The following is a 183,009-nucleotide window of genomic DNA, read 5'->3' on the forward strand; positions in this document are numbered from 1 at the left end:
TGGAAGCCGAGGCGTTACGGAAGCCGCAGGCCGAGGACGCCACGGGAACTGGAAGCCGAGGGCGTCACGGGAGCCGCAGGCCGGGGGCTGCCGCTCTAGGAGTGGCCCAGTTCCGCCGTCTCCTCGTCGCCCGCCTCCGGGACCGAGCCCGAGTCGCGGGACGGCCGCAGGGGGAACACGTCGACCTTCATCTCGTCGATCACCGGAGGAGCCGGCTGGGGGGGCTTCGGCATGACCGCCGCCTCCGAGTGGCCGCCACAGCCGTACGACAGGGAGACCACGCGGCCGTCGGCCGGGGAGAACTCGTTCGCACAGACGCCGAAGGCCTGGCCCAGCGAGCCGCCGATGGGGGTGAGGAAGCCGCAGCTCATGCAGGTCGCCGGGGCCGCCTGGGCCATCGGTGTCTGGGAGCCGAACGCCTCCTCCCAGCGGTCGGCGGCGGTGTGCAGGCCGTAGCGGGAGAGCACTCGGGCGCGGCGCATGCCCAGTTCCTCGGCCAGCGCGGCGATCGAGCCGCGGGTGGGGATCGTCGGCTGGACGGCCGGGGTCCCCGGGGTCACGTCCGCGTCCTCGGCCTCCGCCAGCTCCGCCATGTCCTCGGACACGACCGAGTTCGGCGGGGGCTCCACCTCGCCCGCGTAGCCGGGCTCCAGGCGCAGGTCCTCCTGGTCGGTGGGGAGCAGGTCGCCGGGGCCGAGGTCGCCGGGGCGCAGCCGCTCGCTCCACGGCACCCACTCGGGGGCGAGGAGGGCGTCCTGGCCGGGGAGCAGGACCACCTCGTCCAGGGTCACGATCTTCGCGCGGGAGGCGCGGGCCACGGTCGCCGCCCAGCGCCAGCCGCGGTAGCCCAGCTCCTTGCACTCGAAGAAGTGCGTGACAACACGGTCGCCCTCGGACACCAGGCCGACGTGCTCACCGACCACGCCGGGGGCGGCTGCCTCCTCGGCGGCGGCGCGGGCGAGGTCGACGGCCTCGGCGCACAGGCGGTCGGGGGTGCGGCTTCGCGTTGTCGCTGCGCTCACAGGTATCGCTTCTCTCCTACGCCGTCTCAATGAGTGCGGCTGCCTCCGGCGGTTGGGCGGACGGAGCGGACCTGGGGGCCGCATCGACGTCTGCATCCGATCGCGCTCGGGCGCACCTCTGCCATCTATTCTGCTTGATGGCTGAGATACGCACGCTACCCCGTCGTCGGTGGTCGGGGACAGTCCGCCGCTTCGCGGCGATGTTTCCCGTCCGCCCACCGGACTCGCCGGGCCGGGAAGCACGCCTCACCTCACGCCCCTCTCCGCCGAGAAAACACCCCCATGTCCCGACTCGGCCGGCCGGGGAGCGCCCCCGCTCACGGCCGCAGCCCCGGGAAAACACTCCTGCCTCCCGGCCCGGTCGGCCGAGAAGGCCCCTCGCTCGCGGGGCTCCCCTCTGAGGAAGAATTCCCGCCGCCCGGCCCGGTCGGCCGGGGAAGAGGCCACTGCTCGTGGTCGTTTTCGGGGAGAAAGCGGCTCTGTGTCGCGGTTCGGCCGGCCGATCGTGCCGGCCGGTGTGCCGGTGTGCTCCGCCCGGAGGCCGGCCCGGGCTTCGGCTCCCTCCCCGACTCGCTTGGGCTCAAACCGCACTATCGGGCGGTGTCTCGGGGCACTATGAACGACGTGGCTGGCGCGGACAGGGGGAGCGTTCGGGGCAGTGGTTCGGCCCGGGTCGGAGGGGCCGTCCGCTCGGTCGGCCGCGCCCTGCACTTCCCCGTGACGGGCACCGCACGCGGAATCCGCAAGGCCACGCACGCCCACGGCGCCGGCGAGTCGGGGCTGGGGAAGCTGATCGAACTGCATGCGGTCAACGGGGCCGGCGATGTCATGATCACCGTCGCCCTGGCCTCGACCGTCTTCTTCTCCGTGCCCACCGACGAGGCCCGGGGGCGCGTCGCCCTGTATCTCGCCATCACCATGGCGCCCTTCACCGTCCTCGCCCCCGTGATCGGCCCCCTCCTGGACCGGCTGCCGCACGGGCGGCGGGCCGCGATGGCCGGGGCGATGCTGGCCAGGGCCCTGCTCGCGCTGATCATCTCGGGGGCCGTGGCCAGCGGCAGCCTGGAGCTGTATCCCGCCGCGCTCGGGGTGCTCGTGGCCTCGAAGGCGTACGGGGTGGTGCGCAGCGCCGTCGTACCGCGGCTGCTGCCTCCCCGGTTCTCCCTGGTGAAGGCCAATTCCCGGGTCACCCTCGCCGGGCTCCTGGCCACCGGCGTGGCGGCGCCGATCGGGGCGGCCCTGCATGCCGTCGGGGATCCCTGGCCGCTGTACGGCGCCTTCGTGATCTTCGTTGCGGGGACCTTCCTGTCCTTCTCGCTGCCGCCCAAGGTGGACTCCGCGAAGGGCGAGGCGGTGGCGCTGCTCGCGGCCGACGAGCAGCATCTGCACGGGCCGCACCGCAAGCAGGAGGCCAAGCGGCCCGGGCTGCGCACGGTCGGGCCGGCCGTCACCCATGCCCTGGGCGCCAACGCCGCCCTGCGGTGTCTGTCCGGCTTCCTGATCTTCTTCCTCGCCTTCCTGCTCCGCGAGCACCCGCTGACCGGGGAGAGCGCGGCGGTCTCGCTGGGGATCGTCGGCGTGGCGGCGGGCGCCGGCAACGCCCTGGGCACGGCCGTCGGCGCCTGGCTGAAGGCGAGGGCGCCGGAGATCATCATCGTGACCGTCGTCGCGGTGGTGCTCGGTACCGCGATCGTGGCCGCCGTGTTCTTCGGGGCCTTCCTCGTGGCCTGTCTGGCCGCCGTCGCCGGGTTCGGGCAGGCGCTGGCCAAGCTGTCCCTGGACGCGCTGATCCAGCGGGACGTGCCCGAGCAGGTGCGGACGTCGGCCTTCGCCCGGTCGGAGACGCTGCTGCAGATGGCGTGGGTGTTCGGCGGGGCGGTCGGGATCGTGATGCCGCTCAACGGCACGCTGGGACTGGTGATCGCCGCCGTGATCGTGGCCGCCGGCTGGCTGGCCACCCTGCGCGGGCTGCTCGCCTCGGCGCGGCACGGCACCCGGCCGCGGGCGCGAGTGGCGTAACGAACCGGGCACGCCGCACCCCACATGGGCGGACGGCTCCGGGTGCCCGATAGCCTTCGGCCATGACCACGCTGCAATCCGTTGTGCGACGCCGCCGCGCCGTCGCCGCCGCCGGCGCCGTTTCCGCCGGACTGCTCGTCCTCTCGGCCTGCGAGAAGCCGACGCCCGTCGCAACGATCACCGTCGGCCGAAGCTCGGTCAACTCCGAGGCGCTCTGCTACAACGACGGCAAGGCGCTGGACGCCAAGTCGCTCGCGAAGTGCGCCAAGAAGGCCGGCGACATCAAGTCGATCAAGGTGGACCCGGACCAGACGGTCCGCTTCGGCGTCGACCCGAAGATCGCGGACAGCGGTTGGACCCTCCTGGTGAACGGCCACCAGTTCACCGAAGTGAGCAAGAAGACCTACACCACCATCCCGGGCAGCGCGTTCTTCAACGCCCAGTACGGCACCCAGGGCGACACGAACACGGTCTCCGTCCAGATGGGCCAGTCCCCGGCCAAGGGCCTGTGGTCCTTCAAGCTGAAGAAGGCCTGATCACGCCTTCCGTGCGGATTCTCGTGGCCACCGCGGTCCCGGCCGAACGGGACGCGGTGGCACGGGCGTTCCCGCACGCGGGTGAGGCGATACGGCTGCTGCCGGATGTCGCGCAGGGCTCGGGGACCCCGGAAGGCCCGGGACACCCGGAAGGCCTGCGGAACCCGGAAGGCCCGGGGAACCCGGAAGGCCTGCGGAACCCGGAAGGCCCGGGGAACCCGGAAGGCCTGCGGAGCCCGGAAGGCCCGGGGAACCCGGAGGGTCCGGGTAGCCCGGAGGGTCCGGGTAGCCCGGATGTCCCGGGGATCCGCGTGGTCCGGACGGCCGCCGGGTACGACCTGCTGGCCGCCGGTGTCGGGCCCGCCCTCGCCGCCGCCTCCACCGCCACCGCGCTCACCGCCGCCGCCCTCGGCGGCACCCCGTACGGCCTCGTCGTGTCCGCCGGGATCGGCGGTGGCTTCCAGCCCGACGCGCCGCTCGGCTCGCTCGTCGTCGCCGACGCGATCACCGTGGCCGACCTGGGCGCCGAGACCGCCGACGGATTCCTCCCGGTCACCGGCCTCGGCTTCGGTACCGTCACCCATCTGCCGCCGATTTCACTCGTACGGCGCGTGTCCGAGGCCATCGGTGCCCGGCCCGGCACCGTACTGACCGTCTCCACCGTGACCGGCACCGCCGCCCGCGCCGCCGAGCTGCGCGCCCGCCACCCGGGGGCCCTCGCCGAGGGCATGGAGGGGTTCGGCGTGGCCGAGGCGGCCGCCGCGCACGGGGTACCCGTGCTGGAGATCCGCGCGGTGTCCAACCCGGTCGGCCCGCGCGACCGCGCCGCCTGGCGCATCGGCGACGCGCTCGCCGCCCTCACCGAGGGATTCGGGAAGCTCGCGCCCGCATTGGAGAGTTGGAACCCGTATGACGACCAGTGAGCAGCAGGCCCTGCAGATCGCGTACTCCCCCTGCCCCAACGACACGTTCGTCTTCGACGCCCTCGCCCACGGCCGCGTCCCCGGCGCGCCCGCGCTGGACGTGACCTTCGCCGACATCGACATCACCAACGGCATGGCCGAGCGCGGCGAGTTCGACGTGCTGAAGGTGTCGTACGCCGTGCTGCCGTACGTCCTCGGCACGTACACGCTGCTGCCGTGCGGCGGCGCGCTGGGGCGGGGGTGCGGGCCGCTGGTGCTCACCCGGGAGGCCGGCGTCGACCTGACGGGCCGTACGGTCGCGGTGCCGAGCGAGAAGTCGACGGCCTATCTGCTGTTCCGGCTGTGGGCGGCGGACACGCTGCCCGGTGGGTTCGGCGAGATCGTGGTCATGCCGTTCCACGAGATCATGCCGGCCGTGCGCGACGGCAAGGTGGACGCCGGACTCGTCATCCACGAAGCCCGCTTCACGTACCAGAACTACGGGCTGCACAAGCTCGCCGACATGGGCGAGCACTGGGAGCGCACCACCGGGCTGCCGATCCCGCTGGGTGCGATCATCGCCAAGCGGTCGCTGGGGGCCGGGACCCTGGGCCGGCTCGCCGACTCCATCCGCACCTCTGTACGGGCCGCCTGGGACGACCCGGAGGCCTCCCGGCCGTACGTCATGGAGCACGCCCAGGAGATGGACCCGGCCGTCGCCGACCAGCACATCGGGCTGTACGTCAACGAGTTCACCGCCGGCCTCGGCGAGGACGGCTACGCGGCGGTCCGCGGGCTGCTCACACGTGCGGCGGCCGAGGGGCTGCTGCCGCCCCTCGGCCCGGATGCTCTCGCTTTCCCCTGATCCCCTGCTCCCCTGTTCGTTCCGGGTTCCCTGCTCCCTTGGGGCTGGGGCGAGGACCGGAGATCCGCTGTTCCCCTGGGGTGAGGGTCAGACGTCCAGCTGGTCGGCGACCGCGCGCAGCAGGCCCGCGATCTTCTTGCCGGAGGCCTTCTCCGGGTAGCGGCCCTTCTCCAGCATCGGCGTGATGTTCTCGAGAAGGGTCGTCAGGTCCTGCACGATGGAAGCCAGCTCGTCCGGCTTCTTGCGCTGCGCGGCCGCGACCGACGGGGTCGGGTCGAGCACGGTCACGGAGAGCGCCTGATCGCCGCGCTGACCGGCGACGACGCCGAATTCCACGCGCTGTCCCGGCTTGAGCGCATCGACGCCGTCGGGGAGAACCGAGGAATGGACGAAGACGTCACCGCCGTCGTCGCGGGAGAGGAAGCCGAAGCCCTTCTCGCTGTTGAACCATTTGACTTTGCCGGTAGGCACGTCTGTCCTCGTCCTCGTGCTCGTTGGGAAAACTACTTCGGAAACGGCTCTTGACAGCACTGGAGCGGGTCGCCCATGACCCGCTGCTACCAAGCGCTACCAAGGCTAATGGTCTTCGGGCGGGTGACAAGACGTCCCCCGGTTGTTCTCTCGCGCAGGGAACTACCCTGGTCCGGTGCGTGACAAAACCCAAACGAATTCCGCCGGGCCCGGTGACCGACTGATCCGCGCCGGTGCAGTGGTGTTCTTCATCGGAGCCGTGGCCACCCTCGTCACCGTGGCCCCGCTGTTTCTCGGTGCGAAGCCCTTTCCGACGTACATGTTCGGACTGAGCATGCTCATGGCCGTCGGCTTCCTGGTGGCCGGGGCAGGCGTACTGCGCTCGGCCGCCGCGGGACGGCGTCAGGCGCGCGGGGCGGCGCCGGGAACCTCTCGGTAGGCGGTCAGCCAGGCCGGGAAGGCGGTGAGGTCGTCCAGCACGACGTCCGCGCCGGCGGCGCGCAGCTCGTCGGCGTCGCACGGGCCGGTGGCCACCGCCACGGACAGCGCGCCCGCCGCACGGGCCCCGCGGACGTCTCCGACGTGGTCGCCGACGTAGACGCTCGCGCCGTACTCGCGCAGGGCCTCCGCCTTCTGCTCGGCCCACAGGTCGCCGACGACCACATCGGGTTCCAGGCCCAGGTGGGCGAGGTGCAGCTTGGCGTTCGGCTCGTACTTCGCGGTGACCACCATCGTCCGGCCGCCGGCCGCGCGCACCGCCTCGATCGCCCCCTTGGCTCCTGCCATGGCGGGGGTCGCGGTGACGGCGATCGACGGGTACATCTCCCGGTACAGATCGGCCATCGCCGGGACCTGCTCGGGCGGGAACCAGTTGACCAGCTCCTGTGCGAGCGGCGGCCCGAGACGGGTCACCGCCAGGTCGGCGTCGATGTACGTCCCGGTCCGCTCCGCCAGGGCGAGGTAGCAGGCGTGGATGCCCGGGCGTGAGTCGATGAGGGTCATGTCCAGGTCGAAGCCGATGGTGAGGGCGGCGGGGCTCGGGGTCATGGGGGCCATTGTGCCGGTGCGCCCCCGCCCAAGGGGGCGCAGGGAACTGCGCGACCAACCCCCACCGGCCCACACCCGATCACGGCCCCCGCGGAGCGGCTACCGCTTGCGCTGGGAGAACCCCGCCCAAGGGGCGCGGGGAACTGCGCGACCAGCCCCCACCGGCCCGCACCCGATCACCGGGCCGCAGCGAAACGCCCACCACTCACGCCGAAAGCGCCCCGCCCAAGGGGGCGCGGGGAACTGCGCGACCAGCCCCCACCGGCCCACACCCGATCACGGCCCCCGCGGAGCGGCTACCGCTTGCGCTGGGAGCGCCAGACCAGGAAGAGGGCCGAGGCCACGGCCGCGCCTCGGATCACCCAGGGCCAGGTCTCGGCCACCGCGTCGTTCAGATGACCGTGGGGGATGGGAGCGCCCCAGCGCCCGCTGCCGCGGCCGTACAGCCAGAGCACGCCGGCCGCGAGCGCGAGACCGGGGACGCCGAGCACCGCCCACTTGGTCTCCGCCGGGGTCAGACGCCGTGAGCCGTAGGCGATCAGCCAGCCCAGGACCAGCGCGAACCAGTTGCCGAGCACCGCACCGGCGACCAACGCGGCGGCGGCCAGCAGCAGAAGCGGGTTGGTCCAGCCGGCGGCGGGACGCGGGAGCAGGCGGCGGGCGGCCGGTGCCGCGGGCGCGGCGGGCGCGGCGGGCGCGGTGCGGCGGGCGAACAGGCGGCGCCGGGCGCCGGGCTGCGGGGCGGCGGGCTGCTGTTCCGTGAGGTCCGCTACCCGCGCCGGCTCCTCCGGGGTCCTCTCCTTCCCCTCCCCCGTCCCCTCCGCCGTCTCCTTCCGCGGCTGTCTGAGCAGGTCGGGGATCTCCACTCCGCCGACAAAACCCGGTACGGCGTCGTCGCCGGCCACCTGATCCAGCGGACCGCCCTGTACCCGCCACCAGTCGGGCTGCATCCCGCTGTCACCGAGTTCGTGTGCGGCGGCGAGGTGGGGCGGGGAGGGCGCACTGCGCGGGGCGGGCGGCTCCGGCTCGGCGCGGCGGGGCCGGGGGACGATCCTGCGCAGCCCCCTGGGCCGTTCCTCCGCACCCCGCGCATCGGTCTCCCGCTGTACGGGCACGGCCGCGGACGGCGGCCGCGGCCTGTCCGCGCCGCCGCCGGCCGCGTCGACCACCTCGTCCGGGGTGCCCAGCCGGTCCAGGATGCGGCGCACGGCGGCGGGACTGTCCACCGGCACCTCGGCCCGGCGCCGGTCGATCTCGTTCCGCAGCTCCGACACCAGCCGCATCCGCGTGGACGACGGCAACTGCCGCTGGTGAGCGACATCGCCGACGCGGCTCAGATACTCGTAGACGACCTGGTCGCTTTCGATCCCCACGGAACCCCTCCGGGGTGGTGCCGATGAACCCCGCTGAGGAAGGTACCGCTTCTTCCTCGCCGCTCGGAGCCGCTGCGCCCGCCCGGTCAGCTACCGTTGGCCGGATGAGCCCCGAGGCCCACTCAGCCCCCCGGTCCCTCGCCGAGTCGCTCCGTATGAGGGACGACGCCTCGCTGGCCGCGCTGCTGCGCAGCCGACCCGATCTCATCACCCCCGTCCCCACCGACCTCACCCAGCTGGCCACCCGGGCCGGCACCCGTGCCTCCGTCCTGCGCGCGCTGGAGCGGCTGGACCGGTTCGCGCTGCAGACCGCGGAGGCCCTGGCCGTGGCCCAGGACCCGGCGCCGTACAGCACACTCCTCGGTCTGATGGCGGGGGACGCCAAGGACGAGAGCGTGGCCGACGCGCTGCCCCGCGCCGTCGGCACCCTGCGTGAACAGGCCCTCGTGTGGGGCGACGACGAGCGGCTGCGCCTGGTGCGGACGGCACGGGAGCTGCTCGCGCCGTCCGCGCAGCACCCCTCGCCGACCGGTCTCGGCCCGACCGTGCAGGAGGCCACCTCGGGCATGTCCCCGGGGCGGATCCAGGAGATCGTCGCCACCGCCGGGCTCACCTCGACGCACGACTCGGTCTCGGCGGCGGCCGCGCTCACCGCGCTGTTCACCCGCCGGAAGAAGATGACCGCGCTGCTCGCACAGGCTCCCGAGGCCTCCCGCGAGGTGCTGTCCCGGCTGGTGTGGGGGCCGCCCTACGGGCAGGTCACCCCCGACCCGGCCGCCCATCTGCGCTGGCTGCTGGACCGCGGCCTGCTGCTGCCGACCGCCCCGGGCACGGTCGTGCTGCCCCGGGAGGTGGCCCTGCATCTGCGCGGGGGCCGCGCTCACCGTGCGCCGGAGCCGCTGCCGCCCGCGGTCGAGCCGGCCGCCACGCATGCTCCCCAGGTGGTGGACGCCACCGCGGCCGGGCAGGCGTACACCGCGCTGGCCACCGTCGAGGAGCTGCTGAAGGACTGGGACGAGGGCGGTCCGGCCGTGCTGCGGGCCGGCGGGCTGAGCGTGCGGGACCTGAAGCGGACCGCCGTCGCCCTGGACGTGTCGGAGCCGGTCGCCGCCTTCTGGGTCGAGCTGGCGTACGCGGCCGGTCTGCTGGCCTCCGACGGCGAGGCCGACGAGCGGTACGCGGCCACCCCCGGCTACGACGAGTGGCTGGAGCGGCCCCCCGCCGAGCGCTGGGCCCGGCTCGCCGAGGTCTGGCTGACGGCCACCCGGACAGCGGGCCTGGTCGGCGGGCGGGACGCGAAGGACCGTGCGTTGTCCGCACTGGGTCCGGGACTCGACCGGTCCGCCGCGCCCGAGGTACGGCACCGGGTGCTGACCCTGCTGGCCGGCCTGCCGCAGGGCACGGTCCCGACCGCCGAGTCGGTGCTGGCCCGGCTGCGCTGGGAACGGCCGCTGCGCGGTCAGCAGCGGGACGGCGCGGACGACGATCTGCGCTCCCGGCTGGCCCGCTGGACCCTCTCGGAGGCGGAACTGCTCGGCGTCACCGGCCGCGGAGCGCTCTGCGCACACGGCCGGGCGCTGCTCGGCGCACCGTCGGCCGCATCGGGTACGAGGGCCACCGCCCGTACGGGGATTGCGGCGGGCACGGCGGACGCCCCGAGTGCGCCTCCCGATACGGCCGCCTCGGTGGCCTCCGCCGTCTCCGGCCCCCCGAGGCCTTCCGGTCCCGGCGACAAGCTTCCCGTCCACCATCGTCCGGCCCCGCCCGCCGAGGTGCGCACCCCCGCCGAGCAGGCCGTCGCCACCGCCGCCGCCGCGCGGCTTCTCGCGCCGCTGCTGCCCGAACCCCTGGACCATGTGCTGCTGCAGGCCGACCTGACGGCGGTGGCCCCCGGCCCGCTGCGGCGTCCGCTGGCCGATGTGCTCGGCGTCCTCGCGGACGTCGAGTCCAAGGGCGGCGCGACCGTCTACCGCTTCACCCCGGCCTCGGTCCGGCGTGCCCTGGACGCCGGCCGGACCGCCGCCGATCTGCATGCCTTCCTCACCACGCACTCCCGTACGCCGGTCCCGCAGCCGCTCGCGTACCTGGTCGACGACGTGGCCCGCAAGCACGGCCACCTGCGGGTGGGCGCGGCCTCGGCGTATGTCCGCTGCGACGACGACGCCCTGCTGAACGAGATCCTCGCCGACAAGCGGGCGGCCGCCCTGCGGCTGCGCCGCCTCGCCCCGACCGTCCTGGCCGCCCAGACGGACCCGGCCGCGCTGCTGGAGGGCCTGCGCGCGATGGGCTACGCGCCCGCCGCGGAGTCCGCCGAGGGCGATGTGCTGATCACCCGTGCCGACGCCCACCGCACCCCGCCGCGCACCGCGCCCGAGCCGGTGCCGGACGGCCCGCCGTCGCCCGACGCCACGCTCCTGTCGGCCGCGATCCGCGCGATCCGGGCGGGCGACCTGGCCGCCACCGCCCCGCGCAAGAGCACCGGGGCCGGCGGGGCCGCGTCGGCCGGCGGCGAGCTGCCGCGCACGTCCTCCGCCGAGACCCTGGCCACCATGCAGGCCGCCGTGCTGACCGGCGAATCCCTGTGGATCGGCTACGTGAACGCCGAGGGCTCCGCCAGCCAGCGCGTCATCGCCCCGATCCGTGTGGAGGGCGGCTTCGTGACGGCGTACGACCACACGGCCGACGAGGTACGGACGTATCCGCTGCACCGGATCACGGGGGTCGCGGAGCTGGCGGAGGACTGACCCTGATCATCCGTCCATAGGGCACACTGGACGTTTGGCCGTTGTTGAAGGCCATAGAGGAAGAGGAAGGGTGTGCCGCGCGTGAATGGGCCGCTGATCGTCCAGTCCGACAAGACCCTGCTCCTGGAAGTCGACCACGAGCGGGCCGACGACTGCCGTCGGGCCATCGCGCCCTTCGCCGAGCTGGAGCGGGCGCCCGAGCACATCCACACCTACCGGGTCACGCCGCTCGGCCTGTGGAACGCGCGGGCGGCCGGGCACGACGCCGAGCAGGTCGTGGACGCGCTGGTGCAGTACAGCAGGTACCCGGTGCCGCACGCGCTGCTCGTGGACGTCGCCGAGACGATGGACCGGTACGGCAGGCTCACCCTCAGCAAGCACCCCGCGCACGGGCTGGTCCTCACCACCACCGACCGGCCGGTGCTGGAGGAGGTGCTGAAGTCCAAGCGGATCGCGCCGCTGGTCGGCGCCCGCCTCGATCCGGACACCGTCGTCGTGCACCCCTCCGAGCGCGGGCAGATCAAGCAGGTGCTGCTGAAGCTGGGCTGGCCCGCCGAGGACCTCGCCGGGTATGTGGACGGCGAGGCGCATTCGATCGAGCTGCTGGAGGACGGCTGGGCGCTGCGGCCGTACCAGAGGCAGGCCGTGGAGAACTTCTGGCACGGCGGGAGCGGTGTGGTCGTGCTCCCCTGTGGTGCGGGAAAGACGCTGGTCGGCGCCGGGTCCATGGCTCAGGCGAAGTCCACCACCCTGATCCTCGTCACCAACACCGTCTCGGCCCGGCAGTGGAAGCACGAGCTGGTGAAGCGGACCACGCTGACCGAGGACGAGATCGGCGAGTACAGCGGGACGCGGAAGGAGATCCGCCCGGTCACCATCGCCACCTACCAGGTGCTGACGACCAAGCGGAAGGGCGTCTACCCGCACCTCGAACTGTTCGACTCCCGTGACTGGGGCCTGATCGTCTACGACGAGGTCCACCTTCTTCCCGCGCCGGTCTTCAAGTTCACGGCGGACCTCCAGGCCCGGCGCCGCCTCGGTCTCACCGCCACCCTCGTGCGCGAGGACGGCCGTGAGTCGGACGTGTTCTCCCTCATCGGGCCCAAGCGCTTCGACGCGCCCTGGAAGGAGATCGAGGCGCAGGGCTACATCGCGCCCGCCGACTGCGTCGAGGTCCGGGTGAACCTGACCGACTCCGAGCGGCTGGCGTACGCCACCGCCGAGACCGAGGAGAAGTACCGCTTCTGCGCCACGACCGCGACCAAGCGGAAGGTCACGGAGGCGATCGTCCGCCGCTTCGCCGGGCAGCAGATCCTCGTCATCGGCCAGTACATCGACCAGCTGGACGAGCTGGGCGAGCACCTCGACGCCCCGGTGATCAAGGGCGAGACGTCCAACGCGCAGCGCGAGAAGCTCTTCGACGCGTTCCGCGAGGGCGAGATCAGCGTGCTCGTCGTCTCCAAGGTCGCCAACTTCTCCATCGACCTGCCGGAGGCCACGGTCGCCGTCCAGGTGTCGGGCACCTTCGGCTCGCGCCAGGAGGAGGCCCAGCGCCTCGGCCGCGTCCTGCGCCCCAAGGCCGACGGCCATCAGGCGCACTTCTACTCGGTGGTCGCCCGCGACACCATCGACCAGGACTTCGCCGCCCACCGCCAGCGCTTCCTGGCCGAACAGGGCTACTCCTACCGGATCGTGGACGCGGACGAGATCCTCGCCGGGGACACCGGCTGAGCCACCGGGAGCGCCGCGGCCCCCGCCAGGAACGCCAGCCCCAGCAAGGGGTACGGCGAGGCGAGCGGCTGCTGCCACCAGGGCAGGTGCAGATCGCGGTCGCCCTCGTGGGGGACCAGCCACAGGGTGCGGGCGGTGAAGAGTGCCGCCGTCAGGACCGCGAGGCGGAGGCGGGACTCGGTCAGGAGCAGCACCAGGAGCGGTACGCACCAGACCCAGTGGTGGGACCAGCTGATCGGGGAGACCAGCAGGGCGGTGAGGGCGGTCAGCAGGATCCCGTGGCCGTCCTGGCGGGTGCGGGCCGCCAGCCACAGACCCGCCGCTGCCACGGCCGCCGCCGGCAGGGCCCAGGCGGGCCCCGGTGCCGGGTCGTGCAGGGCGCGGGCGATCAGGCCCTGCAGGGACTGGTCGTCCACGATCCATGACTTGCCCACCCTTCCCGTGTCGTAGAGGCGCCGGGTCCAGAACTCGGCGCTCGCCGAGGGCAGGAGCAGGGCGCCGAGGAGGACCGTGGCGGTGAAGGCCGCCGTCGCCGTGGCCGCCTCCCGCCGGCGTCCGCGCAGGAACAGGTACGCGATGAAGATCGCCGGCGTGAGCTTGATCCCCGTCGCGAGGCCGAGGGCCAGGCCCCTGGCGCGGGTGCCGGGAGCACGGGTGAGGTCCCACAGGACCAGGCAGGCGACCGCCAGGTTGATCTGGCCGAACAGGACCGTCTGGAAGACCGGCTCCAGCCAGAGGGCGAGAGCGGTGGCCGTGCAGAGGAGGGGCGGGGACACGGGACGCGCGGCCAGGCGGGCGGAGAGGGCGACTAGTCCGGCGAGCAGGAGCGCGTTGCCCGCCAGGAACACCGCTTTCAGGACCGGGACGGGGATCCATGCCGTGGGGACGAACAGGATCGCTGCGAAGGGCGGGTAGGTCGCCGGGAGCTGCCACTCGGTGACCGTGAAGCCGTACAGGTCGCCGCCGTGGGCGACGGCCGCGCCCTCGGCCCGGTAGACCAGCAGGTCGGCCATCGGGGCCCGCTGCAGGACGCACAGGGCGGTGAAGGAGGCGAGGGAGACCGCGAGAAGGAGCAGGGGCAGCAGGGCAGGGAGGGGCGTCACCGTCCGTTTCCGCACGGAGGTGACCCTATGCCGTCACCTGCGGTGTATGCCCGCTTCCTCGCCGTACTCGCCGAGGATCACGACGCCGAACGCGGCCTCCACGAACACCTTGACGGCACGCAGGGCGTTGCCCAGCGGGTGGTGGTGGGGGCCGTCCACGGCCGTGGCACCGGTCGGGGGCCGGACAGGGGCTGGAGAGATGGTCGCTGCGCTCATGTCTCCATGGTGGAACCTCGGGTATCGATCCGGTATCGGTCTCCGGGGCCATTTCCGCGGGCCCGCGCGTAGACCTCCGGATGGAGGCCCCCCTACACCGGGAGGGCGGCGTCCCCTAGGGGGCGGGACCCGGCCTCCCGGAGCCGCCGGGGCCGCCGGAGCCCCCGCAGGACACCTCACGGAAATTCGTTGGCCCCCTCCCTGCCACTTCCTCTAAAATCTCCGCTCTTGCCCGCCTCCCCGAGGGAGTGCCGCCGCCCGGCCGGAAACCGGACGGCATTCGTCGTAGCCACGCATCGCACGCAGCAGGCCCACCGGAGGCACTCCCTTGTCCACGCCCGCCCACGAATCGCTGGACGCTCCCCTCGACACCCCGCTCGACGGCTCTCCCGCCCACGAGCGCCCGCACCTCGACGACCCCCTGGCCCGCGAGCGCTCCCACCTCGGCGCGTCCCGGGCCGCCCTGCGCGCCATGCGCGAGGACGTCGAGGCGCTGGACATCAGGGACGTCACCGCGAACTGGGTCAACGCCGAGGTGCTCGCCCGCCAGATCGACGAGCGCATCAAGGCCCTCGCCGACCTCAGCGACACCCCCCTCTTCTTCGGGCGGCTCGACTACCTGCACGCCCCGGGCGCGGACCGGGCCGAAGGGGCCGAGGGCGAGCAGTTCTACATCGGGCGCCGGCACGTCCACGACGCCGACGGCGACCCGATGGTGATCGACTGGCGCGCCCCGGTCTCGCAGCCGTTCTACCGCGCGTCCAAGAAGGACCCGATGGACGTCGGGCTGCGCCGCCGCTTCGGCTACACCGGCGGCGACCTGACCGCGTACGAGGACGAGCACCTGTCGGACCCGGCGGAGGCGGCGGCCACCAGCAAGCTGCTCCAGCAGGAGATCGAGCGGCCCCGCGTCGGCCCCATGCGGGACATCGTGGCCACCATCCAGCCCGAGCAGGACGAGATCGTCCGCAGCGGTCTGGGCGGGACCGTGTGCGTACAGGGCGGCCCGGGCACCGGAAAGACCGCCGTCGGCCTGCACCGGGTCGCCTACCTGCTCTACGCCCACCGGGAGCGGCTCGCCCGCACCGGCACGCTCGTCATCGGCCCGAACAGGTCCTTCCTCCACTACATCGAGCAAGTCCTGCCGGCCCTCGGCGAGCTGACCGTGCAGCAGGCGACCGTGGACGACCTGGTCGCCCATGTGGAGGTGCGCGGAAAGGACGACGCGGCCGCCGCGATCGTCAAGGGCGACGCCCGGATGGCCGGCGTGCTGCGCCGGGCCCTGTACTCCCACGTGACCATGCCCGGCGAGCCGGTCATGGTGGTGCGCGGCTCGCGGCGCTGGCGGGTTCCGGCGTACGAACTGGAGAACCTCGTCCGCGAGTTGCTGGACCGGGGCATCCGCTACGGCGCCGCCCGCGAGGCACTTCCGCAGCGCATCGCGCACGCGGTGCTGGTGCAGATGGAGCGGGCCGGGGAGGCGCCCGACGACCGGGTGCAGGACGCGGTCGCTCGCAACAGCGCCGTGAAGGCGGCCGTCAAGGCGGTCTGGCCGGCCGTCGATCCGGCGAAGCTGGTGCTGCGCCTGCTGACGGACGCCGACTTCCTCGCCGAGCATGCCGGGGGGATCCTCGACGAGGACGAGCAGAAGACGATCCTGTGGGCGAAGCCGGTGCGCAGCGTGAAGGCGGCGAAGTGGTCGGCGGCGGACGCGGTGCTGATCGACGAGGCGGCCGATCTGACCGAGCGTACGCACTCGCTCGGTCATGTGGTCCTGGACGAGGCGCAGGACCTCTCCCCCATGCAGTACCGGGCCGTCGGCCGCCGCTGCACCACCGGCAGCGCGACCGTCCTGGGCGACCTGGCGCAGGGCACGACCCCCTGGGCGACACAGAGCTGGGGCGACGCGCTGGCCCACCTCGGCAAGAGCGAGGGGGTCATCGAGGAGCTGACGGCGGGCTTCCGCGTCCCCACGGACGTCATCACATACGCCTCCCGGCTCCTCCCGCACATCGCGCCCGGCCTCACCCCGGTCGCCTCGGTCCGTGAGAACCCGGGCTTCTTCGAGGTCCGTACGGCGACGGGGACCGCCGAAGTGACGGCCGCCTGCGCGGAGTTGCTGCGCAACGAGGGCTCCACCGGCCTGATCGCGGCCGACGCCCGCGTCCCGGCACTCGCCGAGGCCCTGGCGGCGGCCGGGATCACCTGTCTGGCACCCGGCGAGGAGACCACCCGCGAGACCCGGCTCACCCTGGTCCCGGCCTCCCTCGCCAAGGGTCTGGAGTACGACTACGTGGTCCTGGACGAGCCGCAGGCGGTGGTGGACGGCGAGCCGGACGAACGCACGGGCCTGCGGCGCCTGTACGTGGCCCTGACCCGGGCGGTGTCGGGACTGATCGTGACGCACGCGGCACCCCTGCCCTCGCAACTCGCCGAGTAGGGTGCTGTGCCGTCATGTCATGTCCCCATGAAAAAGGCCTGGCCACCGGACCCTGACTGGCCTGGCCACCGGACCCCGACAGCCGGATCGTGCGCCCGCAACGACGGTGACCGGCACGACCAGGACCTCAGGACCGTGGACTGCGACTCGCCCGAGGCGCAGTTCCGCGTCACCGCCCCGCCGGGCGGCGAGTACGCGGACGGGGACTACATGGCCCACCCCGAGTACAGCAGGAGCGGCGACATCTCGCTGTGCCTGCACCCGCCCGAGTGAGGCAACACGGGCCCCCTCAAGCGGGGGAACGCCAGGCGGTCCGAGGCGGGGGAACATCAGACGGTCCGAGGCGAGGAAACGTCAGGCCGTCCGACGCGGGGGAGCCTCAGGCGGCCTGAAGCGGGGGAACATCGGACGGTCCGACGCGAGGGAGGCTCAGGCCATCCGATGCGAAGAAGCCTCAGGCGGCCTGAAGCGGGGGAACATCGGACGGTCCGACGCGAAGAAGCCTCAGGCCGTCCGACGCGAGGGAGGCTCAGGCGGCCTCGCCGTCCAGGACTGCCCGCCACTGGGCGACCGCCTCCGCCGAGACCGGCCCGTCCCAGCCCTGCGGCCGGGCCGCGCCCCCGATGTGGAAGGCGTCGATACCGGCGTGACGGAGGGCGGGGACGTGTTCGAGGCGGAGGCCGCCGCCGACGAGGATGGTCTGGTCGTAGCCGGGCTCGCCCCGCCGGCCCACCTCGGCGACCAGGGTCGGCAGGCCCTCGTCGACGCCGGTGGGCGAGCCGGCCGTGAGGTAGGTGTCCAGGCCGGGCAGGTCGGCGAGCTGCTTGCGCAGGGCGTCCCGGTCGGCGGCCCGGTCGATCGCACGGTGGAAGGTCCAGCGGCAGCCCTGGAGCGCGGCGACGACCCGTTCCACCGCGGCCAGGTCCACCCCGCCGCCCGCGTCGAGGAACCCGAGCACGAACTGATCGGCTCCGGCCTCCCGCAGCTCGCCGGCCCTCCGGACCAGTCGTTCCACGTCGCCGGCGGCGAAGCCGTCCGCCAGCCGCAGCATCACGCGCAGGTCGATGCGGACGGCGGCCCGGATCCCGGCGACGGTGGCGACGGACGGGGTGAGTCCGTCGGCCGCCATGTCGGTGACCAGCTCCAACCGGTCCGCGCCTCCGGCCTGGGCGGCGACCGCGTCCTCGACGTCGAGGGCGATCACCTCCAGGACTGCACGCTTGCTCATGGCACCCCATTCATCGGCCGGCTACAGGTCTAGTCCAATTCAAGACTACGCCTGCCCCGCACGGGCCCGGGCCACCCCTTCTTCACCCGAAGATGTTCAGTTCCCCCTCCGCAGCACCCGCCAGCTCGTACGCCGCTCCGTCCAGGGGCCGCCCCGAGTAGAGGCGTACGAGCGTGGCGGCGTCGCCGATGTACCGGGCGGGCGGGCCTTCCGCGGTCACGGCCCCCAGCCGCAGCGGCTCGTCCCTGTCGTCGAGATCGGCGTGCAGCGGCAGGTGCTCCTTGTAACGGGTGATGCTGACCAGCAGCGCCAGCGCGTCCGGCAGACCGGCCCCCGCGTACGCCCCCGGCGCCCCGAAGACCTCCCGCACGTCACCGGCGTGCACCCACTCCCCCAGCGCAACCCGGTCCAGCACCCCGCCGGCCTTGGCGATCACCGGGCCGGCCTCGGTCATACCGCGCTCCAGCTCGTCCACGACCTGCGCGTTCGTCCACGAGGCGCGCTCGGCGATGTCCCGGTCGTTCGACTCGGGCGAGAACACGCCCTTCTCGAACCGGCTCTCCACCACCCGCATCAACGCGGCGGAACAGTGCGCCAGCACGTCCCGCACGGTCCAGCCCGGACACGCGGCGGTCGGCAGTGCGAAGTCCGCGTCGGCGCGCGAACGCAGCAGTGGTATCAGGGCGTCCCTCTCGACAGCCAGCAGCCGTCCCGGGAGTTCGGGGTCACGTGCTTGTTCTGCGTGAGTCATGGGGCCCACGCTAGGGGCGACGTCCGGCACACGTCACGAAGAAATCGCCACGGGCACGAAGAGATCACCACCAGCCCGAGGGAATCACCACCGGCCCGAAGGCACCGCCACCTTCCCGAAGGGATCACCACCGGCCCGAAGGCACCGCCACCGGCCCGAAGGGATCGCCACCGGCCCGAAGGGATCGCCACCGGCCGTGGCGGGGCGGAAGAATGGGCACATGGCCGACCTCGACGCCCTGCGCCTGCGTTTCTCCGGCGCCCTGGAAGGAGCCCGCGCCCCCGGCGCCGGCCCCGACCCCGCGCCCTATGCCGACAACCTGCTGACCCGCTGGCAGGAGCCGCAGCGCCACTACCACACGCTGACCCACCTCACGGCGGTCCTCGACCACATCGACGTGCTGGAGAAGTACGCGGCCGATCCGGACGTGGTACGCCTGGCCGCCTGGTTCCACGACGCGGTCTACCACCCCGAGCGCTCCGAGAACGAGGAGCGGTCCGCGCACCTCGCGGAGCGCGCCCTGCCGGAGGCCGGCGTGCCGGCGGCGAAGACGGCCGAGGTCGCCCGCCTGGTCCGCCTCACCGTCACCCACGACCCGGCCGAGGACGACCGCGACGGCCAGGTCCTGTGCGACGCGGACCTCGCGATCCTGGCCGCGGCCCCGTCGGCGTACGCGGCCTACACCGCCGAGGTCCGCGAGGAGTACCACTTCGTCCCGAACGACGCCTTCCACGAAGGCCGCGCGGCGATCCTGCGCCAACTCCTCGGCCTCCCCCGCCTGTTCCGCACCCCCTACGGGCAGGATCACTGGGAGGCGACGGCCCGCTACAACCTCACGGCGGAACTGGAGATGCTGTCTGCCTGAGGCAGGCGATCACTGCTCCAATTCCACCGCTCGCGCTCTCAGCTCCTCGGCGAAATCGTCCCAGTCGGGACCGAAGGAGAGGAGGTCGGCTGCCGCTTCACGCATCAGTTCCGGGTCGTCCGGACGCTGCAGGCAGGCAAGCCTGTACGCAAGATTGCGGGCCCATACCGGCATCGCCATCCAGTCCTCGGCCAGCACGTCATGCAATGCGGAAAGAATGTCCTCAGGTGTGGCGAACGAGATCTTTTCGATGAAGTCTCGCACTGGATCCGGGATCCTTGGAGCGTCTTCTTCGTAAGTGGATTTGACCAGATCTCGCGTCAACCGAGTCAGTTCAGACATGATCCTTATTCATTCAGGGATTGAGCCAATATGTAGCCACACGATACACGTCGTCGGGCGTCTGAGAAACACGATACCCAATACTGTGCCCGCCTATGTTCACCTCACCGTTCCACGGGCCGGCGAACCCCGGACCCACACGAGGTATTGTTCCGCCATTTCCCACGTGGTCATACACGGAGTTGACGATTGCATGCTCAATCTCGTCGGCCGTGAGTCCCGTTGTACGCACATCATTCTGCACACCATCGGGCCCGGTGTGAGGACGGTCAAAGGCATGACCAGTATTGAACTGCCAATTATCGTCGCCGACCGTGGCTGAGCGCTTGAGGTCCTTGCCTTCACCCTTCGACTCGCCGTAGACAACCTTCTTGCATTCCGAAGGCATTAGCCCCAGAGGATCACAGACGGTGTGCGGGTTAATAACGTACGACGAAGAGTTTGGAGCAGCGCTCAGACCCAGCGGGTCTGGCGAGACATACCTGGCCACATCCGGGTCGTAATGGCGGTGCAGATTGTAATAAAGGCCGGTCTCGGAGTCATAATACTGCCCAGGAAAACGGAGTGGTGTGTGGGCAGTGCTTTTCCGTGTCCATGTGGTGGAGCCCCAGAGTGTGACGCGGGTGTGCCAGACAAGTGCTCCTTGCTCGTCGATGAGTTGAGTCGGAGCACCGACCAGGTCCGTGACAATTCCGAAAAAGCGCGAGTCGATCTCGTCTTGCGGGGCATCACCAGCAGTTATTCGTTCGGTTTGGGCAAGTGGCTTGAGGCCATCGTGGTTCCAGGTGAGCGTGACGGGGCTGGGTATGTCCTCGGCGTACGTGGTCTGCTCGCAGAGGATGGCGCCGTCCCAGGTGAAGTCGACCTGTTCGACGACCGTTTCGCCGTCGGCGGCGAGACGCTGCTTGTCGATGCGGCGGGCCAGTGCGTCGTAGTGGTAGCGCCAGAGAGTGCCGTCGGGGGTGACCACTGAGGTGAGGCGGTCCTCGGCGTCCCAGGTGTAGCGCCAGGTGTCGGGTTTGCGGGACAGGCGGGTCTTCTGGCGCAGCGTGATGCGGCCGGCGGCGTCGTGTTCGTAGCGGATGGCGCCCGCGCGGGTGATGCGGGTGCCCTCGTAGGCGCGGGGGCCTCGGGCTTCGGCGCCGGGGTGGGCGTCGGGCCAGTCGGCGTCGGTCTGGTTGCCCGCGGCGTCGTAGGCGTAGGACTCCGACCAGTTGGCCGCGCGGACGGTGGTGACACGGCCGGTGGGGTCGAGGTCGTAGTGGCGGGTGCCGCCGAGGTGGTCGTCGATGCGGGTGACGTAGCCGTCGGCACGGTACGTGTACGCGCGGTGCTGGACGAGGCGGTCGGCCGGCCCGCTGACGGTCTGGGCGGTGAGGCGGCCCACGGTGTCGTAGGCGTTGGTGAAGGTCACCTCGCCCAGGTGGCGGGAGGTTTCGCGGCCGAGCGCGTCGTGGGTGAACATGAGGGTGTGGCCGTGGGTGGTGAGGGCCGTTGCGTTGCCCGTCACGTCGTACGTCCACGTGCTCTCCGTGCCGGCGGGTGTCGTCCGGCTCGTGCGACGGCCCGCTGCGTCGTGCCCGTGCTCGAGCGTGCGGCCGTTGACGGCCTCCGAGACGAGCCGGCCGTGCCGGTCCCGCAGCAGCACCAGGGTCGCGTCGTCGTTGGTGGCCCGGGCCAGCTGGTCGGTGAAGTCGTACTCGTACGTTGTCACCTTGCCGTCGGCGTTCTTGCGGACGACCTGGCCGAGTGCGTTGCGCTCGAAGGCGATGGTCTGGCCGAGCGGGTTGGTGCGGGATGTCAGGCGGTCCGCGGAGTCGTGGGTGTAGAGCTGGACGCGGTCGTCGAAGTCGGTCTCGCGGACCAGGCGGCCCGCCGGGTCGTACTCGTACGTCCAGGTCAGGCCCTGCGGGTTGGTGACCTGGGTCAGGCGCAGGGTGGGGTCGTGCTCAAATTCGTAGCGGACGCCGTCGGGGCCGGTGCGGGCGGTCAGCAGGTCGAAGTGGGTGTATTCGAAGCGGGTGACGCCGCCGATCTCGTCGGTGTGGGTGGTGCAGTTGCCTTCGCCGTCGTAGGCCCAGCGTTCCTCGGTGCCGTCGGGGTGGATGCGCCGGGTGAGGCTGCCCTCGGTGGACCATTCCAGGCGGGTGATCGCGCCGAGCGGATCGATGACCGCGGTGGTACGTCCGAAGGCGTCGTACGTGTAGCGGATGACCGCGCCGAGAGCGTCGGTGACCTCCACCGGTTGCCCGGCCGGGTTGCAGCGCACACGGGTGGTGTTGTCCAGGGGGTCGGTCACTGCGGTCAGGATGCCGGCGGCGTCGTACATGAAGCCGGTCGTGCGACCTGCCGGGTCGGTGACGGATGTGCGGTTGCCCCGGGCGTCGTACTCGTGACGGGTCACGCTCCCGTCGGTGCCCACGATCTTCGTGGGCAGGCCGAGTTCGTTGTAGGTGGCTGACGTGCGTCGGCCGTCGGGGCGGACGATCTCGGTCAGGTTGCCGGCTTCGTCATAGGTGAAGGCGGTCGTGTGGCCGAGGGAGTCGGTGCGGGACAGCAGGCGGTTGTAACGGTCACGGACGTAGTGCGTGCCGGCGCCGAGGGGGTCGGTCTCGGATATGACCTGGGAGCGGTCGTTGACCAGGAAGTGCGTCGGGTGGCCGTGGGAGTCGGTCAGGGTGGTGGTGCGGGTGCCCGTGGCCGGGTCCGGGTCACTGTAGGTGAACCGGCTGTGCACATGGCCGGCCTCGCCCCACTGCTCGATGCAACGGTCCTGGTCGTCGTAGACGTAGGTGAACCGGCTGCTGTTGGTGTCGATCCAGGCCGTGATGCGGCCGGTGTCATCGGTCTCGAAGCGCAGTGGCACTCCGGAGGAGTTGGTCACCTCGGTGAGGTGACCGTCCGTGTAGCCGTAGCGGAGTACGGTCTCTTCCTGGGCCTGGTCAGCCTGGCCCGCGTGGGCCAGGTGCAGGCCGGTGATGCGGCCGTCCTGCGTCGTCAGATTCACGCGGTAGCCGCAGCTGTGCTCGACTGAGCGGGGGGTGCCGTCCGCGCCGTGGTCGAACGTGATCCAGTTGCCGTTGCGGTCGTCGGTCTGCCGCAGCAGGGCCAGGGACTCCGTCTGATCCTCGAAGTGCCAGACGCGGCCCGTCTCGGGCGCAGTCACCGTGTAGCCGTCGGCGACACGGGCCAGCGGCCAGCGGGGGCCGCGCTCCGGCATGACGGGCAGGCCGGGTGCCGGGTGGGGATACGTCAGCAGCATCCCTTCCTCGGCCACGAACACCACGCCCTGTGCGTCGATCTCCAGCCGCTGGTCCAGCGTGCTCGACCACTTCGGGCCGAACCAGCGCCCTGACCGATAGGACGAATTGAAGTACCGCCGGAGGACCAGGGGCAGGTTCCCGGGCAGGCTCAGGTCCGTCTGCGGAAGCACCATGTACCCGGAGGCGACATCCACCGGGTCCTCACGGCACTCCCTCCTCTCGTGCTCCTGCGCGTTGGAGTCGGGATTGTCCTCCGCGTTCTCCCGGGCTGCGTTCCCTTCGGAATTCGCCGCCTCGCCCTCCGCCGCGCCGCGTTCCCCGGCCGTCGCCTCCTCGGCCGCCTTCGCACCGTCTTCCGCGAGCCGGGTGCCGTCGACAGCGACCCCCTCCGCCCCCGCCTCCGGGATCAGGAACTGGGGCAGGAGTTCGCCGCCGACACCGCCGGGATCCTGGAGGAAGGAGTTCCAGAGCTGGTCGCCCGTCTGGCTGGGATGGGTGACCATGTGGACCGCGCCGCCCAGGAGTTCCACCTTGGCCTGCAGGGCCTCATACGGGTGGGTGATCGCGTAGGGGTCGAGCGGGTTCGCGTTGCGGGCCAGGTTGTTCAGGTCACCGAGCCCGCGCACGAAACCGCCGAAGAAACGCATGTCCTCCGTCTTGGCCGCATCCCACACGTCGGCGCCGTCGAGCTTGAGCTGGTTGAGGGCCGACGGCTCGTGCGGGGCGTGCTGCAAGGCGGCCTTGACGCGGCCGGCGGCCTCCGAGGCGAGGTGGGTGCGCTGACGCCGGGCCGCGGCCAGGATCTGCTCGGCCGCATGCCTGGCCTCATCTCCCGGGTCCTGCTCCGAGGGCCTGGTCCCGGGGTCCTTGTCGCCCGCCTCGACCGCGGCGTTGTACGTCTTCACCTTCTGCTCATGGGCCTTCGAGGCGGACTTGCCCTCGCGGTACTTCGCCACCGCCTCCCGCGCCTGGGCCTGCGCCCACTCCACCGTGTGCGCGAAGTTCTCCAGCGCCGAAGCAGCCTCACCGCACGCTTCGGCCGCCTGATGCCACTTGACCTGGTGAGAGGCGAACTTCTTGCGGAACGCGTCGGCCGCCTCGCCCTTGAAGTCCGAGGAGTCCAGATCCTTCATACCGGACGCGACCGCACCGAAGGCCTGCGCGAAATGCTGCAGATGCCCCGCCGTCTCACGCAGCTTCGCCGGGTTGCCGTGGACGAGCTCCTTCGGATCCTCGGTCTCGTCCAGCTGCTGCTCGTCCACATGCGCGCCCAGCCTGGACGCCGTACTGTCACCCCAGTCGTCGACCTTGTCGGCCACACCGTGCGCACCGGCCCAGTCGAACACGTCGCCCACCCCATGGGCACCCTCGTCGATGACATGACCCGTCGTCCGCTTGACGTGGTCATAACCCGACTTGAGCGACCCCAGGGCACTGTTGAACTTCCCCGTCAGCGACATCAGCTACCGCCACCCGCCCCGGTCACGTCCCGCACGGTGGACGGCGTGATCGGGATCGGACTGCCCGGCATCTCGCTCGTCTCCACGTCCGTGAGCATGCCCTTGCCGGTCTGCTTCAGGGAGTTCACCAGGTTGTCGCGGTCCTGCTTGCCGTAACCCGTCGTCATTCCGGCATGGTTGATCTGGTCCACGCTCTCCTTCTCCACCTGGTCGTTGGAGGCGAAGGGGTCCCCGACGGCCGAGTTGTAGGCGATCTTGAACGAGCCCTTCACGTACTCGTCCGTCTGGTGGAACGTGCCGGCCGCCAGCCCCATCCCCTCCGCGAGCGCGTTGCCCTCCTGCATCAGATCCCGCACCCCCCACTGCCAGCGCTCGCAGAAGGTGTGCAGCATCGCGCCCAGAGCGTCGTCACCGACGTCCATACCGTCCATCTCCAGACCGGTGAAACCCCGGCCCGCGCCCGCCCAGCCCTTCATCCCGCCCAGCGAATCCATCTCGCTCAAAGCCTTGTTGATGCCCTCCGCCATCGACTTCAGCCCCTGCACCCGCAGATCCGGCTGACCGCCCCCGCCCGCAGTCGTCACTGCCACCCCTCCCCCGCCGACCGTCCCGTCTCAACACCCAAGTCCCTGTCCAGCACGCCAACAGCACGCGTCCCGGTTCCGGTTCCGGTACCGCCACGTCCGCCCACCCTCCGCCCGCGCCCCCGCATACCGCACCAGCGCCGCCTCGTCCGTGAACGCGAGCAGCCACCGAGCCCCCTGCATCTCCACAACCGTCTGCTCCGCCATGTCCGCCAGCGCCGACCTGGGCGGATGCACCTCGACCTCGCCCGTCGCCCCCGCCGACCCCGTCGACTCGGCGCTGCCCACAGCCTCTTCCCTCACCGGAAATATCTTGTCGCACCTGGTCGATTTCGTTCGGCGAACGACCTTCGATACTCATATGCGCGGTCTGACGCGAACAACGTTCGCCTGATCAAGAGCAGGCAAAGCGGCGGTCAACTGTCCGCGTCGTCAACGGAGTCGGCCCTGTCAGGCGCCGATCCCCCACCCAGCCGGAAATGCTGTCGACCCCGGCGGACGCGCCCCGTACTGTGCGCGCATGCGACCGTTGAGCGGGGATCAGGTGGACGAGGCCGTGGCGGGGTGCGTGGCGGCGCTGCGGGGGGCGGTGGACCGGGACTGGAGGGGCGTCAACGCGGGTCGGCTGGAGTGGAGTTGCCTCGAAACGGCCGAGCACCTGGCGAGCGCCCTGTTCCGCTACGCGAGCCGGCTGGCCATCGGCGCCCAGGAGCGCCTTCCCGCTGAACTCGCCTTCGACGAGGGCGCCGGAAGCGCTGGTGTGCTGGACGTGATCCGGTCGACCGGCGCCCTGCTCGCCGCCACCGTCCGCGCCACCCCGAGCGGGGTGCGCGCCATCCACCCGTACCCCTTCGGCAGCGCCGACCGCGAGGGCTTCGCCGCGATGGGCATCACCGAGCTGATGCTGCACACCCACGACATCGCCCAGGGGCTCGGGGTCGCTTACGAGCCGTCCGAGGACCTCGCCGAGTCCGCCCTGACCTGGCTCTTCCCGCACGTCCAGCCCGGCCCGGCGCCCTGGCCGACGCTGCTGTGGGCGACCGGCCGCGGGGAACTGCCCGGCCGGGCCCCGGTCACCGACTGGCACTGGTACAACAACCTGGTCATCCCCGCCGGGCGCCTCACCCTGACCGGTGTCCGTCCGGCCGCCGCCCGTGATCTGCGCCTGGGCGGCGACGGCGGCTTCGAGTGGCTCGACGACGGGCCGTACCAGGGCACGCGGGAGGCCTCGACCTACCTGGTGAAGGCGTACGAAGCGGGCGTGCACCGGCCCGAGTTCGGCGTCTTCGCCCTGGTCCGGCACGAGGACGGCCGCGCGGTCGGCGGCATGGGCTTCCACGGCGTTCCGGACGAGGAGGGGCGCGTGGAGATCGGCTACGACCTGGTCGAGGGCGCCCGCGGCCGGGGCTACGCCACCGAGGCCCTGCGCGCCCTGACGGAGTGGGCGCTGGCCCGGGACGACGTCGGCACGGTGTTCGCGACCATCGAGCACGCCAACATCCCCTCGCAACGCGTGGTGTCCCGGGCCGGGTTCGCCCGGGCGACCGTGGACGAGGAACGGATCGCGCAGAAGGACCACGACATGGACGCCGGGCTCCAGCTCTACGTCCGCCGGGCCTGAGGCACCTTCCCGCGAGCGCTTCCGTGCACCGCTCGACCTGAGGGCCTCTCCCGGCGGCCACTCCCCGCACCCACCGGCCCGAAGCCTCCCCGCACGCCGCGCCCCCGCATCCCCTACCTCCCCTGCGTCCGCTACATCCGCCCGGCCCGGCGTCCCTTCCGTCTGCGCAGTCCGGATGCCTGCAGCAGGCGCACCACCTCGCGGCTGCGGACCTCCACCGCCCCGGCGGCCACCGCGTCCGCGTACCGGTGGGACGGAAGGTCGTAGTGGTCACGCTCGAAGGCCCGCCGCGGGACGCCCAGCTCCGCGGCGAACAGGTGCAGTTCGTCGTACGACACATCGCTGACCAGGTGCGACCACATGCGCCCGTGTCCGGGCCAGGCCGGCGGGTCGATGTACACGGTCACGGGAGCCTCACGAGGACGCCGTCCCGCCCGCCGCCCGGCCCAGCGCGCCCACCGCGGCGACCGTCACGCCCGCCTTGTGGCACACCCAGTGCGGATCGGGGCCCAGTGCCGGCTCCACGTCCAGCGCGTGCGGGTCGCCCGCGCCGCACACCGGGCACAGCGGCCAGCGGCCGTACCGCTCCAGCAGGGAGTCCTGCACGTCCTGCGCGACCAGCCCGGCCACGTAGTGGACACCGTCCGGCCACTGCTCGACCCACCAGCGCCGCTGGGAGACGGAGTCCTCGACGAGGGAGACCACGTCCGCCTCAGCGACGTCGCCCGCGACCAGGTCGGCGAGGACCAGCGCACGGGCGGCGTGCAGCGCCTGTTCGAGCGGGCTCAGGGACTTCATGGTCCCATTGTGCGCACTCTTGACCTCGGGACCGAACCGAAAATATCTTTCAAGAGTGACCCAGGACGTGAAGGAAAGTTTCGGAAGTCCGGGTGGTTCGCTCGCCGCCAAGGTGCGCACCCTCGCCCCTTCCATGACCCGGTCCATGCATCGCGTCGCCGAGGCCGTCGCCCAGGACCCGGCCGGCTGCGCCGCCCTCACCGTCACCGGCCTCGCCGAGCTCACCGGCACCAGCGAGGCGACGGTCGTACGCACCGCGCGGCTGCTCGGCTACCCGGGCTACCGCGATCTGCGCCTCGCCCTCGCCGGCCTTGCCGCGCAGCAGGAGTCGGGCCGCGCCCCCGCGATCACCACGGACATCGCGGTGGACGACCCCATCGCCGACGTCGTCGCCAAGCTGGCCTACGAGGAGCAGCAGACCCTCGCCGACACGGCCGCCCAGCTGGACACCGGCCAGCTGGGCGCGGCCGTCACCGCGCTGGCGGGCGCCCGCCGCACCGATGTCTACGGCATAGGAGCCTCCGGGCTGGTCGCCCAGGACCTCACGCAGAAGCTGCTGCGGATAGGGCTCATAGCCCATGCGCACAGCGACCCGCATCTGGCGGTGACCAACGCGGTGCAGTTGCGGTCGGGCGATGTGGCGATCGCGATCACGCACTCCGGTACGACGGGGGACGTCATCGAACCGCTGCGGGTCGCGTTCGAGCACGGGGCGACCACCGTCGCGATCACCGGGAGGCCCGACTCGCCGGTGACGCAGTACGGCGATCACGTGCTGACCACCTCGACCTCGCGGGAGAGTGAGCTGCGGCCCGCCGCGATGTCCTCCCGGACGAGTCAGCTGCTGGTGGTGGACTGTCTGTTCATGGGTGTCGCCCAGCGGACCTATGACAGCGCGGCGCCCGCGCTGGCCGCCTCCTACGAGGCGTTGGCACACAGGCACCGGAGTGTGACCCGGTAGACCGTAGGACTGACTGTCGTGTGGATCTGCGGGTCCGATGTGGCTGATCGCGCAGTTCCCCGCGCCCCTTCAGGGAAGCTGCAGGACCCCCCACCGGAAAGAGCCGTTCTTCATGAACTCCGATCCCCGCCGGCTCCAAGCGGAACTTGCGAGCCTGACCACCGAAGCCTTCCGGCCCGACCTGGCCGAGATCGACCGGCTGCCCACCCTCGACATCACGCGGCTCATGAACGGTGAGGACGCGTGCGTGCCCGCGGCCGTCTCCGCGCGGCTGCCGCAGATCGCCGCCGCGATCGACGCCGTCGCCGAGCGCATGGCCCGCGGCGGGCGTCTGATCTACGCCGGTGCGGGCACCGCGGGCCGCCTCGGCGTGCTGGACGCCTCCGAGTGCCCGCCCACCTTCAACACCGACCCGGCCCAGGTCGTCGGCCTGATCGCGGGCGGACCCGAGGCGATGGTCACCTCGGTCGAGGGCGCCGAGGACTCCCGGGAGCTGGCCGGGCGGGACCTGGACGCGCTCAAGCTCACTCCCGAGGACACCGTCGTCGGCGTCTCGGCCTCCGGCCGCACCCCCTACGCCATCGGGGCCGTGGAGCACGCCCGCGCCCTGGGCGCGCTGACCATCGGCCTGGCCTGCAACGAGCACAGTGCGCTCGCGGCCGCCGCCGAGCACGGCATCGAGGTCGTCGCCGGACCCGAGCTGATCAGCGGATCCACGCGGCTGAAGGCGGGCACGGCGCAGAAGCTGGTGCTCAACATGCTGTCGACGATCACGATGATCCGGCTCGGCAAGACGTACGGGAACCTGATGGTGGACGTGCGGGCCTCCAACGACAAACTCCGGGCCCGCTCCCGCCGCATCGTGTCGCTTGCCACGGGGGCTCCCGACGAGGAGATCGAGAAGGCGCTCACCGAGACCGGCGGCGAGGTGAAGAGCGCCATCCTGGTCCTCCTGGCCGACGTCGACGGCCCGACGGCCGCCCGCCTTCTGGAGGAGTCCGGCGGTCATCTGCGCGCCGCGCTGGCGGTCGCGGGCAGCTGACCCGCACGCTCGGGGCGTGCGCAACGACCCCGCCTCCACCGCAGCCGCCGTCCTCGCCCGGGTCGGCGGCCCCGGGAACGTCCTGTCCGTCGCCCACTGCATGACCCGGCTCCGGCTGCGCGTCGCCGATCCGGCGGCCGTGGACGAAGGGGGGCTGCGGGGGCTGGACGAGGTGCTCGGGGTGGTGCTGGACGGGGAGTCGTCCCTCCAGGTCGTCCTGGGCCCGGGGGTGGTCGCCGAGGTCACGGCCGCGGTGCAGGACCGGGTGGCGGGGGCGGTCACCGAGGTCACGGCGGGGGCGGTCAGCGAGGTCACGGCCGGGGTGCGGGACCGGGCGGCGGGGGCGGCCACGGGGGCCACGGCCGGGGCGCGGGACCGGGCGGCCGGGCAACCCGTCGACGCGGGCGCCCGGTTGAAGGAGCAGCTGCGGCAGCGCAACGCCACCCCCGTCAAGACGGTCCTGCGCCGTGTCGCCGCCGTCTTCGTGCCGCTCATCCCCGCCCTGATCGGCTGCGGCATCCTGGCCGGCCTCAACGGGCTGCTGCTGAACGCGGGATGGCTGCCCGGCCTGACCCCCGCGCTGACCGCCGTCGCCTCCGCGTTCATGGCGCTGATCGCGGTGTTCGTCGGGTACAACACGGCGAAGGAGTTCGGCGGCACACCCGTGCTGGGCGGGGCGGTGGCGGCCGTGATCGTGTATCCCGGCGTGGCCAAGGTGACGGCGTTCGGAGTCCAGCTGGCTCCGGGGCAGGGCGGGGTGCTCGGCGCGCTCGCGGCGGCCCTGCTGGCCACACGGGTGGAGAAGTGGTGCCGGGGCCGGGTGCCGGGCGCGCTGGACGTCCTGCTGACCCCGACCGTGACCGTCCTCGTCTCCGGCCTGGTCACCCTCTACGGCCTGATGTACGCGGCCGGCGCGGTCGCCTCGGCCATCGGCACGGCGGCCAACTGGCTGCTGGCGACGACCGGCGCCTTCGCCGGGCTGGTCCTGGGCGGCCTGTTCCTGCCCCTGGTGATGCTGGGCCTGCACCAGGCCCTGATCCCGATCCACACCACCCTCATCGAACAGCAGGGCTACACGGTCCTGCTCCCGCTGCTGGCCATGGCGGGCGCCGGCCAGGTCGGCGCGGCCCTCGCGGTGTACGTCAGGCTGCGCCACGACACATCACTGCGTACGACGATCAGGTCGGCGCTCCCGGCGGGCCTGCTGGGCGTGGGCGAGCCCCTCATCTACGGGGTGTCCCTGCCGCTGGGCCGGCCGTTCGTGACGGCCTGCGCGGGCGGAGCGGCCGGCGGGGCCTTCGTCGGCTTCTTCGCGATGCTCGGGGACAAGGTCGGGGCGACGGCCATCGGTCCCTCGGGCTGGGCCCTGTTCCCCCTGCTGGCGGGCAACCGCAGTCCCGGGTTGACGGCGGCCATCTACGGCGGCGGGCTGCTCACCGGTTACGCGGTGGGCTTCGCGGCGACGTACGTCTTCGGCTTCGCCCGCCGGCCCGGGGCGGCCGTCTGAGGCACCGGATCAGCCGGACGGAGCGCCGGACGGGGCACGCCACACGAGGGTGTAGCGCCAGAACAGCCGCCGGCGCAGCCGGGCACCGGGAAGCAGCCGACGGGCCTCCCGGCACGCCTCGGCGAAGGTCATCTCGGGGGCGCTGGTGGGGGCGGTCATGCAGACGGGTGCGGGCCGGGTCCGTCCGCGGTTCTTGATCCATCCCGTGGCCGCGTTGAGGGGCACGGCGAGCAGGCCGAGCGCATGGTCCCCGGGGCTCTCGGCCCGGGCGCAGCCGACGACGACCAGGGTGCCGCCGGGGGCCAGCTCGGAGCGGAGCCGGGTCAGGGTGTCGGCGAAGGGGAGGTGGTGGAGTACGGCGACACAGGTGATGACGTCGTAGGGGCCGGCGGGCAGGGCGTGCGGGGCCTCGGCCAGGGTGTAGGTGACGGGGGCCGAGGGGGAGGTCGACTCGCGGGCCCGGTCCAGGATCTCCCGGTCGGCGTCGACGGCTTCGACCCGGTCGGCCCGTCCGGCCAGCAGCCGTGCCAGCTCGCCGCTGCCGCAGCCCACGTCCAGCGCGGCCGCGAAACGGCGGGGCAGCCGTCGTAGCAGCCACGGGTGGTAGTGCGCGTTGTGCGACCACGGGTACGCGGCGTTGAAACGGCTCAGGGCATCGAGGAGGCGGGCCTTGGAGGTCGTTTTCACGGCGCCAGTCCAGCACAGCCACCGCGGGCCGTGTGCCCCGGCCGGGTTTCGGTCGACTCAGTACCATCGATGGCACACGGGACTCGGAGGACTCAGGGACCGCAAGGAACTCAAGGACTGCGCAGGCTGACATGAACCACGCCCAGCTCACCGCCCTCGGACGCGCCCTGCGGCTGCTCGGGGAGCACGGGGAAGCCCTCACGGCCGACACCCCGGACGCCCGGCTGCACGAGGTCAAGGCCGATCTGCGGCGGGCGCTCGACCTGCTGGAGGAGAGCGTCGGCGCCGGTGCGCCCGCGACCCGCTGCCCCGAGCATCCGTACGGGCCCGTCGACGAGAGCGCCCCCGACGGGTGTCTGCTCTGCGAGACGCGGCGCCGGACCGCCCGCCGCTCGGAGTTCCAGGGCAGCAGGCCGCACGCCGCCGAACCGGTCGCCACCGCCCCGTCCCGGTACGGCGTGCGCGCCGACCGTCCGCAGCCCCAGCAGCGGTGGCTGCCGGAGGCCTGGAACGGACGCGAATGGCAGCTGTGCGGCACGCCCCGGCGGGACCGGCGGGAGGCCGAGGCGTACCTGGCCGCCCAGCGGCGCGGGTCCCGTCCCGCCATGGCGTACCGGCTGGTGCACGAGTTCACCGACTACGAGGTACTGAGGATCTGGGGAACCCCCGTCCAGGTCGACATCGAACCCATGGGCAACCTCTAAGCCGTGCCTCCCAACTCCATGGGGGCATGAGCGGGACGCATGCGCCTGTCCGGCTCATCGGGCACCGCGGTCCGCCGGGGGGGGGTGCCGTGACCAGCACTCTCCCAACAGCCCCTAGGACAGCAGCGGCAGGGGAAGGAACTCGTGTCCCTCCCAGATGCGTCTGCTGGATTCCCTCGGGTATGCCGTGACCGTCGGCTCCGCGTCCAGGACCTGCGCAAGGCGTTCCCCGGTGTCGTAGAGGGGCCAGCCCGGGTCGCCGGTCCGGGCGAACGCCGTCCACGAGCGGCGGATGCGGGACGACAGCTCCTGCGCCACGGCCGGTATGTCCACCCCCGAGAAGAGCAGGATCCCCAGGTCGGCGCGGAACGTGCCGAAGAGCAGAGGGATGTCCAGGCCGTGGCAGGCCCCCAGCTCACGGCTGCCGCCCGGGGCCTGCCAGGCCAGTTCGTACAGGTGCGCCCTGCCACCGCCCGCCCGCTGGGCCTCGGCGAGACGCAGCGACGGCATCGCGAACAGCCAGTCGGTCTGCACGCGTTCGTACAGCTCGGTGGGGGTGGCGTCGGGGAAGGCCGCGCGGTAGGCCCGCTCGCCCGCCTCGCCGCCCGGGGCCAGCAGCCGCAGGGCTCCCGTCAGCTGCTCCTGCGTGATCCGGCCGAGCATGCCGCCCATCGCCAGGAACAGCCGGAACTCGTCACGGTTGTGACCGGTCAGGAGGTCCACGTCCTCGGCCGCGCCCGCCGCGAGGGCCTGCCAGGGGGTGGTGGGCAGGACATCGCCGTCCACGACCGGCGAGAACGGCGTGACCGTGGGCGCCGCCTGGCCCCAACGGCCCGTGTACTGGAGCATCTTGGCGCTCAGCGACTGGCCCGCCTCGGTGAGCCGGCGGGGGTCCACCGCGGCCAGGTCCGCCGCGGCCGGCCGGTGCCCCGCCTCGGCCGCGAGGGCCGCCGCCATGTCGCGTGCCAGCGCCTCGGAGAAGAACGTGCCCGGCATGCTCTGTGCCACCGCCCGCCGGAACAGGCCGCGGGCCCTCGGCATCGCCAGCAGCGAGGCCACCGAGCCCGCACCGGCCGACTCGCCGAAGACGGTGATCTGTCCGGGGTCACCGCCGAACGCCGCGATGTTCTCCCGCACCCACTCCAGGGCCGCCACCTGGTCCAGCAGCCCCCGGTTGGCCGGGGCTCCGTCGAGGAGGGCGAAACCCTCCGTCCCCACGCGGTAGTTGAAGGTGACGACCACGACATCGCCGTCCCGGGCGATGTGCTGTGCGTCGTAGGCCGGCTGGCCGGCATGGCCCAGTTTGTAGGCGCCGCCGTAGATCCACACCATCACCGGGCGGGCGCAGGACGGGTCGGGGTCGGGCGTCCACACGTTCACCGTCAGCCAGTCGTCGCCCGTCGGGCCCGGAGCGCGGGCGACCTTGCGGCCCTGGATGCCGGGCTCCTGCGGAGGCGGCGGGCCGAACGCGTACGCCTCCCGGGTGCCGTCCCAGGGCCGGGCGGGGCGCGGGGCCTGGAAGCGGGCCTCGCCGACCGGCGGTTCGGCGTAGGGAATACCCCGGAAGACCGCCAGGCCGTCCTCGCCGAGGCCGCGCACCGCCCCCGAGACGGTGCGCACCACTGGTCCGGCGGCCGGTTCCGCCGAGGTCCGGGACTCGGTCGTCGTCATGCTCGCTCCTCGCTCCCCACGGGTCACCAGAAGAACGCACGACGACGATCACGAGTGCCCGAACCGACCGACCGCTTCGGCCCAGCCGCCCCCACGCAGCTGCCCCCACACAGCCGCGTCAGCCCAGCCACCCCCACGCAACCGCGTCAGCCCAGCCACCCCGACACAGCCGCGTCAGCCCAGCCACCCCCACACAGCCGCGTCAGCCCAGCCGCCCCGACACAGCCGCGTCAGCCCGGCCACCCCCACGCTGCCGCCCCTGCACAGCCGCGTCAGCTCAGCGTCTTGACCGCGGCAGCGTCGTACGGCTTCAGGTCCTCGAAGCGGTCGGCGAGCACCTTGGCCGCCCACTCGGGGTCCTGGAGCAGCGCACGGCCGACGGCGACCATGTCGAACTCGTCCGCCTCCAGGCGGTCCAGCAGGTTGTCGATGCCCTTGACCTGGGAACCCTCGCCCTGGAACGCGTTGATGAAGTCGCCGTCGAGGCCGACCGAGCCGACGCTGATGACCTGCTTGCCGGTGATCTTCTTGGTCCAGCCCGCGAGGTTCAGGTCGGAGCCGTCGAACTCGGGCTCCCAGTAGCGGCGGGTGGAGGCGTGGAAGACGTCCACACCGGCGGCGGCCAGCGGGGTCAGGATCGCCTCCAGCTCCTCGGGGGTCTCGGCGAGGCGGGCGCCGTAGTCCTGCTGCTTCCACTGCGAGTAGCGGAAGATGACCGGGAACTCGGGGGAGACGGCCGCGCGGACGGCCGCGACGATCTCCGCCGCGAACTTGGTGCGCGCCACCGGGTCGCCGCCGTAGGCGTCCGTACGGCGGTTGGTGCCCGCCCACAGGAACTGGTCCAGGAGGTAGCCGTGGGCGCCGTGCAGCTCGACACCGTCGAAGCCGATGCGCTCGGCGTCGGCCGCGGCCTCGGCGAACGCGGCGACGACGTCGTCCAGGTCCTGCTGGGTCATGGCCTTGCCGGTGAGCTCGGCACCCTCGCCGACCAGGCCGGACGGGCCCATCGCGGGGGCGTCCGGGAAGGGCGCGTCGCCGTCCTTGCGGACCATGCCGATGTGCCACAGCTGCGGGACGATCGTGCCGCCCGCCTTGTGCACCTCCTCGGCGACCCTCGCCCAGCCCGCCAGCTGCTCCTCGCCGTGGAACCGGGGCACGCGGTCGCTCTGGCCGGCCGAGTCGTGGCCGACGTAGGTGCCCTCGGTGACGATCAGGCCCACGCCCGCGGCGGCGCGGCGGGCGTAGTACGAGATCACGTCCTCGTCGGGGATGCCCCCCGGGGAGAACATGCGGGTCATCGGGGCCATCACGATCCGGTTGGGCACGGTGAGCCCGTTGAGCGCGATCGGCCGGGAGAGGATCTGGGCCGCGCGGGAGGCGGCGGGCGTGGTGACGGTCACGTGGGGGGCTCCTCGTGAGATGGCGACGTTAACCAGTGGGTATGTGCATGCGCATTGGTGCAGCTCCTTAAGTAAACCGTCCCGGCGGCGAAACGCATTCCCCACCCAGGAACGTCTTCATGTGACGCCGGGCACACCCCCGGGCGGCGACTCGGTCATGCCACGGAGGAGGGTCTCCCGGTTCAGCCGCCGCACCCGCTCCCGCAGCACCTCGTCCGGCGGCGCGGTTCCGGCCGACTCCGGCGGGCAGTCCCACTCGCGCCCGCCACCCACGGGCCGCAGCTGCACATATCCGCCCACGTGCCCCATCACCTCGCCGAGGCGACCGTTCCGCGCGTCGACGGCATACGAGCCGACCGCGGGCCCGCCGCCGCTCACACCTCACCACCGCGTGCCGCACCGCGCAGGACGGCCGCCAGTCGCGAGGCGACGCCCAGGTTGCAGCGCCCGAGGTCGACCAGGGCGTACGGCTCACCGTGCGCCCCCGTCCAGGGATCGACGCGCAGTGACGGCAGGATGATGCCGACGTCATGCAGGGCCGCGCGCAACTGCTCCACGGCCTCCTCGGTCGTCCGGGCCGGCCGGTGGCTCTCCGTCGTCCCCATCGGGCCTGTACCTCCACAGTGAGTGTTCGCGTTCGCTACACAGCGTGGCCGCGACACGGCTAGCCTGGCCATACACGGCGCCCCAACAACCCCATGTGCGTGACAGGGAGTTGCCCATGGCAGGACCGAAGGACCTCGACCCGTCGTCATCGCCGCGGGCCCTGCTCGGCGCGGAGTTACGGCACGCCCGCGAGAAGGCCGGGCTGAGCCAGGAGGAACTGGGCCGACGGCTGTTCGTCAGCGGGTCGTTCGTCGGGCAGCTGGAGGCGGGGACGCGGCGGATGCAGTTGGAGTACGCGCGGTTGTTGGACGAAGTACTTGGGATGGAGGACTTTTTCCAGCGGAACTGCGCGGCGGCAGCCAAGTCGAAGTATCCGGAGCACTTCGCGGAGGCGGCGGAGGCGGAGGCTGCCGCTACGGCCATCAGGCAATACACACCGCTTCTCATCCCTGGCCTGCTCCAGACGCCCAGGTACGCACATGCTGTGTCCCGCGCCTATCAGCCGACGGCTCCGGATGAGGCGAACGCCGAGTTGGTGGCACACCGGATGGAGCGGGCGAGAATCCTCGACGATCCAACAGAGCCGTTGTTTTGGGCGGTGATTGACGAAGCCGCACTGCGCAGGGCGACGGGAGGGCGTGCGGTGATGATCGATGCCCTGCACCACATCATCGGCGTGGTCCTTCGGAACCGAGCCATCGTGCAGGTGCTCCCTTTCGAAGCCGGGGCCCATCCGGCGCTGGAGGGCGCCATCAAGCTCATGGACTTCAAGGACGCCCCTCCGCTGGTCTACTTCGAAGGGGTCGGTACGGGTCGGCTGGAGGATGACCCAGCTACGGTCGCCCGGCTGAGGTTCACGTTCGATCTCCTGGTTGCCTCCGCGCTCTCGCCGGAGAAGTCCCTGGCCCTGCTGGAGACAGTGGCGCAGGATTACGAGCATGACGAGCATTCCTGACTACGACGCAGCCACTTGGTGCAAGTCCAGCTACAGCGGGGGAAGTGGCGGCGATTGCCTGGAAGTCACCGTCGACTTCCCTGCCGTCATCCCCGTCCGCGACTCCAAGACCCCCCTCGGCCCGAAGCTCGTGTTCCGGGCGGAGGCCTGGTCGGCGTTCGTCGAAAACCTCAGGAACCTCGGCGCCTGAGCCTCGGGCTTCGAGCCCCGAGCCCTCTTTTCAAGGAGTGGGTGGAGGGCCTCAACCCACCCTCCCACCCGGCGAGTTGACTTGACGCGTTCGGCTTGCCACGCACGGTGACGGTCGTCTAGCGTCCCGCATAACGAACAGCCCCCGCCAGGTGCGCCAACACCTGCGGGGGCTTGACCAACGAGATCGAAGGCAAGTCGATCCATGGCTGACGCCAAGTTTAGTGCTGCCCCCCTGTCCGCGCACGTGTCCCCGCACCCGATGGCCAATCCGGGTTACGGCAAGCGCTCGGCACCTGATCAACTCCCCCGCACCAACCATGACTTCGCATACTTACCGCCCCGCGAAGCCGCCATCGCCGCGTACGTCGACCGCCTCCCCGACGGCGCCGACATCTCCGTGAAGACGCTGGCCAAGACGCTCCCGTACGGCCAGTGCGCCTTACGTACGGCCCTCAACGCCCTCCAGCGGGCAGGGCACTTACGGCGAGGACGGGAACGGCTGGAGACCGGCTCGGGCGGCTCGCGCTGGATCACCCGATCGTGGTGGTCCCGTACTGCGCGTGACGACGGCTGGTGGGCGGCGTTCACACGCGGCGACGTACCGGAGGACCCACCCGAACGGCCCGGCCCCACCCGCTCCCGCGCCCACGTCCTCCTCGCCGCGCTGGGTCGTACGGCCCCGGTGCTGTCCCTGTCCGCCGCCGACTGCGCCGCGCTCGCCCCGCTGGCGGAGGAGTGGTTCGCACGCGGGGCCACCGAGGAGATCCTCCTGGCCGCGCTGACCGCAGGTCTGCCCACGCCCGTCCACAGCCCGGCGGCCCTGCTCCGCCGCAGGCTGACCGACAAACTCCCGCCGGAACCACCGGCACCACGCCCGCCCCGCCGGTTCCTGGAATGCGCGGAGTGCGGAGTACCGGGGCGTCCGGAAGCACTGCCGGGAGGCGTGTGCGCCGGCTGCCGGGGTGAGCGCGCTCCCGCGCACCCCCGTACGCCCCTGCCGGCTTCAGCAGTCCAGATCCACGCAGCCGAGATCCGCGCTGCGATGTCTCTCAAACGACCGGAAAGGGCACCCGTATGACGGCATCCACGGTCCGACATGACCACTCAGGGGCACGATGGAAGGGAGGAGGCAATGCCATGACCCCTGACACCGAAGAACGCCCGCAGATGTCCGTCGAGGACTTCGAAGAGCTTGTACGCAGGGCTCCCCGGGAGCTGAGGAACCGGCTGGAGTTCCTTGGCGGGCGCCTGTGCGTACGACACGGGCCGCTCGACGTCGAGGAGTTCGAGGAGCTGGCCGCGGTGGCCCCTGAAACTGTGCGGCTTGAGTACATGAACGGAAAAGTAGAGGTCAAAGCAGTGCCGGACGGCAAGCACACGTCGATCTTCATGTGGCTGCTACGTCAGTGCATGCAACAGCGCCCGGAGCTGGACCTCGCACCGGAGCGGGGAGTGAAGGCCGAGGCCTACCGCAAGGGGCGCGCCCGCACGGACGGTTTCCTGGCACCCGTGGATCACTTCGCCGAGGACGGCGAGTGGTCGATTCCCGACGGTGCCTTGATGGCCGTGGAAATCACCTCCCACGACCGCGACACCGACCAGCGCGACCGCGTCGACAAGCCCATCGGCTACGCCGAAGCCGAGATCCCCGTCTACCTCCTCATCGACCGCGACAACAACACCGTCGTCGTCTACAGCGAGCCCAAGGACGGCCGCTACCAGCAGTCCCCGTCCTACCCCTGGGGTGCCACCGTCGAACTCCCGCCCCCGGTGGCCATCACCCTCGACACCGAACCGCTCAAGCGCTACGCCGACTGAAAACGCCCAAGGGCGGCACCCCCAGCCAGAAGCATGGGAGCACCGCCCTCGGAACGGAAGGACAGGCGATCAACCGTCAGGTCGATCAGAAGTCCATGTCACCGCCCGGCATGCCGCCCGGAGCGGCCGCGGCGGCCTTCTCCGGCTTGTCGGCGATGACGGCCTCGGTGGTGAGGAACAGCGCGGCGATGGAGGCGGCGTTCTGCAGGGCAGAGCGGGTCACCTTCGCCGGGTCGATGATGCCCTCGGCGATCATGTCGACGTACTCGCCGGTGGCGGCGTTCAGACCGTGGCCGACGGCCAGGTTGCGCACCTTCTCCACGACGACGCCACCCTCGAGACCACCGTTGACGGCGATCTGCTTCAGCGGGGCCTCCAGGGCGAGCTTCACGGCGTTGGCGCCGGTCGCCTCGTCACCCTCCAGGTCCAGCTTCTCGAAGACCGAGGAAGCCTGGAGCAGGGCCACGCCACCACCGGCGACGATGCCCTCCTCGACGGCGGCCTTGGCGTTGCGGACGGCGTCCTCGATGCGGTGCTTGCGCTCCTTGAGCTCCACCTCGGTGGCGGCACCGGCCTTGATGACCGCGACACCGCCGGCGAGCTTCGCCAGGCGCTCCTGCAGCTTCTCGCGGTCGTAGTCCGAGTCGCTGTTCTCGATCTCGGCGCGGATCTGGTTGACCCGGCCGCCGACCTGGTCCGAGGAGCCGGCACCGTCGACGATGGTGGTCTCGTCCTTGGTGATGACGACCTTGCGGGCGCGGCCCAGGAGGTCCAGGGTCGCGTTCTCCAGCTTGAGGCCGACCTCCTCGGAGATGACCTCGCCGCCCGTGAGGATGGCGATGTCGCCGAGCATGGCCTTGCGGCGGTCACCGAAGCCCGGGGCCTTGACGGCGACGGACTTGAAGGTGCCGCGGATCTTGTTGACGACCAGGGTCGACAGGGCCTCGCCCTCGACGTCCTCGGCGATGATCAGCAGCGGCTTGCCCGACTGCATGACCTTCTCCAGGAGCGGGAGCAGGTCCTTGACCGAGGAGATCTTGGAGTTCGCGATGAGGATGTACGGGTCCTCGAGCGACGCCTCCATGCGCTCCATGTCGGTCGCGAAGTAGGCGGAGATGTAGCCCTTGTCGAAGCGCATGCCCTCGGTGAGCTCGAGCTCAAGACCGAAGGTGTTGCTCTCCTCGACGGTGATGACGCCTTCCTTGCCGACCTTGTCCATGGCCTCGGCGATCAGCTCGCCGATCTGGGTGTCGGCGGCGGAGATGGACGCGGTGGAGGCGATCTGCTCCTTGGTCTCCACGTCCTTCGCCTGCTCCAGCAGGGCGGCGGAGACGGCCTCGACGGCCTTCTCGATACCGCGCTTCAGGGCCATCGGGTTGGCACCGGCGGCGACGTTGCGCAGGCCTTCCTTGACCAGGGCCTGGGCCAGGACAGTCGCGGTCGTCGTGCCGTCACCGGCTACGTCGTCCGTCTTCTTGGCGACTTCCTTGACCAGCTCGGCGCCGATCTTCTCGTACGGGTCCTCGAGCTCGATCTCCTTGGCGATGGAGACACCATCGTTGGTGATCGTGGGGGCGCCCCACTTCTTCTCGAGGACGACGTTGCGGCCCTTGGGGCCGAGCGTCACCTTCACGGCGTCCGCGAGCTGGTTCATGCCGCGCTCGAGGCCGCGCCGCGCCTCCTCGTCGAACGCGATGATCTTGGCCATGTGAAGTGGTCCCTCCAGGACTGGGGGTGATTCCTTCGGACCGCGCCCGCGCCCGCGACGGACGGCTCGCATGCCATGTGGTTCCTTGCCCCACCCGGCCTGCGGGCCTCACCGACCCGGTCCTTCGTTGTCACTCTCACCTTCAGAGTGCTAACGCAATGATTAGCACTCGGCATGGTCGAGTGCAAGCGCCTCACGGGGTACAGCGGGGGTACTCAGCCCCCGGCGAACACGGGCGAACACCGGGTGCACACCGGTCGGACGCCGGACGGACGCCCGTCGGACGCAGGACAGACGCCGGTCGGACGCCGGACGGACGCCCGTCGGACGCAGGACGGACGCCGGGCGGACGCAGGACAGACGCCGTGCAGGCACCGCAGGGACACCGGGCGGGCACGACGAAGGGCCCGCACCCTGTGCCGGTGCGGGCCCTTCGTCACAAGAAACGTTCAGGCGCTGAGGCGAACCATGTCGGCCTGCGGGCCCTTCTGGCCCTGCGAGATCTCGAACTCCACCCGCTGGCCCTCTTCCAGGGTGCGGTAGCCGTCCATCTGAATGGCGCTGTAATGGACGAAGACGTCCGCACCACCGTCGACCGCGATGAAGCCGTACCCCTTCTCCGCGTTGAACCACTTGACGGTGCCCTGAGCCATGCCTAACTCCCCTATTACTGGCCCTTGCACAGATCCACACTTCGCGGACCCGGGTCAGACCTCACCCCCCATTGGTCGGGGGCGTGCGCCGGAACGCGTCGACCGCGGCTGAATGTATCTGTCCAACTGCCGTCTGCAACAGGTCAATCGGACGAGAATTCTGGACGAGCCCGGTCCGGAATCTGCCTAAAATTCGGCTGAATTCAGGGCAAGTCGGGCTACGCAAAGGGGAGCAAAAGCCGCATACAGCCCGCCTACTTTGGCTACTTCTTGTCGGGCGCGCGGCGTGAAATCCGGGGCCTGCGACCCGCAGGTCCGGAACGCGTTCCCCAACTGTACCGCGCTCAATCACACTGAATGGCCCCCTCCGTTTCTCTCACGGAGGGGGCCATTCAGTGAACAATCGGTAGCCGAGGTTACCGAAGGTAATGATCGGTCATTCGGTCATCCGCCGGCAACGGCCGGAATGATGGAGACGCCGGCCCCGTCGGGGGTCACCGTCTCCAGGCCCTGCTCAAAGCGCACGTCGTCGTCATTGACATACACATTGACGAAACGACGCAGCTTGCCCTGGTCGTCCAGGACCCGGGCGGCGATCCCCGTGTGGTTCTTCTCCAGGTCCGAGATGACCTCGGCGAGGGTCGCCCCGTCGGCTGCGACCTCGGCCCGGCCGCCGGTGTAGGTGCGCAGGATGGTGGGGATGCGAACGGTCACGCTCATGCGAGGCCAGCCTCTCGGAAGGAGTCCAGGGTCGGGCGGATGGTGGCGGTGAGACCCGTGCCGGCCACCGCGTCGAGGGTCTTGAGGCCGTCGCCGGTGTTGAGGACGACCGTGGTGAGCGACGGGTCCAGCACGCCGTCCTCGATCAGCTTCTTCGTCACGCCGACCGTCACACCGCCCGCCGTCTCGGCGAAGATGCCCTCGGTACGGGCCAGCAGCTTGATCGCGTCGACGACCTGCGCGTCGGTCACGTCCTCCACCGCACCGCCCGTGCGGCGGGCGATGTCCAGCACGTACGGCCCGTCGGCCGGGTTGCCGATGGCGAGGGACTTGGCGATGGTGTTCGGCTTCTGCGGCCGGACCACGTCGTGGCCCGCCTTGAACGCGGTCGACACCGGCGAGCAGCCCTCGGCCTGCGCACCGAAGATCTTGTACGGCCGGTCCTCGACCAGCCCGAGCTTGATCAGCTCCTGCAGGCCCTTGTCGATCTTCGTGAGCTGGGAGCCGGAGGCGATCGGGACCACGATCTGGTCCGGGAGCCGCCAGCCGAGCTGCTCGCAGATCTCGTACGCCAGGGTCTTCGAGCCCTCCGCGTAGTACGGCCGCAGGTTGACGTTGACGAAGCCCCAGCCCTCGCCGGCCGGGTCGCCGATCAGCTCGGAGCAGAAACGGTTCACGTCGTCGTAGTTGCCCTCGATGCCGACCAGCTCGCCGCCGTAGACCGCGGCCATGACGACCTTGCCCTGCTCCAGGTCGTGCGGGATGAACACGCAGGAGCGCAGGCCGGCCCGGGCGGCCGCGGCGCCGACGGCACCGGCCAGGTTGCCCGTGGAGGAGCAGGAGAGCGTCGTGAAGCCGAAGGCACGCGCGGCCTCCAGCGCCTGGGCGACCACCCGGTCCTTGAAGGAGTGCGTCGGGTTCCCGGAGTCGTCCTTCACGTACAGCCCGCCGGTGACGCCCAGCTCACGCGCGAGGTTGTCGGCCTTGACGAGCTTGGTCCAGCCCGGGTTGATGTTGGGCTTGCCGGCCACGTCGGCGGGGACGGGCAGCAGCGGCGCGTACCGCCAGATGTTCGCGGGGCCGGCTTCGATCCGCTTGCGCAGCTCTTCGGTGTCGTAGGCGGAGAAGTCGTAGGCGATCTCCAGCGGACCGAAACACTCCTCGCAGGCGAACAGGGGCCCGAGCGGTACCCGGTGACCGCACTCGCGGCAGCTCAGGGCAGCGGCCGGCCCGAGGTCTACGGTGGAAGTGCTGGTGGTGGCAACTGTCTGCACAGCCATGGAGGCGAGGCCCTTTCTCCTCATCTTCCTCACGACGCATCTCGCCGCGAGACGGATTTGGCACCTTCCCTAGCCGGGAGCCTCGCGTGGAAGACGAGAAACCGGCTGGAGGGTTGCCGGGGCTTCATCGGGCCGTATCCCTCTGCCCCTCTGGATGAGCTGTATTCGGTTGTCGGCGCCCGCGGCCCACGACATGCGATGGTCACCGGCGTTGTTCAAGACTGTAACCGAAGGCCAGGACAGTTGAGATAGTCGTCCGAACCGCGAGACAACGTGAGGAGCCGCTGACTGTGCTGGAAGAAGTCGAGCGCTGGCTGGCCACCCGCTCCTGGTCCGTGACCGATCGCCCGCTCCACAAGATCCTGGCGGCCAAGCAGCGCACGGGCCAGTCGGTCTCCGTGGTGCTGCCCGCGCTCAACGAGGAGGAGACGGTCGGCGACATCGTCGCCGTCATCCGACACGATCTCATGCAGCAGGTCCCGCTGGTCGACGAGATCGTCGTCGTCGACTCCGGGTCCACCGACCGCACCGCCGAGCTCGCCGCCGCCGCGGGCGCCCGGGTCGTCCACCGCGACGACATCCTCCCGCGCATTCCGGCCGTCCCCGGCAAGGGCGAGGTCCTGTGGCGCTCCCTGCTGGTGACCAGCGGGGACATCGTCTGCTTCATCGACGCCGACCTGAAGGAGTTCTCCTCCGACTTCGTCAGCGGGATCGCCGGCCCGCTGCTCACCGACCCGGGCGTGGACCTGGTCAAGGCCATGTACGACCGCCCGCTCGGCGCGGCGGCCGGACAGGGCGGCCGGGTGACCGAGCTGATGGCCCGCCCGCTGCTGAACATGCACTGGCCGCAGCTGGCCGGATTCGTCCAGCCGCTCGGCGGCGAGTACGCGGCCCGCCGCTCCCTGCTGGAACAGCTGCCGTTCCCGGTGGGCTACGGCGTGGAGCTGGGCATGCTCGTGGACGCGCTGCACCTGGTGGGCCTGGACGCCCTCGCCCAGGTGGACGTCGGCGTGCGCAAGCACCGCCACCAGGACGGGCAGGCCCTGGGCCGGATGGCCGCGGCGATCTACCGCACGGCCCAGCTGCGGCTGGCCCGCGGCCACCTCGTGCGGCCCGCCCTCACCCAGTTCGAACGGGGCGAGGACGGCTTTGAGCCACGCACCTATTCGGTGGACACCGAGGAGCGTCCGCCGATGGCGGAGATCGCGGAGTACACGGCCCGCCGGGTCGCCTGAAGGGGCGCACGAGATCGGCTGTATACAGCCCCCTTCTGGTACAGACCGTACGTTTGAGCGTTTCGGGGCCGGGCTAGGTTGAGGCGTATGGCTTCCACCCACGGTGCTGAGGTGCTGGTCGCGTCCAACCGCGGCCCGGTTTCGTACGAGGTCCTCGACAGCGGCTCGCTGCGCGCCAGACGCGGCGGCGGCGGGCTGGTCTCGGGTCTGTCGGCCATCGGGCCGGACGCCCGGGCGGTCTGGGTGTGCGCCGCGCTCGGCGACGGCGACCGGGAGGCGGTACGGCGCGCGGACGGCGGGCTGCTGCCGGCCGGGGACACCGGCGGACAGCGCGTGCGCATGCTCGACATCGACGCGGCGGTGTTCGCCGACGCGTACAACGGCATCGCCAACTCGGTGCTGTGGTTCGTCCACCACATGCTGTACCAGACCCCGCTGGAGCCGGTCTTCGACGCGGAGTTCCGGCGGCAGTGGGCGGCGTACGAGGCCTACAACCGGGCCTTCGCCGAGGCGCTGGCCGAGGAGGCGGCGGACGGCGCGGCGGTGCTGATCCAGGACTACCACCTGGCGCTCGCCCCCCGGATGCTCCGCCGGCTCCGTCCCGACCTGCGCATCGGCCACTTCTCGCACACCCCGTGGGCCCCGCCGGACTACTTCCGCATGCTGCCCGACGACATCGCGGCCGAGCTGCTGACCGGCATCCTGGGCGCGGACCGGGCGGCGTTCCTGACCCAGCGGTGGGCCGACGCGTTCACCGACTGCTGTCACGCCGTGCTCGGGCCGGGCATCCCCTCCGGGACCCGGATCGGGGTGCACGGCCTCGGTGCGGACGCGGACTTCCTGCGGGAGCGGGCGCACCGGACGGACGTGACCGAACGGATGGCCGCGCTGCGGGACGAGATCGGCGAGGGGCGCCGGACCGTCGTCCGGGTGGACCGCACCGAACTGTCCAAGAACATCGTGCGGGGCCTGCTGGCCTACCGGCAGCTGCTGGAGGACCACCCCGAGTGGCGCGAACAGGTGGTCCACCTCGCCTTCGCCTACCCCTCCCGGCAGGACCTCGCCGTCTACCGCGACTACACGGCCGAGGTGCAGCGGGTGGCCGAGGAGATCAACGCGCACTTCGGCACGCCGGGCTGGACACCGGTCGTGCTGCACGTCAAGGACGACTTCGCGCGGTCCCTGGCCGCGTACCGGCTCGCGGACGTGGCGCTGGTCAACCCGATCCGGGACGGCATGAACCTGGTCGCCAAGGAGGTGCCGGTCGTCTCGGACGAGGGCTGCGCGCTGGTGCTGTCGCGGGAGGCCGGGGCGTACGAGGAGCTGGGCGAGGACGCGATCGTGGTGAATCCGTACGACATCGCGGGGACGGCGGATGCGCTGCACGCTGCGCTGAGCATGGCGGGGGGCGAGCGGGCGGAGCGCTCGAAGAGGCTGGCGGCTGCCGCTACCGCGTTGCCGCCCACGCAGTGGTTCCTGGATCAGCTGGGGGCGCTTGACGGGTGATCGCCGGGGGGGTGGTGGCGTGGGCCGGGGGCCGGGCGCGGGCACGGCGCCGGGCGACCGGTCGCGGTCGCCGGGGAACCGGTGCGTGGACCCGGGGGCCGGGCGCGGGCACGGCGCCGAGTGACCGGTCGCGGTCGCCGGGGAACCGGTGCGTGGACCCGGGGGCGGGCGCGGGCACGGCGCCGGGCGACCGGTCGCGGTCGCCGGGGAACCGGTGCGTGGACCCGGGGGCGGGCGCGGGCACGGCGCCGGGCGACCGGTCGCGGTCGCCGGGGAACCGGTGCGTGGACCCGGGGGCCGGGCGCGGGCACGGCGCCGGGTGACCGGTCGCGGTCGCCGGGGAGCCGGTGATGTGAGCCGGGGCGGGTGCCTCAGGGCATGTGTGCTGCCAGGGTCCGGAGCAGGGCCACGACTCCCTGTGGGCCCTCCGTCACCACGTCCGCCCGCTCCGCCAGTTCCGTGACCTCCGAGCTGCCGCTGCAGACCAGGAGGCCGGGGGTGCCGTCGGAGCGGAGTTCGCCGACGGCCGCGTAGGCGGGGAGGTCGCCGAGGTCGTCGCCGGCGTAGAGGACGGACTCGGCGCCGGTGGCGCGGACGTGGTCGAGGAAGGCGACGCCCTTGTCCATGCCGGGCGGGCGCAGTTCGAGGACCAGCCGGCCGGGCTCGACGATCAGACCGTGCCGGGTGGCCAGGTCGGCCAGGGGTTCGCGCAGGGCCTCGAAGGCGGCCTGCGGATCGTCCGCGCGGCGGGTGTGGACGGCGATGGCCCGGCCCTTCTCCTCGATCCACGCGCCGTGCCGGGCGCCCATGCGGTCCAGGAGTCCCGGCAGCTCGGCGCGTACCGCGGCCACGCCGGGGTGGGGCGGGGGTGCGGTGACGGTGCCGGTGGCCGCGTCCCAGCGCTCGGCGCCGTAGTGGCCGAGGACGACGAGGTGTTCCAGGCCCGGTACGCCCGCGAAGCCGCCGTGCCCGACCGCGACCGCGGCGGGTCTGCCGGTGATCACGGCGACGGAGGCCACCTTGGGGGCGAGGGCGGCGAGGGCGGGGACGGCGTCGGGGTGGGCGCGGGCCTGCTCGGGGTCGGCGACGATCGGGGCCAGCGTGCCGTCGAAATCGAGGCCGATCACTGCGGTGCGGGGGTTGGCGAGCAGGGCTTGCAGTCCGTCCCGCCCGGGCTGGGTCACCGGGGTCGGCAGAAGGTCCATACACCGACAGTATCCAGCGGGGCGCCCAGCCACTCCCGGATCTACGGCCCCGCCAAGGGCTCCGCCCCAGACCCCGCCAAGAGCTGCGCCCCAAACCTTGCCAGTGGCTCGGCGCCGCAGTGGCCGCCAGGGGCTCCGCCCCAGACCCCGCCAGGGGCTCCGCCCCTGGACCCCGCCTCGCCCACCCACCACCCGACTCGGTGGGCTCCCATGAACCGAAAACCGACTCGGTGGGCTCCACGGCAACCGCCCGGTCGATCTCGCGCCATGTCTCTCGGGCGGGCCCGGCCGGCTCGGGCAGGGGGCCTCAGCGCTCGGAGCGGCGTGTTTCCCGTACTCGGCGGAGGCGGTTCACCGTCACCGGGTCCAGGGCCAGTGCCCGCTCGTCGTCCAGCAGGGCGTTGAGGAGCTGGTAGTAGCGCACCGGGGCCAGGCCCAGCTCCTCGCGTATCGCCCGCTCCTTCGCGCCGGGCCCGGCGAAGCCGCGGCGCTCCAGCGCGAGGATGGCCTGTTCACGGCTGCCCAGTTCCATGTGCGCAACCGTAGCGCCGGGCACCGACAACCCGCTGTCCCGGTCCGGGCCGGGCCGGATCAGCCCGGTTCAGCCCGGCCCGGATCAGCCCAGCCCGGTCCGGCGCCGGTCAGCCGGTCAGCCGGTCAGCCGGTCAGCCGGTGGAGGACGCGCCGCTGTCGGCCGTCGTGGCCGCCGCCTGCAGGCGGGTCAGGACGCCGGAGGGGTTGCCGTCGGGGGCGACCGCCTCGCCGATGTCCTTCTTCACGGCCGCGCTGACCGCCGCCCAGGAGGTCTTGCCGACCGGGTACAGCTCGGAGGTCGGCAGCTGGTCCAGGAAGGGGTGCAGATCCTTGTCCGGGGCCGAGTCCGAGTCGATCATGACGTTGGACGCGGAACCGGTGACCGGCAGCAGCCCGTACTCGCGGGAGAAGGCCAGCACGTTCTTCTGCTCGTAGACGAAGTCGAGGAAGTCGCCCACCTGCTTGGCGTGCCCGTTCTGCTTGAAGCCCATCATCCAGTCGGCGACGCCCATGGAGGCCTTGGCCTTGCCGCTGCGGCCCGGCATCGGGACCGCACCGAACTTCACGCCCTTCTTCCCGGCCTGCTGGATCAGCGTGGGATGCCCGTTGAGCATGCCGACCTGACCGTCGGCGAAGGCGGCGAAGGCGGCCGCGCGGTTGAGCTTGCCGGGGGCGACGGGACCGGTCAGCCCCTTGCCGACCAGCTCGTCCTTGAGCCAGGTGAAGGTCTGGACGTTCTGCGCGGAGTCGATGGTGTAGGTGCCGATGTCGTCGGTGTAGCCGTTGCCGCCGCTCAGCAGCCACTGCATGGTCTCGGCCTGGGCCTCCTCGGGGCCGAGCGGCAGCGCGTAGGGGAACTTCACGCCCTTGTCCTTGAGCGCCTTCGCATCGGCCGCCAGCTCGCTCCAGGTGGTGGGCGGGGTGATGCCGGCCTTGGCGAACAGGGTCTTGTTGTAGAAGAGCACCCGGGTGGAGGCGGCGAACGGAATGCCGTACTGGACGTGCTTCCACTGGCCCGCGTCGGCGAGCGGGGAGAGCAGGTCGGCCTGGGTGCGGATGGAGAGCAGGTCGGAGGCCTGGTAGAGCTTGCCCGCGGCGGCGTAGTCGGCGTAGGCGCCGATCTGGGCCAGGTCGGGGGCGTGTCCGGCGTCCACCATCTCCTTGACCTTGCGGTCGACGTCGTTCCAGGAGTAGACGCTGACCTCGACCTTCACCCCGGAGTGCTTGGCCTCGTACGCCTTGGCCAGCTTGTCCCAGTACTTCTGCGAGCTGTTGGCGGCGGAGTCGCCGTAGTCGGCGGCGACCAGCTTCAGGGTCACATCGGAGGACCCCGTGCTCCCGCAGCCGCTGAGGACCGCCGTCAAGCCCAGTGCGGACACCACCGCGATCGTTCCTGCCGTACGCCGACGCACCGTCAAAGCCCCAACCCTGCTGTCTGACCGTTCAATATATGGACAGATAAGGTCTACACCACGTGAGTGGACTAGACCTCTTGCGGGTCCGCGGGCCACACTGTCCCCCGTGAGACATGTCATCGCCCTGGACGTGGGCGGTACCGGGATGAAGGCGGCCCTCGTCGGCGCCGACACCGTGCCTTCCGGGGGAACGCCCCCGGCACCCCCCGTACTGCTGCACCGCGCCCGCCGCGCGACCGGCCGCGAGCGCGGGCCCGACGCGGTCGTCGAGAGCATCCTCGGCTTCGCGGCCGAGCTGCGCGCGTACGGCCTGGAGCGCTACGGCGAGCCGGCCGCCGCGGCAGGTCTCGCGGTCCCCGGCATCGTCGACGAGGAGCACGGCATCGCCGTCTACGCGGCCAACCTCGGCTGGCGGGACGTACCCCTGCGCGCCCTGCTCGCCGAGCGGCTCGGCATGCCCGTGGCGCTCGGCCACGACGTGCGCACCGGCGGGCTCGCCGAGGGGCGGATCGGCGCGGGCAAGGGCGCCGACCGGTTCCTGTTCGTGCCGCTGGGCACCGGGATCGCCGGCGCCATCGGCCTGGACGGGCGGGTGGAGGCGGGCGCACACGGGTTCGCGGGCGAGATCGGCCATGTCGTCGTACGCCCCGGAGGCACCCCCTGCCCCTGCGGACAGCACGGCTGTCTGGAGCGGTACGCCTCCGCGTCCGCGGTCAGCGAGGCCTGGGCCGAGGCCTGCGGGGACCCCTCGGCGGACGCCGCCGACTGCGCGAAGGCCGTCGCGTCCGGTGACCCGAACGCCGTCCGGGTCTGGCAGGAGGCGGTGGACGCGCTCGCCGACGGGCTGGTCACCGCGCTCACCCTGCTGGACCCGCGCACCCTGATCATCGGTGGCGGCCTGGCCGAGGCGGGGGAAGTGTTGTTCCAACCGCTGCGGGACGCCGTCCGGCAGCGGGTCACCTTCCAGAAACTGCCGTCCATCGTCCCCGCCGCCCTCGGCGACACCGCCGGCTGCCTGGGCGCGGGGCTCCTCGCCCGGGATCTCCTCAACCACACCGACCGTACGGAGGTAACCCCCTGATGGCAGCCGACCCAGGGGCGCGGGGCGCCTCGACATGCGGCTCCGCCGCGTGGGCGCGACCAGCCACGACGCACCCGCAGCCCGCGACGGCCGCAACCCCCCTCGTGCTGTCCGGCGCCTGCGTGGTCCTCCCCACCGGAACGGTCGAAGAGGGCCAGGTGATCGTCGACGGCACCCGCATCACCGGCACAGCCCCGGCAAACGCCCAGGTCATCGACGTACGAAACCACTGGCTTGTCCCCGGCTTCGTCGACATCCACAACCACGGCGGCGGCGGAGCCTCCTTCTCCGGCACGGCGGACGACGTGCTGAAGGCCGTCCGGACCCACCGCCTGCACGGCACCACCACGCTCGTCGCCTCCACCGTCACCGACGAGATGGACCTGCTGGTGCGGCAGGCGGGGCTGCTGAGCGAGCTGGCCGAGCAGGGCGACATCGCCGGGATCCACTTCGAGGGGCCGTTCATCTCCCCGTGCCGCAAGGGCGCGCACTCCGAGGGGCTGCTGCGCGACCCGGAGCCGGCCGAGGTGCGCAAGCTGATCGACGCGGCCCGCGGCAAGGCGAAGATGGTCACCCTCGCCACCGAGCTGCCCGGCGGCATCGACTCCGTACGACTGCTCGCCGAGCACGGCGTGATCGCCGCCATCGGCCACACGGACGCCACCTACGAGCAGACGGTCGAGGCCATCGACGCGGGCGCCACGGTCGCCACCCACCTCTTCAACGCGATGCCCACCCTCGGCCACCGCTCCCCCGGCCCGATCGCCGCCCTCCTGGAGGACGAGCGGGTGACGGTGGAGCTGATCAACGACGGCACCCATCTCCACCCCGCCGCCCTGCAACTGGCCTTCCACCACGCGGGCGCCTCCCGGGTCGCCTTCATCACCGACGCGATGGACGCGGCCGGCATCGGCGACGGCCGCTACATGCTCGGCCCGCTGGAGGTCGAGGTCAGCGAGGGCGTGGCCCGGCTGGTGGAGGGCGGCTCGATCGCGGGCTCCACGCTCACCCTGGACCGCGCGTTCAAGCGGGCGGTGACCGTGGACGGGCTGCCGGTGGAGGACGCCGTGAGGGCGTTGTCGGCCAACCCGGCCCGGCTGCTCGGCCTCTCGGACCACATCGGCTCCCTGGAGCCCGGCAAGGACGCCGACCTGGTCCTGCTGGACGCGAACTTCGACCTCAAGGGCGTGATGCGCCGGGGTGAATGGGTGGTCGTGCCCCAACTGCCCTGATCCGTACCCCCCTTCGCCGGACGGCGGCCGATCCTCGCACTGGGCCGGCCGCCGTCTGTTTGGCATGATCGGGGCCCCGGAACCGATGGCACACCAACTTCGAGGGAGGTCGGCCCGGGTGATCCTCACGGTCACACTGAACACCGCTCTCGACATCACCTATCGCGTACGGTCCCTGCGGCCGCACACCTCGCACCGCGTCACGGACGTCATCGAGCGTCCGGGCGGCAAGGGCGTGAACGTGGCCCGCGTGCTGGCCGCCCTCGGCCACGAGGTGACGGCCACCGGGTTCGCGGGCGGCGCGACCGGCCGCGCGATACGGGACCGGCTCGCGGACACGCCGGGGGTGACGGACGCGCTGGTCCCGATCGCCGGGGCGACCCGCCGCACGATCGCGGTCGTCGACGAACTGGGCGGCGACACCACCCAGTTGAACGAGCCGGGCCCGCAGATCTCCCCCACCGAGTGGGGCACCTTCCTGGACCGGTACGAGGAACTGCTGCCCGCCGCCTCGGCGGTGGCCCTGTCCGGCAGCCTGCCGCCGGGCGTACCGGTCGGCGCGTACGCGGGCCTCGTCCGAGCCGCACGCACCCTCGGCGTCCCCGTCCTCCTGGACACCAGCGGGGAGCCCCTGCGCCGCGGTGTCGCCGCCCGCCCCGACATCATCAAGCCCAACGCCGACGAACTGGCCGAACTCACCGGCTCCCACGAGCCGCTGCGCGCCACCCAGGACGCCCGCCGCCGCGGCGCCACCGCGGTGGTCGCCTCCCTCGGCCCGGAGGGCCTGCTCGCCGCCACCCCGAAGGGCCGCTGGCACGCCACCCCGCCCACCCGCGTCCGCGGCAACCCGACGGGCGCGGGCGACTCGGCGGTGGCGGGCCTGCTCTCGGGCCTGGTGGAACAACTCCCCTGGCCGGAGCGGCTGGCCCGCGCGGTGGCGTTGTCGACGGCTACGGTACGGGCGCCGGTGGCGGGGGAGTTCGATGCGGCGGTGTACGAGGAGCTGCGGGGGCGGATTTCGGTGACCGGCGGGGTCAGCGCGGCGTAACACCTCTGACGGCGGAGGCGACCAAGCGTTCGACAGGATCACCGCCGATCACGGATCCACCTGACCAGGGATCCGTTGCACGCGGGAATTTCACATGTGCGTGCTCAGGAACATGACGGTCCGCCGGTCTACCGGCGGACCGTTCCGCTGTCCTAGCCCGGCTGCACCCACAGTTGGTCGATGAGGGCGTTGCACTGGTTCCCCTGGCCACAGACGATCGCCAACGTGTTGGTGCCCTTGGTCAACGTCACTGGAGCCCAGGTGGACTGCCAGCCCTTCTCGAAGTCACCCTTCGCTTGATGGGTGAAGTTCTTCATGCCCAGCGGCTGTTGGTTGGGTTTGCCGTTGACCGTCAGCGTCGCGTTGGCGTCCACACCGGGAATGCTGTAATGCACGTACAGGCGGTACGAGCCGGCTTTCTGGACGTCATTGACAGTCCACGTGACCGAGGCGCCGACACTGTTGAACCCTGTCACATAGACCCCGCCGGCTGCTTTCGCACCCTTGACGTCCGAGGCCTTCGTCGCCCCGCCTGCCAGCTGTACGGAGCTGTCCGCGGCGTCCGTCTTCGGCAGCTCACCGCTCGCCGCCGAATTGCTGCCCGACGGGCTGGGCTCGCTGCTCTGGGACTGGGACGGCGTGCCGCCTGCCTGGTTGCCGGTCTTGTCGTCGTCCGAGCCGCCGTTCAGTACCGCGACGCCGATGCCTATGACGACCGCGGCGACCACCGCGATCGCGCCGATCAGCAGGCCCTTGGTGTTCGGGCCGCGGCGGCCGCCGGCGGGCGGCACGGGCTGGTGGCCGGCCGGGGCGCCGCCGGGGAGGGTCTCCGGGGCCTGGTAGTGGGCGTTCGCCTGGCCGTAGGCGCCCTGCTGCTGCGGGACGGTGGGCTGCGACTGGCCGTACCCGGCCTGCTGCTGGCCGTAAGGGGCCTGCTGCTGGCCGTACTGGCGCTCGCCGACCGCGCGCACCCTGCTGCTCCTGCTGACCGAGTTCGGGTAGCCGTAACCGCCGGACGGCGGCTGGGCTCCTCTGGCCTGACCGTCGGCGTACAGGTAGCCGAACGGATCGTCGTCCTCGGGCGTGCTCGCGCCGTTGTCGCCGGGCGTCATCCCTAGGTACTCCTCAACAGGTGCGGGCGGATGCGATACGGGTATGGAATGGCGAGCCTACCCGCTCTGGCTGGCCCAAACGGGTGACTCGGACCGCATCAACTCGCTGACCTGCGGATCATCCGGCGCGTCGGTGTTGTTTGGGACGAGATCGTTTCTCTACGTACATCCGCTCGTCGGCCGACTTCAACACTTCGTCCGCGGTCATGCCGCAGTGTGCCCACCCGATGCCGAAGCTGGCGCCCACCCGGACCGCCCGGCCCTCGGCGCGGATCGGCTGGATGATCTCGTTGCGCAGGCGTACGGCCAGGTCCTGGGCGTCGGCCTTGCCGAGCCCGTCGGCGAGGATCACGAACTCGTCGCCGCCGAGCCGGGCCACGGTGTCACCGTCGCGCACGCCCCGGGACAGCCGCCGGGCGACCTCGATCAGGACCGCGTCGCCCGCGTTGTGACCGAACCGGTCGTTGATCGACTTGAAGCCGTCCAGGTCGCAGAAGAGGACCGCCAGGCCCTTGGCACCGTCGTCGTGGGCGTCCTCGGGGGCGACGGTGTGCACATGGTGGTCGAAGGCGTCGAACGCCTCCGCGCCCGGGGCGAAGTCGAAGCCGTGGCCGGCGGGGGTGTCGTAGGCGGGGTGGCCGTAGGCCGCGTCCAGGGACTCCAGCTCGCCGGCATGGGCCTGGCGCCGGCACAGGCGGGCCGCCAGGCGCGAGCGCAGCTCGGCGGAGTTCGGCAGGCCGGTGAGGGAGTCGTGCGAGGCCCGGTGGGCGAGCTGCAGCTCGCGGCGCTTGCGCTCCTCGATGTCCTCGACGTGGGTGAGCAGGAAGCGGGGCCCGTCGGCGGCGTCCGCGACGACGGAGTTGCGCAGGCTGACCCAGACGTAGCTGCCGTCGCGGCGGCCGAGGCGGAGCTCCGCGCGGCCTCCCTCCGCGGAGGTCCGCAGCAGCGTGCCGATGTCCTCGGGGTGCACCAGGTCGGAGAAGGAGTAGCGGCGCATCGCGGAGGCGGGGCGGCCCAGCAGGCGGCACAGGGCGTCGTTGGTGCGCAGGATCCGGCCGTGCTGGTCCCCGCCCATCTCGGCGATCGCCATGCCGGAGGGGGCGTACTCGAAGGCCTGCCTGAAGCTTTCCTCGCTGGCCCTCAGGGCCTGCTGCTCACGCTCCAGCCGGACCAGCGCGCGCTGCATGTTCGCACGTAGACGCGCGTTGCTGATGGCGATGGCGGCCTGGAACGCGTACATCTGGAGCGCCTCGCGGCCCCAGGCTCCGGGGTGGCGGCCGTTGCGGGGCCGGTCGACGGATATGACGCCGAGCAGCTCGCCGGAGGAGCCGCCCTGCACGCCCGGCGTGTACATCGGCGCGAAGAGCCGGTCGGAGGGGTGCCACTCGTCCTCGAAGCGCGGCGCGGGCCCGTCGGTGTACCACTGCGGGACGTCGTCGTCGTCCAGCACCCAGCCCTCGGTGTGCGGTATGAACACCAGGTCGCCCCACTGTTCACCCATGTTCAGCCGGCGCAGCCAGGAGTCGCGGGAGCCGACCCGGCCGGTGATGAGGGCCTCGGCGGCGGAGTTCCCGGAGAAGGCGGCGACGACGAGATCGCCGTCGGGGCGTACGAGGTTGACGCAGGCCATCTCGTACCCGAGGGCGTTCACGACGCCGTCGGCCACGGTCTGCAGTGTGTCCGCCAGGCTGCGTGCCGTGTTCATGTCGGCCATGACCTGGTGCAGCTGCCGCAGGGACGCAAGGCGGACATACGGCTCCGACTCGGTCTCCATGCTCGCCCTCCCCCCGAGACCTCGCAGCGAATCAAGGGTTGTCTTCGGCGTTCTTTACGCGGTGCTCTACGTCGTGCCCTAGGTGGCTGTAGGTGGTGCTCTTACAGTGCTCTCTCAGCTTCCCGCCACTGAATCACAGCGCGCTGCCCACTCGGTACACAGGGTCAACAATTCCTGCCCCTTGTGACTCAAGTCACAGGGGAACGTGAACAATTGAGTGGAGTTTCTGCGTTTTCCCTGTGCCTTTACTGAACACACTCTTTGCGGGTGTGTGCACATGATGCACAAACCGTCCACCGTCCCACGGCCGTCCCGGGTCCGCGTCCGGCCCCGGCGCCGGGCCGCCGCCTGGTCCCCCGGTCCTAGGACCCGCCTCGGGCGCAGGCCCGATGCGGTGCGCGCCGTGCGGAGATTAGCGTTTCCGGCGTGCTGAACACTCCCTCACCCACCGCCCCCGCCGCTTCCGGGCATGCTGAGGGGGTGAGCAACGACGAGTTCCGGGCCGCGATGTCCCGGCTGGCCGCGGGCGTGGTCCTGGTCACCGCGCAGGAGCCGCCGCTGGACCCGGACGACCCCGGCGCACCGGGTGTCGAGGACGTCGGCATGACCGCCACCGCCTTCATGTCCGTCTCGCTGGACCCGCCGCTGGTGCTGGTCGGCCTGCGCGAGGGATCCCGCATGGACGACCTGCTCGACGAACAGCCGCTGTGGGCCGTCTCGGTCCTCACCGAGAGCCAGCGGCACATCGCCGGCCGGTTCGCCATGAAGGGCCGCATCAGCGACCGCCTGCTCTTCGAGGACCTCCCCTGCGTCCGCGGCGAGGTCACCGGCGCACCGCTGATGGGCGGCGCGCTCGCCACCCTGGAGTGCCGCACCGAGCAGCGGGTGACGGCGGGTGACCACACCCTCGTCATCGGCCGGGTGCTGACCGCGCAGGTGCCGAGCGCGGAGGGCGGGCCACTGCTCTATTTCCGGGGCCGCTACCGGCAGTTGGGCTGACCGGCCGCCCCGTCCCGCAATCCCGTAATACTGACCGGCCGACCAGCCCGCAATTCCGTGACCGAGCCGTGAAAGGCGTGCTCCATGTGCCTTACGGGACCTGCGACCGGCTCTCCATCTGTCTTTCCGCCCGGCTTTCCGCCCGGCTTTCAGCCCGACTTCCGCACTGCTTTCCGCCTGCCTTCCGTCTGCCTTCCGCCTGCCTTCCGCCTGCCTTCCGCCGACCGTCCTCGGTCCGCCTTCGGTCCGTCCGTCGTCTTCGGTCCGTCTTCGGTCCGTCCGTCGTCTTCGGTCCGTCTTCGGTCCGTGCTCGGTCGGTCCGTCTTCGGTCCGTGCTCGGTCCGTCCGTCTTCGGTCCGTGCTCGGTCCGTCCGTCTTCGGTCCGTGCTCGGTCCGTCCGTCTTCGGTCCGTGCTCGGTCCGTCCGTCGTCGGGTTTTGTGTGCCTTGGTCCGCAACGAGGACGGTCCGGGCGGAGCCTGACCGTCGGGTGCGCTACGCCGGCTCGACGGTGAGCCCGGACACCCGTGCGGGGTCGGTCACGATCTCGATGACGGCGATGCGGTCGCGGACGAAGGTGAAGGTCAGCACTCGCTCCGGGTGGCCGTCGGCGGCCAGGACCACCAGACCGGTGGCGCCGCCCACCAGGGCGGGTCGAGCAACCCGGGCCAGCTGGGCGTAACTCGTCGCGCCGGCGGCGACCGCCGGGGCGCCGCTGGTCACACCGGCCTCGCTGCGGGCCACCACGTCCGGGTCGAGCACCGCGAGCAGCCCGTCGAAGTCGCCGCCCCGCGCGGCGGCCAGGAAGGCGTCGACGACCCGGCGTTGCCGGGCCAGGTCGGCGTCCGGGGCCTCGGCGCCCTGCACCCGGCGGCGGGCCCGGCTGGCGAGCTGCCGTACCGCGGCCGGGCTGCGGCCGAGGATGCCGGCGACCTCCTCGAACGGCACGGCGAACAGGTCGTGCAGCACGAACGCGAGCCGCTCGGCGGGGGTGAGGGTGTCGAGGACGACCAGCAGGGCGCCCCCGACCGAGTCGGCGAGCAGGGCGTCCTGGGCGGGGTCCGGCTCACAGGACGGTGCCGGGTCCCAGGCGTCCAGCGGTTGCTCGGCACGGGAGCGGCGGGAGCGGAGCAGGTCCAGGCAGACCCGGCCGACGACCGTCGTCAGCCAGCCGCCGAGGTTCTCCACCTGCCGGGCATCGGTGCGGCTGAGCCGGAACCAGGCCTCCTGCACGGCGTCGTCGGCCTCGGCGGCCGACCCGAGCATGCGGTGGGCGACGGCATGGAGATGCCCCCGGTGCGCCTCGAAACGCTCGGCGAGCAAGTCCGTGCGGCCGCGATGGTCACCGCCCAGGCCGTCACCGCACGGCCGGTCACCGCCCGTGGCCCCGTCCTGCTGGCCGGCGCCATGGGGGCCACTGCGGTGGTCGCTGTCGCGCCGGCCACCGCCCGTGGCCCGGTCCCGGTGGCCGGCGCCATGCCGGTCGGCGCCGTGCCGGTCGGCGCCGTGCCGGTCGGCGCCGTGCCGGTCGGCGCCGTGCCGGTCGGCGCCACGGTGGTCGCTGCCGTGGTCGCACTCGCGGTCGCACTCGCGGTCGTTGTCGTTCATCGGCGGGCCAGCCTCTCCGTCCCGTACTGCACTCGTCGCTCGTCGCTCGTCAGTGGCATGACGGATCGGAAGGCGCGGGTGTGACAGCCGGCCGTGGCGGCTAGCCCCAGTCCCGTCCGGTGCGGCCGCGCTTCGTCTCCGAGCGCTGCTTCTTCTCCCGCAGGCGGCGCTCGTTGATGCCGCGCGGGATCCGGGTCGGCCTGCGGGGCTTGGGCGGGGGTGCGGTGGCCTCCGCGAGGAGGGCGGCGAGGCGTACGGCGGCGGCCTCACGGTTGCGCCACTGCGAACGGTGCTCGGAGGACCGTACGACGACGACCCCGTCGACCAGCCGCCCGGCCAGCCGCTGCAGCGCCCGTTCCTTCCACACCGGAGGAAGCGCCTCGGTGGCGGCCAGGTCGAAGCGCAGCTCCACCTGGGAGTCGCTGGTGTTCACATGCTGGCCGCCCGGCCCGGACGACCTGGAGAAACGCCACATCAGCTCGGCCTCGGGAAGCGAGACGGAGCCACGGATGCTGTGTTTGCCGGGGGCTCTTCCGGGGGTCGGCCCCCCAGACCCCGGAGAATGACCGGACATGTGTCCCATGTTCCCGCCCCTGCCCGGCTCGCGTCACCCGGTTTTCCGGGTTGGTAAAAGAGGTAAAGGGATCCGGAACCATGGGGACCCCCCTCGACGTTCTTCCCGGTGACGGTAGCTTCGTCGGCACAGAAACCTAAAGGAAGGGACTCCCAATCATGGCTGTAAGCCTGTCCAAGGGTGGCAACGTCTCGCTCACCAAGGAGGCTCCGGGCCTGACCGCCGTCACCGTGGGCCTCGGCTGGGACGTCCGCACCACCACCGGCACGGACTTCGACCTGGACGCCTCCGCCATCGCGGTCAACACGCAGGGCAAGGTCTACTCCGACGCCCACTTCGTCTTCTTCAACAACAAGCAGACCCCGGACAACTCGATCGTCCACACGGGCGACAACCGCACGGGCGAGGGCGCCGGCGACGACGAGGCCATCAACGTCAACCTCGCCGCTCTCCCGGCCGACATCGACAAGATCGTCTTCCCGGTCTCCATCTACGACGCCGAGAACCGCGGCCAGAACTTCGGCCAGGTCCGCAACGCCTACATCCGCATCATCAACCAGGCCGGCGGCGCCGAGATCGCGCGCTACGACCTCTCCGAGGACGCCGCCACCGAGACGGCCATGGTCTTCGGCGAGCTGTACCGCAACGGCGCGGAGTGGAAGTTCCGCGCCGTGGGCCAGGGCTACGCCTCGGGCCTCGTGGGCATCGCCCAGGACTTCGGCGTCAACGTCTGAGCGAGCCCGTCAGGGCGCTGAAGCCTGCTCGGAGCCCCCGGCCTTCCGGCCGGGGGCTCCGGCGCGTGCGCGGTCTTGATCGTCCGGCGGCCGAATCGAGAACCGATGTCTGACAGAATCGGCGGTCAAGGGTCTGCTCGGGGGGCGACCCGGCACTTTCGCCGGGCGTGCGGACCCAACTGGATATCGCGTCCTCGCGGACGGACACCGGTGGCCGGCTTCGGCCACCACGGCGGCCGTGCCGTGAGCCCGGCGCCCATCAACCCCCGGACTTGTCCGATGACTTCGGATCGATATCGGGATGATGAGAGCGATACGTGAATCCAGGCCACTGTGGGTGGCCGGTGCAGTGCTGATGGCCGTCGTCGCGGTCGGGGGATGCAGCGACTCCTCGGCCCCGGCGAACAGCGATTCGGCGAAGAAGCCCGCCCCGCCGGGCTTTTCGGGGACGGAGCCGTGGATTCCGCCGCTCGTCACGGCGTCGGACGGCGATCCGTCCAAGCCGGTCGGTCTCAAGGGCGGCGGTGCGGTCGTCCGGCCCGACGGTTCGATGACCCTGCCGCTGGACGCGTACGTCTCGGTGCGGGACGAGACGACGATCGTCCGGGCCGAGAACGTGCTCGCGCAGCGCTGCATGCGGGACAAGGGGCTGAAGCTCCCCAAGACACTCATGCCCGACGGCGGACCCGAGCCGCTGGCCCCCTATGTGCTCTACGGCGTGATCGACATGAAAGCCGTCAAGGTCTACGGGTACCGGGAGCCGTCCCCCGAAAAGGAGCCGGCGAGGGGCCGGCCGGCCCATGACGCGATCACTCCGGCGGTGCAGCGGGCCTATTTCGACGACCCGAAGAGCGGCAGGCTCGGATGCGAGGGGAAGGCGCGCAGGAAACTCGGCGGCAGGAACCCGGAGACGTTGTTCACGATCGTCCAGCAGCTGAGGTCGCAGACGCTGAGCGCGACTTTCCGGGACAGCCGGGTGGTGGCCACGGTCTCCAAGTGGAGCGCCTGCATGAAGCAGTCCGGCTACGACTACGACAACCCGCTGGCCCCCGCGCACGACCGGAACCTCCTCGGCAAGGGCCTGCCGGTCCCCAAGGGGGCGACCCTGCCACCGCCCTCCCCCGCCGAGATCGCGGCCGCCGTCACGGACGTCGAGTGCAAGCGGAAGGCGCAGTACCTGCAGACCGCTGCTCTGGTTTCCGCCGCATACGAGCGGGAGATCATCAAGCAGCGGGCCGATCAATTGCGGGACGCACGGCGTACACAGAAGCTGAAGGTGGAATCGGCCGAGAAAATCATCAAGGCCGGCGCCTGAGAATCCCTTGCCGATTCACACAGACCAGGACAGGGCCTGCCGAACGGATCGGCAGGCCCTGTGGCACGGCACTTACTTCCAGCGCTGGTTGGAGTTGTTGTAGTCGGTGGAGTTGGCGTAGATACCGCCGTGACCCTCGTCGTCCAGGATCCAGCCGGTCTGGACGTTCTGGAGCTTCCAGCCCGTCCCGGTCGAGATCTCCCTCCACCGCTGCCACGAGTTCGTCTGGTCGCGGTACGGGTTGCACGGCTCGGTGTACACCTGCCGCCAGTACCCCGTCATGCACCTGCCCGGACCAGGGGTCTCATTGGTACCGGCGGTCTCGTTCCAGCTGCCGTCGCTGTTCTGGATGTCCCACCACTGGATCTCCCATCCCGTCCCGCCCAGGCTCCCCTTGACCTGACCCTGGTAGTCCCCCCAGCCGTGGGCGAGATAGAGGTTGGACTTGGCGTTCCGCCACGTCACCCAGCCGTCCGCGGACGCCGCGCCGGACGTGGCCACGAGCAGGGCGGGAACCGCCGCGGCGACCATGAGCGCCTTGGTCGTTCTCCTCTTCACCAAGATCCCCCTCTGTAATACCGAGGGGCGGGCAGCCGAGTTTCCGGGCATGCCGAAGCCCCTCGTGAATCCATGATTGACACGCAAGATGATCTTGCCGGCCGACCCTAACACCCACCGGTGTCATGCCCACACCCGGAAATCCGCGGTGTGGTGCCGTTATCCGGAAGGGAGTAATCCGAATTCTTCCCCGGTCCGCCTGCGCATCACGGGTGGGCCGGCCTGCCGTCCCCGTACAGCCAGTCCTTCCAGATCTCCGTGAAGTCCTTGTCCGGGGCCTTCTTCTCCACGTAGGCCGTGAAGTCGGCGGTGCTCGCGCTGCCGTGCCGGCGGGTGGCGGCCCAGCCCTGGATGATGTCGTAGAAGGTGTCGTCGCCGACCTTCTGGCGGATCTTCTGCAGGACCATCGCGCCGCGCTTGTAGACGGGGCTGTCGGAGATGTGGGCGGCGCTGGAAGGTTTCGCCGGGGGGAAGGCCCACACGGCCTCGTCGTCCTCCTCGTACAGCTCGTCGAAGGTCTGCTGGGCGCTCTTGTGGCCGTAGTCCTCCTCGTAGAGCCACTCCGCGTACGTCGCGAAACCCTCGTTGAGCCACATGTCCCGCCAGGACTTCGGGGTGACCGAGTCGCCGTACCACTGGTGGGCCAGCTCGTGCACGAGTGTGCTGGTGTCGAGCTGGTCGGCGGGGAAGACGGGCCGGTTCTGGGTCTCCAGGGCGTAGTCGGCGTCGCCGGGGCGGTCGACGATCGCGCCGGTGGAGGAGAAGGGGTAGGGCCCGAAGTTGTTCTCCTCCCAGTCGATGATGCCGGGGATCTTCGCGAGCACCTTCGCGCTCGCCTTGGCCTGGGTGGGGTCGACGGCGGTGACGACCGGCAGGCCGTGCGGGCCCTTGGTGCTGGTGATGTCGTAGTGGCCGATGGCGACCGTGGCGACGTAGCTCGCCATGGGCTGGGCGGTGTGCCAGGCGTAGGTGGTACGGCCGCCCTTGGTGCTCCGGCTCGTCAACTCGCCGTTGGAGACGGCCTGGAGGCCCTTGGGGACGGTGACCGTGATGTCGTAGGTCGCCTTGTCGGAAGGGTGGTGGTTGCCGGGGAACCAGGCCATGGAGCCGACCGGCTCGCCGAGGCCGAGCGCGCCGTCGGCGGTGCGCAGCCAGCCTTCCTCGGAGCCGTCGGGGTCGGTGAGGGTCTTCGGGGTGCCCGAGTAACGCACGGTGGTGGTGAAGGTCTCGCCGTCGCTGAGGTCGTCATGGGGGCGGACGGTGAGTTCCTGGCCGGTGCGGTTCCACAGGGCGCGCCTGCCCTCGACGCTGACCGAGCCGACGTCCAGCCCGGCGAGGTCGAGGTCGAAGGCGGTGAGGTCCTTGGTGGCGCGGGCGGTGATGACCGCCTTGCCGGTGAGGCGGTGGGTGCCGGGGGTGTAGTCCAGGGTGAGGGCGTAGTGGGTGACGTCGTAGCCGCCGTTGCCCGCCTTCGGGAAGTACGGGTCGTGCACGCCCGAGCCGCCCGGGGTGCCGTGGACTCCGCCGTCGCACGCCGTGCCGGTGAGGGCGAGGGCGAACAGGGCGGCGGCGGACGGGACAAGGCGCGCGGATCTGGACATGTCAGTGATCTTAGGCGGGCGGGTCGCATCACGGCAGGGCCGCATCACGGCAGGGCCGGCCCGCGCCAGGGCCGGACCGTGCCAGGGTCAGGCCGACACGGAGCCAGGCCGCCACGGAGCCCGACCGCGGCAGGGCCAAGCCGCCGTAGGGCCAGGCCGCCGCAGAACCGGACCGCGCCGTTGACCGCGCCGCCGCAGACCAGAACTGCGCCTCACCAGGGCCGGACCGCCGCGGAACCAGGCCGTCGCAGAGCCAGGCCGCCACGGAGCCGGACCGCGGCAGGGCCGGGCCGCCGCAGAACCGGACCGCGGCAGGGCCGGGCCGGTCGGCGTGACACCATCTCTCCCGTGCTCGACATCGGCTACGCCCTCTCCAACCGCTTCCCCGACCCGCCGCAGACCGACTACCGCCGTGCGGACGTCCGTGCGCTGCGGCACGACCTGTTCTGCGGGGACGTCTATCTCGCGGACACCGAGACGGACCGGGAGCTGTCCACAGCCTGGGGATGGGTGCCGGTGCTGGACTTCGCGTGGGCGCTGTGCGACATCGCGGAGCAGCTGGACCGGGATCCCCTGGGTTCCCGGGCCTCCCGGCCGCAGCAGGCCGAGCTGGACTTCACCGAGTCCACCGACCGGATGCTCTTCGAGCGCCGCTTCGGCTGGGTGGACATCGAGGCCGACTGGATGCCGGCCGAGGAAGCGCCGCTCACCTTCTCCCACACCGAACTGCGCCGCGAAGCCCGTGACTTCCTGCACGACCTGCTCGCCGACCTGACCGATCTGCACGAGGACCTGGCGGAGAACCCGGCGGTCTGGACGCTTCAGGCCCGCTTCCCCCGTCTGCCCTGATCTCTCACCCCTCCACCCGGATCCCCAGCTCCAGCGCCAGCACCGGTGCCAGATCCAGCAGTTGCCCGGTGCTGATCACCGCGCCCGAGAGCCGGTCCAGGCCGCGCACGATCTCCAGCGGGGCGGCCCCGCGCAGGTCCACGTCCGTCAGGGTCGCGCCGCCGAAGTCGGCCTCCTTCAGGGCGCAGTCGACGAACTCCACCCGCTCCAGGCGGGCACCGGCGAAGTCCGGTTCGACCAGGACGCAGGACTCGAAGACGACGTCCTTGAGGCGGGCCTCGCGGAGATTGAGGTAGTCGATCTTGCCGCCCCGGATCACCACCCGCTCCAGGACGGCGCCGTGCAGCTGGGTGCCGCCCAGGCGGGCGTCGATCAACTCGACGTCACGGAACGTGGACTCGGCGAGATTCGTCCCGACCCCCCGCAGGCCGGTGAGGACCGAGTCCAGCACCCGGGCCCGGCCCAGCGCCGTCTCGTCCACCGCGCAGCCCGTCAGCGCACAGTCCATGAAGCGGGCGCCCGCGCCGTCCTGCCCGGCCAGGTCGGCCTCCCGGAACTCCAGCCCGTCGTAAACACCGTCCGGCTCCAACTCCCCGTCCGTCCAGGGCTCCAGAGGTGGCAGCCGCACCTCCGGCCGCCGCGCGCCCTTCGCCGCCGCCCCGCCCGCTCCCGTGCCGCTGCCACCGCCGCTGCCCGTCGCTCTCCTCGCCATGCCCCCATGCTGCACCCCGCCACTGACAATCCGCCCTGACCAGCGAGAACCGGATCCACGGGACGCGACCGGCCGGAGGGAGCGGGGCACCTGGCGGCGGGCGGCCGCGGCGGACCGTCGTAGGGGCGCCCTCGACCTGCCCGGCAGCAGCCGGCGGGCGCAGAGGTCCGGCCCGCCGTGGACCGCGGCGACGGCGTCCGTCTCGTGGGCGTCCGTATCGCGGCCGACCGAGTGCCGGCGACCGGGTGGCGGCGACCGGGTGGCGGCGACCGGGTGCCGGCGCCTGGTGTGCTGTCGGAGGTGTCTTCGGCGGTGCCCTCACCGCGGTGGCGCCGGTCCTCGGCCGGCCCGCCCGCCCTTGACCTCAATCACGCTTGAGGTTGAACAGTGGGTCTCCGGAGACGGAGACACGACCACTGGGGGTCCCATGCACGCCGTTCGCCTGTACGCCTACGGGCCGGCCGAGAACCTGACCTACGAGGAGACCGAGGACCCCGCCCCGGGGCCGGGCGAGGTGCGGATCGCGGTCGCCGCGGCCGGCGTGCACCTCCTGGACACCGCCCTGCGCGAGGGCCAGCAGGGCCCGCTGCCCGAGCGGCCCGCCCTGCCGACCGTCCCCGGCCGCGAGGTCGCCGGGACCGTGGACGCCCTCGGCGACGGCGTGGACGGGGCATGGCTCGGCACCCGGGTCGTCGCCCATCTGGGCTTCGCGCCCGGAGGGTACGCGGAACTCGCCGTCACCGGCGTCGAACGGCTGCACGAGATACCGGAGAACCTGGACCACGCCGACGCCGTCGCCATGATCGGCACGGGGCGTACGGCGCTGGGCATCGTGCAGTTCGCCGAGCCGGGGCCGGACGACGTGGTCGTCGTACCGGCGGCGGCGGGCGGCATCGGCACACTGCTCGTGCAGTACGCGAAGAACGCCGGAGCCGTGGTCGTCGGCCTGGCGGGCGGCCCGGAGAAGACCGCCCGCGTGCAGGCGGCCGGCGCCGACCTGGCCGTCGACTACACCGACACCGGCTGGCCCGCCAAGGTCCGCGCCCACCTCGGCGGACGGCACGCCACGGTCGTCTACGACGGCGTCGGCGGCGAAGTCGCCCGGCAGGCCGTGGACCTGCTCGGGTCCGGCGGCCGGCATCTGGTCTTCGGCTGGTCGGCGGAGGGGATCGGGGACGGCCGGCAGGGGTACTTCGCCGAGGGCGTCTCGGAGTCGGTCCTCGGCCCGGCCATGCTCCGGAAGGCGGGCGGCCTGCGCGCCCTCGAACTGCGCGCCCTGACCGAGGCGGCCGAGGGCCGCCTGCGCCCCGCCGTCACCCGCTTCCCGCTGTCCGAGGCGGCGGCCGCGCACCGCGCGCTGCAGACGCGCGGCACGGTCGGAAAGGTGGTGCTGGTGCCATGAGACACAAGGGGGACGGGGGGACGGCGGACCCGCGGACCCGGATGCGACGCGCCCCGATCCATGGTCTTCTGGCCAGATGAGCATCGGCCAGAGGGGTGAACCCCCACCGGCGCCGGCCGGAGCCGGGGACGCCGATCCCCACCGCTGGTGGGGTCTGGTCGTGATCGCCCTCGCCCAGCTGATGGTGGTCCTGGACGCGACGATCGTGAACATCGCGCTCCCCTCCGCCCAGCACGACCTCCACATGACCGACGGCAACCGCCAGTGGGTGATCACCGCCTACACCCTCGCCTTCGGCGGACTCCTGCTGCTCGGCGGCCGGATCGCCGATCTCGTCGGCCGCAAACGCACCTTCGTCGTCGGGCTGGCCGGCTTCGCCACCGCCTCCGCGTTCGGCGGCGCGGCGACCGGCCCGGGCATGCTCTTCGGCGCCCGCGCCCTCCAGGGCGCCTTCGCCGCCGTCCTCGCGCCCTCCGCGCTCTCCCTGCTGACCACGACGTTCACCGATCCCCGGGAGCGCGGCAAGGCCTTCGGCATCTACGGCGCCCTCGCCGGCAGCGGCTCGGCGATCGGGTTCATCGTCGGCGGTGTGCTCACCGAGTACCTGAACTGGCGCTGGTGTCTGTACGTCAACGTGCCCATCGCCGTGCTCGCGATGTCCGGTGCCTTCGCCCTGCTGCACGACCGTCCCGGACTCGGCGGGGCCCGCCTCGACGTGCCCGGCGCACTGCTCGGCTGCGGCGGACTCGTGGCGATCGTCTACGGCTTCAGCGAGGCCGAGCCGCGCGGCTGGTCCGACCCGCTGGTGCTCGCCCTGTTCACGGCCGGGGTGGTGCTGCTGGCCGCCTTCGTGTGGTGGCAGACCCGGGCCCCGAGCCCGCTGCTGCCGCTGCACATCGTCCGGGACCGCAACCGCGCGGGCTGCTTCCTGACCATGATGCTCGCGGTGATCGGCATGTTCGGGCTGTTCCTGTTCATGACCTACTACCTGCAGGTCATCCTGGGCTACTCGCCGGTCAGGGCGGGCCTCGCCTTCCTGCCCCTGACCGCCGCGATCATCATCGGCTCCACCCAGATATCGGCCCGTCTGCTGCACCGGGTGGCCCCGCGCGTGCTCATGGTGCCCGGCATGCTCCTCGCCGCGGCCGGTCTGCTGCTGCTCACCCGGATGACGGTCCACTCCTCCTACTCCGGGGAGATCCTGCCCGCCCTGATCCTCTTGGGTCTCGGCATGGGCCTGACCTTCATGCCGGTCTTCGCCACCGCCACCGCGGGCGTCGCCCCACGGGACTCCGGCGTCACCTCGGCCACCGTCAACACCTCCCAGCAGGTGGGCGGTTCCATCGGTACGGCCCTGCTCAACACCGTCGCCACCACCAGCACCGCCGCCTATCTCACGGCCCATCCGCAGCGCCCCGCGCAGAAGGCCACCGTGATCCCGGCGGCTGTCGTGCACGGCTACACGGTCGCCATCTGGTGGGCGGCCGGCGTCATGCTCCTGGCCGGCCTGGTCGCCGGCCTGATGGTCACGTCCAGAGCCCCCGGACACGACGCACACACCGAGACCCCCATACCGGAGCCGGCCACCTGACCCACCACGGACGGGGCGACCGTGCTGTCCGCGGCTAGTGTCCGTTTCCGAGGGTGGTCAGGGGGGCGTCCGTCAGGCGGTAGACCGTCCACTCGGCCTGGGGGCGGGCGCCGAGGGCCTCGTAGAAGCCGATGGCGGGGCGGTTCCAGTTCAGGACCGACCACTCCAGGCGTTCGTAGCCGCGCGCCACGCAGATCCGGGCCAGTTCGGTCAACAGGGCCCGGCCGTGGCCGCCGCCGCGTGCCGCGGGGCGGACGTACAGGTCCTCCAGGTAGATGCCGTGGACGCCGCGCCAGGTGGAGAAGTTGAGGAACCACAGCGCGAAGCCGACGGGCTCGCCGGTCGCGTCGTCCACGGCCATGTGCGCGAACGCCGCCGGCCGCTCCCCGAACAGCGCCTCGCGCAGCTGCTCCTCGCTCGCCCGCGCCTCCTGCGGGGCCTTCTCGTACTCGGCCAGCTCGCGGACCAGGGCGTGGATGACGGGGATGTCGGCGGGGGCCGCGGTGCGAATCATGAGAGGGAGGGTAGCCAGCGGCCGCCCTCCCCCGTCACCCGGTTCCGGTCCCTGGACGGCCCGTCTCCGACCGCCTCCGGCCCCGCGCTCCTGCACCACGCGGCCGACCGCCTTCGTCCCCACGGGCCGACCGCCTTCATCCCCACGGGCCGACCGCCTTCATCCCCACGGGCCGACCGCCTTCATCCCCACGGGCCGACCGCCTTCGTCCCCACGGCCGACCGCCTTCGTCCCCACGGCCGACCGCCTTCGTCCCCGCGCTCCTGCGCCGCAGGGGTCGGCGGGGCCGCCTCAGTGGCGGCCCGCGACCAGGTCCGCCGCACGGGCCGGTCGGGAGGACTCGGTGGCGGGGTGGAGCCGCTCGCGCTGGTCCGCGGCGCGGTACGTGGCGTACATGCCCTGTACGCCCAGCCAGCGGAAGGGTTCCGGCTCCCACTTGCGGACCTTGTGGTTCACCCAGGGCAGCTCGGTCAGTGCGGTGCGGCCGGCCTGGCCCGAGTCCTGCTGGACCAGGTCGCGCAGGGTGCGGGCGGCCAGGTTGGCGGTGGCGACGCCCGAGCCGACGTAACCGCCCGCCCAGCCGAGTCCGGTGGCCCGGTCGAGGGTGACCGTGGCGCACCAGTCGCGCGGCACGCCGAGGACGCCGGACCAGGCGTGCTCGACACGCAGGCCGGCCAGGGCGGGAAAGAAGCGGGTCAGGATCTCGCGCAGGGCCTCGACCGTCTCCGGCTGGGTGCGGCCGTCGTTGTCGGTGCGCGAACCGAAGCGGTACGGCACCCCGCGCCCGCCGAGCGCGATCCGCCCGTCGGCCGTGCGCTGCGCGTACATGTAGGCATGCGCCATGTCGCCCAGCGTCTCGTGGCCGTCCCAGCCGATCGCCGCCCACTGCTCGTCGGTGAGCGGCTCGGTGGCGATCATCGAGGAGTTCATCGGCAGCCAGGTCCGCTTCTGGCCCTTCAGGGACGCGGTGAAGCCCTCCGTGCAGCGCAGGATGTACGGGGCGCGGACCGTGCCGTAGGGCGTCACCGCCTGCTTGGGGCGGATCTCGGTCACCGGTGTCGACTCGTGGAGGGTGACGCCGAGCGCCTCCACGGTGGCCGCCAGCCCCTTGAGCAGCTTCACGGGGTGCAGCCGGGCGCCGTGCGGGGTCCAGGTCGAGCCCACCGCGCCGGCCACCCTGATCCGCTCGGTGGTCTGCCGGGCGCCGTAGAGCTCGCGGTCCTGCTCGCCGTACGACAGCTCGTGCTCGTGGAACGCCCTCAGCCGGGCGAGCTGCGCGGGGGTGGTCGCCACCTCCAGCACCCCGCCCCGGTGCAGATCGGCGTCGATGCCCTCCGCCGCGGTGACCGCGACGACCTCGGACACGGTGTCGTTCATCGCCTTCTGCAGGCGCACCGCGGCCTCGTGTCCGTGCAGCTTCGCGTACCGGTCGCGGCCCGCGATGCCGTTGTACAGCCAGCCGCCGTTGCGGCCGGAGGCGCCGTAGCCGCAGAACTTCTGCTCCAGGACCGTGATGCGGAGGAAGGGAGCGGCCTTCTTCAGGTAGTACGCGGTCCACAGCCCGGTGTACCCGCCGCCGACGATGACCACGTCGGCCGACGCGTCCCCGGGCAGCGGCTCCCGTTCCGCCGGGAGGCCGTCGTCCGCGTACCAGAAGGAGATGCCGCCGTTGACGACACCGCTTGCCGAGCTGTTCATGCGCGGACGTTAACCCACAGCGCGGCCAGTGTCTCCTTCGGATTCCATGCTTTTCCGTGGCCCCTGACCAGCGGATAGCACGCCAGCCCGATCAGTACGGACAGGAAGTGCCCGAAGTCGGTGAAGGTGCGGCTGCCGGCCAGCGGCACCGTGTAGAACGCGAGCAGGGCCGCCAGATACAGGTACCGCCAGGGCGCCGCGATCCGGTAGGTGAGCACCGCCATCACGCCGGCCAGCGCGTAACTCACGCCGATGTCGAGGGTGTTGACCGCCGAGTGCGGGGCGTGACCGTTGCGGATCGCCATGAGCAGGGCCAGCTCGCTGATCAGCGTGGCGAGCACGTGCGCGGCCCCGCACACCACGAGCCAGCGCCGGGTGCCGAGCCAGCGTTCGGCCGGCGCGTGGAAGACGGCGAACAGGACCGCGTACGGCAGCCAGTGTCCGCCGTCGATCCACATCGCGCTGGTGATCAGCACCCGGACGGGGTTCTGCGACAGCTCGTGGATGTTGGTGGAGCGCCGCCGCAGGAAGTGCTGCTCGAACTCCGGCGACATGTGGTGCAGGGCGACGGTGGTGAGGAACAGGATCAGCAGCCAGACGCAGGTGCCCGGGGCGCCGCGGACGCAGGCTGCCGCGCCCCGGAGCCCACGCCGACATCGAATGACCCGGTTCACACCCGTCAGTATGGCCAGCAAGGTGATCGAGGTGCCTTTCGAGCCGTCCGCTTCTCACGAGAAATTCAACGGTGGGGCGCCGGCGAGGACGGCGGACCGACAGCCGGTCGCCCCTGCCGGGTGCCGTGCGGCCGGGGATCGGGCCGGTGCCGTGCGGCCGGGGATCGGGCGGGTGCCGCGCGGGTGCTGACACGCCGCCGGACGGCCTATCCGGCCGACCAAGGGATTAATCGGTCATAGCGTATGCGATATGAACAGATGTCACATCGCATACCTGGCGTGCACCGCCGCGCTCGTCGGCGCGGGACTGGGCGCGGCCACCCCCGCGGCGGCCGCCCACAGGATCCTGGTGGTCCACCCGGGAGAATCGATCCAGAAGGCGGTGGACTCCGCGCAGACCGGGGACACCGTTCTGGTGCTCGCCGGCACCTACCACGAGAGCGTCAAGATCGGCACTCCCGGGGTGACACTGCGGGGCGTGGGCGCCGAGACGGTGATCGAGCCCGGCGCCAAGTCCTCGGCCAAGTCCTCGGCCAAGGCCGCCGACAGCTGCTCCGAGGGCGGCAACGGCATCTGTGTGGTGGGCACCAAGACCAAGAACGTCGAGGGCGTCACGGTCGCCGACCTGACGGTGACCGGCTTCAGCCGCACCGGCGTGTTCGGCATGGCGACCGACACCATGACCGTGCGCAGGGTGTACGCCCACGACAACGGGGTGTGGGGCATCGCCCAGGAGCGGTCCGTGCACGGGATCCTCCAGAGCAACTACGCGAAGGACAACGGCGACGCGGGCCTGTTCCTCGCCAACACCATCAAGGAGGAGGCGGGCGCCTACGACGCCGGCCAGACGCTGGTCCAGCACAACAGCCTGGAGGGCAACCGCATCGGCATCACCGTGCGCAGGCTGCGCAACCTCACCGTCACGGCGAACCGCGTCACCGGCAACTGCGCCGGGGTGTTCGTCGTCGGCGACGAGAACCAGCCCAAGGCCGGCGACCTGACCGTGTCCGCGAACCGGGTCACCGACAACAACAAGTCCTGCCCGAAGACCGACCGGCTGCCCCAGCTCCAGGGCTCCGGCATCGTCCTCACGGGCACCGACAAGACCCGGGTGACCGGGAACGTGGTCGCCCGCAACGCCGGCGCGTCCCCGCTGTCCGGCGGCATCGTGCTCTTCAAGAGCTTCGTGGGCGTGACCAGCGACGAGAACCGCATCGACCAGAACACGCTGCAGAACAACTCCCCGGCCGACCTCGTGAACACGGACACCGGCAAGGGCAACGCCTTCGACCGCAACCTGTGCCGGGCCTCCAGGCCCGCGGGTCTGTGCTGACCGACCGACCGCTTGTCCCTGCCGGACCGACGCAGGCCGAACGAAAAGAGAGGGCGGCAGATGAAGTCCGCTGAAACAGCCCCACCGCCACCCATGCGGCTGCGCGAACTCGTGTTCGGCGCAGCCTGTGCCGCCGCCGTCCGGGCCGCCGCCCGGCTGGGCGTCGCCGACGCCCTCAACGGCGCGGCCCCGATGACCGTCGAGGACCTCGCGGCCGCGGTGAAGGCCGAACCGAAGCCGTTGCGCCGGCTGCTGCGGGCCCTGTCCTGCTACGGCGTCTTCGCCGAGCGGGAGGACGGGACGTTCGCGCACACCGACATGTCCCGGCTGCTGCGCGAGGACGACCCGAACAGCCTGCGCGCCATCGCCCTGTGGTGCACCGAACCATGGACCTGGGACGCCTGGCCCCGGCTCGACGAGGCGGTGCGCACCGGCAGGAACGTCGTGGAGGACCTCTACGGCAAGGAGTTCTTCACCTACCTCAACGAGGACGCCCCGCAGTCCGCGGACGTCTTCAACCGCGCGATGACACGCTCCAGCGAGCAGTCGGCGCGGGAGGTCGCGGCCCTGCTGGACCTGTCCGGCAGCAAGTCGGTCGCCGACATCGGCGGCGGCCAGGGGCACGTGGTGGCCTGTCTGCTGGACAAGTACCCGATGATGCAGGGCAGTCTGCTCGACCTGCCCCGGGTGGTCGACAAGGCGCTGCCCCGGCTGCGCGAGGGCGGCGACCTCGCGGACCGCGCGCGGATCGTGCCCGGCGACGTCCGGGAGGCGATCCCGGTCCAGGCCGACGTCTACGTCATCAAGAACATCCTGGAGTGGGACGACGAGAGCACGGCCCGCACGCTGCGCAACGTCGTCGAGGCGGGCGGGCCCGGCACCCGGGTCGTCGTCATCGAGAACCTGGTCGACGACACCCCCTCGATGCGCTTCAGCACCGCCATGGACCTGCTGCTGCTCCTCAACGTGGGCGGGGCCAAGCACACCACCGACTCCATGGTGAACAGGCTGACCTCGGCCGGCCTGCTGGTGGACGACATCCGGCCGGTCAACCCGTACCTGCACGCGTTCGACTGCCACGTGCCCGGGTGACGGGGAACCCGGACACAGCGCACCGGCCGCCGGGCCCGCAGCATCGCGGGCCCGGCGGCCGGTGGCCGTACGGGGGTGCCGTACGGCTCAGTCGCGCTCCCAGACGTAGAAGCGGTGCGCCATCGCGTCCTTGGGAGACCTCCAGGTCTCCGGGTCGTACGCGCTGACGTACGCCGAAAGGCGCTCGCTGACGTCCCGGAACTGGGGGTGGCTCGTCACCTTGGCGATGGCGGGGCCGGGCTCGCGCTCGGACTCGATGAGGTGCATGTACACATCGCCGAACTGGAAGAGGCTGCGCCGGGTGACCCCGACGAGGTGGGGCAGCTCTCCGCGGTCGGACTCCGCGAACACCTTGGCGATGTCGGGGGCGGAGCCCGGGGCCATCCGGGCGACGATCAGGGCCTGGTGCATGGGACTTGCTCCTCCGTCCGGTTCAGTCGGCCATGACCGGCGAGGGCCGGTGGCCGGCGGCGGCCTTCTCGATCTTGTCCCGGATGAGAGCCATCTGGACCTTGGAGTTCCGGTTGATGTTGTCGGTCATCCAGTCGTCGTCGACCGGGGCGTCCGGCTTCATCGCGAAGTCCTGCGTCCAGACCATCCGGGTGCCGGCGGGCACCTCCTCGTAGGCCCAGTGGATGTCCATGTGGGCGAAGGGCCCGGTCTCCACGCGGCGGGCCTGCACGGTGAGCGTGTCGCGGTCGGGCTCGCGCTCGGAGACCCAGCTCCAGACGGTGCCGTTGTCGTCCGGGTGCATGGTCAGCCGGAACGTCGTCTTCTTCCCCTCCCGGGAGAGGACCTCGACGGACGCGTACTCGCTGAACAGCTGAGGCCAGCGCTCCAGGTCGTTGGTCATGTCCCAGACCAGGTCCAGCGGTGCGGCGATGGTGATCTCGTTCTGGGTGTGTCCTGCCATCTCAGGCTCCTGCCATCAGGGTGCTGTTGACGAGGTCGAGGAACTGCCGGGGCGTCTTGCAGCGCTCCGCGTCCGGCGGCATCGGAGTGCCGTGGGCGTTCTCCAGCTCGCCCACGATGCCGAGCAGGCCGAGCGAGTCGACACCGAGCGCGTCGAAGCCGGACTCGCCCTGCTCCAGCAGCGCGTCCGGGGCGACAGTGACCCCGGCCGCCTTCTTCATCAGCGCGGCCAGTTCCTCCACGGTGATCTTTGCGGTCATGCGATTACCTCCTGTACTGCTAGGCGTTGACAGCGCCGTGCCGCAGCACGAGCGCCGAGTTCGACCCCATGAGCCCGCGGCTCAGCACCAGCGCCGTACGCAACTCGGCGACGCGGGCGCGCCCGGTCACGAGATCGAGGTCGTGGCAGACGTCGAAGACGTTCGGCGTGGGCGGGATCAGTCCGTGCTCCATCGCGAGCACGGCCGCCGCACTGTCCAGCACGGGCGCCGCGCAGTAGCCCCGCCCGATGCCGGTCTTCGGCGCCGTGACCGGCACCCGGATGCCGTGCCCGCCCAGGGCGTCGGCGATCGCCAGCGCCTCGGCACGGTCCGCCTCCGGCACCCCGAGGGCGTCGGCGAAGACGACGTCGACCTCCTCGGGCGCACAGCCGGCCTCCTCCAGCGCCAGCCTGATGGCGTGCGCCAGGCCCTCCCGGGACTCCGCCCAACGGGAGGCACCGGTGAAGGTGGCCGCATGTCCGGCGACGTAGGCACGGATGTCCGCGCCGCGCTCCCGCGCGGACCGCTCCGCCTCCACCACGAGCATCGCGCCGCCCTCGGCGGGCACGAAACCGCAGGCGGCCTCCGTGAACGGGCGGTAGGCGCGGGACGGATCGGCCGCACGGCTCAGCTCCTGGTAGCCGAGCTGGCAGACCACCGAGTACGGCGCCAGCGGCGCCTCGGTGGAGCCGGCCACGATCACGTCGGTGCCGCGCCGCACCGCCCGGGCCGCGTGCGCGAGGGCGTCCAGACCCCCGGCCTCGTCGGAGGCGACGACCGAGCAGGGGCCCTTGAACTTGCGGCGGATGGAGACCTGACCGGTGCTCGCGGCGTAGAACCAGGCGATGGACTGGTACGGGCCCACGAACCGGCTGCCCTTGCCCCACAGCTGCTGCAGCTCGCGCTGGCCGAACGCGCCGCCGCCGGACCCGGCGGCGGTGACCACCCCGATGGAGTACGGCTCCTCGGAGGTGTCGGCCTGCCCGAGCCGGGCGTCGTCCAGCGCGAAGTCGGCCGCTGCCATGGCGAAGTGGGTGAACCGGTCGGTCTGGACGAGGAAGCGCTCCTCGATCGTCACCGCCGGATCGAAGGCCCGGACCTCGCCGGCCACCCTCAGCGGGAGGTGCTCGCAGCCCTCGCGGGTGACCCGGTCGAGGACGCTGAGACCTTCCTGGGTGGCCTTCCAGAAGGTGTCGGTGCTGGTGCCGTTGGGCGCGACCACCCCGATACCGGTGACGGCCGCGCGCCGGTCATGCGGTTCGCTCATCGTGTCCTCTCCCTCGTCCGGTCCCTCGGCCGGGTCAGGACCACCGCGGACTGGAATCCCCCGAAGCCGCTGCCCACGGACAGGACGCTGGTCAGCTTCCGGTCGCGGGCGACGCGCGGGACGTAGTCCAGGTCGCACTCGGGGTCGGGGGTCTCGTAGTTCGCGGTCGGGGGTACGGCCTGCTTGGCGAGGGCCAGCACACAGGCGACCACCTCGATCGCCCCGATCGCCCCGAGGGAGTGCCCCACCATCGACTTGATGGAGCTCATGGGGGTGTCGTAGGCGTGGTGGCCGAGCGCCCGCTTCACGGCCGCCGTCTCGTGGCGGTCGTTCTGCCGGGTGCCGGAGCCGTGTGCGTTGACGTAGTCGATGGCCGTCGGATCGATCCGGGCGTGGTCGAGCGCCATGTCTATCGCCCGGGCCATCTCCAGACCCTCGCTGGTCAGGCCGGTCATGTGGTAGGCGTTGCCGAAGGTGGCATAGCCGCCCAGTTCGCAGTACACGTGCGCGCCACGGGCCCGCGCGTGCTCCAGCTCCTCCAGGACGAGCACCGCACCGCCCTCGCCCATGACGAACCCGTCACGGTTGTTGTCGAAGGGCCGGGAGGCGTGTGCGGGGTCGTCGTTGTTCGGGGAGGTGGCCTTGATCGCGTCGAAGCACGCCATGGTGATCGGGGAGATCGGCGAGTCCGACGCGCCGGCTATGCAGATGTCGGCCCGGCCCTCCTCGACCGTGTGGAAGGCGTATCCGACCGCGTCCAGGCCCGAGGTGCAGCCCGTGGAGACGGTCTGTACCGGACCCTGGGCGCCGAATCGTTCCGCCACCGCGGAGGCGACCGTGCTGGGCGAGAACGCCCGGTGCAGATGCGGCTCCGCCTCCTGATGGTCGACGTCCCAGCGCTGCCCGTGGTGGCTCACCAGGACGTAGTCGTGCTCCAGGCGCGTGGTGCCGCCGACCGCGGTGCCCAGCGACACCCCGACCCGCCAGGGATCCTCCCGGGCCAGGTCGAGACCCGAGTCCCGGACCGCCTCGTCGCCGGCGACCAGGGCGAACTGGATGTACCGGTCCGCCCGGGCGACCTGGTCCGCGTCCAGGCCGTGCGCCACCGGGTCGAAGTCGCACTCGGCGGCGATCCGCGACCGCAGCTGCGAAGGGTCGAAGAAGGTTATGCCCCGCGTCGCGGTCCGGCCGTCGGCAAGCAGATCCCAGAATGCCGGTACGCCGATGCCGCCCGGAGCAACGATGCCTATGCCAGTGACCGCCACGCGCCGGGTCATGACAGAACCTGACCTCGGTCGGCCGCGTGGGCGGCACCTGCCGGCGCCGGTTCGGTGACCACCGCGGCCGCGCCGATCACCTCGGTCTCCTCGGTGTCCACATGGCCGAGCTGCGGCCTCGGCGCCAGCGGACCCAGATGGAAGACCATCCGCGCCTCCACCTTGCCGACGTTGCGGAACCGGTGCCGCATGTAGGCCGGGATCATCAGACCCTGCTCGGGCCGCAGCGTGTGCGGCTCACCGTCCAGGTCCACCTCCAGCTGCCCGCAGACGACGTAGACGAACTCCTCGGAGTAGGGGTGGTAGTGCTCACCGATGCGGTCCCCGGGCTGCACGATGGCCACGCCCATGAAGCCGCTGGTGGAGCCGACCGTGGCCGGGGTGAGCATGGCGCGCAGGTCGCCACCTCGCCGGACATTGGGCTCGACCTCACTGAGATCCACGATTTTCGGACGGGGTTTGATGGACAACGTTTCCTCCGTTGAGTGTGCTGCGCTGGCGCTGGGCGGTTGGGGTGACCCGGCCGCCGGGATCAGGCGCCCGGCGAACGGCGGTCGGTGATCAGGGCCATACGGGCGGCCTCGGCGTCGAGCAGCTCCCGCACCTGCGCGGCCGCCCGGGAGTCCTTCGGCAGCGCGTCCACGTCCCGGTCGCCGCGCACGTCGACCAGCCGCATCACGAGGTCGTCGCGCTGGAAGACCGTGCTGCGCAGGATCGGGCTCGCCGGATCGTCCGCGGCCGTCGAGTCGGCCTGGGAGAGCAGCTCGGCCAGCCGCATCCCACAACCGGGCCGGGCCGGATAGCACAGGGCCTGCCGCAGCCCCTCCGGCTGGTCGTCCGCGCTCACGTGGTGCACGGCCGGCAGCGCCGCCCGGGTGAAGAAGACCCGCGCCGACTCCTGGTCGTTGAGGTCCCGCTCCTGCTCCAGGTACGGGTTGATGGCCTCCTCGACGGCCCGCACCTCCGGCTGCTGGGCCACGTGCCGCAGCGCCGCGAGCAGATCGCCGCGCACCTCGATGGCCCGCACCACCCGGTTGCCGTGCATGAACAGCGAGGTCCGGCACAGCCGTGTCGTGTCGTCCACCTGGGCCTCGGGCGAGGCGTAGTCCGCGAGGATCTTCGCGACCTTCTCCTCGCTTCCCGGCCGGACCGTGAAGGTCAGCGCGTGCCGGATCACCCCGTCGCCGATGCGCGGGTGGGCCTGCAGCCGGCGGTCCTGCGGCGAGGTGTGGGCGGCGGCGCCGCCGGTCTCCCGGACGATGTGGAAACGCAGCGACCGGGTGTCACGGACGCAGGAGTGCAGCGGCTGCACCATCTGGACGTGCTCCTCGCTGTTCACCCAGGTGAGGAACGGCGGGGCACTCTCCCACTCACTCGTGATGAGCCATTGGGACGGATTCTCGATGGACTGGCAGAGCTGGTCGCTGACGTGGCCGGGCACGGAAGCGACCTGGTTGCACAGCTGCTCGTACGCCTCCAGGAACTGCTGCTGCGCGCCGTCGTACACGTCGACGAGCAGGACGACCCGGAGCCGGGAGCCGTCGAACACGGACTGGGAGACACGCTTCGACAGCTCGCGTGTCGTTTCTGAAAGACGTTCAGACGTCGTGGTCATCCTGCACACATCTCCTTCGCGGGGGCAGAGGCGACGCCGGCCGCGTCTGGCGCGACGGCAGCGTTCCTTGATCCTGTGCCGGTCCCCACAAGCCCGCGACTCGTATGAACCACGTGGGTGATTGGGCACGCGGAGCGGGCGCCACCGGGCATGAGAACTCACAGGCGCCCCACACGCGCACCCCTGCCTCTGGAGGCTTCGATGCATCAAAAAGCCGACCACCGGGTCCCCGTCCTCATCGTGGGCGGCTCCCTGGTGGGCCTGTCCATGTCCGTGTTCCTGGGCCGTCTCGGTGTGCGGCACATGCTCGTCGAGCGGCACTCCGGGACCTCGATCCACCCCCGCGGACGCGGCAACAACGTGCGGACGATGGAGCTGTTCCGGGGAGCCGGCATCGAGCCGGACATCAAGGCGGCGGCCTCACTCCTCGCGGACAACCACGGCATCCTGCAGACGCCCACCCTCGTGGGCGATGCGGGCGAATGGCTGTTCAAACACATCGACCCGGGCGGCGGACTCGCCAGATTCAGCCCCACCAGCTGGTGCCTGTGCAGCCAGAACGACCTCGAACCCGTCCTGCTCGACAGCGCCCGGGAACTCTGCGGCGACCTGCGCTACTTCCACCATATGGAGTCCTTCACGCAGGATTCCGACGGTGTGACGGCGACCGTCCTGAACCGCACCACCGACGAGCGCTTCACCGTCCGCGCGGACTACCTCGTCGCGGCCGACGGCCCCCGCAGCCCGGTCCGGCACGCCCTCGGCATCGGCCAGACGGGCCCGGGCGACCTCTTCGCCAATGTCAGCGTCACCTTCCGCTCCGCCGCCCTCGCCGAAGTCGTCGGCGACCGCCGCTTCATCTGCTGCTACCTCACCCACCCGGACGCCGACGGCGCCCTGCTCCCCGTCGACAACAAGGAACGCTGGGTCTTCCACGCCCCCTGGCACCCCGAGCACGGCGAGACCCTGGAGGAGTTCACCGAGGAACGCCTGAGCAGCCACATCAGCCGGGCCGTGGGTGTGCCCGGGCTCGACGTGGAAATCACCGGAAAGGCGTCCTGGCGTGCCGCCGAACGGGTCGCCGACCGGTACGCGTCCGGCAGGGTCTTCCTCACCGGCGACTCCGCCCACGAAATGTCCCCCACCGGCGCCTTCGGCTCCAACACCGGCATCCAGGACGCCCACAACCTGGCCTGGAAACTCGCCGCCGTCGTCGACGGCTGGGCCGGCCCCGACCTGCTGGCGAGCTACGAGGCCGAACGCCGCCCGGTCGCCCTCGCCACCAGCGCCCGCGCCTCCGCCCGCTCCGTCGAACACAGCCACCCCGGCTTCGCCCCCGCCCCCGGCGTCGGCGGCGGCAAGCGCGACGGCATCCTCAACGTCGTCCTCGGCTACCGCTACCCCCACGGCGCCGTCCTCGGCGCCGACCCCGACCAGCCGGTCGTCCCCGACGGCCTGGCGCTGTCCGGCGAGCCGGGCACCCGCGCCCCGCACCTGTGGCTGCGCCGCGCCGGACGCCGCATCTCCACCCTCGACCTGTACGAACGCTCCCTGGTCCTGCTCGCCGACGCCCCCGACGACGCGGGCTGGCACGAGGCGGCCCGCCGCATCGCCGACACGGACGGCGTACGCCTGGACGCCTACCGCATCGGCCCGGGCGCCGACGCGGACCTGAGGTACGACACCGAGGACAGCGACTGGGCCCGGCTCCACGGCACCACCGCCGACGGCGCTGTCCTGGTCCGCCCGGACGGGTTCGTGGCATGGCGGGCGACGGGGGCCGTCCCGGATCCGGAAGGGACGCTGCGGCAAGCGCTCAAGACCCTGCTCCGAACGGCCTGACCTGCACGGACAAAGGTCCACCACGGACGGCGAAGGCCGCCCGCACACCGAGGTGCGGGCGGCCTTCGCCCTGCCGAGCCCCCTGTCGGATTCGAACCGACGACCTTCGCTTTACAAGAGCGGCGCTCTGACCAGCTGAGCTAAGGAGGCGCGCACACACCCGGGGTGCGTGCCTGTGCAGTGTACCCACGTCCCGGGCGGGCCCTGTCGAAAATTTCCGCGAAGTTCACAGGGGTCCAGGTGCTGACATCCGAGGTGAACGCCAGGTACCGTCCTGACCCAGTTCACTCGCGTGGACTACACCAACCACCTTCCTACAACGGATCGTCCGGCACGTTCCTGCCGGTAGAAGGGGGCCCATTCACCATGGCCACTGTCACGTTCGACAAGGCGACCCGGATCTACCCGGGTTCCACCAAGCCCGCCGTCGACCAGCTCGACATCGCGATCGAGGACGGCGAGTTCCTCGTCCTGGTCGGACCGTCCGGCTGCGGCAAGTCCACCTCCCTGCGGATGCTCGCGGGCCTGGAGGACGTCAACGGCGGCGCCATCCGCATCGGTGACCGCGACGTCACGCACCTGCCGCCCAAGGACCGGGACATCGCCATGGTGTTCCAGAACTACGCGCTCTACCCGCACATGACGGTCGCCGACAACATGGGCTTCGCGCTCAAGATCGCCGGTGTCAACAAGGCGGAGATCCGGCAGAAGGTCGAGGAGGCCGCGAAGATCCTCGACCTCACCGAGTACCTGGACCGCAAGCCGAAGGCCCTCTCCGGCGGTCAGCGCCAGCGTGTCGCCATGGGCCGCGCCATCGTCCGCGAGCCGCAGGTCTTCCTCATGGACGAGCCACTGTCCAACCTGGACGCCAAGCTCCGCGTGTCGACGCGTACGCAGATCGCGTCCCTGCAGCGCCGCCTCGGCATCACCACCGTCTACGTCACCCACGACCAGGTCGAGGCCATGACGATGGGCGACCGCGTGGCCGTGCTCAAGGACGGTCTGCTCCAGCAGGTCGACTCGCCGCGGAACATGTACGACAAGCCCGCGAACCTCTTCGTCGCCGGCTTCATCGGCTCCCCGGCCATGAACCTGGTCGAGGTCCCGATCACCGACGGCGGAGTGAAGTTCGGCAACAGCGTCGTCCCCGTCAACCGGGACGCCCTGACGGCCGCCTCCGACAAGGGTGACCGCACGGTGACCGTGGGTGTCCGGCCCGAGCACTTCGACATCGTCGAGCACAACGGCGCTGCCGCCACCTCCCTCACCAAGGACAGCGAGGATGCCCCGGCCGGTCTCGCCGTCTCCGTGAACGTGGTCGAGGAGCTGGGCGCCGACGGCTATGTCTATGGCACCGCCGAGGTCGGCGGTGAGGTCAAGGACCTGGTCGTGCGCGTGAACGGGCGCCAGGTGCCGGAGAAGGGCTCCACCCTGCACGTCGTGCCGCGGCCGGGCGAGACCCATGTGTTCTCGACCTCCACGGGCGAGCGCCTCTCCGACTGACCGGCCCGACCAGACCGATCAGCCTGCCCAGACCGACCGGCTGACCAGCGCGCATGCGCAGAGGTTGACGAAAGGGGCCCCGCGGACCACCGCGGGGCCCCTTTCGCGCCCGTCACATACCCCGGCACAGCGATCAATTCGGGCGACGCGCGTCAACCCCTTACCCAGAAAGAGACGTAACTTCATCCCCCATAAGGGTGACTAAATGTCGCCAAATCATCACCGGGCGCTACCCTCACACGCGTGAAGCACTCCACCAACCCTCAGCCACGACGCGGCCATCGGGGCGGCCCTGCCCGCCGGATCGGCCGCACTCTCGCCCTCGTCCTGCCCGTCGTCCTGGTGCTCTCCGGAACCCTCGCGGTCACCCGGGTCAACTGGACGGGGAGCCCCTCCAGCTCGGTGCTCACCGCGTCGGACGTCTCCTCCGCGGAGGTCTCCTCCGACGCGGCCTCCCACGCCCCACAGGACGTGCTCCGCGACCAGCTGATGAGCGAGCTGCAGGACGAGAACCCCGGGACGGTCCTCACCCACCTCCAGCAGGCGGTCAACGGGCACCCCTCGCTCGCCAAGCACTGCACCTCCATCGCCCGTGCCCTGGGCCGGGCCGCGGTGCGCATCTACGGCGCCTCGCGGGCCCAGTCGTACGCCCGTCCCGTCTGCGACACGGCCTTCGCCTCCGGGGTGCTGGCCGCGCACAGCTAGACACGGTGGGAAGCAGGTAACGGCTCCTTAAGGAGCTCGTTGCGGTCGGAATCCCGGCCGGGGCGCCACGTACAGTTCGGGGCATGACCCATCCGAACGCCTCGTTGCGCCCCACTCAAGCCGTCGTCCTGGCCGGTGGCCAGGGCTCACGGCTGCGTCCCTACACCGACGACCGGCCCAAGCCGATGGTCGAGATCCCGGGAACGGGCACTCCGATCATCGGCCACCAGTTGGCCTGGCTCGCCGAAGAGGGCGTGACGGATGTGGTCGTCTCCTGCGGCCATCTCGCCGAGGTCCTGCAGAAGTGGCTGGACTCGGCCGACCTGCCCCTGTCCGTCACCACCGTCGTGGAGACGGAACCCCTCGGCCGCGGCGGCGGCCTCAAGTACGCCGCCGCACACCTCCCCCACCCCGACCAGCCCTGGTACGCCACCAACGGCGACATCTGGACCCGCTTCTCCCTGCGGGACATGGCCGACTTCCACACCGAGCGGGATGCCGTCGCCACGCTGGCGCTGGCCCGGCCGCGGATCCCCTGGGGTGCGGTGAAGACCGACGGGTTCGGGCACATCACCGACTTCATCGAGGCGCCGCCGTCCACGTTCGAGATCAACGCCGGTGTGTATGTGTTCTCGCCCGGGTTCGGCTCGATGCTGCCCGAGCGGGGCGACCATGAGCGGACCACGTTCCCCCGGCTGGCCCGGGAGCGGAAGCTGGCCGGGTTCCCCCTTCCGCAAGGTGCCTACTGGCGGGCCATCGACACGGCCAAGGACCTGACCGAGGCGGCCAAGGAACTGGCGGCCCTGGGGCGTTAGTCCGGCCGCGCATGAGGGGCGGCCGGTCGGTCACGCCCTCGCGGCGGACCCGCACAGCGCCACGCCCCCACGCCCCCGCGCCCTCGCGCCCCCACGCCCTCGCGCCCCTGTGCGGGGACCACCCGGGGAGGGCGGTCCCGACCACCGCGCTCGGCGGCGTGTTGCACCTTCCCTGCACCGAAAAGAGCCCCGCACCGTGTGGTGCAGGGCCCTTTCCCGTCGTCCGGCGTCGGCTTCCCGTCGTCCGGGATCGGCTAACCGAGCAGGCCGCCCACCAAGCCCGGCTGGCCGGTCGAGGTGCTGCCGCCGGTCGAGGCGCTGCCGCTGGTGCTGGTCGGGCCCGCCGTGCTGCTGGGGGCGCCGCCCGTCGGGGCGGACTGGCGGGGCGGAACCTGGCCCACGGTGCCCTGGGTCTGGCTCGGCGTCGTGGTGGTGGTGCCGCCGGCGGTACGGCTCGCGCCCGGAGTCGTCGCCGCCCGGGAGGGGCTCGCACCGGCCGTGGCGCCGCCCGTGGGCGAGCTGGAGGCCGACGGGGTGGTGCTGTGCCGCGTGCCGGGCTCGTGGGGCAGCGACGTGCCCGGCAGGTTGTTGCGGGGGGCCTCGCCGGGGCCGGGGACGACCACCCGGCTGGAGTCGCGCACGGCGCCGCCCAGCAGGGAGCCGACCAGCAGGGTGAGACCGACGGTGACGGCCGTGATGAGGGCACCGCGGCGCAGCACGTAGCTGCGCAGTTCCCAGATGTCGGAGCGGGGGCCGAGGGTGCGCCAGGCACCGCCCGCGAGACGTCCGTCGATCGAGTAGACCGGGGCCCCGGCGATGATCAGCGGGGACCAGGCGGCCAGGTAGATGATGTCGGGGGCGTCGTAGGCCGGGACCGTCTGCCAGCTGACGGTGACGATGAGGGCGGCGGAGAGCAGGGCGCCGACGACCGCGGCGACGCGCTGCCAGCAGCCGAGGACCGTCAGGACGCCGACGACGACCTGGAGGAAGGCGATCACCAGGCCGGAGCCGACCGGGTGGTGCAGGGCCAACTGGCGCAGCGGCTCGGCGACTTCCCAGGGGTGCAGGGTGTTGAGCCACTTGACCATGGAGCCGCGCTTGCCGCCGTCGAAGTAGACGGGGTCGCACAGCTTGCCCATGCCGGCGTAGATGGAGATGAAGCCGAGGAAGACCCGGAGGGGGAGGAGGACCACGCCGAGGTTCAGCCGGCGGCCCGGGTAGTAGGCGTGCCGGGCCGGGTCGTCGCCGTGCCGGGTCGCGATGCGCCCGCGGGACTCCTCGGCGGGATCGTCGGCGGCGTCCTCGTAGTCGTCGTAGTCGTCGTACGCCTCGAACCCGTCGTCCGGGTACGCCGGTTCGTCGTAGGTGTCGCTGACCGTGCGCATGTGCGGCAGGAGGCGGGTGCCGTCGTCGGAGGGGGTGCGCTGGTGGCCGACGACCGGGGTCTCGACGGTCTGGTCGAGGCCGTCATAACCGTCGCCGTACCCGGTCCCGACGCGCGGGATGACCTGGGTGGCGCCGGCCTCGGCGGGCTCGTCGGCGTGGCGGACGCTGCTGCCCCGTACGGCCTGGAGGAGACGGTGCGCGCCGGTGTCGTCGGGGGCGGACTTGCCGCTCCACACGACGGGACGGCGGCGGCCGGGCGCGGCGGCACCGGCTCGGGCCGCCGTGCCCACGACCGGGATGCGGGCGGTGTCCTGGGTGGCGCTCAGGTGTCGGGCGATCCGCGGGGACTGGCTGCGCTTGGCCGTCGCGCCCAGCTGCACGCGGAAGCTGGCGTGATTGACGATGACCTGCGCCGGATCGCTCGGCACCTTCACCATGCTCAGCGCGGGAGCGTCGTCGTATCCCGACGAGCGGTCCCCCGTGGGTGTGCGGGGTGTTCTGGTGTCCACACGTACCTAACCGAGCGACGTGGGGTTTGGACACTGCTTTGACCAGGCGGATGTGTCCGGACCGCGTCAAAGCAGCCCAGAGCGCCAGAATTACCCCGCACGGGTGAGGTTACGGACGCCTGTTCAAGCCCGTCGGCGCGCCGCCTCGTACAGCACGATTCCGGCCGCCACACCCGCGTTCAGCGACTCCGCACCACCCGGCATCGGGATGCGCACACGCGCGTCGCAGGTCTCGCCGACCAGGCGGGACAGGCCCTTGCCCTCGCTGCCGACCACGATGACGACGGGGCCCTGCAGGGCGTCCAGGTCGCCGAGTTCGGCCTCGCCGTCGGCGGCCAGGCCGACGACCGTGATACCGGCCTTCTTGTACGCCTCCAGGGCCCGGGTCAGGTTGGTGGCGCGGGCGACCGGGGTGCGGGCGGCGGTACCGGCCGAGGTCTTCCAGGCACCGGCGGTCATGCCGGCCGAGCGGCGCTCGGGGACGAGGACGCCGTGGCCGCCGAAGGCGGAGACGGAGCGGACGACCGCGCCGAGGTTGCGCGGGTCGGTGACCCCGTCGAGCGCCACGATCAGCGGGTCCTCACCCCCGTCGTAGGCGGCCGCGGTGAGGTCCTCCGGGTGCGCGTACTCGTACGGCGGGACCTGCAGGACCAGGCCCTGGTGGTTCAGGCCGTTGGTCATGCGGTCCAGCTCGGGACGCGGGGCCTCCATCAGGTTGATGCCACCGCGCTCGGCGACGAGCTGGAGGGCCTCGCGGACGCGCTCGTCGTTGTCGATGAACTGCTGGACGTAGAGCGTGGAGGCGGGCACGCCCTCGCGCAGCGCCTCGACCACCGGGTTGCGGCCGACCACCAGCTCGGAGGACGACTTGCCGCCCCGGCCCCTGGCCACCGGCCGGCGCACGGCCTGCTTGGCCTTGGCGTTGGCGACGCGGTTCTTCTTGTGCCCCTTGCGCATCTCTGCGGGCGGGGTCGGGCCCTTGCCCTCCAGGCCCTTGCGTCGCTGGCCGCCACTGCCGACCTGCGCGCCCTTCTTGCCGGACATGCGGCGGTTGTTCGCGGCCATGACCTACCTGTCTTCGTGAGCTGTCGTACGTACGTCTTATGCAGTGTGCCGCCCGGAGGCCCGGGCGGCACAATCGATCAAGCGGAGGACTAGCGCGGACCGAGGGTCCAGCGCGGTCCCTGGGGGCTGTCCTCGATGACGAGTCCGGACTGTCCCAGCTGGTCACGGATGGCGTCCGCGGTGGCCCAGTCCTTGCGGGCGCGGGCGGACTCGCGCTGGTCGAGGACGAGGCGTACGAGGCTGTCGACCACGCCGTGCAGGTCCTCGCCGCGGCCCGCGTCCTCGCCGGCCCAGTGCTCGTCCAGCGGGTCCAGGCCCAGGACACCGAGCATGGCCCGCACCTCGGCGAGCCGGGCGACCGCGGCCTCCTTGTCGTCGGCGGCCAGCGCGCTGTTGCCCTGCCGGACCGTGGTGTGCACCACGGCGAGCGCCTGCGGCACGCCCAGGTCGTCGTCCATCGCCTCGGCGAACGCCGGCGGCACCTCGGCCGCCGGCTCGACGGTCTTCCCGGCCAGCTCGATGACCCGCTGCACGAAGCCCTCGATCCGGGCGAACGCCGAATCGGCCTCGCGCAGCGCCTCCTCGCTGTACTCGATCATCGAGCGGTAGTGCGGGGTGCCGAGGTAGTAGCGCAGCACGATCGGACGCCACGCCTTGACCATCTCGGACACCAGCACGCTGTTGCCGAGCGACTTCGACATCTTCTCGCCGCTCATGGTGACCCAGGCGTTGTGCACCCAGTACGCGGCGAAGTCGTCACCGAACGCCTTGGCCTGGGCGATCTCGTTCTCGTGGTGCGGGAAGATCAGGTCGAGGCCGCCGCCGTGGATGTCGAAGGCCGGACCGAGGTACTTGTGCGCCATCGCGGAGCACTCCAGGTGCCAGCCCGGCCGGCCGCGTCCCCACGGCGTCTCCCAGCTGGGCTCGCCGGGCTTGACGGCCTTCCACAGCGCGAAGTCACGCGGGTCCCGCTTGCCGGTCTCGCCCTCGCCCCCGGGCTGGCGGAGGTTGTCCAGCTCCTGGTTGGACAGCTGGAGGTACTCCGGGAAGGACCGCACGTCGAAGTAGACGTTGCCGTCGGCCGCGTAGGCGTGCCCGCGCTCGATGAGCCCGCGCATCATCTCGATCATCTCGGGGACGTGCCCGGTGGCCCGTGGCTCGTACGTCGCCGGCAGGCAGCCCAGCGCCGTGTAGCCGAAGTCGAACGCACGCTCGTTCTCGTACCCGATCGCCCACCAGGGACGGCCCTGCTCGGCGGACTTGTTGATGATCTTGTCGTCGATGTCGGTGACGTTGCGGACGAACGTCACCGCGTAGCCGCGGTGTTCGAACCAGCGGCGCATGATGTCGAAGTTGAGACCGGAACGGATGTGCCCGATGTGCGGTGCGGCCTGCACGGTCGCGCCACACAGGTAGATCGAGACACAGCCCGGCTTGATCGGGGCGAAGTCACGGATCTGCCGGGCGCTGGTGTCGTACAGGCGAATGGTCACCACTCCAGGGTAGTGGGCCGGGCGTAGTGGGTTGCACCGGTTCGGGTCACATCCCGGCCCCGTCCTCAGGCCGTACGGGCCACCAGTGCGGTGGCGACGGCCATCAGTCCTTCACCCCTGCCGGGGAATCCGAGTCCGTCGGTGGTGGCGCCGGAGACCGACACCGGGGCGCCGGCCGCCTCGGTGAGGATCTTCTGGGCCTCGTCCCGGCGCTTGCCGATCTTCGGACGGGGGCCGACGACCTGGACCGCGATGTTGCCGATGGCGAACCCGGCCTCGCGGACGATCCGGGCGGCCTCGGTGAGCAGGGTGACCCCGGAGGCGCCGGACCACTCGGGGCGCCCGGTGCCGAAGTGCTGTCCGAGGTCGCCGAGCCCGGCGGCGGAGAAGAGCGCGTTGCAGGCCGCGTGGGCGACGACGTCGGCGTCGGAGTGTCCGGCCAGGCCGGACCCCTCGCCCTCCCACTTCAGGCCGGCGCACCACAGCTCGCGGCCTTCCTCGAAGGCGTGGATGTCGGTGCCGATGCCGACCTGGGGCAGCAGGGGGAGGCCGCCCGGCGGCTGCCGGGGATCAGATGCTTCAGAAGCCATCGTTGAGCCTCCTGCGGGCCAGGACCGCCTCGGCCAGCACCAGGTCGAGGGGGCGGGTGACCTTGAAGGCCTCCTCGTGGCCGGGGACGGTGACGACGCCCAGGCCGAGCCGCTCGACCATGCTCGCGTCGTCGGTGACGTCCCCGGTGACGGTCTCATGGGCGCGGACCAGGGTCTCCCGGTCGAAGCCCTGGGGCGTCTGCACGGCGCGAAGCCGGGCCCGCTCGGGGGTGGCCACCACCGGTTCGGGGTCGCCGGGGACGGCCGCGGGCTCGACCTCCTTCACGGTGTCGGCGAGCGGCAGCGCGGGGACGACGGCGGGGGCGCCCTCACGGACGGCCTCGATGACGGCGTCGACCGTGTCGACGGGGACGAGCGGGCGCGCCGCGTCATGGACGAGGACGATGCCGTACTCGGGCGGCAGGGCGTCCAGGCCCAGCCGGACCGACTCCTGCCGGCTGTCCCCGCCGGGGACGACCAGGAAGTCGGTTCGCTCGGGCAGCGCGTGCACGTCCAGCAGGGACTTGACGTCGGCGGCGCCGTCCGGCGGGGCGACGACGATGACCAGGGAGACATGGCGGGAGGCGGCGAGAGCGCGGACCGCGTGGATCAGCATGGGCGTGCCGTTCAGCGCGCGGAGCGCCTTGGGGGCGCCCGGGCCGAGGCGTACGCCCCGGCCGGCGGCGGGAATCACGGCGGCGACGGGGATCTGCGCGGGTGAAGGGCGCGAATCGTCAGACATCGGTTCCTGTCAGGTTTGTGTGCTCGACCTACGTGGGTATGGCCTGGAGGAGTGCCGGGCGCGACGCCTTGACCGGACCCTTCCGTGACCCTGGTCGAGCCATCTGCCCGGGCCCGGCACACCAAGTATCGGGGGATTTCCCCCGAGGTGAACGGCAAGCGGTACGGCGGCCCGCCGAGGCGGCCGCGGGGGTAACCGGAATCCGGCCACCGGAATCCGGGGACGAACATGCCGCAGCGCCCGGCGACAGGGTCAGTGTCATCGGGCACCGCGGCATTTTCACTGTGCTGAGCGTGCTGTGGGCGGCGGATGCCGCCTGCTGCGCGTCAGGAGGCGAGCACCTCGTCGAGCAGGGCCTCGGCCTTGTCCTCGTTCGTGTTCTCCGCGAGAGCGAGCTCGCTCACCAGGATCTGGCGGGCCTTGGCGAGCATGCGCTTCTCACCGGCGGACAGTCCGCGCTCGCGCTCACGACGCCACAGGTCACGCACCACTTCCGCGACCTTGATGACATCGCCGGAGGCAAGCTTCTCCAGATTTGCCTTGTAGCGCCGGGACCAGTTCGTGGGCTCCTCGGCATACGGTGCGCGCAGCACCTCGAAGACCCGGTCCAGCCCGTCCTGACCGACCACATCACGCACGCCCACGAACTCAGCATTGTCCGCTGGCACACGCACCGTGAGGTCACCCTGGGCGACCTTCAGCACCAAGTAGGTCTTGTCCACGCCTTTGATCTGGCGAGTTTCGATGGCCTCGATCAGCGCGGCCCCGTGATGGGGATAGACCACGGTGTCGCCAACCTTGAACGTCATGTGACAGGTACCCCTTCCGTGGCTATCCAGGGTAACACGGATACGGCGTCTTCTGAATGGCGTTTTCGCAGGTCAGGGCATATCTCAGGGCTTGACAACAGCGACAGGAACGTGCTGCGGGGGCCCTGCGGAACCAGGAATTCGCAGGTGGGAGGGGCTCTCCAGGCGAGGTGAAACGCGTACGCTACACGCTCGCCGAGCCGTCTCCAAGTGGATGAACGTCCCGATTTGTCCGCTTCCAAGCGTACGACTTCCGCTACTCCGTTCGGTGACCCGAGCCGGCTACGAGACGAATCCGGAATTGATCACAGGCGGCCGGATGGGCGGTCGGTGATCAATATCCCGGGTGGCCCGTGCATTCCTTCACGGAAAATTTGCGGGGCGCGTTGCGGGGATGCGGACTCGGGTGTTGCGGCCGCGTTATACGAATGGAGGACGAGTACCTCGTCAATGTGACTCATGGGTCACTTGCGGCGGGTGGGGCGCGTGCGATGAACCGCCGATGTACGGCCAGCCGGAGGGAAGCCGGGCGCTTGGGGGAGGGTCGGGTGCAGACGCGCGGGAACGGCTCGGTAGCCTAAGGCCGCTGACAGACACTTAGGGTGGCTTTATGAGGAGCCGCCCCTGGTTCAAGGAGTTGCCGCCGCCGTGAGCAGCAGCCTTCGACGCGGCGCCCTCGCCGCCTCCGCCATCGCCTTCTCGATCGCCTCGCTCGCCGCCTGCGGCGCCGGCAACAACTCCCAGACACTGGAGATCCAGCCGGACAACGCCGCGACCAGCGTCGGCAACATCAAGATCCAGAACGCCACGGTCATCACCCAGCCCGACCTGAAGGCGTCCGGTCCGGCCGTGATCTCCGCGACCATCTTCAACCAGGGCAAGACGGCCCAGACCCTGCAGTCGATCACCGTCGCCGGCTCCAGCGAGAGTGTCAAGCTGTCCCCCGCCAAGGGCCAGAGCCTGACCGTTCCGGCCCACGGCTCGCTGATCCTCGGCGGCAAGGGCAACGGCTCCGCCGTGCTGGCCAGCGGCCGTGAGGCGGTCCAGGACGGCAACGCGCAGAAGGTCACCTTCACCTTCAGCCAGACCGGTCCGGTGAACCTGCGCGCCTTCGTGGTCCCGGCCACCAGCTACTTCACCGGCTGGGGCCCGAGCGAGATTCCCTCCGCCTCGGCCACCACCTCCGCCGCCCCGGGCGCGTCCGCGTCCGGCAACGCCAAGCCGGGCAAGGGCGGCAAGTCCACCCCCTCCTCGACCGCGAGCGCCACGGACACGGCGACCACCGGCGCCACCCCCAGCGACTCGGCGTCGCAGTCGGCCGCCGGCCACTGAGCAGCCGTACGCACGAAGGGCGGCACCCCGGCCGGGGTGCCGCCCTTTCGTCGTGATCCATGCGGTTAGCCGTGAATCGCGCGGTTCGCCGTGAATTGTCCGGTCCGGTTTACGGCTCGAACTTGTAGCCGAGGCCACGGACCGTCACCAGGTAGCGCGGCGCTCCCGGGTCCGGCTCGATCTTGGCGCGCAGGCGCTTGACGTGGACGTCGAGGGTCTTGGTGTCGCCCACGTAGTCGGCGCCCCAGACCCGGTCGATCAGCTGCATACGGGTCAGCACGCGGCCCGCGTTGCGCAGCAGCATCTCCAGGAGGTCGAACTCCTTGAGCGGAAGGTCGACCTTGGAGCCGGAGACCGTCACGACGTGGCGGTCGACGTCCATGCGGACCGGGCCCGCCTCCAGCGCGGCCGGCGTCACCTCCTCCGGCTCGCCGCGGCGGCGCAGGACGGCCCGGATACGGGCGACCAGCTCGCGGGACGAGAAGGGCTTGGTGACGTAGTCGTCGGCTCCTATTTCCAGGCCCACGACCTTGTCGATCTCGCTGTCCTTCGCGGTCACCATGATCACGGGGACGTTGGAGCGGCCGCGCAGCTGGCGGCACACCTCCGTGCCGGGCAGCCCCGGCAGCATCAGGTCGAGGAGGACGAGATCGGCGCCGTTGCGCTCGAACTCGTCGAGTCCGTCGGGGCCGGTCGCCGCCACGGCGACCTCGAAGCCCTCCTTGCGGAGCATGTAGGACAGGGCGTCGGAGAAGGACTCCTCGTCCTCGACGACGAGCACTCGGGTCACGGAAGGACCTCCGGGGCGGTAAGCGGTTCGTACGGGGATGTCTCGGTGGGGCCGCCGGCCTCGTCGTCGAGGTCGGGATGCTGCTGTGCGCGGTCGCGGGCCACACCCGCCTCCGGCAGCCTGAGGGTGAAGGTGGAGCCCTGGCCTTCGGCGCTCCAGACCGTGACCTCCCCGCCGTGCGAGGCGACCACGTGCTTGACGATCGCGAGACCCAGACCGGTGCCTCCGGTGGCCCGGGAGCGGGCCGGGTCGACGCGGTAGAAGCGCTCGAAGATGCGCTCCTTGTCCTTGTCGGTGATGCCGATGCCCTGGTCCGTGACGGCGAGTTCGATCATGTCGCCGCCGGATGCGCTGACCCGGCGGGCGGCTATGCCGACGCGGGTGCGGGCCGGGGAGTAGTTCACGGCGTTCTCGACGAGGTTGCCGAGGGCCGCGGCCAGCTGACCGCGATTGCCCCAGACGTGCAGGTCGGCGGTACCGCCGGCGGCCATGGTGATCTGTTTGGTGCCGGCCTGGTGACGGCAGCGGTCGATGGCCTCGGCGACCAGCTCGTCCACCCGGACGGGTTCGGCGTCCTCGAGCGGGTCGTCGTTCTGCACCCGCGAGAGGTCGATCAGTTCCTGGACCAGGTTGGTCAGCCGGGTCGCCTCGATCTGCATGCGGCCCGCGAAGCGCTGAACGGCCTCGGGGTCGTCCGAGGCGTCCATGACGGCCTCGGAGAGCAGGGAGAGCGCGCCGACGGGTGTCTTCAGCTCGTGGCTCACGTTGGCCACGAAGTCACGCCGTACGGCCTCGATCCGGCGCGCCTCGGTGAGGTCCTCGACCAGCAGCAGGACCAGGCGGGAGCCGAGCGGGGCCACGCGTGCGGAGACGGCGAGGGCCTCGCCCCGGCCGGAGCCGCGACGGGGCAGGTCCAGCTCGACCTGGCGTATCTCCCCGTCCCGTCTGGTGTCCCGGGCCATCTGGAGCATGGGTTCGATGGCGAGCTTGCCGCCGCGGACCAGCCCGAGGGCGTAGGCGGCGGAGCTTGCCTTGACTACGGCGTCGCCCTCGTCGAGGACGACGGCCGAGGAGCGGAGCACCGACAGAACGGTGTCCACTCCGGGCGGGAGTACGGGATCGGTGTGCAAAGAAGTCCTGGTCGGTCGCTTCTGGTCGCGTTCGCTCCAGCGGAACGCCAGCATGGCGATGACGCCGGTGAGCACCCCGGCGATCGCTGCCGCTGCGGCGACCGCCGCGTTCACGTCCATGCATCCAGGTTAGGCATGCGGTACGACATGCCCACAGCCGTCGAGGTGCGACCTCGGCCACTCGTCGCCCAGAGTTCACCTGGGAGCCAGTGTTGGTTCATTTGGGGTGGCAGAAACGGTCGCGTCCGGGGCAGAACGTGGGAGCGTGGGGTTCGCACCGCTGGTTTCGCCACGGGGCGCGTGGTGTCACGGCCCCCGGAACCCCTAAGCACACGTACGAGAGGGAACCCTGATGCGGGACGCGTACCACGAGGAACTGGACTCGATCGGCGACGGTCTGGTGGAGATGGCCCGGCTGGTCGGGTCGGCGATCGGGCGCGCCACGACCGCCATCCTCGACGCCGACCTGAAGCTGGCCGAGAGCGTGATCGAGGCGGACCAGAAGGTCGACGAGCTCCAGCACGACCTGGAGGCGCGGGCGATAGCCCTGCTCGCCCGCCAGCAGCCGGTGGCGACCGACCTCCGTATCGTCGTCACGTCGCTGCGCATGTCCGCCGACCTGGAGCGCTCCGGCGACCTCGCCCAGCACGTGGCGAAGCTCGCCCGGCTGCGCTTCCCCAACCGTGCGGTCCCGCAGGACCTGCACGCCACCATCCTGGAGATGGGCCAGCTCGCGCAGCGCCTGATGGCGAAGGCGGCCGAGGTGATCGTGACGAAGGACGTCGACCTCGCCCTCCAGCTGGAGCAGGACGACGACGCGATGGACCTCCTGCACCGCACCCTCTTCCAGCACCTGATCGACGAGCGCTGGAAGCACGGCATCGAGACGGCCGTCGACGTGACCCTGCTGGGCCGCTACTACGAGCGGTACGCCGACCACGCGGTGGCCGTCGCCAAGCGCGTCGTCTTCCTGGTCACGGGTGAGCACGCGGACGAGCTGCAGTCGGACATCCACCCGGTGACCGGGTCCGAGGGGGCGTAGCACCGCAGGCCGACCGGGCGCCCGGGACCTCCTGGGCACCGGGATTCTCCCGGGCGTCCGGATCCCTCCGGACGCCCGGCTCCTTCTGGGCGTCCGGGTCCTGCCGGGCGTCCAGATCTTTGCGGGCGTCCAGATCTTTGCGGGCGTCCGGATCCCTCCCGGGCGTCCGGATCCCTCCCGGGCGTCCGGATCTTTCGGGGTGTCCGGATGCTTCCCTCGCGGCCGGCTCTTTCGGGGCGTCCAGCTCCCTCCCGCGAGGCCAGGTCCTGTCGTATCTTCATTTCCGGGCCCCATCTCCGGGCCCTACGAGCCCTCTCGGGGGCTCGTGGAGTGCCGGGCGGGGCGCGCGAGCGCATCCATGCGCCGTTGATGCGCCCAGCAAAACGGGCATGCAATGGGCGAGGGCACCAGCCCCCGTGTCGAGGAGGGACCCATGGCCGAATCCCCCAGCACCACGCCCAACCCCACCCAGGAGCGCGAGACCGACCAGCCCGCCCAGATCAGGAGCCTGCCGCTGGTAGGCGCGTGCGGCTGCGGTTCGGGCTGCGGGTGCGGATGCCAGTCGGGCGCGCCCTGCCAGTGCGGCTGACCGTACGGCTGCCCGGGCCGGTGTGAGCTCGACGCGGTTCACACCGGCTCTCGCCGCAGGCGCTTCTGCACCGCGGTCATGAGCGGCTGGAGCTTGCCGGTCAGCGACCGGTAGTCCTTGGTACGGCCGTCCGACCACTGGCCCAGGCCGACCAGCAGCAGTCTGTCGGTCCCGGCGAACGACTGCACCAGCCCGCTGTCCGCCGGCAGCGACCGCAGACCGGATCCGGCGGGCGGCAGCAGCACGCCGACCTCGTGGTCCGTGGGGTTCGATGCCAGGGCAGTGACCAGATGAGCGACGTCCTGCGGATCCTTCATCCCGAACGCGACCATCGTGTACTCGTTGTTCGCCGCGTCCTTGTAGAGCGCCCCTACGACGCCCCGGCAGCCCTTGCTCCGTTGGATCAACGCGGTCAGGTTCGGACCGACCATGCCCGAGCCCGTGCAGTTCGGACCGCCGGACTGCCTGACCTTCGTAAAGCCGCCGATGTGTGCGGGGAACGCCTGATCAGCGGTGACCATCGGCTCCGTGGCCGGCTTCGCCGCCCCGGCACCCGCGGTCACCGTCGGCCGGGCCGCGGGCGCGGCCGGGGCGTGCCGGGCCGAGGGCGCCGTGGGAGCGTGCCGGGCTGGGGGCGCGGCCTTCGCGTGCGCTGTCGCGTGGTGCCCCGAACTCAGCCACAGCCCCGCCCCGGCCAGTGCGGCCACGGCACCGAGCCCGGCTGTCACCGCAAGGGCCCTGCGGCGTCGCGGCCGTTGCGCAGCAGCCGCGCGCTCGGCTGCGCCCGGCTCCTGAAGGCCCGCGCGCTCAGCCGCGCTCGGCTCGTGAATCGCCGCGCGCCCAGTCGCGCTCGACCCGTGAATCCCCGCGCTCTTCTCGAACTCCCTGACGAACTCGTCCCACTGTTCGTCACCCGTCCCCTGGTGCGCTTCAGTCACGCGCGCACCCTAGCGGGTCCGGTTCACGCGCCGGGGGCGCGGAAGGCGACCTGCCGGCGGGCGGCCTCGTCGATCTCATCGAGGGTGAGGAGAGGGGTGGCCCGGGTCTGGAGGGCGCCGCTGGCCTTGACGGTCAGGCTGACGGCGGCCATCGAGACCGGATCGGGAAAGTCCACGATCATGACGAGGTCGTCCTGCCCGAAGGCGAAGTACATGGTCTCGACCGTCCCGCCGAGGCCGGTGACGACCTGCTCGACGGCGGCACGGCGGCCACTCCCGCCTTCCGTGAGCAGCCCCTTCGTACCCTCGGTCGTGTAGGTGGCCTGAATGAGGAACTTCGGCATGGGGACGCTCCCTGCCCATCGCTTGTCCGGTCTGCGAAACAGGCCTTCCCGCTGTTCCATCGGCCGCCACTCGGGCGGCGGCCGGATTCACTCGTTGGAAGCGCGGACCTGCGGACCGCTTTCCCGGTCGTCCGGCCCGCGCCCGTCGGCTACGCGGCCCGGGCCGGCCCTTCCGGAACGAGCCGGGTGATGGCGTTCACCTACTACACCCGCCTGGAACGCGGCCGCCCCATCAACGCCTCGGACACCGTGCTGGACGCCGTGGCCCGGGCCCTGCGACTGGACGGCGCCGAACGCACCCATCTCTTCGACCTCGCCGGACACACCACCACCCGGACCTTCCGGACCTCCCGCAACCCCGCGCCCGCGCAGCGCGTCCGCCCCGGTCTGCACAGACTGCTGGACAGCCTGCGCGACACCCCCGCCCTGATCATCGGCTGTCGCATGGACGTCCTGGCCGCCAATCGACTGGCCCGCGCCCTGTACACCGACTTCGAGGCCATGCCCCGCCGGGAGCGCAATGTGGCGCGCTACGTCTTCCTCGACCCGGCCGCCCGCGAGCTGTTCGCCGACTGGGCGGCCGCCGGACGCGACGCCGTGGCATCCCTCCACCTCTACGCGGGCCGCCACCCTCAGGACCCCCTGCTGACCGGACTGATCGCCGAGCTGTCGGACCGGGACGACGACTTCAGCCGCTGGCGGGACGCGCACGACGTGGTCGAGCACGCCCACGGCACCAAGCGCTACCGCCATCCCCTCGCCGGCGAGATCACGCTGGACTTCGAGTCCCTCCCCGTGCCCGGCGACCCGGACCAGACCCTCGTCCTGCAGACGGCGGAGCCGGGATCACCGTCGGCCCGGGCCCTGCGGACGCTTGCCGACCACGCCGCCGCCGAGGTGTCCGACGCGGCCGGTGACTCCGGCTCCTGGAACCGCGCTTGAACCGGACGCGGGCCGACGCACACGGGCGGGCGCGGGCCGACGTACTCGGGTGGGCGCGGGCCGACGTACTCGGGTGGGCGCGGGCCGACGTACTCGGGTGGGCGCGGGCCGACGTACTCGGGTGGAACTGAGTACTTGCGCCCTGGCCGGTGAACAGGGTGGGCCGGGACGCTGGGGGCATGCGTCAAGGACTGAAAGCCGTTCTCCAGTTGCTGTCGATCCCCGTGCTGGCCGGTCTGTCGCTGACGGCGTGGGCCGCCTGGCTGGGCTGGGACCAGCATCGCGACGTGCACCCTGACGGTACGACGACCGGCCCGTACGAGCCGTGGCAGGTGATCGGGCTGGTGCTGACCCTGCTGGTACCGGTGTGCTGGGCGGCATACCGGCGCTACGTCGCAGGCGCGGTGCTCGGCACCACGGCCGGCATGACCGTCGCCGCCTATTGCGACTGGTCGGACGATTCCAGCGGCCTCTTCATGATCGGCGTGGTGATGGTCATGATCGGGACCTTCGTCGCGACCGCCGTCGTCAGCGCCGTCACCGCCTCCGCGCAACGAGACATCCACCGCATCACAGCCTGACCGCCGCGGCCGTCTGCGGAGGGCGTCCGGCCGAGGTCCGCACGTCCGGTGAACACAGCTGCCGCACCAGCGTGCAACCGCCGCGTCAGGAAGGCCCGGGCGGTTCCGCGGACGGCCAGCTGGCCGGTCGGGCGCGGGCCTCCTGCGCGATGGCCGGCCACGGGTCATCGACCAAACGCGCAACTGCCGAGCGTGGCGAACGTGGATGGCCTGCAACGAGCCTCCGCACAGAGTCATGCGCGTCGTCGGCCAGCCCCGTGCCGTGCTGTGCCGGGTGCCGCGGCGTGCCGGGTGCCGCGGCGGGCGATGGCAGGCACGGTCCCGCGGGCGAGTTCATCCGGCACGGCTCACGGCGACGTCCCCGCCCCGCACCGCACGCCCAACTACCGGACTGGACATGGCCGCCAGGGCCGATCCGCCTCACGGCGTGAGCCGTTGTAGGGTGCCGGTGATCATGAAAATAATGAATCGGGGAACTGTGCATCTCTCTCTGAAGGCCGCGACCGTCACCGCTTCGCTCATCGGCGCCACGGCGTTCGCGATCGCCCCGGCCGGCGCCGCGCCCGCGCAGACCACCACGAAGACCGCTTCCGCCGCCGCGTTCAGCTGCCACGTCTACAACACCTCCGGCTCCGAGCTGAACGTGCGCAGCGGGGCCGGGACGACGTACGCGGTCATCGGCACCATCGCCGCCAAGGGAAAGCTGCCGTGCGGCAGCCTCGGCGAGAGCTCCGTGAACCGCCAGCGGTACACGGCGTGCCACATCACCAGCACCGAGTGGATGACCGTACGGATCAACGGCCACGACGGCTGGGTGGCCGTGGCGTGCGTGGCGCTGGGCGTCTGAGCATCACCCGCATCTGAGTGCCGCGGCCCGGACACGGCCCCGGCACGGCACCGAGCCCCCTGCCTGCTGCGACCCCGCAGGCAGGGGGCTCGATCGATAGGGCCTGCTTCTTCCTGCCCTGGGTCCGGCGGGCCTGCCTCTCGATCCAGCCGACCGTCGGACTCGAGAATTCAGCAGTAGTTGAAATTGATGTTGTTCTTCCCGGCATTGCACCTGTTGCTGGTGTTCGTGCGGTTGCTCCCGCGCCAGCCCCTGTTGTGATTGTTGCTGTTATTTCCCTGGCCGGCACTGGTGTTGTTGTTCCTACTGTTCCCGCCTCCGCTGTTATTGCTGTTGCCGGTGGGATTGCAGGCGTTGCTGCTGTTGTTGTACACACACCCGCCGCTGCCGTTCCCGCTGCCGCCGCTGCTGCTGGTGTTGCTCCCGCTGCTGCTTGTGGGGTTGCAGGCGTTACTGGCGTTGTTGTACACACACCCGCCGCTGCCGTTCCCGCTGCCGCCGCTGTTGCTCCCGCTGCTGCTGGTGTTGCTCCCGCTGCTGCTTGTGTTGCTCCCACCGCTGCCGGTGGGGTTGCAGGCGTTACTGGCGTTGTTGTACACACACCCGCCGTTGTCAGCACGCGCCGTCACGTGAGTTCCCGTAGTCGCCGGGGCGGCGAATGCGGCAGAGGACCCCAGAGCACCTCCCACCGCCAGGGCAGCCGATGCGATCAGCAGCGCCGCACACTTTGCGAGTTTGTGAGCCATGACGATTCCTTTCCCATGACTACAGTCCTGCCGATGGGCAGCCCCATTCGATCGCGGAAGGAATTGACCACAGAATGCGCCACCAGGTCATGAACTGATGAGCCGCCAGAGTCATTTCGCCGGCGTGATGGGCGACATTCCGGGAAACCCGGCATCCAGAACCCTTTCGGCAGTATGCCCTGCTGCAGCGGGGGATACATCGGGCGATCCCCCCAGATTTCACCGCGCCACACCCCACATGCCACCCCGGCATGGACCGCCCGCTCAGGAGACGAACCGGCCGTCAGCGACCGTGCTCGCTGAAGTCCAGCGGCGCCTGCCCAGCCGTTCGCCGGTCCGGATCTTGGGACGCTGGGCCGTCCGATCCACCCGGTCGGCCGGACGGGTCGGCTACCGCGCTTCGCACCATCGCAGTTACTCAGCGCGGTCGCTCCAGGTGTCCAGGACGAGCCCGCCCTCCGGGTGCCCAGGACGGGCGGGGTAGAGGGTGCGACGCTGGAGTGAGGGGCCCGCGAGTGGAGGTCCGACTGCGTCTCATCCGGCCCGGGGCCGTCTCCTTCGGCCTGGCGACCATGTCCCGGTGCGGCTCAGTGGATGCGACGCGGAATCGTGCGGTCAATCTGTGAGCCCGCCGGCCGGGGGCACCACTCACCGAGCGTCGCCAGGCGGCCTTACCGCGTGGATCCGGCCCGCCGGGACCAGGACCGCGCGACCGACCCGGAAGGCAGGTGCGTCCCATGCGCACGTCGACCCGTATCGCCGGTGCCCTCACCGGTCTGACCCTCACCCTCGGCGGTGCGGTCCTCGCCGCTCCCGCGGTCCGGGCGGACATCCCCGCCTGCACACGGATGGCCGAACTGGCCGGTGCCACCGCTTCCGACTCCGTCACAGCGGCCTGCGGCCGTGGCGTGGTCGGAGACCTGCAGAGTTGTGTGACCGGGCTGACCGGGGCCGGAGTGGCGGGCGGCGCCGCGACCGGTGCCTGCCGGGCGGCGGCCCACGAACCGCGTTAGAGGACCGCGCGCGGCAGCCGCCCGCCGACACCGGTCGGAGGCAGGGACGTACGGCCCGTCTCCTCCTCAACCCCCGGCCTGCCCGGACACAACGCGTGGCCTGTCCGGACACAACGCGTGGCCTGCCCGGACACAACGCGGCCCCGGTGGGCAGTCCCGACGCCAAGGACATCGACGTCGCCCCGCTCCTGCCGACGCGAACACGGCGTACCGATGCGGCCGGTCGAGGTCGGTGACGTCATGCCTCTCCGGGGGCGGGCAGTCACCTTCCGGGCGCGGCGCCCAGCCTCGCCTCGCCTCGCGGGCCTCGTGCGGAGCGCCCATGCTGACCAAGAGGGCGCCGTCGTCATGAGACTTGTCCTTCCCGAAGGCCGAACGAAGGCGCCTGAGAGGAGGAGGAAGTCATGCGCGTACGAAGAATCCTGGGCCTCGCCCTGGCCGCGGCAACCCTTGCCGGCGTGAGCGCCGTCGGCGCTGTCAGCGCCGGGGCCGCCTCGTCTCCGAACATCTCCAGGGACGACTGCACGGCCGCCGGCGGACAGGTCGTTTCACGCCCCTACGCCGGCCTCGCCTGCTCGCTGCCCGACGGGACCACGCCGGCGATCACTTGACCGGTCGGCGCACGGCTGGGCAACCAGTCCGGCCGGTGCACCCGGCGCGGTGCGTACGGGGTGACGGCACCCGGTCCACCGTCGGGTGGACCGCCCGCGCCCGTCTCGACACCGCGGCACCAGCGATGGTGGACGCCGACCGTCTCGAAGCCAACGCCGTCACCGCTTCGAGCCGGTCCGCGCCGCCCTGAACACCGCGCTCCCCGCCGTCCTGAACGGCCTCGGCCGTGTCGTCATACGGTGACCGCCGAGGTCGTTCGCATGTCCAGGCCCGTTCCGACCGAGGCACCCACGGTGAACGTCGTCACAACGCTGTGCGGCTTGACCTCGCCGCACGTCCGACAGAGCTTGTGTGCGCTGTTCACACGTCCAGACGACCAGGGCGAGCCACAGGGCGCACCGGCAACGCCCGAATGTGACAACGTGACCGAACTGGTCACCCACGACAAGGCCGGCGAGCGTCGCGCTCACCTACTACGACCTGCGCTTCCTCAAGCCCGGCAACACCACCACCCTGCCCACCGCCTATCAACTGGCCACGCTGCAGCACGGAAACCCGAAGCTCCGGACCGAACGACGGATCTCGCGGGTCTTCGACTGGCTGCAGGCGCCGTTCTCCGGGGGCTACTTCCTCGGCGACTACCAAGGCCTGGTGGCAGACGGCAAGGGAGTGCGGGCGGTGCTCACCGAGACCCACTCCGGCGCACCACAGAACCGTACGGACGTGTACACCAGCAGTCTCCGCACCCGCTGACAGCGCCGGTTGCGGACGCCGCCCCCTCCGGAACAACGGAGAGACCACGCATCCGGCCGGGGTGGTCTCTTCGTTCCAGGGCCTGTCCGACGGGTCGTATCACCGACCCCGCACCCGACAAGACTTTCACCCGAATGGCGCAATACGACGTGCCACCCACATGGGTGAAGATCAAGCTGGCTAGTGCCCCAACCGAGGCAATGCGTGAAAGGGGAACCACATGCGCATGGGACGAATCCTCGCCGCCGTCATCGCCACGGCAGCGCTCGCCGGACTCGGCCTCACAGGCGCCGCCACCGCCACCGCCGCCGCACGGGGCGGTCCATCCTACGTCACCCCTTCCGAGTGCAAGCAGGGCGGCGGAACGGCTGACCTCACCAGCAACACCTGCAATGGCGGTACGCACAACGGGGAGAAGATCGACTAACCGCCACAAGGCGCCCCGCAGCCACGCGCCGCGGGGCGCTCCCGGGCGAGCGTGGCCGGGAGCGCCGGCGAGTGTGGCCGGGAGCGCCGCAGGGACTGTGCCGACGCGCCAAGGAGCACATGAAACGGTTCCCGCTCCCGCGAAGGCGGGCGTCATCCCGCAGGCCGAGAGCCGGGAGCGGGCCCGAAGACTCTCGGGCAGGCTCTCCACCCGCAAGATCACACGGGCTGAGGTTCCGGGGAGGTCCCAGACCAAGAAAACACCCCTGATCCGCACCGAAAGTGCAGATCAGAGGCATGATCATAAAAGCTACTTCTTCTTGCCCTGGTTCTTGACCGCCTCGATCGCCGCCGCGGCGGCCTCCGGGTCGAGGTACGTGCCGCCGGGGGTGAGCGGCTTGAAGTCGGCGTCCAGCTCGTAGTACAGCGGGATGCCCGTCGGGATGTTCAGGCCCGCGATGTCCGCGTCCGAGATGCCGTCCAGGTGCTTGACCAGGGCGCGGAGGCTGTTGCCGTGGGCGGCGACCAGGACCGTGCGGCCGGCCAGGAGGTCGGGGACGATGCCGTCGTACCAGTACGGGAGCATGCGGACGACGACGTCCTTCAGGCACTCCGTCTTCGGGCGCAGCTCCGGCGGGATGGAGGCGTAGCGGGCGTCGTTCGCCTGGGAGAACTCGGAGTCGTCCGCGAGCGGGGGCGGCGGGGTGTCGTACGAGCGGCGCCAGAGCATGAACTGCTCCTCGCCGAACTCGGCCAGCGTCGCCGCCTTGTCCTTGCCCTGCAGGGCGCCGTAGTGGCGCTCGTTCAGGCGCCACGAGCGGTGGACGGGGATCCAGTGGCGGTCGGCGGACTCCAGCGCCAGCTGGGCCGTGCGGATCGCGCGCTTCTGGAGGGACGTGTGGAGCACGTCGGGCAGCAGGCCGGCGTCCTTGAGCAGCTCACCGCCGCGGACCGCCTCCTTCTCGCCCTTCTCGTTCAGGTTGACGTCCACCCAGCCGGTGAACAGGTTCTTCGCGTTCCACTCGCTCTCGCCGTGACGGAGGAGGATCAGCTTGTACGGTGCGTCGGCCATGCCCCAGAGCGTAATCCACGCATTCGGCCCCCAGAGCGTGTGCCCGGCAGCCGGACAGTTGACGGCTTCTGTTAATTGAGTGGCCGCGGTCAAGTCCACGCATGTAAGTTGCGCTTGCTGGTCGAGCCACTTACGTCGTCGCTGTACATCCATGGGGGTCCGTCATGTCCGTCGCCCGTCTCAGACGAGCCACCCGGGAGAGCGTCTCCGGGCTCCCCCGGGAGTTCTGGTGGCTGTGGACCAGCACTCTCGTCAACCGGCTGGGCGCCTTCGTCGCCACCTTCATGGCGCTCTACCTCACGCTCGACCGCGGCTACTCCGCCTCCTACGCCGGTCTCGTCGCCTCCCTGCACGGGCTCGGCGGAGTCGTCTCCGCGCTCGGCGGCGGGGTGATGGCGGACCGGCTCGGCAGGCGGCCCACCCTGCTGATCGCGCAGACGGCCACCGCGGGCTCCGTCGCGCTGCTCGGCTTCATGCACGACCCCGTCGCCATCGCCGCCGTCGCGTTCCTCGTCGGCATGGCCTCCAACGCCTCCCGGCCTGCCGTGCAGGCGATGATGGCCGACATCGTCCGGCCCGAGGACCGGGTGCGGGCGTTCTCGCTCAACTACTGGGCCATCAACCTCGGCTTCGCCGTCTCCTCCATGGCCGCCGGGTTCATCGCCGAGTTCAGCTATCTCGCCGGGTTCCTGATCGAGGCCGGGATGACCCTGGCGTGCGCGGTCGTCGTCTTCGTCAAGCTGCCCGAATCGCGGCCCACGGCCGCCGCCAGGCAGGCGGAGGGCGAGATCAGCCTCGGAACCGTGCTGCGTGACGGGCGGTACATGGCCGTCGTCGGGCTGTCCTTCCTCGTCGCCCTCGTCTTCCAGCAGGGCTCGGTCGGACTGCCGGTGGCCATGGGGCGGGCCGGGTTCTCGCCCGCCGACTACGGCCTGGCCATCGCCGTCAACGGCATCCTGATCGTCGTGCTGCAGATCCCGGTCACGCGCTTCATCGAGCACCGCGACCCGCGCTCGCTGCTCGTCGTGTCCTCGCTGCTCGCGGGCTACGGCTTCGGGCTCACCGCCTTCGCCGGGTCGGTCGGCGTCTTCGCGCTCACCGTGTGCGTGTGGACGCTCGCCGAGATCGTGAGCGCGCCGACGCAGACCGGGCTCGTCGTCCGGCTGTCGCCCGTGCACGGGCGCGGGCGCTACCAGGGCATGTACACGCTGTCGTGGTCCGCCGCCTCGCTGATCGCGCCGCTCATGTCGGGCACGGTCATCGACCGGTGGGGCGCGGGGTGGCTGTGGGGGATGTGTGCCGTGGTGGGAACGGTCGCGGGGCTGGGGTACGGAGTGCTCATGCGGGGGCTGCCCAAGGAGCTCCCGATGGCGTCCGCCCCGACGGCGGAGGCCGAGCCCGTGGTCCGCGCCGCCTGAGGAGCCGGGGCCTCCATGACGACCGGGCTCCGGCCGGGGGTTCTCCGCCGGCCGGGGCCCGGTGCGGCGATCAGACGTCAGAAGGAGGCGTTGACGCCGATCCGGCGGTACTGGCCGAGGGCGCCCAGCGCCTCGCCCTTGACGGCGTCGAGCTGGGACAGCAGGCCGGCGCTGTCGAGGGTCGTGGAGCCGGCGGTGATGCCGGCCTCGGGGCTCAGGCCGCCGGAGACGCCGTCGAGTTCGGCGTCGGAGATCTCGAGGGTCTGAACCTGGTGAGCGGAGTTCATGGGGAAACTGCCCTTCGCATGGATGGTCCACAAGGGGAACGGCCCCGCCGGGGACAGGCGGTAGGCCGCAGCCGGAGGCATGCGCCATCCTTTTCAGGACACCTTGGCGCGATCCCGGCGGCACCAGCGATGAAATCACGGAGCCCGCGGGGCATCCAGTCAACCGCCCCTCGCACCGCGCCCGTTGGCGGTGACCGGTGACCCATCCGTGCGGACACGGTCACGCGTCGGGGGCAACTTCTCCACACACCGTGCCACAGAGGCAGGTCACAGCTCTTGCCACCGCCGCGCCGACCGGGGCAACTCCGCACCAACGGCATCCACCCGGTCCGCAGTTGCGCACACGCTGTGCAGATTCCGTTCACGGACGCGTCCGCACCCCTTCGGCACGCCGCCGGACGCCCGGCGAACGCAAGATCCCCTGCCCCGCACCGAGAGCATCACGGTGCGGGGCAGGGGACGAAGGTGCGACGCAGCCGTCAGCGGCCCATGGCTCCATCGAAAACAGACCCGGGCTGACCGAAATCAGACGCACCCTGCCCGAAACCAGACGCGCCCTGGCCAAATTCAGACGAACCCTGGCCGACACTGGGCGCAGCCGGAGAGCTGCTCCCGAAATCGGCTCCGGCGCTGCTCATGTCGTCGTCGCCGTCGGCGAGGGCCTGGGTCGCGCCTCCGAGCAGAACGGTCCCGGCGAGCGCGACGGCGGCCAGCACGGTGGGTACACGCATGAACGTCTCCTTCGATCGGTGTGTGCTCGCCAGAGGTATGCCGCCGGCCCCCGGGCGAGAAGCGTTGACGTGCACACAAACACCCGAACAGATGGCGCACATGCCACCCCCCGCAGCGGGATCTCGCCGGCGGAATGCCCCCACGGGGACGTGCACGACGGCCGGAACGGCGATAAAGCACGAGGTCACAGCGGTGTGAGCGCGTTCGGCACGCCGTACGCACCGCGCCGTCGGAACCGAGCATTTAAATTCGGTATGCATGGAATATTCCCCCGAATGCCCGACACCCCCGCCTCCGGTCACCTTCGTTAGGTGAACCGTGACGCGATTGGACTGGCATACAACAGAGGATCATCCGACCACCGCACTTCACTGGGACGGCGATGCGGGGCTCAAGTCGTCCGCCGATCTGCTCCATGATTTCCTGAATAAAATCAACAGAATGGAAACTGAATACCGGCGGGCCATGGCGGATCTGTATGGAGCCTCCTGACGGAGCGCACGGAGGATCCAGAGGGATTATCGATGGACAGGATTTACGACGACACCGGTCTCTACGAGAATATCTGGAGCGTCCCCGAACCGGACATCGCGCCGAACGACTGGGACCCGGTCGAAGAGCTGGCCCAGATACTGTCCACGACGGCCCCCGTGACCACCGTGCCCACCCCGCCGACCGTGCCGTCCCGGCACAGGAGCGGCCGTCGGCGGCTCCGCCAGGAGTCCCATCTGCTCGACGGCGGCCGGCGCACGACGCACATCACGGTCCTGATCGCGATGGTCTCGCTGTGCGCGGTGTGCATGCTGGGATGGTCCGTTTCCTATTCCTACGGCCAACTGCGCGGTATCGCCTCGACCGTGCTGCCCATGAGACTGGCGCAATGCTGGCCGCTGACGGTGTACGGGCCGTGGTTCGTGGCGGCCCTCTCCGTCCTGCGGGCCACCGTTCAGCGCCGGAGTGCGCGCCGTTCCTGGTGCGTTGTGGTGGCCGCCTCCGCGATGGCCGTGGCGTTGTGCGTCAGTAACTGGTCACACGCTCAGCTCTCGCCGGTGATCTTCGGAATTCCACCGGTCACCGCTCTGGTGTGCTTCGGGGAACTCGTCGGCCAGATCTCGGCCAAGGGCCGGCCCCGGCACGCCACCCAGACCGACCGCCCGATGTCCAAGCCGTAGGCGGATCACGGGTGCATCCGCGCCGATGTCACGGGTGCATCCGCGTCGAAGTCACGGGTGCATCCGCGCCCCCTTCAGTACCTTGTCCACCCCGTTCCGCGGCCCGTAGACCGCCAGCCCGACCAGATCCAGGTCCGCCGTCGCCACCGCTCGCACCGCCGCGCGGTTGTCGCGGTCGTTGCCCGTCGTGAAGAGGTCGGCCGTGAAGACGGCACGCGGCAGGGCCCGCGCGAGCGCCCGGGCGTGCGCTGCCTTCAGGGTTTCCTTCGTCCCCTCGAAGATCAGCACCGGCTGGCGGAACATCGGGAGGCAGACGACGCCGTCCGCGTCCTCGTAGAGGTCCCCGATCACCTCGGGGACCTGGCTGCCCAGGCCGCTGACCAGGAACGCCGTCACGTTCAGGCGCTGCCAGGACTCCAGGTCCGCACGGAGCAGTACAGCGATCTTGGTGTCGAAGCGGATCGGTTCGCCGGACATGCCGGCAGCACGGCCGGCGGCCGCATCGGGACGCTGTTCGGTGTTCATGGGGTGAGACTGCCGGTCGTCGTACGGCAGGGTCTTGTACGTTTTTTGCGTGGCCGCCGCAGCTCAGCCCGAAGTCTCCGCCTGGCGCCCCTGCGTCCCGGGTGTCGTGGAGGTCTTCCACGCCCACTTCACCGAGTACGCCTACCCGATGCACGTCCACGACGCCTGGACGCTGCTGATCGTCGACGACGGGGCCGTACGGTACGACCTGGACCGGCACGAACACGGAACCCCGCACGACACCGTGTCGCTGCTGCCGCCGCACGTTCCGCACAACGGCTCCCCCGCCACCCCGCACGGCTTCCGCAAGCGGGTGCTGTACCTCGACAGCAGCCACCTCGGGGACGAGCTGATCGGTGCGGCCGTCGACGGGCCCGATCTCCGGGATCCGGTGCTGCGGCTGCGGGTCGCACAGGTGCACGCGGCGCTCGGGCGGCCCGGTGACGAGCTGGAGGCGGAGAGCCGGCTGGTCCTCGTCGGGGAGCGGCTCCGGGACCATCTGCGGCGCCGGACGGCCGGCGACGCCGGACGCCCCGGCCCCGCCCTCGCCCGCTCCCTGCGCGAGCTGCTCGACGAGCACGTCACCGAGGGGCTCACCCTCGCCGGCGCCGCCCGGCTGCTGCACGCCCATCCCGCCCATCTGGTAAGGGCGTTCAGCGCCGCCTACGGCATCGCACCGCACCAGTACCTGACCTCCCGCCGGGTCGGCCGGGCCCGTCGGCTGCTGCTGGACGGGCTGCCGCCGGGCGAGGTGGCCGCGGCGACCGGGTTCTGCGACCAGGCCCATCTCACCCGGCACTTCAAGAAGCTGGTGGGGGTGACTCCGGGGCGCTACCGGAGCAGCGCGCGCTGGGCCTCGTAGAGGTTGCGCGGGCGTACGACGCCGGTGGTGCCGTACAGCTCCAGGCGGGCGTGCAGATCGCCGGTGAAGTCGGGGACATCGGTCTGGTCGAACTCCCGGACCTCGTTCAGGCCCACCGTCGCCGACCAGGGAGCCAGGCCGTCGAGCTTCATCAGACCCGCGCGGCCGTTGGTGACCCTGATGTTCCAGTGGGTGAAGCGGGCGCCGAACAGGGGGCCCGCGCTGGCGTCTCCGCCGTGACGGCCGTTGTTGTTCACCGTGATGTCGGTGCGCACGTCGGCGAAGGGCAGGCCGCGGTGCGAGTCGAAGGTGCCCATCTGCATCTCGCCGCGCGACCAGACGTTGTGGGAGGACAGGCCCTCGACGTTGATGCCGTGCAGTTGGGTGTCGGGCGGCGCGGGCACCGTGCGCTGTTCGATCGTGAAGTCCTCGACCAGGTTGTCGTGGGAGCCCTCGCGGCAGAAGTAGGGGTGGTGCGAGCCGCGGCCGGCGACCCGGGTCCGGCGCAGGGTGCAGGCGGAGGCGGCGACCAGGCCGAAGCCGTTGTCGACATGGCGGACCGTGACGTCGTCCACCCAGCAGTCGTAGGCGCACTGGAGGACGACCCCGTTGTAGCCCTTGTCCAGGAGGTGCGGGGACTGCGGGGTCTCCACCGCCTCCAGGGTGAGGGCCTCCACACCCGAGCCCGTCAGCTCGGGGACGTGCGTGGTCAGCCGGGGGTCCCACTCCGGGCGCAGGTCGAGCGGGAGGGGGCGTTCGAGGGTGACGCGGCGGCCGTGCACCCGGGTGATGCGCACGGGCCACTCGTAGGGGACGTAGGAGGTCAGCTTGGTCTTGTCGTCCCAGTAGTAGGCGGCGGGGCCGGGGCCGCCGCCCGCCATGTGCTGCAGCAGGGTGTGCGCCGGGTCGTCGGCCAGGCGCAGGAGGACCAGGCGGCCCGGCGCGAGCCCGCGCGCGTCGCTCACGGTCACCGTCCATGAGCCCCGGAGGGCCGGCTCGACGGTCGTGAGGGTCGTCCACTCGTCCCGCCCGTTGCCGGTCCAGCCCTCGAAGGGCCAGGACCTGGCGCGGATCGCGGCCACCAGGGAGTCCCAACGGGCCCTCGGCGCCAGCCAGATCAGGCCTCCGGCCCAGGACCAGGACGACTTGTCGCCGCCGTAGCGGGAGCCGTAGACACCGATCAGTTCGGTGAGGTTCTTCGTGGCGTACAGGGTCGTACGGCCGCTGCCGGCGCCGCGCAGGACGACGTTCGAGTCGCCGATCCGGATCAGGCCGTCGATGCGGAAGGTGCCGGGCGGGATAGTGACCGTGCCACCGCCGGCCCTTCCGGCGGCGGCGATGGCACGGTTGATCGCGGGGGCGCAGTCCGTGGTGCCGTCGGGCACGGCGCCGAAGTCGGTGACGTCGGCGACGGTGCGGGGGCGGGGGAAGCCCGGGGATCCGGCGCGCCGGCCCGCCCGGCCGACGTAGGGGATCTGCGGGTGGGTGAACGGAGTGCGGGTGAACTCCCGCCAGAGGGAGGGGACTTCACAGGGGACTTCACCCGTCTCCGCTGCCGCCGTGCCGGTTGCCGCACCCAGGGCCACGGCGGTGGCGCCGGCCAGAAGTGTCCGTCTGCTGACGTGCCCGTGGTTCATGTCCAGCCACCTCTTCACATTCATGCATGTGAACTGCGTTCAGGAATGCGTTGGCGGTGAGCATGCCACTGCCCCTGGGGCGGGGGGAAGGGGTCGTACGGTCAGTACGTCGCTGTCGTACGGTCAGTACGTCGCTGCGTCTGTCGGCACCCGGTACGTCAGCGCGTCGGCCGGTCGTCGGGCCGGTCGGCCGGGCGCTCGATCAGATGCTTGAACGCGTCCAGGTTCCGCGTCGGCTCGCCGCGGGACACCCGCCATGCGTACTCCTTGCGGATGGCCGAGGCGAAACCCAGCTCCAGCAGGGTGTTGAAGGCACCGTCGGCCGCCTCCAGGACCTGGCCGAGGAGGCGGTCGATCTCCTCGGCGGTGACGGCGGCGAGGGACAGGCGCGCGGTGACATAGATGTCGCCGAGGCGGTCCACGGCGTAACTCACCCCGTACAGCTTGAGGTTGCGCTCCAGCAGCCAGCGGTGGACGCCCGCCTCGTTCTCGTCGGGGTGGCGGATGACGAAGGCGTTGAGGGAGAGGGTGTGGCGGCCCACGAGGAGGCTGACGGTCGTGGAGAGCTTGCGGGTGCCGGGGAGTCTGACGACGTAGCTCCCGGGCTCCGGGCTCTCCCACTCCAGCTCGGCGTCCTTGAGGGCGCCCTCGACGACCTGAGCGCCCTTCTCCACATCACCCATGCTGGGAGCGTACGTGACGGCGGTGGGACTGGGTCGCGGCCGTGTACACATCGGCGGTGGCGGCCGCCGCGGTGTCCCAGCCGAAGGACCGGGCATGCCGGGCCGCGGCCGCGCCCATGCTCGCCGGCAGGGACGGCTCGTCGGCGAAACGGCGCAGCTCGCGCGCGTAGTCGGCCGGGTTGTGGCCCTCCACGAGGAAGCCGGTGACGCCGTCGCGCACGGCCACCGGGAGGCCGCCGACCGCCGCGGCGACCACCGGCGTCCCGGCCGCCTGCGCCTCCACGGCGACCAGACCGAAGGACTCGCTGTAGGAGGGCATGACGAGGACCGACGCGGCCCGGAACCAGTCGGCGAGCTGCTCCTGGCCGACCGGCGGCCGGAACCGCACGACGTCGGCGACGCCGAGCCGGGCGGCGAGCTTCTGCAGCCCCTCGGGCCTGGCGAGGCCGCTGCCGCTGGGGCCGCCGACCACGGGCACGACGATCCGCGAGCGCAGCTCCGGGCGCTCGTCGAGCAGGACGGCCACCGCCCGGAGCAGCACGTCCGGGGCCTTGAGCGGCTGTATACGGCCGGCGAAGAGCGGGATCAGTGCGTCCTGCGGGAGGCCGAGGCGGGCGCGGGCGGCGGCGCGGCCGTCGGCGGGACGGAAGCGGTCGAGGTTCACACCGGGGTGGACGACGGCGACCTTGGCGCGGTCGGCCGTGTAGTGCCGTACGAGCTCGTCGGCCTCTTCGACGGTGTTGGCGATGAGCCGGTCGGCGGCGGCGACGATCTGGGTCTCGCCGATGACGCGGGCGGCGGGCTCGGGGGTGTCGCCGTCGGCCAGGCTGGCGTTCTTGACCTTGGCCATGGTGTGCATGGCGTGCACCAGGGGAACGCCCCAGCGCTGGGCGGCGAGCCAGCCGACATGGCCGGAGAGCCAGTAGTGGGAGTGCACGAGGTCGTAGTAGCCGGGGCGGTGACCGGCCCAGGCCTGCATCACGCCGTGCGTGAAGGCGCACAGCTGGGCCGGGAGGTCCTCCTTGGCGAGGCCTTCGTAGGGGCCCGCGTCGACGTGCCGGACGAGGACACCGGGGGCGAGCTGGACCGTGGGCGGCAGGCCGCCCTCCGTAGCCCGGGTGAAGATCTCGACCTCGATGTTGATCGCGGCCAGACGCTGGGCCAGCTCCACGATGTAGACGTTCATGCCGCCGGCGTCACCGGTGCCGGGCTGGTGGAGCGGTGAGGTGTGTACGGAGAGCATGGCGACGCGGCGGGGCCTGCGGTGCAGCCTGAGCCGCGGCGGCGCCACCGGAGAGCGTCGCCCGAGCCTGCTGACGTACTGGCTCACGTGGCGTTCCTCCTTGCTGCGGGCATGCCTGCCGGAGGACCGTCCGCGCCCTCCGAAGGGGTGCAACAGCCGGCGGGTGCTCACCATTTCCCGATCAAGCGGCTTTACCCAATCATGACCTTTGATCGCTCAACCGTTCGATGGGTTGCTGCGTGGCCCGTCGGACGGCCGACCCGGCCCGCCGGTCCGGTCTTCCGACCCGCCCTTCAGGCCCGCCGCTGAGGCCCGCCCTTCAGGCCCACTCGTCAGGCCCGCCGCTCAGGCCCGCCCTTCAGGCCCACTCGTCAGGTTCGGCCTGCCGGCCCGGTCCGGCGGGCGGCTGGTCCGGCGGCCCGTGGGAAGCCGGGCTGCATGTTCATGACCATTCCTTGACCGGCGGTACATCGATCGCCAACCACTCCTTCATCGGCTCTTGACCTGCCGCGACACAACCTTTGACAGCGCCGTCACGGGCTTGTAGACGTGACGGGCCCCGGGCCCATCGACTGTAAGGACAAGCGTGTCCCTCTCCCCCCGCGCCGCCAGGGCGGCCCGCGTCATAGGCACCTCCGCCGCCGCGGCCGCGCTCTCCGTCGCCGCCGCACACACCGCGCTCGCCTGCAGCATCGGTGACTTCTCCGCGGAACCCGTCTGCGACGGCAAGGACCACGGCGTCATCCGCGTCACCGACAAGGACCCGACCGGCACCCCGGCCACCGTCAGCCTGTACCTGGAGCTGACCGGGGACCGCGGCGAGCGTCTGGTCGACACCGAGACCGTCGACCACCCGACCGCCGAGGGCGCCGGCGTCGACCTCAAAGCCCTGGAGTGGTACGCCGGCGAGACGTTCCGCGTCCACGTCAAGGCGGGCGACCGGGTCGACGACGACATCGAGCCGAAGGTGGTCGTGCCGGACGTGACCTGCGAGGACTCCGCCTCGGCTTCCGCGTCGGCGTCCGCTTCCGTCCCGGCGTCCGGCGCGCCCTCGACGCCGTCGAAGCCCTCCTCCGGCTCCTCCTCCACCCCGACCCCCGCCGAGAGCAGCAGCGCCGCCCCCGCACCGGCGGCGAGCAGCGCCCCGTCGCCCGCGGGCGGCGGCACCCACCTCGCCGAAACCGGCGCGGGCGACGGCACCACGGTGCTCGCGGGCGGCGCGGCCGCGCTGGTCGTGGCGGGAGGCGGCATCGTCCTCGCGCTGCGCCGCAGGGCGGCACACGGCACGCGCTGACACGCCTGCGGCGAGCCGCCCACACCCGGCACCCGCACCTGACCGCCCACGCCCTGTCACCCGGGCCGAGTCACCCAGGCCGACGCATACCCTCATAGGTATGACAGCCCGCGCGACGCCCCTCCCTCACCCACGGCTTCGCCCGACCGGGGCGACCCCCGTCGTGGGAACGGTGACGCGCGGGACGACCAACCCCAACCGGCTGCGGCGCATGGACCGCTGGATCGCGGCCGTGCACGGCGCCGAGCTGCGGCGTGCCGAGAATCCGGTGGCGGTCGACCTCGGGTACGGGGCCGCGCCCTGGACCGCCGTCGAACTGCTCGGCCGGCTGCGCACCGTCGCCCCGCGCACACGGGTGGTCGGGGTCGAGATCGAACCGGAGCGGGTCGCGGCGGCGCGGCCCTACGGGCGGGAGGGCCTGGACTTCCGGCACGGCGGCTTCGAGATCCCCGTCGCCGGGCGCCCCCTGCTGGTCCGGGCCGCCAATGTGCTGCGGCAGTACGACGAGGACGAGGTCGCCGCCGTGTGGCAGCGGCTGTGCGCGCGGCTCGCCCCGGCGGCGGGCGGCTCGCGCGGGGGGTTGCTGGTCGAGGGGACGTGCGACGAGATCGGGCGGCGGCACGTATGGGTGGCGCTCGGTCCAAAGGGGCCGCGGACGGTGACCTTCGCGACCCGGCTGGGCTCCCTGGAACGCCCCTCGGACCTCGCCGAACGGCTGCCGAAGGCGCTGATCCACCGCAACGTTCCCGGCGAGCCGGTGCACGCCTTCCTGCGCGACTTCGACCGCGCCTGGGCCGCCGCCGCGCCCTACGCCTCCTACGGCGCCCGCCAGCGCTGGATCCGCGCGGTCCGGGACCTGAGCGCCGACTGGCCGGTGACGGACACGCCGGCGCGCTGGCGGCAGGGCGAAGTGACCGTGACATGGGGGGCGTTGGCGCCCGGCGCCGGCTGAGCGACCGGGGACGACCGGGAATGCGACGAGGGACGCGCCGGGGACGCGGTCTGCGCGCGTCGCTCCCGGCAGGGAACGGTCTGCGGGCGTCGTACGTCACATCGGCGAGGTGATCGTCGTAGGCGGCGGGAGCAGGGGGAAGTACGGGGAAGCGGGGCGGGTGGCGGGGGGCCCGGCTCAGGGGGGCGGGGCGAAAATCCGACTTCCGACGACCTCTGTCGCTTTGCGCCCGTCCGTGGCACGATCCCTCAGGCGACCGTAAGTTACTGACGGTAAATCAGGTGGGGGGCTCATATGGGTACGGGCAAGCGCGGCCTGCTCACGGCTGCCGTGACCGTGGTCTGCGCGGTGACCGTGCTGGCCGCGCCCGGCACGGCGTTCGCCGCCCCGAAGCCCACGCCGAGTACGAGCGCGACGCCCGGCGCCTCCCCGACTCCCCCGCCCAGCAAGGACCTTCAGAAGGTCCGGGACAAGCTGGACAAGCTGTACCACGACGCGGAAGCGGCCACCGACGCCTACAACGCGGCCGAGGAGCAGGCGAAGCAGCAGTCCGCCCGGATCGTCGAGCTGGCGAAGAAGATCGTCGAGGGCCAGAAGAAGCTGGACAGGCTCAAGGGCCTGGCGGGCGCGTCGGCCCGGGCGCAGTACCGCAGCGGCGGGTTGCCGCCCACGGCCCAGTTCCTGCTCAGCGACGACCCGGAGCAGTTCATCGACGGGGCCGGGACGGTGCTCAACGGCCAGCGGGCGACCAACAAGCTGATCGCCGAAATGACCCGCACCCAGAAGGACTTGCAGAGCTACGCCGATGACGCCTCGGCGGAGTGGCGGAAGCTGGAGGCGGGCCGCAAGGCGAAGGCGGCGGCCAAGAAGAAGATCGAGCAGCAGATCTCCGAGGCCGAGCAGCTCCAATCCCGGCTGGAGAAGAAGGAGAAGGAGCGGCTCGCCAAGCTGGAGCAGGAGGCCGCCTACAAGGCGCAGACCGCCTGGCTGGGCACCGGCGTCCTCAAGGACATCAGCGGCAAGGCCTCCGAGCAGGGCAGGAAGGCGGTCGAGTTCGCCACGGCCCAGCTGGGCAAGCCGTATGTGTGGGGTGCCGAGGGGCCCGGCTCCTTCGACTGCTCGGGTCTGACCTCCCAGGCCTGGGCGGCGGCCGGCCACCCCATCCCGCGGACCTCGCAGGAGCAGTGGAAGCAGCTCAAGCACGTCGACATCAAGGACATGCGCCCCGGCGACCTCATCATCTACTTCGACGACGCCACCCACGTCGCGATGTACGTGGGCGACGGCGCGATCATCCACGCCCCGCGACCCGGGCGGACGGTGACGGTCGCGGGCGCGGGCTCGATGCCGATCCTGGGGGTCGTACGGCCGGACGCGTGAGCCAGGCCATGTGACGGCCCCCACGGTTCGGGCGACGGCGCGGCCCCAATGTGCCGTCGTACCGCTCGCCGTCGCACCGCGCCGTCACGGCCCTGCCGTCACGACCTTGCCGTCATGACCCCGCCTTCATGACCTTGCCGTCGTGCCGTCGAATCCCTGCCGTGTGACCCACCGCACGCCCAATCCCCCGCCCGAACGGGGCGGTACGTGAGCTTCGTCATCCCTGCGCCGGTGGCGGCCTGTCCAACTGCGGTAGGGATCGCGGCATATGACGGGGGCCTGCGCCCGAGCGACGCGGCTCACACCATTCCATCGGAGCGGCCTCTACCGCTATGGTCACCCGTCGGTGGGTCGAGGTCCCTCGCCCCCACCATGCCCTCGGGGGGAGGGAAGGAACCCAACACGATGCCCGTACCCGTACCGCGGCAGAGAGCGATCCCGGCCGTGGAGACCGGTCAGGCGCAGGCCGCCGTCCACGGCGGCCCCCTCAAGGACGAGGTTCACCGGGGCGCCACGGCCACCGGCGCGAACAGCGCCGCTCTCACCCTGCTGCTGATCGAGGACGATCCGGCCGGCTCGCCGATCGTGCCCGAACTGCTGGACTCCTCCGGCAAGCCGATCCGCGTGCGCACCGCCCGCAACCTCACCGAGGCCGAGCGGCTGCTCACCGACGACGTCCACTGCATCCTGCTGGACCTCGCGCTCGCGGCCCCCGGCGGCACCGGGGACGACGACGAGCTTGCCGTGCTCAAGCACGTACTGGAGCTCGCGCCCCGGCACGCCGTGCTCGCGCTGACCGCCTCCGGCGACGCCGAGCGCGGCGCCGAGGCCGTGCGCGTGGGCGCCCAGGACTACCTGTTCCGGGACGAACTGGACGGCCGCCTGCTCAGCCGGGCCATCCGCTACGCGGTGGAGCGCAAGCGCTCCGACTCGGCCGAGCGACGCCTGGCCGAGGGCCGGCTGCGCGCCCAGGAGAACCGCCGGCTGGAGCGCGGGCTGCTGCCCACGCCGCTGCTGGAGGGCTCCTCGCTGCGCTTCGCCGCCCGCTACCGCCCCGGCCGCTCCCGGGCGCTGCTCGGCGGCGACTTCTACGACGCCGTGCGCACCCCCGACGGCACCGTGCACGCCATGATCGGCGACGTCTGCGGCCACGGCCCGGACGAGGCCGCGCTCGGCGTGGAGCTGCGCATCGCCTGGCGGGCGCTGACGCTGGCCGGGCTGTGCGGGGACGAGCTGCTGAGCACGCTCCAGGAAGTGCTGGAGCACGAGCGCGCGGACGAGGAGATCTTCGCGACGCTGTGCACGGTGGACATCGCCCCGGACAGCCGCCGGGCGGGCCTGTGCCTGGCCGGCCATCCGTCCCCGCTGCTCGCCCGCCCCGGGCGGGCGCCGCAGCTGCTGCCGTACGACAACAACGGCCCCGCCCTCGGCCTGCTCCCCGGTGCCCGCTGGCCGCGGATGCAGGTGGAGCTGGGTGCCGAGTGGAGCCTGATGCTCTACACCGACGGCCTGATCGAGGGCCGGGTCGGCACGAGCGGGGAGCGCCTCGGCCAGGACGGGATGGTGGACCTGGTCCGGCGCCAGCTGGCCGAGGGCCTGCGCGGCGAGAATCTGCTGCGGGCCGCGGTGAGCGAGGTCCGTGACCTCAACGGCGGCGAGCTGACGGACGACGTGGCCGTGGTCCTGCTGGACCGCACGGCGTAGGCGGCCCCACGGCGTGGGCGGCCCCACAACGTCGGTGGCCCCACGGCATCGGCGGCCCCGGGCCGGACCGCACGGCCTACGTGGGCGGCCCCGGGCCGGACCGCACGGCCTACGTGGGCGGCCCCGGGCCGGACCGCACGGCATAGGTGGCCCCGGACCGCACGACGGGGGCGGTCCCGGGCGCCGGGTGCGGGTCAGCGGCCGCCGTTGTACGGCCCGTACGGACCGTCGCTGCTGCTCCCGCCGCCGCGGCGGCCCCAGCCGCTGCCGCCGCCGGAGACCTGCTTGACCGCGGGGCGTACGTCCACGATGTAGACGATGCTCGCGACCACGCCGGCGATCGGCAGGATGGACAGGAGCGAGAACAGATAGCTGACCACCAGCGCGATGCCGAGGATGATCAGCCAGAAGACCTTGTTCTGCTTGTCGGCCGCGCGGAAGGCGTCCTCGCGCCGGAACGCGGCGTCGAAGAGCCCGAACGCGGCGAGGGCCATCATGACGATCTTCAAGATCCCCATGAACCCCGCGAAGCCCAACATCAGCATGCTGCCCACCGCCCGCTCTCTCCCGGTCCGTACGCCGCCACCGTACCCATAGAACGGGCCGGGCACCCCAAAGGTGCCCGGCCCGATCCCGCCCGGTCGGTCATGCTCACTTGGCCGGCGGGGTCGTCTTCTTGGCGCCGGTGGCCTTGCGGGGGGCCGGGGTCTTCTTCGCCGCGGGCTTCTTCTCCGCGGCCTCGGCCTTGGCCCCGGCCGGCTTCGGCTCCTCGGCCTCGGCCTCCTCGACCTCGCCCTCCTCGGGCTTGCCCTCGACGGCGATCGCCAGGTCCTCGATCTCCTCGGCGGCCTCGCCGCGCCAGGTCTTCACGGCCTGCTCGCCGTGCTCGGCGACCTTCTCGTAGGTCTCACGGGCCTTGACGGCGTACTCGGCGGCAACGCCGACCCCGCGCAGGGCCAGGTCCTGGGCGTTCTCGCCGAACTTCTTCAGGTCGACGTCCAGGGTGCCGATGAACTCGTTGACCTTGGTCTGCAGGGTGGTCTGCGCCTCCTTGGCCCGGGCGGCGGCCTTCTCCTGCACGGCCTTCGGGTCGGTGTTGCGCACGGCCTCGATGCGGGCCGGGGCCTCGGCGCGCAGCTGCTCGACCAGGGCGGGCACCTTCTTGGCCTGCTGAAGAGCCAGGTCGGCGGTACCGGCGGCGAAGTAGAACGGAGTCGGGTCGCTGAAGGTCTTGCGCAGGTCGTCGGTGATGGCCATGGTGATGGTCCTCCCGGATTCGCGTTCGGCTGAGGTTGGTGTGGTCCGCGGTGTCGGCGGCCGGAGGCTGACTTGTCGAGGGCCTGCCTATCCGGCCGTCCGCCGCGGACCGGCATCACTGCCGCCGGCCGTGCGGGTGCCGCGTACGGCGGTGTCGCTCGGGACATCGGTGTCGCCGGGCCGTTCCTCCGCAGCCTGCTCGCCGAGGTCCTCGGCCGTGTCGCCGACCCCGAATCCGTTCTCCTTGCGGAAGGACTCGTAGATCTGGAGCAGCACCTGCTTCTGCCGCTCGTTGAGCGTGGGATCGGCGAGGATGACCGCTCTGGTCTCCACCTCGTCCCGGTCCCGCTCGGCGTCGAGGATGCCGGCGCGGACGTACAGCGTCTCGGCGGAGATGCGCAGCGCCTTGGCGACCTGCTGGAGCACCTCCGCGCTGGGCTTGCGCAGCCCGCGCTCGATCTGGCTCAGGTACGGATTGGACACCCCGGCGGCGTCGGCGAGCTGCCGCAACGAGAGCTGGGCGTTGCGCCGCTGCTCGCGCAGGTACTCACCGAGATTGCCGACGTTGAGCGATGCCATGCCCCCCACCTTGCCCCACCCGTGCTAACAATTGCAAGCACCTGCTTGCAAAAGCGAGCCACCCCACACCCATGATTCACCCACTCGCCACAAGGCCCGCTGTCCCGTCTCGGGCCGGCGGCTCCGATGTCGCTGGAGCGGGGGCTGGCGCTGGAGCGGGGGCTGGGGCTGAGGCTGAGGCTGGCGCTGGAGCGGGGGCTGGAGCGGGGGCTGGAGCGGGGGCTGGAGCCGGAGCCGGAGCCGGAGCCGGAGCCGGAGCCGGAGCCGGAGGAGTCTGACCTGAGATCTCGCGGTCTTCGAGGGGGAACCGCCGGCGACACGGTCCCCGTGAGAGGTCGGCTCTCCTGCGTCTGCTCAGCCCTGTGGACGTGGTTCCGGGGCGAGTACGGCGCGGCAGGCAGACCAGGCCGGTTCACTCAGCAGCGGGCGGAAGCGGGTGAACAGGGCGAGGAGTTCGGCTCCCCATTTCTCCCGGAAGGACCGGTCGACGCGGGCGAGATCGAGTTCGTTGGCGGCGGTCAGTTCGACGAAGTCCTGGCGCAGTTGCGGCTCGGGAACGCGGTCGCATCCGGTGAACCGATCGCGGAAGGCCGCATCGGCATCCGCGAGCTTCGGATAGGTCGCCTTCCGGTCGCAGGACGCGTAGAGGTACACGATCGCCTCGGCCTCCGCGCCGATCACCGCGGCGAGTTCGGTGCGGCGGTCCAGGGGCAGCAGGACCGTGGGGAAGCCGTCCGTGCCGTAGAACGCGTGGCTCAGGCCCGCAAGCCGGAGGGCAGGGCGGGCGCCCCATGCGGCGAGTTGTTCTTGGACACGCTGAAGGTGCACGAGAAGAGTGCCGCCCGGATGAGTGATGTCCACGGCACCGAGTTCGCGCAGGAGTGCGACGGCCCGATCGGCAGCGGGAGGGGAAGCGGACACGAGGCGGAATCCTTTCCGTTGCCCGGATCGGCGCCCGTCCGTGCCTCCGTCCGGCGTCCGGATCCCGCGAAAGTGCCGGACGGGTTGCGGCCCAGGGCCCTGTGCCGATCATCGCGAGCAGCAGCAACCCCGGTCAATCCCGAGGATTTCTCGAGAACCCCAAGCTGCCGCTTGGGGCCATGACTTCGGGCGACCTACGGCGTCTTCGCGGCCGTGCACCGGGCCGGCGGCCTCAACACCGGCTCCGTGCGCGTGACCACGGGCGGAACGGCCGTACGGCAGTTCATGTCCAGGTCATCGTCGCCTTCCTGCGGCGCTGCCCGAAGGCCGACCCGGAGTTCCGGAGAGCGAGCCCCGTGGTGGTGATCGGGCAGGCCCCGGAGCTTCCCTAGGCCAGGCCCGGCCGGCCGAGCGCCCCGAGCCACTCGCGTATCGAGCCGAAGTCGGCCTCCATCAGACCGTAGCGGTGGTCGACCCGGTGGAGGAGGGCCGGTCCTGGGTGGTGGACGGCGACCCAGGCGCGGTCGGCCTCGGTCAGTTCGTCGTCGATCCAGACGAAGGGGCGGCCGGCCGCCCAGGCGACCAGCGGCCGGGTCTTCCAGTGCAGCAGGTCCGGCGGCTCGTCCTCGTCCGGCCACTCGACGACCGGCAGCGGAGGCAGGCCGAGCCAGGGCGCCAGGACCGAGTTGGCGTCGTCCATCCAGGTCGTGGCCCACACCAGCTCGCAGCCCAGCTCCGCGAGCCGCGGCCCGAGCGCCGGGTCGACACGCTCCAGCAGCGGATGCGCGTCGGAGCCCGGCGGCAGGCCGCAGCCGTGGTCGTAGACCGGGTAGGCGCGGTCCGCCGCCCCGAACGGGATGATCGGGCCGTCGACGTCGAGGAAGAGCAGCATCACCCTCCATGATCAGCCCTTGAAGCCCCGCTCGGCGAGGCTCGCGGATCGCAGACCACAGACCACAGACTGCGGACCGAGGCTCCCAGCCCCCAGCCCCCAGCCCAAGGCTCACAGAGCGAGGCTCGCAGGCCGCGTCGGTCATGGCACGGTGCGCCTTCTCCCCCTCCTCGCCGCGCTCAGAACGGCAGTGCTCCTCGCCGCGCTCAGAACGGCAGTGCTCCTCGCCGCGCTCAGAACGGCAGTGCTCCTCGCCGCGCTCAGAACGGCAGTGGCCGTTCGTGCACGACGTCCAGGCGGGACACCGCGCGGGTCAGTACCACGTACAGCCGGTGCCCGCCCCGCTCCTCCGCCTCGGTGACGGCGGCCGGTTCGACGGCGACGACGTGGTCGTACTCCAGGCCCTTGACCAGGCTCGCGGGCACCACGGCGACCCGGGCACCCAGGTCCTCGGGTCCGGCCGTCCGGATGCCGGCCGCGGTGAGCGCGTCCCGTACCCGGGCCAGGTCCGCATCGGCGGCGACCACCCCGACCGATCCCTCGCGGGCGAGCGCCTCCCGTACGGCCGCCACGGTCGTGCCGGGCACGTCGTTTGTCGGCCGGATGCTCAGCTCGCCGTCCGAGCGCAGCGACCGGGCGGCGGGCACGGCCACGTCCAGCCGTGCCAGCAGGCGGTTGGCCAGCCCGACCACCGCGGCGGGCACCCGGAACCCGATGGTCAGCGGCACCACGGCCGCGCCCGGCTTGCCCAGGTGGCGCAGCTGGACGTCCCAGTCCCGGGCCGCCCACGGCGTGGTGCCCTGGGCGAGGTCGCCGAGCACGGTCAGCGAGCCGAAGACGGCCCGGCGGGCGATCGCCCGGCACTCCATGGGCGAGAGGTCCTGGGCCTCGTCCACGACGATGTGGCCGTACCCCTCGGGGTGCTCGACCAGCCCCGACAGCTCGTCCAGGAGGACGAGATCGGCGGCCGACCAGCGGGCGGACTTGTACGACCGCGGCGGGCGCGGCCACAGCAGCGCCGCCTGCTCGCCCGGGTCCAGCAGCCCGTCGGCGGCCCGCGCCAGCGCCTCGCTGTCGCCGAGCAGTTCGGTGAGGACCTCCTCGGGCCGGGCCTTCGGCCACACGGCGTCCAGCCATGCGGTCAGTGCCCGTGCCCGTTCGATCCGGCGCACCCAGGCGTTCGGCGGCGGCCCGGACCGCCGTTCGACCCGCTCCAGCAGCCGTCGCACGATCCGGGAGCGCACCCGCTCGCGCCCGACGGCGTACGGCGGCTGCTCGGCGCGAACCTCCTCGACGATGCCGGCCAGCGCCCCGGCGGACAGCCGCCACCGGTAGGAGCCGTCGGGTACGGCCAGCTCGGCCGCGTCCGCGGCGGACACGCGCGCGTACAGTGCCCGGCGCAGCACCTCGGCCATGCGGGCGTCGTGCTTGACGGTGGCCGTGGGGACGGGGTCGGTGCCGGTGACCGGGTGGCGGGCGATCTCGTCCAGGAGGGTGGCCTGGCGGACCCCGGTCTCGCCGAGGGAGGGCAGCACCTCGGCGATGTAGGCGAGGAAGGTGCGGTTGGGGCCGAGGATCAGCAGGCCGGAGCGCTGGATCCGCTTGGGGTGGGTGTAGAGCAGGTAGGCGGCGCGGTGCAGGCCGACGGCGGTCTTGCCGGTGCCCGGGGCGCCCTGGACGCACACGGAGGCGGTGAGGCCGGCGCGTACGAGGTCGTCCTGCTCGGGCTGGATGGTGGCGGCGATGTCCCGCATCGGCCCGACCCGGGGCCGCTCGATCTCCCGCGTGACGATGTCGCTGACCTGGGACTCGCCCCGGCCCAGGCGCTCGTCCTCCAGCCCGGTGAGGTCGGCGGAGCCGCCCCGGCCGCCCGGCGCCCAGCCGAACCGGCGCCGGACCTCGACGCCCTGCGGCTCACGCGCACTGGCCTGGTAGAAGGCGCGGGAGACGGGCGCCCGCCAGTCCACGACCAGGGGCGGGGCGGCCGGGTCCTCGGTGATCCGCAGCCGGCCGACGTGGTAGCTCTGTCCGCCGTGCTCGGGGGCGGTGCCGGCGAAGTCCAGCCGCCCGAAGAACAGCGGGCCCTCGGGCAGTTCCCGCAGCGCCTTGGCCCGGCTGCGCAGCTGGTAGCCGAGGACCTCGGCGTCGGCACCGGAGGCGGAGACGTCCTCGCCGGCGACGACCTGATCGGCGGCGCCGTCGACCATGGCGGCGAAGGCGGTGGCGCAGGTGTCGTGGTAGGCGCGTTCGCCGTGGAGGGCGGCTTCCATGTCCTCGGGAGCGGGGTGGGGTGACGTCATGGCCCCACCGTACCCAGAAAATGTAACTGGGTTAAATATGTTACTTGGTCTCACCTATCGGATCGCTGAGGTACGACAGCCCCGCAGCCAGCCGCCGGAAGGCCCGCTCCGCCGCCGGCACCGCGTCCGCCCGCACCCGGGCCACCGCCTCGCCGGCCGCGATCCGCCGCCAGTTCTCCTGCGCGAGGATCCGCTGGACGGCGATGATCTGGCCCGCGGCCAGCCGCGCGTCCAGGCCGCCGCCGAGGGCCTCGGCGAGCGCCTCCTCCGACCGCTCCACATACCCGTACAGCCGCGCCACCAGGGCGGGCGTGCCGTACAGCAGGGTGTGGAAGGCGAGCACCTGCGGATGGTCGTTCAGCCCGGTGACCGGATCGCACCGCTCCAGCCCCTCCAGGAAGTGCCGGCGCAGCGCGTCCAGCGGCTCGGCGGCCCCGGCGGCCACCCGCGCGGCCTCCGTCTCGTGGTCCGCGAACCGGTACAGGACCAGGTCCTCCTTGGCCGGGAAGTACCGGAAGAGGGTCGGCTTGGAGATCCCGGCCGCGGCGGCGACCTCCGCGACCGACACGGCGTCGAAGCCGCGCTCCAGGAACAGCCGTACGGCGGTGTCCGACACGTCCTGGTACATCCGCTGCTTCTTGCGCTCGCGCAGGCCCATCTCTTCCATGGGGGGAGCCTACGCAGTGCCGGGGCCCGGCCCCGGGGTCAGTCCTGGCGCCGGGGGGCGGGGACGGGACCGGCCGACCAGGCCTCCTCCAGGCGGACGGCGCGGTTCCAGTCGTGCTCGTAGAGGCCCCGGTAGTGGCGGATCTTCTCCCGTGCCTGCGGTCCCGCGTCCCGGTGCCAGCGGCTCAGCGGCGCCTCGTGCCCGATGATGTCGAGCAGCAGGTCCGTGCTCCCGTCCGTGCTGTACACGTCCGGCCGCAGCTCGAACTTGTCGTACTCCCCCTCGATCACCTGGTCCTCGTTGAGGAGGTACACCTTCCGCGTCGGCGCCATGTGCAGCACCTTGTACTCGACCGTCAGGGTGCCCTGGTTCCGGTTGTTCATCCGCTCGATCATCCCCTCCAGGTCCGCCTTGTACTCGGAGATGCGTCCCACCAGGAAGGCACGGAAAGCGGGGGCGTCGTAGACCGTCCCGTCCGGCCGCACCCGTCCGGGATAGGCGATCGGCCGGCTGAGGTCGGGGACCAGGACCCGGAGGGAGACCTTGCGGTCCGCACGCGGGGGAAGCGCCCCCAGCAACCGCTTCAGCGGCAGGGCGAAGTTCTCCCCCGTGAACGCCATGGTGGCCAGCTTGATGTCGTTCCCGCTCCACAGCGCGCGCCGGAGCTCCTCGGTGATGTGCTCCGAGTCGATCTGGGCACCGGCCGCCGACTGCTGGGCCACCAGGTCGGCCAGGGCGTCGCGCAGGCCCTCCGTGGACACCCGCTGGCTCTCCGTCGCCGAGTTCAGCCGCTGCACCTCGCTGTAGAGCACATAGCCCACCAGGCTCAGCAGGGCCGCGCTGATGTACACCTTGCCCTGCAGGGCGTCGCCCACCGGTTTGACGAACTGCGCGATCAGGCCGACGACGAAGACGGCCAGCAGCACGATCCTCGTCAGTACGCCCTCGGCCCGCTCCCAGCGGGCCGACAGTCTGCTTCTCAGCGTGGTGTCCGCCACCAAATCCCCCTTTTGGCTTCCGCCGCCAAATCCCCCTCTTGGCAAGCGCCTTGGCGCGGTCACCTCATGGTGCCCGGTGACGGTCCGGTCAGGAAGGGGAGGCGCCGCCCCCGCCCGGTCCGGTGTGCCGGGCGAGCTCCAGCAGCGGAGGATACGAGGACAGAACGACCTTCGCCCCGGCGTCGCGCAGCCGCAGCCGCTTCTCGGTGTTGCGGCCGTAGCCGATGAAGCGGACCCCGGCCCGTTCGGCGGCGTCGAAGTCGGCGGGGGTGTCCCCGATCATCACCGCCTCGTCCGGAGGCAGCCCGAGACCCCGCAGGGCACGGTGGAGGACATCGGGATGCGGTTTCATCAGGCCGGGATCGGGGCTGCGCCCGTGGATCGCCTCGAAGTAGGGCCGCAGACCGTGGTCCCGGAGGTAGCGGTCCGCCGCGCGGGCGTCGTTGTTCGTGACCACGGCCAGCCGGGACCCGCGTCCGTGCAGCCATCCGATCAGCCGGTCCGCGCCGGGGGTGGGCAGCGCGGACGGGACGGCGGCCAGCTCGAACTCCGTCAGCTTCGCGTCCATGTCCTCGACCAGATCACCGAGGTCCCGCCCCTGCCGCGCGCGGTGGACCTCCCGAAGCACCAGATACGGGTCCTTGTCGGTCCACTCCACGGCCGCGCCGCGCGGGTACAGCCGGCAGACGGGCCCGTCGAAGTCGAACAGGACGCAGCCCGCGTCCGTCAGCAGCTCCCAGGCGTTCTCGACGTCCCGGTGCTCACCACCCATGCCGTCCCATCCGCTCCTCAGCTCGCCCCCGCACTCCGTACGCCCGGGCCACGGGTACCCCGCCCAGCCTCAACGGCCGCCGGTCCGTGGGCAAGGCCCGACACACGTGTCCAGCCGCACGGGTGAGGGCGATACGGCCGGGCGGGAGCGACTCCCGTCCCCCGGCACATGTGAACCGCCGTCCGGGACAGCCTAGTTGGGGCGGACAGGCGTTCTGAGCACGGAAAGGACCGCTTCCAGCGACCGTACGACCACGGGGGCACCCGCCGCCCGCAGCCGCTGCTCCCCGGCCTCGCCCTGCGCATGGCCCAGGAACGGCACACCGGCCGCGCGCGCCGCGGCGAGGCCGAGCGGGGAGTCGCCGAGGGCCAGGACGGCGTCCGGCGCGGCTCCCGTCGCGCCCAGGACGCGCATCAGGCCGTGCCGGTCCGGCTCCGCACCGCGCCCGAGCCCGTCCCGGCCGTAGACGCGGGGAGCGAAGCACTCGGTGAGGCCCCGGCCGGCCAGATAGGCGGTGACCGCCTGCGGCGCGTTGCCTGCGACGACGGCCATACGGGCACCGAGGGCCGTCCAGGTGCGGATCAGCGGGTCGGCGAAGGCGGTCGGCATCGCCGAGGACACGGCCCGCAGCTCCTCCCGGGTGAGCCGCTCCTCCAGTTCCGCGACGAGATCCCCGTCGGGACCGCCGCGGTCCACGGCGCGCAGCACCGCCTGCGGGTCGGGCGTGTCCCGGTCGATGCCGGTGAGCAGATCACGCAGGCCCCGCCGCTCCAGCCGGTCCACCAGGTCGGCGGCCACCCGTTCCGCCTCGCGCCTGGCGAACAGGCGGCAGATCGGCCCGTCGAAGTCCCAGACGACGACACGGGCCGGTGCGATCAGTTCGGTCAGCTCAGAGGTCACTAGGAGAGTGTCAGGTCCGAGGAGATGGTTTCCCAGAGGGCGTCGAACCACATCTGGGACTGTTCCACGAACGCAGCATCCCGCTGGCCGGCCCGGCCGTCGAAGCAGAACAGGAGGGATGCGGTGCCCAGGACGTCGTACATCTCCAGCGGCCCGCTGTCCGTCTGCTCCTCGCGGCGCGTGAGCATGTAGTAGGCGAGCAGCGCCTCCGTGCCGTTGAGCAGGTACAGCTTCACCGGCGGGGTGAACGGCAGCGCACGGAAAGCCACCCGCACGTCGATGCCGTGGCTGGAGCGCAGGGTCATGAGGTTGTGCCGCAGGACCTGCCCCTGGGCGTTGCGCTGGCCGAGCCAGCGCTCGTGGACCGGATCGTCCCCGCCCCGGCCTTCCACCGCGACCGGGAAGGCGAGGCCGATGTCCCTCGACGGCAACAGGATGCGCACGTCCACCGACTGAGGGCGGATGCGGCCCAGATGGATGAGGCGCAACGGCTCGGTCAGCGCCAGCATCAGGGTCTCCGCGGTCAGGCAGGCCGCGTCCACGCGCACCGTGGGGGCCGAGAACGCCTGCGCCAGCCGGGGCGCCAGGGCCACCATCGTCGGCTGGGGTTCGTCGCCGGCGGGCGCCGGCTCGGCGATGCGCGGCGGACTGCCCTTGGTGATGTTGCTGAGCAGACCGGCGTCCGCGAGTTCCCTGAGGGCCTGGCGTACGGCACCGCGCTCCACCCCGAACTCCTCGGCCAGCTCGGCCTGGGTGGGGAGGCGGTCTCCGGCTCTGAGCTCTCCGGCCCGGATCCGTTCCCGAAGCGCTTCGGCGATCTCCCGGGGCGTGAGCCTCCCGCTGCCGTTGATGTGCATGAGCTCCTCCGTCAGCGGGATCCCGGTGCGCCGGGACCAGGTCCGGGAGAGCGCCCGCGTCCCGTCGAACAGGCGGAGCTCGACCGGCGGGGTGAAGGGCGGCTGCGCGCACCGGACCCGGTCCGGGCCCGCAGCTCGTCCGCCGCCCGGAGGGGCGGCCGAAGCGGCCGCTGCCGCATGGTGCCACCGGCGCCTTGCGACTCCACACCGGCACAGTACAACTTTGCGCCAACTCACGGCAGTTGTTCCACAGATGGTGACCAACTCGAACCAACCGCGGCGCCCGTCATGGCAGTTGACGGAAACGGAGGATTTCCCGGGCGCCAAAGGCACCTCGGGCTGCGCAACAGGGACGCCCCGGCCTGCGCAGCACGTACTCCCGGGTCTGCGCAGCACGTATCCCTGGGCCTGCGCAGCACGTACTCCTGGGCCGGCGCGACACGTGCTCGTGGGCCGGCGCAGCAGAGACGCCGAGGCCCGCACGTCGGCGTCCCGGCCGGTCAGGTCGGGTCAGGTCAGGTCAGGTCAGCAGGTCGTCCACCTGTGCCTCGCCCACCCGGTAGCGGCGCGCGATCTCCCCGCTGCACTCGTCGGTGGTGCCCTGCAGCCGCTGGCGGCGCCCGGAGACCTCCTGCTCGTAGCGGACCAGGCGACCCATCGCGGTGGTCAGTTCGAGGTCGGTCCTGGCCTGGAGATCCGACAGCTCGACCTCCGCGAGCATCTCCGCGGCCAGCCGCCGGTACTCCTCGTTGTGCGGGGTACCCAGCGTGACATGGCGGGCCGAGGAGCGCTGGCGGGCCGGGGCGTCGGTGAGGATCTCCGGCAGCCGCTGCACCACGGAGGCGTCCGCGGGCGCCGGCACGGACGCCCGGCCGCGCCGGGCCAGTTCCGCGCGCAGGATGTCGATCCGGCCCTGCAGCAGCCGCCGCACATAGCTGAGGTCCGCCTCGTCGCGCTGGGCGTCGCGGCGCAGTGCCCGCAGTTCGGGCAGGCTCAGCCGGGCCAGGTCGTGCTCGGGCGGCTCCGCCGGCAGCGACGGCCCGGGCGGGCTGTCGCCGCGCTGTGCGGGCGGCCGATGTGTCTCCAGCCGCCCGCTGGTACTCGGTGTGCTCATCTTGCTGACCGTCCCCTCGACCGGCGTGTGAAAGCATCGTGCCACCCCAAGTGGCCGCTATGTGACCGAGTGCCCCCGAACAGCCCCAGATGGGGGGTTAAGGATCAATAATGGGCCCCTGGTGACGGTGCACGGGCCACCCGGCATGATGGTCCGCATGCGAGCGGTGGTGCAGAGGGTGGACGGCGCGAGCGTCGTCGTGGGCGGCGAGACGGTGGGCGCGATCGAGGGCGAGGGACTGTGCGTCCTCGTCGGGGTCACCCATGAGGACACCAAGGAGAAGGCGGCCCAACTGGCCCGCAAGCTCTGGTCGATCCGGATGCTCCAGGACGAGAAGTCCTGCAGCGACATCGACGCCCCGCTGCTCGTCATCAGCCAGTTCACCCTCTACGGCGACGCCCGCAAGGGCCGCCGCCCCACCTGGAACGCGGCCGCACCCGGCGAGGTGGCCGAGCCGCTGGTGGACGAGGTGGTCGCCCAGCTGCGCACGCTGGGCGCGACGGTGGCGACGGGCCGGTTCGGGGCGCAGATGCGGGTGTCGTTGACCAACGACGGTCCGTTCACCGTACTTCTCGAGATCTGACGGCAGTTGGCTGCCAAGTTGTTTATGAACCGCCGCCCGGCGGGGATAACTTAGCCAGAGTTGGTTGCCAACTTCCGCGAGCTGGCGGATATTGGTTGCCGAAGCGTCTCCCGGCTTCCCTGTCAGCCCAGGCGAGTCGGACGCACAGCGAGGCGGGACCTGTAGCAGCAGGTCCCGCTGTTGTGGTTTTCCTACGTCGCGCGACGCAGCGACGTCTCCTACGGCCGTACGGCTCTTTTCCGTAATTTGGAATGTGTTGCTCCGGTTGCCGCGCGGGCATCTCTCCGAACACGGAATACGCGGCTGCTACCGCCTATTCCGCGCTTCACCCCTCGCCTGGGCTGACAAAGGAAAAGAAAGGGAGCAGGGGTATGGAAGAACACCGGACGGCCGTCGCACGGCTGCCCATGTCGAACGCCATAGCGGCGGTGATCATCGCCGTCGCGGCACTCCTGGCCGGCATCGTGGTGCTGCTCGTCATGCCGGGGACGATCGAAGCGCTGGGCACATCGGCGACGATCAGCGGCTCCGGATTCACACTGGCGGCGAGGATCGCCGTGCCGCGCTGAGAACGGACACTGGCGGCGAGTGTCGCCGTACCGCGCTGAGAACGGACACTGGCGGCGAGTGTCGCCGTACCGCGCTGAGAACGGACACTGCCGGGCCCGGCACCCGGGTCCCGGCAGTGGCCACGCGCCCTCAGGGTTCCACGACGACTTCCTGGGCGGCAGCCGTGTTCCCGGCGACCAGGGGCTCGTCCACCGGCACGTTCCGCTTGACCAGCGCCAGGGCCACCGGTCCCAGCTCGTAGTGGCGCACGGAGGTCGTCACGAAGCCGATCCTGCGCCCGTCCGGGCCCTCGCCGGCGACCCGGATCTCCGTGCCCGGCGCGGGCAGATGGACCTCGCTGCCGTCCAGGTGCAGAAAGACCAGCCGGCGGGGCGGCTTGCCCAGGTTCTGCACCCGGGCCACCGTCTCCTGGCCGCGGTAGCAGCCCTTCTGGAGGTGGACCGCGGTACCGATCCAGCCCAGCTCGTGCGGGATCGTGCGGTGGTCGGTCTCGAAACCGAGACGGGGGCGGTGGTGCTCGACGCGCAGCGCCTCGTAGGCGAGCAGACCGGCGGCGGGACCCGCCTTCGCCGCGAAGTCCTCCAGGTCCGCCCGCGGCAGGAACAGATCACGGCCGTACGCCGTCTCGCGTACGACGACACCCTCGGGCACCTCGGCGATCGAGCCGGCCGGCAGGTGCACCACGGCGGTGTCGGCCGTGCGGTCGGCGACCTCGACCCGGTAGAAGAACTTCATCGAGTCCAGGTACGCGATCAGCGCCTCCTGGGTGTCGGGCTCCACATGGGCCCAGACCGTCGTGCCGTCGTCCACCAGGTACAGGGCGTGCTCGATGTGGCCGTGCGCGGAGAGGATCAGCGCCTCGGTGGCCTCGCCCGCGGGCAGGTCGCTGACATGCTGGGTGAGCAGCAGGTGCAGCCAGCTCAGACGGTCCTCGCCGGTGACCGCGACCACCCCGCGGTGGGAGAGGTCGACGAAACCGGTGCCGTCGGCGAGGGCGCGCTGTTCGCGGAACAGGTCGCCGTAGTGGGCGGCGACGCCTTCGTCCACGCCCTCGGCGGGGACGGCGCCGGGCAGGGACAGCAGGGGGCTCTTCATACGGGTAAGCCTACGACGTGGTACTTGAACCCTTGAGCGAACAGGCCTGGCAGCGGCCGAAGATCGCAAAATGCTTCATGTCGGTGTCGAAGCCGAACTGCTCGCGCAGCTTGGCCGTGAACTCCGCGGCCACCGCGACGTCCGCCTCGATGACGTTGTCGCAGTCACGGCACACCAGGTGCAGATGGTGGTGCCGGTCGGCGAGGTGGTAGGTGGGCGCGCCGTGGCCGAGGTGGGCGTGGCTGACCAGGCCCAGCTCCTCCAGCAGCTCCAGCGTGCGGTAGACGGTGGAAATGTTGACCCCCGACGCCGTCTTCCTCACCTCGTTGAGGATGTCGTCGGGGGTCGCATGCTCCAGGGTGTCCACGGCTTCGAGCACGAGTTGCCGCTGCGGCGTCAGCCGGTAGCCGCGCTGCCTGAGGTCGCTCTTCCAGTCGGTGCTCACCACACCAGAGAGTCTAGAACTACTTGAAGAAGGCGATGCCGTCGTCCGGAAGGTCGTCGGGCAGGGCCTTGGCCCAGCGTTCGACCTCCTCGGGGGTGACGACCTTCTTCAGCTGGGCCGACATGTAGGGGCGCAGCTCGACCTCGGGGGTCTGCTTCTCGCCGACCCACATCAGGTCGCTCTTCACATAGCCGTACAGCCGCTTGCCGCCGTTGTAGGGGGCGGAGCCGGCCGTCCGCGCCACGGCGTCCGTGACCAGGTCGATCTGCGGCTTCTTGTCGGCCAGCTCGCCGTACCAGATCTCGATGACGCCGTCGTCGCGGGTCATCGTGACCTCGACCTTGCGGTCGGCGTCGATCCGCCAGAAGCCGGACTCCGACTCCAGCGGCCGGACCTTGTTCCCGTCGCCGTCCAGCACCCAGGTGTGAGAGCGGTACTCCAGGAAGTCCCGGCCGTCGTGGGTGAAGCTGACTTCCTGCCCGAAGTTGCACTTCTGGGAGCCGGGGAAGTCGTGGACGCCCGCGCCGGCCCAGTTGCCGAGCAGGAAGGCGAGCGGGACGAGGTCCTTGTGCAGGTCGGACGGGATCTCGATCATGAGCGGCAGTTCCTAGGTGGGGGTCAGCGCTGGCCCTGGTACAGCTTCTTCACGGTCAGTCCGGCGAAGGCGAGAACGCCGACGCAGACCAGGACCAGCAGGGTTTCGAAGAAGATCTCCACGGGTGCTCCTTGAGCGGGGGTGGGCGTACGACAGAGCCGGGGCCCAGCTTACGCGGCCGGGGCCGGGCGCTCCTGACGAGGTGCGGGCTACGCTTCCGCCATGGCGAAGAAGCTCGTGATCAAGGTGACTGCCGGGTCCGATGCGCCCGAGCGCTGCTCGCAGGCGTTCACGGTCGCGGCGGTGGCCGTGGCGAGCGGGGTCGAGGTCTCGCTGTGGCTGACCGGGGAGTCGTCCTGGTTCGCGCTGCCGGGGCGGGCCGCCGAGTTCGAGCTGCCGCACGCGGCACCGCTGCCGGACCTGATCGACTCGATCCTCGCGGCCGGCCGCGTCACGCTGTGCACGCAGTGCGCCGCCCGGCGGGAGATCACCGAGAAGGACGTGGTCGAGGGCGTACGGATCGCGGGCGCGCAGGTCTTCGTCCAGGAGGCTCTCGCGGACGACACCCAGGCGCTCGTGTACTGAGCGGCCCGGTCACCGCCTTGCCGAGCGGCCCGGTCACGGCACGGTACTGAGCGGCCCGGTCACGGCCCTGCCGAGCGGCACCCGGCAGAACCCGGTACCGGGCAGCCGTGTCACGGCCCGGGCCGTTTCTTGCCGTCCAGCTCGTCCCACCACTCGTCGGACTTGGGATCGCCGGACGGGTCGTCCCACCAGCGGTCCTCCGGACCCCGCCGGTTGGCGATCACCGCGGCGACCGGTGGGATGACCATGGCCACCACGCACATCCCGACGGCCGCGGGAACCGACCACAGGCGCACGACTCCCCACGCCAGGACGAAGAGGACGATGCACGTCCCCATCATGGCGAAGTACACGTGACGTCGCCGTGCGTACATGCTTCCAGGGTAGGCCGGGGCGCCCCTGTCACAAGTGATCCACAATCGGCCGCCGGGCGGCCCGTACGGAGTTACCGTGACGTAGCCGTACACCACCGTCGATCCGGGGGACACACACCACCATGCGCGCCCTGCGAATAATTCTGATCCTCGTCGTGATTCTGGGCGGGCTCTTCGTGATCGCGGACCGGGTCGCCGTCCACTTCGCCGAGAGCGAGGCCGCGGACAAGCTGAGGTCGACGCAGAACCTGGCCTCGACGCCGGACGTCAGCATCAAGGGCTTCCCGTTCCTGACCCAGGTCGCGGGCGGTTCCCTGGACGACGTCGAGGTCGGCATCAAGGACTACGAGGCGGCCACCGGCACGGCGGGCGGGACCATCCGTGTGGACGACCTGAAGGCCGACATGAAGGGCGTCGACTTCTCCGGCGACTACAGCTCGGCCACCGCGGCCACCGCCACCGGCACCGCGACGATCTCCTACGACCAGTTGCTGAAGACCGCCAAGTCCGAGCCGACCCAGGTCGCGCCGGGTGTCACCGCCCAGGTCATCGGCCTCTCCGACGGCGGCAACGGCAAGATCAAGGTCGCGGTGGCGGCCACCGTGTTCGGCACCAGGCTGCCCGAGCCGGTCTATGTGCTCAGCTCGGTCGCCGTGGAGAACGACAAGGTGAAGGTGCACGCCGACGCCCTGCCCCGGCTCGGCGGCGCCGCCGTCGCCGAGGGCCGGATCCGCCAGATCACCGACTTCCAGCAGGCCGTCGACCGGCTCCCGGGCGGCATCAAGCTGGACAAGGTGCAGGCCGCCAAGGACGGTGTGCAGATCAGCGTGAAGGGTTCGGACGTCAGGCTGGCCGGGTAACCGAGTAGCCGGAGTACGACCGCCGGCGAGGACCGGCGAGGGCCCGTGACACCGCGGGTGTCCGACAGGCGAGACACCCGCGTCCGCACCGCAGATGCACGGACCGGCACAGGCGCCCGGAAGCCGTCCCACGGCGACCGGGCGCTTTTCTCATCCCACAATCCGGACGATCGCGTCTCAGGATCCGACACACCGGTGACACGCCCGCCCGGACGTCCCTACGATCGACCGCATGAAGCGACAGGCGGATCTCACAAAGCGGCGGGCAGTGGACCTGTGCCGCGTTGCCGCCATGCTCTGTCGCCCCTTCTGAGCGAAATTCCGCGGGGAATCCTGCGGATGCCGCATTCTCGGCCGCCCTGTCTGGAAGGGCACCCGTGCGCCGCTCGGGCCTGAGCGCGCACTCTCTGTACTCGCACGCCCCGCCGCAACTGCCCCGGAGGAATGAGCATGAGCCGCAGCGACGTCCTGGTCGACGCCGACTGGCTTCAGGAGCACCTGGACGACCCGACCATCGCCATCGTCGAGGTGGACGAGGACACGTCCGCCTACGAGAAGAACCACATCAAGAACGCGATCCGCATCGACTGGACCAAGGACCTCCAGGACCCGGTGCGCCGCGACTTCATCGACCAGGAGGGCTTCGAGAAGCTCCTCTCGTCGAAGGGCATCGCCAACGACACCCTGGTGATCCTCTACGGCGGCAACAACAACTGGTTCGCCTCCTACGCCTACTGGTACTTCAAGCTGTACGGCCACGAGAACGTCAAGCTCCTCGACGGCGGCCGCAAGAAGTGGGAGCTGGACGCCCGCGAGCTGGTCGAGGAGGTTCCGCAGCGGGACAACACCGCGTACCGGGCCAAGCCGCAGAACACCTCGATCCGCGCCTTCCGCGACGACGTCGTGGCGGCCATCGGCTCGTACAACCTGGTCGACGTGCGCTCGCCCGACGAGTTCTCCGGCAAGCTGCTCGCGCCGGCCCACCTTCCGCAGGAGCAGTCGCAGCGCCCGGGCCACGTCCCGAGCGCGAAGAACATCCCGTGGTCGAAGAACGCCAACGACGACGGCACCTTCAAGTCGGACGACGACCTCAAGGAGCTGTACGCCCAGGAGAGCGTGGACCTCGCCAAGGACACGATCGCCTACTGCCGCATCGGTGAGCGCTCGGCCCTGACCTGGTTCGTGCTGCACGAGCTGCTGGGCGTGCAGAACGTCAAGAACTACGACGGCTCCTGGACCGAGTACGGCTCCCTCGTCGGCGTGCCGATCGAGCTCGGCGCCGGCAAGTAACCCCATCCGACCGACCTTCTGGTCAGACCCCTCTGGAGAAAGACATGTGTGGAGCGAAGGCCGGCGGCCCCGACGCCTCGACGATCAAGCCCGGTGAGACCACGATCCAGGGTCAGGTGACCCGCGACGGCGAGCCGGTGACGGGCTACGTGCGTCTGCTGGACTCGACCGGTGAGTTCACCGCGGAGGTGCCCACCTCCGCTACGGGCCAGTTCCGCTTCTATGCGGCCGAGGGCACCTGGACCGTGCGGGCTCTCGTTCCCGGCGCCACGGCCGACCGTACGGTCGTCGCCCAGCAGGGCGGGCTCGCGGAGGTCGCGATCGCCGTCTGACGAGGTCGGCGAGGGCCTGCCGACGGCAAGCCGATGGCCAGGGCCGCATTTCCCTTCGGGTTGGACGCCAGTGGGGGGTGCGGCCCTTCGGCGTCCCGCCGCGGGGTGTCTTTTCGACGCCGGGTGCGTGCACTCCTTCGGCGTGCCGCCGCGCGGGTGCCTCTGCGATGCCGGGTGCGTGCACGTCGTCGGCGTCCCGCCGCGCGGGTGTCTGTTTCACGCCGGTGCGGGTGAGCCGTGGCTGAGCGCACGGTTCCCCGCGCCCCGTGAGGGCGCCCGGTGCAACGCGCCCGAGGGGCGCGGGGAACCGCGCGGCGAGCCAGGACGGAGCCGCACCCGGCGCCCTGAGGGGCACCCCGGCGGCGGCTAGCCCAGGGCTCGTCCCAGGACCCAGACCACCGGGGCCGCCGCGGACAGCGGCAGCGCCACGCCCGCCGTGAAGTGCACGAAGCGGGAGGGGTAGTCGTAGCCGGCGACCCGGTGACCGATCAGCGCGCAGGCCGCTGCCGCCGCCCCCAGGGCGGAGCCCTTCGCGCCGCCCACCGCGATCCCCGCGCCCGCCGCAGCGAGCAGGGAGACCACGACCGAGGCCGGGGCCGGCAGGGGCAGGGCGCGGGCCAGGACGGCCACCGCGACCGCCGCCGCGCCCACCGACACCGCGTGCGGATCGGCACCGAGATAGCCCGTCGCGAGGACCGTGAGGGCCGTGGAGACGACCGTCGCCATCAGGCCGTACATCCGCTCGTCGGGCGAGGCGTGCGAGCGCAGCTGGAGCACCAGCGACAGCAGGACCCAGATGCCGAGCGGGCCGAGGATCGCGGCCGGCGCGTGGTCGCGGCCCGCGGCCAGGACCGCCACGTCCGCGGTGAGGCCGCCCGCGAAGGCCAGCGCGATGCCCTGCCGGGCGGGCCACATGCCGTTCAGCCGGAACCAGCCCGCGGCCGTGACGGCCTGGAGCAGTACCAGGGGCACGACGAGGGCCCACGCGGCGATGGGCGCCGAGGCGGCGATCAGCACGGCCAGCAGGGCGGTGAGCAGCGCCGGCTGCATGCCGGGCTCGATGATCGGCGAACGGCCCTCGATGCGGGCCCGCTGGGCATCGGTGACGCGGGCGTTGCCGGCGAGGGTGGCGGGGCCGTAGGAGGGGCCCGTCCCGTCGTCGGGCTCGGCTCCGGGCTCCGGTTCCCCGGCCGGGGGTGCGTACGGCTGCGGTGCGGGCGCGGGCGCGGCTTCGGGCCCGGGCGCCGGCGCGGCCGCGTACGGCCCCTGGTGGTGCCCGGCCTGGTGGTGCCCGGCCTGCTGGTACGCCTCCTGCTGGTACGCCCCCTTCGGGTACGCCTCCTGCTGGTACCCCTCCTGCTGGTGCAGGTACGCCGGGTCCGCCGCCGACGTCGTCGCGTGCGTCTGCGTCTCCCAGGTCTGGCCCTGCCACTGCTGGGTGTGCTGCGGGTCGTACCCGGGCTGCTCGTACTGGCCGCCCTGCCCCGGGTACTGGTCGTACGCCGACCAGGCCTGCTGCGGCTGCTGCGGCGGCGCCTGGTGCTGCGGCTGCTGGTGCTGCGGCGCCTGGTGCTGCTGCGGCTGCTGCTGCTGGTGCTGCGGCTGGTGCTGCTGCTGGTAGGGGTCGTAGCCCTCGTAGGGGCCGCCCTGATACGGCTGGTCGCTCAACGCCTCACCCTCCTGCGAACGGCGGGAGCACCTCGACCGTGCCGCCCTCGGCCAGCCGTACCGTCTCATGCGCGCGGGTCCCGACGGGGTCACCGTCGACGAGGAACGAGCATCGCTGCAGGACGCGCGTGAGTTCACCGGGGTGTCGCGCACGCACGGCGGCGAGCGCGTCGGCGAGGGTGGCCGCGTCGTACGGCTCCTCGGCGACCTGGGCCGCGGCCTTGGCAGCGGCCCAGTAACGGACCGTGACCTTGGGCATCTGGTTCCTCAATCGACGGCAGGAAAGAACAAAAGATGGTCGGGGTCAGGCTAGCCCGCCTGTGCGACCGCCCAGTCCCCGATCCGGGCCAGCAGTCCGTCGCCCGCCGCGTGCTCCGCATGGCCCATGCCGGGCTCCAGCCAGAGTTCGCCGTGGTCACCGGCCGCCTCGGCGAGCATCCGGGGGTGGTCGAGGGGGAAGTAGCCGTCCCGGTCGCCGTGCACGATCAGCAACGGCGTCGGAGCGATCCCCGGGACCGCCTCCACCGGGGAGAGCGGCACCGGGTTCCAGTCCCGGTGATGGATGCGGGTGCGCAGGCCGTAGCGGCCGACCAGGCGGCCCTCGGGGCGGGTGACCAGCCAGTGCAGCCGGCGCATGGGGGCCGTGCCCCGGTAGTACCAGCGCGCGGGGGCGCTGACCGAGACCACCGCGTCGACCGTGCCCGGGTGCAGGGCCGCGTGCCGGAGCACCACCGACCCGCCCATGGAGAAGCCGACGGTCACCAGGTGCGCGTGTCCGAAGCCGCGCGCCCACCGCACCGCGGCGGCCAGGTCCAGCACCTCCCGGTCGCCGACCGTGGAGCGGCCGCCCGAGGCGCCGTGCCCGCGGAAGGAGAAGGTGACGACGGCGCCGTAACGGGCCAGCGCGCCCGCCACCCTTCGTACATGTGGCCGGTCCGCGTCCCCGGTGAAGCCATGGGCGATCACGAACACGAGATCACGGGAGAGTGGACGGGAGGCATCCGGTTCTGCTTCGTATACGACCGTGGCAGGGTTGTATACGGAATCGACCGGGATCCCGTCGGCGGTGCGCAGGAACGTCCGGATAGGTGCCCTTCTGCCTGTCTCGGCATTCGGACGAACGGTGGAACGTGCCGCATGACCTGCCGGGCGGTTGCTCATGTGGGCTATTCTGCTGGGCAGAGGACTCGGGCAGCGCAGCCCCCGGGTCCTTTTGTGCTTTCGGAAGCGTTGTATACGAAGCGGGAAACCGCCGGTGTACGGGGCCCCGGGATCGCAGAGCAGTGCCGCACCGCACACGTCCTCGCAGGGACCGAGGAGGAACCAGACATATGAGTTCTCTGCTGCTCCTGACCAACGCCCTCCAGCCGTCGACGGAGGTGCTCCCCGCGCTTGGCCTGCTGCTGCACAACGTGCGGGTGGCTCCGGCGGAGGGCCCCGCCCTCGTCGACACCCCGGGCGCCGACGTCATCCTCATCGACGGGCGCCGTGATCTGCCGCAGGTGCGCAGCCTGTGCCAGCTGCTGCGCTCCACCGGCCCCGGCTGTCCGCTGGTGCTCGTCGTCACCGAGGGCGGCCTGGCCGCCGTCACCGCCGACTGGGGCATCGACGACGTCCTGCTCGACACCGCCGGCCCGGCGGAGGTCGAGGCACGGCTGCGGCTGGCCATGGGCCGGCAGCAGATCGTGAACGACGACTCCCCGATGGAGATCCGCAACGGCGACCTGTCCGTGGACGAGGCGACCTATTCCGCCAAGCTCAAGGGCCGGGTGCTCGACCTCACCTTCAAGGAGTTCGAGCTCCTCAAGTACCTCGCACAGCACCCGGGCCGCGTCTTCACCCGCGCCCAGCTGCTGCAGGAGGTCTGGGGCTACGACTACTTCGGCGGCACCCGGACCGTGGACGTGCACGTACGGCGGCTGCGCGCCAAGCTCGGCCCCGAGCACGAGTCGCTGATCGGGACCGTCCGGAACGTCGGTTATCGATTCGTGACGCCCGAGAAGGGCGACCGGTCCGGCGACGAGGCCAAGGCCAAGGCGGCCCGGGCAAAGGCGGAAGATGCGGACGCATCGGCCGTCCTGGACGACTCCCAGCTCCACGCGGACGCATAGCGAAGGCATGGACTCCGCTCCGGCGGGGCATTGCTTCCGCACATCCGGGATGCGATAAGCCCTGCCCAGAGCGGGTCCATCCGCGTAGACTCCGCGCGTGGCCAAGGTGACTCGGGATGATGTGGCACGGCTGGCTGGAACCTCCACCGCCGTCGTCAGTTATGTCATCAACAACGGACCCCGGCCGGTCGCCCCGGCCACGCGCGAGCGTGTCCTCGCGGCGATCAAGGAGCTGGGGTACCGGCCCGACCGGGTCGCCCAGGCGATGGCCTCGCGCCGCACCGACCTCATAGGCCTGATCATCCCGGACGCCCGCCAGCCCTTCTTCGGCGAGATGGCGCACGCGGTCGAGCAGGCCGCCTCCGAGCGCGGGAAGATGGTGCTCGTCGGCAACACCGATTACATCGGCGAACGCGAGGTCCACTATCTGCGCGCGTTCCTCGGCATGCGGGTCTCCGGCCTGATCCTCGTCTCCCACGCCCTGAACGACCTCGCCGCGGCCGAGATCGACGCCTGGGACGCCCGGGTGGTGCTGCTGCACGAGCGCCCGGAGGCCATCGACGACGTCGCCGTCGTCACCGACGACCTGGGCGGCGCCCAGCTCGCCGTGCGCCACCTGCTGGAGCACGGCTACGACTACGTCGCCTGTATGGGCGGTACGGCGGAGACCCCGTCCGTCGGCGACCCGGTCTCCGACCACGTCGAGGGCTGGCGGCGGGCCATGGCCGAGGCGGGCGTCTCCACCGAGGGCCGCCTGTTCGAGGCGCCGTACAACCGCTACGACGCCTACCGGGTGGCCCTGGAGGTGCTGGCCGGTCCTGAGCGGCCGCCCGCGATCTTCTGCTCCACCGACGACCAGGCGATCGGCCTGCTGCGGGCCGCGCGCGAGCTGCGCATCGACGTGCCCGGCGAGCTGGCCGTGGCCGCCTTCGACGACATCAAGGAGGCGGCGCTCGCCGACCCGCCGCTGACGACGGTCGCCTCGGACCGCTCGGCGATGGCGCGGGCGGCGGTGGACCTCGTCCTGGACGACGGGCTCAGGGTGGCGGGCTCGCGGCGCGAGCGGCTGAAGACGTTCCCGTCCCGGCTCGTCCTGCGGACCAGCTGCGGTTGCGGCTGAGCCCTTCCCGAGGGGCGCGTGAGGCCTCCATGAAGGCCGGGTGAGAGCCCGTCCCGCACGGCCGGAGGCGCCTTTATATCGGGCAAACGAGGTTCTGCCGGGCTTCTCAGGGAGCACTCAGGAAGCTCTCATGGTGACAGGGAAGGCTGTTTGTCATGACCGAGAGCATCCGCCGCAGCGGCGAGTACGGGTACGAGAACCCCCAGGGTCCCTACGCTCAGCAGCACTACTCCGCTCCCGTGAACCCCGAGTGGCCGCCCCCGCCGTCGTACGGGCCGGCGGCGTACCCGGACCCCGCGGCCGCGACGGCGTCCCCGATGGCGGCGGCGCCCCCGGTCACGGCGGTGACCGCCCCCGCGGCGGCGCCCCCGGCCACGGCGCGCAAGAAGCGCACCCGCGGCCCGATCGGTCTGCTGGCGGCGGTGGCGATCGTCGCGGCCGCCGTCGGCGGCGGCACGGCCTACGCCTTCCGCGAGCTGACCGGGGGCGGCACGGTCGCCTCGGCCGGTACCACCACCAACGTGGTGCCCTCCAGCAAGAAGGGTGACGTCGCCGCGATCGCCTCCGCGGTCAGCCCGAGCGTCGTCGAGGTCAACGCGACCCTCAGCAACGGCTCCTCCACCGGCTCCGGTGTGATCATCACCAGCGGCGGCGAGATCGTCACCAACAACCACGTCATCTCCGGCGCCTCCTCGATCAAGGTGCGCACCAGCGACGGCAAGAGCTACCCGGCCCAGGTCGTCGGCACCGACAGCTCCAAGGACCTCGCGCTGATCAAGCTGCAGGGCGCCTCCGGCCTCAAGGCCGCCGCGCTCGGCAACTCCAGCGGCGTCCAGGTCGGTGACTCGGTCGTCGCGATCGGCTCCCCCGAGGGCCTGACCGGCACCGTCACCAGCGGCATCGTCTCCGCGCTCAACCGTGACGTGACGGTCTCCACGGACGAGAACCAGGGCCAGGAGCAGGGCGGCGACGGGCAGTGGCCGTTCCAGTTCGGCGGCCGCCAGTTCAACGGCGACACCGGCTCGTCCACGACCACGTACAAGGCCATCCAGACCGACGCCTCGCTCAACCCCGGCAACTCCGGCGGCGCGCTGATCGACGCGAGCGGCCACATCATCGGCATCAACTCAGCGATGTACTCGTCGAGTTCGCAGGCCTCCTCGTCCTCGGACGCGGGCAGCGTCGGGCTCGGCTTCGCGATCCCCGTCAACACCGTCAAGTCGGACCTGGCGAAGTTGCGGGCGGGCTCCACCAGCTGATCGATCCACCCGGCACATCAGGGAGTACGTCATGCTCAAGCAGATTTCCCACCAGGCCGCCGGCACCGGTCCGGCCGCCCTCGCGCTGGCCCTCTCCGTCGCCCACGAGCTGCACGCTCCGGACTCCACGCCCCGGCCGGCCCCGGTCCACCGCCCCGCGGAGGTCGCCCGCGTCCCCGAGATGATGGGGCTGCGCACCTCGGCCGACCGCCATCACCGCCGCAAGGTGCCGTTGCACCGGCTGAACACGGTCCGCGGTCTCGCCGCGCTCCAGGCCTAGCCCCGACCACACTCCCCGCCTCGCCCCGCCCGTCCCACGTCTCCCGCCCGCCTCACGCCTCCCCCGCCCCGCACCGCGGCCCCGCCCGCCCTGCGCTTCCGGCCCAACCCGCCCCGCTCCTGGCCCGGCCTGGCCTGCGTGCCCGGCAACCCGTGAACGTGCGACGCTGAGAGACACTCCGCCCACCCCACCGCACCCCGAGGAATCGCGAGCGATGAGCCCCGCCGAAGGCGACCGTGACCCCCTGCGCATCCTGATCGTCGACGACGAGCCCGCCGTGCGCGAGGCGCTCCAGCGCAGCCTCGCCTTCGAGGGCTACGACACGGAGGTCGCGGTCGACGGCGCGGACGCGGTCGACAAGGCCACGGCCTACCGGCCCGACCTGGTCGTCCTGGACATCCAGATGCCCCGCATGGACGGCCTGACGGCGGCGCGGCGCATCCGGGGCGCCGGGGACACGACCCCGATCCTCATGCTCACGGCGCGCGACACGGTCGGCGACCGGGTGACGGGACTGGACGCGGGAGCCGACGACTACCTGGTCAAGCCGTTCGAACTGGACGAACTCTTCGCCCGTATCCGTGCACTGCTGCGCCGCAGTACCTACGCCGTCTCCGCCGAGGCCCAGGAGAACGAGGCGCTCTCCTTCGCCGACCTGCGCATGGACCTCGCGACCCGGGAGGTCACCCGCGGTGGCCGGCAGGTGGAGCTGACCCGCACGGAGTTCACGCTCCTGGAGATGTTCATGGCCCACCCCCGCCAGGTGCTCACCCGCGAGCAGATCCTGAAGGCCGTGTGGGGCTTCGACTTCGAGCCCTCGTCCAACTCGCTGGACGTCTACGTCATGTACCTGCGCCGCAAGACGGAGGCCGGCGGCGAGCCGCGGCTCGTGCACACGGTCCGGGGCGTGGGGTATGTGCTGCGACAGGGCGGCGCGGAGTGAAGAAGGTGCTGCGCCGGTACCGGGCGCTGCCGATCCGGACGCGACTGGCGATGCTGGTCGCGGCGGCGGTGGCGTTCGCGGTGGCGGCGGTCTCGGTGACGTGCTGGTTCATCGTGCAGCAGAAGCTGTACGACCAGCTCAACAACGACCTGACCAAGGCTGTGGCCATGCCGCGGCCGCAGCTCACGGCCCAGGTCGTCGACGCCCTCACCGACTGCAGGCAGTCCCCGGAGCATCCGGGCGGCTGGCAGAACTCCTACTCCCAGGTGGTCAGGGCGGACGGCAAGGTCTGCCTCTTCGGCTCCTCGATGGGCCGCGTGAAGGTCACCCAGGCCGACCTGGACGTGATCAAGAGCGCCGGAGCCGGTGATCGCTACACCGTCTTCCACAACGGCACGGACGCGGACGGCAACGCCGTGCGCGTGCTCACCGTGCCCCTGACCCTGGCGGACCCGCTCACCAACGCCACCACCAACGCGGCCTTCGTCGCCGCCGTCCCGCTCCGGAGCACCGAGAAGACGCTCAGCGACCTGGCCCTCATCCTCCTCCTCGTCTCCGGCATCGGAGTCATAGGAGCGGGCGCGGCCGGTCTCGCCGTGGCCCGGGCCGGCCTGCGCCCGGTCGACAAGCTCACCGAGGCCGTGGAGCACGTGGCCCGCACGGAGGACCTGGCCGTGCGCATTCCCGTGGAGGACGAGAGCGACGACGAAGTCGCCCGGCTCTCCCGGTCCTTCAACTCGATGACCGCCTCCCTGGCCAGCTCCCGCGACCTGCAGCAGCAGCTGATCGCGGACGCCGGCCACGAACTGCGCACCCCCCTCACCTCCCTCCGTACCAACATCGAACTGCTCACCCGCAGTGAGGAGACGGGCCGCCCGCTCCCCCCGGAGGACCGCAAGGCGCTGCTCGACTCGGTGAAGGCGCAGATGACGGAACTGGCCTCGCTGATCGGCGACTTGCAGGAGCTGTCCCGCTCGGAGGGCCAGCGCGGCGAACGTGTCCAGGTGGTCTCCTTGCGGGACACCGTGGAGGCCGCCCTGCGCCGGGCCCGGCTGCGCGGCCCCGAGCTGACGATCACGGCGGACCTGGATCCCTGGTTCGTCCGGGCGGAGCCCTCCGCGCTGGAGCGGGCGATCGTCAACATCCTCGACAACGCGGTGAAGTTCAGCCCCGAGGGCAGCACGATCGAGGTGCAGCTGAGCGAGGGCGCGCTGACCGTGCGCGACCACGGCCCCGGCATCCCCGCCGACGAACTCCCGCACGTCTTCGACCGCTTCTGGCGCTCCCCCAGTGCCCGCGCCCTGCCCGGCTCGGGCCTCGGCCTGTCCATCGTGGCCCGCACGGTCCAGCAGGCGGGCGGCGAGGTCACCCTGGCCCACGCAGTGGGCGGCGGCACGGTGGCGACGGTACGCCTGCCGGGAGCGCCGACCCCGCCGCCGGACACGGTGTAGCAGGCAACGCCCTCCAGGCCGCACGCGCGGCAACGCCCTCCCAGCCACGCGCGCAACAACATCCTCCCAGCCGCACGTGCAGCAACATCCTCCCGGCCGCGTGTGCGGCAGCACCCTTCCGCCGGTTCCGGAACGCGCCGGCCGGCCACGGTCCGGGGCGGCCGGCGAAAGGGCACCTGAGGAGATCCGTCACTGCCGGAGCACGGCGGGCCCACCGGGCACGGAGCAGGCTGCACCGGGCGGTGGCCTCCGCGCCGTGGGTGGTGAGCGCGCACTGCGGGTACGCCGAGCGGGTACGGCGAGCTGTTACGCCGAGCGGGTACGCCGAGGTGATGGGGCTCGGGCCGGTCGGGCTCCGGACGGCCCTGGGCACCCTGCCGACGGGGTCGGCCGGCCGGGGACTGCTCCGTCCGCAGCGGGCCGGCACGTTTCGTACGGGCCGACGGCACAGCCGTACCGCGGCGCGCTGCCCACACGCAGCCGGGACCGGCGGGCCATCCGTGATCTGCGGATCGAGGCCTGCCCGGACGCCGCGGGGTCCGCTCCCCGGCACAGCACCTGCCGCTACGACTCCTTGAGCCGCAGGACCGTGCTGACCTGCGCCGACGACCAGATCCTCGGCGATCCGCACGCCGAGGCGGAGGCCCTGCGCACCCTCGTCGCCGGGCACGCCGGGCACGCCGGGCTGCGCTGACACCGGCCGCGTCCGCCGGCCGCGTCCGCCGGGCGCCTGCGCGGCGCCCGCCGGGACGGGCTGCCGGCCCCCGCCGCGGCCGGGCCCAACTACCCGCTGTGATGTCGCCCCTTCGACCCGGCCGCCCCGTACCCTCGTACGCATGAGCAGCGACGACGCCGTACGGCCCTCTTCCTCCCGCTCCATCGAGACCTACGCCGAACTCGGTCCGGGACAGGCCGAGGCCGTGCTCGGACTGCTCGCCGAGGCCGCCCGTGTCGACGGACAGCAGCCGGTGTCCGAGCAGGGGCGCCTCCAGCTGCGCGGAGGTGCCCGCGCGGGCGTGTCCCATCTGCTGCTGACCCTCGGGGACGAACTCGTCGGCTACGCCCAGCTGGAGGACACCGACCCGGTGGAGGCGCCGGCCGCCGAACTGGTCGTCCACCCGGCGCACCGCGGGCACGGACACGGGCGGGCGCTGGGCTCGGCGCTGCTCGCCGCCTCGGGCAAGCGGCTGCGGGTGTGGGCGCACGGCGGGCACTCCGCCGCCCGGCACCTCGCCCAGGTGCTGGGGCTGACCCTGTTCCGTGAACTGCGGCAGATGCGGCGGCCGTTGGGCGATCCGGAGCCGTCCGCCCCGCAGCTGCCGGAGGGCGTGAGCGTCCGCACCTTCCTGCCCGGCAAGGACGACACGGCCTGGCTCGCGGTCAACGCGGCCGCCTTCGCGCACCACCCCGAGCAGGGCTCGCTGACCCAGCGCGACCTGGACGACCGCAAGGCCGAGCCGTGGTTCGACCCGGCGGGATTCTTCCTGGCCGAGCGGGCCGGGGAGCTGATCGGCTTCCACTGGACCAAGGTGCACGCCGAGGAGGGCCTCGGCGAGGTGTACGTGCTCGGGGTCCGGCCGGGCGAGCAGGGCGGCGGCCTCGGCAAGGCGCTGACCACGATCGGCCTGAGCCACCTGGCCGGGCAGGGCCTGCCCACGGCCATGCTCTATGTGGACGCCGACAACCAGGCGGCGGTCTCGGTGTACGAGCGGCTGGGTTTCACCACGTACGAGACCGACCTGATGTACCGCACCGAAACATGACATGAGCACAAGCGGAGGACGACCGTCCGCGGGGTCGGCCCGCCCGGGCCGCCCGAGGGCGGGCCAGGACCGTCGCTTTCGCGATGAGAACGCCTTCGAGCCGCCCTGCGATATCCCGCACGTCATGTCTCCGTAACCATTGATTCAGCCAGGCTTGCGACGCTCAGGCAATGAAGCCCGCCGTGCCAGAGCCTTCGCCGCCCCCCGAGGGGCCCGGGAGAAACGGGGTCGTGACGCTCCCACCCGCACGTTCCGACGCGCCCGTCTCGCCCCTGGCGCGGAAGAATGGGGTCATGAGTCAGCAAGACACCCAGGCAGAGGTCCAGCACCCGCAGCCCTCCGTGGGCTCCATAGCCGCGCACCGGCCGCACACCGTCGCAGCGAACGTCTCCGACCTGGAACCCGACATCGATGCCGACCTCGACGCCTACGAGGAGGCACCGGGGGAGGGCGCCCCGCTGCCGCTCGGCCGTTTCCTCGACCGGGAGCGCAGCTGGCTCGCGTTCAACGAGCGCGTCCTGGAGCTCGCCGAGGACCCGGAAACGCCCCTGCTCGAGCGCACGAACTTCCTGGCGATCTTCGCCAGCAACCTGGACGAGTTCTTCATGGTCCGGGTGGCCGGTCTGAAGCGCCGTATCGCGACCGGGGTCGCCACCCGTTCGGCCTCCGGCCTCCAGCCCCGCGAGGTGCTGGAGATGATCTGGGCCCGCTCGCGCGAGCTCATGGCCCGGCACGCCGCCTGCTACCACGAGGACGTCGCCCCCGCACTCGCGGAGGAGGGCATCCACCTGGTCCGCTGGAGCGAGCTGACCGACAAGGAGCAGGCACGGCTCTTCACGCTGTTCCGGCACCAGATCTTCCCGGTCCTCACCCCGCTGGCCGTGGACCCCGCGCACCCGTTCCCGTACATCTCCGGCCTGTCCCTGAACCTGGCCGTCGTCGTGCGCAACCCGGTCAGCGGCCACAAGCACTTCGCGCGCGTGAAGGTGCCGCCGCTGCTGTCGCGCTTCCTGGAGGCAGCCCCGGGCCGCTACGTCCCCCTCGAGGACGTCATCGCCGCGCACCTGGAAGAGCTCTTCCCGGGCATGGAGGTGCTGGAGCACCACGCCTTCCGGCTCACCCGCAACGAGGACCTGGAGGTCGAGGAGGACGACGCGGAGAACCTGCTCCAGGCCCTGGAGAAGGAACTCATGCGGCGCCGCTTCGGGCCGCCGGTGCGCCTGGAGGTCGAGGAGTCCATCGACCGCGAGGTGCTCGACCTGCTCGTGCGCGAGCTGAAGATCTCCGAGGCCGAGGTGTACCCGCTGCCGGGTCCCCTGGACCTCACCGGGCTGTTCCGCATCCACGGCCTGGACCGCCCGGAGCTGAAGTACCCGAAGTTCATCGCGGGCACCCACCGTGACCTGGCCGAGGTCGAATCCGCGTCGGCGCCGGACATCTTCGCGGCGCTGCGCGCCCGGGACGTGCTGCTGCACCACCCCTACGACAGCTTCTCCACCTCCGTGCAGGCCTTCCTGGAGCAGGCGGCCGGCGACCCGGACGTCCTCGCGATCAAGCAGACCCTGTACCGCACCTCCGGCGACTCCCCGATAGTCGACGCGCTCATCGACGCCGCCGAGTCCGGCAAGCAGGTCCTCGTCCTGGTCGAGATCAAGGCCCGCTTCGACGAGCACGCCAACATCAAGTGGGCGCGCAAGCTGGAGGAGGCAGGCTGCCATGTCGTCTACGGCCTGGTCGGTCTGAAGACCCACTGCAAGCTGTCCCTGGTGGTCCGCCAGGAGGGCGAGACGCTGCGCCGCTACAGCCACGTCGGCACGGGCAACTACCACCCCAAGACGGCGCGCCTGTACGAGGACCTCGGCCTGCTGACGGCGGACCCGCAGGTCGGCGCGGACCTCTCGGACCTCTTCAACCGCCTGTCCGGCTACTCCCGCCGCGAGACCTACCGCCGGCTGCTGGTCGCCCCCAAGTCCCTGCGCGACGGCCTGGTCTCGCGGATCAACAAGGAGGTCCAGCACCACCAGGCGGGCCGCCCGGCCTTCGTCCGCATCAAGGTCAACTCGATGGTCGACGAGGCCGTCATCGACGCGCTCTACCGGGCCTCCCAGGCCGGTGTGCCGGTCGACATCTGGGTGCGGGGCATCTGTGCCGTCCGCCCGGGCGTGACGGGCCTGTCGGAGAACATCCAGGTCCGCTCCATCCTCGGCCGCTTCCTCGAACACTCCCGGGTGTTCGCCTTCGGCAACGGCGGCGAACCCGAGGTGTGGATCGGCAGCGCCGACATGATGCACCGCAACCTCGACCGCCGGATAGAGGCCCTGGTCCGGGTCACCGACCCCGGCCACCGGGCGGCCCTGAACAGGCTGCTCGACACCGGCATGTCCGACGGCACCGCCTCCTGGCACCTCGGCCCCGACGGCGAGTGGACCCGGCACGCGAACGACGCGGACGGACAGCCCCTGCGCAACGTTCAGGAGATGCTCATAGACGCCCGGAGGCGCCGGCGTGGCACAGCAACACCTTGACCCGACGGACCCCGCGGCCAAGGCGGTGACGGGGGAGGCTCTCGCCGGCTACCTGCGCGCTCAGGCCACGGAGTTCCTCCGCGCGCTGCGCCTGCACCGGGAGACCGGGGGCACCGCGGCCGGCGGCCCGGAGGACTCCGTCGACGCGGCCCGGGCCCTGCGCCACTCGGCCCGCCGGATCAGCGGCAGCCTGCACACGTTCCGGCCGCTCCTCGACACGGACTGGTCGGAGGAGATGCGCCCCGAACTGGCGTGGCTGTCCGGCACGTTGGGCCTTGAACACGCCTACGAGTCCCGCCTGGAGAGGCTGTTGCTGGCGCTGCACCGGCTGTCGGGAGCGCCGGCGTTCCCGGGACAGACGGCGGGCGGCACGGCCGACGCCGCCGTGGCGGCGGGCAGCCGTGCCGCCGGCGCGGCGCGGCCGGCCGGCGCGGGTGCCCCCGCGCGGGCGAAGGCGGGCACGGGGGAGGCGCCGGCCGCCGGCCCCGCCCTCCCGATGCCCGCGGTGGAACGCGGCAGCCTCACGGTCGGCGCGGCGAAGGCGGGCGCCCTGCTCGAACGCCAGCTCACCCTCGCCCGGACCAGGGCCCACTCCACGGCCCTGCAGGCCCTCGGCTCCTCCCGCTTCCACGCGGTCGCCGACAAGGTCGCCGTGCTCGCCAGCGAGGTCCCCCTCACCCCCGCCGCCCCCACCACCGGCCTGGGCGCCCTGGCCGGTGCCGCCGAGGAGCGGCTCACGGACGCCGTCGCCGCGCTCCCGCTGCTCACCGCCGGCCACCCCTACAACGCGGAGGCCCTGGTCCACGGCCTGTCCCCGGACCCGTCCCCGCACCCCCAGGACGGCCCCTGGCACCAGGTCCGCCTGCTGCTGCGCCTGCACCGGTACGCCCGTGAGGTGCTGTGCGAGGGCGACGTGCCGATGGACGTGCGGCTGCTCACGGCGGGCCAGGCCCTGAACCGGCACCGGGACGCCGCGGAGGCGGCGGCGGCGGCCGCGCAGGCGGCCCGTACGCCCCGCATCGCCCCGGCGACCGCGTACGCCCTCGGCGTGCTCCACGCCGACCAGCGGCACGAGGTGGAGGCGGCCAGGTTCGGCTTCCAGCAGGCGTGGCAGAAGCAGACGGTCAGCGCACCCTGAACCCTCCGAGGAGGCGGTGTGAACGACAGCACGATCCAGGCGGCGGGCTGCGTGCTGTGGCGCCGCTCGCCGGTGGACGGCGGGCTGGAGGTCTGCCTGGTCCACCGGCCGAAGTACGACGACTGGTCGCATCCGAAGGGCAAGCTCAAGCGGGGTGAGCAGGCGCTCGCCGGCGCCCTGCGCGAGGTCGCGGAGGAGACCGGGTACACCGCCGATCCCGGCCCCGAGCTGCCGACCCTGCACTATCTGGCCAACGGCCGCCCGAAGCGGGTGCGCTACTGGGCGGCCGAGGCGACACGGGGCCGCTTCGTCCCGAGCGCCGAGGTGGACCGCATCCTGTGGGTCTCCCCCGGTGCGGCCCGCATCCGCCTGACCCAGCCCCGCGACCGCGACCTGGTGGACGCCCTCGTCCGTCCCATCGAACACAGATGAGCCGCCCGGCGGCCGCCCCGGGCCCCGGCCCCCTCACCTGCACACCCGGCCCCGGACCTTTCACCTGACACCCGGCCCCGGACCTTTCACCTGCCCGCCCGGCGGCAGACCCCGGCCCGGGCGCCTCACAGGTCCACGGCGTGCCCCTCGGCGTCCGTACGGGCCTGACTGCGGGCCCGTCTGGCAGGTCCGCGCCAGCCGCACGTACAACGGGCCACACAGAAACGGCCCTGCTCGGCCGTCGTCGTGAGATGTTCCTGCCCCTGCCGGACTCGCTCCGGCCCGTTCTGGTGCGCCACGGTGACAACGTTACCGACCCCGGCCCCCGAGGGGCGCGTACGGTCTCCGCCACCTCCGGTACGGCCCGGGCCGCGCGTGACGGCACCCCTTACCCGTCGTTAACCGAAACGACAGGGGGCCCGTGACGGACGTACCGGCTGGGGGTAGGCAGGCGATGGATCGGCGGCAGCACAGGCGCGCAGGCAGGACGGTCGTCGCAGTAGGGATCATGGTCGGACTCGGGGCCGGTGCCACGGGATGTTCCGGCAGCGGGGCGGCGGCGGAGGGCGTGAGCGGCGCGGTCGGCGATCCGGTGACCGCGCTGCACCGGGCCGCCGACACCCTGCGCGGAGCGGGCAGCTCCAAGGCCACCACGTCCATGGAGATGGCGACCGGCGGCACCCGGGTCACCATCCGCGGCAAGGGCGTCTACGACTACCGGCACCGGATCGGCGAGCTGACCGTCGTCCTGCCGGAGGATCCCGCGGGAACCGCCGAGCACAGGCCCATCACCGAGCTGCTCGCCCCGGGCGCCCTGTTCATGAAGAACCGGGGCGCGGGGGTGCCCGCCGACAAGTGGGTACGGGTGGAGACCGCGAGCCTCTCCGACGGCAACCTCGTCACCGGCGGCGCGACCGACCCCTACGCCGCCGCCGAGGTGCTGCGCGGGACCCGTAGGGCGACCTACGTGGGGCAGACCGAGGTCGCCGGGACGCCGGTGCGGCACTACCGGGGCACCGCGGACCTGACCAGCGCGGCGGACATGGCCTCGGCGGACAACAGGGCGCCCCTGCGGGCGGCGGCGAAAGGGTTCGCTTCGGCCGAGGTGCCGTTCGACGCCTACCTGGACGACGAGGGCCGCATCCGCAAGCTGCGCCAGCACTTCAGCTTCGTCAACGGCCGGGAGAAGGCCACCGTGGCCGTCGCCTCGACCACGCTGCTGTACGACTTCGGCACCCCCGCCGACGTGCGCCTGCCGCGTCCGCAGGACATCTACGCCGGCCGGATCGCCGAGAACCAGGGCGGCGGGGACGGCGGCGGCGACGGGAGCCGGCCTGCGCACTAGTCCGGGACGCCACCCCTGAACTAGCCCGTCCGTGCCATGCGCGGTGTGTAGACCACTCCCTACCCTAGGAAGTCGGTGACGGCAGAGAAGAGGTGATGCACGTGGCTCCGGTCGGCGGTACGGCAGTTCAGGACCACGTGGCCCTCGCCGAGATCGAGCTGTGCGGAGAACTGATCATCGCGGCCTCGGCCGCCGAGGACCGGCTCAGCCTGGAGAGCATCGACGAGGTGCTGCGGGTGGCAAAGGAGCGGGAGCCGGCCGACACCTGAGGCTCAGGTGCGCAGCAGCCGGCCGATCGCCTTCGTGGCTTCCTCCACCTTCGCGTCGATCTCTCCGCCGCCCTTGAGGGCCGCGTCGGCGACGCAGTGCCGCAGGTGCTCCTCCAGCAGCTGCAGGGCGAAGGACTGCAGGGCCTTGGTGGAGGCGGAGACCTGCGTGAGTATGTCGATGCAGTACGTGTCCTCGTCGACCATGCGCTGCAGGCCTCGGATCTGGCCCTCGATCCGGCGCAGCCGCTTGAGGTGCTCGTCCTTCTGCTTGTGGTAACCGTGCGTGGCGCCGGCCTCGGTCGTCGTCATCGCGGGCCTCCATCTCGGGACGAACAGCGGATACATACCCCTGGTGGGTATATGGTAACGAATTTTGCTGGGTAAAGGGCCCTTGGTACGCCCCTGTGCTGATCGCGATGTCCCATGGGCGACACTGGGGGACGGCCCGATAGCCGTGGCCGGATGTTGCGCCTAGCATCAGCCTGACCGAAACCGAAGCACCCCGAGGACCCCACGTGCGCTTTCGTCTGACCCCCAGGGAGACGAGCTTCTACGACATGTTCGCCGCATCCGCGGACAACATCGTCACGGGCTCGAAACTCCTGATGGAACTGCTCGGGGCGGACGCATCTGCCCGGGCCGAGATCGCAGAGCGTATGCGGGCCGCGGAACACGCAGGTGACGACGCCACGCACGCGATCTTCCACCAGCTGAACTCCTCGTTCATCACGCCCTTCGACCGTGAGGACATCTACTCCCTCGCCGGTTCCCTCGACGACATCATGGACTTCATGGAGGAGGCCGTCGACCTGGTCGTCCTCTACAACGTCGAGGAACTGCCGAAGGGTGTCGAGCAGCAGATCGAGGTGCTGGCCCGGGCGGCCGAGCTGACGGCGGAGGCGATGCCGAACCTCCGCACCCTGGACAACCTCACCGAGTACTGGATCGAGGTCAACCGGCTGGAGAACCAGGCGGACCAGATCCACCGCAAGCTGCTGGCCCACCTCTTCAACGGCAAGTACGACGCGATCGAGGTGCTCAAGCTCAAGCAGATCGTGGACGTCCTGGAAGAGGCGGCGGACGCGTTCGAGCACGTGGCGAACACGGTGGAGACCATCGCCGTCAAGGAGTCCTGAGGCGTCGATGGACACCTTCGCTCTCATCGTGACCATCGCGGTCGCGCTCTTCTTCACGTACACGAACGGTTTCCACGACTCGGCGAACGCCATCGCGACGTCGGTGTCGACGCGGGCGCTGACCCCGCGGGCGGCTCTCGCCATGGCCGCGGTGATGAACCTCGCGGGCGCCTTCCTGGGCTCCGGGGTCGCCAAGACCGTCAGCGAGGGCCTGATCGAGACCCCACACGGCTCGCACGGGATGGGCATCCTCTTCGCCGGCCTCGTCGGCGCGATCGTCTGGAACCTGGTCACCTGGTACTTCGGCCTGCCCTCCTCGTCCTCCCACGCCCTCTTCGGCGGCCTGGTCGGCGCGGCCCTGGCGGGCGGCACGACCGTGCTCTGGGACGGCGTCCTCGACAAGGTCGTCCTGCCGATGTTCATCTCGCCGCTGGTCGGCCTGGTGGTCGGCTATCTGGTGATGACGGCCATCCTGTGGCTGTTCCGCCGCTCCAACCCGCACAAGGCCAAGCGCGGCTTCCGCATCGCCCAGACCGTCTCCGCGGCCGGCATGGCCCTCGGACACGGCCTCCAGGACGCCCAGAAGACGATGGGTGTCGTGGTGATGGCACTGGTGATTTCCGGCCATGAGACCTACGGCGATCCGATCCCGGTCTGGGTGAAGATCGTCTGTGCGGTGATGCTGTCGCTGGGCACCTACGCGGGTGGCTGGCGCATCATGCGCACCCTGGGCCGCAAGATCATCGAACTCGACCCCCCGCAGGGTTTCGCCGCCGAGACCACCGGCGCGTCGATCATGTTCACCACCGCCTTCATCTTCAAGGCGCCGATCTCCACCACCCATGTGATCACCTCGGCGATCATGGGTGTGGGCGCCACCAAGCGGGTCAACGCCGTCCGCTGGGGCGTGGCCAAGAACATCGTCATGGGCTGGTTCATCACCATGCCGGCCGCCGCCCTGGTCGCGGCCCTGGCCTTCGGGATCGTGGACCTGACGGTCCTGTAACGGCCCGGCAGGGCCTTCAGCGGCGGTCGGGCGAGGCAGGCGTGCCCCTCGGCGACCGTCCCGCGGCGGGCCGACGGGGTTCGAGATGCGGTAGTGCGCTCGGTGAGAAGACTGGACGTATGACTACCAAGGCACTCCTCGAAGGCGGGCCGGACGATCTGGCGGGCACCACCGTGCCGATCGTTCCCCCCGGACAAGAGCTGAAGATCCCGCACACCGGTGGCTACGAGCACTACAAGGTCACCACGCGGCACGAGGACACCACGGAGGGACGGGTCACCGTCTACCGGTGGTGGGAGCGGACCGAAGTGGCCGAATGAAACGCGAGGGGCCCGCCCCCGGGAGCCGGGGGCGGGCCCTTTTGCGTCCTCGCGGTGGCACCGCCATGCAGCACCGCGAGGGGTTCTCAGCGGAGGAACCGCACCGGCTCAGCCGAAGCGGCCGGAGATGTAGTCCTCCGTCGCCTGGACCGAGGGGTTGGAGAAGATCCGCTCGGTGTCGTCGATCTCGATCAGCCGGCCCGGCTGCCCGACGGCGGACAGGTTGAAGAACGCCGTACGGTCCGAGACACGGGCCGCCTGCTGCATGTTGTGCGTCACGATGACGATCGTGAACCGTTCCTTCAGCTCACCGATCAGGTCCTCGATGGCGAGGGTCGAGATCGGGTCGAGGGCCGAGCAGGGCTCGTCCATGAGCAGGACCTTCGGCTCGACCGCGATGGCACGGGCGATGCACAGACGCTGCTGCTGACCGCCGGAGAGGCCGGAGCCGGGCTTGTTCAGCCGGTCCTTGACCTCGTTCCAGAGGTTGGCGCCCTTGAGGGACTTCTCGACGATGTCGCTGAGCTCTGCCTTCTTGTAGCTGCCGTTCAGACGCAGGCCCGCGGCCACGTTGTCGAAGATGGACATCGTGGGGAACGGGTTCGGGCGCTGGAAGACCATGCCCACCTCGCGCCGCACCGACACCGGGTCGACGCCCGCGCCGTAGAGGTCCTCGTCGTCCAGGAGCACCTTGCCCTCGACGCGGCCACCGGGGGTGACCTCGTGCATACGGTTCAGGGTGCGCAGGAACGTCGACTTGCCGCAGCCGGAGGGGCCGATGAACGCCGTCACCGAGCGCGGCTCGACGGTCATCGAGATGTCCTCGATCGCCTTGTGGGAGCCGTAGTAGGCGGTGAGTCCGCTTACGTCGATTCGCTTGGCCATTAGTACTTCACTTCCAGTCAGTCGCTGAGGGGGCCGCGGTCAGCGACCGGTCTTCGGGGCCTTCCAGCGGGCGATGCCGCGGGCCACCAGGTTGAGGATCATCACGAAGGCGATCAGCGTGAGGGACGCCGCCCAGGCGCGGTCGTAGGCCGCGTTGGCGCCCGCGCTCTGCGAGTACTGCTGGTAGATGTACAGCGGCAGCGACGCCTGCGCACCCTCGAAGGGGTTGTTGTTGATGAACGGGTTGCCGAACACCAGCAGCAGCACCGGCGCGGTCTCGCCCGCGATTCGGGCAATGGACAGCATGATGCCGGTCGTGATGCCGCCGATGGAGGTCGGCAGGACCACCTTCAGGATGGTCCGCCACTTCGGCACACCGAGCGCCAGCGAGGCCTCACGCAGCTCGTTCGGGACGAGCTTGAGCATCTCCTCCGTGGAGCGGACGACGACCGGCATCATCAGGATGGCCAGCGCCAGCGAACCGGCGAAGCCGAACGGCTGCATCTTGAAGATGAGCATCAGGCTGAGGATGAACAGACCGGCGACGATCGACGGGATGCCCGTCATGACGTCGACGAAGAAGGTGACCGCCTGGGCGAGGCGACCGCGCCCGTACTCCACCAGGTAGATCGCGGTCATCACACCGATCGGGGCGCCGATCAGCGTGGCCAGACCGACCTGCTCCAGGCTGCCGATGATGGCGTGGTAGATACCGCCGCCCGGCTCGGAGTCGGCGACGACACCCATGGAGTGGGTGAGGAAGTAGACGTTCAGGACCTTCACGCCGCGCGAGACGGTCACCCAGACCAGGGAGACCAGCGGGACGACGGCGACCATGAAGGCGACCCACACGAAGGAGGTGGCGACCCGGTCCTTGGCCTGGCGGCGGCCCTCCACCCGGGCGGCGATGCCGTAGGTGCCGAGGACGAAGAGGGCCGCGGCGATCAGACCCCACTGGATCTTGCTGTGCAGGTCGGCGGCGAAGCTGATGCCGATCCCGAGGGCGATGGAGCCGGCGGCGATGGCCCACGGCGTCCACTTCGGGAGGCTGGCGGCGCGCAGCGTGCTGGGCCGCTTGTGGCTGACGGCTGCGGTGCTCATGCGTTGGCCCCCGAGTACTCCTTGCGGCGGGCGATGATCGCGCGGGCCGCACCGTTGACCAGCAGGGTGATGACGAAGAGCACCAGACCGGAGGCGATCAGCGCGTCGCGGCCCTGCTCGGTCGCCTCACCGAACTTGCTGGCGATGTTCTGGGCGAAGGTGCCGCCGCCCGGGTCGAGCAGGCTGGCCTGGATGTCGTAGCTCGGGGAGAGCACGGTGGCCACGGCCATCGTCTCGCCGAGGGCGCGGCCGAGGCCGAGCATCGAGGCGGAGATCACGCCGGAGCGGCCGAAGGGCAGCACCGACATGCGGACGACCTCCCAGCGGGTGGCGCCGAGGGCCAGGGCGGCCTCCTCGTGCATCCGCGGAACCTGGCGGAAGACCTCGCGGCTCACGTTGGTGATGATCGGCAGGATCATGATCGCCAGCAGGATACCGACGGTGAGCATGGCGCGGGGGGCGCCGCCGTCCCAGGAGAAGATGCCGGTCCAGCCGAGGTAGTCGTTCAGCCAGCCGTACAGGCCCTGCATGTGCGGGACGAGGATCAGGGCGCCCCAGAGGCCGTACACGATGGACGGCACCGCGGCGAGCAGGTCGATCACGTAGCCGATCGGACCGCTCAGCCGGCGGGGGGCGTAGTGCGTGAGGAACAGCGCGATCGCGACGGCGACCGGGACCGCGAGGGCCATGGCGATGATCGAGGAGACGACCGTGCCGAAGGCCAGCACCGCGATGCCGAAGCTCGGCGGCGTGAGGTTGGTGTTCCACTCGAAGGTGGTCAGGAAGTTGCCGTGGTCCTTGCTGATCGCGAGGGAGGCGCGGTAGGTCAGGAAGACCGCGATCGCGGCCATGATCACGAGCAGCAGGATGCCGGAGCCACGGGAAAGGCCGAGGAAGATGCGGTCGCCGGGGCGGGTCGCGCCGCGGGCGTTGCGCTTCTGCTGGGCCACGTCCGGCTTCGGCGTGGGCGGAGGTGCGTCAGTGGTCTGTGTCGATATGTCCATCGGGGGTTCTCCGGTCTGCGGAGCCACCGGGTGGGGCGGCTCGGTGGAGCCGGATCCCTTTCGGGCTCGTGGCTCCGGGCGGCGGTGCACCGGACGGTGCGGCCCGGGTCTGGGGAGAACCGGGCCGCACTCTCGGATCAGGTCAGCTCAGGCCGGCAATGGTGGTGCGGACCTTGGCGATGATCTCGTCGGGGATCGGCGCGTAGCTGTTGTCCGACAGCAGCTTCTGGCCGTCCTCGCTGGCGATGTAGTTCAGGAAGGCCTTCGTGGCGGGCAGGGTGTCCGCCTTGTTGCCCTTGTCGCAGATGATCTCGTACGTGACCAGGGTGATCGGGTAGGCACCCTCGGCCTTGGTCGAGTAGTCCAGCTTCAGCGACAGGTCCTTGCCGGTGCCGACGACCTTGGCGGCCGCGATGTCGGCGGTGGCGCTCTCCACGGAGGGCTTGACCGGGGTCTTGGCACCGGTGGCGATGGAGACGGTGCTCATGTCCTTGGCGTAGGACAGCTCGAAGTAGCCGATGGCGCCGGCGTTCTGCTTGACACCCTGGGCCACACCGGCGGAGCCGGAGGCCGCCTGGCCGCCCTTGGCCTGCCAGGCCTTACCGCCGGAGTACTTCCAGTTGGACGGCGCGGTGGCGATCAGGTACTTGGTGAAGTTGTCCGTGGTACCGGAGTCCTCGGAGCGGTGGAAGGCCTGGATCTTCAGGTCGGGGAGCTTCGCCGAGGGGTTCAGCTTCTTGATCGCCGGGTCGTTCCACTTCTTGATCTCGCTGTTGAAGATCTTGGCGATCGTGGGAGCGTCCAGCACCAGGTTGTCGACACCCGGGACGTTGTAACCGAGGGCGATCGGGCCGCCGACCATCGGGAGGTCGATGCCCTGGCCGCCGGAGCAGACCTTCTTGGAGGCGGTGACCTCTTCGGGCTTCAGCGCGGAGTCCGAACCGGCGAAAGCGAGCTGGCCCTGGTTGAAGGAGGTGACGCCGGCACCGGAGCCGCCGCCCTTGTAGTTGATCTGAACACCACAGGCCTGGGAGAACTGCTTCACCCACGCGTCGATCGCGTTCTTCTGCGCCGACGAACCGTCGGCGAGCAGCTGACCCTTGGCGTTGTCACACTTGATGGAGCCCGCGCTGGCCGAGGCCGTCGACTTGCCGCTGCCCGTGTTGTTGCCGTTGTCGTCCGAGCCGCACGCCGTCAGGGCCAGGGCGCCGGAGACGGCGATCGCACCGAGAGACAGGGCGCGCAGCCGGTTCTTGCGCTGAAGCTTCACTTTCGGGAGTTCCTTCCAGGAGCCGCCGCTGTCGGCGGCGTGCGAGGTAAGTGAGTGCGCGAGCGCGTTCCTGACCGCCCCCGCACCGGGTAGGGCCGAAATTAGGCAGATCAGATGAAGTGGCCGATGGCCATAAGTGAACGGAGGGTGAACCCCTGCCGTCGGCCTGGTTAGGTCACGGAATGCTCACGGGGAGAGCACATGGAGATTCCGACTGCCGGGTTGCTCGGACACGTATTCGCCGTTCGTTCGCGCGTCACGGGAACCCCCGCACGCACGCCGTCGTCTCGTCCCAGGAGAGCCGAGGAAGGGCGACGGACATGGAACGGCGAACATTCATATCGGGCGGCGTGGCCGCACTGACGGCCACCGCACTGGCAGGATGCAGTTCTGGTCCGGACACGTCCGCCGGGTCCTCGGCGCACACGTTCTCATCCTCCGGTACGGCGCTGAAGACCACCAGCCAGGTCGCCGCCGCGAACTGGACGGCCCTCGCACGCGACCTGGACGGCCCCCTGCTGCGCCCCGGGGACGCGACCTGGAAGACGGCCCACCAGCTGTACAACACCCGCTTCGACGGCCTGAAGCCCGCAGCGGTCGCCTACGTCGCCCACACCGACGACATCCGTACGACCCTGGCGTACGCCCACGCCCACCGGATACAGGTGTCCATACGCAACGGCGGACACTCCTACGCAGGCTACTCCTCCGGTGACAACCGGCTCATTCTCGACGTGTCCAGGCTGAACCGGATCCGGGTGAGCGGCGGGCAGGCGGTGGTCGGCGCCGGCTCCAAGCTGATCGACGTCTACCGGGCGCTGGGCGCGAAGGGCGTGGCCATACCCGCGGGCTCCTGCCCCACCGTCGGCGTCTCCGGCCTGGTCCTCGGCGGCGGCCACGGTGTCGCCTCCCGCGCCTACGGCCTGACCTGCGACAGCCTCACCCAGGCGACGCTCATCACCGCGGACGGCACCCAGGTGACCGCCGACGCCACGCACCACTCCGACCTCTTCTGGGCGCTGCGCGGCGCGGGCAACGGAAACTTCGGCGTCGTCACCGAGCTGCACTTCAAGACGCACGCCGCGCCGCAGGCGGTGACCGCGTACATGACGTGGCCGTGGTCCAGGGCGGCCGCGGTGATCAAGGCCTGGCAGGAGTGGGGGCCGTCCCAGCCGGACGAGATCTGGTCCTCCCTCCACCTGTCGAACACCCCGGGCGGCACCCCCGCGATCTCCGTGGCCTGCTTCTCCCTCGGCACCTACGGCGAACTCCAGAACGCGGTGGACCAGCTGGCGCACAAGGCCGGCGCCGACGCCCGGTCCGTCACCCTGCGCCGCCGGGGCTACGAGGAGGCGATGGAGATCTACGCCGGCTGCTCCTCCTTCTCCACGGACGCCCAGTGCCACCTGCCGGGCTCCACCCCCGGCCGCTCCCCCCAGGGCAAGCTGGGCCGGGAGACCTACGCGGCCCGCTCCGACTTCTTCGACCGCTCCCTGTCCTCGGCGGGCATCCAGACCCTGCTGAAGCAGATCGGTTCCGTCCGGGGCGGCGGGGGCAGCATCACGTTCACCGCCCTGGGCGGCGCGGTCAACCGCGTCAGCCCCACGGCGACGGCCTTCGTCCACCGCCGCTCGCGCATGCTGGCGCAGTACATCGCGTCCTGGGGCGCGGGGGCCTCCGGCAGCACGGCCCAGTCGTGGCTCACGTCGGCGCACGACGCGATGAAGCCGTACGCCTCCGGCGCGGCCTACCAGAACTACACGGACCCGACCCTGACGAACTGGCGCAAGGCGTACTACGGCGATGCGGCCACCCGCCTGGCCAAGGTGAAGAAGCAGTACGACCCGCAGCGGTTCTTCTCCTACGCACAGGGGTTGTAAGGGGCAGGGGGGCGGGGCCGGCCACCGGAAACCTGCGGGCGCGTGGGGGCCGGGAGAAACCTGCGGGTGCGTGGGGGCAGGGGGCGGGGCCGGCCACCGGAAACCGGCGGGTGCGTGGAAGCAGGGGGGCGCGGCCGGCCACCGGAAACCCGCGGGTGCGTGGGGGCCGGTCGCGCGGTTCCCGCGCCCCTGGGCGGGCTGCGGTCCCGGTTTTACGCCGCCAGATCCCGTTCTTCCGACTCGACCGGGCGGCGGGCACCGGGCACCGGCGCCTCCCCCGGAACCCCGCCCGTCACCCGCCGCCGCACGATCCACCCCGCCCGCGGCGACCGCTCCACCGCCTTCATCAGCGGAGTGAGCAGGGCCATCGCCGGCGGGGACAGGAGCAGGGCGACCGCCGTGCCGAGGGCGAAGCCGCCGATGACGTCCGTCGGGTAGTGCACCCCCATGTACACCCGGCAGAAACCCTCAAGCAGCGCCAGCCCGATCCCCGCGATGCCGAAGCGGCGGTTGGCGACGAACAGCCCGACACCGAGCGCCATCGTGATCGTCGCGTGGTCGCTGACGAAGGAGAAGTCGGTCTTGCCGGAGACGAGGACGTCCAGCCCCTGGTGATCGTGGAAGGGGCGGGGGCGGGCGACGAAGCCTCTGATCGGTACGTTCACCAGCACCGCGGCGGCGGCCGCGAGCGGCGCCCACACCAGCGCGGCGACGGAGGACGCGGCGTCCTCGTCGGCCCGGCGCCGCACCGACCACCAGCACCACAGCACGAGCAGCACCATGGCGAGCAGCAGTCCGTACTCGCCCACGAACTCCATGGCCCGGTCGAACCAGTGCGGGGCGTCCTTGGCCAGGCCGTTGATGTCGTAGAGCAGGTCGACGTCGGGGTTCGATCCGGATTCGGCGAGTACAGCCATGGTGCTGTGGCCCCTTCGTCGTCTTCCCGGACGCACCTCGTGTGCGTCGCTCCTGCCCCCCGTGGTTCGTAGATCCGCTTCCGCTGCACTGCCGCACTGACGTCTGCTCGGCTACGTCAACAGGAACGCACGACCCCCGTCAATACGTTCCACTCTCCACTGAATGATCACGCAGACGTTATCGAAGAGAGACTCATCACCGCAGCTCAGGGGGCAGGTTCACGGACCGTTCACACCTTCGTGGGGAGTGCTTTTGCGCCATCCTCGGTGACCCGTGTGGCACCGAAGTAGTCGGGGGTGTCGATCGGGTCGAACCGGATCACGGCACCCGACCGCGGCGCGTCGATCATGTATCCGCCGCCGACGTAGATCCCCACGTGCCGGATGGCCCGCGAGTCGGTGAGGTTGTCGGAGAAGAAGACGAGGTCGCCGGGGAGCAGCTGGTCCCGCGAGGGGTGGGCACCGGCGTTGTACTGGTCGTTGGCCACCCGGGGAAGCGTGATCCCGACCGTTTCGTACGCGGCCTTGGTCAGACCCGAGCAGTCGAAGCGTCCGCCCTGGTCGGCGGTGCCGTCGCCGCCCCACAGATAGGGGGTGCCGAGCTTGCTCTGGGCGAAGGCGATGGCACCGGCGGCCTGCCGGGTGGGGTCGATCCGCTTGACCGGGGCGGCGAAGCTCTTCTCCAGGCTGCGGATGCGCTGGACGTAGTTCTGCGTCTCGCTGATGCCCGGGACGCCGCCGGCCTTTATGACCCGGTAGGCACCCGCGTTGTAGGCGGCGAGCATGTTGTCGGAGGTGTTCCCGGGAACGTCCTTCACGTACTTCGCGAGCTCGCAGTCGTACGAAGCGGCCGACGGAATCGCGTCATTCGGGTCCCAGATGTCGCGCTTGCCGTCGCCGTTGCCGTCGATGCCGTGGGTCGCCCAGGTGCCCGGGATGAACTGGGCGATGCCGCGTGCGTCGGCCGGGCTGACGACCCTCGGGTTCCACCCGCTCTCCTGGTACAGCTGCGCGGCCAGCAGCGCCGGGCTGAGCGCCGGGCACAGATTGCCCCACTGCTGCACCAGCTGCTTGTAGGCGGCCGGCACGGCCCCCTTGGCAAGCCCGCGACTGCCCGCCGCCACCCCGTTGACGAGGTTCCCGGCGACGACGTACACCCCGACGACGAGCAGCATGACGAAGCTGAGCCCGGCCCCCGCGAGGGCGCCACCGACGATCCATGCCTTACGCACCGTCAACCGCCCCTCGACACCGGTCAGTCCGCCTGGCAGCAGTCTAGAAGTGGACCGGGCCGGGCACGAGAATACGGGCCCGGCCGACGACGGCCGTGTCATGCACTTACCATGAGCAACCGCAAAGGCGGACCGACCCGAGCGGTACGGATCGCGGAACGGGGGAGACGAGCGGATGTCCTGGGACGAGTGGGAGCAGCTCAAATCCGACGCCAAGTCAGGCGGCTCCACGCACATGCAGCTCAACCACCTGGCCGACCCGGTGGACGGGGGCGGCAGCAGCACCTACGGCGACCTGAAGGTCAGCAACAACGATCTTGTGCAAATCGGCAAAGAGGCTCACTCGCTCTACACCCAGCTGTGGGACAAGGCCCGGGTCGCGCAGACCACGAGCGAGTCGGCCGCCGGCGACCTGGCCAAGCAGGGATTCACCCTGGGCAAGGGCCTGAAGCACGTGGCCCAGCGCTGGGACGACCAGCTGCAGTCGCTGCTGGACGCGTGCGCCCAGATCTCCAACCACATGCACGTCACCCAGAAGATCCAGCCGGTGACAACGGCTACATCGCGCGCACGATGAGCAGCATCGACACCCTGGACGCCGGCTTCGACGACCGCGCGGGAGAACCGGGCAAGAAGAACCCGGTCCACTCCCCCGAGAAGAAGAAGCAGTGAGCGGGGCCGCCGAATGAAGTTCGAAGACCTCTATCAAGCCAACTTCAAGCAGCTCGACGACGCCGTCGACGACTGGGGCCTGCTCGTCGGCAACCTGACGGACCTGCAGAAGCAGGCGAAGGACGGACTGCACAACAAGGCGGTCAAGGTCGACTGACACGGCGTGAACGCCGCCGTCTCCAAGGAGTTCATCGGCAGGACCGCCGGTGAGTTCGAGGACGCCACCAAGGAAGCGACGTCCGTCCACAACATCCTGCAGGACACCAGGAACGAGCTGAAGCACTACAAGGAGCAGCTGCACCAGGCCATCGAGAACGGCCGCAAGAAGAACCTCACCGTGATGCCCTCGGGCGACGGCGGCTTCATCGTCACCATGACCGTCCATCCCGACCGCGCCGCGCAAGGGACCAAGGTCGCCGACCACAGCGTCGCGGACGAGAACGCCCTGCGCGACGAGGTGCAGAAGATCCTCGACAACGCCGCGAAGAGCGACAGCACCGCGTCCGGCGTCCTCATGGCGCTCGTGGACGAGAGCGAGTACGGGTTCTCCGGCGCCGTCTACAAGGACCGCGACCAGGCGGAAAAGGCCGTGCAGGAGGCCGACGAGCTGGCGAAGCTGGCACGGAAGGATCCGTCGAAGCTGACCCCTGCCGACTTCGACAAGATCAACGCCGGTTTGAAGCAGTACCACGACGACCCGCTGTTCGCCGAGGAGTTCGCGGAGCGGCTGGGCGCCCAGGGAACCGAGAAGTTCTGGCTCGGCCTCAGTGACAGCCGCGAGGGCGCCCACATGGGCTACGAACGCGGATACAAGTACGCCGAGCTGCAGAAGAACCTGAGTCTGACCCTTGCCACCGCGAGCCAGTCGGACAGCGCGGGCATGACGGCGTGGAAGCAGCAGGTGATCACCACTGGCAACAAGGCGGTCGGGACCCACGGCGACGTCCTCGGCTTCCAGGTGATGAGCAACCTGATGCGCAACGGCGACTTCGACGACACGTTCATGAACGACTACGGTCGCGCGCTGATGAAGACCGAGCGGTTCTACACGGACGACGGCAAGAACGTGGCCTGGCAGGCGAACATCTGCCCACAGCTCAACTACGAGGGCAGCGACGGCGGATGGGATCCGCTGGGCGGATACCTGGAAGGCCTGGCGAACAATCCCACGGCCGCCACGAACTTCTTCAACGACGACTTCATCCCGCAGGACGGAGACCACAAGAAGGCCGTCTCCAACTTCGACTACCTCTTCAAGCAGCGCCAGTGGCCGATGGACATCCACGACACCCACGATGTCCACAGCATCGCCGGCCAGAACTATCTGGCCCAGGCCCTGGAGGCGGCGACCACCGGTCACCCCGCGGGTGAGATGCCGACGATCGACACCCCGGCCCACACCAGCGCCCAGACGAAGCTGTTCCAGGAGATCGTCTCCGCCACGGCGGACAAGTCGGAACTCCTCACGGACCGCGGGTACATGTCCGACAGCATGGGCCAGATCGCCTCGGAGTACCTGCCGGACATCAACCGGGCCAACAGCGACTTGCCGCACACGGACCTGCTGTATCCCGTCGACGGCTCTGCGGCCCATCTCGAAGGCCGGGACGTGAACAAGTTCCTGTTCGCCGTGGGACAGAATCCCGAGGGATACGCTGCCGTCGAAGTGGGCCAGAAGGCGTACATGTCCAACCTGATGCAGTACCACTTGGACCCCGACCTGCCCGCCGACCACCGCTTCACCAACGATCACAAACTTCTCGTGCAGACCATCGGGGAGCGGAGCGGCGAGGTCTCCGGGATGCTCAGCCAGGGCCGGATGGAGGCCATCGGAAGTGTGGCAAAGGGGAAGGACGATTCCTTCGACCACGCCGTCGCCCAGTATCAGAACCTGGTCTCCGGTGGCGTCGGTATCGTCGTCGGCATAGGCACGTCATTCATCGGTTCTCCCGTGGCAGGCGGGATTGTGGGCGGGGCCGCGGGCACCGCTACGGGCGCGGCCATGCAGTGGCTGTTCCAAGACGTCGAGGGCAGTGCGGCGGATGATGCTCAGGACGACCAGGGGAAGGTCTGGGATCACGGTCGGCATCGCAACGGTGAGTACGCACAGCAGGCGACGGAGCAGGCAGTGAACCGCTACCACTTGAGCCCAGACCTTGTGGCCTACGCAGGAAATTCCGCGCGCCAGGGTTACGAGAACGCCTGGACCATTGTTCACGGGCAGACTCCGGGCAGTACCGCAGACATTCCCTGAGACCAATGAAAAAAGGAGAGTCATTGAACGCCCTCCAGCCTCACGCGGGAATGCGTCTTGCTATCACTGCAGGCACAACAGTCACTCTTCTGGCCACGCTCTCCGGATGCGGCAGTCAGAATGAAAAGCGTGAGTACGCCGTACCGCACTCTCTGTGCGGGATTCCAGTCGACAGCAGCAAAATGGCACCATTCATGCCACCTGGTCGAAAGATCACAGTAAAGCAGAAACTAGCCGCCGGCTTCGCAGCACGTTGCGAAGTCCGCATCGACTCGCGCCTCGCAGTACAGGCATCGCAAGAGTGGCTGTCAGGGCCCAACACGGCCTACTTCGTTGGAGGATCGGCCAATTCCAAACTCGATCACCAAGCCGAGGACGGAAGGTTTCTCTATTCAGGCTGGGAAGCATTCGGGGAAACGCGTCACTGCAAGAAGGCGCTACTGGGCGACGACTTGTTCACCGCGTTCCAGATGAACTCGTCCGACCACCAGGACGCCGACGCGATGAAGCAGCTCATCACCGCATACACAACGGCCGTCGAAAAGACGGACACCTGCAAGCGAGGGCTGCCCTTCAAGTCCTCGTCGTAAGACCGGTGAACACCATCGCGGGGCGGTAATGTTCGGCCGCCGGTCAGGACGCGGTGGCGTCCTTGTACAGCTCGGCCGCCTCGCGGCTGAGCACCACGCTGTACGACGTGCCCGCCGTCACCCCGCCCTTCTCGTGGCCGCCCAGGACGCCGACGACCTGACCGTCGCCGTTGATCCAGGGGCTGCCGCTGGTGCCCCCGGTGAACTCGGGGCACCTGATGCGCTGTTGCGTGCCGCTGTGCAGCGCCGGCTTGTTGGTGCAGGTGATGGGCACCTCGCGTTCGTCGGGATAGCCGGTGACGGTCACGGCGGTGGCCCCGGTGGCCACACCGGTCACGAACCGGTTGGCGCCGACGACGTCCTCGATCCGCTTCCCGCCCAGCTCGTCCACGTACGCGAAGGCGATGTCGCTGTCCTCGCTCTGCTGCTTCGCCCACTCGTCGGGCAGGAACCGCTTCCCCACCTTCCACACCCCGTAGGGGGCCTTCCCGTCCCGGTAACCCGGCACGAAGACAAGATCCCCGTTGTCCCCGTCCACACAGTGCGCGGCGGTGACGATCAGCGTGTGCCGCGGGCTGCGGACGACCGAGGCGCTGCAGAAGTGGCCGCCGGCCAGCTTGCCTACCCGGTCCGCGTCGAAGAGCGCGCCCACCCGCTTGCTCTGGGCGGTCGTGTCGGCGACGGCCGTGACCCCGAAGGGCCCCGGCCCGTCGGAGGCGGCAGCCACGGACGCCGACGTCAGGGCGAGCGTCACCACAGCACACAGCGAGGCGGGACGCGAGGTGAGCCAGATGCGTGAGATGCGCTTCATCAGGCCTCACTCTCTCCCACAAAGGTGAGAATCCTGCCCTGACTTCACTGAGATTTTCCTGTGAAACCCACCTATGGCCGCTGTGCTTCTCCAGAGGGCCGTCCGGCGCGCACACCAGGGTACGGCGCACCCCCTCCTCCCGCCCCCACGCGTCACGCCGGACCCTCCCCCCGGCACTCCGCCCACAGCAGCTTCCCGCCCTTCGACCCGCCCAGCTCGCGCAGCACGGAGGCTCCCCATGAGTCGGCGCACGCCCGCACGAGGTGCAGCCCGCGCCCGGATTCGGCATCGTCCGATGCCGCGGCGGCCTCCTGTGCAGAGAAGCCGGGCGGGACTCGGGGGTCTGTGTCCCAGACAGCGACGCACAGCCGCCCCGGTTCCCTGCCGAGCAGACGCAGCGCGTAGGGCCCGGTGGTGTGCAGATGCGCGTTGGCGAGCAGCTCGGCCGCCAGCAGTTCCGCGGTGGTCGTGAGGGCGGAGAGGTCGTGCGCGGCAAGGACGGTACGGAGGGTTGCCCTTGCGATCCCCGGTGCGCGTGGATCGTGCGGGAGTTGGAGGGTGTAGGTCCAGGGCGGGGCTACGGTGGGCATGGAAGTCTCCGCTCGGTGAGGGGGGTTGAGGTGCGGTGTTCGGTTGCCCAGTGGCTTACCGGTCCGTCGAGCCGGTGCGCTTCTGGGCGGGCGCCCAAGCCATAAGCTAGCGACTTCCATGTAACTCTTTACACGGTTCTCGTTAAATCACCTACATGACACCCATGTGAGTGACACGCACGGCTAGGAGGCGGACAAACCCGTGAGAAGCAACCCAACGGGTCGGCAGCTCCGCCTGGGCACCGAGCTGCGCAAACTTCGCGAGCGGGCCGGCCTCACAGCCGCAGAGGCCAGTCAACTGCTCAGCGTGAGGCCGAATCAGATCAGCAACATGGAGGCCGGACGGGCAGGCGTGAGCGCCGAGCGGGTCCGCACTCTGGCCGGCAATTACGACTGCTCGGCCTCGGACCTGATTGAGGCACTCTGCGGGATGACCAGCGAGCGCGCTCGCGGCTGGTGGGAGACGTACCGCGAGATCCTGCCCGCCGCCCTGCTGGACCTGGCCGAGTTGGAGCACTACGCCATCCGGTTGCGTACCGCCGTTGTCGTGCACGTTCCGGGCCTGTTCCAGACGGCCGAGTACGCCCGCGAGATCTTCCGTCAGGCAGTGCCTCAACTCCCGCCGCCGGATGTCGAGCACAGGGTGTCGTTCCGGGTGAAGCGGCAGGCCGTACTGTTCCGGGATCCGCCGACCCCGCATCAGGTGATCATCCATGAGGCCGCCCTGCGTATGCGGTTCGGCGGCCCGCAGGTGATCCGAGGCCAGCTCAGGCAACTGCTCGACATGAACGACCGCGACAACATCGCAATCCACGTCCTGCCGTTCAACTCCGTGGTCTTCCCCGGCTCGGGGCAGTCGATCTACTACGCCGAAGGCCCCGTACCGGAACTCGACACGGTCAACCTCGACCAGTCGCACGGCCCCGTGTTCCTCGACGCCGAGGCTCAGCTCGACAAGTACCGGGTCCTGCTCGACCGCATGGAGGCGGCGGCCCTGACCCCCGTGGAGTCGCAGCACTTCATCCACAACATGCTCAAGGAGCTGTGATGGAACCCCCGATGCCCCGGCTCACCTGGCAGAAATCGTCGTACTGCCCGGAGGGCAACTCCTGCATACACATAGCCACCACCCCAGGAATCATCCACCTCACCGAATCCTCCGACCCCACCAGGGCGACACTCGACCTCACCCCCGCTTCCTTCCGCGCCCTCCTCTCCGGGCTCAAGAAGGAACCCGCCCCCGGCCTCCGCGGCGATGGCGGCGACACCCCCCTCCGCCTCCGCTCCGCGGACACGGTCGTCACGACCACCCGCGGCAAGTGGAACGTCTTCGTTCTCGGTGTTCAGGCAGGCGAGTTCGACCACTTCGTCGAGTGACGGAACCTTCCCCCGGAGTGCCGTCGACCTGCCTTGCAGGGGAACTCGGCAGAGCGGTCCTCCCCGCCACCCCCATCACCCCCGCCACCTCCGGTGCCCTCCGATCCGCGGACACGGTCGTCACGACCACCCGTGCTCGGACTCCGGGCGCGCGTGAAACTCGTCCGCGGTGGCGTGCGGCCGGACGTACCCGACCTCGCCTCGCCGATGACGCACACGGACTCTTTCGGCAGATGGGAGCCGCGCGCCGGTGCTGCACCAGCACCGGCGCGCATGGCGTCGAATTCCTCGCGAACCGGCCGCATATCCGCACCGGTTCGCCTCGTGCGCCCGTGCGGTGCAACCGAACGAGTACGGACCGCCGACGACCCGATATCAGGTGCCGGTGTTGACGCAAATGGCGTAGACGGTGCCCGAGAACGTGTTGTTCCCGGTGTTGAATACCGTGGCCACCCACCCGGTGCTGTCCTCGGTCGGACCGTTGTCGTGCTCACCGATATCCGTGCTGTGCCCACTCCAGCGGATTCCTCCACCCGTCACTTTCTTGCCGGCGGGGCAGTCCGCCTCGAAAGGGACCCCGAGCGAGCTGGGAAGGACGTCGAAGTTCTTCGAGACCACCTCGTAGCCCGTGAGGCCCTGCTGGCCGGGTGGAGTCGAGGTCTGTCCGGCACTCTGACTGCAAGTGATGTTCTGTGTGCCGGTCAGGCTGTTCCCCTCCCCCACTTGTCCCGTCGGGATGCAGAGGAGCGTGATCGAGTTCCCGTTGAGCAGCGAGAGAAGACCGTTGTCCTGTGCCTGGGCGCTACTCGTACTGAGAAGAAACGGTGCCACGGCAGAAACACCGATGGCCGCGATTCGCTGATAGAGATTCATATCTCCCGCCTTTTCCGGGGCAGTTCCGCTTTGCGCCCCCATATGATGTGCTCCAGTCAGCGCATGTCACATGAGGCACACCGGGTGAAACGCCCGGAGCGCCGCAATTTCCATCCGTTGCACCCTTACCCGGCGCTTCTTTTGGTGTTTGCGGTCGTTGAACGGTTCCTGCACTTGGCGGAAGCTCCCGCCACGATGTCCTACTCCCGCGCGCGCAGCCCTTCGGCGAACGTGCGCGCCGCCTGCAGGTCGCCGGCGTCGGGCCGTCCCTTCTTGATGCCCCCGACGGCCTTGAAGGGGAGCCAGGTGTCCAGCGCGCGGCACGAGAAGGAGCCCGCCACCTCGAAGCCCTTCTGCTCCAGGAGCCCTACGAGGCGGCGGATGTAGGGGCGGAACGGCGGCTCGGGAAACCCGCTGGTGGCGAACACGAACGCCTTGCGCCGCTGCTCCCGCGGGAGGGAGCGGACGAACTGGCGCAGCCGTGGGTGGAAGGCCATCTGGAAGATCCCCGAGCCGAATCCCACCAGGTCGCAGGCGGCCAGCTCGGCCATGTCGACCTGCTCGGGGGTGACGACGGGGGCCTCCAGGACACGCCCCATCACGTCGGCGACCCTCCTCGTGCTGCCGTGCGAAACGGAGACACACACGATCATGGCCTTCATGACGATGCTCCTTCACTTCCCGGTCGACGCGGTCGCCTGCGGAACCGCTCGCCTGTAGGACCGCGCACGGCCCGCGAGTGTGACAGCGCTCGGCTGTGCCCTGCGCCACGTGCTCGTCACCTGCGCAGCTGGACCGGCGCCACCTGGGACGGAAGTTCCGGCTGGTCGACTGCGCTCACCTGCGTTCCCTCGGGATAGCGGGCGCAGTCTGCATGGGCGGCGACCTGGAGCCGGCCGCCGGGGTACGCCTCCACGGACACGGAGTCCTCGCTGTTCGCGGGCTTCAGGCCGAGCCGGAGCCCGTAGTGGGAGTTCTCGTAGCCGGTGACCTTCCAGCCGCGCCGCGTCAGTTCCGTGCGCGCCCGTTGCAGCGAGGACACCGCCTCCTTGCGGGAGACCCCCTTCAGCGCCCACTCGTCGCGCACGGCGACCACGCCCGGAGGGTTCGCCGGGGAGTCGCTCAACTGCTCGTCCAGGTGGCTCAGTCCGCGGTAGGAGCAGTCATAGCCGTCGGCCTCCGAGCCGGCGCCCGGCCAGTTGCCGTCCAGTTCGGCGTCGGGCAGGTCCAGAGCGTCGTACACGGTCTGCGTGTAGCCGTCCAGCCGCGTTGCCGTGACGACCGGATCCGCGACGGGATACGGCTCCCCCCGCCACAGCCGCACGAAGCCGACGAGGCCGGCCGCGGTCAGCCCCACGATCAGCACGGCGGCGATCATCCGGCGCGGACCCGGGCGGCGATGTTCCTGTGTCATGAACAGAATCGTGCGGCGGGCGCCGCACCGCGGCATGAGTCGTCGTACTCAAACCCCACTGAGCCCCTCGCGCGAGCCCCTCATGGAGGAGTCCCGCCGGCCTCACGGCATCCGGTCCCGGGGCCGGGCTAGGCCCCGGCCACCCGGCTCACGGGGGCCGTGCTCCATTCCACCCCCGTCAGCTCCTCCGACAGCGTCCACAGCCGCCTCGCCGCCTCCGGATCGCTCGCCGCCGCGCTGCGGCCGACCAGCGTCGGGGTGCCGCGCATCTCCCCAAGGCCGTCCGGGCCGACGAAGGACGCCCCGGGCAGGTCCTGGGTGGCCGCGTAGAGGGTCGGCAGGGCGCCGGACCTGTCGTCCTGGGCGAGCACCCTGTTGCCGAGGCCCATGAACGCCCGCGCCACCGGGTTCGCATGATGGCTCTGCAGGTTGGTGGCCGCGTAGCCGGGGTGGGCCGCCAGGGCGCGCACCGGCGAGCCGGCCTCGGCCAGGCGCCTCTGGAGCTCCAGGGTGAACAGGAGGTTGGCCAGCTTGGACTGGGCGTAGGCGCGGCTCGGGGAGTAGCGGCCCCGCAGGTTCACGTCCTCGAAGTGGATCACGCCGTCGCCCGCGCGGTGGAGGCCGGAGGAGACCGTCACGACGCGGTCGGTGACGTACGGCAGCAGCAGGTTGGTCAGCGCGAAGTGCCCGAGGTGGTTCGTGCCGAACTGCATCTCGAAGCCCTGCCTGGTGCGCTGCTCCGGCAGCATCATCACGCCCGCGTTGTTGATCAGCAGGTCCAGCGGGCGGTCCCAGGAGGCGGCGAACTCCCGCACCGAGTCCAGGTCCGCCAGGTCCAGACGGCGCACCTCGGTGCTGCCGTCCACCCGCGCCGCCGCGGCGCCGCCGCGCGCGAGGTCCCGTACGGCGAACACCACATGGGCCCCGGACCGGGCCAGGGCATCGGCGGCCGCGAAGCCGATGCCGCTGTTGGCACCGGTGATCACGGCCGTACGGCCGGCCAGGTCGGGGAGGTGGGTCGCGTTCCACTTGCGCTTGCCGCGCGCTTCGGTCGTATCAGCCATGGCCTCAATGTAGCCATCGCCAACAATGCTGTCAATGACAACAATGATGGCAACGGCAACTATATTGACGTCGCCAACATCGGGATACGATGGTGCGCATGCCCACGAGCCGCCCCTATCACCACGGAGACCTGCGCGCAGCCCTGCTCAAGAGCGCCGAGCGGACCCTGCGCGAGAAGGGCGCCGGCGCACTCTCGCTGCGCGAACTGGCCCGTGACATCGGCGTGAGCCACGCCGCCCCGGGCCGGCACTTCAAGGACAAGCAGGCCCTGCTCGACGCCCTCGCGCTGGACGGGTACGAGCGGCTGAACCAGGCCCTGGATTCCGCCGCCGACGCCCCCGACCTCACCTTCGAGGGGCGGCTGACGGCGCTCGCCGGGGCCTACCTCGGCTTCGCCGTCGAGCACCCGGAGCTCCTGGAGCTGATGTTCGCGCGCAAGCACGACCCCGACAGCTCCGCGCACCTCGCGGCGGCCGTCGACCACTCCCTCGGCGGCCTCACCCGGATGTTCGCCGAGGCGCAGGAGCGCGGCGAGATCGTCCAGGGCGACCCCGAGCGGATCACGATGGTCGCCGCCGCGAGCCTGCACGGCCTCGCCGCCCTCATCGCGAGCTGCGCCCTGGAGCCCGAGGAGGCCCTGGCCGGCCTGGACACCCACGTACATCTGCTGCTGCACGGACTCCGGCCGCGCTGACTCGGACCGCACCAACTTCGGCCGAGCCAACTCCGAGCGCGCCAACTTGGGCCGAGGCAACTCCGACCGCGCCAACTCCGAGCGCGTCAACTCCGACTGCACCGACTTCGGCCGAGCCGACTCCGGCCGAGCCGACTGCACATCGCGCCGACTTCGCCCGCGCCGACCGCGCATCGCGTCAACTCCGCCCACACCCACTCCGCCCGCGCCAACTCCGGCCGCGCTGAGGCCCTCCACGCCCTACGCCCGCTACGCCCTCCCCGCCCTCTGCGCGCGTAGAAACGACCTGTGCCCGGCCTGTGCCGCAGGTCAAGCGCAGCCCAGCACAGTTCCATCCCACCGCCATTGATCAGTAAGCCGTCAACCCGCTTCGGTATGGCGGAGGTCAGGAATCCGGAACCTGGCTTGTTTGTCGCGTACTCAACAAGCGATCGTCGTCGCGGGCCGCCGCCCCCACCGGCAACCACCGGTGGTCCCCCACCCGCAGGCCTCTGTCAACCCCACCCACAGGAGGCTGTACGTTGCGTACGCCCACCCCCACCACCCCCCACATACGCGGCAGATGGCACCGCATCGGCTCCGCCGCCGCGGCCACCGCAGCACTCGTCCTCGCCGGAATCGGCACCGCCGCCCACGCGGACGCGGCCACCCCCACGGCCCACCACGTGAGCGCCAAGGCCATCGCCGCGCAGGTCGCCAAGGCCCATGTGCAGTACACCAACACCTGTTCCACGACCCCGAAGAAGGGGTACGCCGCCTGCCACGCGCTGCGCGTCACCGGCGGCACCACCGCCTTCCAGGAGGAGCAGGCCGCCAAGAAGGGCATCGCGCCCGGGACCGTCTCCCCGAAGGCGTCCTCCGCCTCCCCGACCGGGTACGGCCCGAGCGACCTCCAGTCCGCCTACGGCCTGAGTGACGCCGCCGCCGCCGACGGCTCCGGCGAGACCATCGCGATCGTCGACGCCTACGACGACCCGAACGCCGAGGCGGACCTGGCCACGTACCGCTCGCACTACGGCCTGTCGGACTGCACCACCGACAACGGCTGCTTCAAGAAGGTCGGCCAGACCGGCTCCACGACCTCCCTCCCCTCCGCCGACAGCGGCTGGGCCGGTGAGATCTCGCTCGACGTCGACATGGCGTCCGCCGTCTGCCCGAACTGCAACATCCTGCTCGTCGAAGCCAAGTCGGCCTCGGACGCCAACCTGGGCACCGCCGTGAACGAGGCCGTCAAGCTCGGCGCCAAGTTCGTCTCGAACAGCTACGGCGGCTCCGAGTCCTCCTCCGACACGTCGTACGACTCGAAGTACTACAACCACCCGGGCGTCGCCATCACCGCCAGCGCCGGCGACGAGGGCTACGGCGCCGAGTACCCGGCCGCCTCCAAGTACGTGACCGCGGTCGGCGGCACCGCCCTCAAGACCTCCTCCAACAGCCGCGGCTGGACCGAGAGCGTCTGGAAGACCTCCAGCACCGAGGGCACCGGCTCCGGCTGCTCCGCCTACGACGCCAAGCCCAGCTGGCAGACCGACACCGGCTGCACCAAGCGCATGATCGCCGACGTCTCGGCCGTCGCCGACCCGGCCACCGGCGTGTCCGTCTACGACACCTACGGCTCCGACGGCACCGGCTGGAACACCTACGGCGGAACCAGCGCCTCGGCCCCGATCATCGCGGCCGTCTACGCCCTCGCGGGCACCCCGGGCTCCAGCGCCTACCCGTCCAAGTACCCGTACGCCGCGGCCGGCACCTCCGCCCTCAACGACGTCACCAGCGGCAACAACGGCACCTGCGCCACCAGCTACTTCTGCACCGCCAAGTCCGGCTACGACGGCCCGACCGGCTGGGGCACCCCGCACGGCACGGACGCCTTCACCGGCTGAGCAGCACCTTCTTGAACCACCCCGTCGGGTCACGGGGAGCCGCCATCTGAGGGGGACGTGGGGTCCCTTCGGCGGCACGGAAAGGAAGACGGGTCACGGCAGCCGGCCGCGGCCCGTTTTCCCTGTCCCCCGCGGCCCGTTTCTCCCCGTCCTCCCGCGTCCCGGCCGTCACCGGCCGGGCGTGGCCGGACCCGACCGCCCCAGGGGCCTCGGCGATCGACGCCGGGGCCCTCTCCCGTTCCGTCCGTGAGAACATCGTGTCGACACCTCACCCGACCAGCCGTCAGAAACCGCGCCAGGTCGTAAAGGAGGACAACGACGGAACCACACCACAGGTTCCGCACCCACCTCGTTGCCCGGCGTGACCTGCCGTGATACACAGAGTCACCGTACGGGCCATTCGTACGAAACCCGCAAGCCAATGACGCCAAGTCGACATACGACGGCGTCGTTGTCGGCGAGAATGACGTTTGACCTCTGCACACGGCAGAGGCGCTGCAGAACTACCCACCAGGGGCGGTGACTTACATGCTCTTTGCGGCCGACAAGGGAGACATCAACACCATCATCGGCGGGATCGCTCCGGACTGGGGCCCCTTCGGCAGCCTGGGCAACGAAGCCAAGGTGATGATCGAGGTCGTGATGGCCGTGGCCATCCTGCTCTGCCTCGGCATCGCGGTCTGGGGTGCGGCCAAACAGCGGATCGGTGCGACCGCCCTGCGCGACACCTTCAGCGCGGAACAGGGCAAGGGCCTGATCATCGCCGGCCTCACCGGAGTCTTCATCATCGGCTCCCTGGGCACGCTGTTCACCATCGTGTACGGCATGGCGGTCTGACGACCCGTACCCGCTCCGTCCCCTCCCGGGCGCGCCCGGTCGTCCCCCTCCACCCCCACCCACCCGTCGTGCCCACCGGCTGAGGTTGCGTTTCCCTGATGTCGAGTCACCACACCGCGCCCACGCGGGAACCAGCACGGCTACCGTCGTATGTCTACAAGGCGGAGGGGGCATACGCGGCATGAGTCCCGGAGACGAGCAGGGCTACACCGAAGCGGGCCAGACCCGTACCCGGCTGCCCGGGGGCGACCCGTACGGCGGGGCACCCCGGCGAGGCGGCCGTTCCTCCTCCCGGAGCCTGGTCACGGTCGTCGGCGTGGTCGTCCTCCTCATCGCCGCGATCGCCTTCGCCAACCGAGGAGACGATTCGTCGGGCAAGGGCTCAAGAGCGAAGGACGACCGCCCGCACACGTCGTCCACCGCGGCCAGCGGGACGAAGCCGGTGGAATCGAAGATCGGCACCATCCCCTCGGGCTTCGCCCACACGGAACAAGGGGCACAGAGCGCCGCGGCGAACTATGCGGTGGCGTTGGGGTCGGCCGAGATGTTCAACACCGCGTGGCGCCACCAGATCGTCGGCACGGTCTACGCCCCGGATGCGGCAGCCGCCAAGCAGTCCGCGATGGACAGCGCCTACTCCAGCCAGAAGTTCCTTTCCAACATCGGCCTCACCAAGGACGGCACCGCGCCCAAGGGCCAGACCTTCATCTCCCGGGTCATCCCCGTCGGCACCAAGGTCACCGCTTCGGGAACGGACACCACCACGGTCGAGGTCTGGTACACCTCGCTGTTCGGTCTCTCCGGTCAAGCCTCGACGAACCCGGTCACCGAGAGCTGGTACACCACGACGTACGAACTGAAATGGGTCGCCGGTGACTGGAAGATCACCGACTTCCAGCAGAAGGACGGGCCCGTCCCCGTGGGCCGGGATCAGACGGCTTCCACCGCCGACGACATGACGAAGGCCGTCGAGGAGTACGGAGGGTTCACGTATGCGCGCTAACCACCGCATCCTCAAGATCACGGCGGTCTTCGGAGCCGTGCAGACAGCCACGGTGCTGCTGGCCGCCCACGCCTTCGCCGCACCCACTCCGACCCCCTCGAAGAGCAACGACCCCTGTGACCTGATCCGGGGCGCGGCCAAGCAGTTCTGCGAAAAGGACAAGGGGTCCAAACGCTCCGGCACCACCTCCGACGACCCCACCCTCGGCGGCACCCTCGACCCCCTCACCTCCCTCGCCAAGGGCTGTGCCAACGCCGCCTCCTGGACGATCCAGAAGCTCAGCCACGCCGTGAAGGAGACCGCGAACGTCGACTTCACCAACACCAAGTTCCTTCAGCAGTACGCCGTCGTCTTCGCCGCGTCGACGATCCTGACGCTCCTGCTGTGGCTGCTGGCCGTGACCAAGAGGGCCGTACGTGGGGTGCCGCTCACCACCGCCATCTCCGAAGCCGTCGGCTTCCTCTGGCTGACCGTGCTCGCCTCCGCCTTCACCCCGCTGATCCTCTACACCGTCGTCTCGGCGACCGACGGCGTGACGGACGTCCTCGCGAAGGCCACCGGCGACCAGGCCGACACGTTCTTCGGCACCTTCTCCGGCGCCCTCGACAAGGGCACCGACATCGGCGGCGGCCCCATCATGCTGATCGTCGTGTCCCTGGTCAGCATCCTCGCCGCCGGCATCCTCTGGCTGGAGCTGGTCATCCGCGCCGCCCTGCTCTACGTCGGCGCCCTCCTCGGCACCGTCGTCTATGCGGGCCTCGTGGACAAGAACCTCTGGGGCCACGTACGCCGCTGGGCCGGAATCATGATCGCCGTGATCCTCGTCAAACCGGTGATCGTCATCGTGCTCGGCCTGGCCGGAGCCCTGTCCGGGGACAACGGCCCGGACTCCTTCTCCGCCGTCGTCTCCGGCCTCTCCATCATCCTGCTCGCCATCTTCGCCAGCGCGATGATCTACCGCTTCGTCCCCGGCTTCGGCGACGAGATCGCCAACGGCCGCAACAACCGCATCATGCAGGGCGCCGAGAGCAAGGCCGCCGCCGTCATCACCTCCCCGGCCAGCTTCGTCGCCCAGGGCATCAAGACCCACAGCGCCCGTGCCGACAGCAACGCAGGAGGCGGAGGCGGCAGCACGCCCCGCCCCGCCAACCCCGCCTCCGGAGGCGTCGCCGCGCACAGCAGCCGTACCCCCCAGGGCGGCGGCGGAGCAGGCTCTTCCGCCACCCCCGCGCCGCGCGCACCCAGCCCGGCCAACACCCCGCACGCCAGCAACACCCGCAACAGCAGCAACCGCTCGGGAGGTGAAGGGCGTTGACGACCGAGTCCCATATGTCCCATCCGGTAACGCCCCGCCGTACGTATCTGATCGGCCGCGCGCGGCCGAACGCGATCATCGGCCGCAACCGTGAGTCCGGCGAGATCGCGCTGATCGTCGCCGGCGCGTTCCTCGGCATGATGTGCGGCCTCCTCGTCCCGGTGCTGTCCCTGCGGATCGTGCTGCTCACGGGCTTCCCGCTGCTCGCGCTCGCCGCGGTCTACGTGCCCTACAAGCGCCGCACGTTCTACAAGTGGTTCGAGATCAACCGCACGTACAAGCGGACCGTCAAACGCGGCTCGGCCTACCGCTCCGGTGTCATCGAGGCCGGCACCCGGCTGGACGGACGCGAGGTCGAGATCGGCCCGCCGCCGGGCATCGGACGGATCAACTGGCTCGCCGCCCCCTTCGGACCGGACGAGATCGCCGTACTCCTGCACGCCGACCGCAAGACCGTCACGGCCTGCATCGAGATCGAGGGCCCCGGCGTCGGCCTGCGCGACTCCGAGGACCAGGAGGCCCTCGTCGACCGCTTCGGCACGCTGCTCAAGCACGTGGCCAACGGCGACGGCTTCGTCACCCGGCTGCAGATGCTCGCCCGCACCCTGCCCGCCGACCCGGACGCCCACGCCAAGGACGTCGCCGTACGCGGCGACGGCCGCTCACCCGACTGGCTGCAGCAGTCCTACGACCAGCTCCAGTCCATGGTGTCCACCAGCAGCGAGCAGCACCGCGCCTACCTCGTCGCCTGTATGCACTACACCCGCGAACTCGCCGCCGAGGCCCACGCCATGGCGCGCGCCACGCGGCCCCAGGCCGGACGGAAGCTGGACCGGGACGCCGGCCTCGCCGTCGTGATGGCCCGCGAGCTGACCGACATCTGCTCGCGCCTGCAGGAGGCCGACATCCGCGTCCGCCAGCCCCTCGGCCAGGGCAGGCTCGCCTCCCTCATCCACTCCATGTACGACCCGGACCACCCCATCGACCACATCCAGGCGATGACCAAGCGCAACGCCTGGCCGGCCGAGCTGGACGCCATGGAGCCCACCTTCCTCCAGGCCAAGACGCGCGAGTCCACCACCCGCGCCCCCTGGTGCCACGCCACCGCCTGGGTGAAGGAGTGGCCGATGACCCCCGTCGGCGTCAACTTCCTCGCGCCCCTCCTCGTCCACACCCCGGACGTCATCCGAACGGTCGCCGTGACGATGGATCTCGAACCCACCGAGGTAGCCATCGAACGCATGCTGACCGAGAAGACCAACGACGAGGCCGAGGCCTCCCGCGCCGCCAAGATGAACCGCACCGTCGACCCGCGCGACATCGCCGCCCACAACCGCCTCGACCAGCGCGGCGAAGACCTCGCCAGCGGCGCGGCCGGCGTCAACCTGGTCGGCTTCATCACCGTCTCCGCCCGTTCCCCGGAAGCCCTCAACCGCGACAAGCGGACCATAAGGGCCTCCGCCGGAAAGTCGTACCTGAAACTGGAATGGTGCGACCGCGAGCATCACCGCGCCTTTGTGAACACCCTCCCGTTCGCCACCGGCATCCGAAGGTAGGGGCACCACATGCGGGATCCGCTGTCCGTCCTCACCGAAGCCTTCACGTCCTTCCTGTTCGGAAAGGTCGAGACGACCCGGCTGCCGGTGCGCACGTCCACGGGCCAGGCCCAGGCGGTCTACCTCCCGACCGCCGCGCCCGGCCTCGGCGACTCCGGCGTCATCATCGGCCGCGAGGTGTACTCCGGGAAGGGCTACATCTACGACCCCTTCCAGCTCTACGGGCAGCAGCTCCCGGCCCCGCACTGGCTGGTCCTCGGCGAGTCGGGCAACGGCAAGTCGGCCCTGGAGAAGACGTACGTCCTGCGCCAGCTGCGCTTCAAGGACCGCCAGGTCGTCGTCCTGGACGCCCAGGGCGAGGACGGCGTGGGCGAATGGAACCTCATCGCCCAGGAGCTGGGGATAACACCCATCCGCCTGGACCCGACGGCCGCCCTGGACCACGGAATCCGCCTGAACCCCCTCGACCCCGCGATCACCACCACGGGCCAGCTCGCGCTGCTCCGCACGATCATCGAGGTCGCGATGGGCCACGGCCTGGACGAACGCGCCGGCTTCGCCCTCAAGGTCGCCCACTCCTACGTCAACGAGTCGATCGTCGACCGCCAGCCGGTCCTGACCGACATCGTGGAGCAGCTGCGGCACCCCGAACCGGAGTCCGCGGAGGCGATGAACGTCGCCATAGACGACGTACGGGCATGGGGCCTGGACGTGGCCCTGGTGCTGGACCGGCTGGTCGACGGTGACCTGCGCGGCATGTTCGACGGCCCGACCACGGTCGGCATCGACCTCGACGCGCCCCTCATCGTCTTCGACCTGTCCCACATCGACCGCAACTCCATCGCCATGCCGATCCTCATGGCGATCGTCGGCGTGTGGCTGGAGCACACCTGGATCCGCCCCGACCGCAAGAAGCGCATCTTCCTGGTCGAAGAGGCCTGGCACATCATCAACAGCCCCTTCGTGGCCCAGCTGTTCCAGCGGCTGCTGAAGTTCGGCCGCCGCCTGGGCCTGTCCTTCGTCGCCGTCGTCCACCACCTGTCCGACGTGGTCGACGGCGCGGCGGCCAAGGAAGCGGCGGCGATCCTGAAGATGGCGTCCACCAGGACGATCTACGCCCAGAAGGCCGACGAGGCGAGGGCGACGGGCCGGGTGCTGGGCCTCCCGCGCTGGGCGGTGGAGATCATCCCCACCCTCACCCCCGGCATCGCGGTCTGGGACGTCAACGGCAACGTCCAGGTGGTCAAACACCTGATCACGGAGACGGAACGCCCGCTGGTCTTCACCGACCGCGCGATGACGGAGTCCTCCAGCGACCTGGCGGCCGACGACGCGCTGCGCGCCGCGGAGTTGGAGGCCGAGCAGCGGGCGGCGGCCTTCGTGGAGCAGCACCTGGGCGACTCCGAATCGACGGTGGCGTAGGGGGAGGAAGCGTGAGACCGGACAACCGCGGTCGCGGCCGCGAGCACGACCGCCGTGGCGGCCATGCCGGCGACGGCAGCCGGCAGGAGGGCCGGGGCGGCATCCCTGACGGCCTCCTGGTCGGCTTCATCGCCTTCATCCTCGGCATGACCTTGCTGGTGTGGACGTCCACGGGTCTGGCGGCCCTGTTCTCCCGGGGCGCCTGGCCCGACGGCGTCACCTTCGCCCGCACCGCCCCGGCCATGCGCCAGCTCATCGGCCGGCCCCACGACCTCGCCGGCGCCTGGCCCGCCACCCCGGCGTCCCAGCTCTCGGGCTGGGGCCTGTTCTGGGGCCTGCTCATCGGCCAGCTGATGGCACTGATCGTCCTCGCCATATTCGTGATGGGCACCCTGGCGAGATGGCGGGCGGGGAAGGTACGGCGCGCTTTCGAGCGAGGGGCGGCGAAGGGCCGGGCCCGGTCGGTCACACCGGCACCCCTCTCGACTCCCGCACCGGCACGGGAAGAACACCACGAGGCCCCGGAGCAGCGCCACGAGGTCCCCGAGCGGCGCTACGGAGCCCCCGACCAGCGCCACGAAGTCCCGGAGCGCCACGAGGTCCCGGTACCGCGTGCGGAGGCGGAGCGGGGGACGGGGGAGGCGGCGGCGCAGCTGCGGTCGGCAGAGGCGGAGCGAGGGGCGCGGCCGACGGAGGCCGGGGGAGTCGCGCAGCTGGCAGAGGCCTCGCAAGGAGCCGCTGTCCAGGGGACCGCTGTCCAGGGGGCGGGCGTGCCGGGTTCGTCGGGCGCCTTCCCGGCCGCCGGTGGACACGGAGCATGGGAAAGGAACCGCACCGAAGGCGCGGTCCTGTTCGCCCCACCCGCGGGCCGCCACGCAGCAGCGGCCCAGGCCATCCAGGACGCACCCGGCCCCACCGTGGTCGTCACCTCGAACCCGGCCCTCTGGTCGGACACCAAGGACGCCCGGGCCAAACTGGGCCCCACCCTCCTCTACGACCCCGCCCACCTGTGCGACACCCCGGCCCGCCTCCACTGGTCCCCCACCACTGGCTGCGAAGACAAACAGACGGCCCTTCAGCGAGCGACCGCCCTGCTGAGCCCGGTCCGTCCCAGCGCCAGGATCGACCAGGCGATGGCCGACACGGCGACCACACTCCTACGGAGCTACCTGCACGCCGCCGCCCTGGAGAACCGCACGATCCGCCACGTCCACCGCTGGTCCCAGGGCACCCAGGTCCAGGACGCCGTACGAACCCTCCGCACCCACCAGAAGGCCGCCCCCGGTGCCGCGGGCGAGCTCGAGGCCGCCCTCACCGCGTACCCGGAACGCCGCGACATGGCCCAGGAGTTGACCAGCCGGGCCCTGTCCGCCCTCTTCACGGTCAACATCCGCGAAGCCTGCACTCCCAACCGAACTGATGCACTCGCCTTGGATTCCTTCGTCCACGAAGGGGGCACGCTTTATGTGGTCGGTGAATCCATCGAGGACCCCAGGACCAATCCAGGCGCGATGCCCCTCCTGACGGCCCTCGTCTCAAGCGTGGTCGAGCGCGGCCGGCGCATGGCCGAACGGTCATCCTCCGGTCGGCTCGACCCACCACTCACGCTCGTCCTGGACGACGTCGCGGCCGTGGCCCCGCTCCCCCAGCTGCCCGAGCTGCTCGCCACCGGATCCGACCAGGGCCTGCCGGCCCTCGCGCTGCTCCGCTCCCGCGAACAGGCCAGGGCCCGCTGGCCCCATCAGGAACTACCCGCGTGACCCGCGCTCCAGCACGAACTCCAGCTCCTCCTCGGCCTCGTCCTTCGAGAACGAGACGACCAGCCCGCTCGGCGAGAACCCCACCTTGCGGTACGCCCCCTGCGCCCGCGTGTTGTCCGCGTGGACGAACAGCCGTACCCGCTCGGCCTCCCGCTCCCACGCCCAGCCGACACCGGCCTCGAACAGGGCCTTGATCAGCCCGTTCCCGCGGTGCTCGGGCCGTACGAAGACCCCGACCACATGCCCCTGCCGCCGCCCGACCGGATGGCCGGCCCAGTCCTCGCTCCCGGCCTCCTCCAGCAGCACGGTCACGGTGCCGACCCAGGTCCCGTCCGGCGCCTCGGCGATGAACTGCCGTGCCGAACCGGACTTCCCACCGGCTCCGGTGGCCCGCTCCTGATAGAAGGAGTCCGGCCTGGCCAGGGCGTCTTCGTAGGTCTCCAGGAAGGCGATGTGCGCGACCGGGTCCCGCAGCGCCTCCAGGCGCAGCTGCTTCACTGCCGCCCATTCGTGGGGTCGTATGCCGCGGACGACGAAGTCATCACTGGTCGGGGTGCTCATGGAGCCACGGTAGCCGCGACCGCCACAGCACTCACCTGAAATACGGGCGTGCGCTGTCGGTGCCGGACCCTACTGTGAGCCCATGACCACGCTTCCTGATCGACCCAACACAGCACTGCTGATCATCGACGTCCAGAACGGGGTGGTGGCCGGCTCCCCCAACCGCGACGACGTCATCGCGAACATCAACACCGTGATCACCAAGGCGCGTACCGCGAAGGTGCCGGTCATCTGGGTGCAGCACTCCGACGAGGAACTCGAAAAGGGCAGCGAGAGCTGGGAGTACGTCCCGGAGCTGGTCCGCCGGGACGGCGAACCGCTGGTCCACAAGAGCTACACGGACTCCTTCGAGGAGACCGATCTGGAGTCGGTGCTGGCCGAGCACAAGGTGGGCCGGCTCGTCGTCACGGGCGCCCAGACGGACGCGTGCATCCGCTCGACGCTGCACGGCGCGATCGTCCGCGGGTACGACGCGACGCTGGTCGCCGACGCCCACACCACCGAGGACCTGACCAAGTACGGCGCGCCCGCCCCGGAGCAGGTGATCGCCCACACCAACGTCTACTGGCGCTGGCACAGTGCACCCGGCCGCCAGGGCGGCATCGTCGATACCGCCGAAGTGACTTTCTAGGGAAACGCAAAAGAGCCCCAACTCACGGGTTGTACCCGGAGTTGGGGCTCTTTCTCAAAATTTGTTCGGCGGCGTCCTACTCTCCCACAGGGTCCCCCCTGCAGTACCATCGGCGCTGTGAGGCTTAGCTTCCGGGTTCGGAATG

The 183,009-nt window shown here is 71.1% G+C and carries 182 protein-coding genes, 1 tRNA gene, 1 rRNA gene, 1 pseudogene and 1 riboswitch; of the genes and pseudogenes, 91 read left to right on the forward strand and 94 right to left on the reverse strand.

Annotation, left to right across the window (positions count from 1 at the left end; genetic code table 11):
- Positions 1-95: 95 nt before the first annotated feature.
- The gene (locus ACZ7P3_RS24090) at positions 96-1,022 is read right to left on the reverse strand and encodes a DUF3027 domain-containing protein (protein WP_472084896.1); all 927 of its coding nucleotides are present in this window, start codon (positions 1,020-1,022) and stop codon (positions 96-98) included.
- Between the two features lie 615 nt (positions 1,023-1,637).
- Here ACZ7P3_RS24090 and ACZ7P3_RS24095 point away from each other — a divergent pair.
- The 4 genes from ACZ7P3_RS24095 (at position 1,638) to ACZ7P3_RS24110 (ending at position 5,344) form a co-directional block, all read left to right on the forward strand.
- Positions 1,638-3,041 (forward strand): MFS transporter, encoded by a 1,404-nt coding sequence (locus tag ACZ7P3_RS24095; protein WP_472084898.1) that lies wholly within the window; start codon positions 1,638-1,640, stop codon positions 3,039-3,041.
- A gap of 62 nt (positions 3,042-3,103) precedes the next feature.
- Positions 3,104-3,577, forward strand: coding sequence for a DUF2771 domain-containing protein (locus ACZ7P3_RS24100; protein ID WP_472084900.1), 474 nt, complete (start codon positions 3,104-3,106; stop codon positions 3,575-3,577).
- Between the two features lie 56 nt (positions 3,578-3,633).
- The gene (locus ACZ7P3_RS24105) at positions 3,634-4,500 is read left to right on the forward strand and encodes a futalosine hydrolase (RefSeq protein ID WP_472085235.1); all 867 of its coding nucleotides are present in this window, start codon (positions 3,634-3,636) and stop codon (positions 4,498-4,500) included.
- Complete coding sequence (locus ACZ7P3_RS24110; protein WP_472084902.1) at positions 4,487-5,344, forward strand: 1,4-dihydroxy-6-naphthoate synthase; 858 nt, start codon at positions 4,487-4,489, stop codon at positions 5,342-5,344. The genes ACZ7P3_RS24105 and ACZ7P3_RS24110 overlap by 14 nt, the downstream gene beginning before the upstream one ends.
- Positions 5,345-5,431: 87 nt before the next feature.
- Here the strand turns inward: ACZ7P3_RS24110 and ACZ7P3_RS24115 are convergent, their stop codons facing one another.
- Complete coding sequence (locus ACZ7P3_RS24115; RefSeq protein ID WP_472084904.1) at positions 5,432-5,815, reverse strand: cold-shock protein; 384 nt, start codon at positions 5,813-5,815, stop codon at positions 5,432-5,434.
- 175 nt (positions 5,816-5,990) lie between these two features.
- On the opposite strand from ACZ7P3_RS24115, the gene ACZ7P3_RS24120 reads away from it, so the two are divergent.
- Complete coding sequence (locus ACZ7P3_RS24120) at positions 5,991-6,254, forward strand: hypothetical protein (protein WP_472084906.1); 264 nt, start codon at positions 5,991-5,993, stop codon at positions 6,252-6,254.
- Here ACZ7P3_RS24120 and ACZ7P3_RS24125 read toward each other — a convergent pair.
- Both ACZ7P3_RS24125 and ACZ7P3_RS24130 read right to left on the reverse strand, forming a co-directional pair.
- Positions 6,218-6,862: an HAD family hydrolase gene (locus ACZ7P3_RS24125; RefSeq protein ID WP_472084908.1), complete on the reverse strand. Its 645-nt coding sequence runs from the start codon at positions 6,860-6,862 to the stop codon at positions 6,218-6,220. The genes ACZ7P3_RS24120 and ACZ7P3_RS24125 overlap by 37 nt on opposite strands.
- A 296-nt stretch (positions 6,863-7,158) precedes the next feature.
- Positions 7,159-8,235, reverse strand: a complete 1,077-nt coding sequence (locus tag ACZ7P3_RS24130; RefSeq protein ID WP_472084910.1) for a hypothetical protein — start codon at positions 8,233-8,235, stop codon at positions 7,159-7,161.
- A gap of 104 nt (positions 8,236-8,339) precedes the next feature.
- Between ACZ7P3_RS24130 and ACZ7P3_RS24135 the strand changes: the two genes are divergently transcribed.
- Entirely contained in the window at positions 8,340-10,979 is a 2,640-nt protein-coding gene (locus tag ACZ7P3_RS24135; protein ID WP_472084912.1) for a helicase-associated domain-containing protein, read from the forward strand.
- An 81-nt stretch (positions 10,980-11,060) separates the two neighbouring features.
- Positions 11,061-12,710: a DNA repair helicase XPB gene (locus ACZ7P3_RS24140; protein WP_472084914.1), complete on the forward strand. Its 1,650-nt coding sequence runs from the start codon at positions 11,061-11,063 to the stop codon at positions 12,708-12,710.
- Here the strand turns inward: ACZ7P3_RS24140 and ACZ7P3_RS24145 are convergent.
- Both ACZ7P3_RS24145 and ACZ7P3_RS24150 read right to left on the reverse strand, forming a co-directional pair.
- Positions 12,662-13,828 (reverse strand): glycosyltransferase 87 family protein, encoded by a 1,167-nt coding sequence (locus ACZ7P3_RS24145; RefSeq protein ID WP_472084916.1) that lies wholly within the window; start codon positions 13,826-13,828, stop codon positions 12,662-12,664. The two genes, ACZ7P3_RS24140 and ACZ7P3_RS24145, sit on opposite strands and share 49 nt — an antisense overlap.
- Before the next feature lie 18 nt (positions 13,829-13,846).
- Positions 13,847-14,029, reverse strand: a complete 183-nt coding sequence (locus tag ACZ7P3_RS24150) for a hypothetical protein (RefSeq protein ID WP_472084918.1) — start codon at positions 14,027-14,029, stop codon at positions 13,847-13,849.
- Between the two features lie 328 nt (positions 14,030-14,357).
- On the opposite strand from ACZ7P3_RS24150, the gene ACZ7P3_RS24155 reads away from it, so the two are divergent.
- Both ACZ7P3_RS24155 and ACZ7P3_RS24160 read left to right on the forward strand, forming a co-directional pair.
- Positions 14,358-16,469: a HelD family protein gene (locus tag ACZ7P3_RS24155; RefSeq protein ID WP_472084920.1), complete on the forward strand. Its 2,112-nt coding sequence runs from the start codon at positions 14,358-14,360 to the stop codon at positions 16,467-16,469.
- 27 nt (positions 16,470-16,496) lie between these two features.
- Positions 16,497-16,742, forward strand: a complete 246-nt coding sequence (locus tag ACZ7P3_RS24160) for an LppU/SCO3897 family protein (protein ID WP_472084922.1) — start codon at positions 16,497-16,499, stop codon at positions 16,740-16,742.
- A 256-nt stretch (positions 16,743-16,998) separates the two neighbouring features.
- Here ACZ7P3_RS24160 and ACZ7P3_RS24165 read toward each other — a convergent pair whose 3' ends face one another.
- Positions 16,999-17,697, reverse strand: coding sequence for a copper homeostasis protein CutC (locus tag ACZ7P3_RS24165; protein WP_472084924.1), 699 nt, complete (start codon positions 17,695-17,697; stop codon positions 16,999-17,001).
- An 82-nt stretch (positions 17,698-17,779) separates the two neighbouring features.
- Complete coding sequence (locus ACZ7P3_RS24170; protein ID WP_472084925.1) at positions 17,780-18,448, reverse strand: maleylpyruvate isomerase family mycothiol-dependent enzyme; 669 nt, start codon at positions 18,446-18,448, stop codon at positions 17,780-17,782.
- A gap of 220 nt (positions 18,449-18,668) precedes the next feature.
- On the opposite strand from ACZ7P3_RS24170, the gene ACZ7P3_RS24175 reads away from it, so the two are divergent.
- Complete coding sequence (locus ACZ7P3_RS24175; RefSeq protein ID WP_472084927.1) at positions 18,669-19,313, forward strand: HD domain-containing protein; 645 nt, start codon at positions 18,669-18,671, stop codon at positions 19,311-19,313.
- A 9-nt stretch (positions 19,314-19,322) separates the two neighbouring features.
- On the opposite strand, the gene ACZ7P3_RS24180 is transcribed toward ACZ7P3_RS24175, so the two are convergent.
- From ACZ7P3_RS24180 to ACZ7P3_RS24190, 3 genes are read right to left on the reverse strand one after another with little or no spacing between them, the layout of a single operon-like run.
- A complete protein-coding gene (locus tag ACZ7P3_RS24180) occupies positions 19,323-19,655 on the reverse strand; it encodes a hypothetical protein (RefSeq protein WP_472084929.1) in 333 nt (110 codons plus the stop codon).
- A gap of 13 nt (positions 19,656-19,668) precedes the next feature.
- A complete protein-coding gene (locus ACZ7P3_RS24185) occupies positions 19,669-24,378 on the reverse strand; it encodes a putative T7SS-secreted protein (protein ID WP_472084931.1) in 4,710 nt (1,569 codons plus the stop codon).
- Positions 24,378-24,962, reverse strand: coding sequence for a hypothetical protein (locus ACZ7P3_RS24190; protein ID WP_472084932.1), 585 nt, complete (start codon positions 24,960-24,962; stop codon positions 24,378-24,380). The genes ACZ7P3_RS24185 and ACZ7P3_RS24190 overlap by 1 nt, the downstream gene beginning before the upstream one ends.
- Positions 24,963-25,482: 520 nt before the next feature.
- Between ACZ7P3_RS24190 and ACZ7P3_RS24195 the strand changes: the two genes are divergently transcribed.
- The gene (locus ACZ7P3_RS24195; protein WP_472084934.1) at positions 25,483-26,583 is read left to right on the forward strand and encodes a GNAT family N-acetyltransferase; all 1,101 of its coding nucleotides are present in this window, start codon (positions 25,483-25,485) and stop codon (positions 26,581-26,583) included.
- Positions 26,584-26,714: 131 nt separating this feature from the next.
- On the opposite strand, the gene ACZ7P3_RS24200 is transcribed toward ACZ7P3_RS24195, so the two are convergent.
- Together ACZ7P3_RS24200 and ACZ7P3_RS24205 are read right to left on the reverse strand one after the other, a co-directional pair.
- The gene (locus ACZ7P3_RS24200; RefSeq protein WP_472084936.1) at positions 26,715-26,990 is read right to left on the reverse strand and encodes a DUF4031 domain-containing protein; all 276 of its coding nucleotides are present in this window, start codon (positions 26,988-26,990) and stop codon (positions 26,715-26,717) included.
- Positions 26,991-26,997: 7 nt separating this feature from the next.
- The gene (locus ACZ7P3_RS24205) at positions 26,998-27,381 is read right to left on the reverse strand and encodes a hypothetical protein (protein ID WP_472084938.1); all 384 of its coding nucleotides are present in this window, start codon (positions 27,379-27,381) and stop codon (positions 26,998-27,000) included.
- 55 nt (positions 27,382-27,436) lie between these two features.
- Between ACZ7P3_RS24205 and ACZ7P3_RS24210 the strand changes: the two genes are divergently transcribed.
- The 3 genes from ACZ7P3_RS24210 (at position 27,437) to ACZ7P3_RS24220 (ending at position 30,891) form a co-directional block, all read left to right on the forward strand.
- A complete protein-coding gene (locus ACZ7P3_RS24210; RefSeq protein ID WP_472084940.1) occupies positions 27,437-28,342 on the forward strand; it encodes a MurR/RpiR family transcriptional regulator in 906 nt (301 codons plus the stop codon).
- Positions 28,343-28,454: 112 nt separating this feature from the next.
- Positions 28,455-29,384 (forward strand): N-acetylmuramic acid 6-phosphate etherase, encoded by a 930-nt coding sequence (gene murQ, locus ACZ7P3_RS24215; protein WP_472084942.1) that lies wholly within the window; start codon positions 28,455-28,457, stop codon positions 29,382-29,384.
- A 16-nt stretch (positions 29,385-29,400) separates the two neighbouring features.
- Complete coding sequence (locus tag ACZ7P3_RS24220; RefSeq protein WP_472084944.1) at positions 29,401-30,891, forward strand: PTS transporter subunit EIIC; 1,491 nt, start codon at positions 29,401-29,403, stop codon at positions 30,889-30,891.
- A 9-nt stretch (positions 30,892-30,900) separates the two neighbouring features.
- Here the strand turns inward: ACZ7P3_RS24220 and ACZ7P3_RS24225 are convergent, their stop codons facing one another.
- On the reverse strand, positions 30,901-31,578 hold the full coding sequence (locus tag ACZ7P3_RS24225) for a class I SAM-dependent methyltransferase (RefSeq protein WP_472084946.1): 678 nt from the start codon (positions 31,576-31,578) through the stop codon (positions 30,901-30,903).
- 131 nt (positions 31,579-31,709) lie between these two features.
- Here ACZ7P3_RS24225 and ACZ7P3_RS24230 point away from each other — a divergent pair, with 131 nt between their 5' ends.
- Positions 31,710-32,282, forward strand: a complete 573-nt coding sequence (locus ACZ7P3_RS24230; protein WP_472084948.1) for a hypothetical protein — start codon at positions 31,710-31,712, stop codon at positions 32,280-32,282.
- Between the two features lie 114 nt (positions 32,283-32,396).
- Here the strand turns inward: ACZ7P3_RS24230 and ACZ7P3_RS24235 are convergent, their stop codons facing one another.
- From ACZ7P3_RS24235 to ACZ7P3_RS24250, 4 genes are all read right to left on the reverse strand, one after another.
- Entirely contained in the window at positions 32,397-33,953 is a 1,557-nt protein-coding gene (locus ACZ7P3_RS24235) for a carboxylesterase/lipase family protein (protein WP_472084950.1), read from the reverse strand.
- A gap of 272 nt (positions 33,954-34,225) precedes the next feature.
- On the reverse strand, positions 34,226-35,353 hold the full coding sequence (locus ACZ7P3_RS24240) for an NADH:flavin oxidoreductase (RefSeq protein WP_472084952.1): 1,128 nt from the start codon (positions 35,351-35,353) through the stop codon (positions 34,226-34,228).
- Positions 35,354-35,470: 117 nt separating this feature from the next.
- The gene (locus ACZ7P3_RS24245; RefSeq protein WP_472084954.1) at positions 35,471-35,731 is read right to left on the reverse strand and encodes a hypothetical protein; all 261 of its coding nucleotides are present in this window, start codon (positions 35,729-35,731) and stop codon (positions 35,471-35,473) included.
- Entirely contained in the window at positions 35,728-35,958 is a 231-nt protein-coding gene (locus ACZ7P3_RS24250; RefSeq protein ID WP_472084956.1) for a hypothetical protein, read from the reverse strand. The genes ACZ7P3_RS24245 and ACZ7P3_RS24250 overlap by 4 nt, the downstream gene beginning before the upstream one ends.
- A gap of 116 nt (positions 35,959-36,074) precedes the next feature.
- On the opposite strand from ACZ7P3_RS24250, the gene ACZ7P3_RS24255 reads away from it, so the two are divergent.
- From ACZ7P3_RS24255 to ACZ7P3_RS24270, 4 genes are all read left to right on the forward strand, one after another.
- Positions 36,075-36,914: a helix-turn-helix domain-containing protein gene (locus tag ACZ7P3_RS24255; protein ID WP_472084958.1), complete on the forward strand. Its 840-nt coding sequence runs from the start codon at positions 36,075-36,077 to the stop codon at positions 36,912-36,914.
- Positions 36,898-37,104, forward strand: a complete 207-nt coding sequence (locus ACZ7P3_RS24260; RefSeq protein ID WP_472084960.1) for a DUF397 domain-containing protein — start codon at positions 36,898-36,900, stop codon at positions 37,102-37,104. The genes ACZ7P3_RS24255 and ACZ7P3_RS24260 overlap by 17 nt, the downstream gene beginning before the upstream one ends.
- Positions 37,105-37,365: 261 nt before the next feature.
- The gene (locus ACZ7P3_RS24265) at positions 37,366-38,184 is read left to right on the forward strand and encodes a hypothetical protein (RefSeq protein ID WP_472084962.1); all 819 of its coding nucleotides are present in this window, start codon (positions 37,366-37,368) and stop codon (positions 38,182-38,184) included.
- Between the two features lie 59 nt (positions 38,185-38,243).
- Entirely contained in the window at positions 38,244-38,924 is a 681-nt protein-coding gene (locus ACZ7P3_RS24270; protein ID WP_472084964.1) for a Uma2 family endonuclease, read from the forward strand.
- 85 nt (positions 38,925-39,009) lie between these two features.
- Here ACZ7P3_RS24270 and groL read toward each other — a convergent pair whose 3' ends face one another.
- The 4 genes from groL to thrC all read right to left on the reverse strand — a co-directional run bounded on the left by groL (position 39,010) and on the right by thrC (position 43,285).
- A complete protein-coding gene (gene groL, locus ACZ7P3_RS24275; RefSeq protein WP_472084966.1) occupies positions 39,010-40,632 on the reverse strand; it encodes a chaperonin GroEL in 1,623 nt (540 codons plus the stop codon).
- Positions 40,633-41,081: 449 nt separating this feature from the next.
- Entirely contained in the window at positions 41,082-41,285 is a 204-nt protein-coding gene (locus tag ACZ7P3_RS24280; protein ID WP_004929928.1) for a cold-shock protein, read from the reverse strand.
- 444 nt (positions 41,286-41,729) lie between these two features.
- Positions 41,730-42,005, reverse strand: a complete 276-nt coding sequence (locus ACZ7P3_RS24285; protein ID WP_472084968.1) for a MoaD/ThiS family protein — start codon at positions 42,003-42,005, stop codon at positions 41,730-41,732.
- Positions 42,002-43,285 (reverse strand): threonine synthase, encoded by a 1,284-nt coding sequence (thrC, locus tag ACZ7P3_RS24290; protein ID WP_472084970.1) that lies wholly within the window; start codon positions 43,283-43,285, stop codon positions 42,002-42,004. The genes ACZ7P3_RS24285 and thrC overlap by 4 nt, the downstream gene beginning before the upstream one ends.
- Before the next feature lie 17 nt (positions 43,286-43,302).
- Positions 43,303-43,446, reverse strand: a riboswitch (SAM riboswitch).
- A gap of 129 nt (positions 43,447-43,575) precedes the next feature.
- Between thrC and ACZ7P3_RS24295 the strand changes: the two genes are divergently transcribed.
- Both ACZ7P3_RS24295 and ACZ7P3_RS24300 read left to right on the forward strand, forming a co-directional pair.
- A complete protein-coding gene (locus tag ACZ7P3_RS24295) occupies positions 43,576-44,520 on the forward strand; it encodes a glucosyl-3-phosphoglycerate synthase (protein ID WP_472084972.1) in 945 nt (314 codons plus the stop codon).
- 87 nt (positions 44,521-44,607) lie between these two features.
- On the forward strand, positions 44,608-46,026 hold the full coding sequence (locus tag ACZ7P3_RS24300; protein WP_472084974.1) for an alpha,alpha-trehalose-phosphate synthase (UDP-forming): 1,419 nt from the start codon (positions 44,608-44,610) through the stop codon (positions 46,024-46,026).
- 371 nt (positions 46,027-46,397) lie between these two features.
- On the opposite strand, the gene otsB is transcribed toward ACZ7P3_RS24300, so the two are convergent.
- From otsB to ACZ7P3_RS24315, 3 genes are all read right to left on the reverse strand, one after another.
- A complete protein-coding gene (gene otsB / locus ACZ7P3_RS24305; protein ID WP_472084976.1) occupies positions 46,398-47,231 on the reverse strand; it encodes a trehalose-phosphatase in 834 nt (277 codons plus the stop codon).
- A gap of 307 nt (positions 47,232-47,538) precedes the next feature.
- Positions 47,539-47,763: a DUF3263 domain-containing protein gene (locus ACZ7P3_RS24310; protein ID WP_472084978.1), complete on the reverse strand. Its 225-nt coding sequence runs from the start codon at positions 47,761-47,763 to the stop codon at positions 47,539-47,541.
- A 133-nt stretch (positions 47,764-47,896) separates the two neighbouring features.
- Positions 47,897-49,177, reverse strand: a complete 1,281-nt coding sequence (locus ACZ7P3_RS24315; protein WP_472085237.1) for an extracellular solute-binding protein — start codon at positions 49,175-49,177, stop codon at positions 47,897-47,899.
- A gap of 109 nt (positions 49,178-49,286) precedes the next feature.
- Between ACZ7P3_RS24315 and ACZ7P3_RS24320 the strand changes: the two genes are divergently transcribed.
- The 3 genes from ACZ7P3_RS24320 to ACZ7P3_RS24330 all read left to right on the forward strand — a co-directional run bounded on the left by ACZ7P3_RS24320 (position 49,287) and on the right by ACZ7P3_RS24330 (position 52,541).
- The gene (locus ACZ7P3_RS24320) at positions 49,287-50,261 is read left to right on the forward strand and encodes an ROK family protein (protein ID WP_472084980.1); all 975 of its coding nucleotides are present in this window, start codon (positions 49,287-49,289) and stop codon (positions 50,259-50,261) included.
- On the forward strand, positions 50,261-51,493 hold the full coding sequence (nagA, locus tag ACZ7P3_RS24325; protein ID WP_472084982.1) for an N-acetylglucosamine-6-phosphate deacetylase: 1,233 nt from the start codon (positions 50,261-50,263) through the stop codon (positions 51,491-51,493). Before ACZ7P3_RS24320 ends, nagA begins: the two co-directional genes overlap by 1 nt.
- A 118-nt stretch (positions 51,494-51,611) precedes the next feature.
- Positions 51,612-52,541, forward strand: a complete 930-nt coding sequence (locus tag ACZ7P3_RS24330) for a 1-phosphofructokinase family hexose kinase (RefSeq protein WP_472084984.1) — start codon at positions 51,612-51,614, stop codon at positions 52,539-52,541.
- A 152-nt stretch (positions 52,542-52,693) separates the two neighbouring features.
- Here the strand turns inward: ACZ7P3_RS24330 and ACZ7P3_RS24335 are convergent, their stop codons facing one another.
- Together ACZ7P3_RS24335 and cdgB are read right to left on the reverse strand one after the other, a co-directional pair.
- Complete coding sequence (locus ACZ7P3_RS24335; protein WP_472084986.1) at positions 52,694-53,653, reverse strand: carbohydrate-binding protein; 960 nt, start codon at positions 53,651-53,653, stop codon at positions 52,694-52,696.
- A 118-nt stretch (positions 53,654-53,771) separates the two neighbouring features.
- Positions 53,772-55,427, reverse strand: coding sequence for a diguanylate cyclase CdgB (gene cdgB / locus ACZ7P3_RS24340; RefSeq protein ID WP_472084988.1), 1,656 nt, complete (start codon positions 55,425-55,427; stop codon positions 53,772-53,774).
- Between the two features lie 426 nt (positions 55,428-55,853).
- Between cdgB and ACZ7P3_RS24345 the strand changes: the two genes are divergently transcribed.
- Positions 55,854-56,426: a flavin reductase family protein gene (locus tag ACZ7P3_RS24345; RefSeq protein ID WP_472084990.1), complete on the forward strand. Its 573-nt coding sequence runs from the start codon at positions 55,854-55,856 to the stop codon at positions 56,424-56,426.
- A gap of 493 nt (positions 56,427-56,919) precedes the next feature.
- Here the strand turns inward: ACZ7P3_RS24345 and ACZ7P3_RS24350 are convergent, their stop codons facing one another.
- Together ACZ7P3_RS24350 and arfB are read right to left on the reverse strand one after the other, a co-directional pair.
- A complete protein-coding gene (locus tag ACZ7P3_RS24350; RefSeq protein ID WP_472085239.1) occupies positions 56,920-57,777 on the reverse strand; it encodes a sigma-70 family RNA polymerase sigma factor in 858 nt (285 codons plus the stop codon).
- 355 nt (positions 57,778-58,132) lie between these two features.
- Entirely contained in the window at positions 58,133-58,606 is a 474-nt protein-coding gene (gene arfB, locus ACZ7P3_RS24355) for an alternative ribosome rescue aminoacyl-tRNA hydrolase ArfB (protein WP_472084992.1), read from the reverse strand.
- 158 nt (positions 58,607-58,764) lie between these two features.
- Between arfB and ACZ7P3_RS24360 the strand changes: the two genes are divergently transcribed.
- Positions 58,765-59,340, forward strand: a complete 576-nt coding sequence (locus tag ACZ7P3_RS24360; protein WP_067005091.1) for a TerD family protein — start codon at positions 58,765-58,767, stop codon at positions 59,338-59,340.
- A 337-nt stretch (positions 59,341-59,677) separates the two neighbouring features.
- Positions 59,678-60,655: a hypothetical protein gene (locus ACZ7P3_RS24365; protein WP_472084994.1), complete on the forward strand. Its 978-nt coding sequence runs from the start codon at positions 59,678-59,680 to the stop codon at positions 60,653-60,655.
- Between the two features lie 72 nt (positions 60,656-60,727).
- Here the strand turns inward: ACZ7P3_RS24365 and ACZ7P3_RS24370 are convergent, their stop codons facing one another.
- Together ACZ7P3_RS24370 and ACZ7P3_RS24375 are read right to left on the reverse strand one after the other, a co-directional pair.
- Complete coding sequence (locus ACZ7P3_RS24370; protein ID WP_472084996.1) at positions 60,728-61,213, reverse strand: hypothetical protein; 486 nt, start codon at positions 61,211-61,213, stop codon at positions 60,728-60,730.
- Between the two features lie 206 nt (positions 61,214-61,419).
- Complete coding sequence (locus ACZ7P3_RS24375) at positions 61,420-62,814, reverse strand: M1 family metallopeptidase (protein WP_472084998.1); 1,395 nt, start codon at positions 62,812-62,814, stop codon at positions 61,420-61,422.
- A 348-nt stretch (positions 62,815-63,162) separates the two neighbouring features.
- Here ACZ7P3_RS24375 and ACZ7P3_RS24380 point away from each other — a divergent pair, with 348 nt between their 5' ends.
- On the forward strand, positions 63,163-63,663 hold the full coding sequence (locus ACZ7P3_RS24380) for a hypothetical protein (RefSeq protein ID WP_472085000.1): 501 nt from the start codon (positions 63,163-63,165) through the stop codon (positions 63,661-63,663).
- Between the two features lie 4 nt (positions 63,664-63,667).
- On the opposite strand, the gene ACZ7P3_RS24385 is transcribed toward ACZ7P3_RS24380, so the two are convergent.
- On the reverse strand, positions 63,668-64,375 hold the full coding sequence (locus ACZ7P3_RS24385; RefSeq protein WP_472085002.1) for a pentapeptide repeat-containing protein: 708 nt from the start codon (positions 64,373-64,375) through the stop codon (positions 63,668-63,670).
- A 427-nt stretch (positions 64,376-64,802) separates the two neighbouring features.
- On the opposite strand from ACZ7P3_RS24385, the gene ACZ7P3_RS24390 reads away from it, so the two are divergent.
- Together ACZ7P3_RS24390 and ACZ7P3_RS24395 are read left to right on the forward strand one after the other, a co-directional pair.
- Complete coding sequence (locus ACZ7P3_RS24390; RefSeq protein WP_472085004.1) at positions 64,803-65,777, forward strand: zinc-binding dehydrogenase; 975 nt, start codon at positions 64,803-64,805, stop codon at positions 65,775-65,777.
- A gap of 76 nt (positions 65,778-65,853) precedes the next feature.
- Positions 65,854-67,368: an MFS transporter gene (locus ACZ7P3_RS24395; RefSeq protein WP_472085006.1), complete on the forward strand. Its 1,515-nt coding sequence runs from the start codon at positions 65,854-65,856 to the stop codon at positions 67,366-67,368.
- Between the two features lie 34 nt (positions 67,369-67,402).
- Here ACZ7P3_RS24395 and ACZ7P3_RS24400 read toward each other — a convergent pair whose 3' ends face one another.
- The 3 genes from ACZ7P3_RS24400 to ACZ7P3_RS24410 all read right to left on the reverse strand — a co-directional run bounded on the left by ACZ7P3_RS24400 (position 67,403) and on the right by ACZ7P3_RS24410 (position 70,254).
- Positions 67,403-67,882 (reverse strand): GNAT family N-acetyltransferase, encoded by a 480-nt coding sequence (locus ACZ7P3_RS24400; protein ID WP_472085008.1) that lies wholly within the window; start codon positions 67,880-67,882, stop codon positions 67,403-67,405.
- Between the two features lie 291 nt (positions 67,883-68,173).
- Complete coding sequence (locus ACZ7P3_RS24405) at positions 68,174-69,580, reverse strand: NAD(P)/FAD-dependent oxidoreductase (protein ID WP_472085010.1); 1,407 nt, start codon at positions 69,578-69,580, stop codon at positions 68,174-68,176.
- Complete coding sequence (locus tag ACZ7P3_RS24410) at positions 69,577-70,254, reverse strand: rhomboid-like protein (RefSeq protein WP_472085012.1); 678 nt, start codon at positions 70,252-70,254, stop codon at positions 69,577-69,579. Before ACZ7P3_RS24410 ends, ACZ7P3_RS24405 begins: the two co-directional genes overlap by 4 nt.
- A 250-nt stretch (positions 70,255-70,504) precedes the next feature.
- On the opposite strand from ACZ7P3_RS24410, the gene ACZ7P3_RS24415 reads away from it, so the two are divergent.
- Together ACZ7P3_RS24415 and ACZ7P3_RS24420 are read left to right on the forward strand one after the other, a co-directional pair.
- Positions 70,505-71,587: a right-handed parallel beta-helix repeat-containing protein gene (locus ACZ7P3_RS24415; protein WP_472085014.1), complete on the forward strand. Its 1,083-nt coding sequence runs from the start codon at positions 70,505-70,507 to the stop codon at positions 71,585-71,587.
- A gap of 60 nt (positions 71,588-71,647) precedes the next feature.
- Positions 71,648-72,679: a methyltransferase gene (locus ACZ7P3_RS24420; RefSeq protein ID WP_472085016.1), complete on the forward strand. Its 1,032-nt coding sequence runs from the start codon at positions 71,648-71,650 to the stop codon at positions 72,677-72,679.
- 87 nt (positions 72,680-72,766) lie between these two features.
- Here ACZ7P3_RS24420 and ACZ7P3_RS24425 read toward each other — a convergent pair whose 3' ends face one another.
- The 7 genes from ACZ7P3_RS24425 to ACZ7P3_RS24455 all read right to left on the reverse strand — a co-directional run bounded on the left by ACZ7P3_RS24425 (position 72,767) and on the right by ACZ7P3_RS24455 (position 78,010).
- Complete coding sequence (locus ACZ7P3_RS24425; protein WP_472085018.1) at positions 72,767-73,090, reverse strand: TcmI family type II polyketide cyclase; 324 nt, start codon at positions 73,088-73,090, stop codon at positions 72,767-72,769.
- A gap of 22 nt (positions 73,091-73,112) precedes the next feature.
- The gene (locus tag ACZ7P3_RS24430; RefSeq protein WP_472085020.1) at positions 73,113-73,592 is read right to left on the reverse strand and encodes an SRPBCC family protein; all 480 of its coding nucleotides are present in this window, start codon (positions 73,590-73,592) and stop codon (positions 73,113-73,115) included.
- Position 73,593: 1 nt separating this feature from the next.
- Positions 73,594-73,851 (reverse strand): acyl carrier protein, encoded by a 258-nt coding sequence (locus ACZ7P3_RS24435; protein ID WP_472085022.1) that lies wholly within the window; start codon positions 73,849-73,851, stop codon positions 73,594-73,596.
- 19 nt (positions 73,852-73,870) lie between these two features.
- Positions 73,871-75,118 (reverse strand): ketosynthase chain-length factor, encoded by a 1,248-nt coding sequence (locus tag ACZ7P3_RS24440; protein ID WP_472085024.1) that lies wholly within the window; start codon positions 75,116-75,118, stop codon positions 73,871-73,873.
- Complete coding sequence (locus ACZ7P3_RS24445) at positions 75,115-76,395, reverse strand: beta-ketoacyl-[acyl-carrier-protein] synthase family protein (protein WP_472085026.1); 1,281 nt, start codon at positions 76,393-76,395, stop codon at positions 75,115-75,117. The genes ACZ7P3_RS24440 and ACZ7P3_RS24445 overlap by 4 nt, the downstream gene beginning before the upstream one ends.
- Positions 76,392-76,838, reverse strand: coding sequence for a cupin domain-containing protein (locus ACZ7P3_RS24450; protein WP_472085241.1), 447 nt, complete (start codon positions 76,836-76,838; stop codon positions 76,392-76,394). Before ACZ7P3_RS24450 ends, ACZ7P3_RS24445 begins: the two co-directional genes overlap by 4 nt.
- 89 nt (positions 76,839-76,927) lie before the next feature.
- Positions 76,928-78,010, reverse strand: coding sequence for a SchA/CurD-like domain-containing protein (locus ACZ7P3_RS24455; RefSeq protein WP_472085028.1), 1,083 nt, complete (start codon positions 78,008-78,010; stop codon positions 76,928-76,930).
- 201 nt (positions 78,011-78,211) lie between these two features.
- Here ACZ7P3_RS24455 and ACZ7P3_RS24460 point away from each other — a divergent pair, with 201 nt between their 5' ends.
- Positions 78,212-79,852, forward strand: coding sequence for an FAD-dependent oxidoreductase (locus ACZ7P3_RS24460; protein WP_472085030.1), 1,641 nt, complete (start codon positions 78,212-78,214; stop codon positions 79,850-79,852).
- A gap of 76 nt (positions 79,853-79,928) precedes the next feature.
- On the opposite strand, the gene ACZ7P3_RS24465 is transcribed toward ACZ7P3_RS24460, so the two are convergent.
- Positions 79,929-80,002 (reverse strand) — tRNA-Thr (locus tag ACZ7P3_RS24465).
- Between the two features lie 216 nt (positions 80,003-80,218).
- Here ACZ7P3_RS24465 and ACZ7P3_RS24470 point away from each other — a divergent pair.
- The 3 genes from ACZ7P3_RS24470 (at position 80,219) to ACZ7P3_RS24480 (ending at position 82,875) form a co-directional block, all read left to right on the forward strand.
- Positions 80,219-81,355 (forward strand): ABC transporter ATP-binding protein, encoded by a 1,137-nt coding sequence (locus ACZ7P3_RS24470; RefSeq protein WP_472085032.1) that lies wholly within the window; start codon positions 80,219-80,221, stop codon positions 81,353-81,355.
- A 243-nt stretch (positions 81,356-81,598) separates the two neighbouring features.
- Complete coding sequence (locus ACZ7P3_RS24475) at positions 81,599-82,060, forward strand: hypothetical protein (protein WP_472085034.1); 462 nt, start codon at positions 81,599-81,601, stop codon at positions 82,058-82,060.
- 83 nt (positions 82,061-82,143) lie between these two features.
- Positions 82,144-82,875, forward strand: a complete 732-nt coding sequence (locus tag ACZ7P3_RS24480) for a nucleotidyltransferase family protein (protein ID WP_472085036.1) — start codon at positions 82,144-82,146, stop codon at positions 82,873-82,875.
- Positions 82,876-83,129: 254 nt separating this feature from the next.
- Here ACZ7P3_RS24480 and ACZ7P3_RS24485 read toward each other — a convergent pair whose 3' ends face one another.
- The 6 genes from ACZ7P3_RS24485 to ACZ7P3_RS24510 all read right to left on the reverse strand — a co-directional run bounded on the left by ACZ7P3_RS24485 (position 83,130) and on the right by ACZ7P3_RS24510 (position 89,469).
- Positions 83,130-84,770, reverse strand: a complete 1,641-nt coding sequence (locus tag ACZ7P3_RS24485) for a DoxX family membrane protein (protein WP_472085038.1) — start codon at positions 84,768-84,770, stop codon at positions 83,130-83,132.
- A gap of 123 nt (positions 84,771-84,893) precedes the next feature.
- Entirely contained in the window at positions 84,894-85,835 is a 942-nt protein-coding gene (gene rlmB, locus ACZ7P3_RS24490; protein WP_472085039.1) for a 23S rRNA (guanosine(2251)-2'-O)-methyltransferase RlmB, read from the reverse strand.
- A gap of 89 nt (positions 85,836-85,924) precedes the next feature.
- Positions 85,925-87,328, reverse strand: a complete 1,404-nt coding sequence (gene cysS / locus ACZ7P3_RS24495; protein ID WP_472085041.1) for a cysteine--tRNA ligase — start codon at positions 87,326-87,328, stop codon at positions 85,925-85,927.
- Between the two features lie 65 nt (positions 87,329-87,393).
- On the reverse strand, positions 87,394-87,918 hold the full coding sequence (gene ispF / locus ACZ7P3_RS24500) for a 2-C-methyl-D-erythritol 2,4-cyclodiphosphate synthase (protein WP_472085043.1): 525 nt from the start codon (positions 87,916-87,918) through the stop codon (positions 87,394-87,396).
- Positions 87,908-88,660 (reverse strand): 2-C-methyl-D-erythritol 4-phosphate cytidylyltransferase, encoded by a 753-nt coding sequence (ispD, locus tag ACZ7P3_RS24505; protein WP_472085045.1) that lies wholly within the window; start codon positions 88,658-88,660, stop codon positions 87,908-87,910. Before ispD ends, ispF begins: the two co-directional genes overlap by 11 nt.
- Before the next feature lie 326 nt (positions 88,661-88,986).
- Positions 88,987-89,469, reverse strand: coding sequence for a CarD family transcriptional regulator (locus tag ACZ7P3_RS24510; protein ID WP_003953493.1), 483 nt, complete (start codon positions 89,467-89,469; stop codon positions 88,987-88,989).
- Between the two features lie 648 nt (positions 89,470-90,117).
- On the opposite strand from ACZ7P3_RS24510, the gene ACZ7P3_RS24515 reads away from it, so the two are divergent.
- Positions 90,118-90,801 (forward strand): copper chaperone PCu(A)C domain-containing protein, encoded by a 684-nt coding sequence (locus ACZ7P3_RS24515; RefSeq protein WP_472085047.1) that lies wholly within the window; start codon positions 90,118-90,120, stop codon positions 90,799-90,801.
- 109 nt (positions 90,802-90,910) lie between these two features.
- Here the strand turns inward: ACZ7P3_RS24515 and phoP are convergent, their stop codons facing one another.
- Together phoP and phoR are read right to left on the reverse strand one after the other, a co-directional pair.
- On the reverse strand, positions 90,911-91,582 hold the full coding sequence (phoP, locus tag ACZ7P3_RS24520) for a two-component system response regulator PhoP (RefSeq protein WP_018568744.1): 672 nt from the start codon (positions 91,580-91,582) through the stop codon (positions 90,911-90,913).
- A gap of 5 nt (positions 91,583-91,587) precedes the next feature.
- Entirely contained in the window at positions 91,588-92,841 is a 1,254-nt protein-coding gene (gene phoR, locus ACZ7P3_RS24525; protein WP_472085049.1) for a two-component system sensor histidine kinase PhoR, read from the reverse strand.
- Between the two features lie 232 nt (positions 92,842-93,073).
- Here phoR and phoU point away from each other — a divergent pair, with 232 nt between their 5' ends.
- The gene (gene phoU / locus ACZ7P3_RS24530; RefSeq protein ID WP_472085051.1) at positions 93,074-93,763 is read left to right on the forward strand and encodes a phosphate signaling complex protein PhoU; all 690 of its coding nucleotides are present in this window, start codon (positions 93,074-93,076) and stop codon (positions 93,761-93,763) included.
- Positions 93,764-94,390: 627 nt separating this feature from the next.
- Here the strand turns inward: phoU and ACZ7P3_RS24535 are convergent.
- Both ACZ7P3_RS24535 and ACZ7P3_RS24540 read right to left on the reverse strand, forming a co-directional pair.
- Positions 94,391-95,290, reverse strand: a complete 900-nt coding sequence (locus ACZ7P3_RS24535) for a hypothetical protein (protein WP_472085053.1) — start codon at positions 95,288-95,290, stop codon at positions 94,391-94,393.
- Positions 95,291-95,313: 23 nt separating this feature from the next.
- Complete coding sequence (locus tag ACZ7P3_RS24540; protein WP_472085055.1) at positions 95,314-95,634, reverse strand: GYD domain-containing protein; 321 nt, start codon at positions 95,632-95,634, stop codon at positions 95,314-95,316.
- Positions 95,635-95,823: 189 nt separating this feature from the next.
- Here ACZ7P3_RS24540 and ACZ7P3_RS24545 point away from each other — a divergent pair, with 189 nt between their 5' ends.
- From ACZ7P3_RS24545 to ACZ7P3_RS24575, 7 genes are all read left to right on the forward strand, one after another.
- The gene (locus ACZ7P3_RS24545; protein ID WP_472085057.1) at positions 95,824-96,576 is read left to right on the forward strand and encodes a helix-turn-helix transcriptional regulator; all 753 of its coding nucleotides are present in this window, start codon (positions 95,824-95,826) and stop codon (positions 96,574-96,576) included.
- A 179-nt stretch (positions 96,577-96,755) separates the two neighbouring features.
- Complete coding sequence (locus ACZ7P3_RS24550) at positions 96,756-97,157, forward strand: hypothetical protein (RefSeq protein ID WP_472085059.1); 402 nt, start codon at positions 96,756-96,758, stop codon at positions 97,155-97,157.
- Between the two features lie 478 nt (positions 97,158-97,635).
- On the forward strand, positions 97,636-98,004 hold the full coding sequence (locus tag ACZ7P3_RS24555) for an SH3 domain-containing protein (protein WP_472085061.1): 369 nt from the start codon (positions 97,636-97,638) through the stop codon (positions 98,002-98,004).
- Between the two features lie 261 nt (positions 98,005-98,265).
- Positions 98,266-98,637 carry a hypothetical protein gene (locus ACZ7P3_RS24560; RefSeq protein ID WP_472085063.1) on the forward strand — a complete coding sequence of 124 codons (372 nt, stop codon included), beginning with the start codon at positions 98,266-98,268 and terminating at the stop codon, positions 98,635-98,637.
- Between the two features lie 850 nt (positions 98,638-99,487).
- On the forward strand, positions 99,488-99,763 hold the full coding sequence (locus ACZ7P3_RS24565) for a hypothetical protein (protein WP_398889759.1): 276 nt from the start codon (positions 99,488-99,490) through the stop codon (positions 99,761-99,763).
- Positions 99,764-100,167: 404 nt separating this feature from the next.
- Complete coding sequence (locus ACZ7P3_RS24570) at positions 100,168-100,374, forward strand: hypothetical protein (protein ID WP_472085065.1); 207 nt, start codon at positions 100,168-100,170, stop codon at positions 100,372-100,374.
- 974 nt (positions 100,375-101,348) lie between these two features.
- Positions 101,349-101,555: a hypothetical protein gene (locus ACZ7P3_RS24575; RefSeq protein WP_472085067.1), complete on the forward strand. Its 207-nt coding sequence runs from the start codon at positions 101,349-101,351 to the stop codon at positions 101,553-101,555.
- A gap of 309 nt (positions 101,556-101,864) precedes the next feature.
- Here the strand turns inward: ACZ7P3_RS24575 and ACZ7P3_RS24580 are convergent, their stop codons facing one another.
- Positions 101,865-102,626 (reverse strand): phosphoglyceromutase, encoded by a 762-nt coding sequence (locus tag ACZ7P3_RS24580; protein ID WP_472085069.1) that lies wholly within the window; start codon positions 102,624-102,626, stop codon positions 101,865-101,867.
- 164 nt (positions 102,627-102,790) lie between these two features.
- Here ACZ7P3_RS24580 and ACZ7P3_RS24585 point away from each other — a divergent pair, with 164 nt between their 5' ends.
- On the forward strand, positions 102,791-104,044 hold the full coding sequence (locus ACZ7P3_RS24585) for an MDR family MFS transporter (RefSeq protein ID WP_472085071.1): 1,254 nt from the start codon (positions 102,791-102,793) through the stop codon (positions 104,042-104,044).
- A gap of 77 nt (positions 104,045-104,121) precedes the next feature.
- Here the strand turns inward: ACZ7P3_RS24585 and ACZ7P3_RS24590 are convergent, their stop codons facing one another.
- Positions 104,122-104,412: a hypothetical protein gene (locus tag ACZ7P3_RS24590; protein WP_472085073.1), complete on the reverse strand. Its 291-nt coding sequence runs from the start codon at positions 104,410-104,412 to the stop codon at positions 104,122-104,124.
- 398 nt (positions 104,413-104,810) lie between these two features.
- On the reverse strand, positions 104,811-105,062 hold the full coding sequence (locus ACZ7P3_RS24595; RefSeq protein ID WP_472085075.1) for a hypothetical protein: 252 nt from the start codon (positions 105,060-105,062) through the stop codon (positions 104,811-104,813).
- A gap of 319 nt (positions 105,063-105,381) precedes the next feature.
- On the opposite strand from ACZ7P3_RS24595, the gene ACZ7P3_RS24600 reads away from it, so the two are divergent.
- Positions 105,382-105,555 (forward strand): hypothetical protein, encoded by a 174-nt coding sequence (locus ACZ7P3_RS24600; protein ID WP_472085077.1) that lies wholly within the window; start codon positions 105,382-105,384, stop codon positions 105,553-105,555.
- Positions 105,556-105,587: 32 nt separating this feature from the next.
- Positions 105,588-106,235 (forward strand): DUF2637 domain-containing protein, encoded by a 648-nt coding sequence (locus tag ACZ7P3_RS24605; protein WP_472085079.1) that lies wholly within the window; start codon positions 105,588-105,590, stop codon positions 106,233-106,235.
- Positions 106,236-106,286: 51 nt separating this feature from the next.
- On the opposite strand, the gene ACZ7P3_RS24610 is transcribed toward ACZ7P3_RS24605, so the two are convergent.
- Entirely contained in the window at positions 106,287-106,760 is a 474-nt protein-coding gene (locus tag ACZ7P3_RS24610; protein WP_472085081.1) for a DUF2000 family protein, read from the reverse strand.
- 49 nt (positions 106,761-106,809) lie between these two features.
- Here ACZ7P3_RS24610 and ACZ7P3_RS24615 point away from each other — a divergent pair, with 49 nt between their 5' ends.
- Entirely contained in the window at positions 106,810-107,622 is an 813-nt protein-coding gene (locus ACZ7P3_RS24615) for a helix-turn-helix transcriptional regulator (RefSeq protein ID WP_472085083.1), read from the forward strand.
- On the opposite strand, the gene ACZ7P3_RS24620 is transcribed toward ACZ7P3_RS24615, so the two are convergent.
- From ACZ7P3_RS24620 to mshA, 3 genes are all read right to left on the reverse strand, one after another.
- Positions 107,592-109,259, reverse strand: a complete 1,668-nt coding sequence (locus ACZ7P3_RS24620; protein WP_472085084.1) for a glycosyl hydrolase family 28-related protein — start codon at positions 109,257-109,259, stop codon at positions 107,592-107,594. The genes ACZ7P3_RS24615 and ACZ7P3_RS24620 overlap by 31 nt on opposite strands.
- Positions 109,260-109,417: 158 nt before the next feature.
- The gene (locus ACZ7P3_RS24625; RefSeq protein WP_472085086.1) at positions 109,418-109,942 is read right to left on the reverse strand and encodes a type III secretion system chaperone family protein; all 525 of its coding nucleotides are present in this window, start codon (positions 109,940-109,942) and stop codon (positions 109,418-109,420) included.
- Positions 109,935-111,272 (reverse strand): D-inositol-3-phosphate glycosyltransferase, encoded by a 1,338-nt coding sequence (gene mshA / locus ACZ7P3_RS24630; protein WP_472085088.1) that lies wholly within the window; start codon positions 111,270-111,272, stop codon positions 109,935-109,937. The genes ACZ7P3_RS24625 and mshA overlap by 8 nt, the downstream gene beginning before the upstream one ends.
- A gap of 499 nt (positions 111,273-111,771) precedes the next feature.
- Between mshA and ACZ7P3_RS24635 the strand changes: the two genes are divergently transcribed.
- The 4 genes from ACZ7P3_RS24635 to ACZ7P3_RS24650 all read left to right on the forward strand — a co-directional run bounded on the left by ACZ7P3_RS24635 (position 111,772) and on the right by ACZ7P3_RS24650 (position 116,515).
- Positions 111,772-112,479 carry an LAETG motif-containing sortase-dependent surface protein gene (locus ACZ7P3_RS24635; RefSeq protein WP_472085090.1) on the forward strand — a complete coding sequence of 236 codons (708 nt, stop codon included), beginning with the start codon at positions 111,772-111,774 and terminating at the stop codon, positions 112,477-112,479.
- Positions 112,480-112,579: 100 nt separating this feature from the next.
- Positions 112,580-113,431, forward strand: a complete 852-nt coding sequence (locus ACZ7P3_RS24640; RefSeq protein ID WP_472085092.1) for a class I SAM-dependent methyltransferase — start codon at positions 112,580-112,582, stop codon at positions 113,429-113,431.
- 294 nt (positions 113,432-113,725) lie between these two features.
- Positions 113,726-114,811: a C40 family peptidase gene (locus tag ACZ7P3_RS24645; RefSeq protein ID WP_472085094.1), complete on the forward strand. Its 1,086-nt coding sequence runs from the start codon at positions 113,726-113,728 to the stop codon at positions 114,809-114,811.
- Between the two features lie 405 nt (positions 114,812-115,216).
- Positions 115,217-116,515: a PP2C family protein-serine/threonine phosphatase gene (locus tag ACZ7P3_RS24650; RefSeq protein WP_472085096.1), complete on the forward strand. Its 1,299-nt coding sequence runs from the start codon at positions 115,217-115,219 to the stop codon at positions 116,513-116,515.
- A 194-nt stretch (positions 116,516-116,709) separates the two neighbouring features.
- On the opposite strand, the gene ACZ7P3_RS24655 is transcribed toward ACZ7P3_RS24650, so the two are convergent.
- From ACZ7P3_RS24655 to ACZ7P3_RS24710, 12 genes are all read right to left on the reverse strand, one after another.
- Entirely contained in the window at positions 116,710-117,069 is a 360-nt protein-coding gene (locus ACZ7P3_RS24655; protein ID WP_472085097.1) for a DUF2516 family protein, read from the reverse strand.
- A 97-nt stretch (positions 117,070-117,166) separates the two neighbouring features.
- Positions 117,167-117,772 carry a hypothetical protein gene (locus tag ACZ7P3_RS24660; RefSeq protein ID WP_472085099.1) on the reverse strand — a complete coding sequence of 202 codons (606 nt, stop codon included), beginning with the start codon at positions 117,770-117,772 and terminating at the stop codon, positions 117,167-117,169.
- Between the two features lie 87 nt (positions 117,773-117,859).
- Complete coding sequence (locus ACZ7P3_RS24665; RefSeq protein WP_472085101.1) at positions 117,860-118,351, reverse strand: helix-turn-helix domain-containing protein; 492 nt, start codon at positions 118,349-118,351, stop codon at positions 117,860-117,862.
- 354 nt (positions 118,352-118,705) lie between these two features.
- Positions 118,706-119,272, reverse strand: a complete 567-nt coding sequence (locus tag ACZ7P3_RS24670; RefSeq protein WP_472085103.1) for a DUF6817 domain-containing protein — start codon at positions 119,270-119,272, stop codon at positions 118,706-118,708.
- Positions 119,273-119,660: 388 nt separating this feature from the next.
- Positions 119,661-120,164, reverse strand: coding sequence for an HAD domain-containing protein (locus tag ACZ7P3_RS24675; RefSeq protein WP_472085105.1), 504 nt, complete (start codon positions 120,162-120,164; stop codon positions 119,661-119,663).
- Positions 120,165-120,424: 260 nt separating this feature from the next.
- Positions 120,425-122,464 carry a HelD family protein gene (locus ACZ7P3_RS24680; protein ID WP_472085107.1) on the reverse strand — a complete coding sequence of 680 codons (2,040 nt, stop codon included), beginning with the start codon at positions 122,462-122,464 and terminating at the stop codon, positions 120,425-120,427.
- A 40-nt stretch (positions 122,465-122,504) separates the two neighbouring features.
- Positions 122,505-123,131 (reverse strand): TetR/AcrR family transcriptional regulator, encoded by a 627-nt coding sequence (locus ACZ7P3_RS24685; RefSeq protein WP_472085109.1) that lies wholly within the window; start codon positions 123,129-123,131, stop codon positions 122,505-122,507.
- Between the two features lie 38 nt (positions 123,132-123,169).
- Positions 123,170-124,129 (reverse strand): ATP/GTP-binding protein, encoded by a 960-nt coding sequence (locus tag ACZ7P3_RS24690; protein WP_472085111.1) that lies wholly within the window; start codon positions 124,127-124,129, stop codon positions 123,170-123,172.
- An 88-nt stretch (positions 124,130-124,217) separates the two neighbouring features.
- Complete coding sequence (locus ACZ7P3_RS24695; protein WP_472085113.1) at positions 124,218-124,901, reverse strand: HAD family hydrolase; 684 nt, start codon at positions 124,899-124,901, stop codon at positions 124,218-124,220.
- Positions 124,902-125,093: 192 nt separating this feature from the next.
- Positions 125,094-125,801 carry an HAD family hydrolase gene (locus tag ACZ7P3_RS24700; protein ID WP_472085115.1) on the reverse strand — a complete coding sequence of 236 codons (708 nt, stop codon included), beginning with the start codon at positions 125,799-125,801 and terminating at the stop codon, positions 125,094-125,096.
- Complete coding sequence (locus tag ACZ7P3_RS24705; RefSeq protein WP_472085117.1) at positions 125,801-126,658, reverse strand: GntR family transcriptional regulator; 858 nt, start codon at positions 126,656-126,658, stop codon at positions 125,801-125,803. The genes ACZ7P3_RS24700 and ACZ7P3_RS24705 overlap by 1 nt, the downstream gene beginning before the upstream one ends.
- Positions 126,659-127,178: 520 nt before the next feature.
- Complete coding sequence (locus ACZ7P3_RS24710; protein WP_472085119.1) at positions 127,179-127,772, reverse strand: RsiG family protein; 594 nt, start codon at positions 127,770-127,772, stop codon at positions 127,179-127,181.
- A 157-nt stretch (positions 127,773-127,929) separates the two neighbouring features.
- Here ACZ7P3_RS24710 and dtd point away from each other — a divergent pair, with 157 nt between their 5' ends.
- Together dtd and ACZ7P3_RS24720 are read left to right on the forward strand one after the other, a co-directional pair.
- The gene (gene dtd, locus ACZ7P3_RS24715) at positions 127,930-128,355 is read left to right on the forward strand and encodes a D-aminoacyl-tRNA deacylase (RefSeq protein ID WP_472085121.1); all 426 of its coding nucleotides are present in this window, start codon (positions 127,930-127,932) and stop codon (positions 128,353-128,355) included.
- A gap of 371 nt (positions 128,356-128,726) precedes the next feature.
- A complete protein-coding gene (locus tag ACZ7P3_RS24720; protein ID WP_472085123.1) occupies positions 128,727-128,924 on the forward strand; it encodes a hypothetical protein in 198 nt (65 codons plus the stop codon).
- Between the two features lie 130 nt (positions 128,925-129,054).
- On the opposite strand, the gene ygfZ is transcribed toward ACZ7P3_RS24720, so the two are convergent.
- The 3 genes from ygfZ to ACZ7P3_RS24735 are packed head-to-tail and all read right to left on the reverse strand — an operon-like array spanning position 129,055 to position 131,060.
- Positions 129,055-130,020: a CAF17-like 4Fe-4S cluster assembly/insertion protein YgfZ gene (gene ygfZ / locus ACZ7P3_RS24725; protein WP_472085125.1), complete on the reverse strand. Its 966-nt coding sequence runs from the start codon at positions 130,018-130,020 to the stop codon at positions 129,055-129,057.
- Positions 130,021-130,030: 10 nt separating this feature from the next.
- Positions 130,031-130,468 (reverse strand): Fur family transcriptional regulator, encoded by a 438-nt coding sequence (locus ACZ7P3_RS24730; RefSeq protein WP_472085127.1) that lies wholly within the window; start codon positions 130,466-130,468, stop codon positions 130,031-130,033.
- Between the two features lie 16 nt (positions 130,469-130,484).
- Positions 130,485-131,060: a heme-binding beta-barrel domain-containing protein gene (locus tag ACZ7P3_RS24735; protein WP_472085129.1), complete on the reverse strand. Its 576-nt coding sequence runs from the start codon at positions 131,058-131,060 to the stop codon at positions 130,485-130,487.
- A gap of 222 nt (positions 131,061-131,282) precedes the next feature.
- Between ACZ7P3_RS24735 and ACZ7P3_RS24740 the strand changes: the two genes are divergently transcribed.
- Positions 131,283-131,645, forward strand: coding sequence for a DsrE family protein (locus tag ACZ7P3_RS24740; RefSeq protein ID WP_472085131.1), 363 nt, complete (start codon positions 131,283-131,285; stop codon positions 131,643-131,645).
- A 110-nt stretch (positions 131,646-131,755) separates the two neighbouring features.
- On the opposite strand, the gene ACZ7P3_RS24745 is transcribed toward ACZ7P3_RS24740, so the two are convergent.
- A complete protein-coding gene (locus ACZ7P3_RS24745) occupies positions 131,756-132,019 on the reverse strand; it encodes a DUF3099 domain-containing protein (protein ID WP_472085133.1) in 264 nt (87 codons plus the stop codon).
- A 122-nt stretch (positions 132,020-132,141) separates the two neighbouring features.
- Between ACZ7P3_RS24745 and ACZ7P3_RS24750 the strand changes: the two genes are divergently transcribed.
- The 4 genes from ACZ7P3_RS24750 to ACZ7P3_RS24765 all read left to right on the forward strand — a co-directional run bounded on the left by ACZ7P3_RS24750 (position 132,142) and on the right by ACZ7P3_RS24765 (position 134,501).
- A complete protein-coding gene (locus tag ACZ7P3_RS24750) occupies positions 132,142-132,879 on the forward strand; it encodes an LmeA family phospholipid-binding protein (protein ID WP_472085135.1) in 738 nt (245 codons plus the stop codon).
- Between the two features lie 232 nt (positions 132,880-133,111).
- Positions 133,112-133,192 (forward strand): Ms5788A family Cys-rich leader peptide, encoded by an 81-nt coding sequence (locus ACZ7P3_RS24755; protein ID WP_350751515.1) that lies wholly within the window; start codon positions 133,112-133,114, stop codon positions 133,190-133,192.
- Between the two features lie 137 nt (positions 133,193-133,329).
- Entirely contained in the window at positions 133,330-134,169 is an 840-nt protein-coding gene (locus ACZ7P3_RS24760) for a sulfurtransferase (protein ID WP_472085137.1), read from the forward strand.
- A 44-nt stretch (positions 134,170-134,213) separates the two neighbouring features.
- Entirely contained in the window at positions 134,214-134,501 is a 288-nt protein-coding gene (locus ACZ7P3_RS24765; protein ID WP_010351646.1) for a DUF1416 domain-containing protein, read from the forward strand.
- Between the two features lie 366 nt (positions 134,502-134,867).
- Here the strand turns inward: ACZ7P3_RS24765 and ACZ7P3_RS24770 are convergent, their stop codons facing one another.
- From ACZ7P3_RS24770 to ACZ7P3_RS24780, 3 genes are read right to left on the reverse strand one after another with little or no spacing between them, the layout of a single operon-like run.
- Entirely contained in the window at positions 134,868-136,169 is a 1,302-nt protein-coding gene (locus ACZ7P3_RS24770; RefSeq protein WP_472085139.1) for a hypothetical protein, read from the reverse strand.
- Positions 136,170-136,173: 4 nt separating this feature from the next.
- Positions 136,174-136,428 (reverse strand): MoaD/ThiS family protein, encoded by a 255-nt coding sequence (locus tag ACZ7P3_RS24775; protein ID WP_067316158.1) that lies wholly within the window; start codon positions 136,426-136,428, stop codon positions 136,174-136,176.
- Between the two features lie 50 nt (positions 136,429-136,478).
- A complete protein-coding gene (locus tag ACZ7P3_RS24780; protein WP_472085141.1) occupies positions 136,479-137,330 on the reverse strand; it encodes an alpha/beta hydrolase in 852 nt (283 codons plus the stop codon).
- A gap of 170 nt (positions 137,331-137,500) precedes the next feature.
- Here ACZ7P3_RS24780 and ACZ7P3_RS24785 point away from each other — a divergent pair, with 170 nt between their 5' ends.
- The 12 genes from ACZ7P3_RS24785 to ACZ7P3_RS24840 all read left to right on the forward strand — a co-directional run bounded on the left by ACZ7P3_RS24785 (position 137,501) and on the right by ACZ7P3_RS24840 (position 150,805).
- Positions 137,501-138,280 carry a winged helix-turn-helix transcriptional regulator gene (locus tag ACZ7P3_RS24785; protein ID WP_472085143.1) on the forward strand — a complete coding sequence of 260 codons (780 nt, stop codon included), beginning with the start codon at positions 137,501-137,503 and terminating at the stop codon, positions 138,278-138,280.
- Positions 138,281-138,377: 97 nt separating this feature from the next.
- A complete protein-coding gene (locus ACZ7P3_RS24790) occupies positions 138,378-139,400 on the forward strand; it encodes a LacI family DNA-binding transcriptional regulator (RefSeq protein ID WP_472085145.1) in 1,023 nt (340 codons plus the stop codon).
- A gap of 155 nt (positions 139,401-139,555) precedes the next feature.
- On the forward strand, positions 139,556-140,659 hold the full coding sequence (locus tag ACZ7P3_RS24795; protein WP_472085147.1) for a S1C family serine protease: 1,104 nt from the start codon (positions 139,556-139,558) through the stop codon (positions 140,657-140,659).
- Between the two features lie 31 nt (positions 140,660-140,690).
- On the forward strand, positions 140,691-140,939 hold the full coding sequence (locus ACZ7P3_RS24800; RefSeq protein ID WP_472085149.1) for a hypothetical protein: 249 nt from the start codon (positions 140,691-140,693) through the stop codon (positions 140,937-140,939).
- 214 nt (positions 140,940-141,153) lie between these two features.
- A complete protein-coding gene (locus ACZ7P3_RS24805) occupies positions 141,154-141,882 on the forward strand; it encodes a response regulator transcription factor (protein WP_472085151.1) in 729 nt (242 codons plus the stop codon).
- Positions 141,879-143,333, forward strand: coding sequence for a HAMP domain-containing sensor histidine kinase (locus ACZ7P3_RS24810; RefSeq protein ID WP_472085153.1), 1,455 nt, complete (start codon positions 141,879-141,881; stop codon positions 143,331-143,333). Before ACZ7P3_RS24805 ends, ACZ7P3_RS24810 begins: the two co-directional genes overlap by 4 nt.
- Positions 143,334-144,169: 836 nt before the next feature.
- Entirely contained in the window at positions 144,170-145,096 is a 927-nt protein-coding gene (gene mshD, locus ACZ7P3_RS24815; protein WP_472085155.1) for a mycothiol synthase, read from the forward strand.
- Between the two features lie 170 nt (positions 145,097-145,266).
- Positions 145,267-147,621: an RNA degradosome polyphosphate kinase gene (locus tag ACZ7P3_RS24820; RefSeq protein WP_472085157.1), complete on the forward strand. Its 2,355-nt coding sequence runs from the start codon at positions 145,267-145,269 to the stop codon at positions 147,619-147,621.
- Positions 147,602-148,759, forward strand: coding sequence for a CHAD domain-containing protein (locus ACZ7P3_RS24825; RefSeq protein ID WP_472085159.1), 1,158 nt, complete (start codon positions 147,602-147,604; stop codon positions 148,757-148,759). Before ACZ7P3_RS24820 ends, ACZ7P3_RS24825 begins: the two co-directional genes overlap by 20 nt.
- 18 nt (positions 148,760-148,777) lie before the next feature.
- Positions 148,778-149,191, forward strand: a complete 414-nt coding sequence (locus tag ACZ7P3_RS24830; RefSeq protein ID WP_472085161.1) for an NUDIX hydrolase — start codon at positions 148,778-148,780, stop codon at positions 149,189-149,191.
- A 454-nt stretch (positions 149,192-149,645) separates the two neighbouring features.
- Complete coding sequence (locus ACZ7P3_RS24835) at positions 149,646-150,536, forward strand: SCO4651 family lipoprotein (protein WP_472085163.1); 891 nt, start codon at positions 149,646-149,648, stop codon at positions 150,534-150,536.
- 95 nt (positions 150,537-150,631) lie between these two features.
- Positions 150,632-150,805 carry a hypothetical protein gene (locus ACZ7P3_RS24840; RefSeq protein ID WP_472085165.1) on the forward strand — a complete coding sequence of 58 codons (174 nt, stop codon included), beginning with the start codon at positions 150,632-150,634 and terminating at the stop codon, positions 150,803-150,805.
- Between the two features lie 3 nt (positions 150,806-150,808).
- Here ACZ7P3_RS24840 and ACZ7P3_RS24845 read toward each other — a convergent pair whose 3' ends face one another.
- Positions 150,809-151,114, reverse strand: a complete 306-nt coding sequence (locus ACZ7P3_RS24845; protein ID WP_472085167.1) for a metal-sensitive transcriptional regulator — start codon at positions 151,112-151,114, stop codon at positions 150,809-150,811.
- A 206-nt stretch (positions 151,115-151,320) separates the two neighbouring features.
- Between ACZ7P3_RS24845 and ACZ7P3_RS24850 the strand changes: the two genes are divergently transcribed.
- The 3 genes from ACZ7P3_RS24850 to ACZ7P3_RS24860 all read left to right on the forward strand — a co-directional run bounded on the left by ACZ7P3_RS24850 (position 151,321) and on the right by ACZ7P3_RS24860 (position 153,267).
- Positions 151,321-151,941, forward strand: coding sequence for a DUF47 domain-containing protein (locus ACZ7P3_RS24850; RefSeq protein ID WP_330339106.1), 621 nt, complete (start codon positions 151,321-151,323; stop codon positions 151,939-151,941).
- Positions 151,942-151,948: 7 nt separating this feature from the next.
- Positions 151,949-152,947, forward strand: coding sequence for an inorganic phosphate transporter (locus tag ACZ7P3_RS24855; RefSeq protein WP_472085169.1), 999 nt, complete (start codon positions 151,949-151,951; stop codon positions 152,945-152,947).
- Positions 152,948-153,066: 119 nt separating this feature from the next.
- Positions 153,067-153,267, forward strand: a complete 201-nt coding sequence (locus ACZ7P3_RS24860; RefSeq protein WP_067316202.1) for a DUF5988 family protein — start codon at positions 153,067-153,069, stop codon at positions 153,265-153,267.
- 108 nt (positions 153,268-153,375) lie between these two features.
- Here ACZ7P3_RS24860 and pstB read toward each other — a convergent pair whose 3' ends face one another.
- The 4 genes from pstB to pstS all read right to left on the reverse strand — a co-directional run bounded on the left by pstB (position 153,376) and on the right by pstS (position 157,527).
- Positions 153,376-154,152: a phosphate ABC transporter ATP-binding protein PstB gene (gene pstB, locus ACZ7P3_RS24865; protein ID WP_472085171.1), complete on the reverse strand. Its 777-nt coding sequence runs from the start codon at positions 154,150-154,152 to the stop codon at positions 153,376-153,378.
- A 39-nt stretch (positions 154,153-154,191) separates the two neighbouring features.
- Complete coding sequence (gene pstA, locus ACZ7P3_RS24870) at positions 154,192-155,253, reverse strand: phosphate ABC transporter permease PstA (protein WP_472085173.1); 1,062 nt, start codon at positions 155,251-155,253, stop codon at positions 154,192-154,194.
- The gene (pstC, locus tag ACZ7P3_RS24875) at positions 155,250-156,257 is read right to left on the reverse strand and encodes a phosphate ABC transporter permease subunit PstC (protein WP_472085175.1); all 1,008 of its coding nucleotides are present in this window, start codon (positions 156,255-156,257) and stop codon (positions 155,250-155,252) included. The genes pstA and pstC overlap by 4 nt, the downstream gene beginning before the upstream one ends.
- 142 nt (positions 156,258-156,399) lie before the next feature.
- Positions 156,400-157,527, reverse strand: a complete 1,128-nt coding sequence (gene pstS, locus ACZ7P3_RS24880) for a phosphate ABC transporter substrate-binding protein PstS (RefSeq protein WP_472085177.1) — start codon at positions 157,525-157,527, stop codon at positions 156,400-156,402.
- A gap of 320 nt (positions 157,528-157,847) precedes the next feature.
- Between pstS and ACZ7P3_RS24885 the strand changes: the two genes are divergently transcribed.
- A complete protein-coding gene (locus ACZ7P3_RS24885; protein ID WP_472085179.1) occupies positions 157,848-159,407 on the forward strand; it encodes an FAD-binding oxidoreductase in 1,560 nt (519 codons plus the stop codon).
- A 212-nt stretch (positions 159,408-159,619) separates the two neighbouring features.
- On the opposite strand, the gene ACZ7P3_RS24890 is transcribed toward ACZ7P3_RS24885, so the two are convergent.
- Together ACZ7P3_RS24890 and ACZ7P3_RS24895 are read right to left on the reverse strand one after the other, a co-directional pair.
- On the reverse strand, positions 159,620-160,324 hold the full coding sequence (locus ACZ7P3_RS24890) for a phosphatase PAP2 family protein (protein ID WP_472085181.1): 705 nt from the start codon (positions 160,322-160,324) through the stop codon (positions 159,620-159,622).
- 230 nt (positions 160,325-160,554) lie between these two features.
- A complete protein-coding gene (locus ACZ7P3_RS24895) occupies positions 160,555-161,556 on the reverse strand; it encodes a C40 family peptidase (RefSeq protein ID WP_472085183.1) in 1,002 nt (333 codons plus the stop codon).
- A 175-nt stretch (positions 161,557-161,731) separates the two neighbouring features.
- On the opposite strand from ACZ7P3_RS24895, the pseudogene ACZ7P3_RS24900 reads away from it, so the two are divergent.
- The 4 genes and pseudogenes from ACZ7P3_RS24900 (at position 161,732) to ACZ7P3_RS24915 (ending at position 165,072) form a co-directional block, all read left to right on the forward strand.
- Positions 161,732-162,228, forward strand: a pseudogene (locus tag ACZ7P3_RS24900) (hypothetical protein).
- 13 nt (positions 162,229-162,241) lie between these two features.
- The gene (locus ACZ7P3_RS24905; RefSeq protein ID WP_472085185.1) at positions 162,242-162,385 is read left to right on the forward strand and encodes a hypothetical protein; all 144 of its coding nucleotides are present in this window, start codon (positions 162,242-162,244) and stop codon (positions 162,383-162,385) included.
- A 6-nt stretch (positions 162,386-162,391) separates the two neighbouring features.
- Positions 162,392-164,482: a hypothetical protein gene (locus ACZ7P3_RS24910; RefSeq protein WP_472085187.1), complete on the forward strand. Its 2,091-nt coding sequence runs from the start codon at positions 162,392-162,394 to the stop codon at positions 164,480-164,482.
- A gap of 23 nt (positions 164,483-164,505) precedes the next feature.
- Positions 164,506-165,072, forward strand: a complete 567-nt coding sequence (locus ACZ7P3_RS24915; protein ID WP_472085189.1) for a hypothetical protein — start codon at positions 164,506-164,508, stop codon at positions 165,070-165,072.
- A gap of 43 nt (positions 165,073-165,115) precedes the next feature.
- On the opposite strand, the gene ACZ7P3_RS24920 is transcribed toward ACZ7P3_RS24915, so the two are convergent.
- On the reverse strand, positions 165,116-165,883 hold the full coding sequence (locus tag ACZ7P3_RS24920) for a trypsin-like serine peptidase (protein WP_472085191.1): 768 nt from the start codon (positions 165,881-165,883) through the stop codon (positions 165,116-165,118).
- Positions 165,884-166,035: 152 nt separating this feature from the next.
- On the reverse strand, positions 166,036-166,473 hold the full coding sequence (locus tag ACZ7P3_RS24925) for an ATP-binding protein (RefSeq protein WP_472085193.1): 438 nt from the start codon (positions 166,471-166,473) through the stop codon (positions 166,036-166,038).
- Between the two features lie 202 nt (positions 166,474-166,675).
- On the opposite strand from ACZ7P3_RS24925, the gene ACZ7P3_RS24930 reads away from it, so the two are divergent.
- Complete coding sequence (locus ACZ7P3_RS24930; protein WP_472085195.1) at positions 166,676-167,521, forward strand: helix-turn-helix domain-containing protein; 846 nt, start codon at positions 166,676-166,678, stop codon at positions 167,519-167,521.
- Positions 167,521-167,850, forward strand: a complete 330-nt coding sequence (locus ACZ7P3_RS24935) for a DUF397 domain-containing protein (protein ID WP_472085197.1) — start codon at positions 167,521-167,523, stop codon at positions 167,848-167,850. The genes ACZ7P3_RS24930 and ACZ7P3_RS24935 overlap by 1 nt, the downstream gene beginning before the upstream one ends.
- 375 nt (positions 167,851-168,225) lie before the next feature.
- Here ACZ7P3_RS24935 and ACZ7P3_RS24940 read toward each other — a convergent pair whose 3' ends face one another.
- The 4 genes from ACZ7P3_RS24940 to ACZ7P3_RS24955 form a co-directional block, all read right to left on the reverse strand.
- The gene (locus ACZ7P3_RS24940; protein ID WP_472085199.1) at positions 168,226-168,723 is read right to left on the reverse strand and encodes a hypothetical protein; all 498 of its coding nucleotides are present in this window, start codon (positions 168,721-168,723) and stop codon (positions 168,226-168,228) included.
- Between the two features lie 200 nt (positions 168,724-168,923).
- Positions 168,924-169,385 (reverse strand): flavodoxin family protein, encoded by a 462-nt coding sequence (locus tag ACZ7P3_RS24945; protein WP_472085201.1) that lies wholly within the window; start codon positions 169,383-169,385, stop codon positions 168,924-168,926.
- A gap of 116 nt (positions 169,386-169,501) precedes the next feature.
- Positions 169,502-170,137, reverse strand: coding sequence for a hypothetical protein (locus tag ACZ7P3_RS24950; RefSeq protein ID WP_472085203.1), 636 nt, complete (start codon positions 170,135-170,137; stop codon positions 169,502-169,504).
- A gap of 128 nt (positions 170,138-170,265) precedes the next feature.
- Positions 170,266-171,201: an oxidoreductase gene (locus ACZ7P3_RS24955; protein WP_472085205.1), complete on the reverse strand. Its 936-nt coding sequence runs from the start codon at positions 171,199-171,201 to the stop codon at positions 170,266-170,268.
- 89 nt (positions 171,202-171,290) lie between these two features.
- On the opposite strand from ACZ7P3_RS24955, the gene ACZ7P3_RS24960 reads away from it, so the two are divergent.
- The 8 genes from ACZ7P3_RS24960 to ACZ7P3_RS24995 all read left to right on the forward strand — a co-directional run bounded on the left by ACZ7P3_RS24960 (position 171,291) and on the right by ACZ7P3_RS24995 (position 181,672).
- Positions 171,291-171,896: a TetR/AcrR family transcriptional regulator gene (locus ACZ7P3_RS24960; RefSeq protein ID WP_472085207.1), complete on the forward strand. Its 606-nt coding sequence runs from the start codon at positions 171,291-171,293 to the stop codon at positions 171,894-171,896.
- 521 nt (positions 171,897-172,417) lie between these two features.
- Positions 172,418-173,779 carry a S53 family peptidase gene (locus tag ACZ7P3_RS24965; RefSeq protein WP_472085209.1) on the forward strand — a complete coding sequence of 454 codons (1,362 nt, stop codon included), beginning with the start codon at positions 172,418-172,420 and terminating at the stop codon, positions 173,777-173,779.
- Between the two features lie 528 nt (positions 173,780-174,307).
- Positions 174,308-174,616: a hypothetical protein gene (locus ACZ7P3_RS24970; protein WP_014673544.1), complete on the forward strand. Its 309-nt coding sequence runs from the start codon at positions 174,308-174,310 to the stop codon at positions 174,614-174,616.
- A gap of 181 nt (positions 174,617-174,797) precedes the next feature.
- Positions 174,798-175,619, forward strand: coding sequence for a DUF8175 domain-containg protein (locus ACZ7P3_RS24975; RefSeq protein ID WP_472085211.1), 822 nt, complete (start codon positions 174,798-174,800; stop codon positions 175,617-175,619).
- On the forward strand, positions 175,609-176,934 hold the full coding sequence (locus ACZ7P3_RS24980; protein WP_472085213.1) for a hypothetical protein: 1,326 nt from the start codon (positions 175,609-175,611) through the stop codon (positions 176,932-176,934). Before ACZ7P3_RS24975 ends, ACZ7P3_RS24980 begins: the two co-directional genes overlap by 11 nt.
- Positions 176,935-176,948: 14 nt before the next feature.
- On the forward strand, positions 176,949-178,490 hold the full coding sequence (locus ACZ7P3_RS24985; protein ID WP_472085215.1) for an SCO6880 family protein: 1,542 nt from the start codon (positions 176,949-176,951) through the stop codon (positions 178,488-178,490).
- A gap of 9 nt (positions 178,491-178,499) precedes the next feature.
- Positions 178,500-179,912 (forward strand): ATP-binding protein, encoded by a 1,413-nt coding sequence (locus tag ACZ7P3_RS24990; RefSeq protein WP_472085217.1) that lies wholly within the window; start codon positions 178,500-178,502, stop codon positions 179,910-179,912.
- A gap of 11 nt (positions 179,913-179,923) precedes the next feature.
- Positions 179,924-181,672, forward strand: a complete 1,749-nt coding sequence (locus ACZ7P3_RS24995) for a type IV secretory system conjugative DNA transfer family protein (protein ID WP_472085219.1) — start codon at positions 179,924-179,926, stop codon at positions 181,670-181,672.
- Here ACZ7P3_RS24995 and ACZ7P3_RS25000 read toward each other — a convergent pair.
- A complete protein-coding gene (locus ACZ7P3_RS25000; protein ID WP_472085221.1) occupies positions 181,661-182,233 on the reverse strand; it encodes a GNAT family N-acetyltransferase in 573 nt (190 codons plus the stop codon). The genes ACZ7P3_RS24995 and ACZ7P3_RS25000 overlap by 12 nt on opposite strands.
- Before the next feature lie 82 nt (positions 182,234-182,315).
- Between ACZ7P3_RS25000 and ACZ7P3_RS25005 the strand changes: the two genes are divergently transcribed.
- Entirely contained in the window at positions 182,316-182,864 is a 549-nt protein-coding gene (locus ACZ7P3_RS25005; RefSeq protein ID WP_472085223.1) for a cysteine hydrolase family protein, read from the forward strand.
- 63 nt (positions 182,865-182,927) lie between these two features.
- Here the strand turns inward: ACZ7P3_RS25005 and rrf are convergent.
- Positions 182,928-183,009, reverse strand: a 5S ribosomal RNA gene (rrf, locus tag ACZ7P3_RS25010); the annotation flags it as partial.

It is taken from the genome of Streptomyces sp. NPDC107581, assembly GCF_055657175.1.

Coding starts and splice junctions, on each gene's coding strand:
- ACZ7P3_RS24695 (WP_472085113.1), bottom strand. CDS start 124,901: ATGGGTGGTGAGCACCGGGACGTCGAGAACGCCTGGGAGCTGCTGACG.
- ACZ7P3_RS24755 (WP_350751515.1), top strand. CDS start 133,112: ATGAAGCGACAGGCGGATCTCACAAAGCGGCGGGCAGTGGACCTGTGC.
- arfB (WP_472084992.1), bottom strand. CDS start 58,606: ATGTCCGGTCATTCTCCGGGGTCTGGGGGGCCGACCCCCGGAAGAGCC.
- ACZ7P3_RS24985 (WP_472085215.1), top strand. CDS start 176,949: ATGTCCCATCCGGTAACGCCCCGCCGTACGTATCTGATCGGCCGCGCG.
- ACZ7P3_RS24470 (WP_472085032.1), top strand. CDS start 80,219: ATGGCCACTGTCACGTTCGACAAGGCGACCCGGATCTACCCGGGTTCC.
- ACZ7P3_RS24385 (WP_472085002.1), bottom strand. CDS start 64,375: ATGGCGAGGAGAGCGACGGGCAGCGGCGGTGGCAGCGGCACGGGAGCG.
- ACZ7P3_RS24610 (WP_472085081.1), bottom strand. CDS start 106,760: ATGAACACCGAACAGCGTCCCGATGCGGCCGCCGGCCGTGCTGCCGGC.
- ACZ7P3_RS24540 (WP_472085055.1), bottom strand. CDS start 95,634: ATGCCGAAGTTCCTCATTCAGGCCACCTACACGACCGAGGGTACGAAG.
- ACZ7P3_RS24300 (WP_472084974.1), top strand. CDS start 44,608: ATGGCTTCCACCCACGGTGCTGAGGTGCTGGTCGCGTCCAACCGCGGC.
- ACZ7P3_RS24435 (WP_472085022.1), bottom strand. CDS start 73,851: ATGACCGCAAAGATCACCGTGGAGGAACTGGCCGCGCTGATGAAGAAG.
- ACZ7P3_RS24740 (WP_472085131.1), top strand. CDS start 131,283: ATGGCGAAGAAGCTCGTGATCAAGGTGACTGCCGGGTCCGATGCGCCC.
- ACZ7P3_RS24645 (WP_472085094.1), top strand. CDS start 113,726: ATGGGTACGGGCAAGCGCGGCCTGCTCACGGCTGCCGTGACCGTGGTC.
- ACZ7P3_RS24205 (WP_472084938.1), bottom strand. CDS start 27,381: ATGAAGTCCCTGAGCCCGCTCGAACAGGCGCTGCACGCCGCCCGTGCG.
- pstC (WP_472085175.1), bottom strand. CDS start 156,257: ATGGACATATCGACACAGACCACTGACGCACCTCCGCCCACGCCGAAG.
- ACZ7P3_RS24180 (WP_472084929.1), bottom strand. CDS start 19,655: ATGTCTGAACTGACTCGGTTGACGCGAGATCTGGTCAAATCCACTTAC.
- ACZ7P3_RS24840 (WP_472085165.1), top strand. CDS start 150,632: ATGCACGTGGCTCCGGTCGGCGGTACGGCAGTTCAGGACCACGTGGCC.
- ACZ7P3_RS24720 (WP_472085123.1), top strand. CDS start 128,727: ATGGAAGAACACCGGACGGCCGTCGCACGGCTGCCCATGTCGAACGCC.
- ACZ7P3_RS24260 (WP_472084960.1), top strand. CDS start 36,898: ATGACGAGCATTCCTGACTACGACGCAGCCACTTGGTGCAAGTCCAGC.
- ACZ7P3_RS24135 (WP_472084912.1), top strand. CDS start 8,340: ATGAGCCCCGAGGCCCACTCAGCCCCCCGGTCCCTCGCCGAGTCGCTC.
- pstB (WP_472085171.1), bottom strand. CDS start 154,152: ATGGCCAAGCGAATCGACGTAAGCGGACTCACCGCCTACTACGGCTCC.
- ACZ7P3_RS24620 (WP_472085084.1), bottom strand. CDS start 109,259: ATGAACCACGGGCACGTCAGCAGACGGACACTTCTGGCCGGCGCCACC.
- ACZ7P3_RS24920 (WP_472085191.1), bottom strand. CDS start 165,883: ATGAAGCGCATCTCACGCATCTGGCTCACCTCGCGTCCCGCCTCGCTG.
- ACZ7P3_RS24100 (WP_472084900.1), top strand. CDS start 3,104: ATGACCACGCTGCAATCCGTTGTGCGACGCCGCCGCGCCGTCGCCGCC.
- dtd (WP_472085121.1), top strand. CDS start 127,930: ATGCGAGCGGTGGTGCAGAGGGTGGACGGCGCGAGCGTCGTCGTGGGC.
- ACZ7P3_RS24110 (WP_472084902.1), top strand. CDS start 4,487: ATGACGACCAGTGAGCAGCAGGCCCTGCAGATCGCGTACTCCCCCTGC.
- ACZ7P3_RS24885 (WP_472085179.1), top strand. CDS start 157,848: ATGGAACGGCGAACATTCATATCGGGCGGCGTGGCCGCACTGACGGCC.
- ACZ7P3_RS24975 (WP_472085211.1), top strand. CDS start 174,798: ATGAGTCCCGGAGACGAGCAGGGCTACACCGAAGCGGGCCAGACCCGT.
- ACZ7P3_RS24265 (WP_472084962.1), top strand. CDS start 37,366: ATGGCCAATCCGGGTTACGGCAAGCGCTCGGCACCTGATCAACTCCCC.
- ACZ7P3_RS24955 (WP_472085205.1), bottom strand. CDS start 171,201: ATGGCTGATACGACCGAAGCGCGCGGCAAGCGCAAGTGGAACGCGACC.
- ygfZ (WP_472085125.1), bottom strand. CDS start 130,020: ATGAAGAGCCCCCTGCTGTCCCTGCCCGGCGCCGTCCCCGCCGAGGGC.
- ACZ7P3_RS24780 (WP_472085141.1), bottom strand. CDS start 137,330: ATGAGCAACCGCCCGGCAGGTCATGCGGCACGTTCCACCGTTCGTCCG.
- phoR (WP_472085049.1), bottom strand. CDS start 92,841: ATGGACGTGAACGCGGCGGTCGCCGCAGCGGCAGCGATCGCCGGGGTG.
- ACZ7P3_RS24460 (WP_472085030.1), top strand. CDS start 78,212: ATGCATCAAAAAGCCGACCACCGGGTCCCCGTCCTCATCGTGGGCGGC.
- ACZ7P3_RS24650 (WP_472085096.1), top strand. CDS start 115,217: ATGCCCGTACCCGTACCGCGGCAGAGAGCGATCCCGGCCGTGGAGACC.
- ACZ7P3_RS24590 (WP_472085073.1), bottom strand. CDS start 104,412: ATGCCTCCGGCTGCGGCCTACCGCCTGTCCCCGGCGGGGCCGTTCCCC.
- ACZ7P3_RS24250 (WP_472084956.1), bottom strand. CDS start 35,958: ATGGGGACGACGGAGAGCCACCGGCCGGCCCGGACGACCGAGGAGGCC.
- ACZ7P3_RS24335 (WP_472084986.1), bottom strand. CDS start 53,653: ATGACGCCCGGCGACAACGGCGCGAGCACGCCCGAGGACGACGATCCG.
- ACZ7P3_RS24165 (WP_472084924.1), bottom strand. CDS start 17,697: ATGAGCAAGCGTGCAGTCCTGGAGGTGATCGCCCTCGACGTCGAGGAC.
- ACZ7P3_RS24550 (WP_472085059.1), top strand. CDS start 96,756: ATGCGTCAAGGACTGAAAGCCGTTCTCCAGTTGCTGTCGATCCCCGTG.
- ACZ7P3_RS24795 (WP_472085147.1), top strand. CDS start 139,556: ATGACCGAGAGCATCCGCCGCAGCGGCGAGTACGGGTACGAGAACCCC.
- ACZ7P3_RS24675 (WP_472085105.1), bottom strand. CDS start 120,164: ATGCTGCTCTTCCTCGACGTCGACGGCCCGATCATCCCGTTCGGGGCG.
- ACZ7P3_RS24860 (WP_067316202.1), top strand. CDS start 153,067: ATGACTACCAAGGCACTCCTCGAAGGCGGGCCGGACGATCTGGCGGGC.
- ACZ7P3_RS24785 (WP_472085143.1), top strand. CDS start 137,501: ATGAGTTCTCTGCTGCTCCTGACCAACGCCCTCCAGCCGTCGACGGAG.
- ACZ7P3_RS24925 (WP_472085193.1), bottom strand. CDS start 166,473: ATGCCCACCGTAGCCCCGCCCTGGACCTACACCCTCCAACTCCCGCAC.
- otsB (WP_472084976.1), bottom strand. CDS start 47,231: ATGGACCTTCTGCCGACCCCGGTGACCCAGCCCGGGCGGGACGGACTG.
- ACZ7P3_RS24400 (WP_472085008.1), bottom strand. CDS start 67,882: ATGATTCGCACCGCGGCCCCCGCCGACATCCCCGTCATCCACGCCCTG.
- ACZ7P3_RS24430 (WP_472085020.1), bottom strand. CDS start 73,592: ATGGCAGGACACACCCAGAACGAGATCACCATCGCCGCACCGCTGGAC.
- ACZ7P3_RS24680 (WP_472085107.1), bottom strand. CDS start 122,464: ATGACGTCACCCCACCCCGCTCCCGAGGACATGGAAGCCGCCCTCCAC.
- ACZ7P3_RS24455 (WP_472085028.1), bottom strand. CDS start 78,010: ATGACCACGACGTCTGAACGTCTTTCAGAAACGACACGCGAGCTGTCG.
- ACZ7P3_RS24760 (WP_472085137.1), top strand. CDS start 133,330: ATGAGCCGCAGCGACGTCCTGGTCGACGCCGACTGGCTTCAGGAGCAC.
- ACZ7P3_RS24640 (WP_472085092.1), top strand. CDS start 112,580: ATGACAGCCCGCGCGACGCCCCTCCCTCACCCACGGCTTCGCCCGACC.
- ACZ7P3_RS24800 (WP_472085149.1), top strand. CDS start 140,691: ATGCTCAAGCAGATTTCCCACCAGGCCGCCGGCACCGGTCCGGCCGCC.
- ACZ7P3_RS25005 (WP_472085223.1), top strand. CDS start 182,316: ATGACCACGCTTCCTGATCGACCCAACACAGCACTGCTGATCATCGAC.
- ACZ7P3_RS24595 (WP_472085075.1), bottom strand. CDS start 105,062: ATGCGTGTACCCACCGTGCTGGCCGCCGTCGCGCTCGCCGGGACCGTT.
- ACZ7P3_RS24235 (WP_472084950.1), bottom strand. CDS start 33,953: ATGACGACGACCGAGTCCCGGACCTCGGCGGAACCGGCCGCCGGACCA.
- murQ (WP_472084942.1), top strand. CDS start 28,455: ATGAACTCCGATCCCCGCCGGCTCCAAGCGGAACTTGCGAGCCTGACC.
- ACZ7P3_RS24565 (WP_398889759.1), top strand. CDS start 99,488: ATGCGCACGTCGACCCGTATCGCCGGTGCCCTCACCGGTCTGACCCTC.
- ACZ7P3_RS24970 (WP_014673544.1), top strand. CDS start 174,308: ATGCTCTTTGCGGCCGACAAGGGAGACATCAACACCATCATCGGCGGG.
- cdgB (WP_472084988.1), bottom strand. CDS start 55,427: ATGGAGACCGAGTCGGAGCCGTATGTCCGCCTTGCGTCCCTGCGGCAG.
- ACZ7P3_RS24750 (WP_472085135.1), top strand. CDS start 132,142: ATGCGCGCCCTGCGAATAATTCTGATCCTCGTCGTGATTCTGGGCGGG.
- ACZ7P3_RS24440 (WP_472085024.1), bottom strand. CDS start 75,118: ATGAGCGAACCGCATGACCGGCGCGCGGCCGTCACCGGTATCGGGGTG.
- ACZ7P3_RS24855 (WP_472085169.1), top strand. CDS start 151,949: ATGGACACCTTCGCTCTCATCGTGACCATCGCGGTCGCGCTCTTCTTC.
- ACZ7P3_RS24605 (WP_472085079.1), top strand. CDS start 105,588: ATGGACAGGATTTACGACGACACCGGTCTCTACGAGAATATCTGGAGC.
- ACZ7P3_RS25000 (WP_472085221.1), bottom strand. CDS start 182,233: ATGAGCACCCCGACCAGTGATGACTTCGTCGTCCGCGGCATACGACCC.
- ACZ7P3_RS24980 (WP_472085213.1), top strand. CDS start 175,609: ATGCGCGCTAACCACCGCATCCTCAAGATCACGGCGGTCTTCGGAGCC.
- ACZ7P3_RS24150 (WP_472084918.1), bottom strand. CDS start 14,029: ATGAGCGCAGCGACCATCTCTCCAGCCCCTGTCCGGCCCCCGACCGGT.
- ACZ7P3_RS24845 (WP_472085167.1), bottom strand. CDS start 151,114: ATGACGACGACCGAGGCCGGCGCCACGCACGGTTACCACAAGCAGAAG.
- ispF (WP_472085043.1), bottom strand. CDS start 87,918: ATGGCTTCTGAAGCATCTGATCCCCGGCAGCCGCCGGGCGGCCTCCCC.
- rlmB (WP_472085039.1), bottom strand. CDS start 85,835: ATGGCCGCGAACAACCGCCGCATGTCCGGCAAGAAGGGCGCGCAGGTC.
- ACZ7P3_RS24960 (WP_472085207.1), top strand. CDS start 171,291: ATGGTGCGCATGCCCACGAGCCGCCCCTATCACCACGGAGACCTGCGC.
- ACZ7P3_RS24255 (WP_472084958.1), top strand. CDS start 36,075: ATGGCAGGACCGAAGGACCTCGACCCGTCGTCATCGCCGCGGGCCCTG.
- ACZ7P3_RS24710 (WP_472085119.1), bottom strand. CDS start 127,772: ATGAGCACACCGAGTACCAGCGGGCGGCTGGAGACACATCGGCCGCCC.
- ACZ7P3_RS24950 (WP_472085203.1), bottom strand. CDS start 170,137: ATGACACAGGAACATCGCCGCCCGGGTCCGCGCCGGATGATCGCCGCC.
- ACZ7P3_RS24835 (WP_472085163.1), top strand. CDS start 149,646: ATGGATCGGCGGCAGCACAGGCGCGCAGGCAGGACGGTCGTCGCAGTA.
- ACZ7P3_RS24945 (WP_472085201.1), bottom strand. CDS start 169,385: ATGAAGGCCATGATCGTGTGTGTCTCCGTTTCGCACGGCAGCACGAGG.
- ACZ7P3_RS24170 (WP_472084925.1), bottom strand. CDS start 18,448: ATGACTCACGCAGAACAAGCACGTGACCCCGAACTCCCGGGACGGCTG.
- ACZ7P3_RS24310 (WP_472084978.1), bottom strand. CDS start 47,763: ATGGAACTGGGCAGCCGTGAACAGGCCATCCTCGCGCTGGAGCGCCGC.
- ACZ7P3_RS24510 (WP_003953493.1), bottom strand. CDS start 89,469: ATGACGTTCAAGGTTGGCGACACCGTGGTCTATCCCCATCACGGGGCC.
- ACZ7P3_RS24175 (WP_472084927.1), top strand. CDS start 18,669: ATGGCCGACCTCGACGCCCTGCGCCTGCGTTTCTCCGGCGCCCTGGAA.
- ACZ7P3_RS24735 (WP_472085129.1), bottom strand. CDS start 131,060: ATGATCGAGATCCCGTCCGACCTGCACAAGGACCTCGTCCCGCTCGCC.
- ACZ7P3_RS24625 (WP_472085086.1), bottom strand. CDS start 109,942: ATGGGTGATGTGGAGAAGGGCGCTCAGGTCGTCGAGGGCGCCCTCAAG.
- ACZ7P3_RS24420 (WP_472085016.1), top strand. CDS start 71,648: ATGAAGTCCGCTGAAACAGCCCCACCGCCACCCATGCGGCTGCGCGAA.
- ACZ7P3_RS24445 (WP_472085026.1), bottom strand. CDS start 76,395: ATGACCCGGCGCGTGGCGGTCACTGGCATAGGCATCGTTGCTCCGGGC.
- nagA (WP_472084982.1), top strand. CDS start 50,261: ATGGCAGCCGACCCAGGGGCGCGGGGCGCCTCGACATGCGGCTCCGCC.
- ACZ7P3_RS24095 (WP_472084898.1), top strand. CDS start 1,638: ATGAACGACGTGGCTGGCGCGGACAGGGGGAGCGTTCGGGGCAGTGGT.
- ACZ7P3_RS24705 (WP_472085117.1), bottom strand. CDS start 126,658: ATGCACATCAACGGCAGCGGGAGGCTCACGCCCCGGGAGATCGCCGAA.
- ACZ7P3_RS24360 (WP_067005091.1), top strand. CDS start 58,765: ATGGCTGTAAGCCTGTCCAAGGGTGGCAACGTCTCGCTCACCAAGGAG.
- pstA (WP_472085173.1), bottom strand. CDS start 155,253: ATGAGCACCGCAGCCGTCAGCCACAAGCGGCCCAGCACGCTGCGCGCC.
- ACZ7P3_RS24765 (WP_010351646.1), top strand. CDS start 134,214: ATGTGTGGAGCGAAGGCCGGCGGCCCCGACGCCTCGACGATCAAGCCC.
- mshD (WP_472085155.1), top strand. CDS start 144,170: ATGAGCAGCGACGACGCCGTACGGCCCTCTTCCTCCCGCTCCATCGAG.
- ACZ7P3_RS24285 (WP_472084968.1), bottom strand. CDS start 42,005: ATGAGCGTGACCGTTCGCATCCCCACCATCCTGCGCACCTACACCGGC.
- ACZ7P3_RS24940 (WP_472085199.1), bottom strand. CDS start 168,723: ATGAATCTCTATCAGCGAATCGCGGCCATCGGTGTTTCTGCCGTGGCA.
- ACZ7P3_RS24890 (WP_472085181.1), bottom strand. CDS start 160,324: ATGGCTGTACTCGCCGAATCCGGATCGAACCCCGACGTCGACCTGCTC.
- ACZ7P3_RS24575 (WP_472085067.1), top strand. CDS start 101,349: ATGCGCATGGGACGAATCCTCGCCGCCGTCATCGCCACGGCAGCGCTC.
- ACZ7P3_RS24125 (WP_472084908.1), bottom strand. CDS start 6,862: ATGACCCCGAGCCCCGCCGCCCTCACCATCGGCTTCGACCTGGACATG.
- ACZ7P3_RS24685 (WP_472085109.1), bottom strand. CDS start 123,131: ATGGAAGAGATGGGCCTGCGCGAGCGCAAGAAGCAGCGGATGTACCAG.
- ACZ7P3_RS24935 (WP_472085197.1), top strand. CDS start 167,521: ATGGAACCCCCGATGCCCCGGCTCACCTGGCAGAAATCGTCGTACTGC.
- ACZ7P3_RS24480 (WP_472085036.1), top strand. CDS start 82,144: ATGACCCATCCGAACGCCTCGTTGCGCCCCACTCAAGCCGTCGTCCTG.
- phoU (WP_472085051.1), top strand. CDS start 93,074: ATGCGGGACGCGTACCACGAGGAACTGGACTCGATCGGCGACGGTCTG.
- ACZ7P3_RS24775 (WP_067316158.1), bottom strand. CDS start 136,428: ATGCCCAAGGTCACGGTCCGTTACTGGGCCGCTGCCAAGGCCGCGGCC.
- ACZ7P3_RS24545 (WP_472085057.1), top strand. CDS start 95,824: ATGGCGTTCACCTACTACACCCGCCTGGAACGCGGCCGCCCCATCAAC.
- ACZ7P3_RS24390 (WP_472085004.1), top strand. CDS start 64,803: ATGCACGCCGTTCGCCTGTACGCCTACGGGCCGGCCGAGAACCTGACC.
- ACZ7P3_RS24570 (WP_472085065.1), top strand. CDS start 100,168: ATGCGCGTACGAAGAATCCTGGGCCTCGCCCTGGCCGCGGCAACCCTT.
- ACZ7P3_RS24805 (WP_472085151.1), top strand. CDS start 141,154: ATGAGCCCCGCCGAAGGCGACCGTGACCCCCTGCGCATCCTGATCGTC.
- ACZ7P3_RS24415 (WP_472085014.1), top strand. CDS start 70,505: ATGAACAGATGTCACATCGCATACCTGGCGTGCACCGCCGCGCTCGTC.
- ACZ7P3_RS24195 (WP_472084934.1), top strand. CDS start 25,483: ATGCGACCGTTGAGCGGGGATCAGGTGGACGAGGCCGTGGCGGGGTGC.
- ACZ7P3_RS24425 (WP_472085018.1), bottom strand. CDS start 73,090: ATGCACCAGGCCCTGATCGTCGCCCGGATGGCCCCGGGCTCCGCCCCC.
- ACZ7P3_RS24280 (WP_004929928.1), bottom strand. CDS start 41,285: ATGGCTCAGGGCACCGTCAAGTGGTTCAACGCGGAGAAGGGGTACGGC.
- ACZ7P3_RS24585 (WP_472085071.1), top strand. CDS start 102,791: ATGTCCGTCGCCCGTCTCAGACGAGCCACCCGGGAGAGCGTCTCCGGG.
- ACZ7P3_RS24745 (WP_472085133.1), bottom strand. CDS start 132,019: ATGTACGCACGGCGACGTCACGTGTACTTCGCCATGATGGGGACGTGC.
- groL (WP_472084966.1), bottom strand. CDS start 40,632: ATGGCCAAGATCATCGCGTTCGACGAGGAGGCGCGGCGCGGCCTCGAG.
- ACZ7P3_RS24230 (WP_472084948.1), top strand. CDS start 31,710: ATGAACCACGCCCAGCTCACCGCCCTCGGACGCGCCCTGCGGCTGCTC.
- ispD (WP_472085045.1), bottom strand. CDS start 88,660: ATGTCTGACGATTCGCGCCCTTCACCCGCGCAGATCCCCGTCGCCGCC.
- ACZ7P3_RS24580 (WP_472085069.1), bottom strand. CDS start 102,626: ATGGCCGACGCACCGTACAAGCTGATCCTCCTCCGTCACGGCGAGAGC.
- ACZ7P3_RS24405 (WP_472085010.1), bottom strand. CDS start 69,580: ATGAACAGCTCGGCAAGCGGTGTCGTCAACGGCGGCATCTCCTTCTGG.
- ACZ7P3_RS24665 (WP_472085101.1), bottom strand. CDS start 118,351: ATGGCATCGCTCAACGTCGGCAATCTCGGTGAGTACCTGCGCGAGCAG.
- ACZ7P3_RS24270 (WP_472084964.1), top strand. CDS start 38,244: ATGACCCCTGACACCGAAGAACGCCCGCAGATGTCCGTCGAGGACTTC.
- ACZ7P3_RS24660 (WP_472085099.1), bottom strand. CDS start 117,772: ATGGCCATCACCGACGACCTGCGCAAGACCTTCAGCGACCCGACTCCG.
- ACZ7P3_RS24185 (WP_472084931.1), bottom strand. CDS start 24,378: ATGTCGCTGACGGGGAAGTTCAACAGTGCCCTGGGGTCGCTCAAGTCG.
- ACZ7P3_RS24395 (WP_472085006.1), top strand. CDS start 65,854: ATGAGCATCGGCCAGAGGGGTGAACCCCCACCGGCGCCGGCCGGAGCC.
- ACZ7P3_RS24820 (WP_472085157.1), top strand. CDS start 145,267: ATGAAGCCCGCCGTGCCAGAGCCTTCGCCGCCCCCCGAGGGGCCCGGG.
- thrC (WP_472084970.1), bottom strand. CDS start 43,285: ATGGCTGTGCAGACAGTTGCCACCACCAGCACTTCCACCGTAGACCTC.
- ACZ7P3_RS24375 (WP_472084998.1), bottom strand. CDS start 62,814: ATGTCCAGATCCGCGCGCCTTGTCCCGTCCGCCGCCGCCCTGTTCGCC.
- ACZ7P3_RS24905 (WP_472085185.1), top strand. CDS start 162,242: ATGAAGTTCGAAGACCTCTATCAAGCCAACTTCAAGCAGCTCGACGAC.
- ACZ7P3_RS24990 (WP_472085217.1), top strand. CDS start 178,500: ATGCGGGATCCGCTGTCCGTCCTCACCGAAGCCTTCACGTCCTTCCTG.
- ACZ7P3_RS24160 (WP_472084922.1), top strand. CDS start 16,497: ATGAAAAAGGCCTGGCCACCGGACCCTGACTGGCCTGGCCACCGGACC.